The organism is Bacillus sp. jun7, from assembly GCF_051034795.1.
GTDB lineage: Bacteria > Bacillota > Bacilli > Bacillales > Bacillaceae > Bacillus > Bacillus velezensis.
The window spans coordinates 2,375,001-2,605,686 of record NZ_CP093219.1 but is presented as its reverse complement, the minus strand read 5'-3'; the positions used below and the strand labels follow the sequence as shown (position 1 = coordinate 2,605,686).

Annotated in this window: 212 protein-coding genes, 4 tRNA genes, 9 pseudogenes and 4 riboswitches (2 of these 229 only partly in view); of the genes and pseudogenes, 63 read left to right on the top strand and 162 right to left on the bottom strand. The window is 45.7% G+C overall.

Annotated features, from left to right (window positions below):
- The 3 genes from manA to katX all read left to right on the top strand — a co-directional run.
- Positions 1 to 414: the end of a mannose-6-phosphate isomerase, class I gene (gene manA / locus MJQ52_RS12640; RefSeq protein WP_017418618.1), read on the top strand. Its footprint begins 531 nt before the window's first position; the window shows 414 of its 945 coding nt (coding positions 532-945); its start codon lies beyond the left edge, outside the window; it ends in the stop codon at positions 412 to 414.
- A gap of 19 nt (positions 415 to 433) precedes the next feature.
- A complete protein-coding gene (locus MJQ52_RS12635) occupies positions 434 to 1,516 on the top strand; it encodes a glycoside hydrolase family 26 protein (RefSeq protein WP_260654530.1) in 1,083 nt (360 codons plus the stop codon).
- A 77-nt stretch (positions 1,517 to 1,593) separates the two neighbouring features.
- A complete protein-coding gene (gene katX / locus MJQ52_RS12630; RefSeq protein WP_434181823.1) occupies positions 1,594 to 3,207 on the top strand; it encodes a catalase KatX in 1,614 nt (537 codons plus the stop codon).
- 39 nt (positions 3,208 to 3,246) lie between these two features.
- On the opposite strand, the gene MJQ52_RS12625 is transcribed toward katX, so the two are convergent.
- Positions 3,247 to 4,233, bottom strand: a complete 987-nt coding sequence (locus MJQ52_RS12625) for a choloylglycine hydrolase family protein (protein ID WP_025853653.1) — start codon at positions 4,231 to 4,233, stop codon at positions 3,247 to 3,249.
- Positions 4,234 to 4,548: 315 nt separating this feature from the next.
- On the opposite strand from MJQ52_RS12625, the gene MJQ52_RS12620 reads away from it, so the two are divergent.
- The gene (locus tag MJQ52_RS12620; RefSeq protein WP_014306090.1) at positions 4,549 to 5,907 is read left to right on the top strand and encodes a purine-cytosine permease family protein; all 1,359 of its coding nucleotides are present in this window, start codon (positions 4,549 to 4,551) and stop codon (positions 5,905 to 5,907) included.
- Between the two features lie 13 nt (positions 5,908 to 5,920).
- Here MJQ52_RS12620 and MJQ52_RS12615 read toward each other — a convergent pair whose 3' ends face one another.
- The 5 genes from MJQ52_RS12615 to MJQ52_RS12595 form a co-directional block, all read right to left on the bottom strand.
- Positions 5,921 to 6,751: an NAD(P)H-hydrate dehydratase gene (locus MJQ52_RS12615; RefSeq protein ID WP_003150837.1), complete on the bottom strand. Its 831-nt coding sequence runs from the start codon at positions 6,749 to 6,751 to the stop codon at positions 5,921 to 5,923.
- A gap of 90 nt (positions 6,752 to 6,841) precedes the next feature.
- The gene (cydC, locus tag MJQ52_RS12610; protein WP_077723035.1) at positions 6,842 to 8,572 is read right to left on the bottom strand and encodes a thiol reductant ABC exporter subunit CydC; all 1,731 of its coding nucleotides are present in this window, start codon (positions 8,570 to 8,572) and stop codon (positions 6,842 to 6,844) included.
- Positions 8,569 to 10,272: a thiol reductant ABC exporter subunit CydD gene (cydD, locus tag MJQ52_RS12605; RefSeq protein ID WP_070082577.1), complete on the bottom strand. Its 1,704-nt coding sequence runs from the start codon at positions 10,270 to 10,272 to the stop codon at positions 8,569 to 8,571. The genes cydC and cydD overlap by 4 nt, the downstream gene beginning before the upstream one ends.
- Entirely contained in the window at positions 10,272 to 11,288 is a 1,017-nt protein-coding gene (gene cydB / locus MJQ52_RS12600) for a cytochrome d ubiquinol oxidase subunit II (protein ID WP_003150830.1), read from the bottom strand. Before cydB ends, cydD begins: the two co-directional genes overlap by 1 nt.
- Complete coding sequence (locus tag MJQ52_RS12595; protein ID WP_003150828.1) at positions 11,272 to 12,678, bottom strand: cytochrome ubiquinol oxidase subunit I; 1,407 nt, start codon at positions 12,676 to 12,678, stop codon at positions 11,272 to 11,274. The genes cydB and MJQ52_RS12595 overlap by 17 nt, the downstream gene beginning before the upstream one ends.
- A gap of 502 nt (positions 12,679 to 13,180) precedes the next feature.
- Between MJQ52_RS12595 and MJQ52_RS12590 the strand changes: the two genes are divergently transcribed.
- Positions 13,181 to 14,524: a 2-hydroxycarboxylate transporter family protein gene (locus MJQ52_RS12590; RefSeq protein ID WP_014306094.1), complete on the top strand. Its 1,344-nt coding sequence runs from the start codon at positions 13,181 to 13,183 to the stop codon at positions 14,522 to 14,524.
- Between the two features lie 34 nt (positions 14,525 to 14,558).
- On the opposite strand, the gene MJQ52_RS12585 is transcribed toward MJQ52_RS12590, so the two are convergent.
- From MJQ52_RS12585 to MJQ52_RS12570, 4 genes are all read right to left on the bottom strand, one after another.
- Positions 14,559 to 15,401 (bottom strand): polysaccharide deacetylase family protein, encoded by an 843-nt coding sequence (locus MJQ52_RS12585; protein WP_094247381.1) that lies wholly within the window; start codon positions 15,399 to 15,401, stop codon positions 14,559 to 14,561.
- 99 nt (positions 15,402 to 15,500) lie between these two features.
- Entirely contained in the window at positions 15,501 to 16,601 is a 1,101-nt protein-coding gene (locus tag MJQ52_RS12580) for an ABC transporter ATP-binding protein (RefSeq protein ID WP_014306096.1), read from the bottom strand.
- 117 nt (positions 16,602 to 16,718) lie between these two features.
- Positions 16,719 to 17,612 carry a PucR family transcriptional regulator gene (locus MJQ52_RS12575; RefSeq protein WP_265210200.1) on the bottom strand — a complete coding sequence of 298 codons (894 nt, stop codon included), beginning with the start codon at positions 17,610 to 17,612 and terminating at the stop codon, positions 16,719 to 16,721.
- 165 nt (positions 17,613 to 17,777) lie between these two features.
- Positions 17,778 to 18,614, bottom strand: a complete 837-nt coding sequence (locus MJQ52_RS12570) for a YitT family protein (protein ID WP_101562553.1) — start codon at positions 18,612 to 18,614, stop codon at positions 17,778 to 17,780.
- Between the two features lie 66 nt (positions 18,615 to 18,680).
- A riboswitch (guanidine-I (ykkC/yxkD leader) is annotated at positions 18,681 to 18,781 on the bottom strand.
- A 346-nt stretch (positions 18,782 to 19,127) separates the two neighbouring features.
- On the opposite strand from MJQ52_RS12570, the gene MJQ52_RS12565 reads away from it, so the two are divergent.
- Positions 19,128 to 19,667, top strand: coding sequence for a DUF4352 domain-containing protein (locus MJQ52_RS12565; protein ID WP_123282873.1), 540 nt, complete (start codon positions 19,128 to 19,130; stop codon positions 19,665 to 19,667).
- 46 nt (positions 19,668 to 19,713) lie between these two features.
- On the opposite strand, the gene galE is transcribed toward MJQ52_RS12565, so the two are convergent.
- Positions 19,714 to 20,730: a UDP-glucose 4-epimerase GalE gene (galE, locus tag MJQ52_RS12560; protein WP_032857205.1), complete on the bottom strand. Its 1,017-nt coding sequence runs from the start codon at positions 20,728 to 20,730 to the stop codon at positions 19,714 to 19,716.
- A gap of 210 nt (positions 20,731 to 20,940) precedes the next feature.
- Here galE and pepT point away from each other — a divergent pair, with 210 nt between their 5' ends.
- The 4 genes from pepT to MJQ52_RS12540 all read left to right on the top strand — a co-directional run bounded on the left by pepT (position 20,941) and on the right by MJQ52_RS12540 (position 24,881).
- A complete protein-coding gene (gene pepT / locus MJQ52_RS12555; RefSeq protein WP_094247379.1) occupies positions 20,941 to 22,173 on the top strand; it encodes a peptidase T in 1,233 nt (410 codons plus the stop codon).
- A 576-nt stretch (positions 22,174 to 22,749) separates the two neighbouring features.
- The gene (locus MJQ52_RS12550) at positions 22,750 to 22,917 is read left to right on the top strand and encodes a hypothetical protein (RefSeq protein WP_003150808.1); all 168 of its coding nucleotides are present in this window, start codon (positions 22,750 to 22,752) and stop codon (positions 22,915 to 22,917) included.
- Positions 22,918 to 23,019: 102 nt separating this feature from the next.
- A complete protein-coding gene (locus MJQ52_RS12545) occupies positions 23,020 to 23,496 on the top strand; it encodes an LURP-one-related/scramblase family protein (protein ID WP_044052789.1) in 477 nt (158 codons plus the stop codon).
- 84 nt (positions 23,497 to 23,580) lie between these two features.
- Positions 23,581 to 23,667: riboswitch (SAM riboswitch) on the top strand.
- 77 nt (positions 23,668 to 23,744) lie between these two features.
- Entirely contained in the window at positions 23,745 to 24,881 is a 1,137-nt protein-coding gene (locus MJQ52_RS12540) for a 5-methyltetrahydropteroyltriglutamate--homocysteine S-methyltransferase (RefSeq protein WP_265210199.1), read from the top strand.
- A gap of 33 nt (positions 24,882 to 24,914) precedes the next feature.
- On the opposite strand, the gene MJQ52_RS12535 is transcribed toward MJQ52_RS12540, so the two are convergent.
- Positions 24,915 to 25,796 (bottom strand): methyltransferase domain-containing protein, encoded by an 882-nt coding sequence (locus MJQ52_RS12535; protein WP_265210198.1) that lies wholly within the window; start codon positions 25,794 to 25,796, stop codon positions 24,915 to 24,917.
- A 363-nt stretch (positions 25,797 to 26,159) separates the two neighbouring features.
- A riboswitch (purine riboswitch) is annotated at positions 26,160 to 26,260 on the top strand.
- A gap of 139 nt (positions 26,261 to 26,399) precedes the next feature.
- Here MJQ52_RS12535 and MJQ52_RS12530 point away from each other — a divergent pair.
- Positions 26,400 to 27,593, top strand: a complete 1,194-nt coding sequence (locus MJQ52_RS12530; protein ID WP_003150774.1) for a NupC/NupG family nucleoside CNT transporter — start codon at positions 26,400 to 26,402, stop codon at positions 27,591 to 27,593.
- Positions 27,594 to 27,640: 47 nt separating this feature from the next.
- On the opposite strand, the gene MJQ52_RS12525 is transcribed toward MJQ52_RS12530, so the two are convergent.
- The 4 genes from MJQ52_RS12525 to MJQ52_RS12510 all read right to left on the bottom strand — a co-directional run bounded on the left by MJQ52_RS12525 (position 27,641) and on the right by MJQ52_RS12510 (position 31,699).
- Positions 27,641 to 28,315: a DUF3298 and DUF4163 domain-containing protein gene (locus tag MJQ52_RS12525; RefSeq protein ID WP_058906441.1), complete on the bottom strand. Its 675-nt coding sequence runs from the start codon at positions 28,313 to 28,315 to the stop codon at positions 27,641 to 27,643.
- A gap of 140 nt (positions 28,316 to 28,455) precedes the next feature.
- On the bottom strand, positions 28,456 to 28,704 hold the full coding sequence (locus MJQ52_RS12520) for a hypothetical protein (RefSeq protein ID WP_046341506.1): 249 nt from the start codon (positions 28,702 to 28,704) through the stop codon (positions 28,456 to 28,458).
- Positions 28,705 to 28,778: 74 nt separating this feature from the next.
- Positions 28,779 to 29,462 carry a hypothetical protein gene (locus MJQ52_RS12515; RefSeq protein ID WP_043867549.1) on the bottom strand — a complete coding sequence of 228 codons (684 nt, stop codon included), beginning with the start codon at positions 29,460 to 29,462 and terminating at the stop codon, positions 28,779 to 28,781.
- Positions 29,463 to 29,647: 185 nt separating this feature from the next.
- Complete coding sequence (locus MJQ52_RS12510) at positions 29,648 to 31,699, bottom strand: catalase (protein ID WP_094247377.1); 2,052 nt, start codon at positions 31,697 to 31,699, stop codon at positions 29,648 to 29,650.
- 200 nt (positions 31,700 to 31,899) lie between these two features.
- On the opposite strand from MJQ52_RS12510, the pseudogene citH reads away from it, so the two are divergent.
- Positions 31,900 to 33,181 (top strand): annotated as a pseudogene (gene citH, locus MJQ52_RS12505) (citrate transporter CitH).
- A 41-nt stretch (positions 33,182 to 33,222) separates the two neighbouring features.
- On the opposite strand, the gene bglS reads toward citH, so the two are convergent.
- Both bglS and licT read right to left on the bottom strand, forming a co-directional pair.
- The gene (gene bglS / locus MJQ52_RS12500; protein ID WP_003150769.1) at positions 33,223 to 33,954 is read right to left on the bottom strand and encodes a beta-glucanase; all 732 of its coding nucleotides are present in this window, start codon (positions 33,952 to 33,954) and stop codon (positions 33,223 to 33,225) included.
- A gap of 245 nt (positions 33,955 to 34,199) precedes the next feature.
- A pseudogene (gene licT / locus MJQ52_RS12495) lies at positions 34,200 to 35,032 on the bottom strand (BglG family transcription antiterminator LicT).
- A gap of 171 nt (positions 35,033 to 35,203) precedes the next feature.
- Here licT and MJQ52_RS12490 point away from each other — a divergent pair.
- On the top strand, positions 35,204 to 36,454 hold the full coding sequence (locus tag MJQ52_RS12490) for an MFS transporter (RefSeq protein ID WP_094247915.1): 1,251 nt from the start codon (positions 35,204 to 35,206) through the stop codon (positions 36,452 to 36,454).
- Positions 36,455 to 36,485: 31 nt separating this feature from the next.
- Here the strand turns inward: MJQ52_RS12490 and MJQ52_RS12485 are convergent, their stop codons facing one another.
- The 16 genes and pseudogenes from MJQ52_RS12485 to MJQ52_RS12410 all read right to left on the bottom strand — a co-directional run bounded on the left by MJQ52_RS12485 (position 36,486) and on the right by MJQ52_RS12410 (position 52,714).
- On the bottom strand, positions 36,486 to 37,925 hold the full coding sequence (locus MJQ52_RS12485; protein WP_007407785.1) for a DEAD/DEAH box helicase: 1,440 nt from the start codon (positions 37,923 to 37,925) through the stop codon (positions 36,486 to 36,488).
- Between the two features lie 54 nt (positions 37,926 to 37,979).
- On the bottom strand, positions 37,980 to 38,342 hold the full coding sequence (locus MJQ52_RS12480; protein ID WP_094247375.1) for a hypothetical protein: 363 nt from the start codon (positions 38,340 to 38,342) through the stop codon (positions 37,980 to 37,982).
- A gap of 57 nt (positions 38,343 to 38,399) precedes the next feature.
- Positions 38,400 to 38,660, bottom strand: coding sequence for a hypothetical protein (locus tag MJQ52_RS12475; protein WP_043867552.1), 261 nt, complete (start codon positions 38,658 to 38,660; stop codon positions 38,400 to 38,402).
- Positions 38,661 to 38,676: 16 nt separating this feature from the next.
- The gene (locus tag MJQ52_RS12470; RefSeq protein ID WP_094247914.1) at positions 38,677 to 39,042 is read right to left on the bottom strand and encodes a YxiJ family protein; all 366 of its coding nucleotides are present in this window, start codon (positions 39,040 to 39,042) and stop codon (positions 38,677 to 38,679) included.
- Position 39,043: 1 nt separating this feature from the next.
- Positions 39,044 to 39,889, bottom strand: a complete 846-nt coding sequence (locus tag MJQ52_RS12465; RefSeq protein WP_094247374.1) for a DNA-binding protein — start codon at positions 39,887 to 39,889, stop codon at positions 39,044 to 39,046.
- An 11-nt stretch (positions 39,890 to 39,900) separates the two neighbouring features.
- A pseudogene (locus MJQ52_RS12460) lies at positions 39,901 to 40,494 on the bottom strand (hypothetical protein).
- Positions 40,476 to 40,607: a hypothetical protein gene (locus tag MJQ52_RS12455; RefSeq protein ID WP_434181929.1), complete on the bottom strand. Its 132-nt coding sequence runs from the start codon at positions 40,605 to 40,607 to the stop codon at positions 40,476 to 40,478. The pseudogene MJQ52_RS12460 and the gene MJQ52_RS12455 overlap by 19 nt, the downstream one beginning before the upstream one ends.
- A gap of 254 nt (positions 40,608 to 40,861) precedes the next feature.
- Positions 40,862 to 41,179 carry a hypothetical protein gene (locus MJQ52_RS12450; protein ID WP_102422084.1) on the bottom strand — a complete coding sequence of 106 codons (318 nt, stop codon included), beginning with the start codon at positions 41,177 to 41,179 and terminating at the stop codon, positions 40,862 to 40,864.
- A 210-nt stretch (positions 41,180 to 41,389) separates the two neighbouring features.
- Complete coding sequence (locus MJQ52_RS12445) at positions 41,390 to 42,148, bottom strand: Imm26 family immunity protein (protein ID WP_094247373.1); 759 nt, start codon at positions 42,146 to 42,148, stop codon at positions 41,390 to 41,392.
- Positions 42,149 to 42,164: 16 nt separating this feature from the next.
- Positions 42,165 to 49,169, bottom strand: coding sequence for a DNRLRE domain-containing protein (locus tag MJQ52_RS12440; RefSeq protein ID WP_094247372.1), 7,005 nt, complete (start codon positions 49,167 to 49,169; stop codon positions 42,165 to 42,167).
- Positions 49,170 to 49,330: 161 nt separating this feature from the next.
- Complete coding sequence (locus tag MJQ52_RS12435; RefSeq protein ID WP_014306116.1) at positions 49,331 to 50,395, bottom strand: polysaccharide lyase family 1 protein; 1,065 nt, start codon at positions 50,393 to 50,395, stop codon at positions 49,331 to 49,333.
- Between the two features lie 141 nt (positions 50,396 to 50,536).
- Positions 50,537 to 51,448, bottom strand: a complete 912-nt coding sequence (locus MJQ52_RS12430; RefSeq protein WP_094247370.1) for a DMT family transporter — start codon at positions 51,446 to 51,448, stop codon at positions 50,537 to 50,539.
- Positions 51,449 to 51,596: 148 nt separating this feature from the next.
- Positions 51,597 to 52,043 carry a universal stress protein gene (locus MJQ52_RS12425; RefSeq protein WP_094247369.1) on the bottom strand — a complete coding sequence of 149 codons (447 nt, stop codon included), beginning with the start codon at positions 52,041 to 52,043 and terminating at the stop codon, positions 51,597 to 51,599.
- A gap of 81 nt (positions 52,044 to 52,124) precedes the next feature.
- Positions 52,125 to 52,253, bottom strand: a pseudogene (locus MJQ52_RS12420) (family 1 glycosylhydrolase); the annotation flags it as partial.
- 93 nt (positions 52,254 to 52,346) lie between these two features.
- On the bottom strand, positions 52,347 to 52,493 hold the full coding sequence (locus MJQ52_RS12415) for a hypothetical protein (RefSeq protein ID WP_024085986.1): 147 nt from the start codon (positions 52,491 to 52,493) through the stop codon (positions 52,347 to 52,349).
- Between the two features lie 41 nt (positions 52,494 to 52,534).
- Positions 52,535 to 52,714 (bottom strand): hypothetical protein, encoded by a 180-nt coding sequence (locus MJQ52_RS12410; RefSeq protein WP_042635622.1) that lies wholly within the window; start codon positions 52,712 to 52,714, stop codon positions 52,535 to 52,537.
- A gap of 293 nt (positions 52,715 to 53,007) precedes the next feature.
- On the opposite strand from MJQ52_RS12410, the gene MJQ52_RS12405 reads away from it, so the two are divergent.
- A complete protein-coding gene (locus MJQ52_RS12405) occupies positions 53,008 to 53,382 on the top strand; it encodes a MerR family transcriptional regulator (protein ID WP_390892594.1) in 375 nt (124 codons plus the stop codon).
- A 281-nt stretch (positions 53,383 to 53,663) separates the two neighbouring features.
- Here the strand turns inward: MJQ52_RS12405 and MJQ52_RS12400 are convergent, their stop codons facing one another.
- Positions 53,664 to 53,840: a hypothetical protein gene (locus tag MJQ52_RS12400; protein WP_154066744.1), complete on the bottom strand. Its 177-nt coding sequence runs from the start codon at positions 53,838 to 53,840 to the stop codon at positions 53,664 to 53,666.
- A 133-nt stretch (positions 53,841 to 53,973) separates the two neighbouring features.
- Here MJQ52_RS12400 and MJQ52_RS12395 point away from each other — a divergent pair, with 133 nt between their 5' ends.
- Positions 53,974 to 54,597 (top strand): hypothetical protein, encoded by a 624-nt coding sequence (locus MJQ52_RS12395; protein WP_032875613.1) that lies wholly within the window; start codon positions 53,974 to 53,976, stop codon positions 54,595 to 54,597.
- Positions 54,598 to 54,641: 44 nt separating this feature from the next.
- Here the strand turns inward: MJQ52_RS12395 and MJQ52_RS12390 are convergent.
- The 3 genes and pseudogenes from MJQ52_RS12390 to MJQ52_RS12380 all read right to left on the bottom strand — a co-directional run.
- Positions 54,642 to 55,459, bottom strand: a pseudogene (locus tag MJQ52_RS12390) (protein rep); the annotation flags it as partial.
- A gap of 55 nt (positions 55,460 to 55,514) precedes the next feature.
- Entirely contained in the window at positions 55,515 to 55,871 is a 357-nt protein-coding gene (locus tag MJQ52_RS12385; protein WP_223883515.1) for a YwqH-like family protein, read from the bottom strand.
- Positions 55,872 to 56,005: 134 nt separating this feature from the next.
- Positions 56,006 to 56,416, bottom strand: a complete 411-nt coding sequence (locus MJQ52_RS12380) for a very short patch repair endonuclease (RefSeq protein ID WP_024085991.1) — start codon at positions 56,414 to 56,416, stop codon at positions 56,006 to 56,008.
- 169 nt (positions 56,417 to 56,585) lie between these two features.
- Here MJQ52_RS12380 and MJQ52_RS12375 point away from each other — a divergent pair, with 169 nt between their 5' ends.
- On the top strand, positions 56,586 to 57,692 hold the full coding sequence (locus MJQ52_RS12375) for a DNA cytosine methyltransferase (RefSeq protein WP_032875608.1): 1,107 nt from the start codon (positions 56,586 to 56,588) through the stop codon (positions 57,690 to 57,692).
- 138 nt (positions 57,693 to 57,830) lie between these two features.
- On the opposite strand, the gene MJQ52_RS12370 is transcribed toward MJQ52_RS12375, so the two are convergent.
- The 3 genes from MJQ52_RS12370 to MJQ52_RS12360 form a co-directional block, all read right to left on the bottom strand.
- The gene (locus MJQ52_RS12370) at positions 57,831 to 59,453 is read right to left on the bottom strand and encodes an AlwI family type II restriction endonuclease (protein WP_434181822.1); all 1,623 of its coding nucleotides are present in this window, start codon (positions 59,451 to 59,453) and stop codon (positions 57,831 to 57,833) included.
- A gap of 20 nt (positions 59,454 to 59,473) precedes the next feature.
- The gene (locus tag MJQ52_RS12365; RefSeq protein WP_049589291.1) at positions 59,474 to 59,917 is read right to left on the bottom strand and encodes a hypothetical protein; all 444 of its coding nucleotides are present in this window, start codon (positions 59,915 to 59,917) and stop codon (positions 59,474 to 59,476) included.
- Between the two features lie 167 nt (positions 59,918 to 60,084).
- Positions 60,085 to 61,491: a glycoside hydrolase family 43 protein gene (locus tag MJQ52_RS12360; protein ID WP_094247367.1), complete on the bottom strand. Its 1,407-nt coding sequence runs from the start codon at positions 61,489 to 61,491 to the stop codon at positions 60,085 to 60,087.
- A 241-nt stretch (positions 61,492 to 61,732) separates the two neighbouring features.
- Between MJQ52_RS12360 and hutP the strand changes: the two genes are divergently transcribed.
- From hutP to MJQ52_RS12330, 6 genes are all read left to right on the top strand, one after another.
- Positions 61,733 to 62,179 carry a hut operon transcriptional regulator HutP gene (gene hutP / locus MJQ52_RS12355; protein WP_004393292.1) on the top strand — a complete coding sequence of 149 codons (447 nt, stop codon included), beginning with the start codon at positions 61,733 to 61,735 and terminating at the stop codon, positions 62,177 to 62,179.
- Positions 62,180 to 62,291: 112 nt separating this feature from the next.
- Positions 62,292 to 63,830 carry a histidine ammonia-lyase gene (gene hutH / locus MJQ52_RS12350; RefSeq protein WP_191073249.1) on the top strand — a complete coding sequence of 513 codons (1,539 nt, stop codon included), beginning with the start codon at positions 62,292 to 62,294 and terminating at the stop codon, positions 63,828 to 63,830.
- The gene (gene hutU, locus MJQ52_RS12345) at positions 63,827 to 65,491 is read left to right on the top strand and encodes a urocanate hydratase (protein ID WP_146275877.1); all 1,665 of its coding nucleotides are present in this window, start codon (positions 63,827 to 63,829) and stop codon (positions 65,489 to 65,491) included. Before hutH ends, hutU begins: the two co-directional genes overlap by 4 nt.
- A 1-nt stretch (position 65,492) precedes the next feature.
- Positions 65,493 to 66,758 (top strand): imidazolonepropionase, encoded by a 1,266-nt coding sequence (gene hutI, locus MJQ52_RS12340; RefSeq protein WP_434181821.1) that lies wholly within the window; start codon positions 65,493 to 65,495, stop codon positions 66,756 to 66,758.
- On the top strand, positions 66,751 to 67,701 hold the full coding sequence (gene hutG / locus MJQ52_RS12335) for a formimidoylglutamase (RefSeq protein ID WP_173612905.1): 951 nt from the start codon (positions 66,751 to 66,753) through the stop codon (positions 67,699 to 67,701). Before hutI ends, hutG begins: the two co-directional genes overlap by 8 nt.
- A 70-nt stretch (positions 67,702 to 67,771) precedes the next feature.
- Positions 67,772 to 69,190, top strand: coding sequence for an amino acid permease (locus tag MJQ52_RS12330; RefSeq protein WP_004393284.1), 1,419 nt, complete (start codon positions 67,772 to 67,774; stop codon positions 69,188 to 69,190).
- Between the two features lie 39 nt (positions 69,191 to 69,229).
- Here MJQ52_RS12330 and MJQ52_RS12325 read toward each other — a convergent pair whose 3' ends face one another.
- From MJQ52_RS12325 to MJQ52_RS12295, 7 genes are all read right to left on the bottom strand, one after another.
- A complete protein-coding gene (locus tag MJQ52_RS12325; protein ID WP_094247365.1) occupies positions 69,230 to 70,531 on the bottom strand; it encodes a pyrimidine-nucleoside phosphorylase in 1,302 nt (433 codons plus the stop codon).
- A 27-nt stretch (positions 70,532 to 70,558) separates the two neighbouring features.
- On the bottom strand, positions 70,559 to 71,740 hold the full coding sequence (locus tag MJQ52_RS12320; protein WP_004393280.1) for a NupC/NupG family nucleoside CNT transporter: 1,182 nt from the start codon (positions 71,738 to 71,740) through the stop codon (positions 70,559 to 70,561).
- Positions 71,741 to 71,832: 92 nt separating this feature from the next.
- Entirely contained in the window at positions 71,833 to 72,501 is a 669-nt protein-coding gene (deoC, locus tag MJQ52_RS12315; protein ID WP_004393277.1) for a deoxyribose-phosphate aldolase, read from the bottom strand.
- Positions 72,502 to 72,591: 90 nt separating this feature from the next.
- On the bottom strand, positions 72,592 to 73,533 hold the full coding sequence (locus MJQ52_RS12310) for a sugar-binding transcriptional regulator (protein ID WP_094247364.1): 942 nt from the start codon (positions 73,531 to 73,533) through the stop codon (positions 72,592 to 72,594).
- Between the two features lie 70 nt (positions 73,534 to 73,603).
- A complete protein-coding gene (gene yidA / locus MJQ52_RS12305; RefSeq protein WP_094247363.1) occupies positions 73,604 to 74,416 on the bottom strand; it encodes a sugar-phosphatase in 813 nt (270 codons plus the stop codon).
- 68 nt (positions 74,417 to 74,484) lie between these two features.
- Positions 74,485 to 75,009, bottom strand: coding sequence for a hypothetical protein (locus MJQ52_RS12300; protein ID WP_094247362.1), 525 nt, complete (start codon positions 75,007 to 75,009; stop codon positions 74,485 to 74,487).
- Entirely contained in the window at positions 74,999 to 75,418 is a 420-nt protein-coding gene (locus MJQ52_RS12295) for a DUF3255 family protein (protein WP_060673806.1), read from the bottom strand. The genes MJQ52_RS12300 and MJQ52_RS12295 overlap by 11 nt, the downstream gene beginning before the upstream one ends.
- Positions 75,419 to 75,529: 111 nt before the next feature.
- On the opposite strand from MJQ52_RS12295, the gene MJQ52_RS12290 reads away from it, so the two are divergent.
- Positions 75,530 to 75,916 carry a hypothetical protein gene (locus MJQ52_RS12290; protein ID WP_434181820.1) on the top strand — a complete coding sequence of 129 codons (387 nt, stop codon included), beginning with the start codon at positions 75,530 to 75,532 and terminating at the stop codon, positions 75,914 to 75,916.
- 160 nt (positions 75,917 to 76,076) lie between these two features.
- On the top strand, positions 76,077 to 76,439 hold the full coding sequence (locus MJQ52_RS12285) for a hypothetical protein (protein ID WP_007407823.1): 363 nt from the start codon (positions 76,077 to 76,079) through the stop codon (positions 76,437 to 76,439).
- A 50-nt stretch (positions 76,440 to 76,489) separates the two neighbouring features.
- On the opposite strand, the gene MJQ52_RS12280 is transcribed toward MJQ52_RS12285, so the two are convergent.
- On the bottom strand, positions 76,490 to 76,882 hold the full coding sequence (locus tag MJQ52_RS12280) for a hypothetical protein (protein WP_007407824.1): 393 nt from the start codon (positions 76,880 to 76,882) through the stop codon (positions 76,490 to 76,492).
- Between the two features lie 129 nt (positions 76,883 to 77,011).
- Between MJQ52_RS12280 and MJQ52_RS12275 the strand changes: the two genes are divergently transcribed.
- Positions 77,012 to 77,974: an iron-hydroxamate ABC transporter substrate-binding protein gene (locus tag MJQ52_RS12275; RefSeq protein ID WP_004393259.1), complete on the top strand. Its 963-nt coding sequence runs from the start codon at positions 77,012 to 77,014 to the stop codon at positions 77,972 to 77,974.
- A gap of 40 nt (positions 77,975 to 78,014) precedes the next feature.
- Here MJQ52_RS12275 and MJQ52_RS12270 read toward each other — a convergent pair whose 3' ends face one another.
- The 15 genes from MJQ52_RS12270 to iolA form a co-directional block, all read right to left on the bottom strand.
- Positions 78,015 to 78,362: a YxeA family protein gene (locus MJQ52_RS12270; protein ID WP_004393256.1), complete on the bottom strand. Its 348-nt coding sequence runs from the start codon at positions 78,360 to 78,362 to the stop codon at positions 78,015 to 78,017.
- Positions 78,363 to 78,375: 13 nt separating this feature from the next.
- Complete coding sequence (gene yxdM, locus MJQ52_RS12265; protein ID WP_434181819.1) at positions 78,376 to 80,244, bottom strand: ABC transporter permease YxdM; 1,869 nt, start codon at positions 80,242 to 80,244, stop codon at positions 78,376 to 78,378.
- On the bottom strand, positions 80,219 to 80,992 hold the full coding sequence (yxdL, locus tag MJQ52_RS12260; RefSeq protein ID WP_094247360.1) for an ABC transporter ATP-binding protein YxdL: 774 nt from the start codon (positions 80,990 to 80,992) through the stop codon (positions 80,219 to 80,221). The genes yxdM and yxdL overlap by 26 nt, the downstream gene beginning before the upstream one ends.
- 144 nt (positions 80,993 to 81,136) lie before the next feature.
- Positions 81,137 to 82,114, bottom strand: a complete 978-nt coding sequence (gene yxdK / locus MJQ52_RS12255; RefSeq protein ID WP_094247359.1) for a two-component system sensor histidine kinase YxdK — start codon at positions 82,112 to 82,114, stop codon at positions 81,137 to 81,139.
- Positions 82,111 to 82,800, bottom strand: coding sequence for a two-component system response regulator YxdJ (gene yxdJ, locus MJQ52_RS12250; protein WP_004393241.1), 690 nt, complete (start codon positions 82,798 to 82,800; stop codon positions 82,111 to 82,113). The genes yxdK and yxdJ overlap by 4 nt, the downstream gene beginning before the upstream one ends.
- Positions 82,801 to 82,907: 107 nt before the next feature.
- Positions 82,908 to 83,780, bottom strand: a complete 873-nt coding sequence (iolJ, locus tag MJQ52_RS12245; protein WP_094247358.1) for a 6-phospho-5-dehydro-2-deoxy-D-gluconate aldolase — start codon at positions 83,778 to 83,780, stop codon at positions 82,908 to 82,910.
- A 2-nt stretch (positions 83,781 to 83,782) separates the two neighbouring features.
- Positions 83,783 to 84,625 (bottom strand): 2-keto-myo-inositol isomerase, encoded by an 843-nt coding sequence (gene iolI, locus MJQ52_RS12240; protein ID WP_007614866.1) that lies wholly within the window; start codon positions 84,623 to 84,625, stop codon positions 83,783 to 83,785.
- A gap of 87 nt (positions 84,626 to 84,712) precedes the next feature.
- The gene (locus MJQ52_RS12235) at positions 84,713 to 85,582 is read right to left on the bottom strand and encodes a sugar phosphate isomerase/epimerase family protein (RefSeq protein ID WP_094247357.1); all 870 of its coding nucleotides are present in this window, start codon (positions 85,580 to 85,582) and stop codon (positions 84,713 to 84,715) included.
- Between the two features lie 19 nt (positions 85,583 to 85,601).
- Positions 85,602 to 86,636: a Gfo/Idh/MocA family protein gene (locus MJQ52_RS12230; RefSeq protein ID WP_094247356.1), complete on the bottom strand. Its 1,035-nt coding sequence runs from the start codon at positions 86,634 to 86,636 to the stop codon at positions 85,602 to 85,604.
- Positions 86,637 to 86,658: 22 nt separating this feature from the next.
- A complete protein-coding gene (locus tag MJQ52_RS12225) occupies positions 86,659 to 87,954 on the bottom strand; it encodes an MFS transporter (RefSeq protein ID WP_094247355.1) in 1,296 nt (431 codons plus the stop codon).
- Between the two features lie 12 nt (positions 87,955 to 87,966).
- On the bottom strand, positions 87,967 to 88,863 hold the full coding sequence (gene iolE / locus MJQ52_RS12220; protein ID WP_094247354.1) for a myo-inosose-2 dehydratase: 897 nt from the start codon (positions 88,861 to 88,863) through the stop codon (positions 87,967 to 87,969).
- Between the two features lie 15 nt (positions 88,864 to 88,878).
- Positions 88,879 to 90,792 carry a 3D-(3,5/4)-trihydroxycyclohexane-1,2-dione acylhydrolase (decyclizing) gene (iolD, locus tag MJQ52_RS12215; RefSeq protein WP_094247353.1) on the bottom strand — a complete coding sequence of 638 codons (1,914 nt, stop codon included), beginning with the start codon at positions 90,790 to 90,792 and terminating at the stop codon, positions 88,879 to 88,881.
- Positions 90,793 to 90,816: 24 nt separating this feature from the next.
- Positions 90,817 to 91,809: a 5-dehydro-2-deoxygluconokinase gene (gene iolC, locus MJQ52_RS12210; RefSeq protein WP_094247352.1), complete on the bottom strand. Its 993-nt coding sequence runs from the start codon at positions 91,807 to 91,809 to the stop codon at positions 90,817 to 90,819.
- 23 nt (positions 91,810 to 91,832) lie between these two features.
- Positions 91,833 to 92,648 (bottom strand): 5-deoxy-glucuronate isomerase, encoded by an 816-nt coding sequence (iolB, locus tag MJQ52_RS12205; RefSeq protein WP_015387476.1) that lies wholly within the window; start codon positions 92,646 to 92,648, stop codon positions 91,833 to 91,835.
- A 73-nt stretch (positions 92,649 to 92,721) separates the two neighbouring features.
- The gene (gene iolA / locus MJQ52_RS12200) at positions 92,722 to 94,185 is read right to left on the bottom strand and encodes a methylmalonate-semialdehyde dehydrogenase (RefSeq protein WP_094247351.1); all 1,464 of its coding nucleotides are present in this window, start codon (positions 94,183 to 94,185) and stop codon (positions 92,722 to 92,724) included.
- A gap of 443 nt (positions 94,186 to 94,628) precedes the next feature.
- Here iolA and MJQ52_RS12195 point away from each other — a divergent pair, with 443 nt between their 5' ends.
- The 3 genes from MJQ52_RS12195 to MJQ52_RS12185 all read left to right on the top strand — a co-directional run bounded on the left by MJQ52_RS12195 (position 94,629) and on the right by MJQ52_RS12185 (position 97,901).
- Positions 94,629 to 95,384 carry a DeoR/GlpR family DNA-binding transcription regulator gene (locus MJQ52_RS12195; protein ID WP_004393223.1) on the top strand — a complete coding sequence of 252 codons (756 nt, stop codon included), beginning with the start codon at positions 94,629 to 94,631 and terminating at the stop codon, positions 95,382 to 95,384.
- A 77-nt stretch (positions 95,385 to 95,461) separates the two neighbouring features.
- The gene (locus tag MJQ52_RS12190; protein ID WP_070082618.1) at positions 95,462 to 96,394 is read left to right on the top strand and encodes an aldo/keto reductase; all 933 of its coding nucleotides are present in this window, start codon (positions 95,462 to 95,464) and stop codon (positions 96,392 to 96,394) included.
- A gap of 118 nt (positions 96,395 to 96,512) precedes the next feature.
- Positions 96,513 to 97,901, top strand: coding sequence for a sugar porter family MFS transporter (locus MJQ52_RS12185; RefSeq protein ID WP_004393218.1), 1,389 nt, complete (start codon positions 96,513 to 96,515; stop codon positions 97,899 to 97,901).
- Between the two features lie 42 nt (positions 97,902 to 97,943).
- Here the strand turns inward: MJQ52_RS12185 and htpG are convergent, their stop codons facing one another.
- Together htpG and MJQ52_RS12175 are read right to left on the bottom strand one after the other, a co-directional pair.
- On the bottom strand, positions 97,944 to 99,824 hold the full coding sequence (gene htpG, locus MJQ52_RS12180) for a molecular chaperone HtpG (protein ID WP_007614881.1): 1,881 nt from the start codon (positions 99,822 to 99,824) through the stop codon (positions 97,944 to 97,946).
- Positions 99,825 to 99,995: 171 nt separating this feature from the next.
- Positions 99,996 to 100,244, bottom strand: coding sequence for a hypothetical protein (locus MJQ52_RS12175; RefSeq protein ID WP_094247350.1), 249 nt, complete (start codon positions 100,242 to 100,244; stop codon positions 99,996 to 99,998).
- A 126-nt stretch (positions 100,245 to 100,370) separates the two neighbouring features.
- On the opposite strand from MJQ52_RS12175, the gene MJQ52_RS12170 reads away from it, so the two are divergent.
- On the top strand, positions 100,371 to 101,192 hold the full coding sequence (locus MJQ52_RS12170; protein WP_094247349.1) for an SDR family oxidoreductase: 822 nt from the start codon (positions 100,371 to 100,373) through the stop codon (positions 101,190 to 101,192).
- 57 nt (positions 101,193 to 101,249) lie between these two features.
- Here the strand turns inward: MJQ52_RS12170 and MJQ52_RS12165 are convergent, their stop codons facing one another.
- The 4 genes from MJQ52_RS12165 to MJQ52_RS12150 form a co-directional block, all read right to left on the bottom strand.
- A complete protein-coding gene (locus tag MJQ52_RS12165; protein ID WP_007407848.1) occupies positions 101,250 to 101,849 on the bottom strand; it encodes a response regulator transcription factor in 600 nt (199 codons plus the stop codon).
- Complete coding sequence (locus tag MJQ52_RS12160) at positions 101,846 to 102,982, bottom strand: sensor histidine kinase (protein WP_004393210.1); 1,137 nt, start codon at positions 102,980 to 102,982, stop codon at positions 101,846 to 101,848. Before MJQ52_RS12160 ends, MJQ52_RS12165 begins: the two co-directional genes overlap by 4 nt.
- A gap of 122 nt (positions 102,983 to 103,104) precedes the next feature.
- On the bottom strand, positions 103,105 to 104,154 hold the full coding sequence (locus MJQ52_RS12155) for a fatty acid desaturase (protein ID WP_094247913.1): 1,050 nt from the start codon (positions 104,152 to 104,154) through the stop codon (positions 103,105 to 103,107).
- A 221-nt stretch (positions 104,155 to 104,375) separates the two neighbouring features.
- Positions 104,376 to 105,533, bottom strand: coding sequence for a TetR/AcrR family transcriptional regulator (locus MJQ52_RS12150; RefSeq protein ID WP_015418578.1), 1,158 nt, complete (start codon positions 105,531 to 105,533; stop codon positions 104,376 to 104,378).
- A 141-nt stretch (positions 105,534 to 105,674) separates the two neighbouring features.
- On the opposite strand from MJQ52_RS12150, the gene MJQ52_RS12145 reads away from it, so the two are divergent.
- Positions 105,675 to 107,012 carry an aldehyde dehydrogenase family protein gene (locus MJQ52_RS12145; RefSeq protein WP_071392496.1) on the top strand — a complete coding sequence of 446 codons (1,338 nt, stop codon included), beginning with the start codon at positions 105,675 to 105,677 and terminating at the stop codon, positions 107,010 to 107,012.
- Positions 107,013 to 107,043: 31 nt separating this feature from the next.
- On the opposite strand, the gene MJQ52_RS12140 is transcribed toward MJQ52_RS12145, so the two are convergent.
- Both MJQ52_RS12140 and MJQ52_RS12135 read right to left on the bottom strand, forming a co-directional pair.
- Entirely contained in the window at positions 107,044 to 108,264 is a 1,221-nt protein-coding gene (locus tag MJQ52_RS12140) for a PQQ-binding-like beta-propeller repeat protein (RefSeq protein WP_094247911.1), read from the bottom strand.
- A gap of 130 nt (positions 108,265 to 108,394) precedes the next feature.
- The gene (locus tag MJQ52_RS12135) at positions 108,395 to 108,814 is read right to left on the bottom strand and encodes a DUF5391 family protein (protein WP_094247348.1); all 420 of its coding nucleotides are present in this window, start codon (positions 108,812 to 108,814) and stop codon (positions 108,395 to 108,397) included.
- Between the two features lie 142 nt (positions 108,815 to 108,956).
- Between MJQ52_RS12135 and MJQ52_RS12130 the strand changes: the two genes are divergently transcribed.
- The 3 genes from MJQ52_RS12130 to MJQ52_RS12120 all read left to right on the top strand — a co-directional run bounded on the left by MJQ52_RS12130 (position 108,957) and on the right by MJQ52_RS12120 (position 111,038).
- A complete protein-coding gene (locus MJQ52_RS12130) occupies positions 108,957 to 109,268 on the top strand; it encodes an ArsR/SmtB family transcription factor (protein WP_007407855.1) in 312 nt (103 codons plus the stop codon).
- Positions 109,269 to 109,346: 78 nt separating this feature from the next.
- Complete coding sequence (locus MJQ52_RS12125) at positions 109,347 to 110,513, top strand: MFS transporter (protein WP_071392497.1); 1,167 nt, start codon at positions 109,347 to 109,349, stop codon at positions 110,511 to 110,513.
- A gap of 69 nt (positions 110,514 to 110,582) precedes the next feature.
- A complete protein-coding gene (locus MJQ52_RS12120; protein ID WP_004393190.1) occupies positions 110,583 to 111,038 on the top strand; it encodes an RDD family protein in 456 nt (151 codons plus the stop codon).
- 36 nt (positions 111,039 to 111,074) lie between these two features.
- On the opposite strand, the gene MJQ52_RS12115 is transcribed toward MJQ52_RS12120, so the two are convergent.
- Positions 111,075 to 111,761 carry a VOC family protein gene (locus tag MJQ52_RS12115; protein ID WP_094247347.1) on the bottom strand — a complete coding sequence of 229 codons (687 nt, stop codon included), beginning with the start codon at positions 111,759 to 111,761 and terminating at the stop codon, positions 111,075 to 111,077.
- A gap of 298 nt (positions 111,762 to 112,059) precedes the next feature.
- Between MJQ52_RS12115 and ahpC the strand changes: the two genes are divergently transcribed.
- Both ahpC and ahpF read left to right on the top strand, forming a co-directional pair.
- Entirely contained in the window at positions 112,060 to 112,623 is a 564-nt protein-coding gene (gene ahpC / locus MJQ52_RS12110) for an alkyl hydroperoxide reductase subunit C (protein ID WP_004393188.1), read from the top strand.
- 13 nt (positions 112,624 to 112,636) lie between these two features.
- Complete coding sequence (gene ahpF / locus MJQ52_RS12105; protein ID WP_007614902.1) at positions 112,637 to 114,166, top strand: alkyl hydroperoxide reductase subunit F; 1,530 nt, start codon at positions 112,637 to 112,639, stop codon at positions 114,164 to 114,166.
- Positions 114,167 to 114,836: 670 nt separating this feature from the next.
- Here ahpF and MJQ52_RS12100 read toward each other — a convergent pair.
- Positions 114,837 to 116,138 carry a hypothetical protein gene (locus MJQ52_RS12100; protein ID WP_096034911.1) on the bottom strand — a complete coding sequence of 434 codons (1,302 nt, stop codon included), beginning with the start codon at positions 116,136 to 116,138 and terminating at the stop codon, positions 114,837 to 114,839.
- Positions 116,139 to 117,137: 999 nt separating this feature from the next.
- The gene (locus MJQ52_RS12095; protein WP_094247345.1) at positions 117,138 to 118,490 is read right to left on the bottom strand and encodes an amino acid permease; all 1,353 of its coding nucleotides are present in this window, start codon (positions 118,488 to 118,490) and stop codon (positions 117,138 to 117,140) included.
- A gap of 145 nt (positions 118,491 to 118,635) precedes the next feature.
- Positions 118,636 to 118,716: riboswitch (glycine riboswitch) on the bottom strand.
- 298 nt (positions 118,717 to 119,014) lie between these two features.
- Here MJQ52_RS12095 and fbp point away from each other — a divergent pair.
- Positions 119,015 to 120,940: a fructose-1,6-bisphosphatase gene (gene fbp / locus MJQ52_RS12090; RefSeq protein WP_094247344.1), complete on the top strand. Its 1,926-nt coding sequence runs from the start codon at positions 119,015 to 119,017 to the stop codon at positions 120,938 to 120,940.
- Positions 120,941 to 120,992: 52 nt separating this feature from the next.
- On the opposite strand, the gene MJQ52_RS12085 is transcribed toward fbp, so the two are convergent.
- The 6 genes from MJQ52_RS12085 to MJQ52_RS12060 form a co-directional block, all read right to left on the bottom strand.
- Positions 120,993 to 121,457, bottom strand: coding sequence for a (2Fe-2S)-binding protein (locus MJQ52_RS12085; RefSeq protein ID WP_044052762.1), 465 nt, complete (start codon positions 121,455 to 121,457; stop codon positions 120,993 to 120,995).
- Positions 121,450 to 122,292: an FAD binding domain-containing protein gene (locus tag MJQ52_RS12080; RefSeq protein ID WP_032858719.1), complete on the bottom strand. Its 843-nt coding sequence runs from the start codon at positions 122,290 to 122,292 to the stop codon at positions 121,450 to 121,452. The genes MJQ52_RS12085 and MJQ52_RS12080 overlap by 8 nt, the downstream gene beginning before the upstream one ends.
- Positions 122,279 to 124,609 carry a xanthine dehydrogenase family protein molybdopterin-binding subunit gene (locus tag MJQ52_RS12075; protein WP_094247343.1) on the bottom strand — a complete coding sequence of 777 codons (2,331 nt, stop codon included), beginning with the start codon at positions 124,607 to 124,609 and terminating at the stop codon, positions 122,279 to 122,281. Before MJQ52_RS12075 ends, MJQ52_RS12080 begins: the two co-directional genes overlap by 14 nt.
- A 5-nt stretch (positions 124,610 to 124,614) precedes the next feature.
- Positions 124,615 to 125,235 (bottom strand): NTP transferase domain-containing protein, encoded by a 621-nt coding sequence (locus tag MJQ52_RS12070; protein ID WP_094247342.1) that lies wholly within the window; start codon positions 125,233 to 125,235, stop codon positions 124,615 to 124,617.
- Complete coding sequence (locus MJQ52_RS12065; protein WP_094247341.1) at positions 125,232 to 126,248, bottom strand: XdhC family protein; 1,017 nt, start codon at positions 126,246 to 126,248, stop codon at positions 125,232 to 125,234. Before MJQ52_RS12065 ends, MJQ52_RS12070 begins: the two co-directional genes overlap by 4 nt.
- Before the next feature lie 69 nt (positions 126,249 to 126,317).
- A complete protein-coding gene (locus MJQ52_RS12060) occupies positions 126,318 to 127,334 on the bottom strand; it encodes an FUSC family protein (RefSeq protein ID WP_094247340.1) in 1,017 nt (338 codons plus the stop codon).
- A gap of 315 nt (positions 127,335 to 127,649) precedes the next feature.
- Here MJQ52_RS12060 and MJQ52_RS12055 point away from each other — a divergent pair, with 315 nt between their 5' ends.
- Positions 127,650 to 128,204 (top strand): Pathogenicity island protein, encoded by a 555-nt coding sequence (locus tag MJQ52_RS12055; RefSeq protein ID WP_094247910.1) that lies wholly within the window; start codon positions 127,650 to 127,652, stop codon positions 128,202 to 128,204.
- 58 nt (positions 128,205 to 128,262) lie between these two features.
- Positions 128,263 to 128,424 carry a hypothetical protein gene (locus MJQ52_RS12050; RefSeq protein ID WP_044052758.1) on the top strand — a complete coding sequence of 54 codons (162 nt, stop codon included), beginning with the start codon at positions 128,263 to 128,265 and terminating at the stop codon, positions 128,422 to 128,424.
- 169 nt (positions 128,425 to 128,593) lie between these two features.
- Here MJQ52_RS12050 and MJQ52_RS12045 read toward each other — a convergent pair whose 3' ends face one another.
- From MJQ52_RS12045 to MJQ52_RS12005, 9 genes are all read right to left on the bottom strand, one after another.
- The gene (locus MJQ52_RS12045; protein WP_061861697.1) at positions 128,594 to 129,460 is read right to left on the bottom strand and encodes an SIR2 family protein; all 867 of its coding nucleotides are present in this window, start codon (positions 129,458 to 129,460) and stop codon (positions 128,594 to 128,596) included.
- Positions 129,457 to 130,449, bottom strand: a complete 993-nt coding sequence (locus MJQ52_RS12040) for a ParA family protein (RefSeq protein WP_434181818.1) — start codon at positions 130,447 to 130,449, stop codon at positions 129,457 to 129,459. Before MJQ52_RS12040 ends, MJQ52_RS12045 begins: the two co-directional genes overlap by 4 nt.
- Before the next feature lie 624 nt (positions 130,450 to 131,073).
- Positions 131,074 to 133,017: a hypothetical protein gene (locus tag MJQ52_RS12035; RefSeq protein WP_088037194.1), complete on the bottom strand. Its 1,944-nt coding sequence runs from the start codon at positions 133,015 to 133,017 to the stop codon at positions 131,074 to 131,076.
- 150 nt (positions 133,018 to 133,167) lie between these two features.
- Positions 133,168 to 133,647, bottom strand: coding sequence for a 23S rRNA (pseudouridine(1915)-N(3))-methyltransferase RlmH (rlmH, locus tag MJQ52_RS12030; RefSeq protein WP_013354196.1), 480 nt, complete (start codon positions 133,645 to 133,647; stop codon positions 133,168 to 133,170).
- 80 nt (positions 133,648 to 133,727) lie between these two features.
- A complete protein-coding gene (locus tag MJQ52_RS12025; RefSeq protein ID WP_004393147.1) occupies positions 133,728 to 133,898 on the bottom strand; it encodes a CxxH/CxxC protein in 171 nt (56 codons plus the stop codon).
- 153 nt (positions 133,899 to 134,051) lie between these two features.
- Entirely contained in the window at positions 134,052 to 134,222 is a 171-nt protein-coding gene (locus MJQ52_RS12020; protein ID WP_166460961.1) for a hypothetical protein, read from the bottom strand.
- 287 nt (positions 134,223 to 134,509) lie between these two features.
- Positions 134,510 to 135,205, bottom strand: a complete 696-nt coding sequence (locus tag MJQ52_RS12015; protein ID WP_094247339.1) for an ABC transporter substrate-binding protein — start codon at positions 135,203 to 135,205, stop codon at positions 134,510 to 134,512.
- 127 nt (positions 135,206 to 135,332) lie between these two features.
- A complete protein-coding gene (locus MJQ52_RS12010; RefSeq protein ID WP_094247338.1) occupies positions 135,333 to 136,493 on the bottom strand; it encodes a hypothetical protein in 1,161 nt (386 codons plus the stop codon).
- A gap of 10 nt (positions 136,494 to 136,503) precedes the next feature.
- Positions 136,504 to 137,253 (bottom strand): YiiX/YebB-like N1pC/P60 family cysteine hydrolase, encoded by a 750-nt coding sequence (locus MJQ52_RS12005; protein ID WP_014306154.1) that lies wholly within the window; start codon positions 137,251 to 137,253, stop codon positions 136,504 to 136,506.
- A gap of 181 nt (positions 137,254 to 137,434) precedes the next feature.
- Here MJQ52_RS12005 and MJQ52_RS12000 point away from each other — a divergent pair, with 181 nt between their 5' ends.
- The gene (locus MJQ52_RS12000; protein WP_077723093.1) at positions 137,435 to 138,415 is read left to right on the top strand and encodes an aldo/keto reductase; all 981 of its coding nucleotides are present in this window, start codon (positions 137,435 to 137,437) and stop codon (positions 138,413 to 138,415) included.
- Between the two features lie 29 nt (positions 138,416 to 138,444).
- Here MJQ52_RS12000 and MJQ52_RS11995 read toward each other — a convergent pair.
- From MJQ52_RS11995 to MJQ52_RS11960, 8 genes and pseudogenes are all read right to left on the bottom strand, one after another.
- A pseudogene (locus MJQ52_RS11995) lies at positions 138,445 to 138,919 on the bottom strand (GNAT family N-acetyltransferase).
- Positions 138,920 to 138,956: 37 nt separating this feature from the next.
- On the bottom strand, positions 138,957 to 139,091 hold the full coding sequence (locus MJQ52_RS11990) for a hypothetical protein (protein ID WP_004393139.1): 135 nt from the start codon (positions 139,089 to 139,091) through the stop codon (positions 138,957 to 138,959).
- The gene (locus MJQ52_RS11985) at positions 139,078 to 140,193 is read right to left on the bottom strand and encodes an aspartate phosphatase (RefSeq protein WP_017418507.1); all 1,116 of its coding nucleotides are present in this window, start codon (positions 140,191 to 140,193) and stop codon (positions 139,078 to 139,080) included. Before MJQ52_RS11985 ends, MJQ52_RS11990 begins: the two co-directional genes overlap by 14 nt.
- A 131-nt stretch (positions 140,194 to 140,324) precedes the next feature.
- On the bottom strand, positions 140,325 to 141,215 hold the full coding sequence (rocF, locus tag MJQ52_RS11980; protein WP_004393135.1) for an arginase: 891 nt from the start codon (positions 141,213 to 141,215) through the stop codon (positions 140,325 to 140,327).
- Positions 141,216 to 141,288: 73 nt separating this feature from the next.
- On the bottom strand, positions 141,289 to 142,689 hold the full coding sequence (locus tag MJQ52_RS11975; RefSeq protein WP_017418506.1) for an amino acid permease: 1,401 nt from the start codon (positions 142,687 to 142,689) through the stop codon (positions 141,289 to 141,291).
- 223 nt (positions 142,690 to 142,912) lie between these two features.
- Positions 142,913 to 144,118 carry an ornithine--oxo-acid transaminase gene (locus MJQ52_RS11970; protein WP_063636594.1) on the bottom strand — a complete coding sequence of 402 codons (1,206 nt, stop codon included), beginning with the start codon at positions 144,116 to 144,118 and terminating at the stop codon, positions 142,913 to 142,915.
- Between the two features lie 229 nt (positions 144,119 to 144,347).
- A complete protein-coding gene (locus MJQ52_RS11965) occupies positions 144,348 to 144,983 on the bottom strand; it encodes an SdpI family protein (RefSeq protein WP_025650082.1) in 636 nt (211 codons plus the stop codon).
- On the bottom strand, positions 144,980 to 145,267 hold the full coding sequence (locus MJQ52_RS11960) for an autorepressor SdpR family transcription factor (RefSeq protein WP_015240946.1): 288 nt from the start codon (positions 145,265 to 145,267) through the stop codon (positions 144,980 to 144,982). The genes MJQ52_RS11965 and MJQ52_RS11960 overlap by 4 nt, the downstream gene beginning before the upstream one ends.
- 174 nt (positions 145,268 to 145,441) lie before the next feature.
- On the opposite strand from MJQ52_RS11960, the gene MJQ52_RS11955 reads away from it, so the two are divergent.
- On the top strand, positions 145,442 to 146,857 hold the full coding sequence (locus MJQ52_RS11955; protein WP_050556574.1) for a sigma-54 interaction domain-containing protein: 1,416 nt from the start codon (positions 145,442 to 145,444) through the stop codon (positions 146,855 to 146,857).
- A gap of 40 nt (positions 146,858 to 146,897) precedes the next feature.
- Here MJQ52_RS11955 and MJQ52_RS11950 read toward each other — a convergent pair whose 3' ends face one another.
- The 20 genes from MJQ52_RS11950 to dnaB all read right to left on the bottom strand — a co-directional run bounded on the left by MJQ52_RS11950 (position 146,898) and on the right by dnaB (position 166,393).
- Positions 146,898 to 147,617: a cupin-like domain-containing protein gene (locus MJQ52_RS11950; RefSeq protein ID WP_017418503.1), complete on the bottom strand. Its 720-nt coding sequence runs from the start codon at positions 147,615 to 147,617 to the stop codon at positions 146,898 to 146,900.
- Positions 147,618 to 147,630: 13 nt separating this feature from the next.
- Positions 147,631 to 149,256: an ABC-F family ATP-binding cassette domain-containing protein gene (locus MJQ52_RS11945; RefSeq protein ID WP_094247335.1), complete on the bottom strand. Its 1,626-nt coding sequence runs from the start codon at positions 149,254 to 149,256 to the stop codon at positions 147,631 to 147,633.
- 27 nt (positions 149,257 to 149,283) lie between these two features.
- Positions 149,284 to 150,474, bottom strand: a complete 1,191-nt coding sequence (locus MJQ52_RS11940) for an MFS transporter (RefSeq protein ID WP_014306161.1) — start codon at positions 150,472 to 150,474, stop codon at positions 149,284 to 149,286.
- A gap of 18 nt (positions 150,475 to 150,492) precedes the next feature.
- A complete protein-coding gene (locus MJQ52_RS11935) occupies positions 150,493 to 151,815 on the bottom strand; it encodes an ABC transporter substrate-binding protein (RefSeq protein ID WP_094247334.1) in 1,323 nt (440 codons plus the stop codon).
- Positions 151,812 to 152,819 carry a ThiF family adenylyltransferase gene (locus MJQ52_RS11930; RefSeq protein WP_094247333.1) on the bottom strand — a complete coding sequence of 336 codons (1,008 nt, stop codon included), beginning with the start codon at positions 152,817 to 152,819 and terminating at the stop codon, positions 151,812 to 151,814. Before MJQ52_RS11930 ends, MJQ52_RS11935 begins: the two co-directional genes overlap by 4 nt.
- A gap of 231 nt (positions 152,820 to 153,050) precedes the next feature.
- Positions 153,051 to 154,469: a sensor histidine kinase gene (locus MJQ52_RS11925; protein ID WP_094247332.1), complete on the bottom strand. Its 1,419-nt coding sequence runs from the start codon at positions 154,467 to 154,469 to the stop codon at positions 153,051 to 153,053.
- Positions 154,466 to 154,678, bottom strand: a complete 213-nt coding sequence (locus tag MJQ52_RS11920) for a winged helix-turn-helix domain-containing protein (protein ID WP_004393115.1) — start codon at positions 154,676 to 154,678, stop codon at positions 154,466 to 154,468. The genes MJQ52_RS11925 and MJQ52_RS11920 overlap by 4 nt, the downstream gene beginning before the upstream one ends.
- Positions 154,679 to 155,186: 508 nt before the next feature.
- Positions 155,187 to 156,383, bottom strand: coding sequence for a S1C family serine protease (locus MJQ52_RS11915; protein ID WP_191073252.1), 1,197 nt, complete (start codon positions 156,381 to 156,383; stop codon positions 155,187 to 155,189).
- An 86-nt stretch (positions 156,384 to 156,469) separates the two neighbouring features.
- Positions 156,470 to 157,264: an MBL fold metallo-hydrolase gene (locus MJQ52_RS11910; protein ID WP_004393110.1), complete on the bottom strand. Its 795-nt coding sequence runs from the start codon at positions 157,262 to 157,264 to the stop codon at positions 156,470 to 156,472.
- Positions 157,265 to 157,278: 14 nt separating this feature from the next.
- Positions 157,279 to 158,118: a two-component system regulatory protein YycI gene (locus MJQ52_RS11905; RefSeq protein ID WP_004393108.1), complete on the bottom strand. Its 840-nt coding sequence runs from the start codon at positions 158,116 to 158,118 to the stop codon at positions 157,279 to 157,281.
- Entirely contained in the window at positions 158,105 to 159,463 is a 1,359-nt protein-coding gene (yycH, locus tag MJQ52_RS11900) for a two-component system activity regulator YycH (protein WP_004393107.1), read from the bottom strand. The genes MJQ52_RS11905 and yycH overlap by 14 nt, the downstream gene beginning before the upstream one ends.
- Positions 159,453 to 161,288, bottom strand: coding sequence for a cell wall metabolism sensor histidine kinase WalK (gene walK / locus MJQ52_RS11895; RefSeq protein WP_004393106.1), 1,836 nt, complete (start codon positions 161,286 to 161,288; stop codon positions 159,453 to 159,455). Before walK ends, yycH begins: the two co-directional genes overlap by 11 nt.
- A 6-nt stretch (positions 161,289 to 161,294) precedes the next feature.
- A complete protein-coding gene (gene walR / locus MJQ52_RS11890; protein WP_004393104.1) occupies positions 161,295 to 162,002 on the bottom strand; it encodes a cell wall metabolism DNA-binding response regulator WalR in 708 nt (235 codons plus the stop codon).
- A gap of 336 nt (positions 162,003 to 162,338) precedes the next feature.
- Positions 162,339 to 162,411: transfer RNA gene (locus MJQ52_RS11885), tRNA-Phe, on the bottom strand.
- Between the two features lie 36 nt (positions 162,412 to 162,447).
- Positions 162,448 to 162,524, bottom strand: a tRNA-Asp gene (locus tag MJQ52_RS11880).
- An 84-nt stretch (positions 162,525 to 162,608) separates the two neighbouring features.
- Positions 162,609 to 162,680: transfer RNA gene (locus MJQ52_RS11875), tRNA-Glu, on the bottom strand.
- Positions 162,681 to 162,688: 8 nt separating this feature from the next.
- Positions 162,689 to 162,764: transfer RNA gene (locus MJQ52_RS11870), tRNA-Lys, on the bottom strand.
- Between the two features lie 202 nt (positions 162,765 to 162,966).
- Positions 162,967 to 164,259, bottom strand: coding sequence for an adenylosuccinate synthase (gene purA / locus MJQ52_RS11865; RefSeq protein WP_004393102.1), 1,293 nt, complete (start codon positions 164,257 to 164,259; stop codon positions 162,967 to 162,969).
- 238 nt (positions 164,260 to 164,497) lie between these two features.
- Complete coding sequence (locus MJQ52_RS11860; protein WP_004393101.1) at positions 164,498 to 164,911, bottom strand: VOC family protein; 414 nt, start codon at positions 164,909 to 164,911, stop codon at positions 164,498 to 164,500.
- 117 nt (positions 164,912 to 165,028) lie between these two features.
- Positions 165,029 to 166,393 carry a replicative DNA helicase gene (gene dnaB, locus MJQ52_RS11855; protein WP_004393100.1) on the bottom strand — a complete coding sequence of 455 codons (1,365 nt, stop codon included), beginning with the start codon at positions 166,391 to 166,393 and terminating at the stop codon, positions 165,029 to 165,031.
- Positions 166,394 to 166,563: 170 nt separating this feature from the next.
- On the opposite strand from dnaB, the gene MJQ52_RS11850 reads away from it, so the two are divergent.
- Positions 166,564 to 166,761: a DUF2188 domain-containing protein gene (locus MJQ52_RS11850; protein ID WP_004393099.1), complete on the top strand. Its 198-nt coding sequence runs from the start codon at positions 166,564 to 166,566 to the stop codon at positions 166,759 to 166,761.
- A 30-nt stretch (positions 166,762 to 166,791) separates the two neighbouring features.
- Here the strand turns inward: MJQ52_RS11850 and MJQ52_RS11845 are convergent, their stop codons facing one another.
- On the bottom strand, positions 166,792 to 167,001 hold the full coding sequence (locus MJQ52_RS11845; protein ID WP_014306171.1) for a hypothetical protein: 210 nt from the start codon (positions 166,999 to 167,001) through the stop codon (positions 166,792 to 166,794).
- A gap of 118 nt (positions 167,002 to 167,119) precedes the next feature.
- Here MJQ52_RS11845 and MJQ52_RS11840 point away from each other — a divergent pair, with 118 nt between their 5' ends.
- Positions 167,120 to 167,263, top strand: a complete 144-nt coding sequence (locus MJQ52_RS11840) for a YycC family protein (RefSeq protein WP_014306172.1) — start codon at positions 167,120 to 167,122, stop codon at positions 167,261 to 167,263.
- A 371-nt stretch (positions 167,264 to 167,634) separates the two neighbouring features.
- On the opposite strand, the gene MJQ52_RS11835 is transcribed toward MJQ52_RS11840, so the two are convergent.
- The 10 genes from MJQ52_RS11835 to MJQ52_RS11790 form a co-directional block, all read right to left on the bottom strand.
- Positions 167,635 to 168,927: a glycosyltransferase family 4 protein gene (locus tag MJQ52_RS11835; protein WP_094247330.1), complete on the bottom strand. Its 1,293-nt coding sequence runs from the start codon at positions 168,925 to 168,927 to the stop codon at positions 167,635 to 167,637.
- A 22-nt stretch (positions 168,928 to 168,949) separates the two neighbouring features.
- Positions 168,950 to 170,005, bottom strand: a complete 1,056-nt coding sequence (locus tag MJQ52_RS11830) for a phosphotransferase (protein WP_094247329.1) — start codon at positions 170,003 to 170,005, stop codon at positions 168,950 to 168,952.
- Positions 169,998 to 171,185, bottom strand: a complete 1,188-nt coding sequence (locus MJQ52_RS11825; RefSeq protein ID WP_191073253.1) for a carbamoyl-phosphate synthase — start codon at positions 171,183 to 171,185, stop codon at positions 169,998 to 170,000. The genes MJQ52_RS11830 and MJQ52_RS11825 overlap by 8 nt, the downstream gene beginning before the upstream one ends.
- Positions 171,175 to 172,509 carry a glycosyltransferase family 4 protein gene (locus MJQ52_RS11820; protein ID WP_094247328.1) on the bottom strand — a complete coding sequence of 445 codons (1,335 nt, stop codon included), beginning with the start codon at positions 172,507 to 172,509 and terminating at the stop codon, positions 171,175 to 171,177. Before MJQ52_RS11820 ends, MJQ52_RS11825 begins: the two co-directional genes overlap by 11 nt.
- Positions 172,506 to 173,162 (bottom strand): PIG-L deacetylase family protein, encoded by a 657-nt coding sequence (locus MJQ52_RS11815; RefSeq protein ID WP_004393067.1) that lies wholly within the window; start codon positions 173,160 to 173,162, stop codon positions 172,506 to 172,508. Before MJQ52_RS11815 ends, MJQ52_RS11820 begins: the two co-directional genes overlap by 4 nt.
- 87 nt (positions 173,163 to 173,249) lie before the next feature.
- Positions 173,250 to 173,948: a kinase gene (locus MJQ52_RS11810; RefSeq protein ID WP_077723107.1), complete on the bottom strand. Its 699-nt coding sequence runs from the start codon at positions 173,946 to 173,948 to the stop codon at positions 173,250 to 173,252.
- A gap of 6 nt (positions 173,949 to 173,954) precedes the next feature.
- On the bottom strand, positions 173,955 to 174,404 hold the full coding sequence (gene rplI, locus MJQ52_RS11805; RefSeq protein WP_004393063.1) for a 50S ribosomal protein L9: 450 nt from the start codon (positions 174,402 to 174,404) through the stop codon (positions 173,955 to 173,957).
- Positions 174,401 to 176,380 (bottom strand): DHH family phosphoesterase, encoded by a 1,980-nt coding sequence (locus tag MJQ52_RS11800; RefSeq protein ID WP_004393062.1) that lies wholly within the window; start codon positions 176,378 to 176,380, stop codon positions 174,401 to 174,403. The genes rplI and MJQ52_RS11800 overlap by 4 nt, the downstream gene beginning before the upstream one ends.
- Positions 176,381 to 176,410: 30 nt before the next feature.
- A complete protein-coding gene (locus MJQ52_RS11795) occupies positions 176,411 to 177,346 on the bottom strand; it encodes a YybS family protein (protein ID WP_096034912.1) in 936 nt (311 codons plus the stop codon).
- A 243-nt stretch (positions 177,347 to 177,589) separates the two neighbouring features.
- Positions 177,590 to 177,742, bottom strand: coding sequence for a hypothetical protein (locus MJQ52_RS11790; RefSeq protein ID WP_004393059.1), 153 nt, complete (start codon positions 177,740 to 177,742; stop codon positions 177,590 to 177,592).
- A 133-nt stretch (positions 177,743 to 177,875) separates the two neighbouring features.
- On the opposite strand from MJQ52_RS11790, the gene MJQ52_RS11785 reads away from it, so the two are divergent.
- Positions 177,876 to 178,361 (top strand): spore coat protein, encoded by a 486-nt coding sequence (locus MJQ52_RS11785; protein ID WP_004393056.1) that lies wholly within the window; start codon positions 177,876 to 177,878, stop codon positions 178,359 to 178,361.
- A gap of 36 nt (positions 178,362 to 178,397) precedes the next feature.
- On the opposite strand, the gene MJQ52_RS11780 is transcribed toward MJQ52_RS11785, so the two are convergent.
- Positions 178,398 to 178,769 carry a winged helix-turn-helix transcriptional regulator gene (locus tag MJQ52_RS11780; protein ID WP_004393054.1) on the bottom strand — a complete coding sequence of 124 codons (372 nt, stop codon included), beginning with the start codon at positions 178,767 to 178,769 and terminating at the stop codon, positions 178,398 to 178,400.
- A 206-nt stretch (positions 178,770 to 178,975) separates the two neighbouring features.
- Here MJQ52_RS11780 and MJQ52_RS11775 point away from each other — a divergent pair, with 206 nt between their 5' ends.
- The 5 genes from MJQ52_RS11775 (at position 178,976) to MJQ52_RS11755 (ending at position 185,135) form a co-directional block, all read left to right on the top strand.
- Positions 178,976 to 179,905, top strand: coding sequence for a manganese-dependent inorganic pyrophosphatase (locus tag MJQ52_RS11775; RefSeq protein WP_004393053.1), 930 nt, complete (start codon positions 178,976 to 178,978; stop codon positions 179,903 to 179,905).
- Positions 179,906 to 180,088: 183 nt separating this feature from the next.
- Entirely contained in the window at positions 180,089 to 181,006 is a 918-nt protein-coding gene (locus MJQ52_RS11770) for an EamA family transporter (RefSeq protein WP_300949224.1), read from the top strand.
- Positions 181,007 to 181,353: 347 nt separating this feature from the next.
- Positions 181,354 to 182,775, top strand: a complete 1,422-nt coding sequence (locus MJQ52_RS11765) for a glycoside hydrolase family 68 protein (protein WP_014306184.1) — start codon at positions 181,354 to 181,356, stop codon at positions 182,773 to 182,775.
- Between the two features lie 61 nt (positions 182,776 to 182,836).
- Positions 182,837 to 184,393: a glycoside hydrolase family 32 protein gene (locus MJQ52_RS11760; protein WP_094247908.1), complete on the top strand. Its 1,557-nt coding sequence runs from the start codon at positions 182,837 to 182,839 to the stop codon at positions 184,391 to 184,393.
- Between the two features lie 79 nt (positions 184,394 to 184,472).
- On the top strand, positions 184,473 to 185,135 hold the full coding sequence (locus tag MJQ52_RS11755; RefSeq protein ID WP_004393043.1) for a GntR family transcriptional regulator: 663 nt from the start codon (positions 184,473 to 184,475) through the stop codon (positions 185,133 to 185,135).
- Positions 185,136 to 185,212: 77 nt separating this feature from the next.
- On the opposite strand, the gene MJQ52_RS11750 is transcribed toward MJQ52_RS11755, so the two are convergent.
- The 7 genes from MJQ52_RS11750 to MJQ52_RS11720 form a co-directional block, all read right to left on the bottom strand.
- Positions 185,213 to 185,722 carry a DinB family protein gene (locus tag MJQ52_RS11750; protein ID WP_070082663.1) on the bottom strand — a complete coding sequence of 170 codons (510 nt, stop codon included), beginning with the start codon at positions 185,720 to 185,722 and terminating at the stop codon, positions 185,213 to 185,215.
- 50 nt (positions 185,723 to 185,772) lie between these two features.
- Positions 185,773 to 186,990, bottom strand: a complete 1,218-nt coding sequence (locus MJQ52_RS11745) for an MFS transporter (RefSeq protein ID WP_094247324.1) — start codon at positions 186,988 to 186,990, stop codon at positions 185,773 to 185,775.
- 352 nt (positions 186,991 to 187,342) lie between these two features.
- Positions 187,343 to 187,711, bottom strand: a complete 369-nt coding sequence (locus MJQ52_RS11740; protein ID WP_004393040.1) for a DUF1304 domain-containing protein — start codon at positions 187,709 to 187,711, stop codon at positions 187,343 to 187,345.
- Positions 187,712 to 187,741: 30 nt separating this feature from the next.
- Positions 187,742 to 188,380 (bottom strand): nitroreductase family protein, encoded by a 639-nt coding sequence (locus tag MJQ52_RS11735; RefSeq protein WP_004393039.1) that lies wholly within the window; start codon positions 188,378 to 188,380, stop codon positions 187,742 to 187,744.
- A 13-nt stretch (positions 188,381 to 188,393) separates the two neighbouring features.
- Complete coding sequence (locus tag MJQ52_RS11730; protein ID WP_032875377.1) at positions 188,394 to 188,828, bottom strand: MarR family winged helix-turn-helix transcriptional regulator; 435 nt, start codon at positions 188,826 to 188,828, stop codon at positions 188,394 to 188,396.
- Positions 188,829 to 188,965: 137 nt separating this feature from the next.
- Positions 188,966 to 189,844, bottom strand: a complete 879-nt coding sequence (locus MJQ52_RS11725; protein WP_014306188.1) for a YitT family protein — start codon at positions 189,842 to 189,844, stop codon at positions 188,966 to 188,968.
- 182 nt (positions 189,845 to 190,026) lie between these two features.
- Positions 190,027 to 190,479, bottom strand: coding sequence for a MarR family winged helix-turn-helix transcriptional regulator (locus tag MJQ52_RS11720; protein ID WP_094247323.1), 453 nt, complete (start codon positions 190,477 to 190,479; stop codon positions 190,027 to 190,029).
- Between the two features lie 120 nt (positions 190,480 to 190,599).
- Between MJQ52_RS11720 and MJQ52_RS11715 the strand changes: the two genes are divergently transcribed.
- Positions 190,600 to 191,034, top strand: a complete 435-nt coding sequence (locus tag MJQ52_RS11715) for a GNAT family N-acetyltransferase (protein ID WP_070082665.1) — start codon at positions 190,600 to 190,602, stop codon at positions 191,032 to 191,034.
- Between the two features lie 199 nt (positions 191,035 to 191,233).
- On the opposite strand, the gene MJQ52_RS11710 is transcribed toward MJQ52_RS11715, so the two are convergent.
- Positions 191,234 to 192,688, bottom strand: coding sequence for a PLP-dependent aminotransferase family protein (locus MJQ52_RS11710; RefSeq protein WP_094247322.1), 1,455 nt, complete (start codon positions 192,686 to 192,688; stop codon positions 191,234 to 191,236).
- Positions 192,689 to 192,816: 128 nt separating this feature from the next.
- On the opposite strand from MJQ52_RS11710, the gene MJQ52_RS11705 reads away from it, so the two are divergent.
- Both MJQ52_RS11705 and MJQ52_RS11700 read left to right on the top strand, forming a co-directional pair.
- Positions 192,817 to 193,728, top strand: a complete 912-nt coding sequence (locus tag MJQ52_RS11705) for a DMT family transporter (RefSeq protein WP_094247321.1) — start codon at positions 192,817 to 192,819, stop codon at positions 193,726 to 193,728.
- Between the two features lie 148 nt (positions 193,729 to 193,876).
- Positions 193,877 to 194,053, top strand: a pseudogene (locus MJQ52_RS11700) (DUF255 domain-containing protein); the annotation flags it as partial.
- Between the two features lie 32 nt (positions 194,054 to 194,085).
- Here MJQ52_RS11700 and MJQ52_RS11695 read toward each other — a convergent pair.
- Positions 194,086 to 194,235, bottom strand: a complete 150-nt coding sequence (locus MJQ52_RS11695; protein WP_258570283.1) for a hypothetical protein — start codon at positions 194,233 to 194,235, stop codon at positions 194,086 to 194,088.
- A gap of 331 nt (positions 194,236 to 194,566) precedes the next feature.
- Here MJQ52_RS11695 and MJQ52_RS11690 point away from each other — a divergent pair, with 331 nt between their 5' ends.
- Positions 194,567 to 195,994, top strand: coding sequence for an SIR2 family protein (locus MJQ52_RS11690; protein WP_094247319.1), 1,428 nt, complete (start codon positions 194,567 to 194,569; stop codon positions 195,992 to 195,994).
- A gap of 391 nt (positions 195,995 to 196,385) precedes the next feature.
- Positions 196,386 to 198,455, top strand: coding sequence for a thioredoxin domain-containing protein (locus tag MJQ52_RS11685; protein ID WP_094247907.1), 2,070 nt, complete (start codon positions 196,386 to 196,388; stop codon positions 198,453 to 198,455).
- Here MJQ52_RS11685 and MJQ52_RS11680 read toward each other — a convergent pair.
- The gene (locus MJQ52_RS11680; protein ID WP_094247318.1) at positions 198,452 to 199,348 is read right to left on the bottom strand and encodes a CPBP family intramembrane glutamic endopeptidase; all 897 of its coding nucleotides are present in this window, start codon (positions 199,346 to 199,348) and stop codon (positions 198,452 to 198,454) included. The genes MJQ52_RS11685 and MJQ52_RS11680 overlap by 4 nt on opposite strands.
- A 214-nt stretch (positions 199,349 to 199,562) precedes the next feature.
- On the opposite strand from MJQ52_RS11680, the gene MJQ52_RS11675 reads away from it, so the two are divergent.
- A complete protein-coding gene (locus MJQ52_RS11675) occupies positions 199,563 to 200,894 on the top strand; it encodes an MFS transporter (protein ID WP_004393001.1) in 1,332 nt (443 codons plus the stop codon).
- A 31-nt stretch (positions 200,895 to 200,925) separates the two neighbouring features.
- On the opposite strand, the gene MJQ52_RS11670 is transcribed toward MJQ52_RS11675, so the two are convergent.
- From MJQ52_RS11670 to MJQ52_RS11615, 12 genes are all read right to left on the bottom strand, one after another.
- Positions 200,926 to 201,306, bottom strand: coding sequence for a VOC family protein (locus tag MJQ52_RS11670; protein ID WP_004392999.1), 381 nt, complete (start codon positions 201,304 to 201,306; stop codon positions 200,926 to 200,928).
- Positions 201,307 to 201,361: 55 nt separating this feature from the next.
- Entirely contained in the window at positions 201,362 to 202,300 is a 939-nt protein-coding gene (locus tag MJQ52_RS11665) for a LacI family DNA-binding transcriptional regulator (RefSeq protein WP_070082670.1), read from the bottom strand.
- 62 nt (positions 202,301 to 202,362) lie between these two features.
- The gene (locus MJQ52_RS11660) at positions 202,363 to 203,121 is read right to left on the bottom strand and encodes an exodeoxyribonuclease III (protein ID WP_094247317.1); all 759 of its coding nucleotides are present in this window, start codon (positions 203,119 to 203,121) and stop codon (positions 202,363 to 202,365) included.
- Positions 203,122 to 203,147: 26 nt separating this feature from the next.
- On the bottom strand, positions 203,148 to 203,675 hold the full coding sequence (locus tag MJQ52_RS11655; RefSeq protein ID WP_048367907.1) for a methylated-DNA--[protein]-cysteine S-methyltransferase: 528 nt from the start codon (positions 203,673 to 203,675) through the stop codon (positions 203,148 to 203,150).
- Complete coding sequence (locus MJQ52_RS11650) at positions 203,672 to 204,253, bottom strand: bifunctional transcriptional activator/DNA repair enzyme AdaA (protein ID WP_434181817.1); 582 nt, start codon at positions 204,251 to 204,253, stop codon at positions 203,672 to 203,674. The genes MJQ52_RS11655 and MJQ52_RS11650 overlap by 4 nt, the downstream gene beginning before the upstream one ends.
- Positions 204,254 to 204,443: 190 nt before the next feature.
- On the bottom strand, positions 204,444 to 204,683 hold the full coding sequence (gene rpsR, locus MJQ52_RS11645) for a 30S ribosomal protein S18 (protein ID WP_004392983.1): 240 nt from the start codon (positions 204,681 to 204,683) through the stop codon (positions 204,444 to 204,446).
- A 43-nt stretch (positions 204,684 to 204,726) separates the two neighbouring features.
- The gene (gene ssbA / locus MJQ52_RS11640; protein ID WP_004392979.1) at positions 204,727 to 205,245 is read right to left on the bottom strand and encodes a single-stranded DNA-binding protein SsbA; all 519 of its coding nucleotides are present in this window, start codon (positions 205,243 to 205,245) and stop codon (positions 204,727 to 204,729) included.
- A 39-nt stretch (positions 205,246 to 205,284) separates the two neighbouring features.
- Positions 205,285 to 205,572, bottom strand: coding sequence for a 30S ribosomal protein S6 (gene rpsF, locus MJQ52_RS11635; protein ID WP_004392977.1), 288 nt, complete (start codon positions 205,570 to 205,572; stop codon positions 205,285 to 205,287).
- Between the two features lie 111 nt (positions 205,573 to 205,683).
- A complete protein-coding gene (gene ychF, locus MJQ52_RS11630; RefSeq protein WP_004392975.1) occupies positions 205,684 to 206,784 on the bottom strand; it encodes a redox-regulated ATPase YchF in 1,101 nt (366 codons plus the stop codon).
- A 126-nt stretch (positions 206,785 to 206,910) separates the two neighbouring features.
- The gene (locus MJQ52_RS11625) at positions 206,911 to 208,914 is read right to left on the bottom strand and encodes a molybdopterin-dependent oxidoreductase (RefSeq protein WP_205161077.1); all 2,004 of its coding nucleotides are present in this window, start codon (positions 208,912 to 208,914) and stop codon (positions 206,911 to 206,913) included.
- Positions 208,915 to 208,960: 46 nt separating this feature from the next.
- On the bottom strand, positions 208,961 to 209,167 hold the full coding sequence (locus MJQ52_RS11620) for a DUF951 domain-containing protein (RefSeq protein WP_004392973.1): 207 nt from the start codon (positions 209,165 to 209,167) through the stop codon (positions 208,961 to 208,963).
- 85 nt (positions 209,168 to 209,252) lie between these two features.
- On the bottom strand, positions 209,253 to 210,278 hold the full coding sequence (locus MJQ52_RS11615) for a YkvI family membrane protein (protein WP_104843023.1): 1,026 nt from the start codon (positions 210,276 to 210,278) through the stop codon (positions 209,253 to 209,255).
- 143 nt (positions 210,279 to 210,421) lie between these two features.
- Between MJQ52_RS11615 and MJQ52_RS11610 the strand changes: the two genes are divergently transcribed.
- Positions 210,422 to 210,751 carry a GNAT family N-acetyltransferase gene (locus MJQ52_RS11610; RefSeq protein ID WP_223257575.1) on the top strand — a complete coding sequence of 110 codons (330 nt, stop codon included), beginning with the start codon at positions 210,422 to 210,424 and terminating at the stop codon, positions 210,749 to 210,751.
- 293 nt (positions 210,752 to 211,044) lie between these two features.
- A complete protein-coding gene (gene yyaC / locus MJQ52_RS11605; protein ID WP_004392969.1) occupies positions 211,045 to 211,659 on the top strand; it encodes a spore protease YyaC in 615 nt (204 codons plus the stop codon).
- 28 nt (positions 211,660 to 211,687) lie between these two features.
- Here the strand turns inward: yyaC and MJQ52_RS11600 are convergent, their stop codons facing one another.
- From MJQ52_RS11600 to rpmH, 10 genes and pseudogenes are all read right to left on the bottom strand, one after another.
- The gene (locus tag MJQ52_RS11600; protein ID WP_004392966.1) at positions 211,688 to 212,539 is read right to left on the bottom strand and encodes a ParB/RepB/Spo0J family partition protein; all 852 of its coding nucleotides are present in this window, start codon (positions 212,537 to 212,539) and stop codon (positions 211,688 to 211,690) included.
- Positions 212,532 to 213,293, bottom strand: a complete 762-nt coding sequence (soj, locus tag MJQ52_RS11595) for a sporulation initiation inhibitor protein Soj (protein ID WP_007409899.1) — start codon at positions 213,291 to 213,293, stop codon at positions 212,532 to 212,534. Before soj ends, MJQ52_RS11600 begins: the two co-directional genes overlap by 8 nt.
- A 298-nt stretch (positions 213,294 to 213,591) precedes the next feature.
- Positions 213,592 to 214,443, bottom strand: coding sequence for a nucleoid occlusion protein (gene noc / locus MJQ52_RS11590; protein ID WP_007615083.1), 852 nt, complete (start codon positions 214,441 to 214,443; stop codon positions 213,592 to 213,594).
- Between the two features lie 121 nt (positions 214,444 to 214,564).
- A complete protein-coding gene (gene rsmG, locus MJQ52_RS11585; RefSeq protein WP_014306213.1) occupies positions 214,565 to 215,284 on the bottom strand; it encodes a 16S rRNA (guanine(527)-N(7))-methyltransferase RsmG in 720 nt (239 codons plus the stop codon).
- Positions 215,285 to 215,297: 13 nt separating this feature from the next.
- A pseudogene (mnmG, locus tag MJQ52_RS11580) lies at positions 215,298 to 217,185 on the bottom strand (tRNA uridine-5-carboxymethylaminomethyl(34) synthesis enzyme MnmG).
- A gap of 16 nt (positions 217,186 to 217,201) precedes the next feature.
- Complete coding sequence (gene mnmE / locus MJQ52_RS11575) at positions 217,202 to 218,581, bottom strand: tRNA uridine-5-carboxymethylaminomethyl(34) synthesis GTPase MnmE (protein ID WP_004392954.1); 1,380 nt, start codon at positions 218,579 to 218,581, stop codon at positions 217,202 to 217,204.
- Between the two features lie 289 nt (positions 218,582 to 218,870).
- On the bottom strand, positions 218,871 to 219,512 hold the full coding sequence (jag, locus tag MJQ52_RS11570; RefSeq protein ID WP_017418434.1) for an RNA-binding cell elongation regulator Jag/EloR: 642 nt from the start codon (positions 219,510 to 219,512) through the stop codon (positions 218,871 to 218,873).
- Positions 219,509 to 220,258: a YidC family membrane integrase SpoIIIJ gene (gene spoIIIJ / locus MJQ52_RS11565; protein ID WP_071182106.1), complete on the bottom strand. Its 750-nt coding sequence runs from the start codon at positions 220,256 to 220,258 to the stop codon at positions 219,509 to 219,511. The genes jag and spoIIIJ overlap by 4 nt, the downstream gene beginning before the upstream one ends.
- A 160-nt stretch (positions 220,259 to 220,418) precedes the next feature.
- Positions 220,419 to 220,769: a ribonuclease P protein component gene (rnpA, locus tag MJQ52_RS11560; protein ID WP_004392944.1), complete on the bottom strand. Its 351-nt coding sequence runs from the start codon at positions 220,767 to 220,769 to the stop codon at positions 220,419 to 220,421.
- Positions 220,770 to 220,923: 154 nt separating this feature from the next.
- Positions 220,924 to 221,058 carry a 50S ribosomal protein L34 gene (gene rpmH / locus MJQ52_RS11555; protein ID WP_003178075.1) on the bottom strand — a complete coding sequence of 45 codons (135 nt, stop codon included), beginning with the start codon at positions 221,056 to 221,058 and terminating at the stop codon, positions 220,924 to 220,926.
- A 621-nt stretch (positions 221,059 to 221,679) separates the two neighbouring features.
- Between rpmH and dnaA the strand changes: the two are divergent.
- The 7 genes and pseudogenes from dnaA to gyrA all read left to right on the top strand — a co-directional run.
- A pseudogene (gene dnaA / locus MJQ52_RS11550) lies at positions 221,680 to 223,021 on the top strand (chromosomal replication initiator protein DnaA).
- Positions 223,022 to 223,205: 184 nt separating this feature from the next.
- Entirely contained in the window at positions 223,206 to 224,342 is a 1,137-nt protein-coding gene (gene dnaN / locus MJQ52_RS11545; protein ID WP_094247315.1) for a DNA polymerase III subunit beta, read from the top strand.
- 134 nt (positions 224,343 to 224,476) lie between these two features.
- Entirely contained in the window at positions 224,477 to 224,692 is a 216-nt protein-coding gene (rlbA, locus tag MJQ52_RS11540; protein ID WP_004392910.1) for a ribosome maturation protein RlbA, read from the top strand.
- Positions 224,693 to 224,707: 15 nt separating this feature from the next.
- Positions 224,708 to 225,820 carry a DNA replication/repair protein RecF gene (gene recF, locus MJQ52_RS11535; RefSeq protein WP_094247314.1) on the top strand — a complete coding sequence of 371 codons (1,113 nt, stop codon included), beginning with the start codon at positions 224,708 to 224,710 and terminating at the stop codon, positions 225,818 to 225,820.
- A gap of 17 nt (positions 225,821 to 225,837) precedes the next feature.
- Positions 225,838 to 226,083 (top strand): extracellular matrix regulator RemB, encoded by a 246-nt coding sequence (gene remB / locus MJQ52_RS11530; RefSeq protein WP_004392908.1) that lies wholly within the window; start codon positions 225,838 to 225,840, stop codon positions 226,081 to 226,083.
- A 59-nt stretch (positions 226,084 to 226,142) separates the two neighbouring features.
- A complete protein-coding gene (gene gyrB, locus MJQ52_RS11525) occupies positions 226,143 to 228,059 on the top strand; it encodes a DNA topoisomerase (ATP-hydrolyzing) subunit B (protein WP_004392900.1) in 1,917 nt (638 codons plus the stop codon).
- A gap of 215 nt (positions 228,060 to 228,274) precedes the next feature.
- Positions 228,275 to 230,686: the 5' portion of a DNA gyrase subunit A gene (gene gyrA / locus MJQ52_RS11520; protein WP_004392898.1), read on the top strand. 48 nt of this gene lie beyond the right edge of the window; 2,412 of the gene's 2,460 nt are visible here — the first part of the coding sequence; the start codon lies at positions 228,275 to 228,277; the stop codon falls past the right edge of the window.

Below are 230,686 nucleotides of genomic sequence, written 5' to 3'. Positions count from 1 at the left end.
ACGCTCGTTCTTGAAATCCAGCAAAGCTCTGATGCCACCTACCGGCTTTACGACTATGACCGGACGGATGGGAACGGGAATAAACGCGAGCTTCATCTTCAGAAAGCAATTGACGTAACAAGTATTCCGCATACCGATGAAAATGTAAAAAGCACAAAGCATCGGATCGGAAATGCTCTTATTACAACACTTGCCGAAACACCTTTCTTTTCAGTTTATCAATGGGATGTGAGCGGGAAAGCATCATTCCCCGCACCCGGCCGGTATTTACTCGCAAGCGTCATTAAAGGACGCGGAGAACTGGATGGATGCCCCATTCACAAAGGCGATCACTTTATCGTGCCGGCGGATTCCGGAAATTTTGTTATAGAAGGAGATTGTGAGGTTATCGTTTCACATCCTTCATCATCCTAAAAATCAGGAGGTCTTTTATATGCTCAAAAAGTTAGCAGTCTGCCTGTCTATCGTTTTATTACTCTTAGGAGCCGCCAGTCCGATATCGGCTCACACCGTTTATCCCGTAAACCCAAATGCCCAGCAGACGACAAAAGATATCATGAACTGGCTGGCGCACCTGCCCAACCGTTCAGAAAACAGGGTCATGTCCGGTACGTTCGGCGGGTACAGCGATGTCACTTTTTCAATGACAGAGGAAAACCGCTTGAAAAACGCGACGGGACAGTCTCCCGCCATCTACGGCTGTGACTATGGGAGAGGATGGCTGGAAACAGCGGATATCACCGATACTATCGATTACAGCTGCAACAGCAGCTTGATCTCATACTGGAAAAGCGGCGGCCTCCCTCAGGTCAGCCTGCATCTCGCAAATCCGGCTTTTCCATCCGGAAACTATAAAACGGCCATCTCAAACAGCCAGTACAAAAACATCCTGGACCCTTCAACTGTTGAAGGAAAACGGCTTGAGGCGCTGCTCAGCAAAATCGCCGACGGCCTTACTCAGCTGAAAAATCAAGGCGTCACCGTTCTGTTCAGGCCGCTTCACGAAATGAACGGCGAGTGGTTCTGGTGGGGGCTGACAGGCTACAACCAAAAAGACACGGAAAGAATCTCGCTGTACAAAGAGCTTTACAAGAAGATATACCGCTATATGACAGAGACAAGAGGATTGGATAACCTTTTGTGGGTGTATTCGCCGGATGCCAACAGAGACTTTAAAACAGACTTCTACCCAGGCTCATCTTATGTGGATATTACCGGTCTGGACGCTTACTTCACTGATCCGTATGCGATATCAGGCTATGATGAAATGCTGTCTCTGAAAAAACCGTTTGCCTTTGCCGAAACCGGTCCGTCCGGCAATATCGGAAGCTTTGATTATGCTGCTTTTATCAATGCGATCAGGCAAAAATACCCCGAGACCATATACTTTTTGACATGGGATGAACAATTAAGTCCGGCGGCCAATCAAGGCGCGCAAAGCCTTTATCAAAACAGCTGGACGCTGAACAAGGGCGAAATATGGAACGACGGGTCCTTGACGCCGATCGCGGAATAACCGCTTCTTTTGAAAATCGGTTTTAAAAAACGGCTCTGCTGGGCATATTGTTACCGTTCAAAAAGGAGGGTTCAACAATGGAAAATAACAAAAACAGCGAAGAAACGCTTTCCAGTAAGACGACCGGTAAAGGCGAGTCAGAAGACACGCTGACAAACCGGCAGGGCCATCCGGTCACTGACAACCAGAATGTCAGGACAGTCGGCAATAGAGGACCGACGACATTGGAGAATTATGATTTTTTGGAGAAAATCAGCCACTTTGACCGCGAACGGATTCCCGAGCGCGTCGTACACGCGCGCGGCGCCGGCGCACACGGATACTTTGAGGCGTACGGAAGTTTTGGAGACGAGGAGATTTCTAAATACACAAGAGCGAAAGTGTTTCAAAAGAAAGGAACGAAAACTCCGGCGTTTGTGCGGTTTTCTACCGTCAACCACGGAAAGCATTCCCCGGAAACATTGCGTGATCCCCGGGGTTTTGCCGTTAAGCTTTATACCGAAGACGGCAACTGGGATCTGGTCGGCAACAACTTGAAAATCTTTTTTATCCGTGATCCGCTGAAGTTCCCGGATCTTGTGCACGCATTTCAGCCTGATCCCGTTACGAACATTCAGGACGGCGAGCGTATTTTCGACTTCATTTCCCAATCACCCGAAGCGACTCATATGATCACTTTCTTGTTTTCGCCGTGGGGCATCCCGGCCAACTACCGGCAGATGCAGGGCTCAGGCGTCCATGCCTACAAATGGGTCAATGAAGAAGGAAAAGCCGTGCTCGTCAAATATCACTTTGAACCGAAACAAGGCATCCGCAACCTGACACAGAAGGAAGCGGAAGAGATTCAGGGGAAAAACTTTAACCATGCGACACAGGATTTGTATGAAGCGATTGAAAAAGGCGATTACCCTGAATGGGAAGTGTATGCGCAAATCATGACTGATGACGAACACCCCGAGCTGGATTTTGATCCGCTTGATCCGACCAAGCTGTGGTATAAAGACGATTTTCCTTGGAAGCCGATCGGTAAATTGGTTCTGAACAAAAACCCGGAAAACTACCATGCCGAGGTGGAACAGGCCTCATTCGGAACGGGCGTGCTTGTGGACGGCCTTGATTTTTCAGATGACAAATTACTTCAGGGGCGGACATTCGCCTATTCAGATACCCAGCGGTACCGGGTCGGCGCAAATTACCTGCAGCTTCCGATCAACTCGCCGAAAAAGCATGTCGCCACCAACCAGGAAGGCGGGCAAATGCAGTATCGGGTCGATCGGGCAGAAGGACAAAACCCGCACGTCAACTATGAGCCATCCATTATGGGCGGGCTGAAGGAAGCGAAGCAGGACGGAAAAGACCATACACCTCATGTCGAAGGCGATGTGAAGCGGGAAGCGATCGACCGGTCGAATAATTTCGGCCAGGCCGGAGAAACATACCGCAGATTTTCGGAATTTGAACGGAACGAATTGATCACAAACCTGGTCAATACGCTTTCTTCCTGCCGGAAAGACATTCAGGATCAAATGATTGAGAATTTCACAAAAGCAGATCCGGACTACGGAAAACGTGTTGCGGAAGGGCTGAAAAAAGCCTCCGAAAGCAGCAGCGGCGGGCCGATCGGCACTACTGATACGGCACAAGCCGCAAAACAGGCTGAACAGGAAAGCCATCCGTCTGATCCGTATTAAATAAAAAAACAGGACAATCGCGTCCTGTTTTTTTTTGAGCTAATTCAGCTCCTGTATATTCTGCTCCGCCGCGGCCGCAAATACTTTCGGCTCCGGACGGTCAAGATCTTCATGGAATAAACTTACTTTGTGAATCTGCCGGTTGTCGTACAGATGAAAGTAGTAGTTTCCGGTGTCACAGCACATGACCGACGTATACTGCGTATAATCAATTTCATTCTCCTCTGTGATCACCGCGCCTTTTGGAATATTCACATTGGACAGCACGTGAAAAGCGGCCGTAACGCCATCCGTTTCATGGGCGGCAGGCTCTAAATGCTCTTTCAGATAAGCGGCTCTGATGAACCGGGATGGCGGCGTGTAATCACCGGGAAGGCCGATCGTTCCAGATCCTTGGCCGAAAGCGGTTAATGTCATTCCGCCCAATGTTTTGCTTTCTGACTGCTGCGGCCTGATTCCGATATAATGGCGCAGATTGGTCACATGCCAAGGAAATTCCGGACTGTTGGTCATCACTCCGGGTTTGTTGTCATATACTTTCATTCCCTCCGGTGTCGGCTCGATGACAATGCAGCTGCCCGTGCGGTCTGATAAAATCCAATGAAGAGGCAGCACCGTATCCAATAACATTAACTTCTTCTCTACAATCGTCAGCATTGAGAGCTTTTCCTTTATGTCTTCAAGAGAGTCACAGTTTGATAAGGCCCAGGTGACAAACTCATGAGGAGCGATGTGACAGGTGCCCTCCCGTTCCGCTTTCTCGTATCCCGCAAAGCCCGGAAAATACAGCGTCGCACACGACAGCCCTTTTTCATTTACACCGTCGGCAAACAGAACATTGCCGAGATTTCTCCCCATGCCGATAAATGCGTATTTCGTCTTATGCATCCTGCCGTCAGCTTCGCTTTTCCAGCTGTACTGACGAGGGTAAAGCACGACGTCCGTACCGAGCTGAAATGCAAAATCCATCGTTCGCGCCAATAGGTGATTACCGTCTGTCGTTTTCAATGTAAGACTTGTACACATATCATCAATCCCCTTTTCATTAATGAAATTTACACAAAGTAAACTATTCTTTCAGCTTAACGAATAATGGTTCCATTCGTCAAAAGATTGACACATTTCTCCTTCATACATATTAGTCAGTAAGCGTATCCATGCCTTTTAAACCCTGGCAAATCGTTTTGGCGGCAGTGTTTGTACCGTTTTTCAAAAAAACTTTGAACGGCTGTCAGCGAGGCTTTACAATGTTTTTCCTGCATGCTGGAATTTGTAAACGGCAGGTCAATCTGTTAAGCTATGTCTTTATGTTAAAGAAGAACATACGGAGGAGATTATCTATTGAAAGTAGAAAGGCGAACGATTGAACATATTCCGCATGACGAAAGACACGGAAAGGCCAAAGATTTATTCCCCGTCTGGTTCGGGGCTAATATGCATATTACGACGTTAGTCACAGGCACACTGCCTGTTACAATGGGACTCGATCTCTTTTGGAGTATCGCCGCCATTATAATCGGAACCTTTATCGGCGCAATCTTTATGGCGTCTCATTCCGCACAAGGACCTCAGCTCGGAATTCCGCAAATGATTCAAAGCCGCGCGCAATTCGGCGTGATCGGAGCGATTCTGCCCCTCTTTTTGGTCATGTTTATCTACCTGGGCTTCTTTGCGAGCAGTACGATTCTCGCAGCCGGTACACTGAGCAGCTTTGTCCCGATTCCGGCTTCATGGTGTATTATCGGCTTAAGCGCCATCTGTTTTTTACTCACGATCTACGGTCATGATCTGATTCACAAAATGCAGAAAATCCTCTCTTGGACCTCCTTTGCCGTTTTTTTTGCTGCAACAATTCTTATTTTTCAACTGCCGATTCCTTCAGGAAGCTGGGTGCCCGGCTCATTAGATCTGCCTGTTTTTCTAGTGGCGGTCAGCGCGGTGGCCACATGGCAGCTGGCATACGCGCCATATGTCGCAGATTATTCCCGTTATCTGCCGGTCAAAACACCGGCATCGCATACTTTTTGGTACAGCTATGCAGGTACGTCAGTCAGTTCCATCTGGATGATGCTTCTCGGCGCCATTTTGACGACGGCGCTCCCGGAATTTACCGCTAATGCGGGAAATGAGATTGTCCGATTGTTCGGTCCGTTTTCCTTTATTATGCTGATCATCGTCCTGTTCGGGCAAATGGCGATCAACGTCTTTAATTTATACGGAGCCTTTATGTCAACCACGACTACCTTGGAGCCGTTTTTAAAACTGAAGGTGACGCCGAAAACGAGAGTGGTAATGATCCTTTGTGTGACGGCAGCGGGTACTGTATTAAGTCTCTTGGGCCAAAGCAATTTCATGGAACTGTTTTTAAATTTCATCTTTTTCATCAGTTATTTCTTAATTCCATGGACGGCGATCAACCTCGTGGATTACTATTTTATCCGCCGCGGAAAATACCACGTCAAATCGATGTTTGACGTCAACGGGCAATACGGCAGGGTCAATTGGATTACAGCGGCCGCCTTCGTTTTGTCGATTATATTAGAAATCCCGTTCATCAATACCTCCTTTTACATCGGGCCGCTCGCTGAAATATTCGGCGGAGGCGACATTGCCTGGGTCATCGGCCTGGCCGTTCCGTCGCTGCTGTATTATGTCCTGATGAAATCAAGGTTAAAACAAAAAGAGGCGCCTTCCCTATGAAGACGCCTTTTCTTTATTCATATTCCTTCCATACACGCGGCAGCAGTTCAGAAAGTTCGTGCGCCAATAAGGTATGGGCGGAGCGCTCTTTCGTCCATAATTCCGCACATTCGCCGTGAAGGCGGACGGCGTTCAATACGGCATGCTTCGGGTCTTGATGACAGCACAGCATGCCGAGAATCATTCCCGTCAGCGTGTCGCCGGTCCCGCCTTTTGCAAGCGCGCCGTTTCCGGTTGTATTCCTGCGGCATTCCCCGTCGGGAAAAGCGATAATGGTTTCGTTTCCTTTCAGGACAATCGTGACATGAAGCCGCTCCGCCCATTCCGCGGCATATTCCGCTCTGTTCTGCTGAATCTCTTGAATCGGAAGGCCTGTCATTCTGGAAAATTCGCCGGGATGAGGCGTCAAGATCACGGGAGCTTTCCTCTTCGGATAGGTTCTTTTCGTAATGGCGCCCGCATCCAGTATGACGGGATAATCGCCAGAAAGCAGCTGATCAGCCGCCTGCTGCACTTCGTCTGTTTGGGGAAGGCCCGGCCCGATGGCAGCGGCCCGGATGGTTTCCCCGGGCTGGCCCGCCGCGGCTTTTTTCCACCCGTCCCGCCAGTACGTGGCTTCCGGCAGCACCGGGACGATAAGCGGAATGACGCCTGCCGATGTACCGATGACGAGCTTGCCGACACCGCTTCTCATCGCACCCAATCCGGCCAGAAGGGCGGCTCCCGGCATGTCATCGCTCCCGGCCAGCAATAGCGCCGTCCCGAACGTTCCTTTATGGCTGTCTGCCTCCCGTTTCGGCAGCGTATCTTTCACATCCTGTTCCGTCCAATCCATTATATTCATCTCTGTACCTCCTCTTCTGTCTCCTATTTATATTCCAAACAAGAAGAGATTTTAAACCGCACAAAAAAACAGCCGCTCGTTTGCGGCTGTTTATGTTCTGATCGGAACATCAAGACGGTAAAGCTTCCGGTACCGTTCGTTTTCTGCAAGCAGCTCTTGATGGGTTCCTTCCATTTCTGCTTTTCCATTTTCTAAAAAGACGATTTTATCAGCTGTTTCCACACCCGCTAAATGGTGTGTAATCCAGAGGATCGTTTTCTCTTTAAAAACATCAAAAATCGTATCAAGCAATTCACGTTCAGTGACCGCATCAAGGCCGACCGTCGGTTCATCAAGGATAATGACCGGCGTATCTTGGAGCAGAATACGGGCAAGCGCGATCCGCTGCCGTTCCCCGCCTGAAAAACGAATCCCCGTCTCCTGCACGGACGTTTCATATCCGTCAGGCAGTGATTCAATATAATCATGCAGCTTCACTTGCCGAGCCGCACGCTTAACATCTTCATCACTCGCCTTGCCGTTTCCGAGCCGGATATTGTTCATAATGCTCGTGTTAAAGAGATGAGGTTTCTGATTCAAAACGGCCACCGCTGAGGAAATCTGCTCCTGCACGGCCGCAGTTTCCAGCCCGTTCAGCATCACCTTGCCCGAATCGGGAACTAAGGCGCCTTCAATTAAAGCGAGAGAGGTCGACTTACCGGAGCCGCTCCTGCCGAGCAGCGCCATTTTTTCCCCCTGGCGGAGAGTGAAGGAAAAACGGTCAAGCACATGACTGTGCTGATCATAAGAAAACGTCACGTTATCAAATGTAAGTGTCACATCGGATACATCCAGTTTCTCATCGGTCTGCTTCACCTCACGACTTCGCAGCTCCGGAGCCGCCTTACTCATTCTTTTGATGGAATCTTGATAAGAAGGCACTTCCGTCAGCGCATCCGAAAGGGGCAGAAACGCCTCCGTCAATGGAAATACGACAAGCACAAAGGCCGCGATCATCGTGTTGGCGATGCTGCCGTCCGCATACTGACCCGCCGTCCAGAACAGCATGATTAATATGAAACCGCCGACGAGGCATTGCGCGGCGAGATCACGCCATCTCGTAAACCGCTGACGTTTGCTTTCAAGGTCAAACCATGCCTTCTCTTTCTCTTCATAAGAGGAAATAAAGGCCGCCTGTCGTCCCGAGAACATCCAGTCGCTCACGCCGAGCACGGCATCTGTCAGCCGGCTGTAGAGCGTATTCCGGCCGCTTTTCAGCCTTATGTTTTTCGCTCTCGTCACAAGAAGCGACACAACCGGAAACAATACAACCAATATAAACAGGTAAATCGCCGCAAAAGCGGCAAACGGCCAGGAAAAAAAGCCGAGTCCGATAACGGATGCCGCATACAGCAGCAAAGCGGAAACCGCCGGGAAAATCGTTTTTAAAAACGCATCCTGCAAATGCTCAATATCCTCAGCCAAAATGCCGAGCATGTCGCCCGTCCGAAAACGGGATGAAAGCATGAGCGAGGCCGGCTCCAGCATATTGTAAAGCCGCACCCTCATGTCGGACACGATTTTCAAAATGATATGGTGTCCCGTCAGACGCTCGGCGTACCGTGAGACTGAACGGGCAATCCCGAACGTCCGCACGGCCACAATCGGAACGTACACCAGCAGGATATTCTCAGGCCTTGTCGCCGACTTAGAGATCAAAAAACCGGAAGTGAACATGAGAAAGGCCGCCGAAAAAATCGTCACCGCGCCTAAAAAAATCACAAGAACAAACAAACGGGCATTTTGCTTTATATACGGCAGAATCCATTCTTCTTTTCTCATGTTCTTTCCCCCAGTTGCGCCTTTACAAGTTTGGCGTATACGCCTTGTTTCGCCATCAATTCGTCGTGGGTGCCGATTTCCGCCACCGCGCCGTCATCAAGCACGATAATTTCGTCCATCTCAAGCATCCAGTGAAGACGGTGAGTGGCCAGAAAGACAAGTTTGTTTTCAAACAGGTCTTTCATCGTTTCTTTTATTTCATATTCTGTTTCAATATCAAGGTGAGCGGTCGGCTCATCCAAAAGGAGAATCGGCCGGTTTCCTAAAAAGGCTCTGGCCAGCGCGACACGCTGAGCCTGCCCTCCGCTGAGCGCCCGTCCGCCCTCGCCGATCCGGCCGTCAAGGCCGCCGGGCAGATCGCGGATCAGTCCGGAAAGACCCGCTGAATCAGCAGCGCGCGCCGTTTCCTCACGGGAAGCATCAGGATGATAAAACCGGATATTATTCATAAGCGTGTCATCAAAAATGTACGGATGCTGCGGAATATAAAGCAGCTGCTTCTGCCAGCCGTCCGACTGAAGATGCGAGCGGGATTCACCGTTTACCTTGATCTCACCGGACGCAGGCTCTAAAAAGCCGCCCAGCACATCAATGAGTGTCGATTTTCCCGCACCGCTTTCCCCGATAATCCCGATTTTCTTCTTCCCTTTAAAGGACAGATGAAATTCAGACATCGATTCTCGGACGGACAAACGCGCAAGCTGTAATTCATCCCCGTCAGTCCACGTATCAAGTTCGAGCGGCTTTTCTTCTTTAAAACCGGGCTGCGCCAAAATCGCTTGAATGGTTTTCCCCGCCTCCTGCCCGTTTAACGTCGCGTGGTAATCATTTCCCACTTCGCGGACCGGGAGAAAATATTCAGGCGCGAGAATCAGCGCTGTCAATGCCGGACCGAGCAGAATTTGTCCGTCTATCAGCCGCAGGCCGAGAAACACCGCCACTGTCGCCACCGACAGCATCGTAAAGAAATCCAGGGCGAATGATGATAAAAACGCGACCCGGAGCGTGCTCATCGTCGCCTTGCGGTATCTCTCACTGACATGAAAGATGTTTTTACTGTGTGATCTGCTTAATCCTAAAAACCGCAATGTCTCCAGTCCGCGGAGCGAATCCACGAAATGATTGGAAAGCGTCTGATAGGACTTCCATTGGCGATCGGCTTTTTTCTGTGCGACAAGTCCGAGCAGAATCATAAATACAATCAAAATCGGAAGCGCAAGAATCAGAATCAAAGCCGATGTTTTATCCTGAAAAAACACGTAAATAACAACGGCCGCCGGCACAATCGCCATGCTGACCATTTTCGGCAGAAACAGCTCTAAATAACGGCGGAACTGGCTGATGCCTTCCATCGCCAGCGTCACCATCCGGCCTGTCCCCTCTTTTTTCGCAAAGCGGGGGCCGAGACGGAACAATTGCTCAAGAAATCTTTTTCTTAAGTCTGCGCCGGTTTGCGCGGCATATTGGTATACGATTTTCTGCCGGACCGCTGTTACCGCATGCCGGACCAAAAACGCAAGCAGGAAAAAGCCGATAACCGGATAAAGAGAAGCAATCCGCTTCCCGTTAAATAATCCGGTTACCGCCTGGCTCAGCCATTCCGCCTGCAAGATGATGGCGGCCGTTTGTATAATCGTTAATCCCGTAATGATCGCAAGAATCCGCTTCATTCCTTTATAAAGAAACAGGTCTTTTCCCATTAATAAGTCATAGGCTCCTTATGGCTGACGCGTTTCCGGAAGACATAATAGCTCCAGATCTGACTGCCGATGACAAACGGCAGCAGAGTCAGTGCGGCAATTGTCATGACTTTAAGTGAATAATCACCGGATGACGCGTTAGCTACTGTTAAGTCATACGCGCTTTTCAGCGAGCTGACCATGACGCGCGGGAACAGAGAGATAAAAATCATCGCAACTGTCAAAGCAAGACCCGCGCCGGTCATACCGAATGCCCAGCCGTCTTTTTTCTTGCTCATGAACACAACAGCAAGAACGTTGCAGATGACAATCAGCACGAATACCGGAATCGTGATGTTTGCCCGGCGTGTAAACATATCCGTATCGTATGCAGACATTGCAAAGAAAGCAAGTACAACAAGAAAGATAACACCGATTACGCGTTTTGCCATTTTTCTCGCACGCTCTTGTAAATCACCGATCGTGCGCAGTGTGACAAACATTAAACCGTGCAGGAATGAAAGAAGGGTGACGGCTGCTCCGCCAAGGACGGAATACACGTTCACAATATCTGAGAAACCCGCATGCATATTCATATGGCCGTCAATCGGCATGCCGCGGAACAAGCTTGTGAAGATAAGGCCGAATACAAACGGCGGGATAAGGCTGCCGAAGAAAATCACCCAGTCCCATGTTTTGACCCATTTTAAATGATTCACTTTTCCGCGGAATTCAAACGCCACCCCGCGGCCCATTAAAGCAAGAAGGATGATGATAAACGGAATATAATATCCGCTCAGCATCGTCGCATACCAGTTCGGGAATGCCGCGAAGATCGCTCCCGTACCTGTCAGCAGCCATACCTCATTCGCATCCCAGAACGGGCCGATGGTGTTAATCAGCACTCTGCGTTCTAATTCATTATGGCCAAGAAATCGGGTCGAAATGCCGACACCGAAATCAAAACCTTCTAAAAAGAAAAATCCGACAAACAAAACTGAAACGAGTACAAACCAAAGATCATGAAGTGACCCCATGGTAGACCTCCTGACTGAACGGATCCGTTGATACAGGAACATCCTTGTGATCATCATGGTCCGCACCTTTTTTAATTTCACGAACGAATAGGAAAACAAGCAGCGCGCCTAAAATCAAGTACATGACGCCGAAACCGATAATTGAAAACAGCAGAGATCCCGTCGTTACGTTAGGCGAAACGGATTGTGCGGTTGTCATTTGCCCCATAACCGTCCACGGCTGGCGGCCGATTTCAGTCATAATCCATCCGGCAGAGTTCGCAATGAACGGGAATGCGATCAGTGCGATCATGCCCCGTAAATACCACTTGCTCGTATGAAGCTTTTTGCGGCGGTTCAGAATAAAGCCTGCAATCGCGGCAAAAATCATAAGCGCGCCCGCTCCCGCCATAATGCGGAAACTCCAGAACGTCGTTTTGACAGGCGGGATATAGTCGCCTTTTCCGTACGTTTTTTCATATTCTTTTTGAAGTGTTTTCATCCCTTTCACACTGCCGCTGAACTTCTGGTAAGCCAAGTAGCTGAGTGCGTAAGGAATTGAAATTTCTGATGTGTTTTTTTCTTTATTCGTATCAATATTCGCAAAAGCCGTCCACGCGGCAGGATCACCGCTGTCATCCCAAAGCGCTTCACTGGCGGCCATTTTCATCGGCTGCGATTCCATTAAATGCTCAGCCTGCATGTGTCCGCTGAACGCAACGCCGATACCGGCGATCAGACCGACAATCATCGAAAGCTTGAAAGATTTATGGAAGAAAGGCACTTCTTTTTTCTTCAATAATTTAAATGCGCTGACACCGGCGATAAAGAAAGCACCCGTCGCAAGCGCTCCGAAAATGACGTGAGGGAATTCAACCCAAAGCTGAGGGTTTGTCAAAAGCGCTCCGAAGTCATTCATTTCCGCGCGGCCGTTTTTAATCGTAAAGCCGACCGGCTCCTGCATGAATGAGTTTGCCGTCAAAATCCAGAAAGATGACATAATCGTTCCGAAGGATACAAGCCAAATGCAAAGCAAATGCACTTTTTTAGATAAACGGTCCCAGCCGAAAATCCATAATCCGATAAAAATAGACTCCATAAAAAACGCCAAAAGCGCTTCAATCGCAAGCGGAGCCCCAAATACGTCCCCGACAAAACGGGAATAATCAGACCAGTTCAATCCGAACTGGAATTCCTGAAGAATCCCTGTGACGACGCCGACAGCAAAGTTAATTAAAAAGAGATGCCCCCAAAATTTAGCCATTTTGAGATAGGCCTCTTGTTTTTTGACAACATAAAGCGTCTCCATCAAAGCAACCATAAACACAAGCCCGATAGACATAGGCACAAACAAGAAGTGAAACAATGTTGTAGATGCAAATTGAATGCGGGCTAATACCAACTCACTCATGATGTTTTTCCTCCAATCTGGTAAATTGCTCAACATTTCACAAACATAGTGAAATCATTGCTCGGTATTTCACAAAAAATGATATATTTGCTCAATGTTTCACAAATTCGTCAAAACTATTGAAATATCAGCCTGTACACCCTGGGGGACAGCGGCTGTCATAGAAATGATTCAATATCATTACTTTACAACGATTCAGCCCAAAAAAAAAGATCAATATACCTAAAATCAGGCTGAAATTGTGACTGATTATTGTCGGATTTGTAGAGATTTTATGTCAGCACCTAGGATATTTGTCCCTTTGATATCGTACCTCTTTTTTATTCGTGTGGCGAACAAAATGCTTTTCTCGGTGAAAAAGCCCGCCAAATCGCCATTTTGAGAAAGAAAATGTGAAGAAAGCATGTCCTCTAGTAAATTCATAATATATGAACAATTTAAATTTTTTAGTATACTTTAAATGGGGATATTTTTTCACTACATAACGACTGGGGGAACAAGCATGGGAGAACTTCAACCAAAATTGCAAACGGATTCAATCCAAAAACAGGAACGGACTGATAACTGGTTTGCCAGAGCAATGAATATAAGAATCGGCATTATTCCTCTTCCTATCTATATCCTGCTTTTCTTGCTTATTACGGTGTTTGTCATGAGCCGTGATGTAAAAAGCGACATTCTGACATCAATTGCCGTCATGAGTTTTTTCGGATTTACCTTCGGCCAGATCGGAAAATCCATTCCGATCGTGCGGTCCATCGGCGGCCCTGCGATTCTCGCAACCTTTATTCCATCCGCTGTCGTCTACTACCACCTGCTTCCGAAAGACATTATTACTTCAACAACAGAATTCACGGAAAGCTCCAACTTTCTCTATCTATTTATTGCCGGTATCGTCGTCGGCAGTATTCTCGGGATGAAAAGAGAGACGCTCGTCAAAGCTTTCGTTAAGATTTTTATTCCGCTGATCGCCGGCTCGATCGCGGCCGCCATCGTCGGCTTATGCGTCGGGACGCTGCTCGGGCTCGGCTTTCAGCACACGCTGCTTTATATCGTCGTTCCGATTATGGCGGGGGGTGTCGGTGAAGGCGCGATTCCTTTATCCATCGGCTACTCCGATATTATGCCGATGTCCCAGGGAGACGCCTTTGCGCTTGTGCTGCCGTCCATCATGCTCGGCAGCCTGTGCGCTATTATGTTATCGGGTTTGCTGAATGTCATCGGGAAACGCAAACCGGAATGGACGGGCAACGGGAAGGTTGATAAGTCTGATCATTCCGCTCCCGCATTGGAACAGCCGGCCGATGATAAAACGTTTGATTTGTCCTTTTTCGCTTCGGGCGGTATTTTAGCGGTTTCCCTCTATTTGGTCGGCATGCTGGCGCATGATTTCTTTCAGCTTCCGGCTCCTGTCGTGATGCTCGTCCTTGCCGTTCTCATTAAGCTGTTCAGGCTGGCGCCGGCTTCGATTGAAAACGGAGCCTTCGGCGTCTCGCGCTTTTTCTCGACAGCCGTGACCTATCCGCTCTTATTTGCGATCGGCGTTTCAATGACACCGTGGGACAAGCTGATTGCGGCGTTTACGATCAGCAACATCATTACCATTTTATCAATCGTCGTCACGATGATGGCCGTCGGTTTTCTGACCGGAAAATGGCTGAATCTGTACCCGATTGAGACGGCGGTTATTAATGCCTGCCATTCCGGCCAGGGCGGCACCGGCGACGTCGCGATCTTGAGCGCCGCTGAACGGCTTGAGCTTATGCCGTTCGCCCAAGTGTCGACCAGAATTGGCGGAGCGATTACCGTGAGCGTCACTCTTCTGCTGCTTCATCAATTCTATTAAACTGAAAAAAGCCTCCGCATATGCGGAGGCTCTGTTATTTCATCACATTTTGAATATAAGAGCCGAATGCCGCGCCGGACATGCCCGGCGACACACGGACGCGGTGAAGCCCGTAAAGCCCCTGATCTCTTGACGCCGCTCCCGGCTCCGTCGTGACCGCCATACGGTAGCCTGACGAGGAGGCGGCTTTTAATGTTTCCTTATTATATCGTCCGACAGGGTAGCTGATCATGGACGTCCGCTGCCCGAACATTTGATCAAATAAACGCTTAGAGTCCTTCATTTCACGTCGCTGCTGCTGCGGTGTGAGCCCGTTCAATTCGAGATGGTTCATCGTATGGCTCTGAATGGAAATGCCGTGGGCGGCCATCTCCTTCATCTGCTTCTCAGTCAGATGATTCTTATGCCCGATAAAGTTTCCGATCATAAAGATTGTCGCTTTCATCTTGTATTTCTTTAAAATGGGATAGGCCGCTTTCACATTGTCGGTATAGCCGTCATCAAATGTGATCAGAACACATTTTTCACGCGGCTCCTTATCCTCCGTCAGCATCAGATAGGCTTCTTCAGGAGTCATCGTATAATAACCGTGATCATGAAGCCAGTTCATATGCTGCCGGAATTCTTCCTTCGGCACACGCAGGCTGTTTCCCTCTGAAATGCTGTGATACATCAGAATCGGCAGTCTTGCCGTTCCTTTCGTTTGAACCCAGGCGGACGTATCCGGCTCTTTTTTGATTTGCCGCTTTACGGACTTTTTTTCGCTGTGCGCTTCTGCCTTCGGAATGCTTTGTTCGGCGCTTGCCTCATGGCCCGAGCAGGCGGCAAGCGTAAACACGGCAGCCAAAAGGCACATGCACATGATCATGCGTTTCATCGTTTTCCTGCTTTCTGTCTTCTATTTACTTTTTATATCGGTTATGCGTCATAAATTGTTACATCAAAAAAGCCGGACATCCAGCTGTCCGGCTTTGCGTTATGAGCGGATTCTGATTTCTGTTTCACTGTCAAAAAAGTGAGCCTTATTCATGTCGAAAGCGACGGTCAATTCCTCACCGGCACGAATGTCATGGCGGGCGTCAATCCGGGCGATAAAATCCTGATCCCCGATCCGGGAATAAACCATAATTTCTGACCCGAGCAATTCCGCGACATTGATTTTAGCTGTGATGGATGAATTCTTATAGGATTCTACTACAATCAGCTCGTCATGTATGTCTTCCGGGCGGATGCCGAAGATGATATCTTTGCCGGCATACCCTTTTTCCCGGAGCATTTTCATTTTCCCTTCCGGCACGCTGAGAGCGGCTGAACCGATCTGAATGGCGCCGTCCGTCAGCTTTCCTTTGAAAAAGTTCATCGCCGGAGAGCCGATAAACCCGCCGACAAATACGTTTTCGGGATGTTCATACACTTCTTTCGGGGTGCCGATCTGCTGAATTTTTCCGTCCTTCATGACTACGATGCGTGTCGCCATCGTCAGTGCTTCTGTTTGGTCGTGCGTCACATAGATTGTGGTTGTTTGCAGCCTTTGATGGAGCTTAATAATTTCAGCCCGCATCTGCACCCGAAGTTTTGCGTCCAGATTTGACAGCGGCTCATCCATTAAGAACACTTTGGCGTCCCTGACAATCGCCCGGCCTAATGCAACCCGCTGCCGCTGCCCGCCGGAGAGCGCCTTCGGTTTGCGGTGCAGATACTCTGTGAGCCCCAGCATTTTCGCCGCTTCTTCGACCCGTTTTTTAATCTCAGGTTTCGGCATCTTCCTCAGCTTCAGACCGAAAGCGATATTATCATAGACCGTCATGTGCGGATATAACGCATAGTTTTGAAACACCATGGCGATATCCCTGTCTTTAGGAGCGATGTCATTCACTCTCGTGTCACCGATATAGAAATCGCCCTTCGTAATGTCTTCCAGCCCGGCTACCATCCGCAAAGTTGTCGACTTGCCGCACCCCGAGGGACCGACAAACACGATAAACTCTTTATCTTTAATATGAAGGTTAAAATCATCGACAGCCGCTTCTTTTTGATCGTAATACTTATAAATATGCTCGAGCCGAAGTTCCGCCATGTATATCCCCCTTTATTTGTAAACGCTTTCTTAAATAGGATTGTAACAGCGTCAGACGGCGGCGGATATAGGCAATGTTCATAAAAAAAGTCCGCTGCCTTCGTGCACATTTCCCATTTAATGTGATTTTTCATATTGCAGACAAATGAAATAAGCCAGCAGGGCGCCCCGATATGTCTTAATATCAATACCTGAGCGTTCCGCAAATTTATCAATCCGATATTGAAGACTGTTGCGGTGCAAATGCAGTTTTTTCGATGTGAGCGACATGTTCGAGTTATGTTCAATAAAAGTCTGAATCGTATGCTTCAGCTCCGGTTCTTTCTGAAACAGCAGCGCCGCTTCTTCGTGAAGCAAGGCTGAGAGCTTTTCTCTGCTTTCCTCCGTGAGCATGGCCGGAAATACCGTTTCCGCGGTCAGCGTGCTCAGCTGCGGGAGATGACGCCGGCCGATCTGACAATATTGCTGTTCTCTCTGATAATGAAGGCGCAGACGTTCCCCCTTGCAGTAATACCTTCCGACGAAAAAACGGACACTGAAATAAAAATCGCCTTCAAGAATCTTCACAAAAGATGCGATGTCATCCGAATCTGGCGCTTCCAGCTTTTCTTCCTCCACAATCACGCCATGATCCCTCCCCGTCCGGACAACTGTATATGAAACCGGCCAGAAATGGCGCAGCGCTTCTGTGAATGCCCCCCAGTCCCGTTCTCCCAATAAGTCATAATGGATAAAACGGACACGCGGCTCCTTGACATCAGGCACCGGACCTTCTTCCAGCAGAAAACGCCGCCACCTCTTTGCTGCCGCCGTCTCCGGAAAAAAAACGCCTTTTTCTTCAGCGGGCGTCAAAAATGATTCCAGAAGCAGTTTCTCCTTCGGGGTGATATCCTCCTTCGGAATGGCGACATAGACCCGCCTTTTCTCATCATAAAAGCAAAAGACATCGTCCGCCATACAGCACGTATCAGACAACACAGCCCTCGGGTAAATTGCCAATAACGGGTTCATATGCGCTCCTTTCTATCGCTCTATCATATTTTCAGTATAAAACGTCCGGCCGATTGTATCCACTTCGTTTTAAGAAACAGCTTTCAGGCTATTTCCCGGGAAACGAATCATAACCGCTTCTGCCGGCATAAGAAAAAACCCTCCGCGCCGGCAGAGGGATCCTTTTTATTTAGAGATATCGACGAAGCCTTCACCAAAGACATCACGCACATCATGAACAATGACAAACGCTTTTGTATCACAGCTTTTAATAATTTTTTTGAGCATGGAAAGCTCTTGTTTCTGGATGACGATATATAAAATTTCCTTCGACTGCCCCGTGTAATTTCCTTTACCCGACAGCAGCGTAACCCCTCTGTCCATCAGCGTGTTGACCTGTTCGGCGATTTCGTGCTTATGCTCAGATATAATCGTCACCGCTTTTTTCGTATTCAGGCCTTCAATGATAAAGTCCATCACCTTCGTTCCGATGTACAGCATAACAATGGTAAACATCATTTTTTCCGCACCGATGATGAAATAAGAACTGAAGACGACAATCAGATCAAAGAACAAAAGCGCATAGCTGATATTCCAATCGAGATATTTGTTCGCAATCCTCGCCAAAATGGCAGAACCCGCAGTCGTGCCACCGACTCGAATAATGATCCCGATTCCGACACCGGCAAACACACCCGCAAAAATAGTATTAATAATGAGTTCATGTGAAGGCGAGTGCCAATCATGCGTCAGATGCAGAAACAGTGAGTTGGCGACAACAGTAATAATCGTATAAAGCGTTGTTTTTCCGTCTAAAAATTTATATCCGATCATCAATAAAATCCCGTTCAAAATGATATTCGTCACCCCGGGCGACCATTCAAACACATAGTACAAGATCAGGGTGATTCCCGTTACCCCGCCCTCTCCAAGATCATTCGGAATGGCGAATAAATTAACGGCCAAAGCAAAGATAAAAGCTCCAATAATCAGCATCAGCACATCCAGCAATCTCTTTTTCATCCCAGACACTCCCTTTTTTATAAAATCAAAAAAGCCCGGGAGAGCACTCTTCATTAAAAGAGCAGAAACTCCCGGGCTTTTATCCCAACGTGTCACAGCAGGAACCTGCTGTGTGTTTTCTCTCGGTCCAGACCAATTCAGATTGCGGAACCCTAGAAAACCACTGTTTTTTATGTTCAGTTTTTATATTATCTTTCAAGATTATACGGGAAATCACGAACATGTTCAACCACTCTTTTTTCAACAAACCTATGAAAAATGCGAACGATCTGCCGATACTAAAAAGGACCTTAAAATACATGACTAAAAAATCATTAAAATACTTTTTTTCTCAAAATATTATTGACTATAGGTTATTTTACAGGCATTATAGTATGTAGTTTTTAAGAAATAGTTTACATAGGAGGAAATATTATGGCAGGCAACCTGGTGTCTTGTAAGGCATGCGGCAAAGAAATCGCTAAAGGCGTTAAAAAATGCCCAAACTGCGGTAAAGATCAGAGAAACTTTTTCATGAGACATAAAATCATCACATTGCTTCTGGCAGTGGTGGTTATTATCATTCTCGTAAACATCGGCGGCGGAGGCGGTTCTTCATCATCTAAAACTGCGTCTTCAAAAGCTTCGGAATCTAAAGAAAAACTGTATAACATCGGTGACACTGTTAAGACTGAGAAAACTGAAGTTACTGTTACCAAAGTGGAAAAAAGAGATTCAGTAGGCTCTCAATTTGTCGAGAAAAAAGCGTCTGACGGCGGCGTTATCGTAGCTGTTCAATACACGGTTAAAAATGTTTCAAACAAGCCGTTAAGCTCTTTCTCCATTCCAAGAGCGAAATTAGTAGATTCTAAAGGAACATCTTATGATTCAGATATTGATGCTTCTTCAAGCTATGCAACAGAAACAAAAGTAGACAACAGTAAAATTTTAAGTGACTTGAACCCGAACATTAAAGTGACTGACGTAAAAGCTTTTGAAGTGGATAAAAACGCATACTCTAAAGGCACTTGGAAATTAAAGTTCAGCAACGATGTTGAAGTGAAAATTAAATAATCATCATAACAAAAGAGACCCTCATCATTTGAAGGTCTCTTTCTTTTTACACCTTTTGGTACCCGTTCACATTGGAGGACTGCCACTTCCAAGAGTCGGCGCACATTTCTTCAAGCCCGCGCTTTGCTTCCCAGCCTAATTCAGCCTTCGCTTTTGCCGGGTCTGCGAAGCATGCGGCGATGTCTCCCGGGCGCCGGTCGGCAAAACGGTACGGCACTTCTTTTCCTGATACTTTTTCAAACGCCTTGACCATCTCCAGAACGCTGTAGCCTCTTCCTGTGCCGAGATTATAGGCGTCGGCGCCCGTTGTGTTCAGCACCTTTTCGAGCGCTTTGACATGGCCCTCGGCAAGGTCAACGACATGGATGTAATCCCGCACGCCGGTGCCGTCCTTTGTCGGATAATCATTGCCGAACACCTGCAATCGCTCAAGCTTGCCGACAGCGACTTGTGCGACGTACGGCATTAAATTATTCGGGATGCCGTTCGGGTCTTCTCCGATCCGGCCGCTCGGGTGCGCGCCGAACGGATTAAAGTAGCGGAGCAGCGCAATGCTCCATTCAGAGTCCGCATTATGCAGATCGCGTAAAATCTGTTCCAGCATCAGCTTTGTCTGCCCGTAAGGATTGGTGGCGCTTAAAGGAAAATCCTCAGTGATCGGCGTTGTTTCCGGAACGCCGTAAACCGTCGCTGAAGAACTGAAGACGATTTTTTTCACACCGTGTGCCTGCATGGCTTCACATAAAATAAACGTTCCCGTCAGATTATTATGATAATAACGGAGCGGAACAGCCACAGACTCACCGACGGCTTTTAATCCCGCAAAATGAATGACGGCTTCAATCTCATTTTCAGCAAACACACGGTGAACGGCGTCACGGTCAAGGAGATCCGCTTCATAAAACACAAGCCCTTTTCCGGTAATGTCTTTCACACGCTCCAATGCTTCCGGTGAACTGTTTGACAGATTATCCAGAACCACGATGTCATAGCCGCCGTTTAACAGCTCGACACATGTGTGGCTGCCGATATAACCCGCTCCGCCTGTCACTAAAATCGCCATGAAGAAAGCCTCCCCTATTGAATGAATTGACCATATTATATCGGTTTTTTCTTCCTCAATCATCCATTTCCAAAAAGTTTAATCGTTTAGTCATCGTTTCTTCATAATTTATTTTCATTCGCGTAAAAAACAGAGCCCTCGATTCAAACGGGTTGTGAAATAGAAATCCCTCCCCCGCGCATGGTAAGATAAGACAAAGGAGATGACGGTATGAAAAATGAAATCATTGAACGCTTTACCTCTTACGTAAAAGTCGATACACAGTCTGACGAAAACAATGAAAACTGCCCTTCAACCCCCGGCCAGCTGACATTGGCCAACATGCTGGCAGATGAATTAAAGTCGATCGGCATGACAGAAATCACAGTCGATGACAACGGGTACGTCATGGCGACTCTGCCGGCGAATACGGATAAAGACGTGCCGACTGTCGGTTTTCTGGCTCACGTGGACACCGCGACCGATTTTACCGGGAAAAATGTGAATCCTCAGATTATTGAAAGCTACGACGGCCATGATATCGTTCTGAATGACAAACTCAATGTCGTCCTGTCGCCTGAGCAATTCCCGGAGCTTTCCCGCTATAAAGGCCAGACGCTGATTACAACAGACGGCACGACACTGCTCGGAGCCGACAACAAAGCGGGCATTGCCGAAATCATGACGGCAATGGCGTACTTGATCAAACATCCGGACATCAAGCACGGAATGATCCGGGTCGCGTTCACGCCTGATGAAGAAATCGGCAGAGGCCCTCACAAATTCGATGTCGGCCGCTTCAACGCCGCGTTCGCCTACACGATAGACGGAGGCCCCCTCGGCGAACTGCAATATGAAAGCTTTAACGCAGCCGCCGCAAAGCTTACTTGTTACGGAAAAAGCGTCCACCCGGGGACGGCGAAAAACAAAATGGTCAACGCTTCAAAAATCGCGATGGAATTTCATCATGCGCTGCCGAAAGAAGAAGCGCCGGAATATACGGAAGGGTATGAAGGCTTCTATCATTTACTTTCCATGGACGGAGACGTTTCTGAAGCCGCCCTGTCGTACATCATCAGAGACTTTGACAGAGACCGCTTTGCAGAACGAAAAGAATATATGCAGAAAACCGCCGATGCGCTAGCGGCCAAATACGGCAAGGAAAGCATCAAGCTTGAACTGCGTGATCAATATTACAACATGAGAGAAAAAATCGAACCGGTCAAAGAGATAGTCGATGTCGCGTATCAAGCCATGAAAAACCTCGACATCGAACCGATTATCGAACCGATCCGGGGCGGAACCGACGGCTCACAGCTCTCTTACATGGGACTGCCGACACCGAACATTTTCACGGGCGGCCAAAACTTCCACGGAAAATATGAATACATTTCCGTCGATCATATGGAAAAGGCGGTAAACGTCATTGTTGAAATCGCCAGGCTCTTTGAAGAGCGCGCTTAAAACCAAAGCCCCCTGCTTTGGTTTTTTTCTTTCACATGAAACCTTTCCTTCTTTCTTTCCGTATATAAGGTATGAAATGGAAAGAAGGAGTGAAGACTATGGCAAGAGGGACTGTAGCGAAAGAATTGAAAAAAACCTTAAAAGACCCGCGTGTTCTGGAGACGAAATCAAATCCTTTTAAAAAACTGCGGAAAATGTTCAAACGATTTTTTTAAGATAACATCTCGTTTTCTTTAAAAAAATAAAGAAAGCGCTGTCAACTCGCAGTCATCTGTTAGAAGCAGTTATTTTGCATATCATAAGGTTTTTTAGGGTACTGAATAACACAAGGCAAACGAAAACACTAAAGTAGTTAATTAGACACTTACAAAAAATAGTGAAAAAGTTATATAAACGATCATCATTCATCATCCGATACAATCTATAGAACCACAACAAGAGCAAAATTTCTTCAACCCATAGTCATTTTTACGGAAAATGACGTTATTTTTTAAAAAAGTGACAATTGTTTGAATACTTTTCGTTTGTTTTTTCGTACAATAATAATACCAAAACTTTTTTTGGGAGGTATGTAAAATGATGCTACTTATTTTCGCTGCTTTGACAGGGTATCTTGTTTTCTCTTTCAGTAAGGACAACCGCCGGAAAACGCCAAAGACAAGCCCGCTGGTGACAGCTGCCGACACGAATAACATCATTGATTTAAATGCGATCCGTCAAAAACGCCGGATGCCGCTATCATAAAAACGACAGCTGCCGCAAAATCGGCAGCCTTTTTTTATGCACCCGGCCGATATGAAACCTTCCGCCTCCTTTTTTCGTACAACATAAAAAAGGAGTTTTTTTATGTACCATTTTTACATCAAAGAGCGAATGTTTACGTTTAAGAATCGTTTTCAAGTGTTTCTTGAAAGCGGAAAAGAAGTCTACAATGTTGAAGGAAAGCTGTTTTCATTCGGTGATGAACTGAAGCTGACTGATTTGGACGGCCGCACGCTCGCCAGCGTCAATCAGAAACTGATGTCGCTCGTTCCCCGTTACGAGATTTCCGTCAGCGGCAAACCCGTCTGCCAAGTCATCAAGAAAGTCACGTTTTTCAAACCGAAATTTGAAATTTCCGGACTCGGCTGGGATCTTACCGGCGATGTGTGGGGCCGGAACTTTCAAGTGACAGACGGAAAATCAAACCGGATGACCGTCACCAAATCATGGATGAGCTGGGGCGATTCCTATCATTTGCAGATTGAAAAGGAAGAGGATATTGCTCTTTGTCTTGCGATCGCCATCGTGATAGATATGATTCTATTTGAGGGTGACAAATAAAAATATTTATCGAAATATATTGACAATATGAGAAAACATACTAAGATTAAGAGTATTACAGTTTATTCTGAAAAATAGCATATTTCCTTATCAAGAGAGGTGGAGGGACTGGCCCTATGATACCCGGCAACCGCTGTTCAGCAGAATGGTGCTAAATCCTGAAGATAAGGTTGAGATTTGCGGACGCAAACTCTTCCCTATCCGAGGGAAGAGTTTTTTATATTTCATCAGGAAAGAAGGAATCGTTCATGTCACAGCAAAACACAGAACAACCATTGCATACTCTTCTAAGAAAAAACCCGCCGTTTCGCGCGGATCAGGTCGGAAGCCTGCTGCGGCCGGCGGCTGTGAAGCAAGCCCGCCTGCAAAGAGCGGCGGGTGAGATTTCGGCAGAACAGCTGCGCGAAATCGAAAACAGAGAAATCATCCGCAGCGTGGAAAAGCAGAAAGAAACCGGCCTCAATGTCGTGACTGACGGCGAATTCCGCCGTGCCTGGTGGCATTTTGATTTTCTCGAAAATTTAGACGGGGTTGAGGCATTTACGCCTGAAAGCGGCATTCAGTTTCACAACGTACAGACGAAAGCGCGCGGCATTAAAGTAACGGGAGATATTGATTTTTCTCAGCATCCGATGCTCGAAGATTATAAATTCCTGCACAGCATTGCCGGCGATGCTGTTCCGAAAATGACCATCCCAAGTCCGAATATGCTGTTTTTCCGCGGAAAATTGGAAAAAGCGGCCTACCAGAATGATTACAAACAATTTCAGCACGATGTGTCAAAAGCGTATAAAAAAGCGATTCAGGCTTTCTATGACGCCGGGTGCCGCTACCTTCAGCTTGATGACACCGCATGGGCCGTTTTCTTATCGGAAGCGGGGCTTCGTCAGATTGAAGATTTCGGCACAACGCCGGATGAGCTGCGCAAGCTGTTTGCCGCTTCCATTAATGACGCGATCAAGGACCGCCCTGACGATCTGAAGGTTACGATGCATATCTGCCGCGGCAACTTCCAATCCACATGGACGGCTGAAGGCGGCTATGATGCAGCGGCTGAAACGATTTTTGACGGGCTTGACCTTGACGGATTGTTCCTGGAATATGATGATTCCCGCTCCGGCGGCTTTGAACCGCTCCGCTATGTCAAACGCTCTGATCTTCAGCTTGTGCTTGGATTGATTACATCAAAACATGGCGAACTTGAAGACAAGGACGCGATTAAACGCCGGATTGAAGAAGCTTCACAATATGTCAGCCTGGATCAGCTTTGCCTCAGCCCGCAATGCGGATTCGCCTCCACTGAGGAAGGAAACCTGATCACAGAAGAACAGCAATGGGCGAAACTTCATCATGTCGTCAGCATTGCCGGTGAAGTCTGGAAATAAAAAAAAGACACGCGATCAGCGTGTCTTTTCTGTTTACAGAGGACCGGTTCCGATTAAAATATCGATATCTATCGTAATATCCGCCGCTTTTCGGCTGATAAACCGCCGGATGCTTTCATCAGTACATTTCCATGTTAAGGGCGTCATTTTCACAAGCCGCTCGAGGTCAGGCTGCAATAAGGTCTTCGTGTAACACAGCCGTTTGCGCTCAAAGGTTTGAAAGCCCGCTTGGAATCGTCCGGCCGCAGAATCGGCGGTGTCATTCCGCCGAGGACTGTCTCCGAAGAAGAATTCCCTTACTTCCTTCAAATAATCACGCCGCGGCACCGCTTTAATGACTGTGCCGCCCTTTCGTAAAAGCCTGCTGCATTCCTTGTAATTCCAAGGTGATAAAACAGACATCACGACATCAAAACAGCTGTCGGCAAACGGCGCATCCGCCACATCAGCGACGGCAAAAACAAAATGATCCCCGAAGGCCTTTGCGGCATGCAGCACACCTTCTTTCGAGAGATCAATGCCGATTCCCGTCACGGAAAAAGCGGGCTGAAGCAATTTGCATACGGCGGCTAAATGAGTGCCTTCTCCGCATCCCGCATCCAATATCGCCGCCGTTGTTTGCGGAGATTGAATGCGGCTGATGATGGCGGCGATCTCCTTTTGAACCGGCCCAAAAAATTCCCGGCTGTCAAAAAGAGCGCGTCTCGCTTCGAACAGCTGCCTGTCATAGCGGGTTTTGACCGATTTATTGAGGAAATTCACATATCCTTGTTTTGATATATCAAATGTATGCCCGTGTCCGCACATCAAGCTTTGGAATTGTGAGACCGCCATGGCCGAACTGCATAGCGGACACCTGAATACGGACTGGCATGATTGCAGTAATTCCGCGCGTTTTCTTTTTATAGACGTCAATAAAAACACCTCATTCATTCGTTATTCCGATGAAATGAAAAAGGCATAGACAAATAAACCTCGCAAAATTGGAAGTTTAACCTATTTATCTATACCTCTCATTATCTGTAACGAATGAACTGAATGATCATGAAAATGACCCCTTTTCTGCCGTCTTTTGAAGGCGGTGCCCTCAGATCCATTTTATCAGCTGCATCCCGTCTTTACAATGAACCGGAACTGTTTTTCGGGGACTTTTTATACCTTTATTATCCAATTAATTGTGAACATCCTTTATTTTCTTTATTTATAATATAAATTTATTATTTTGAAAATATCTAAAAAGGTTGATTTTCAAAAATTGAAACGATAAAATACTGCTATCTCATGTAATATCGTTATTCTTGTATATGATCAGTAATATGGTCTGATTGTTTCTACCTAGTGCCGTAAAAGACTAGACTACAAGAAAGTTTGCATAAATTTGAACGAGTGAAAAGCATATGATGCTCTCAGTCTATTCTTTTCTTTTGGCTCTTATTTATCACACTTTCTGGCTTTCAGGAATTTGTGACGAATAAGAGCTTTTTTTATTTCCATAATACCCTTATAGGAGTTGCTCACATGTACTTTTTATTGAACATTGTCGGTCTCATTGTTGTCATGGCTGTTGTTTTCTTATGCTCTCCCAACAAGAAGAAGATTAAATGGCGTCCGATTGTCATGCTCCTCGTCTTTGAGTTTCTGATTACTTGGTTTATGTTAGGGACAAAAGTCGGCGGCTTTGTCATCGGGAAGATCGGCGCGTTCTTTACATGGCTGATTTCCTGCGCCAGTCAAGGGATTGCCTTCGCCTTTCCGTCTGTCATGGCGAACCCGACGGTTGATTTTTTCTTCAGCGCATTGCTGCCGATTATCTTCGTCGTGACCTTCTTTGATATGCTGTCGTATTTCGGTATTCTGCCGTGGCTCATTGATAAAATCGGCTGGCTGATTTCTAAAATATCCCGTCTGCCGAAGCTGGAGAGCTTTTTCTCCATCCAGATGATGTTTTTAGGAAATACGGAAGCTTTAGCCGTCATCCGCCAGCAGCTTGCCGCCGTCAGCAACAATCGGCTTCTGACATTCGGGCTGATGAGCATGAGCAGCATCAGCGGTTCGATCATCGGATCGTACTTGACGATGGTTCCGTCCACTTATGTGTTTACAGCTATCCCGCTGAATTGCTTAAACGCGCTTTTAATCGCCAATATGCTGAATCCCGTGGACGTTTCTAAAGAGGATGATATTATTTACGTTCCTTCAAAAGCGGAGAAAAAAGACTTCTTCTCCACGATTTCTAACAGTATGCTTGTCGGCATGAACATGGTCATTGTCATTTTAGCGATGGTAATCGGCTATGTGGCGTTAACGGCTGCGTTAAACGGCGTACTCGGACTGTTCATGCACGGTTTGACCATTCAAAAGATTTTCTCATACATCTTCAGTCCGTTTGCCTTCCTTCTCGGATTAGGCGTACATGACGCGATGTATGTCGCACAGCTGATGGGCATCAAGCTCGCGACGAATGAATTTGTGGCAATGGCCGATCTGAAAGGGCAGCTGAAATCACTTCCGCCGCACACGATTGCCGTGGCTACGACATTCCTGACATCATTCGCAAACTTCAGCACCATCGGTATGATCTACGGATCTTATCAATCTCTGCTTGATGGTGAAAAATCAGCCATCATCGGGAAAAACGTCTGGAAGCTGCTTGTCAGCGGAATTGCCGTTTCCTTATTGAGCGCGGCGATTGTCGGATTGTTTGTCTGGTAAAAGAAAAAAAGCGATACCGCTCCGTTTTGGAGTGATATCGCTTTTTTTTATTGATAGACGGATGCAGGCACGAAAACCTCCCGGATTCCTGCCGCGTACGGTCCGAGATCATATTGTCCGAACACAACGGCAATACCGTTTTTCGTAAAGAAGAAAGGTCTTTCGTTATTGAGGATGATCTCTTGTTTTTTGACGTCCTGGTCAAACAGATCGTTATGTTTCTTAATGTAGCCGTAAAGATAGTCTCTCGTTTTGTTGGCTTTCGTTTTTGTATTCAGCACATCATTGAGTGTGACCTGTTTTTTTGCGGCCAGGTCGTAATTAAAGGTCTGAACGGCTGTCAGCCCGTGTGCGCCGCCTGTGTAACTGTAGTTTTCCGTCTGAATGCTGAGCTTGCCGTCTTGATTATACTTCACCTTGAAATCTGACTGGTATTCCGCTTTGTAGCCTTGTTTTTCACCGTCTTTTTTGTTTTTTACATATTCTTTGTACGAGTTTTCAATATAGCGTTTGAAGTCCTGATTGATTTTCTTTTCAAAAGATGCGTTTCCCGTATTTGTGACCTCGGGGTACGTCAGCTGCTTTACATACTTATACGTCTGGCTTTTGACGACGGGCTTTGCGGTTTGCGCGGCCTCGGCTGAAGGCGCGAAACCTCCGAACGGCGCGGCTGTCAGCACGGTTAAGAGCACGGCCGCCATCATTTTGAATGCCTTTTTCATCACAACTCCTCCTTTTCATTACCGTTCCCTTTTTGAAAACGGATTACACTCTATAGACAGCGCAGATCAGCAAATTGTTTCTGGGCCTTCTTTCACATTTTCTCCATGAAAAAAAGAGACATGGATAATCCACGCCTCTTTTACCGTGAAGGTCTTTGCGCAATGGCTTCATAAACGGCTTCCGCCAAATCGGAGTTGCCGAACATCTCCAAAACGCCGATGACGGTTTGATCAGGAATCGGTTCTGATTCCTCCTTCGGCACGACAAGCTCTTCAGCCGTTTTTCGCAGCTCTTCGTTTAAAGGCTGTCCGGGGTAAGCCTTGCTGTAAATGGCCATCGGATCAAGGTCATGATTGACACACCATTGGGCGAACACCAAAATCATCATGTTTTCGTCACGCCGGTAATATTCTTCGAGTTGTTTTTCGGTAAACGGCTTCACTATGTATCCCTCTGCTTTTATTAATCTTCTACTTGAAGTTCCAAAGTTTCAATCTGCTTTCGAATAATTTGAATGTCTCTCTTAATTAATGTCCCCGGTACTATAATTTTTGCAGATTTTCCATTAGTAAGGGAAAAATCGAACCTTTGCATTTCAATAGTTCCTTGTTCTAACGCTTCTCTTGGAGTGCTGTTTTTTTTATCCATTAATGTTTCCTCTCTATTTGATTTTATTATTTTTTTATTTTTATGTATTATATTTGCGAATAAAGCTGACTCAATGAAAATCCTAGAAGCATATTCACTACTGTTATCTGAAATTTCATGGTATACATTTAAAATCTCAGGTAAATTATCTGGAATTGCTCCTTCACTTGAATACTTATTGAAAAGTTCAGCAAATAGTTCTGGTTGAAGAAATGCTGTTCTCAAAGCACTTTGAAAATCCTTCTCACTCATTGAATCAATTATCCTTTTGGAAAGTTGAGTCAGCTTATAATTACCAGAGGATCTTTCTAATAATCCAAAGTGTTTTAAGGATGCTATTTTGTTGCCTACAGCCCCGCTGTATTTTTTATATCCCAGAGCTTTTGTTATTAAGTCCTTTTCAATATCGCTATCTCCTGAATAACTTCTTATTAACTTAGCAAACTTTAAAGTATTTTCTAAATTAAATCGCGGAAATCCACGGCTTCTCTTTTTCATAAAACTCTCCTAACTTGTATCGCGAGATAATTACTAACTTTAAACTTATGTTAACTAAAAGTCAACTTCAGTTCAAGTAATATAGAGATTAAATTTTTTGTTTGTTCTATTATTAACTCAACTCTCGTTATTCTACTCTAATAACTTAAAAAGTGCCTCATTTTCAGAGGCACTCAAATATATTCTTATATGTTTCTATCCCAATGCCGATGCTCAGCCACGGCTTTCAGAAATTGTTCATGGTTTCCGTCCGGAACAAGACCGGGGCCGCTTTCGGTTCCGGCGGCGAGGGCGAGAAGTTCTTTTCCTTCACCGGAGGCGCCGATCGCTTTGTAATGGCTGAAAGCTTCGTTGACGAAGTCTCTGGCCGATTTTTGGGCTTTGAGGCTGTCTGTGCTTTGTTTTCCGCCCGGAATGAAAACAGCGTCGTACAGGACGGAATCCGCTGTCAGGAACGTGGCTGACGCTTCGAGCTCCGTGCCGTTTTCTCCCTTGACGGTTCCCAGCGCGGGGCTGATGATATCGGCTCTGACTCCCGCCTGTTTGCATGCGTCAAGCACTTGTTTGACTTTCTCATCAGAAAACCCGTGGTCGGTTAAAACCGCAACCTGCCTTGTCGCTGCCGTCTTCACCGTGTTTTCCTGGCTTAAGGCCGGGGAAGTGAACGTTTCATCAGATTCACGGTCCTTCGGCGGCGGGTTCACGCCGATTCCTTTCGCAACACGCTCGGCAAGCCCGGCGTCGACGTGACTGAAGACGTCAACCACCTGCTGCTGCACATCCTTGCTGTTCACTTTTCCGACCTCAAAACAGAACGCGGAGATGATATGTTCTTTTTCGGCGGGAGACATGCTGTTCCAGAACATCTTGGCCTGAGAAAAATAGTCATTGAAGCTCTCACTGCGCTGGCGGATTTTTCTGCCTTCTACTTTTTCCTGGTAATGAACGTATCCGCCTTCTTCTTCTGAGGCCGGCGACGGATCATTGTTCTGCAGGGAATTTTTATGATAGGCGACAGGGCCCTTATTAATCGTCATCCGGTGGTAGCCGTCGTATTGGTTGTTATGGAACGGGCAGACCGGCCGGTTGATCGGAATCTCGTGAAAATTCGGCCCGCCAAGACGGATGAGCTGTGTATCTGTATAAGAGAAAAGCCGGCCTTGAAGAAGCGGATCATTGGTGAAATCAATGCCCGGCACGACATTTCCCGGATGGAATGCAACCTGTTCCGTTTCCGCAAAGACATTGTCCTGATTGCGGTCAAGGGTCATTTTTCCGATCAGCTTGACGGGAACCAGTTCCTCCGGCCACAGCTTCGTCGGATCAAGGATATCGAAATCAAATTTAAATTCATCTTCTTCGTCAATCATCTGAACACCGAGCTCATACTCGACTTTGCCGCCGTTTTCAATCGTTTCCCATAGGTCGCGCCGGTTGAAATCGGGATCTTTCCCGGCAATTTTCTGCGCTTCATCCCATACGAGGGAATGAACGCCGAGCACGGGTTTCCAGTGGAATTTGACAAAGCGCGCTTTTCCTTTCGCGTTGACGAAACGGAACGTATGCACGCCGAAGCCCTCCATCATCCGATAGCTTCGCGGGATGCCGCGGTCAGACATCGTCCACATGACCATGTGCGCGGATTCAGGATTGTTTGCGACAAAATCCCAGAACGTATCATGAGCCGTCGCAGCCTGCGGCATTTCATTGTGCGGTTCCGGTTTTATGGCGTGAACGAGATCCGGGAATTTGATCGCGTCCTGAATGAAGAACACCGGAATATTGTTTCCGACGAGGTCATAGTTCCCTTCTTCAGTATAAAACTTCGTCGCAAATCCCCTGGCGTCACGGACGGTGTCAGCTGACCCCTTGGAGCCCGCCACTGTTGAGAAACGGACGAAAACAGGTGTTTTGACAGACGGGTCCTGCAAAAATTTCGCCCGTGTATATTCCGTCATCGGTTCGTACACCTGAAAATGCCCATGAACGCCGTACCCGCGTGCATGAACAACCCGTTCCGGAATCCGCTCGTGGTCAAAGTGCGTCATTTTTTCACGAAAATGAAAATCCTCCATCAGCGTGGGGCCGCGGACGCCCGCTTTTAAGGAATGCTCATCCTCAGACACGCGAAGCCCCTGATTGGTCGTCATTTTTTTGCCGCTGTTATCAGATCGGTACTGCTCAAGCTGTTCGTCCTTTGAGTGTTCATTTACTCGTTTGTTTTGATCATCACTCATGTCAGTTCCCCCTTCTAAAACGAAACATTCTACAGCACATTTACCCGCGGCGTTCTTCAAATAAACTGCTGATCCGCTCATTAGGATTTTAGGTCTGTATTTACATATGCGGTCATACACATTTTGAAATAAGCCCTTTTCACAGAAACAAAATGTGAAAACGCTTACCAAAACAGCTGTTGAACAGGGGAGGTCATATCGTGCTTGCCATACTCGGTTTTGTGATGATGATTGTCTTTATGTATCTTATTATGTCTAACCGGCTTTCCGCTCTTATTGCTTTGATTGTCGTTCCTGTTGTGTTTGCCCTGATCAGCGGATTTGGCAAAGATCTCGGCGGGATGATGATTCAGGGCGTTACAGACCTCGCTCCTACCGGGATCATGCTGTTATTCGCCATCCTTTATTTCGGCATTATGATTGACTCAGGTCTGTTTGATCCCCTCATTGCCAAAATCCTATCGCTTGTCAAAGGGGATCCGTTAAAAATCGCCATCGGCACAGCGGTTCTGACGATGACCATTTCGCTGGACGGAGATGGGACAACAACGTATATGATTACGATTGCGGCAATGCTGCCCCTTTACAAACGGCTCGGCATGAACCGTTTGGTGCTGGCGGGGATTGCGATGCTCGGTTCGGGCGTCATGAATATTATTCCGTGGGGCGGGCCGACGGCGAGGGTTTTGGCTTCCTTGAAATTGGACACGTCAGAAGTTTTTACGCCTCTGATTCCCGCTATGATCGCCGGCGTTCTCTGGGTGATCGCCGTTGCTTATCTCCTCGGAAAAAAAAGAACGGAAGCGGCTCGGCATCATTTCGATTGAACACGCGCCGTCTTCTGATCCGGAGGCGGCGCCGCTGAAGCGTCCCGCTCTCCAGTGGTTTAACCTGCTGCTGACTGTCGCTCTGATGGCCGCGCTGATCACCAGCCTGCTTCCCATCCCTGTTCTTTTTATGATCGCGTTCGCCATCGCCTTGATGGTCAACTATCCAAATGTCAAAGAGCAGCAGAAACGGATTTCGGCGCATGCGGGTAATGCGTTAAACGTTGTCTCAATGGTATTTGCGGCAGGCATATTTACAGGCATTCTCTCAGGCACAAAAATGGTCGATGCGATGGCGCATTCTCTCGTTTCCCTCATCCCTGATGCCATGGGCCCGCATCTGCCGTTGGTCACGGCGATTGCCAGCATGCCTTTCACCTTTTTCATGTCGAATGACGCCTTTTACTTCGGTGTTCTTCCCATCATCGCCGAAGCCGCTTCCGCTTACGGAATAGACGCCGCTGAAATCGGAAGAGCCTCCTTGCTGGGACAGCCGGTGCATCTGCTCAGCCCGCTTGTGCCATCCACCTATCTATTGGTCGGAATGGCAGGCGTCAGCTTTGGCGACCATCAAAAATTCACTATTAAATGGGCCGTGGGAACAACGATTGTGATGACGATTGCGGCGCTTTTGATTGGGATTATTTCGTTTTAATTAAAAAAGGATTTCCGCTGGCGGAAATCCTTTTCTGTACATTATTTTTTTGTATAGCGCACCCAGTCATAATGAGCGTATAGCGGATTTACACCATTGTAGGAACCGAGCCAGTCATCGACACCTATCCCATTCCACAAGTTCATCATGATCTTTCCCGGTGTTGTCGGGATTTGGCTTGTCGCAGTATGTTTTAATTGCCCATCGACATACCATTTAATAGAGTTCGGCTGCCAATCGAACGCATACGTATGATAGGCATTGGCCGCGTCAAATCCGAGATCCGCAACCTTCTCATGGTTTCCCGCGCCATTTGTATAATAATTAAATTGAACCTTTGTCGTATCTTTTCCTAAAAATTCGATATCAATCTCATCCCAAGGGGTACCATCCGTTGGACCTGTATAAGTGAAGAACGATGAAACGATCCCCGTGTTTTTAGCCGGTTTCATTCTGACTTCATAAAGTCCATAGCCATAGGTTTGAGCGGAGCGGTTCTCCCCGCAGTCAAACTTGTTATAAGACGGGCTTGTCAGCGCCAAACGCATTTCACCTGATGACGTCACGGATACATTATTTGCACGCCAAGTGCAGTTGAACATATCTCCATTGGAGTAACCATTTGCTTTTTGCCAGAAACCGGAGTTATAGCTGTTAAAAGGTTCAAAAAACGATCCGCCTGTTTGAGCTGATGCAGCAGAAGTGATCGCACACAAACTCAAAAACAATCCAGTGACAAGAATGAGCAGCACTCGTTTCATACGATAAAACATGTTGGCATTCCCCTTTCTTTAGCGATTTCTTTATCGATCATACATGATTCTGTTAAAAGGGAACATCGGTCAGAATAATGATAATAATGAATCTTAAAAAACCTAAATTACCATCAGCACAGTAAGAGATGATCCGCACTCATTGTAATTTAGGTTTTGCCTGCTTATGAGTAACAATCCTAACAAGATCATATGTGAATGTAAGAAAAAATGAATACAAGAAAACAAAAATGCCAACGCTTTCATTATGCTTGTTTGACTACCCTTTCTATGTGAATCGTTAAATACAGCAGCTCGTCACTGGTGAGCTTGTGCTCATACGCCCTCTCAATGCATGTTTGGATTTTCTTCGTGCATTCATACGCCCGATGATATTTTTCTTTCACTGTCTCCAGCAAAAAGTCGTCCTGGCTTTCCATATGTGTGCCGTTAAAAAGACGCTGCGCGAAAAACTTTATGTGGGTGACAAACCGATAATAGTGAAGCGATTCTTCGTTGAATTCAATCTTAAAATGGTATTTTACGATCCTCAAAATCTCTTGCATGACTTTTGTAATGTTGATGATATTGGGCATCTCTTCATTCAGCTCGGCATTTACAATATGCAGCGCAATAAAGCATGCTTCATCCTCCGGCAGAGACACGCCAGTCTTGTTTTTCACCATGGCCAACGCTTGTTTGCCGATTGCAAATTCGTCTTTGTACAGCCGTTTCGTTTCCCACAGCAAGGCGTTTTTGATATCCAGCCCTTTCTTATTGCGCTGGATCGCAAAGTTAATATGATCGGTCAGCGACACATAGATGCTGTCGTTGAGCTTTTTGCCGAGCTGTAATTTCGCATAGCTGATAATCTCCTCGGATACTTCCATACACTCGATCGGAATATCATACAAAAGGGTTTTGAACTTTTCGGATACATCTTTGTTATCGAGGGTGAATACTTTCTCAATGCGGGCTTCATCTGCCGGATCTCCCGTTTTCTTTGAAAAACAATGCCCCGGCCCATGATGACCAATTCCTGATTGCCTTCTTTGAGCACACTGACGACATTATTATTAATGACTTTCGCAATCTTCAATTCCGTCTCCCTCCCGCCTGACCATTTACCTGCTGCACCTTGATTGTACATCCTTTTTGTACCAGGTCAATTTCTCCAGGTCAATCAGAAAACGCCGTTCAGAAATCATTGTCCAACGATGAGGCAGAGGCGCATATAATGCAGAGAACCGGTTTTTGGGAAGGAGCGTGTGTGATGAAACAGTTTTCGAAAGAAGAAAGCAGCTGGATGCTGTATGATTGGGCCAATTCAGCTTATTCGGTCATTATTATGACGGCGGTGTTCCCCTTGTTTTTTAAAGCGGCGGCGGCGGAAAACGGCGTCAGCGCAGCTGATTCCACCGCTTATTTGGGCTATACGATTGCCGCCGCGACTTTTATTTTGGCGATGCTCAGCCCCGTCTTAGGAACGATTGCCGACTACAAAGGATGCAAGAAACGGTTTTTTGCCTTCTTTTTTCTGATCGGTGTGGCGGGCACCGCCGCGCTGGCTTTGATTCCCGGCGAATCTTGGATGCTGTTATTAATTTGTTATACGATTTCCACGATCGGCTTTGCCGGATCTAATGTGTTTTATGATGCGTTTCTCGTTGATGTGGCCGCAAAGGAGCGGATGAATATGGTGTCCGCCAGGGGGTTTGGACTGGGCTATATCGGCAGTACAATCCCTTTTCTCCTGAGCATTGCCGTGATTCTTTCAGCACAAGCGGAGGTGATTCCGCTGTCCGCCCAGACTGCGGGCCGCATTGCCTTTTTAATTACGGCGGCATGGTGGGGGCTGTTTTCGATTCCGCTCCTTCTCCGCGTCCGCCAGCGCTATTATATCGAGAGGGAGCCGCGGCTTGTGATCAGCAGTTTTATACGGCTGGCCGGCACGCTGAAGCAGATCAGGAAGCACCGGGCGCTGTTTTTGTTTCTGCTCGCCTATTTCTTCTACATCGACGGGGTCGGCACCATCATTACGATGTCCACGTCATACGGGGCTGACCTCGGTATCAGCGCGGCAAATCTGCTGATTGTTTTATTTGTCACTCAGGTCGTCGCCGCCCCTTTTTCAATTTTGTACGGGCGGCTGGCCGAACGGTTTAAGGGAAAAACAATGCTTTATGCCGGCATCGGCGTGTATATGATTGTCTGCACGTATGCTTATTTTATGGATTCCGCTTTTGATTTCTGGGTTTTGGCTATGCTTGTCGCCACTTCCCAAGGCGGTATTCAGGCGCTGAGCCGCTCTTACTTTGCCAAGCTTGTCCCCAAACAGAACGCCAATGAGTTTTTCGGCTTTTATAATATTTTCGGCAAGTTCGCTTCAATTATCGGCCCGCTTTTGATTGCCGTGACCGCCCAGCTGACCGGAAATTCGTCAGCCGCCGTGTTCAGCCTGATTTTGTTATTTGTGATCGGCATTGCCATCCTTGCGTTTGTGCCTGAGGAAACGGCGTAAAAAAAGCCTGCACGCGGCAGGCTTTCTTTTTTTATTTCTTGGCTTTATGGACTTTCAGTTTTTTGCCTTTGACCGTCGTATTTTTCATGATGTCAAGAACGTGCGGGCCTTTGCCGTTCAGAATTTCGACGTACGATGCGTTGTCCAGAATCGTGATAATCCCGATATCATCGGCTGAAACGCCGTCGATTTTCGCGATCGTCCCGACAAAATCGACCGCTCTGAGTTTTTTCTTTTTCCCGCCGTTAAAATACAGTTTCATGATGTCTTTGTTTAACTGTTCGCTTTTGTCTGTTTTGACATCGGGGCGGGCGTTCAATTTTTCCGCAAATGCCGCTTTCCGTTCCGCTGTTTCTTTTTCCGACGGCGCTTCCCGCTTTTGGATGCGGAAACCGATATATGTCTCAATGTCATTCAGAAACCGCGATTCAGACGGCGTCACAAACGTAACGGCCCGTCCGCGGTGTCCGGCGCGGCCCGTTCTGCCTGTGCGGTGCACATAGCTTTCTTTTTCAAGCGGAATATCATAATTGATGACGAGGCTGATGTTTTCGATATCAATTCCTCTGGCGGCAACGTCGGTCGCAATGAGATAGCGGAACTCGCCGCGCTTGAATTCATTCATGACGTCAAAGCGGTCTTCCTGCACCATGCCGCCGTGAATTTTATCGCAAGGGTAGCCCAGCCTGTCCAGCTCATCGGTTAACTGGATGACCCTTTCTTTTGTCCGGCAGAATATGATGCAGCTGTCCGGGTTTTCGGTGATCAGAACATCACGCAGCAAAGATGTTTTGTCTTCTTCTTCTGTTCTGGTGACAAAATGCTCGATGTCTTTTGTCGTCAGGCCTTCCGCTTTTACTTCAATCAATTCAGGGTCTTTCATATATGTGCGGCTCAGCTTCTCGACGTCATCCGGCAGCGTCGCTGAAAACAGCATGGTGACTCTGTTTTTCGGCAGATGCTGAATGATGGCTTCCACCTGTTCAATAAATCCCATATTCAGCATTTCATCCGCTTCGTCAATCACCACATACGCCAGCCGCTCAAGCGGCAGCGTCCCTTTTTCTATGTGATCAAGCACACGTCCCGGTGTTCCGGCAACGACGTGGCTTTTTTGCTTCAGTTCGGTTTTCTGTTTGTCAAAAGAAGCTTTTCCGAAAACCGCCGTGGCTTTTATCCGTTTGAAACGGCCGATATTCGTGATATCTTCTTTAATCTGCGCCGCAAGCTCGCGGGTCGGCGTTAAAATCAGGGCCTGCGGTTTGTTTTCCTCCCACTCCGCAAGCTCGCAGATCGGAATGCCGAAAGCCGCGGTTTTGCCGCTGCCCGTCTGCGATTTGACGACGAGGTCTTTTTTTTGCAGCGCGGCGGGGATGACGCGCCGCTGCACTTCAGTCGGCTCGGTGTATTGCAAGCCATTCAGCGCCCGTCGGATCTCGGGGCTGATCGCATATTCATTAAACTCATTCATGACTAAACTCCTTCTCTGTCCGGCTCCCCTCATTATACGCGAAATACCGCCGCTTTACCCTGACGTTTTGCCGGGCCGTTCGGGGGACTGCTTTTTCTTCATGTCGAGCACGACCCATTTGGCGCAATAAAAGCTCATGCTTCCTTCCCCGCCATCGACATAGTAGCGGATCGATTCCCAGCCGCTGTCGACCGGGCTATATCCAGATGGATGTCCAAGATCATCCAGCCGGGCAGACCTCACATCCTCAAAGCGCAGCACGGCATCATACTGTCCGTCCGTCAGCTTCAGCTCAAACACCGGGATTTTATCATAATACTCGTTATACCCGGTATAGAACGTAAACTCCGTCAATTCAAAACAACCCGGCGAATCCGGCCCCGGCAGAACTGCTTTCTCATGTTTGTGCCATTCCATTTTGCGCCTCCTTTTTTTCACCTGAATTGACATGTCTGACTCAAATGAATTTTTTTCTTACAAACCCCCATGAACTTCTTTATATTCCTGCATCCAATCTCTTAATTCTTCTAACGTATGCAGATACGCATCAGGCGAATCTTTCAGATCAAACCCGCTCAAATATACGAGCATCTCCCAAACGGTTTCGTCCTCAACCGCCGGATCACCTGCACTCACATACTCAGACGCCCAATCCGACACTTCTTCCCTCGCCGCTTGACCGTTCAGGATCAGACCAGCCTTTTTCAGACATTCTGCTATTGTTGGTTCTTTCACGTCAGAAGCCTGCCTTTCATTTCTTGTTTAAAATGCTGACTAACAGCCTCCTGGCCCGTTCATGCCGCCCGATTTCCCGGCTGAGCTCCGGATAATCCATTAAAGCGTTTTTCAGCTGCGCATATTGCGGATACAGCTCAAAAAAGGATTTATATAAGGCTTTACGCTGCCGTGCAGGCATTTGTTTATTCGCCAACACAAAATCTAAGCTGCCGCAGACAAGTGCGAAGTATTCATAAAAATCCCCAGCGCAGGCAGCACCCTCAAAGTCTTCTTCGAATCTCCCTGCATCTGAAGGCAGCGGCCCCTCTAATTCTTTTTTGTATAATTTCAGGTTTCGGATGACGTCATCATTTAAAGAATATCTGTTGGATTTCATCATCTCATTTTGATGCTTTTCCATTACTGATATCCCGCTTATAAATCCCCGAATTCGAGACCGCGTAAATGGCATTGCCAGTCAGCTTCAGCTGATGCCCGGAAAGCTCATCGCCATCCGCATCACAGCACGTTATCTCTTGCATCGGCAGACTGACATCTGCCGGAATGAAAGACAGTGAATGATCATCTTTGCATACCCAAAACCCGTCATCTGAAATCGCTAGCTGGTCGTAAACCCCGGAATATGCTTTATCAGAAACAATCCAAACTCGTTTCACGTCGGTTTCATCAAACGCAGCAATGATTGTATAAGCGTAATACAGCATGTAGATCAGTCCATCTTTTTCTGCAAGCGCATAGCAGTCATCTACAACGGGCGCATATATTTCTGAAAGCTGTTGATCAATGTGGGTTTTCTTTAGCTGCCCGTCTAAAGTGAAGCACAGCACACTGTGCCCTTCAGGATTTTCATCACTATAAATACCTTCATCACTTAAACCGATCCACAGGTTTTGTTTTTCATCCAAAAGACTGCATGAAACCCCTGAAGGGAGAGAAAATGCACTTTGTTCTGTTCCTTCTGCTGAAAACACTTTCACTTTATACTCATGCGATTCAAAGAAAATCAACACATACCAGTCAGCCGAACTCTGTTGGAACAGCATAATATCCTCATACGGGATTTGTTCATCGATATGAATCACTCGCGTATCGCCCGATTTGTCGATGATCGTAAACGAAAGCCCGCCATTCTGATGCCGTCCGAGATACAGACGCCCGCAGTTATCAAAATGGAAGAAACGTCCTTTTATTGATTCTTCGACTATCTTATTCATTTTTATTTTCATGTCATTGCCCCTTATTTATAATGCGCGGTGAGCTTTTTTTGAAATTCATCCGGAACAGTCTGATCCGGGAATACAACTGATATCCAGTCTAAAACATGATCATCTAACGGCCTCCATGATTCTAACGTTTTTCCCGCAATCTCCTGATCAATGCCTAAAATACAAATTTCAAATTCTCTCTCTCCGTAAATCGCCCACTTTAAAGTCGGTGAAGCCCAAACAACACGAGATGCAATTTCCATGATACAGTTGTCTTCACTGTGTTTTGGATAATCCGTTAAAATGGATAGATATTCATCTTTGGTTATATTCAAGGGGATTTTTAACCAGTCAAAATATCCGAATTCCCCGTAAAACCGATTTATATCATCTGGGTGTTCCAGAACAGCCATTAAGATAAAATCATCGTGATGATGATGCGCCAAACTTTTGAGCATCTCCTAGCCTTCTTCAGACAATACCCAGTGGAATTCTTCGAATAGGTGATAATGTTTTCGTTGTTTAAATACTTGTTCGGGCAACGTTTTGTCTTCACGAAATAAGGAATATATTTGGGATTGAAAGACTGCCGATTCCTTTGTGTTTTTTATAAAAAAGGGATGCATCTTGTACCTCTTTTCGGCGGTTTATACACAAGCTCACAGCCGTATTCCGTGTGAAATAAAAAGAGAGCAAATAAGAAGGATGGCTCAACTAAAGTAAAACTGTTAGAAAGCATCCGGCTTTCAAAATCTATAAAATCCATGAGAAAGAATATCTTTACTCACTAGGTCACATGAATATATTGAGTTGTATTTCAGCGGGTTAATCACATCCAGATTCCCTATAGCCCTCAATGATTCTTTTTGTGAATTTATAGGAGTGCTCATATTACCTCCGCAAACGGTTTCCCGCGTAAAAGCGGTTTTGTTTGTAAGAAAAGAGAGGCTGGGAACCTCTCTTCATATTAATAGATTAGGATTCATTTAACATTTAAATCATTTCTGCCGCTTCTAAGTACAATTCATTTATCCTATTTTGAATTTCTTTTGCGATTTCTTCATCACTTTCTAGATCTGATAAATATCCCGCTTTACCTGAAAACAACTTTTTTTCACAAACCCATATATCTAAATGGTCTATACAATAGCCACCTTCATTATCGTGAAAGTCGGTACCATCCAAATAAGCTGCAGAAAAAAATATCAATGAATGATAGGTATTCTCAAAACAATCTGAGGGCTGTACCTCTTTTCCGATCTCCTTTTCGTCTCCGACTCTTCCAAAAGCAGCTTCAATTTCCAATCCCATTTTTCTAAACTTTTCTTGATTGTTTTCTATTGTTTAATGCGATTCGTTCAAATTGTTTTTCTATTTGTAAGATCTCTTTCTGTGTAATAGAATTCAGGTTGATTTTTTTTATGTTATGCCTCGTTCAGCATTCAAAACACTTACTACTGTCAGTTTCTGCACAGTAAGTATCCTATAACATTAATTTCAAGAATGTAAGGAATCAGTCTTTTACAATTCATTCTTTATGATTTCTTCCATTGACATTCCTTCAAAATATTTATAGAGAATAGATTCTACAGCCGAATGTCCAAATATACCTAATGGGTTAGGGATGTCCTTGCCCGTTTTCTCATCTGCCTCTGCTAATTCATCTTCTGATGCAAATGAATCGCCTTCACTTATGAGATATTTACCGTCTTCATATAAAACAAATTTTAATTGAGAATGACTGTTTTTCTCTATGATCTCTTGAGGCATCTTGGATATTACTTTCCAATCTCCTTGCAGAAAACCTGTGTGCCCAGTATTAGCCGCAAATATTTTCTTATTTTCTTCTTTCATTAGACGAATGATTTCTTCTCTGCTAAGTGTATTTTCAGTGAAAATATTATAATACTGAATAAGAATGTCATCGTCTTTATTTTTTGATAGATCACCTTCAATGACCCAAGCATAAGTATACTTCCCGATCTTATCCAAAGGTATTTGAATAACAGCTCCCGGTATTACTTTAGCTATTGGTTTCACTTTCCTGGTCGTTGGCTTTATTTCTACTATTCGCTTATCAACTAACTCTGTGAAAGAAGAATCTCCATTTGTATTCATTACGGTAACTATAGTTGCTAAGAATTCTTCTAATATCGGTTCTCTATCCAGCTCTCTCTTATATAATTCACAAAATTTTTCTACAGCATCAAAACATATATCTAAGCCTTCATCACTAAGTAAAACTTTCTTGTTTTTATATTCTTCTTCCCAATATCCCAATAGAACAGTCTCCTCTCTACTTATAAAATCTTCTTGAAGAACTCATATAATACTTATATTTTTTATTTTTACGACTTATTGGTCTGATTTTATTTCGAAGTTTTTTCTTACCTCCATACTTTAAGTAATACCGATGCTCTAACCCCCTTGCTTGAGCATAAGTTAATCCTCCTCTTTTCTTAACCATTCGCGTATCTGGATGGTTTTTTTTGTGAACAGCGGCTCGTTTTTTTAGATTCTTTGATCTTCCGACATAAACAACTTTCTTTCCTTTTTTTAAAACATAGACAGAATGAACCGCTTTATAAGCCCGACTAGCACCCTTAAATAACTTCCCAGGACCAAAGTTCGAAGCTGCTGCCCAGGCTGCACCTCGCCAGCCCTTACCAGATTTATAAGCCTTATACCCATCATAAGCCGCAAAGCCGGCGTTAATGGCTAGCCATACCCAATGCCCATCCGGATCGACGTTCATGACTGGGTTGTTGTTTCCGTATGCATACCCATTCTGATCCAGTGAATCGCCGTCACTTCCCGGGTCTGGGTCGAGTGATAAGAATACGCCGTTTCTTGGTTCGTAGTAGCGGGCCATGAGATAGTACAAGCCGGTTTCTTCGTCGTATTGGTAGCCTGCGTAGCGGTAGCGGTTGTCTTTTACTTCTTCGCTTGCTTCGGTTTTTGTCGGATTTCCCCACGCATCGTACTGATATTTGGCAACGGCTTTTCCGGTGCTGTCTGAGATCGCGATGACGTCACCGTGTGCGTTGTAGTGATAGAAATATTTCTTGCCGTTCTCTGTATAGGATAACAGCTGGCCGCTGTCACCGTACGTGTATGATTTTGTGACGTTGTTGTCGGCGTCTGTTTCATACAGGACGTTCAAGCTGTCTCCGTCGTAGAAGTAGTTCGTGACGTTTCCGTTGACGGTTTTTTGGATTCTGTTTCCTTTTTCATCGTATTTGTATGTTGCGAACGGCTTGTCTTCGCCTTTTTTCGTGACGGCGGTCAGGTTGTCTTCCGCGTCCCACGTATATGTGTATTTGCCGTCAGATATGCGGTTGCCGTTTTTATCATAAGACATGTCTTCGTCATTCACCTTCGTCAGCTGGTTCATGATGTTGAAGGATGCGTTGACTGATTTGCTTGCGCCGTCCTTTGTGGTGGTAACATTTGTCCGGTTGCCGAAGCCGTCGTACGTATATTGAATGACGGTGCCGTCTTCATGGGTTTCTTTGACGAGCTGGTTGAGCTTGCCGTATTCGTACTGCACCTTTCCGCCCGCTGAGCTGTCGATGACCGTGCGGTTGCCGTTGGCGTCGTATTCATAGCTTTCCCGGAAGATGCTGCCGCCGTTTTTGGCTCCGATATGAAGAGAGCTGACGAGATTCCGCTCATCATATGAAAAACTTGTGCCGACTTCATTGCCGCTGATGAATGTCTGGACATTACCGTTTTCATCATAATCAAATGTATAGGCTGAAGTGCCGTCTTTCATTTCAATCATTTGATCAAGTTTGTTGTACGTAAAGCTGTTTGTTCCTTTTTGGCCGCCGTGGCTCCATGAGAAAGTTTTCAGCTTATCTGAATCAGCCGGATACGTCCAGCTTTGGCTGCCGCCGCGGTCGGTTAATTCGGTCAGGCGGTTTTTGTTGTCAAAGGTGCGTTTTTTCGTTGTATTTTGTTCTTTATTTGTGACCGACGTTTCATTGCCGTTTTTGTCATAGGTAAAGTTGTATTTTTCAGTGCCGTTATACGCTTTTGACTTAACCCGGTCGGTGCCGTCATAGGTCAGCGACACTTCATTGCCGTTGGCGGAAACGGTTTTCGTCAAGTTGCTGTTGGCGTCATATTCACTCTTTAATACATTGCCGAGCGGGTCGGTTGTTTTGACGAGCTTGCCCATGACGTCATATTCATATTGATAGGTCTGGTCTGCGCCGGCCCGAATCGTTTTTGTCAGCTCATTTCCTTCCTTGTCATAGCTGTGAAGGATGGATGTGCCGTTTGACAAGGTCAGCTTTGTCAGCTGGTCGGCCTGATCGTATTCGTAGGCGGTTGTTTCGCCTTTCGCGTCGGTTTCAGACATTTTCTTTCCAGTCTCGTCATATGAAGCAGTGCTTGCATACCCTAGTTCGTCTTCTTCTTTTGTGACGTAGTTTCCTTTTTCGTCATAGGTGTTTTTCGTCAGGATGCTTCCTTCGATTAAACGGATATCATCAAACCACGCCGTTCCTGTGGCGCTTTTTTGGAATAGAATGCTGATTTCGATTTTATTGATCGGCTTTGTTTTCGGAATGACTGCCGCCGCCCGGTTCCATTCCTGTGTCCCCTGCGGGAATTTGGCGGTGTAGACGCCTGTCGTGCCGTCCGCATAAGTGACGCCGGCCTGAAGCGCGTAATCATTGTCGTTCGTTAATTTTACGCCGTCAGCCTTGGACATCCCTGTCAGCGTGATATATACCGGCTTATCGTCCGCGCTTTGGCCTAATGTAATGGTTTGTTTTGCGGCCGCATTGGCTTGTGATGCATTTGTGCGGGACGCTTTTAATGAGCTGTCATCATCGAAGCCTTCATCAAGGTCAGCGGCGGTTCCGCTTGTGCTCCATCCGTCTGTTTTGGCCGTGAAACTGCTGTTTTGAACCGGGTTATAGCTTGAAGAGACTTCGCCTTTTTCCAGCTGAACCTGATCAAACCACGCTTTTCCTTTGCCGTCCTTGTCTTTATGATCCACTTCCATATAGACGATGGCTTTTCCTGCATTGGCCGGTGTTGTAAATGTAATCTGCCGTTTCGTCCAGTCATTCTTTCCGGCTAATGCGCCTGATTCATTGTGAATCCATTGAATGCGTTTTTGGTCTTTGTCACGCAGATCAATGTTGAAATACGCTCTCGCCTTTGTCAGATCCGTTTTGATTTGGCCGCTGAGTGTATACGTCGTATTCGGCTCAAGCTGCACTTCCTGCGTTGCGGACGCATGGCCGTGCTCTGTTCCGGCTGAAGCGGATTGTGAGGTGATCTCCAGTGCTTTTTGTCCGGACAGCGCGCCGCTTCTTGCTTTTACAGACGCGATGCTTCCGCTGTCTCTCGTAGCGGTGAGATTCCAGCCCAGCTTTGTTGCTTCAAAGCTGCCGTCTTTCAGCAGGCTTGCCGAAGCTGCCAGCTCTTTGCTTGATTGAATGAGATTACCGTATTTGTCATACACGGCGGCGGATGAGGATTTTCCGCTTTGATCCGTTTCAGAAACGGCATCCAGTCCGTCGTACGCAATATCAGTGATGTTCCCCTCGGTATCCTTCATTTTCGTTACGTCATTGTTTTTGTTGTACTGATACGTTTCGGTGCCGTAGTTGTCTTTTACGGCTGTGACGTTGCCGTCTTTATCATATTGATAGCTTTCTGTCGCTTTGCCCGCATCCGCGTCGTTCGGATCGGTGTCCTGAATGACGTTGTTGCCTTCGTATACAGTGTTGGTCGTGATTTTCAGCCCTTCGGCATCATCGATCATCTGAATCGGGTTGCCCGCCTCATTATAGCCGTACTGCACTTTGCGGCCGTTCGGCTGCGTCATGAGCAGCGTTTTTTTGTCCGCGTCATAGCTGTAGTCGTACGTTTCTTTTTTCGCATTGACGGCTTTGGTCAGACGGTGGCCGCTGTATTGGTATTCAGTGAACAGCGGTTTGTCATCCGTGCTGTTTGCGGAATACTGCTTGACGAGGCGCCCTTCGGCATCATAGTCGTAGCTTGTGACGCTGCCGTCAGTATCCGTCACCTTTTTGAGAAGGTCTTTGTCATATGAATACGAAATCTTTTTGTTTTTCGGCCCTGTAAGAGATGTGACATGGCCGTTTTCATCATAGGTAAATGTCAGCTTGCGCCCTGATGCGTCTGTTATGGCGGTCAGCTGATTGCTGTCGTTATATTCGTATACGGTTGTGTTGTTGTGTCCGTCAACGACTTTTTGAAGCTTGCCGCCTTTTTTGCTGAAATAAGCGTTCGTCTGATCCTTTGTTTTTAATACAAATTGGTCGCTTGTTTCCCTCAGTTCGAGATAAACACCCGTCGGCGGCTGATACGTGCCGTCAGATTTTTTCGTGAAGACATGTGTTGTCGCGTCCTCATCAATATAAACGGCTCTGCCGTCTTCAGAAAGAATCGACGTTTCCGCATCGGCATACCAGCCTTGGCCGAACATATGGTCAGAGCTGTCAAGGCTGTTGAAGGTCCGGGAGAGTCCGAGCCCCGGTCCGCGTCCGTCGATTGACATATCTTCTTCATTGACGATGACATTTCCCGTCGCGCCGTTCAGCTGTCCGTCCGGAATGTCGATAATAGACCAGAATTCTTCCGTTCCGAGAAATTCCGCACCTTCATGGAAAACAGGGTTAAAAGGTGCCGTCGGTATACTGTCACCATTTGCGTCATAGGCGGTCAGCGTAAAGGAATAGTTCTTCTTCCCTTTGTAATTGCCGTTTGCGTTTTCGTAAACAGGTGAAGGGTCAAGCGCCAGTTCGCCGCCCTTTCCGTCCGTGTGAAGCTGGAATCTTCCCGCTTTCACTTCATCGGCTGACGGCCAGATGTGTTTATTTTGGGTCGTCCAATGATCGGTATCCCCGACATCGAATGATTGATAGTCTTTTCCGTTGTAGATGTTGATTTTGTAGCCTTTCGCGTTTTTGACTTTATCCCATATGAGATTGACATAACCCGTTTGGCTCGATTTCGTGTTCGTATAGACGTAGCCTGTCAGATTTTTCGGCTTTGCGATATCAGGCAGCGCCGGACTTGATTCCGGTGAGGCGATCGCTTCTCCGTCTTTGTTATAGGCAATGACTTTAAATCCGTAGGTTTTCCGATTCGCATCTCCGCCGGCGTTTTTATAAACGGGGCCCGGGTTAATCGGCAATTCCGCGCCTTTTTTGTCTTTCAGGTGAAGCGCATATTTTCCGGCGCTGATTTCCGCCTTTGTCGGCCAGATGTTTTGATTTTTTGTGGACCAGGATGTTTTATTTCCGAGGTCAAGCGTTTCAAAGCTTTTGCCGTTAAAGACTTGCATTTTATACCCTGCTGCGCCTGATACGGCTTTCCAGGAAAGATCAAACCAGCCTGTGGCGTTGTTGTTATTAAAGCCTTTCGTGCTTGGTTTCTGAACTCTGCCAATATTCGGAATGACGGGCTTGGCGGCCGCAGACATGGCGCCTTCTCCCTGGTCAAACACCGCGCTGACCGCGACCCAGTAATTTTTACTTGCCGGATAGCTGCCGCCGGAGTTTTTATAGACCGGCGAAGGATTAAGCGCTAATTCACTTCCGCCTTTTCCGTCTGTATGCAGCTTATATTTGCCGGAGTCGATTTCCGCTTTTGTCGGCCAGATGTTTTTTCCTTTTGTGCTCCAAGAGGTTGTATTGCCGACAGAAATGGCTTGATATTCTTTCCCGTTATAAAGCCACACTTTATAGCTTTTGGCGCCTTCAGCTTTTTTCCAGCTGATATTGAAAAATCCTGTCGAATCTCCGTTATGATACGCTTTGACAGACGGCGTGTCCGCCTTCGGAATCGTGTATGTCACTTCAATGTATGGTTTTTTAGCAGAGTTTGCTGATGACATCAGCTTTTTCCAATATTCTTTTCCGTTTCCGTTTGTGTGAAGCTTAAAGCCGTAATTGGCGCCGCCGCTGTTCCACGACTTGACTGCGGATGTGACATCGAAGCTTGCCCATTGGCCTTTATAGACCTCGGCTTTGCCGATGTTTTTGGAGCCCGGCTTGTTTTTCCACGTGATCTTGGCATTGTCGTAATTGCTGTTTACGGTGTCGAGCCAAAGCCCCGTCGCCTTTGATCCGTAATAGGAGTGGGCTGTGTATGCTTTAAGCGTCGCTTTTGTCACCGTCATGTTTTTGATCGGCTTTAGATTATCAAACTTCATAAATGCGTAGTTCGTTCCGGTTGTGCCGTCATAATAACCTGTTTTCAGCACGTACGCTTTCAATCCGGCGTCCCATTTCTGCGACGCGGCAGAGTAGTTTGTCGTCGGGTACGCACTCATGACAAAGGTATCGGATGACACGGATACTGATGTGGAAGGATCAATAGATACCGGATAAACCCGCTTGGGATCTTTCAGCCATTTTTCATCGGCCGTTACATGCAGCAAGTAGCCTTCGCTGTTTTTTTCAAGCTTGAAGCTGACACCTTCTGACCTGCTGACCTCACCTGACTTCTCGTCGAGATCTGAGTCGGTCATAAAAGGCTTCGGCACGGTGTAGACGACATTGTCTTTGTCATCAGAAAACGCGATCGAGCCGTCTTCCTGTTCTTTAGCCTGAAGGTCGGTTTTGATTTGAAAGGTGAAGGAATTGTAGCCTTCATATTTGTGAAGCACAAGGTCTTCTTTTATGTTTTCGTTAAATGTGTAGGTTTGTAAATCAATAGCAGGAAACACTTGCTGATACGTAAGCTCGTTGCTGTCTTCCTTCACTTTTGCTGAGGCATCTGTCGGAGTGATTGCAGCCTGATCGGGGCCTTTTGCGCCGGTTAATGAGTATGTGAGCTTATGATCACCGTGTTCAAATGTAGCGTATAATCCGTTTTTCATTTGCTTCAGAAAATCGGAGTTCAGCACTGTATTTTCCGTCCCGACATCCTTTGAGCCGGTTTTCAATTCAGGAGAAATGTCTTCCCAGTCCGCATTGGCGGTTTCTTTCGTATGAATGGGGTCTGTGTAGATTTCCTGTTTGTATACACCCTCGCCCTCATAATAAAGTTTTGAATTCTCAGTTCTTTCAGACGTGATCTCACCGTCTTGATTGATATCTTTTTGATCAAACGGCATCTGCTCGGATGCTTTTTCCGCCGGAAGATCTTTTTCCGGGTCTGCTGCCGGAATGGCGGCGGTTTTCGCTTGATCTTGTTCTTCACGCGTTTCTGCCGCAAATACATCGGCAGGCGCAATGGAAATCATAAGCGTTGCCGCAAGAGTGCCGGCCAGCCATTTTTTCCACTTGTTCTTTTTTCCTATTTTCATAGGTTCTCCTCCTTCTTTTGTAATATAGGCTTAACAATAGTAATATTATTGAAATTGTTTATCAATATTTTCCTAGGTATTTAAGGTTATTTTAAGGATTAAAGGAGTTTTGAACCTTTTATTCATATAAAAAAACCGCCGGCAGCCGGCGGTTTTTCGTATTATGGATAGCGGAGATTTGTATTTTGCGCTCCCGCGTAGGATTGGGCGAAGTTTTTGGCGTCCTGGGCTGAAAGCGTACCATAGCTGTAATTTGATCTCGGATTCCAGCCGGTGCGCGGTGATTTCGGGGCTTTGAGCGACGGGAATGAACCGATGTCGGTGAATTGGGCCGTCCCGTAGTCGTCTATCATTCCGCCTTTTTCATTTCCGTTACCGAAATAGTTGGCTTCTGAGAAGACAGTCGCGTTTGTATGAATGGTGAATCCTAAATTGAAATTGGTCACATAGTTGTTTTTTGCGTGAAAATAGCCGTATCTCATCAGGCCCGGTGAACGCACATAGACGTTATTAAAATAGTTGTTGGTGATCGTCATATGCGGATAGCCGATATAATTGCGTCCTTCGTTATCATCATTCGGATAACCGAGAATCAGGCCGTACAGATGGTCTGTGAATTTAGAGTTAGACAGCGTCACAAAATCCGCTTTGGCGCCGACATACAGAAGCTTTCCCAAATCGCTGTGGCTGTTCGGATTGTAGCTGTGTCCTTCAAACCACACGTGGTCAATCCAGTAATTCTGCCCGTTCGCTATGTACATCGGAATGTCGTTGTTGCCTGTAATGGCGGCATTATGGCTGATAATGAGATTTTTGAAAATCACATTGTTTGAGCCGGAGCCGGTGGTCAGATAGATGTTGGTCAGCCTGTGGCTGGTATAAGAGCCGACGATGGTTTTATTGGCGCCGACTGTCACAACGGCTTTACCCGGGGAAGAAATATCACTTGTGATGACGATGGTTTTGCGGTCCGTTCCGCCCGCATTGTTTTTCAGATCATTGAGATTGCTGACGTAGACGACGGGGCCGCCCTGGCCTCCCGATACGGCGGATTTTGCTTTTCCGTTATGATCCTTCGCATTGCCAGCGAATCCGGTAAGTCCCTGCATCACATCCGGATAAGCCGCTGCCGCTTCTGCCTGCTTGGATGCGGAACATACAATGGCCAGACAAAGCGCAAAGCCGAGTGCAGCCAAGAAAGCGAGATGACGCGTCTTCTTTTTCATGCCCTTCACTCCTTTAATCTCTTAAATTGTAAACACATGGAGTATTATACAATTACTATCCTCTTTTTCCATGATCTGTTTGTCTGCTTTTTCGTTATGGCTGAAAAGCCCCAAAATAAAAAAAGCAGCCGGTACGGCCGCCTATATACGGGTGCTGTCTGCCTGAGTTTCCGCCGGCACGGCTTTTTGCTTGCGAATCAGGGACAGCGCCATTCCCGCAAAAATCAACACAATCCCCAAAGATTGATAAAGGTCGGGGCGAAATCCCGTAAATACGGTGTCAAGCACAATCGCCACCGCCGGATCAAGAAATACGATGATTGAAATAAACCGGGTGGATAAAAACCGCAAGCTGTCAAAAAAGAGCAAATACACAATTCCCGTATGAATGATACCGGTTGACACAATCATGATCCAGTTCACATGCGACAAATCAGAAAAAGCGCCGAAACGGACGAACGGGAGAAGAATGATAACGCCCAACCCGGTCTGCAAACAGGTGACCGCATATGGGCTGAGACTGTTGATACCTTTCCCGGCCAGTGTCGTAAAGGCGTAAAAAAGGGCGGCCAGCACGGCCCAAATAATACCCGATCCCATCAGCTGAGAAAAAGATGTACTTCCGTTGATGCCGGAAATCAGGGCGGTGCCCAGAAAACAAATCACGATGGAACTGACGGACACAAGATGCAGTTTTTCCCGGTATATGAGACTCCCGAGGAGAAGAACAAGAACCGGAGCCAGATGATAAACGGAAATCGCTATCGTCACTGATGTCTCCTCAAATGATTTAAATAAAAACACCCAGTTCAGCACGAGAAAAAATCCGCAGGCCAGTGTCTGCAGCACCTCACGCCGGTTCCATTGTTCGGTGCGGTACCGTCCGGAACCAAACCAGCAAACGCCCAGAAACAATGAGGCGCACAGACATCTCACAAAGACCAGTTCAATTGAAGGCACATTCGTATGTTCCGAGAAAAAGCCGATTGATCCGAAAATGACCATGGAAATGACCATTTTGATGACGGCATTTGATGTTTGTTCAGCTTGCATTGATTCGCTTCCCCCATATCATTGACTGTTTATTCAGACAAATACTAACAGCCATTTTACTTGATTCAGAGGAAGATTTCATCCTATTTTTCGAAAGACGGCGGTCTTTTCTCATTAAAAAAAGCCCCGCGTCAGCAGGGCTTTCTGTTTAATGAACGATCAGTACAGGACAAGGAGACAATTGTGAGACCTTATGGCTCACGCTTCCGAGCATCATTTCTTTAAATCCGCTGATTCCGCGGCTTCCAACGACAATCAGATTGAAATGCTGTTCTTTCGCTATGTTTAAAATTTGATGCGCAGGTTCGCCTTGGACGTACAGGCTTTCCGCATTTACCCCGCTTTCAGCCGCTTTCTGCTTGGCCTCTTCCAGAATGGCCGCTCCTTTTTGCTCGACTTCATGTTTGATGTCTTCAATGAAGTTTTCCGGAACATAGACAATCCCTGTTAAGGCTGATGTGGAGACAACGGCTTCACGTCCCGCATAGAGAATGGTGAGTTCAGCCTGATGTTCTTTCGCCAGATGGATCGCTGCGTCCAAAGCTTTGCTGCTCATGTCTGAACCGTCTACTGCTGCAAGAATTTTTTTAAACATATGAATCCCGCCTTTCTGCTTTTATTGTCCTCCTCTCTTTGCTGAATGTCAATTTTGCCGGCTTTCTCCGGAACATTGCGCTTACAGACTTTCTCCGTTTGTGGCGATGACGTCTTTATACCAATAAAAACTTTTCTTTTTCTTTCTTTCAAACGTGCCTTTTCCGTCATTGCCGCGGTCGACATAGATATAGCCGTAGCGTTTTTTCATTCTAAAAGGGTTCGGGTGGCGCTGAGTGAGTCAACTCCTTAATCCTCCCTACGGTCCGGTTACCGTTGACTCACGCCCTATTCGCTTGCTTCCCTAAAATCCTTTAATAACGCAATTCAAAAAAATAATTAACACAACAATCGCAGTAACAACCACTGCTTCTACAGTGTAGGTCACTTTTTTCCTTCGCATTTGCTCTTTATATTTTCTTTGGATTTCCCTCTTCTTATCAACATTCATTTTTTCGGCTCCTTCCCACCCCCTCGAAAACTTCACATCCCTTATTTTGAACTACCGGAATAAGACAGCTCTAGCGCTTTTCGTATGTATTCTTCTTCTGTGATTTCTCCATGAAACCGCCTTTCTAAGAGCTTTTCCTCTTCTTCCGTCAGCACTAAGCCCTCAAAGCCAAGGGTTGCTCTTACATATTTCATCCCTGTTTCAAAATCAATCTCTTGCATTACTACCCCCTCCTCTTTATCAAAAGGCCCTGCGGGTCATTTTCGCCAGTACGCCCCAATTTATTTGGTGCGTATAACTGGGCACTCCGTGACCGCTCCTAAATTCCAAAACAAACTCAAACACAAAAGAACCCAGTCAGTCCCCTGTCATGACTGGATTTTTCCTCTCGTTTAGGTATGCAGCGACTTTTAAAATGCACCCTTTTCAAAACAACTCAAATCATAATAAAGGGTGCAACACTTAAAGGTGTCTGACCTCGCCATAGCGAACCTATTTTACGAGGTGATTCGTGATGGATATGGGAGTCAAATTATCGTCCAAGGACGTCGCAAAACACCTCGGTATAGAGCCGGTGACTGTCCGCAAGTATGCCAGTATGCTTGAAGAACAAGGCTACTCGTTCAATAAAGATTCGAAAGGATGGCGACTCTATACCGAAGATGACGTAAAGACTTTAGAGTATCTATGTACAATGACTAAGATCAATGGACACTCACTCGACGAAACGGTAAAGCATATAGCAAGCCTGTATCGTTCAAAACTGACCATATCGGATACCGCTACATCGCTACAGGACAATCCTTTGGTGGAATTCATGAAGCGACAGGCAAGAATTCAACCAAAGAATGGCGGAACGGATGGAACAATTCGAAAAAAGACAGCATGAAAGACACGAGACACTCACTGCGGCATTACGGAAGTCGCTAGAGACACAAAGAATGATCGCAGCCACTAAACAAAAAAAGTAGTGGCAATTTTGGAAATAGAACACACGGAAAATGGCGCACTTATACACACAACCCTGTGTACATGCTAAATCTCTCGATTTCCGTCAGGCGTGTTACAAAAAAGGAGACTTTCACCGAGTCCACTTTTTTATTTTTTCACTCATGCATAACAATTTTCTCTCTTTTGCACCGCAATAAAAAAACAGGCCTGAAGGCCTGCTTAATCTATTTTAGCTTTTTTCCATGCACTCCTAACAATTCCCATGATCACTATGTATACAATCGCAATACCAACAGTTACACCCTCAATTTTTGTAAAAAAGCTATTCAAAATTATTAATAAAAACGCTAGTACTGACGCAAACCAGTGTATAGATTCATATTTTTTGTCACTCATTGCTGATCCCCTCACTCTTTCTGTTAAACACTTTATATACCTAAATCCATCATGACACAATTTCCGCTATGGAATCAAGCGGTAAAATGGTTTATAATTTACAAGGTATTTTCAAGTAAAAAAGGGGGATAATATGAAATTTGTTCTAAAGTACAGAAGTAAAATTATTTTGGCAGTTGTTTCAGTGTTTTTATTTTCAATCCTTGGAACGACAGCCGCTGAAGCCGCTGAATCACCGAATAATCAATCATTAGTTCGAGACACTAATCTCGAAAAAGAATTTTCAAGTTTGCTTTCTAGTCAAAAAGCATTATACGCAATTGAAAACATACCTGACTCAGTGGTCAACCAAGGTTCTGATGCAATTTTAGATTGGTTCAGAAATAACATCGATGATCAATCGCTAATCAATGATATGAACGCCGCTGCAACTGAGCTTCATCAATCGGACAAACCATTCAAGACTCAAGGTGTCCTAGGTTGTATAAGTGCTGTTGGTACCGCACTTGCCAGCCTAGCTTTCGCTCCTGCAAAATTGTTAAAGATCAAAAAGGCAATAAAAGCCTTGGGTGGAGTAAAGACATTCGTCACTAAAACATATCAGTACTACAATTATTACAAGAAAAAATACCGCAGTAAAAAAACCGCTTGGAACAAAGCAGTCTCCAAAGCAGCTTCAAAAGCCAGCCCTGAAATAAAAGAGGCGATAATGGACTTCTTTGGCATTACGGCCATCGTTTCTGCTTGTATTGAATAACGGTTCCACAAAGTAAGAGAGCAAGCCACATGGCCTGCTCCCTTTCACTTGATTATGTAATTTTTGATGCCGGGATGCCAATAAGCCATGACCTCAAAAGCGCTGTTTGCCACCTCATCGTCTTCCTCATCAATCTTAACCAGATCGCCGTCTTCCGCATCTTCAAGGTTCAGATCTCAGATCTTTATGTATCTCCTATCTCCTTCAAAATGCCGCCGTACCCGATCAGCCTTCGCGCAGAAAGCGCATCATCCAAGTAAAACACAGTATTTAAGTTATCATCCGTCACCTTGCTGCCACGCACCACATCCGTGTCCTTAACAGGATATTTAGAAATTTCGAGAACTGCTTTTTGCTCCATCATGGCTTCCCGCACATCGCTCTCAATTTGCTCAGCATCAATTTCAGCTCTTCCCTTGACTCTTCGAATGTCAACAATCGGCGTATAGTCCAGTTTCATCGCCCTTTTCCAAAGACTTGTCCATTCTGCCTGCTTGATATAATTTTTGCCAAAATAACTTCTCTTCACAGGCAATAACACATGAAAATGCGGATGATATGTATCTTCTTCATGATTTTTAGTAATCTCTAAAGCTCTAAAATAGCCAAGTACCGCTGTATCGACCCTTTTGTATTTCATGAGACGATTAAACCCTTTCATCATGTCAGAAATCTTAGACTTCAGCTCTTCTCCTGCTACATTTCTGACAGTCAGCGTGAGAAAGATCCACCCGCAACCGTACTGCCGGTTAGCTTCTTCTACAATTAATTTATTATGATAAGCAATTTTTAACGACCGGCGCCACGCACACATAGGGCATAACCTCACTTTGCAAAAATGGGCTTGATACAGCTTCAGTTTGTCCCCTGCTTTACCATATGGAAATCCATCTTGATCTCCTGTCCCATATCGCACCTCATCTCTTCTCTTTTTGTTTTCGGATCTCATTCTCAATTGATCGTATTCTGTGCTGAAGTGTATGCACGTCACCCTCTAATATAGAAATCTTTTCATTAATGCGTTCAATTATCCCGTTCACCTGGTCCTTTTTGATATCAGCCCAGGCATGTGCCATATCTTCGCAACACTCTTCAAAGGCCTTTGCATGGCTCCCTTTCCACGTATGCGGGGATAAATGAGGCTGACTGATCAAATGGTTGATATCTGCAAACTCATGTTTTAAATTTGTTATTTCATGTCTGACTTGTTTCAAGGCATGAATGTGCTCTTGTTTTATAGCAAAGTCGGCTCTTGCCGAATGTAATGCGTTCATCTCTGCTAGTATAAGTAAACACCCCGCTTGTAAATTTTGGGCATTATAGACTATTTTCATGTTACACTATGGGTTTATTTGGATGAATAGGAAAAAGGAATTATTTATCACCGGAAAAATTTATAATCAGTTATTTACATATTCGTTTTTATAAAAGTTTCTATCTCATCTATTGTTCTTTCAAAATTCTCTTTAAAAGCATGTTCCCAAACCCTTAATATATGCCAGCCATGTTTTATATAGTAGGAAGTAACCTCTTGATCTCTTTCCTTATTCCGCTTCAGTTTTTTCTCCCAATACGCTTTGTTGCTTTTTGGCTGATTTCCATGAGAGCTGCATCCATGCCAAAAGCAAGAATCAACAAAGATAACAATTTTGTATTTTTTAATAGCTATATCTGGCTTACCAAAAAGAGATGAAACATTTCTTCTGAATCGCAGCCCCCTGTTCCATAAGGCTGCGGATACTTTATCTTCTAATTTTGATTTTGCTTTAATCGCCTGCATATTCTTTCTTCTTTGTTCTTTTGTATGAGTATCAGCCATACGATTCCCCTCCCGATTTGTAAAAGTTTTCCCTCAATGAAAACATTTAAATCTTCTATTAAAACAAAAGTTTTCTCCTTTTAAATTCGCGAAACAAACGTTCCCTTTTTAGCGTTAAGATGTGTTATAGTTTATAATGTGTATGAGATCAACAAATGGAGGTTTTTATATGATCTTCCGAAAAGGAGAATTGTTCAGCGGACCAGGAGGACTGTCTTTAGGAATTACAAGTGCCCGTGTCGTTGACAGTTCCGGTAATGAATACAGCATAAAACATGAGTGGTCTAATGATTATGACGAATCTGCATGTAAAACATACAGAAGAAATATCTGCAAAAATATTGATGACCCGTCAGTAATTGAGGGTCCTGTACAAGAATTGGATATAGAAAGCCTCCCTCCTATAGATGCATTAGCCTTTGGATTCCCTTGCAATGATTACAGTATAGTTGGAGAACATAAAGGAATGAGCGGAGATTACGGCCCTCTTTACTCATATGGTGTAAAGGTGCTCAATTATCATAATCCGAAATTTTTTATTGCTGAAAATGTGGGCGGTCTGCAAAGTGCAAATGAAGGTAAAGCTTTTATTCAGATATTGAGAGAACTGGGAGAAGCGGGGATGGGTTATACAATCACTCCTCACTTATATAAATTTGAGGAATACGGCGTACCGCAAAAAAGACACCGTATTATTATAGTAGGTATCAGAAAAGACCAGAATTTAGAATTCAAAATTCCTGCTCCTACTACTCCTAATCAGTATGTTACTGCATACGACGCACTCAATAATCCGCCTATTCTTGATTTTACTGAAAATCATGAGCCTACGAAACATAATCAAAAAACTATTGAGATGCTGAACTATATTCCTCCCGGAAAGAACGCCTGGTATGAGGGCATCCCGGAAGAATTACGACTTAAAGTGAAAGGTGCCCGAATGAGCCAGATTTATAAACGTCTTCATCCGGATGAACCATCTTATACGGTGACTGGAAGCGGCGGCGGCGGCACTCACGTGTACCATTGGGAAGAGCCCCGCGCCTTAACAAATAGAGAACGGGCACGCCTGCAAACCTTTCCTGATCATTTTGTATTTGAAGGAAAGAAAGAAAAGGTAAGACAGCAAATCGGCATGGCTGTTCCTCCAAAAGCTGCTCAAATTATTGCAGAAGCGATACTAAAAACGTTTGCTGGAATTGAATATGACTCCATTGAGCCAAAATGGACTTTTAAAGAGTTAGTTAAAGAGGAAAAAGTTCCTTATATGATTTAAGAAAAAGGAATCTGCAGTCAGATTCCTTTTTCTAATTCAGGCACTCTATAAATATAAGCACAACTCTGTAAGCACGCTTAAAAACATAGTACTAATAGATAATTTAAAGTTTCTACTCTAAATGCATAATTCAATCTCTTAACTTTTGTTGACTTCTTTTAGTAATTGTTCAAATGATGAAAAGCTCTTATTTTTTACTGCTCCGAGAAAAATACTTACTCTTTGTTCAGGCATTAATTCATTTTCTATACAATAATCCAGTAATCCTAATAAAGTTTTAGAATTCAGCATAATACCATCAACAGAGTATCCCTGAAGATTTCTTTCAGTTAATCTTTTTATTTTTTCTAAATTTTTAACACCTCTAAATTCATTTGATGCTGTTACGTACCCATAAAAAACCATTTCTTTATCCTCGTAACCTTTATAATTTGGTATATATTCCGAAGCCATATGAGAGGCAAAAGAAGCACTTAATGTAAACTTATCCTTGTATCTCTTTGCATCTATTATTCCATACACGTTACCATAACTGATTAAAATATCAATTTCTGTTCTTTCCCCATTTAAAGCTTTAGGATGCATTGTGACCTCAAAACCCAACGCTTTAAAAATGTTTCCCGTACTTTTTTCAAATTGATGATCGCTGTTCTCATTTAAGTAGCTCTCGACAAAGTTAATATTTAAGGCTTTATATTGATTATCAGCCAGGATTTCATCGGCATACTCTTCTGCATCACTCCGAGGAAATTCTTCATTTAGAATTCCAACAAGATCTTCTTTATCAAGCATAGACGGAGTAGGTATATTTTTAAGAATACTTTGAAGCTTCCTTTTTGTTTTTAATGAATTAGTTGCAGGTTTTATGTTATGGAAGGAGCTTGCTTTGTAGCTGTCAACATCTAATCCGTTATTTTCAAACATTCTTTGCAAAGAAATGAGATAGCGTTTATTAAACGGATACTTTGCATCCAATATTTCCATCTCATTTTTTATTTCCTCTTTTTTGGAATTTTCAACTATTAATGCTTTGCCTCTAACATATTTCACCAATCCTGTATACTCGCTTATCAGCATAAAAGTATGCGCAACATCAGAATGAGCAGTATTGAAATCTCGAGCTCCTTTATCTGACCTCTCTCTATGTTCGAACTTTTCAGCTATATTTTGTTTTAATTTATTTTGTTCTCCAACACTAGAATTTCGGAAATTGATAATACTTTCTGTTATTTCTTTTATTTGATTATCTTTTTGGGCCACCATTACAAAATAGGTAATTTCTTCTTTTGTAACATAATAATCTAGCGATTCTTGATTAACTAATTTAATTAAAAATCTTACGGGACGTATTTGAAAGTCCTCATGAAACTTAGGTTTAAATCCTTTTTCTAAGAAGTATGCATTTGGATATTGAAAGGTGAGTATCTGCTTCCGAATATTTTGATATACTTTTTCCTCTTTTAGTATAGACCTTCCGGCTTTAGTCAGTACAACCTTTCCCTCTTCATCTAAATAACAATAAGCAAAAGTCCTTAGTAATGCCATCCATGTTCTCCCGCCCGATCCGCTCTCACTTATATTCTGTCTTTTAATACCTATATCTGCTAACTCTTGTTCATATCTTTTGTGTACTTCTCTATTACCTGACCAAGTCAGTTTTAATTCATCAGTTGCTTTATATAAAGCCTTTATGGCTTCCTTGTGAAACTTTGGATCCCTTTCCGGCCTTGTAATGAACCAAATAAGCCTTTCTGCTGCCATATCTCAGTCTCCATTTCTGTTTATAATTCTTTAATTTTCATATAAAGTTTTTCTTCTTCAATACTCATTATTTTTTTCTTTTTCATAATTTCAAAATAGAACGTTATACCTTTTAAAAAATCCTTATTGTGTTCAATATAACTGTCAAAATCGCCATCTGTAATGTTATTTGTTCTTCTCACTATTTCTAGAATTTCAATATCCAAAAGCTCGTCTATTGTTATTTCATTCATTTTATTTTCTTTCAGCAGCTCATTAGTAGCATCGAGGTATCTCAAAACTGTTGATATTTTAGGAACCTTCATTTCATTCAGCATTTTGTTAAAAGCATTATCACTCTTACCGGCTTTTGTACTTAAATGAGTTTGTTTAATATTACTATTATCCCGGATACTATTTAACTTATCTAAAATCTTTTTCGCTATAACCTTTTCTAAAAAGCTTTGAAGTACAACATTACTCATATTTCTCCTCTTTCAAAAAATGAACTTGTTTTAAAAGAACTTACAACTATAATAAAACAATCTCTATAACAATATTATACTCTATAGAGTATTAATTACTTTTCAAGTGATTTTTTATATTACAAAAAAAAGAACCTTCTTAATTAAAAGAAGATTCTGAGTCCGCCTCACTCCACTCCCCAAACAGCCTCCCCATCACCGCTCAGGACACTAAACGTCACAACTTCCTTCTCCCTCGCTGAGTCCCATTCTTTCAGGAAGACGCCGTCATAATTTGTACCGTTCAGGTTGATTCGGGCTTTGCTGCTGTCGGTTATTGTCCAGGTTCCGGTCATTTCCCCGGAAATGGTGCCGTCGTTGTTAAGCCGGATGGTTTTTGGGGTTTTGATCGTAGCTGTAATGTCTTTTCCGTGCTGGATGAGTTTGTAGGCTCCGGATGCGGCGGCTGCCGATATGTGTGTATCCGGTTCTCCCGCGTAGCGGTACGGCGCTGCAACGGGCCATCCGTCTTTGTTCATGTACAGCCGATGCACTCTGACTTCGTGCTCTTCTCCTCTATTCGGGAAACGGGTGTGGAAAATGAGGTATGATCGTTTCGTTTTCCCGTCGTAAAACACGGAGTTGTGTCCCGGAGAGACGTAGCCCGTGCCTTTTTCAGATTGTGAGGCGAAGCTGTAGCCGCCCATGAGTTTGACCCCGTACGGTTCAATTGCTTTGTCATCGAAGAAACTGCCGTCTTTTCCTTTAGCGTCAAGCATGTTATAGCCTGCGGCGTCATAGTACGGACCGTCCGGATTTTTAGAGCGCGCCACACGCATATTGTAGCCGCCGGCTGTGTCAAGTCCGCCGAATGACAGATACAGATAGTAATATTTCGTTTCCGGATTGTAGCTGATGTACGGGCCTTCGATTCTGCTGTGATTTCCGCCGAGCAGTTTTTTTCCGTAGCCTTGGTTCGGGAGCGGGAAACCGGTTTTCGGATTCATTTCCAGTATAAAAATCCCCCCGGAGTAAGAGCCGTACACCATCCAGAGCTTGCCTTTATGGTCAAAAAACGTTTGCGGATCTACGACGTTCGGGTGAACGTTTGCATGATACGTCGTGCCGTCTTCGCTTTTTCCTTCCATGCCTGATTTCAAAAAGATGCCTTTGTTTTTGTAGGGTCCTTCGATTTTGTCACTCACGGCGACACCGAGAGCGGATCGCGGCGAGTCTCCTTTACAGGCGTTATAGTACATGTAATATTTCCCGTCAGCCAGCTGAGCCACATCCGGCGCCCACAGCGTATCAGACTGGGCCCAGTCGAATGTCTCTTTTAATTCGGAGTAGACGTTCGGGATCAGGGGATTATTGGGATTGACGCTTGAAGACAGTTGCTGCCACTGCATCAGGTTTTTCGACTTGGCGGAAGCCAAATGCGAGCCGAATACATAATATGTATCGCCTGTTTTGATGACGGACGGATCATGCACGCTGACCTCTGAAAAAACGGGATGCCGGGCTTTTGCCTGCGGCAGAGTGAACCCGATAACCGCTGCTGAGACCAGACACACACGAAAGAAACTGGTTTTCATTTTCTGAAATCTCCTCGCTCTCTTCTTTTCTTAAAACGCTTTCAAGACAACGCTCCATTTTATGACGCGGATGGCGGAAATATGTGATCAACAGCGCCGGCTTCCCGATGTACCGCTTTAATACAATAGCAATCTGATTTGTGAAAGACTGGAAAAAAAGTTTTGACTTCTGATTCGCAAACACTTAATATAAAAAACAGTTACTAGTTATCAGAATATTTAAGAATTGAGTGAAGCATATATGACCTTACACAAAGACCGCCGCATCGGGCGATTGTCCGTCCTTCTTCTGCTTCATGAGACTGAAGAAAACCAGCAGATCAGCCGGCTGGAACGGGACGGCTGGAAAGTCTGTCTCGGCAGGGTGGGTTCAATGGATGCGCATAAGGTGGTAGCTGCAATTGAAACCGCTTCCAAAAAGAGCGGTGTCATTCAATCTGAGGGTTATCGCGAATCACATGCGCTGTATCATGCCACAATGGAAGCTTTGCACGGAGTGACGCGGGGCGAAATGCTGCTTGGCTCGCTGCTTCGTACCGTGGGCCTGAAGTTTGCCGTCTTGCGGGGAAATCCATATGAAAGCGAGGCGGAAGGCGATTGGATCGCCGTTTCCCTTTACGGTACGATCGGAGCTCCGATTAAGGGGCTTGAGCACGAAACATTCGGAGTCGGAATTAATCACATATGAATCAGCCCATAGATTTCAGATGATAGGGGGCTATGCGTGAAATATCATTTTCATGGCATAGCTCCTTTTTCTATGGGCGCTTTACCAAAGTAAAGAAAAAGGGGTTGAAATGATGGTAACGTTAGACGGTTCCTCACTGACAACCGCAGATGCCCAGCGTGTGCTGTTTGATTTTGAAGAGGTTCAGGCATCTGCCGAAAGCATGGAACGTGTGAAAAAAAGCAGGGCGGCGGTTGAACGGATCGTTCAAGAAGAGAAGACCATTTACGGGATTACGACGGGATTCGGCAAGTTCAGCGATGTGCTGATTCAAAAAGAAGACGCCGCGGATCTGCAGCTGAATCTGATTCTTTCTCACGCGTGCGGCGTCGGTGATCCGTTTCCGGAATCTGTATCGCGGGCCATGCTGCTTTTGCGCGCCAATGCCCTGCTGAAAGGCTTTTCCGGCGTACGGACTGAGCTGATTGATCAACTGCTCGCGTTTCTCAATCATCGCATTCACCCGGTCATCCCGCAGCAAGGGTCACTGGGGGCGAGCGGAGATTTGGCGCCGCTTTCTCATCTCGCACTGGCGCTTATCGGGCAAGGCGAAGTCTTTTACGAAGGGACCCGGATGCCGGCAGCTCATGCTTTAGAAAAGACAAACCTTCAGCCGGCCGTCCTGACCTCTAAAGAAGGACTCGCGCTGATCAACGGAACGCAGGCCATGACCGCGATGGGACTGATCGCTTACCTCGAGGCCGAAAAGCTGGCCTATCAGTCAGAACGGATTGCGAGCTTAACGATCGAAGGCCTTCAGGGCATTATCGATGCGTTTGACGAGGACATTCATACCGCCCGCGGATATCAGGAACAGATGGATGTCGCAGAGCGAATCCGCTATTACTTGTCAGACAGCAGACTGACGACCGTCCAAGGGGAGCTGCGTGTCCAGGACGCCTATTCGATCCGCTGTATCCCTCAAGTCCACGGCGCATCATGGCAGACATTAGCGTATGTAAAAGAAAAATTAGAAATTGAGATGAATGCCGCGACAGATAACCCGCTCATTTTCGAAGACGGCGCCAAAATCATCTCAGGCGGAAACTTTCACGGACAGCCGATCGCCTTTGCCATGGATTTTCTCAAAGTGGCGGCGGCCGAGCTTGCGAATATTTCTGAACGCCGTATTGAACGGCTTGTGAATCCGCAGCTGAATGACCTGCCGCCCTTTCTGAGCCCTCAGCCCGGCTTACAATCCGGAGCGATGATCATGCAATATGCGGCGGCCTCCCTCGTGTCAGAAAATAAAACCCTGGCCCATCCCGCCAGTGTCGATTCCATTCCTTCATCGGCAAACCAGGAGGATCACGTCAGCATGGGAACCATCGCCTCAAGGCACGCCTACCAGATCATCGCGAATACGAGACGGGTGCTTGCCGTTGAAGCCATTTGCGCGCTGCAGGCTGTGGAATACCGGGGTGCGGAACATTGCGCCTCGTACACAAAACAGCTCTATCTCGAAATGAGAAACATCGTGCCGTCCATACAAGAAGACCGCGTGTTTTCTTATGACATCGAGCATCTGAGTGACTGGCTGAAGAAGGAGTCTTTTCTGCCGAATGAGCATCACCGAAAACTGATGACCAATGAAGGGGGACTTACAAGATGACTGATGTAAAGAAATCAATCCGCGCCGGCCGCGGCACCGAACTTGAATGCTTAGGATGGGAGCAGGAAGCCGTGCTCCGCATGCTCCGAAACAACCTTGACCCGGAGGTTGCCGAAAAGCCGGAGGATCTGATCGTATACGGCGGCATAGGCAAGGCCGCGCGAAACTGGGATGCTTTTCACGCGATTGAGCGCTCCCTCAAAACATTAAAAGATGATGAAACACTGCTGATCCAATCCGGAAAACCGGTCGGACTGTTCCGCACGCACAGCCGCGCGCCCCGCGTCCTGCTGGCTAATTCGGTCCTCGTGCCGAAATGGGCGGATTGGGAGCATTTCCATGACCTTGAGAAAAAAGGACTGATGATGTACGGGCAAATGACCGCCGGCAGCTGGATTTATATCGGTTCACAAGGTATTTTGCAAGGCACCTATGAAACCTTTGCGGAGCTTGCGAGACAGCATTTCGGCGGCAGTCTGAAAGGAACCCTTACGCTGACGGCCGGACTTGGCGGAATGGGAGGCGCCCAGCCGCTGTCCGTCACGATGAATGATGGCGTCGTCATCGCCGTTGAAGCGGATGAAACACGGATTGATAAACGGATAGAAACAAACTATTGCGACCGGAAAACCGCATCAATTGACGAAGCGCTGCGCTGGGCCGAAACAGCCAGACAAGCCGGAGAACCTTTATCGATCGGCCTTCTCGGCAATGCGGCAGAGGTGCATCATGAGCTTTTGAACCGCGGCGTCCATATTGACATCGTGACCGATCAGACTTCCGCTCACGACCCGCTGATCGGCTATATTCCGGCAGGATACTCACTTGAAGAGGCCGACCGCCTGCGCCGGGATCAGCCTGAATTATACGTAAGGCTTTCCAAGCAGAGTATGAAAAAGCATGTGGAAGCCATGCTCGCCTTCAAGAAAAAAGGGGCTATCGTCTTTGATTACGGCAACAACATCCGCCAGGCTGCCAAAGATGAGGGTCTCGCCGATGCTTTTGATTTTCCGGGATTTGTTCCGGCCTACATCCGGCCTTTATTTTGTGAAGGAAAAGGGCCGTTCCGCTGGGCTGCGCTGTCCGGTGACCCTGAAGATATATACCGCACGGACGCTTTATTAAAAGAGCTGTTTCCAGAAAATCAAGCCCTCCACCGCTGGATTGACATGGCGCAGAAAAAAGTCACGTTCCAAGGCCTGCCGTCCCGTATTTGCTGGCTCGGCTACGGTGAACGGGAAAAGATGGGGCTCGCCATCAATGAATTGGTCAGAAACGGCGAGCTGAAAGCCCCGATCGTCATCGGAAGAGACCATTTAGACTGCGGATCTGTCGCCTCTCCGAATCGGGAAACAGAAGCGATGAAAGACGGAAGCGACGCGGTCGGCGATTGGGCGGTGCTGAACGCGCTGATCAACACGGCCTCAGGCGCAAGCTGGGTTTCTTTTCACCACGGCGGGGGCGTCGGCATGGGGTATTCCCTTCACGCGGGAATGGTCGCGGTCGCTGACGGCAGCATCCTTGCGGAACAACGGCTTTCCCGCGTTCTGACAAGCGATCCGGGTATGGGCATCATCCGCCATGCGGACGCAGGTTATGAAAAAGCGGTTCAAGTCGCCGAGGAACAAGACATTATAATACCGATGAAAAAGGAGCGGTAACATGCCGAAACAAATAGATACCATACTCACCAACATCGGCCAGCTGCTGACGATGGAATCCGGCGGCCCCCGATTCGGCGGGAGCATGCAGGATCTTCATGTCTCGGAAAATGCCGTCATCGGCGTTCACGACGGGCGCATTGTTTTTGCCGGACATCAAGGAGCGGAGAAAGGATACGAGGCAAGAGACATTATCGACTGCGGGGGACGGCTCGTCACCCCCGGCCTCGTCGATCCCCATACCCATCTTGTATTCGGAGGGTCCCGCGAAAAAGAACTGAATTTAAAAATTCAGGGTATGTCTTATTTGGATATTCTGGCGCAAGGCGGCGGTATTTTGTCAACGGTCAAAGACACGAAAGCCGCCTCCGAAGAAGAACTGATTGAAAAAGGGCTTTTTCACCTCGGACGCATGCTGTCATACGGCATCACGACCGCTGAAGTAAAAAGCGGGTACGGGCTCGACAAAGACACGGAGCTGAAACAGCTGACCGCGGCGAAAAAACTGGGTGAGCGCCAGCCGGTCGACCTTGTCACGACCTTTATGGGAGCACACGCCATTCCGCCTGAGTACCGGAACAGCCCTGACGAATTTCTGAATCGCATGCTGCAGCTTTTGCCCGACATAAAAGAAAAAGGCCTTGCGCAATTTGCCGATATTTTCACAGAAACAGGCGTCTTTACCGTCAGCCAGTCACGGGACTACCTGAAAAAGGCGGCTGAAGCTGGTTTCGGCCTGAAAATCCATGCTGATGAGATTGACCCGCTCGGCGGCGCGGAATTGGCGGCAGAGCTGCATGCTGTTTCTGCCGATCATTTGGTGGGGGCGTCTGATGCAGGCATCGAAAAGCTAGCGGAGGCCGGAACGATCGCCGTCCTGCTGCCGGGCACGACTTTCTATCTCGGCAAACACACTTATGCGAGAGCCCGGGAGATGATTGATGCGGGCGTACGGGTCAGTTTGGCGACTGACTTCAACCCGGGCAGCTCACCGACGGAAAATCTCCAGCTCATTATGTCGATTGCCGCGCTTCATTTAAAAATGACCGCAGAAGAAATCTGGCACGCTGTCACCGTTAACGCTGCGTATGCGATCGGAAAAGGCGAAGAGGCCGGACAAATCAAATCCGGACGGGCGGCTGACATTGTCATTTGGGAAGCGCCGAATTACATGTATATCCCGTATCATTACGGCGTCAATCATGTCCGCCGTGTTATCAAGAACGGGAAGACGGTCGTTTCAAGGGAGGGAGCCGCTCTTGGATAAGTATCCGTTTCTGCAAAAAGCCGGCTCCCTCTTCAACGACCGCCATGTGACAAGGATCGGCGATGTGACGGAAGCGTGGGCGGGACAAACGATCAAAGGGCCGGCTTTGATCGGCGTTCCGCTTTCTAAGTCGTCAATCAGCCATTCCGGCGCCTGCTTTGCACCCGGTGCGATCCGCCGGGCGCTCGGCGGCATTTCCGCATATTCCGCGGAGCTGCGGGAGCATGTCATTGACCATCTGTACGATATCGGCGATATTCAGATTCACGTCACGGATGTCGTCAAATCTCACGAACACATTTATCGGACCATTTATGATATTCTGACGGACCAGCCTGACTGGGTGCCCGTCATTCTCGGCGGCGACAACTCCATCAGTTATTCCACCATTAAAGCCATTGCGGAAACGAAAGGAACAACGGCCGTCTTTCAATTCGACGCCCACCACGACGTCCGCAACACAGAAGACGGAGGGCCGACAAACGGTACGCCATTCCGCCGTCTGTTAGATGAAAACATCATAAGCGGACAAAACCTGATTCAGCTTGGAATCAGGGAGTTCAGCAACAGCTTGGCATATGAACAATATGTAAAAGAACGTCAGGCAGACGTGCATACAATGGAGATGATCCGGGAGAAAGGGCTTCTCCGAACGATACAAGACACTTTGCCGGCCGTTCAAAAAAGAGCCGACGCCATTTTTATTTCGGTTGATATGGATGTGCTGGATCAAGCTCATGCGCCTGGCTGTCCTGCGATCGGCCCCGGAGGCCTGTATACCGAGGAACTGCTTCAGGCGGTCCGGTATTTAGCCCAGGAGGCTGACATCTCGGGCATTGAGATCGTTGAGGTTGATCCGACACTTGATTTTCGCGATATGACAAGCCGGGCAGCTGCACACGTCATTTTACATGCATTGAAGGGATTTAAATTGTCACGTTAAAGTCAAATCCGGCACGCGTGATCTCGGCTGCCGGAAGATTCTCATGCCACGCAAAAAGGGGGAGATCACGATGGATGTTGATCAAGGCGGCAATCAACTAAAGCGCACGATGAAAAGCAGGCACTTATTTATGATTTCATTGGGAGGGGTCATCGGCACGGGGCTGTTTTTGAGCACAGGGTATACATTGAGCCAGGCCGGGCCGGGCGGGACGATCGCCGCTTACCTGATCGGCGGCTTGATGATGTATCTTGTCATGCAGTGTCTCGGAGAATTGTCAGTAGCCATGCCTGTGACCGGTTCATTTCAAACGTATGCGACAACGTTTATCGGGCCGTCCACGGGTTTTATGGTCGGTATCATGTATTGGGTGAATTGGGTGGTGACGGTAGGATCGGAGTTTACAGCTTCCGGTATCCTCATGCAGCGCTGGTTTCCCCACAGCAGCGTCTGGATGTGGAGCGCGATTTTCGCGGCTCTCCTTTTTGCCGCCAATGCATTCTCCGTTAAATTGTTTGCAGAAACGGAGTTTTGGTTTTCCAGCGTCAAAATCGTCACCATCCTTTTATTTATCATCTTAGGCGGCGCCGCGATGTTCGGTTTGATTTCATTGCACGGTTCGGGTGAAGCTCCGATGCTGTCGAATTTCACCTCACACGGCGGACTGTTTCCGAACGGCTTTCTTGCGGTTTTCATCGCAATGATTTCCGTAAGCTTTGCCTTTTCAGGGACGGAGCTGATCGGAATTACAGCGGGTGAAACCGCCAATCCGGCAAAAGATATTCCGCGTTCGATCCGAAATGTCGCCTGGAGAACGGTCATCTTTTTTATCGGCGCCATTTTTGTGCTGTCCGGACTGATCTCCTGGAAGGAAGCCGGTGTGATTGAAAGTCCGTTTGTCGCGGTCTTTTCCCAAATCGGAATTCCATACGCCGCAGATATCATGAACTTCGTGATTTTAACCGCTTTGCTTTCGGTCGCCAACTCCGGACTGTATGCTTCCACCCGGATGCTGTGGTCTCTTGCGAATGAAAACATGATCAGCGCCCGGTTCAAAAAAGTCACGCCGAAAGGCATTCCGCTGAATGCCCTGCTCGCCAGCATGGCCGTTTCCTGCATATCCTTGATCTCAAGCATCGCCGCCCCGGGCACGGTCTACGTAGTGCTCGTGGCAATAGCCGGATTTGCCGGCGTCGTGGTGTGGATGAGCATCGCCCTGTCTCAGCTGTTATTTCGAAAACATTATGTGAAAAACGGCGGACGCGTCGCGGATCTGACCTTCCGCACACCGTTATACCCTCTCGTTCCGATCGCCGCTGTGATCTTATGTTTCGCTTCATGCGTAGGCCTTGCATTTGATCCCAATCAAAGAATCGCCCTCTTCTGCGGAATTCCTTGTATGATCCTGTGCTATCTCATTCGTTTTTTGAGAAAGAAACAGCCGAAACAATCCGTCCGTGACATTCATTTGGATAAAACCATGCCATAAAAAAAGGCACATACTGATGAGGTATGTGCCTTTTTTGTCTTATTCCGTAATCAGCGTATGAATCAGTTTCGGCGCTTCCGCTTTTTCTGAGATGCGGATGTTGTCATAGACTTTGGCGGTCACGTCGTCAACGTTTTCGCGGTTGGCGTAAAGGGTGACGAACGGCTCGCCTTTTTCGACTTTGTCACCGACTTTTTTGCGGAGCATAATGCCGACGGCTAGGTCGATTTCGTCCTCTTTTGTCGCACGTCCCGCGCCTAACAGCATCGCTGCGACACCGATTTCGTCAGCGACGATTTCTGAAACGACACCCGCTTCTTTTGCCGGAACGTCAATTTTGTACGCCGCCTGCGGAAGTTTGGACGGTTCGTCAACGACGGAAGCGTCTCCTCCCTGATTGCTCAGGAACTCTTTGAACTTTTCAAGCGCTTTGCCGTTTTTCATGACTTCCTGAAGCTTCGTTCTCGCTTCTTCCAATGTCTCAGCTTTTTTCGCCAATACGACCATTTGGCTGCCGAGCGTGAGGACGAGTTCGTTTAAGTCTTCAGGGCCTTCCCCTCTTAATGTATCAATGGCTTCTTGTACTTCCAGGGCATTCCCGATCGCAAAACCGAGCGGCTGCGACATGTCAGAAATCACGGCCATCGTCTGGCGGCCGACGTTGTTTCCGATGCGGACCATTGCTTTGGCGAGGTTCACGGCGTCTTCATCCGTTTTCATAAACGCGCCGGCTCCCGTTTTGACGTCAAGCACGATGGCATCTGCTCCGGCGGCGATTTTTTTACTCATAATTGAGCTTGCGATCAGCGGGATGGAATTCACCGTACCCGTTACATCACGCAACGCATACAGCTTTTTATCAGCAGGCGTCAAGTTCCCGCTTTGTCCGATGACGGCTACCTTGTCGCGGTTCACAAGCTTGATGAATTCATCTTTTGACAATTCCACGTGGAAGCCTTCGATCGCTTCCAACTTATCAATGGTTCCCCCCGTATGGCCAAGGCCCCGGCCGGACATTTTAGCGACGGGAACGCCGAGCGCCGCGACGAGCGGAGCGAGTACGAGAGTTGTCGTGTCGCCGACCCCGCCCGTAGAGTGCTTGTCGACCTTAATGCCTTCAATGGCGGAGAGATCAATCGTTTCCCCTGAATTGACCATCGCCATTGTCAGATCGGCGCGCTCCTGATCCGTCATATCCTGAAAGTAAATCGCCATAGCAAGGGCGCTTGCCTGGTAATCAGGGATGCTTCCGTCCGTATATCCTTTTACGAAAAATTGAATTTCTTCTGTTGTCAGTTCTTTTCCATTTTGTTTTTTCACAATAAGATCTACCATTCTCATGATCTATCACCTGTCCTTCATTTATGTTCAGTGAATCAATCCGACGATCGCCGCTGTCAGGAAGCTGACGAGCGTTGCGCCGTACAGCAGCTTCAGCCCGAACCGCGCGACGACGTTTCCTTGTTTTTCATGCAGCCCTTTCACCGCACCGGTAATGATCCCGATAGAGGAGAAATTCGCGAATGAGACAAGAAATACAGATACCACTGCCTGTGTATGCGCGCTGAAATGGAAATCGCCGGATGAGAGCGTCTGCATCGCCACAAATTCATTCGATACCATTTTCGTCGCCATAATGCTTCCGGCGCTCACCGCTTCATTCCACGGAATACCGGTTAAAAACGCAAACGGCGCGAATACATATCCGAGCAGCGCCTGGAATGTAATGCCGAAGACCGCGTTAAAAACGCCGTTGACCAGGGCAATGAGTGCGACAAATCCGATCAGCATCGCCGCTACGACAACGGCGACTCTGAATCCATCCATTATATACTCACCGAGCACTTCAAAAAAGGATTGCTTTTCTTCTTCAGGAACGACGATCAAATCCTCTTCTTTGCTGACGGTGTACGGGTTGATGATAGAAGCGATGATAAATCCGCCGAATAAGTTCAGCACAAGCGCCGTCACGACGTATTCAGGCTTCAGCATCATCATGTAAGAACCGACGATCGACATTGAGACCGTCGACATTGCGGACGCGCAAAGCGTGTATAAGCGCTGTTCAGTAAGATAACCCAGCTGTTTTTTCAAACTGATAAAGACTTCTGATTGCCCTAAAATCGCGGATGCGACAGCGTTGTAAGATTCGATTTTCCCCATTCCGTTCACCTTGCTTAACGCAAGTCCGATATACTTCGTGATAAAGGGGAGGACCTTCCAATGCTGCAGAATTCCGATTAAAGCGGATATAAAGACGATCGGCAGAAGCACGCTCATGAAGAACGTCGTCTGTTTCGCATTCACAAGCCCGCCGAATACAAAGTTAATCCCTTCTGATGCATATTCCAGCAAGTAGTTAAATCCTTTTGCAAAACCGCCGACAAGAAAATTCCCGATACCGGTGTTGAGGAGAATATAACCGAGAATCAGCTGCAGCACGAGCATGACGGCGATCGGCCGGATTCTGATTCTTTTTTTGCCGTTGCTGGCAAGCCAGGCAAGACCTAAAAACACAATGATTCCGATAATTCCGATGAGATACTTCATATGTGTTCTCCTTTTATTTGTATTCGCTTACAATTTTTTATGCATCAACAAAGAAAGAGGATGGCGGAAGCTTTCGGCTTCCGCACTGCTGATTAATAGTCGCTGCTGCCGCTGTCTCCGCCGCTCACGATAGAGACGCCCGCACTTGCGCCGATCCGGCTCGCGCCCGCAGCGATCATGCTGTCAACATCAGCTTTTGTTCTGATGCCGCCTGATGCTTTGACCCCGATGTCCGGTCCGACTGTTTTTCTCATGAGAGCGATATCTTCAGCCGTTGCCCCGCCTGTAGAAAAACCGGTAGACGTTTTGACGAAATCGGCGCCTGCGGATACCGCCAAGCGGCACGCGCGCTCTTTTTCTTCATCTGTCAAAAGGCATGTTTCGATGATCACTTTGACGAGCGCTTTTTTATCAGCTGCTTCAACTACCGCGCGGATATCAGCTTCAACCGCTTCATCATCGCCGTCTTTTAATGCGCCGATATTGATGACCATGTCCACCTCAGTGGCTCCTTTTGAGATGGCATCCTTCGTTTCAAATGCTTTTGTTTCCGATGTCGTTGCGCCGAGAGGAAATCCGATAACGGTGCAAACGTCAACTCCGGTGCCCTTCAGTTCCTCCGCTGCGAGTTTGACCCAAGTCGGGTTCACACAAACGGAAGCGAATTTATATTCTTTTGCTTCTTTTATCAGTTGTAAAATATCCGCTTTTTGTGTATGCGGTTTCAAAGCAGTATGGTCTATTTGACTTGCAATTGACATTGTATGCACTTCCTTTTTCCTAGGATACGTTTAGAATAACCGAATTTTGAACATATGTAAATTGGTAATTGAAATTATGTTCATGAATTGTCACAATTCTTGAATGAGTTTTTTGGCCGTATGCTGATCGGTAATCAAAACGTTGGCGTACTTTCCTTTCAGGGCACCGTGAATGGCCTTGCATTTTCTGCTGCCGCCCGCCACCAGAATCGAACGCTCTTTCATTTTCAAGTCGCTGAGCTCGACTCCGATCGTCCTGCCGTTAATGCTGCTGCTGCAAATCCTGCCTGCCTCGTCAAAAAAGCGCGAACAAATATCGCCGACTCCGCGTGCTTTCAGCAATTGTTTCTCTTCTTCCCGGAAATAGCCGAGTCTGAAAAGCAGCGCCTCATCCCGGACGGTTCCGACCGTAAACAGGGCGATATTGGCTTGTCTGCCCATTTCAATGATCCGCTTAATATGCCTGTCCCGCTCGACCATCTGCTTCACATCAGCGCTGTCAAATATAACCGGCAGCGGCAAATACCTCGGCATGGTCTGAAATGCTTCGGCGAACAGCTGAATCGTTTCTGACGAATACGTATTGACATTGGAATGACTGATGCCGCCTTTCAGCTGCACGACTTCAACGCTCTTTACCTGCTTCGGCTCCATGCGGCTTGCGATCTGATACATCGTCGTCCCCCAGCTTACGCCGAGTATATCGCCGTCCTTTACGGTTTTATGCATATAGTCTGCGCCATAGCGGCTTAAGTAATGTGTAATGGCCTGGTAATCGTCGCTTGGAGAAAAGACGACGTGCGCCTCAAGCAGCCCGTATTTTTCTTCCAGCTTCGCGCCGAGTTCGTCCAGATCCTCAAACGGGTCCATGACGCGAATTTGAACATACCCTTTTTCCTTTGCGTACTGAAGCAGCCTTGAAACGGTGGGGCGTGACAGATTAAGCCGTTCGGCGATCTGCTGCTGGCTGTAACCTGATTGATAATATAGTTTTGCCGCTTCTATGCTGAGCTGCTGTTTTTCACGATCCATGTCGCGCCTCCCCTCTCCGCTTATCATATCACCAAAACACGCGGTAAAAAAGCACCCTCTGATGGGGTGCCTATTTTTTCAGCACAAGCTCCTGAATCGCATGCGCCACGCCGTGTTCGTTATTTGATTTCGTTTCAAAATCAGCAATCTCCCTTACTTCCGGGATGGCATTGGCCATTGCCACACCGCAGCCGGCCCACTGAATCATGGACATGTCGTTGCCGTTATCGCCGATTGCCATGACGTCTTTCTGTTCAATGCCGAGTTTTTCGGCCAGCAGCTTGACCGCGTTTCCTTTACTGACTTTCGGGTGAAGAATCTCATGGAAGAATGGCGCGCTTTTGACCATTGTGTATGTTTCCCTGAATGATTCCGGAATGGAAGCGATCGCTTTCTCCAGCTTGTCCGGATCGTCAATAAACATGACTTTCGGAATCAGAATATCCTTCGGCACTTCATCGATCGTGCGGAAATGAAGCGGCACTTTCGTAATGTATGATTCGTATACCGTGTATTCACTGATATCCCGGTTCGGCGTGTACAGATTGGCTGTGTCAAAGTAATGCATCGGGGTATCCAGCAGTAAGCTCAGCTCGTAAAGCGACTCCAAATCTTCAAAGCCTAATGACTGCTCGGCCACGACACCGTTTGTATACGTATTTTGGACGAGTGCGCCGTTATAGGCAATCACAAAGTCGCCTTCTTCCTGTAAGTTCAGCTCTTCCAAATACCGACGCACGCCGCCGATCGGCCGGCCCGTGCACAGGACGATATTGACCCCTTCCGCTTTGGCGGCATCAAGCGCCCCGCGGACTTCAGCCGTCACTTCATGATGATCGTTTAATAGTGTTCCGTCCATATCTATTGCGATTAACTTGTACATCCTGCATCTCCTTTGTATCCTTTTCTGCTTATGCTTTCATCATATCGTTTTTTCGTTTCAATGAAAAATCAAACGGACAAGTTTCTCCGCCTTCTCTTCGTATACCGGGCCTGCCTCCGGATGCGGGGCCGTCTTTTCCCCTTGTCAGCTTGTTCGCCGCCGTCATCTGTTTTCTGCTTCAAGAGCATCAGCCCCGCCGCAAAGAAAGGGACGGCCGCTATGTCCAGAAGGGCAAGCTTTATTCCCATCGCTGCGGGAAAGTATGCCCATAATGAACGGCTGTTCCGCCTGATCATGATATAAGAAACGATTTCCAGCAGGATAAACAGAGCGTTCACCCATAAGTAAATGAGCATCGCCGCAAACAGAAACAGCAGGAGCGTATTCCGCAGCGTGCCGGAAAACAGAAGAGCGCGCATCATATCAAAGAATGAAAAAGACTGCATGCTGCCGTTGACGACATTGGGATTATAAATGGTAAAACGCCCGAACTGATCAAAAAGCATAAAAAATAACCATAACAGTGAAAACCATTGAATGATATGTACGATGACACCCGTCAAAACGAGTCTGTCGGCATCCTTATTTCTCATGTGCATCCTCCCCGCCGGTTTTTATTCTTGTCATTGTTTTTGTTTCTCCGTATATCTTCCAAATGAGCGTATCGTTTTTTCCTCTTTTCAACGTGCTTTTGACGGGGTGCGGATGTCCGAGGTATTCAATCTCGATCGTTCCGTCCGTGTTTTGTGAGATCACCTTGTAAACATCTGAGGGCATAGGAACCTCGCCGCGGCCTTTAATGACCTGCTTTGTCAGCACGCTGTCTTTCGTAAACGTGACGGTTTCAGATCTGACCCCGTCCATCGGGCCCGGTTTCAGCCCCGCATCCCATGTCCCGTAATAAAAAGGGGGTTCGTCTGCTTTCTTTTGCGAGCAGCCTGTTATCATGACGCACCCGATAACAAGAACCGTCATGATGAAAATCCGTATGTTCCGCAACATGATCACCTTCTTTTGAAGCTTTTTTTACGCCTGTAAGTTAGGCGGATGCCGTGGCACTGTGCAATTGACTACATAGTGTATAAAGACTTCACTAGATAAGGAGAATGATGAATGAACCCATATCAGTACTACACCCCATCTGCCTATTTCCCTCAGCAGCAGGAATACGAAGTGAGCCCCGTTGAGTATGAGCCGTATCAGCAGCAGGAAAGCTATTATTATGCGCCCCCTCAGTCTGAAGAGCGGCAGCCGACGGCTTTAGAACGGAGAGTCGCCCAGCTTGAAAGACAAAACGCCCAGCAAACGAGAGAGCTCACCCGCCTCTCACAAGAAGACCAGCGCCAAAACCGGGAAATCACGCGTATAAATGAGCAGATCAGACGGCTGAGCCAGTCCATTGAAATCCATACCCGCCGCTTAAACCGTTTGAATCAGCGCCTGCGCGCAGTCGAAAACAGACTCAATATTCCTTTTCACGCTACAGAAGGCGGCTTCTGAGAAAAAGGGCCGGAATACAAAGCTCGACAGGCCATCCCGAGCCTTGTATTCCGCTCTGTACATAACAGGTAAATATTTGAATCCTTTTCTTGCATGAATGCCTCTCCTATTCTTTCACATGATAAATGTGTAAAATCAATCACTCCGGGAGGTCTTCATGATGTATCAAAACCAATACAGCGGAAATCAGCTGCAGCAATGCCGCCAAACAGCACAGCAGCTTATTCAGCAGACACAGCAAAGCAGTCAGCAGTACAAGCAAATGCTCCAGCAGGAACAGCAAAACATTCAAATGCTTCAGCAGATGCTTAACCATGAACAGCATGCCGTTCATACCATTCAGCAAGCGCTGCAGGGGCATGAAGCGGCCATTCAGAAATGCCAGCAAATCGTGAATGTGTGCAATCAGCTTCAGCAGGAAGTAAGCGGACACATGCCTGCACCGATGGCAAACGCTAATGTTTCTTCATTCCCGCAAACACAGCATCACACACCGTTTCAGCAGCATTCATACCAGCAATAGGCCGGTCATGCAAATGACAAAGCGCGAGATACCGGCTTTGTCATTTGTTTTTATCTCTGTTTTGTCAGATCAATGCGATGAGCGGGTTTTCCGCCGAATTTTGCTTCCGCCTCATGCCTTACCGCTTCAAACGCTCTTGCTTCGACGTTTTGTTTAAACACATCAAGCTGTATCAAATAAGCCGCCCGCACTTTCAGCCCGTGGATGATGGAGATGACCCATAAAGGCAGCACGATATACACGCCCGGCGTGCTCGGCAGCACAAAAGCAATTGCTAAAATAATAAAATAGATAAGTCCGTATTTCAGCCATTTTTTGTTCTTGGCCCGGTAGCCGATATAGAAAAAGGCCAAGAAAGCGGTCAGCGCAAACGGCGCGAAAGTCAGCAGCAGCCACCAGCTGTGCAGCACTTCCCACCAAGTCCCTCTTTTCGTAATCAACATTCATTCCTCCTCCTTTACTACTATAACATGGATAATCAAGGAAGGTTTTCTATAAAAAACATAGACGGAATGACGTCTTCCTGCTATATTAATAATGATAATCATTATCACCGAAATAGGGGGATCATTATGAAGAAACAATCATGGCTGATCGGCCTGGCACTTCTGCTTGTTTTCGCATTAAGCGCTTGCAGCGGCGCGAAGGAAAACAACGGATCGGCATCAGGCAAAGGAAAGACAGACATGCGTACATATGAATCAACAAAAGGAAATATTGACATACCCGCACATCCGAAACGGATCGTCACTGACTTTTATGCGGGTGAGCTGCTGTCCGTTGACGCAAATGTCGTCGGGGCGGGCTCATGGGCTTTCAAAAATCCGTTTATCAAAAAACAGCTGAAAAACACCACGGACATCGGCAATCCCGTCAATGTGGAGAAAGTGATGCAGCTGAAGCCTGATTTAATCGTGCTGATGAAGGATGACCAATACGAGAAACTATCGAAAATCGCACCGACGATTGTCATTCCTTTTAACACCGCAAAGAATACGAAAGATACGGTCAGCCTATTCGGTGACATTGCCGGGGCGAAGGATAAAGCCAAAAGCTTTATGGCAGACTTCAACAAAAAGGCAGAAGCCGATCAAAAGCGCCTCAAAAACGTGATCGGCAAAGACGAGACAGTCGGCCTTTATGAAACGACAGATAAAGGCGAAATCTGGATTTTCAATGACAATTCCGGCCGCGGCGGCCAAGCCGTTTATAACGCGCTCGGATTGAAAGCACCGGCCAAAATCGAAAAAGACATCATGAAAACGGGCGCCATGAAACAGGTTTCCCAAGAGGTCATCCCTCAATATGCGGCTGATTATATGTTCATTACCGATTACAATCCGAATGGAGAAAGCAAAACATTTGAGCGTCTGAAAGAGTCATCCGTTTGGAAAAATCTCGATGCCGTAAAGAACAACCGTGTCTTTATCAACGATTTCAACACCTTCTATCCGTATGACCCGATTGCCGTCAGCAAACAGATGGATATCATCACCGACATGCTGATCAAACGGGCTGAAGAAAATAAAAAATAAAAAAAGCGGCACAGTCATGACACTGTGCCGTTTTTCATGTTCACTTTAATTTTGACTGTACGGAGCCCGGCATATCTTCAAATCTGACTTCTTCCCAGGTCTCGACATACTTTCCTTTCGCCTTCACCTTCAAATACGCGTTCTTCCGAAGGTCTTTCCCGGCGAAAAAGGTCACTTCTTCTTTTTTCCCGGATGCGTTATATCCGTCTAATGTATACTCAGTACCGCCCGGGCTAAGATGTTTGCCATCTCGATCAATCTGTACATAAACATCTTGCTGGTGAATAAACGGATTAAATCTGTCTGTAACATCATTATGAAAAAAGAGAAGTCCGTATATGACGGCAGCGGCCGCCAAGACGGCCAGGATTGCCAATGCTTTTTTCATCTGTGCACTCCCCTTACTTGTTCATTTTTTTCAAATAGCTTGTCCGCACCGCGAGGAAGAACAGAAGCTGAAAGATGAAAAACCCTCCGATGGTCAGACTGAGCGGCCCCGCTACATCGGAATAGCCTTCCACCGCCAATGTTCTCAAAGCAAACAGCGTATGGATGACGGCAATGACGAAAGGAAAGAAAAAGAGAATCGCCAATTGTATCGTCACGCTTTGTGCCATTTCACGCTCGCTCAGACCGATTTTGGCCAATGAACGGTAGCGCTCCCGGTCCTCATCTAAATCGGTGAACAGCCTGAAATATAAGAAACTCGCTGCCGCGACAAAGAAAACGATCGCGATAAACAGGCCGATGAATAAACTCAGGCTCGGCAGCTGCACCGTATCATAGTACGTCCCGGCTTTTGCCATAAAATCAGAATGCACGTCGATATAGTTGCCGTAAATCTCATTTTTCAAGGATTGGCTGATCCCAAGACTGTCTTTCCAATGATCATAGCTGTAGCCGTATAATGACGCTTTCTCACCGAGTGATTTCAGCTGATCAAAGGTTTGATCGTTCACCGCGATGATGGCATTCAGTGAAATCAGCGGTTTTTTGACTTCTTTTACCGTCAGTTTTTGGTCAGACGGCTTGCCTTTTTGGTTCAGCAGCTTCAGCTGATCCGGCGCGTCGTTTTTGAAATTGCGGTCATACGTGCCCGGGAAATAGACAGCCTCATTATGTTTCAGCCCGTTCAGCTTGACATGGAAGTATTTTGATACATCCGATTTGCTGATCATGTAAACAGGCGGAACAGTATCTCCTTCCTGATAGCGGACATAGGAAACATTTATTTTGTCTTTCTTATACGTAAAGCCGTGTGTTTTCAGTTCATGGTCAATATCTTTCAAATGAGTCTTTTCTTTTGAATTATTGCTGAAAGATACATACTCCATCTCATAGGGGGACTCTTCCGCCCCGACGGTCGATTTGTACATCGCGAGCACGCCCGTCGCCGTAAAGGCAACCGCGGAAATAATACTGACGATAAAGAACAGGCGGGCATTGTCTTTTAAACGATAGACAAGGTCAGAAACCCAAATAACATTTTTCCCGCGCAGATAAAAGGTTTTCCACTTCTTCAGCGCGCGCAGAATCCAGATGCTGCTTTGGCTGAAAAAGAAATACGTGCCGATGACGGTAAGCAGTAAAATGATGAACGGCTCGGTCCCGTGGACATTGCCTTTCAGAACCATGCCGTACCCGCCGCACAGGCAGGCGATGCCGAATAAGGACAGAAGCACGGACGGCTTCGGCTCCGGCTTGATCTTGTCAGTGCCCTTTATTAATTTGATCACCGTATTTGATCTGACAAAAAGGATCGTGAACTGCGATAAAAGGAAAAATAAGAGCAGAAATCCGCCGGCCGTAATGCCAAGCGCTTTCCAAGGCATGTACAGAGGCAGCGCGTCCATTTCTAAAATATAAGCGCCGACCGTAAAGAACGTTTTCGAAAAAATGAATCCTCCGATAATCCCGGCTGCGATCGACATGACGCCGATGATCATGTTTTCCGCCGTAATGAGCTTTCTCAGCTGCCCCGGCGTAATACCCTGCATCAGCAGGATACCGAATTCTTTATTTCTCGATTTCAAAAATGCGTTAACCGAATACAGAACAAATAAGAAAGAAAAAACAAAGATCATCCATTCCGCGGCGGTTAAGCCTTTTCTGGCGATGTTATTCAGGTAGCCTTCCTTTAGTGCCGGATGAAACAGGAACATCGCAAAGGTAAAGAAAATCAAAACGGAAAAGGCGCTGCTCAAGAAGAATGCAAGATAGGCCCTTTTGTTTCTCGTGACGTTTTTATAAGCGAACTGAAGAAAGGTCATTTGCGTTTCCCCCCAGCATAGACAGCACATCAAGAATCTGCTCATAAAAGACTTGGCGGTTTTCCCCGCGGTAAATCTCATTAAACAGTTCGCCGTCTTTTATAAAGATGACGCGGCGGCAGTAGCTTGCCGCAACCGGATCGTGGGTCACCATCAAAGCCGTGACATGATCATCCTGATTCAGGCTCTGCATCGTTTCCATGACATCTTTTGACGCTTTGGAATCAAGGTTTCCCGTCGGTTCATCAGCCAGAATAAGTGACGGCTTATGAATGACCGCTCTTGCGATGGCGGCCCGCTGGCGCTGTCCGCCGGATACTTCAAACGTCCGTTTATTGAGCAGGTCTTCGATTCCGAGCTTTTTCGCGATGCCGTGCAGTTTTTCTTCCATGACAGACGGCGCTTCTTTTTCAAGCGCTAACGGCAGCATGATATTTTCACCGATTGTCAGCGTGTCCAGAAGGTTGAAATCCTGAAACACAAATCCGAGCTGCTTGCGGCGGAAATGAGCGAGCTTTGTCCGCTTCAGCCGGTGCGGGTTTTCTCCGTGAATCAGGATATCGCCTGAATCCGGCCGGTCGATCGTTGAAATGATATTCAAAAGTGTTGTTTTTCCGGAGCCGGACGGTCCCATCACCGCCGTGAACCCGCCTTCTTCTATTGAAAATGAAATTTGTTTTAAAGCTTGATAGGATACTTGTCCTTTATAGGTTTTATTTATATGTTTGACTTCAAGCATATTCGCCATGAGAATCCTCCTTATGGTTTTATTCTTGTTGATCTGGGCTGCTTTCATGTAGTGCCGGGGCATTCAGCATAAAAAATCCCCTTGACGTAAATCCATGTTATCAAGGGGAAACAGAATGAGCTATGTTGTTTTCTTAACGCAGTCTTACATTTTTGTAAGAAATGAAAATCGGACCGATGTCCCTTCACCGGGGGACGAGCTGATGTCCACCGTATGATTGAGCTTGCCCGTAATTTCTTTGACGAGATGGAGGCCGATTCCCGTAGATTCTTGGAAACGCCGCCCGTTTTCGCCGGTGTAATAAGGGTCAAACACCCGCTTGATATCTTGCGAGGGAATGCCGACACCGTAATCTTTGACTTCAAGCACCGTCCTGTCTTCATCGCGGAAGACATTCAGCTCCAGTCTGTCACTCTTGCCCGCTGAATACTTGACCGCATTTGTGACCACTTGGCCGATCGCAAATTTGAGCCATTTGGCATCGGTGTAAATCTGATGATCATCGCGAATATCCATTTTCGGATAGACGCGGTATTGAATAAAAAATCGTTTATAGCTTTGAATGACCGATTGGAGAAGCTCTGATAAGGAAACCGCTTCGACTTTAAAATCCCGCTCAAACAGGTCGAGCCTTGAAGAATAAAGAAGCGTCTCCAGCCCGAATTCAATCTGCCGGACCTCTTTTTTGATGTGTTCAAAGACGGGCTCATCCTCTTCCTGAATGATTAAATTAATGACCGACAGCGGCGTTTTTACTTGGTGCACCCATTGATTCATATACGTCACCCGCGCGTCGAGTTTGGCTTCTGTCTCGTAGAGCTTCTGGTGCTGCAGCCGGATCAGCTCCATCTGCTTTTCATACAGCTCTGAACAAAACACTGAAGAACCGAGATACGGGATGTCCGTCCCTTCCTGCTCCGCGCTGAGCCAATGATACACACCGCGGTCTTTGTACCAGCGATAGGCGAGATACCCCGCCAAAATAAGAAGCTGCACGCCCAATATGTAAAACAGGTGGGAAAAAGAATGAAGACCCGCAAACCAGTAATAAAAGAAGACAAACAGCCCTTGAAGGAGAAAAAGCAGAATCAGCACGGCATGAGACCGGAAAAACAGCTTCATGACAGCGCTCTCAGCTGGTAGCCTTCGCCCCGCACCGATTCAATGGAAACAGGTGCATTCAGCTCCCGCAGTTTTTTTCTGAGCCGCGTGATATACACGTTAAGCGTATTATCATCGACGAAAATGTCGGTGTCCCACGTTTTTTCCATGAGCCGGTCTCTTCCCGTCACCTTTTCTCCCCGCTCCAGCAGCACTTCCAAAAGCTTGCTTTCTTTTTTAGAAAGCTCGCTTTTTTCGTCCTGAAAGCGCAGTTCAAACCGTTCCACAAAGAGCTGCACACCGGCATATTCAACCACTTTCTCACCCTGCTTGGCGGCATACTCTCCGTATGCCCTGCGGATCTGGCTTTTGATTTTCGCCAGCACAATATCGTAGGAAAACGGTTTTTCGATATAATCATCTCCGCCGTTTTCAATCGCCATCACCTGATCCATTTCCCCGCTTCTGGCTGAGATGAAAATGATCGGGCTTGTAGAATGCTGGCGGATCTGGCGGCACCAATAATAGCCGTCATAAGACGGCAGGTTGATATCAAGCAGCACCACATCAGGCTTTTCCCGCAAAAAGACATCAAGAACAGCCGTGAAATCCGCAGCGGCCACGGTTTGATATCCGTATTTTTCAAGGTAATTCTGCAATAGTCCGCGAATGTCTTCACTATCTTCCACAATCATGATTTTATTCAAACTGAACCACTCCCGTTTCTTACGCTGCTGCCATCATCATAATCGTTTCGGGCGTACGGACGCAACACCGCACAAAAAAACCGCCATCTTGGCGGTTTCCGTTTTCATCAGCCGACCTGCTGTTTTACGGCTTTACCGGCTGATCCGAACTCTCTCATTTTGCTTCGCACCGTCTCTTCCACGGCTTCAATGCCGGGTGTCATGTAGCCGCGCGGTTCGTACAGATCGCCGTTTTCCTGAAACATGCGGCGTGTTTCGTCTGTCCAGGCTACCATACATTCCGTGTTGATATTGATTTTCGCGTGGCCGAGCGTGATGGCTTTTTTGATCTGATCCTGAGGAATCCCGGATGCTCCGTGGAGAACGAGGGGAATATCAGTCATGCGGGAGATAGCCTCCATTTCCTTAAATCCGAGATTCGGCTCGCCCTGATATTTGCCGTGGACGGAGCCGAGGGCGGCGGCCAGCGCATCGATATTGGTTTCTTGCACGATCCGCTCACATTCGGCGATATCGGCATAGCGTACCCCGCCGACCAGCCCGTCTTCCATGCCGCCGACCGTGCCGACTTCGGCTTCTACTGAGACGCCGTGCTTTGCGGCATAATCGGTGACTTCTTTTGTCATCGCGATATTCTCGTCAATCGGCTGATGGGAGCCGTCAATCATCACTGAGCTGAATCCGGCGTCAATGGCCTGTCTGCAGCGTTCCGCACTGCTTCCGTGATCAAGATGGAGCACGACGGGAACGGTAATCGCCATTTCTTCCATTAACGCGCCGACCATGGCGGAAATCGTTTTAAACCCGCCTAAGTAGCCGACCAGACGATCGGAAGCCGCGGCGATGACCGGCGATTGCTCCTTTTGCGCCGCTTGCAGAATCGCCTTCGTCCATTGGAGGCCGTTGATATTAAATTGGCCGACTGCATAATGCTCCCGTTTCGCTTCTGCAAGAAGATGTTTCATGGTGACAAAAGCCATGTTCACGCCTCCTTCATGAAGTATTTTGATACGACGGCTTCCGTTGTTTCCTTTGCCGTTTTGATCGTTTCCTCCGCAGTCAGCTTATAATATTCAGGTCTGAACAGCTCTACGGAGACAACATCATTGAATCCGATTTCTTTTAACGCTGACAGATGGGCGTCTAAGTCAATCGCACCCTGCCCAGGCCAGACGCGGTCTTCATCCGTTAAAAAGCCGATCGGAAAGTCTTCTGTATCGTCGATATGATAGATGAAAATTTTCTTTCCGTCCGCCTGCTTCAAGCTCTCAATATTGGAGCCCATCGCGTGGAAATGGAAGCTGTCAAACACCAGTCCGACATTATCGCGGCCGACAGCGTTCACGATGTCATACGCCTGTTCAAATGTATTGACCGTGCATTGCGGGTGGCCGACAAATTCAAGGGCAATGTTTACGCCGTACGGCTCCGCGATGTCCGAAAGCTCAGTCAGCACCTCTGCGCTGCTCTTTTTGATTTCTTCTTTCAAGATTTTCCGCTCTGTCACAAGCGGCACGGCCACCACATATTTCACGCCGAGCGTCCTGCAGGTTTCCATCATGCTTTTGAATTCCGAAATGATCTCCCTATAGCCCTTCTCATCACGGTTGTTGAAGAAAACCAGTGCGTTCAGGGCAAGCGGTTTAATGTGATGGGTTTGAAAATATTCCGCCAGATCGGCCAGTGAATGGTCTTTTAAGTATTCCGGCAGCTTATCCATTGTGCGGATTTCAATATAATCATAGCCGTGCTTTTCGCACAGTTCTAAATCCTGTTTCAGGTTTGAATTCTCCAGCGTAGTCGCTTCATTAAAGCAAAGTTTCATGTCAGCCTCTCCCATCCGCGTTTTCGATATGAAGGGAGTCCGGCTGAAGGGCTTTTTTGCCCCGTTCCGCCGAACTCCATACTCAGCTTATGCCATACCCAGTTCTTCTTTTAATTTCTTAAGCGTGGTCCGGCTTGATTCATCCGCTCTTTCGCCGACCCAAGCAAACACGGCGTTCGTCGCAATTCCGTCGAATTTCATCTCTCTCATCTTTCTGAAAATCGTCTCAAAATCGACCTCGCCTTGCCCGATGTCCAAATGCTGGTGAACCGTTACTTTTGCATCAGGCGGATTGACGATGTAACGCAGGCCGTGCGCCGCTTTATGATTAAAAGTATCTGCAAATAAAACATGCGTGAGGCGGTCGCCGGCTTCATCAAACATGGTTTCGATATCGCCTTTGCCGTCATCATAGAAGAACGTATGCGCAGTCGAGTAGACAAGATTGATCCAATCCTTATCGAGCGCGCGGATCATATCCATCGCACCTTTGTGCGTTTCGATAAAATCGTATGGATGGGCTTGAAGGTTGAGTTTAACGCCTTCTTTTTCAAAGACGGGCAGCAGCTCATCCATGGATTTGATGAATTTTTCTTCACTTGTCAACGGATCATACTTTGAACCGCTGAATTCACTGTTCATCAAATCCACTTCAAGTTCAACCGCAATTTCGATCGCCCGTTTCCAGTTGCGCACGGCGGCCTGGCGGCGGTCTTCATCAGGACCCGCCCAGTGGTAAAGCGGAAGAAGAGAGGACAGCTTCACACCTGTATCCTTTAAAAGGCGCTTCAATTGTTTGATTTTTGCTGAATCGACTTTCGGATATTTGTAGAAAGGACAAAAATCCTCACACGGGGACAGTTCGATATATTCGTATCCGAGTTCCGCCGTTTTATAGACCATTTCCTCTAACGTTAAATCATCGCGGTACATGGATGGATCTAAGGCCAGTTTCATTGCTTTCACTCCAAATCTATTATTTGTTCACAGTCGTAAATGATTGATAGAATGCCGGTTTCTCTTGCAACACCACTGGCTCTTTCTGTCCGGATTCCTGAGCTTTTACGCACGCGTCTGTTGTCACCGCGGCAATATAACCGTCCCATGCCGTCGGACCGCTGACTTCGCCTTTTTTCCGGATCGAATCAATGAAGTCCTGAATTTCCACATCATACGCAGCCACAAATCGGCGCTGCCAGTCCATCAGGATATCGGTGCTGAATGTCCCTTCTTTTCTCAAGCTGATGCTTGACGGTTCCGGAAGCTTAATGACGCCGTCTTCCCCGACGATTTCACATTGAATGTCGTAGCCGTATTTACAGTTCACGTAGATTTCGGCATTGATGACGATGCCGCCTTTTGTTTCGATGATGACCATCTGCGGATCTTTCAGATGCGGCAGCGCATTTTTTGATTTCTTCGGATAGATGACCTGTACGGATTCATAGTCGTCATTGACGAGCCAGTGGAGGACATCAATTTCATGAACGAGCGTATCGACGACGGCCATGTCCGTTGAATAATTCGATGCGACTGTCGGGTTGCGGTGCGCACAGTGAATCATCAGCGGCTCGCCGACCGCACGGTTGTCGATCGCTTCTTTCAGCTGAACGTAACCGCTGTCATATCTGCGCATGAAACCTACCTGCACCAATCGTTTTCCCGTCTTCATTTCTTCCTCGACAATGCGCATACAGCCTTCTGCCGTTGTCGCAAGCGGCTTTTCACAAAACACGTGCTTGCCGTGCTGAATCGCTTTCAACACGCTGGACTCGTGAGCCGGGCCCCAGCTTGTCACTAAGACAGCATCCACATTTTCAGCAGCGAGGAGGCTGTCGTCATCAGGATAAACGGAGGCGTTCAAATTGAAATGCTGAACGGTCTGCTGCGCGGCCTCCTCATTCACATCTGTGACAGCGGTAATTTCCGCTCCGGACAGCTTATTTGTGATGCGGTTGATGTGCTCTTTTCCGATAGCACCGGTTCCGATAACACCTATACGTAAATTCATTGATCGCCACTCCTTCTGATAATCAAATAATGGTTCTCGTCTTTTTTTTCCCGCTGCCGTCCTGAGGAGCACCGTACAGTTCCTCCTGTATCTGTTCAAGCGACTTGCCGGACGTATTCGGTGCGAAAACAAGCCCGATGATCATACTGGCCGTCACACATATGAGCAGAATACCGGCCATAAAACCGATGCCGAATTGTGACATGATGACCGGCACAAATAAACTCCAAATGCCGATTGAAATACGGACGAGAAAGAACATGAGCCCTTGTGCTGACGCTCTGTGTTCTGTCGGGAACAGCTCGCTTGCCCACAGCTGGTAGTTCGCCTGCTGGCCGGCTCCGTTATTGATGCCGATCGCTAAAACAAACAAAAGCAGCATCGGGAGCCCCTGAAACGGCAGCAAAAACAGCGACCAGCCGACAACAGCCATAAAGGCGCAGATTCCGAACACCGTTTTCCGATATTGATCTGCAAAAGGCATGAAGATACAGGCGACGCCGAGCCCGGTGAAGATAAACAGGGCCATCTGCAGAATGTTGGCCGTATTTGCGGATACGCCGCCGACCTGCTGGTAGATATACGGCATGAAGAATCCCATGACGCCCGCGGCGAGATTCCATACGAGAAACACACCCATTAAAAACAAAATGTTCTTGAAAAATTTCGGCTGAAGCAAGTCAAAATAAGATGTTTTTTTCACGGCGGCAGGCCGCTCTTCACTGTTTTTCCAGGCATCCGACTCAGGTAAACGCTTTCTTATCACATATGTGATCAGGGCGATCACCAATAGATGCGCAAAGACAATTTTATTTCCTAAAAGCCCGAGGTCACCGACCACAACGGATAACAGCAGAACCACAACGGCTCCGGCGGCCCACGCCACCTGCGCCACTCCGCAATGCCTCGCCCGGTTTTTCTCAGGGGCGTTTTCCGCGATAATGGTCCATGAAGCCGTAATATCCGCGCCTACAGAAATCCCGATAATCATGTATCCGCATAACAGCATGGGAAAGTTGAATCCAAACAAAACCAAACAAATTCCTAAAGCGTAGACGAGCATACTGTTTGTATATACAGCTTTTCGGCCGACCTTATCAGCCAAATACCCGCCGAGCAGCGCTCCGACGGCCGCTGATATCGCGTTTGCGCTGAAGGCGCCGAGCAATCCGATCTGACTGTCGGACAGCTTCAAATAGCTGACCCACATAGATAAACCAGCTGATCCTGCCACGATGGAACCTGCATCAATGTAATTTGCTAATGCTGCGGCGATGGTCCTTTTGCTGAAAGCTGATTCCGCCTTGGCACGATTCATATAAGTCCCCCTCTAATTTGCAGGATCAAGCAGTTCACTGTCGATGTATTTTCTCGCAATCAGCGCGTACTCAAGCGGATTGGCGACTGCCGGGTCTTGTTCGGCTTCAATGACGATCCAGCCTGAATAATCATGACGGACGAGCGTTTGGTACACTTCGGTAAAATCGATGCATCCGTCTCCGGGAACCGTAAAAATGCCCTGTAAAAATGACTGCCTGAATGACTTTCCTTCCTGTCTGCACCGCTCCATAATGTCAAACCGCGCGTCCTTGAAATGAACGTGTCTGATCCGATCCATATGCTTGTTGAGAATCGTCATATAGTCTCCGTCCGAGATATAGGCATGGCCGGTATCATAAAGTAAATGGACATACCGCGGGTCCGTTCCATCCATCAGCCGGTCAACTTCTTCCGCCGTCTGGACGCCTGTGCCGAGATGATGATGAAACGTGAGATCCAGCCCGTATTCGTCAGCGATTTTCCCGAGAAGGTTCAAGCCTTGGCACAGTGTATCCCATTCTTCATCTGAGAAGTGCGGTTTTTTCTTAAATACATCAATGTCCAAGCCTTGGACACTGTACGTCTGTTCAGAAACGATGGCGGCATCCGCTCCGACTTTCTGCAAATAATCACAGTGTTCTGTAAATTGTTCAGCCGTTTTTTCAATACCGTCTTGAATGATAAAGCTGCTGAACCATTTCCCCGCAATCCGCAAGTTCCGGAGAGCCAGCTCCTTATTGAGGACGGAGGGTTCAGGGAAAAACCCTCCCACTTCCGTACCTTGAAAACCGGCGACAACAATATCGCTTAACAAATGCTGCAGCGTATTCCCGGCTCCGATCTCCGGCATATCGTCATTGCGCCACCCAATGGGAGCGATGCCCCACAGAATATTTTGTTTGCCCATCGTGATGCCTCCCCTCTAATACTGCTTCGCAGACTTCAGCTTCATCTCTTTCGCTTCGTATGCCCGCTGAACGCTTTCCTGCTCCGACACTTCCGCCACGCCAACATGCCACCAGCTGTCATAGCCGTCCGTCATCGTTTTCGGCAGAACCTTCATTTCAATTAAAGTGGATACCTCTTGCGTTTTCGCATCTTCAAGCGCCGCTTTCAGTTCTTCAACCGTATTGGCTCTGTAAGTTTTAGCGCCGTAGCCCTCTGCCACCTTCGCGTAATCAACGTTTAAAATCTGATTGTCCTCTGTGCGGAACTCGCAGAAATAGCTGCCGCTCCCGTGATCCATCTGCAGGTTGTTGATACAGCCGAATCCGGAGTTGTCAAAGAGCAGGACATTGATTTTTTTGTTATATTGAAGCGCGGTAATCAGCTCTGAGTGCAGCATCAGAAAGCTTCCGTCGCCGACGAGTGAATAGACTTCTTTGTCGGGATGAGCCAGCTTGAGGCCGAGCGTGCCCGATACTTCATATCCCATGCAGGAATAGCCGTACTCCAGATGGTACGTATTCGGGACATTGGAATGCCACAGCCGCTGCAGATCCCCCGGAAGAGATCCCGCCGAACTGATGACGACGCTGTCTTCAGGAATCGTGTCATTGATGGTCAACAGCGCCGTTGTTTGCGGCAGCTCAGTCTCGAGCGCGTCGGCATACTCGTTTAACACGTCCTGTGAGAAATGGTTTTTAATTTCCGGCTTGAACGCGTTACGTGTAAAAGTGATCTTGCCGAGCCGGTCCCGTTCAGCCAGCCATTCATCTTTCCAGTCTTTAATCGCCGTGCCGAATGCACTTTTATATCCGTCTAATAAGCCGTGCAGCCTGCCGAGCGTCACTTTCGCATCGGCTACGACCTGAAACGCGTCAAGCTTGTATGCCTGCATGCGGCTGACGTTGATATTCAAAAATTTTGCTTTGTCAAAATCAAACGCTGTTTTCGAGGATGTCGCAAAGTCCGTGTACCGTGTGCCGACACCGATGATCAGATCAGCCTGGCGGGCGGCTTTGTTTGCGGCGAGTGTGCCCGTGATGCCTATGCCGCCCAGATTGTTGGCGAAATCGGCTTCAACCGTTGACTTGCCGGCCTGCGTTTCGACAAGCGGAATGCCGTATGTTTCAGAAAGCGCGATTAATTCCTCACGCGCGCCGGAGTACTTCGCGCCGCCGCCCACTAAAATGACGGGACGGCTGCTCTCCTTAATTCTCTCCGCGGCGCCTTTCAGCTCACGCTCGCTAGGCTGCATCCGGTCAATGTAATGAACGCGTTTTTCAAAGAAGCTTTCATCAAAATCAAATGCTTCTCCCTCTACATCCTGAGAAATACAGATGGTGGCCGGGCCCGCTTTTGCCGGATCTGTCATCACTTCAAATGCCCGGATTAAGCTGCTCATCAGCTGCTCAGGTCGGGTGATGCGGTCCCAATAGCGGGACACGGGCTTTAACGCATCGTTTGTTGTGACGGCGGCGCTGTATTCCTGCTCCACCTGCTGAAGCACCGGGTCAGGCTGCCTCGTTGCAAAGGTATCGGCCGGAAGCAGCAGCACCGGAATATGATTGGCCAGCGCCGTACCCGCGGCAGCCGTCAAGTTAGCGGCACCCGGACCGACCGATGTCGATACCGCGTAAATTTTTCTTCTCAGCATCTGCTTGCTGTATGCCATCGCGGCATGCGCCATGCCTTGTTCGTTTTTGCCTTGATAGACTTTCAGGTGCCCGGCGTCCTGCTCGAGCGCCTGCCCGATCCCCAACACATTTCCATGGCCGAAAATCGTGAAGATGCCCTCAACGAACGGCTCTTCTTTTCCGTCAACATGAATGTACTGCCGGTTCAAGAATTGAATCAGCGCTTGTGCTGTCGTTAAGCGAATGGTCTTACCCACAAACGATCCCACCTTTTATACGTTCTATTTACCGTTAAGACTGTGCTGCGCTTCAATCAGTTCGATGATTTCACCGGCAGCCGGCATTGCTTCTGAGGAGCTGTGTTTGCTGACGACGATGGAAGCGGAAGCGCTCCCGTATTTTAAAGCCGTTTCAATATCCCGGCCGCTGACCAGTCCGTAGATGAAGGCTGACGCATAGGAATCACCCGCTCCGAAGGTCTTCAGCACCTTTGTTTTATAGGCGTGCGCCCGGAAAACTTCCCCCGATCTGCTGTATGCGTATGATCCGTCAACGCCGTGCTTAATGACGACAAGGTCGGCGGCGTGCGCAAACAAATGGCGGACGGTTTCATCGTTATTTCCGCCGCTGCGGTTTTCCATTACGTCAAATTCGTCACGCGTACCGATGACGATATCGGATTGTTCCGCAACCAGCGTGTAGTACACGGCTGTTTCTTCTGCCGATTGCCATGTATACGGACGGTAGTCGAGCTCAAACACGACTTTTACGTCATGTTTTTTTGCGATTTGCACCGCTTTTAAGACGGCTTCGCGCGACGGGCTTTTCGCAAGCGCCGTACCTGATACGAGCAGCATTTTCGCGTTTGCGATGTAGCCTTCATTGACTTCGGACGGCTCTAGATACAAATCCGCCACGTCATCCCGGTACATCAGAATGCTGCACTCTTCGGGACTGAGAATTTCCGTAAAAGCGAGCCCCGCTTTGCGCCCTTCTCTGTCAACGGTCATTTGTGACGTATCAACGCCCTTTTCCTGCATATAAGAAACGATAAATCTGCCGTGCTGGTCATCCGGGATTTTGCCGATAAAACCGGCTTTTAATCCGAGCTTGGCGCTGCCGATCGCAATATTTGCCGGGGAGCCGCCGACATATTTAGAAAACGTCATCGTTTCTTCCATCGGCCGGTTGTATTCCGCCGCGTTCAAATCAATACACGCGCGTCCGATCGCGACAATATCAAACTCTTTTTCTTCATTAAACGTATATTTCATCGTTATCTGCCACTCCTCACTTGTCAGCGTTCCAGAATCCATTCATGGGCCGGATCATTATGAAACTTCCATTTTCGTGTCGGTCCCGCCATTACATTCAGGTAGTAAGAGGTATACCCGTCCGGAACACCAACCGGGTGATAGCCCGCCGGCACGATGACAACGTTTTCATTTTCTGCGGTCATCGTCTCGTCAATCGAGCGGTCGTCCGTGTACACACGCTGGAAGACAAATCCCTGCGGCGGGTCCGTTTCATGGTAATAGGTTTCTTCTAAAAAGGATTCAGCCGGCAGATTGTCTTGGTCATGTTTATGAGGCGGGTAGCTCGACCAGTTGCCGCTGTCCGTGTAAACTTCAACAACGAGAAGGCTGTTTGCCGATGGATCTGAATCGGGGAGAATGTTATGAACGGTTCGTTTGTTTGCCAGCTTGCCGCGATGTTCCACACCGTTGTCTTCCGCTTTAATCAGCTTTGTCGGAAGCTGGTGTTCGGACGGAGAGTAGCACAGCGCGACCCTCGCCCCGCTGACGGCTGTGATTCCAAAAGAGCGGTCATTGGACACATAAACGCTGTCCGTCGGTTTTCTATCAAATACGCTTTCACGGGTGCCGATGCTTTCAAATGTCTGATCATAATCAGTGACGGTAACTTTTCCCGTTACCGCAACGATGCAGCACTCCGTCTTTTTCAAATCTTCTGTATATGTTGAGCCGGGAGCGAGATCAACGACTTTAAATCCGACATATTTGAGGTCTGAATTGGCTGAAGTGACGTCATGTATGATGGTCACACCTTGAGAAATCTCATCGGCCTGCGGTTTGCGCAGCAAATGACTCATGTTTATTCCTCCTTAATGGATGGTAAAAGAAAACCCGGACGGAATCACAAAGCCGTCCGGGCCGGCTGTCTGATCAATTGAAGTCAGGAGACGGGTATCGTGCCGTCACGACTTTTTTACGTGTATAGAAGTCGACGCTGTCTTTTCCGTTTGCGTGCAATGTGCCGAAGAAAGAAGACTTCCAGCCCGAGAACGGGAAGAATGCCATCGGCGCCGGGACGCCAAGGTTGATGCCGAGCATTCCCGCGTCAATATTCTCACGGAAGTAGCGGATCGCGTTCGCATTTGACGTGAACAGGCAGGCGCCGTTCGCAAATTCAGACTGGTTGGCGATGTCAACCGCTTCTTTTAAGTTTTTCACGCGGATGACCGACAGAACGGGCGCAAAGATCTCATCTTTCCAGATCGTCATATCCGTCGTCACGTTGTCAAAAATCGTCGGTCCGACGAAATAGCCGTCTTCCGTTACATGTTCACGGCCGTCACAAAGCAGTTTCGCTCCTTCCTCGATGCCTTTTTCAATATAGCTGTGCGTGCGGTTTTTGTTGTCCTCGCGGATGACCGGTCCCAAAAATACGCCGTCATCCAGTCCGTTTCCGATCTTGATGTCCGCTGCTTTTTCCTGTAATTTCGCCATAAACTCATCGGCGATTCCCTCTTCAACCGTCACGACCGCGCATGCCATGCAGCGCTCTCCTGCCGAACCGAATGCCGCGCCGATAATGTTTGTGACCGTATCTTCAAGGTGGGCGTCATTTAACACGATCGTATGATTTTTCGCTCCCGTTAACGCCTGCACGCGTTTCAAATGTTCGCTGCCTTTTTTGAAAACATACTCGCCGACAGGTTTTGAACCGACGAATGAGATGGCTTTAATCTCCGGATGCTCAAGAATGCCGTTTACGACGTCATGCGCGCCGTGCACGACATTGAAGACGCCCTTCGGCAGACCGGCCTGTTCAAACAGCTCTGCCAGTTTTTCCGTTAACAGCGGCGTGCGCTCAGAAGGCTTCAGAATGAAAGTGTTTCCTAACGAAATCGCCATCGGAAACATCCAGCACGGGACCATCATCGGGAAGTTGAACGGTGCGATACCGCCGACCACCCCGATCGGATAGCGGTAATTCGCCGCCTCTACATCCGTCGCGATAGAGGCAAGTGAATCGCCCATCATGAGTGACGGCGCTCCCGCTGCGAATTCGACGTTTTCAATTCCGCGTCCCACTTCACCGAGTGCTTCTGTCGTGTTTTTACCGTTTTCCAAAGTGATCAGACGGGCAAGCTCTTCTTTGTTCTGCTGGAGAAGCTGCTGATAGTTAAATAGAATTCTCGCACGGCGCGGCACCGCCGTCTTCGACCATGTTTGAAACGCTTCTGACGCTGAGCGGACGGCGTATTCCACATCCTCCCGTGTAGAAATCGGAACCTGGCACATCACTTCTTTTGTCGCCGGATTGACAACGTCTTCATATTGATCTGTCTTACTTTCAACCCATTCACCATTGATGTAGTTTTTCAGTTTTCTGATCTCTGCCATTCTCATTGCCTCCTTAAATAGTAAACATCCTGTCAGCTGGATAATAACGGATGAATATATTCATCTTTTACATATAAAAGACATGAATTAAACGCTTACAAATGCTAAAATGATGGTGAATCCCAATCTTTCCATGTAAAAGTTGGTCATGTGACGGATAAAGCAAACGATTACATCTTTCAATTTTGATTTTACAGGTTATATTTTGGTCATTTCTTGGTTACATTGTAAGCCCAACACACCTTCAAGTCAATCTAAAAAATCAAAATTTTTTCATTATTTTTATCGTACTTTTTTTGAGCGGGAAAACAGGAACTTGGAGAACCGTGTCGAATCGTACGGTGGGAACCCTCTTTTTTATCATTTGTTAAGTAACTATTGATTAACTCTTGGTGTTTATTATATATTTTAATTACTTTAAGAATTCTAGAAGGAGTTTTTTTATGAAACTGATGCGGATTCAGGAGATGGAAGAATACATTCTCAAACACGGAGCCACTTCGCTGGATGAGCTGTGCGAGGTATTCAACGTCTCTAAAAACACGGTCAGACGCGATATTAATAAGCTTGCGGAAAAAGGGGTGATCAAAAAGGTGTACGGCGGCGTGACGTCAGCAGAAAAATCTGTGCTCGTCCCTTTTGAGAACCGCACCATTCAACATCAGGATGAAAAAATCAAAATCGCCCGCTATGCGTCGCGGTTTATCGAGGATCACGATCTTGTATTTATTGATTCCGGCACGACGACCAAATCGATGCTGGAGACGCTTGATCCGGATAAGAATGTAACGGTGTTGACGAACAGCCTTGATATTATTAACGCCGCTTCATCCATGAAAAATATCGACCTGATCATCATCGGCAATAACTACAAGCGGAAGACAAGGTCGTTTGTCGGCATTGATGATCCGAGCACCCTCAATAAATACAACATTAACAAGGCGTTCATGTCCGCTACCGGGACAACGATCACCCACGGCCTGACGAATTCCGATTTACTGGAATACGAGGTGAAAAAGAAAATTTCCGAAAAGGCGAACGAAGTGTATCTGCTCGCGGATCATTCCAAATTCGGCAAATCCACGCTTTTGACATACGCGCCTTTCGACCGGCTTCACAGCATTGTCACTTCTCAGCAGCTCGATGAGGAATATACGAAGTATTGCCAAGAGCACCAAATCGACATTCACTTGGCATAGCGTTATAGTTAATAGAGAACGCTGCCGTATTTTTCCGGCAGGCGCTATGATATCCAATTTTTTCAGGGGGCGAAAACATGAGCAAAGTAACAATCGGCAAAACTGACCTAAAGGTATTTCCGATCGGTTTGGGAACAAATGCGGTCGGCGGACACAATCTCTATCCGAATCTGAATGAAGAAACGGGAAAAGAATTGGTCCGGGAAGCGATTAAAAGCGGCGTTACCATGTTAGATACTGCCTATATTTACGGTGTGGGCCGTTCTGAAGAATTGATCGGCGAGGTGCTGAAAGAATATAACCGCGAGGATGTCTTCATCGCCACAAAAGCCGCTCACAGAAAAGAAGGCAATGACTTTGTTTTCGACAACTCACCGGCCTTTTTGAAACAATCAGTCGAAGACAGCCTGAAACGCCTGCAGACTGATTACATCGATTTATTCTACATCCATTTCCCGGATGAGCACACGCCGAAGGACGAAGCCGTTCAAGCATTGAATGAGCTGAAAAAAGAAGGAAAAATCCGTTCCATCGGCGTATCCAATTTCTCTTTGGAGCAGCTGAAAGAAGCCAATAAAGACGGCTTAGTCGACGTGGTTCAAGGAGAATACAACCTGCTGAACCGTGAGGCGGAAAAGACTTTCTTCCCTTATACGACAGAACACGGCATCTCATTCATTCCGTACTTCCCGCTCGTATCCGGACTGCTGGCCGGCAAATACGACGAGAACACAACCTTCCCGGAAGGCGACCTGCGCAATGATCAGGCGCATTTCCAAGGGGAGCAGTTTAAAGAAAACATCAAAAAAGTCAACCAGCTCAAACCGATTGCCGAAAAGCACAATGCCGATACGGCGCATATCGTGCTTGCCTGGTACTTGGCGAGACCTGAAATCGATATCCTGATTCCGGGCGCCAAACGCGCGGATCAATTAAAAGACAACGTGAAAGCAGCCTCCATTACGCTATCTGCTGAAGAAATCGCGTTTATTGATAAGCTGTTTTCATAAGAAAAAAACACGCCTTTTTGAAAGGGCGTGTTTTTTATGTTTATATTTTTCTCTTCGGGGAATGAAATAGTTATCTAAATAAACTATTATGCGTTCCAAAAGATGAGGAGGATCATCTGTGAAGAAAAACACCAAAAAATACCTGATTTACTTTTTCGGAGCATTGGGCGGGCTGCTTTACGGCTATGACACCGGTGTGATTTCAGGGGCTTTGTTATTTATTAACAATGATATTCCTTTAAACACGCTGACCGAGGGATTGGTCGTCAGCATGCTGCTGCTCGGTGCGATTTTCGGGTCCGCCTTAAGCGGGACATGCTCTGACCGATGGGGCCGGAGAAAAGTGGTTTTCGTCCTTTCACTCATTTTTATTATCGGCGCGCTTGCCTGTGCGGCTTCGCAAACCGTCACTATGCTGATTATCTCCCGTGTCATTCTCGGGTTAGCCGTCGGAGGCTCAACGGCGCTGGTTCCCGTTTATCTATCTGAGATGGCGCCGACAAAAATACGCGGAACGCTCGGCACATTGAATAACTTAATGATTGTGACCGGAATTTTACTCGCATATATTGTGAATTACATATTCACCCCGTTTGAAGCTTGGCGCTGGATGGTCGGTCTCGCGGCAGTACCGGCGGCGCTTTTATTAATCGGAATCGCGTTTATGCCGGAATCTCCGAGATGGCTCGTCAAACGCGGCCGTGAGCAGGAAGCCAGACAAGTCATGGAAATGACTCACGACAAAGAGGATATCGCCGTTGAATTGGCGGAAATGAAACAAGGAGAAGCCGAGAAAAAAGAATCTACGCTCGGCTTGCTGAAAGCAAAATGGATCCGTCCTATGCTGCTGATCGGGATCGGCCTCGCCATCTTCCAGCAGGCGGTCGGGATCAACACGGTGATTTACTATGCGCCGACCATCTTTACAAAGGCCGGACTCGGCACTTCGGCGTCCGTTCTCGGCACGATGGGCATCGGTGTCTTAAACGTCATCATGTGTATCACCGCCATGATCTTAATTGACCGGATCGGCCGGAAAAAACTGCTGATGTGGGGAAGTGTCGGCATTACCTTGAGCCTGGCGTCACTATCAGCCATTCTCCTTCTGGCCGGCCTGTCAGCTTCAACAGCTTGGCTGACCGTGCTGTTTCTCGGAATCTATATCGTCTTTTATCAGGCGACATGGGGTCCCGTCGTATGGGTCCTGATGCCGGAATTGTTCCCGTCAAACGCACGCGGAGCCGCAACCGGATTTACGACATTGATTCTGTCGGCAACCAACCTGATCGTTTCACTGGTATTCCCGCTTATGCTGAGCGCCATGGGCATCGGCTGGGTATTCGGAATATTCTCAGTCATCTGCCTCACATCCTTCTTCTTCGCCGCTTACATCGTTCCTGAAACGAAGGGCAAAAGTTTAGAAGAAATCGAAACGCACTTGAAAAAACGGTTCTCCTTAAAGAAGCGCAGCAAACAAAATCAAATTCTTAAACAGCGCACACTGTAATCAAAAAAGGAATCGCCCCCGCTGGGCGATTCCTTTTTGGCGTCATACCATAACTTTGCAGATGTCATTCGTAAACTCGACTGGATCATGGATCGGCAGTCCTTCAATCAGAAGCGCCTGATTGTACAGCAGGTTTGTGTATAAAGCAAGCTTTTCCCGATCTTGCCCGTGCGCGTTCTTTAACGTCTCAAACACTTCGTGGTTCGGGTTGATTTCCAGCACTTTTTCCGCTTTGACCTGCTGGCTGTCAGGCATGGCGTTTAATACTTTCTCCATTTCGATCGTCACTTCGCCGTCTGTCGCAAAGCAGACCGGATGGGATTTTAAGCGTTTCGATGCTCTGACGTTCTTGACTTTATCCGCAAGAATCTCTTTCATGCTTTCGAACAGGTCTTTATATTCGTTTTCTTCGGCTTCAGTCTGCTTTTCATCTTCGTCACTGTCGATGCCTAAGTCGGCGCTTGAGACGGATTTGAACTCTTTTTCCTCGTAGCTTGTCAGCATTTTGATCGCGAATTCATCAATATCTTCCGTGAAATATAAAATCTCGTAGCCTTTGTCCGCCACCATTTCAGTTTGCGGCAGCTTTTCAATCCGCTCATATGAATCGCCGGACGCGTAATAGATATATTTTTGATCCTCAGGCATTCTGGACACATATTCGTCCAGAGTGACGAGCTTTTTCTCCTTAGATGAATAGAAGAGAAGCAGATCTTTTAAGACGTCTTTATTCGCGCCGAAATCATTATAGACGCCGAATTTCAGCTGTCTGCCGAAAGATTCATAGAAAGATTCGTATTTTTCCCTTTTGTTCTTCAGCAGGCTCTTCAGCTCGGCTTTGATTTTTTTATTGATGTTTTTCGCAATCAGCTTCAGCTGGCGGTCGTGCTGCAGCATCTCTCTGGAAATGTTCAGCGACAGATCCTCAGAGTCCACCATGCCTTTTACAAAGCTGAAATGATCCGGAAGCAGGTCGGCGCATTTGTTCATGATCAGCACGCCGTTGGAATACAGCTCCAATCCTTTTTCGAATTCCTTCGTATAATAGTCAAACGGCATGTTTTCCGGAATAAACAAAATCGAATTGTAGCGCACCGCTCCATCGACGCTGATGTGCACGTGGGTCAGCGGTTTATCGAAGCCATAATGCTTTTCAGCGTAAAAAGCCTCGTAATCCTCATCCGTCAGCTCGCTTTTGTTTTTTCTCCAGATCGGCACCATGCTGTTGACCGTCTGTTCTTCCTGAACTTCTTCAAATTCGTTCTCGCTGCCCTCTTTCGGCTTGTTGACCGTCTCTTCCATTTTGATCGGGTAGCGGATAAAATCAGAGTACTTTTTCACGATCGCTTTGATGCGGTAGTTTTCTAAAAACTCATCATAGCTTTCATCTTCTGTGTTTTCTTTTATTTTCAGGGTGATTTCCGTACCGACGGTTTCCTTGTCACACGGCGCGATCGTGTAGCCGGCGGCCCCTTCCGACTCCCATACATACGCCTCGTCACTGCCGAGCGCCTTACTTTTCACCGTGACTTTATCAGCCACCATAAACGCCGCATAAAACCCGACGCCGAACTGGCCGATAATGTCATGGCCGTCTTTCGAGTCATTTTCTTGCTTGAAAGCGAGTGAACCGCTTTTCGCAATCGTGCCGAGATGCTGTTCAAGCTCGTCTTTTGTCATCCCGATACCGGTATCTGTGACGGTGAGCGTTCTCGCTTCTTTATCCGCCGTCACTTTTATATAGTAATTGTCTTGATCAAACGTTAATGAATCATCGGTTAACGCCTTGTAATAGATTTTGTCAATCGCATCGCTCGCGTTGGAAATTAACTCGCGGAGAAAAATTTCCTTCTGCGTGTAAATGGAGTTAATCATCATGTCCAGCAATCGCTTGGATTCTGCTTTAAACTTTTTTTTCCGCACTTCAGATCTCTCCTTTAATTATGCTTTGATGTTATGTAAAATCTTTTCAGCATCTATTTATCATATACAGTGACAATTGTCAACTAGGATTAGCAGATGCATATATTGTAAATTTAACATGTTAATGGATTCATTTCACCCATTTTATCAATAAAAAAGAGAGAATGTTGATCATCCTCTCCCCTCTGCTTCTTTCCGGCGGCCGAATTCCTTCTTCATCCATATGTATGACGGGTAGAAAAACAAACTAAATAAGATAAGAGATCCCAAGTTTCGCAAAGACTCATGCAGAACATTTCTTACAGTGAGAGGAAACGTGATGTCCTGAAACAGAATAGAGATAACGGTGTAAATCGCAAATCCCATAGGAACAATGGCATAACAATAAAACGCTATCTCCTTCTTATGCTGTATCTTCAAAATATGTAAACCTCCCAATGATGTATATACATAATATTAACATATTTAATAAGTATTTAGAAATAAACCTCCGTATGTTTATCCCCCTATTCAGCGGGAACAGTTAAAAAAAGGAGGAATCGCATTATGGGAAGATTAACAGACAAAACCGCAATCATCACAGGGGCCGCGACAGGCATCGGACAAGCGACGGCACGGGTTTTCGCCGATGAAGGCGCCCGCGTGATCTGCGGTGACATCAATGAAAGCGAACTGAATGAAACCGTCAGCGCCATCAGAAAAAACGGCGGAGAAGCAGAAGCCTTTCACCTTGATGTATCAGACGAAGAAAACGTAAAGTCTTTTGCGGACGGCATTCAGCAAAAGTACGGAACAATTGATATTCTGTTTAACAATGCCGGTGTTGACCAAGAGGGCGGCAAAGTCCATGAATACCCGGTCGAGCTTTTTGACCGGATCATCGCCGTCGATCTGCGCGGCACATTTTTGTGCAGCAAATACCTGATTCCGCTCATGCTCGAAAAAGGAGGCTCCATCATCAACACCTCCTCCATGTCCGGCCGGGCCGCAGACCTTGACCGCTCCGGCTATAACGCCGCAAAAGGCGGAATCACGAACCTGACGAGAGCGATGGCCATTGATTACGCCAGAAGCGGAATCCGCGTCAATTCCTTATCGCCGGGCACAATTGAAACGCCGCTCATTGATAAATTGGCAGGCACGAAAGAAGACGAAATGGGCGAGGCGTTCCGTGAAGCCAACAAATGGATCACGCCGCTCGGCCGGCTCGGAAAACCGGAAGAAATGGCGGCTGTCGCGCTCTTCCTCGCTTCAGACGACAGCTCTTACGTCACGGGAGAAGACATCACCGCAGACGGCGGCATCATGGCATACACTTGGCCGGGGAAAATGCTGATTGATAAGAAGTGGAAGGAAGAGACGGAGTGACGATAGATAATAAAAAAAGCCAGTGCAAAAACACTGGCTGAACAAGCTGAGGGCGGGTTACTTAAACCAGCCCTTTTCCTTTGATCGGGTAATGGCTTCAATTCGATTTTTCACTTCTAGTTTATCCAGAATCATCGAAACGTAATTGCGGACTGTGCCGCTTTTGATGCTGAGGGCGTTTGCGATTTCTTTCGTGTTTTTTCCGTCTGCGACAAGCTCGAGCACCTCTTTTTCCCGTTCGGTCAGCGGGTTTTCTTCACTATAGATGTCCTCCATTAATTCAGGTGCATAGACGCGTCTTCCTTTCATGACACTGCGGATGGCGCTGACGAGCTCATCGCTCGGGCTGTCCTTGAGCATGTACCCGCTGACGCCTGCTTTTAGCGCCCGCTGAAAATAGCCGGAGCGGGCAAAGGTCGTCAAAATGATGATTTTCACACCGCTGTCCTTGAGTTCTTCTGCCGCTTCAAGACCTGATTTCCCGGGCATTTCGATATCCATCAGACAGATGTCGGGCGCATGTTTTTCCACGAAATCGATGGCATCCTGGCCGCTTGTGCCTTTGCCGACAACCGTCATATCCTCTTCTAAATTCAACAGCGAACCGAGTGCGCCGAGCAGCATTTGCTGATCCTCAGCAATGAAGATGTTGATCATCTGCTACCATCCTTTTCTTTTGATTTTGAATCATTCGGGATTCTCATGGTCAGCTTTGTTCCGGCGGCTGTATCGATGGCTAAACTGCCGTTTGCGAATTCAAGACGTTCCCTCATTCCAAGCAGGCCGTGCCCCTTTGAAAAAAAGCGGTCTTCTCTGCATTGAAAGCTGCCGTCGTCTTCTACCGTAATGACGACCTCTTTCCAAAGCTGCTGAATGGTGATGCGGCATACTTTGGCGCCGCTGTGTTTCACGACATTGGTGACGGCTTCTTTAATGCACATGCTGACGATGTTTTCGTTCAGCAAAGAGATATGTTTGGGCGCTTCTTTTTCTTCATACACAAATTCAATTCCTGCCGCTTCAAGAATTTGCCGAACATTGCCGAGCTCATCCTTCAATCGGATGCCTTTCATCGATGAGACGATTTGTCTGACCTCATTTAAAGAGGTGCGGGCCGTCTGCTGCACGCTTTTCAGCTCAGCGCGGGCCTGTTCAGGGTCCTTATATATCAGCTTTCGGGCGAGGTCGCTTTTCAGTCCGATTAAGGAGAGCTTTTGTCCAAGTGTATCGTGAAGGTCCCGGGCGATACGCTGCCTTTCTTCCAGCTTCACAAGATCGGCAATTCGCTCATTTGCATATTCTAATTTCTCCTCAAGGCGCTCCCGTGCCTTTCTGCTTCGAATGCTGAGCGGAAGCAGGATGGCACTGATCAATGTAATGACGATAAACGGAATTTGTGTCAAAAACCACTCTTTTTTCAGAACAAGGCTGAAGTTGACGGCAACCGCCGCACTGATGATATGAATGTAATATAAGATGTAAAATGGAACTTTGTCTCGGATATGGCCGATGAAGTAGGCGATAAAGAAAGCGAAATAAATATAACTGAACAGCATGGCTGAGCCGGTCGAAATGCCGATCAGAAGAAGCGCCCATAAGTAAAGCGGCCAGCCTTTTGCAACAAATGCAAAGCGGTATGCGCCAAAGAAAACGAGCGTGAAAATGATGCCGGCCACGATGACGAAGGTAGAAGAGCTTTTAAAAATAAAATAAAAAGGCAGGATGAAAAAAATCGTCCATATATAAGGAGAAATCCCGTTCAGTTTTTGAAATTTAAAATACTTCTTCATCTTTGTTCCACCTTCTGCTGCTTGTGTCTACCATCACTTTATCAAAACACCGCCTTCATTGCACCCTCACGCATGAAGAGAAGGCTCTTTCTGATAAGAGAAAGAGCCAGCCGTGCGCCGTATCAGGCATTTTTCTTTAAAGGTTCTTTCGGCACCGGATGGGGCGCCGGTGTTTTCCGCGCCTCCCGAAAGGTGACAAACTGCTTTTCGTCCTCATCCCACAGACGGAATTTCATGGATTCAAGACTTGTTTTAAGCGTAATGGTCGGTACGTTTTTTAAAGGCTCGTGCCCCTCATGAGCCGCTTCCAGCTTGTAGTTCGGCACTTTCGGGCTTAAGTGGTGGACATGATGGTAGCCGATATTGCCCGTCAGCCATTGCAAAAACTTCGGCAGCTTGTAAAAGGAGCTTCCTTCTACCGCGGCCTGCACATAATCCCAATGCTCATCGGCTTCAAAATAAGAATCCTCAAACGTGTGCTGAACATAAAAGAGCCAGACGCCGATTGACCCCGAAATAAGGAAAATCGGACCCTGAACAAGCAAAAAGTTTTCCCAGCCGACAAGCAGGCACGTCGCAGCAGCCAATAAGACAATCGCCGCGTTCGTGAAATAGGTGTTCCAGCGCTCCTTGCGGCGGGCGCCTTTTACATTGAAACGGTTTTTAATCAGAAATACGTAAATCGGACCGAGAATAAACATAATAAACGGATTGCGATAAAGTCTGTAGCGTATTTTTGTCCAGGCTGACGCTTCGTTGTATTCCTTGACGGTCATCATCCAAATATCGCCGGTGCCCCGTTTATCTAAGTTGCTGCTCGTCGCATGATGAATGGAGTGGCTTCGCTGCCATTGAAGGAACGGAAACAGTGTCAGAACACCTGAAATAAACCCGAACAGCCGGTTCAGCTTCTTTTGTTTGAAAAAGGATTGATGGCAGCAGTCGTGGAAAATAATAAAGATTCTTGTCAAAAATCCCGCTGCTATAACAGTACAGGCGAGGGTCAGAAGATAGGAGATATTGAGGCTGAAGTAAGCAAGAAACCAAAGGGCAAAAAACGGCACAAACGTGTTGAAAAGCTGAATGATACTATGCTTTGTATCGGCGCCGGAAAATGCGGCAACCTGCTTTTTTAAAGACGCTTGTTTTTGAGTTGCGGCGTGATTGATCATGAATGTCATGTCCCTTCTTTTTCATTATGATCCCAAGTATAACGGGGCGCCAGACGCTTTTGTAGTAGCAGCCATCATGCCCCGAATATGACATTTGTCATGTTTGGCGGCAGAATGCTGATCAGGCGCCATATGGAAGGTTTCTTTCATATCGGCACTTCTCAAAGAAAACAGCAAAAAAGAACCCGGCCTGTTTTCGGCCGAGTTCTTTTTCATCATCCTCACAGCAAAATCACCCGATACTTCTTTACATCCAAAAACTGCAGAAACTCCCGGGCCAGCATATCCGGCGCGTGGTCTTTTCCTTCATGAAGACGATATTGAATCAGGCCGACGAGCATGGACGCGACATAGTATGCATAGAGCTTTTTGCCCGCCTGAATGTGCAGAGGCTGATGAAGATAAAACGATTGCAGCGCTCTGAACATTTCCGGGATGACGTCAGGCACTTCGGAACCCTCTCTCAGAAAATGAACGAGCGGAAGGCCGTCCGACAGTGCCGAAAAGAGACGGACGAGCGCGGCTTCCGCTTCTTCCACGGAGCAGTCGGCAGGGTCTCCTTTTACCGTCAATAATCCGATCAGATCCCGGCATGATTGATGGATGATCGTTTTCAGCAATGCTTCTTTGTTGGCGTAATGGTCATAAAAAGTGGCACGGCGGAGGTTGCTTTGACGGGCAATATCGGAAATCGTAATCGCCGCGTACTCTTTTTTTTCCGCCATTAAGCCGATCATGGCTTCTTGCAAGGCCTGCCTCGTTCGGGTCACCCGGCGGTCGGCGGGCTTTTTTTCTTCTTGTTCCGGCACCCGGCGGCCAAACAGCCAGTAAAACCGTTTTTGAGAAATCAAATCCCACACCTGTCCGCTGATTTCTTCCGGGGATGCCCCGGGCTCCTCATTCAGCCAGTACAACACAATGGCGTACGTGTATAACGCGCGGTAATGAATGTACATATCCTGTTCAGTCGGTGAGAAATCCGCATTGACCGGTGACAGCAGCACATCATGCCGGAACACATCTTTTAAAAAAGCATGAAAGTGAAAATACGGCATTTTATGACGGTCCATCATCGTTTGAAAAAACACCCGATGCCGGTCAACAAAAGACAGTGTCGGATGCACTTTTTGCCATCCGCCCTGTAAATGAAGCACATCTTTATTCTTCAGCGAATCATACAGCGCTTCGCTCAGCCCGTCTTTCATTTCTTCCTCTATATCCTCTAAAATCGCATATTTATCTTCGTAATAAAGGTACAGTGTCCCCCGGCTCACGTGCGCCCGTCCGGCGATGTCCTTCATGGTCACACGGCGGATATCCCGCTCTCCAAGCATGGCCAAAAGCGCTTGTTTGATGTCATTTGTGACAGAATCCGGCATAAGAGACACTCCTTTCATTAGACAGATCACGGCAATTTGTACGGTAACGTATAGATGCGTTTACGCTGTCTTTGCCGCAAAATCACATCACATTATAATAGGCCCTGAAGAAACAAAAAAGCAACCAGAGGAGGAAGACCGATGGATCAGCATATAAAAGCAGACATCAAACGCGTCTTTGCGCTTCAGAAAAAAAATCAAAAAACGCTGCGTGCTTCAACAGCCGGGCAGCGCAGAGAAAAGCTTCAGCGCTTTTTAGATGCCGTCACCGCACATGAAGAAGAAATCATCGAGGCGATCAGACGGGACGTCCGCAAGCCTTATCATGAGGTGAAAAGAGCGGAAACGCAGGGAACGATCAAGGCGATTAAAGATAATATGAACAATCTCGACACCTGGATGGCGCCGAAACGCGTCGGCTCATCCGTCAGCCCCGGCGCTGACGGCGTATTAATGTACGAGCCAAAAGGCCTTACCTTAATTCTCGGCCCATGGAATTATCCGTTTATGCTGACGATGGCTCCGCTTGCGGCTGCCATTGCGGCGGGAAACAGCGCGATTGTGAAGCTGTCCGATTTTACGATGGAGACGAGCCATATCGCCGCGACAGTTATTCGCGAGGCATTTCACGAAGAAGAAGTCGCCATTTTTGAAGGTGAGGTCGATGTCGCGACAGAACTGCTCGACCAGCCGTTTGACCACATTTTCTTCACCGGAAGCACAAATGTCGGTAAAATCGTCATGACGGCAGCGGCGAAGCATTTGTCGTCCGTCACGCTTGAGCTTGGCGGAAAGAGCCCGACGATCATCGACAGCGGCTATGATTTGATGGACGCGGCGAAAAAAATCGCCGTCGGCAAATTTGTCAATGCGGGGCAAACATGTATCGCTCCTGACTATCTCCTTATGAAGGAAGATGTACAGGACACCTTTACAGATCTTCTCCAGACCATTGTCAATGCAGGTTTTATGGAGGATGATCATACGGTTGACCGCAACAAATTCACGCAGATTGTCAACGACCGCAACTTTAACCGTGTCAAAGCCCTGTATGATGATGCCATTGAAAAAGGGGCGAAAACGGCGTTCGGCGGCGTATTCGATGCGCATGACCGCACGATTTCTCCGACCGTGCTGACAAACGTCACGCCTGATATGAAGATCATGCAGGAAGAAATCTTCGCACCGATTCTGCCGATTATGAATTACGAAGATATCAGTGAAGCCGTTGATTACATCACTGAACGGGACAAGCCGCTTGCCTTGTATGTATTCAGCCATAATCAGGAGCTGATCGATTATGTTCTGCAGCATACGACGTCCGGCAACGCTTCTGTCAATGATGTCGTCGTTCATTTCACTGACGTCAACCTTCCGTTCGGCGGTGTCAATACGAGCGGGATCGGTTCATATCACGGTGTGTACGGCTTTAAAGAATTCTCTCATGAAAAAGGCGTATTTATTCAAGCCTCTAAATAAAAAAGAATCCGCGCACGCGGATTCTTTTTTATTATTTTTTTGCCCCGAATGCGAGCAGTTTCGTATAAGTACCGACATAAAGCGTGCCGTCTTCAGCCAGAACCGGGGAGGAAATGACATTGCTGTCTGTTTGATAGCGCCATTTTTCATTACCGTCAGCGTCAACCGCATAGACATTTTTATCGTCAGAACCGAAGTACACATTGCCGTCCGCATCAATCAGCGGCGCCGTTCTCACAGGCCCGTCCGTATAGAAAGACCAGTTCATATTACCGGTTTTGCTGATGGAAAACAGCTCGCCGCTTCCCGAACCGATATACACATTGCCGTTATGGTCGATCGCTAATGAAGAGCTGGAGAAACCGTTTAACGGGAACGTCCACTTTACAGCACCCGTTGATGTATAGGCGTATAAGTTGCCGTCCTGATTTCCGGCGTAAACGGTGCCGTCTCTATCAATAACCGGATAACCTTTAAACCCGTTGGACGTCGTTTTTGACCATTTCACTTGGCCCATTCCGGAATTGATCGCGTAAAAGATATTATTGTACGTTGCCGTATACAGAGTGCCGTTTGATGCTAACACGGGAGCGGAACCGACCACGCCGTTTGTTTTAAACTTCCACTTCTGCGTCCATGTCGAAGGCGACGTCGGTTTAATCGCATAGATATAGTTATCCAGCGTCGACACATACAGCGTGCCGTCAGAGCCGATAGCCGCATCGGAACTCGGCGCTCCGCTCAGCGGAACCGATGTTAAAATGTTTCCGGTTTCTTTGTCGATGAAATACAGTTTTTTATCGTGAGAAGGAAGATAAATGACACCGTTTGTTCCGAGCACCGGAGTCAGCGTATAGGTCGTCCCGAGGTTTTCCGTCACCCATTTCACAGTACCGTCCGGATGATACGCCGTCAGCTTCCCGTCCTTTGATTGAATAAATACGGTGCCGTCCCCGTCAACCGCGGCTCCCGCACCGTTTTGAGGGGTGGCCGGAACATTCTTTTCCCATTTTAACGCGCCATCGGCAGTGCTTGTAAACCGGCTTTCCCTTGACCAGTTGAACATCGTCGGAGACACCGCCTGCGCGTCATACCGTCCCGCCAAGAAACCGGATGCCGCATGATTTTGTTTAAATACCGTTTCCGCGGCTTGAGCAGCGGCCGGATGCAGCCATTTTGCCCCCGGCAGATCAGAAACCGCCCCCACAGATAAAGCCGCAGCAACCGCAGCGCCGGCCGCCAATGTTTTCATTCGCAATGAAGCTGTCTTTTTTTTCAATGTCAGTTCCTCCCGTTTCTATTAAAAACTGCTATACCGCTTTCATCATACCATAATCATCCTATGAAATATTTGTATTTTCGGTAGATTTATAGAACAAATGTCACATAGCCTGCTGATGCTTCGGGGAGGATCGAAACGCAGCAATATACCACACCACATTGACGATGAAAGCCGCGCCTGACCAAACGAAAAGGCCGTAATAAAGAGACAGCTCCTGCCCTAAGGAAATTGCGGTCAATAACGCCACCAACAAGACAGCCGCGCAAATGATAAGCCCGATTCCGCAAAAAACGGCCATGATGATTTTCATGCCACGAACACCGAGAATATACATAATGAGCGGGACCGCATATATAACAAGGATCTGGCCGACGGCGGCCCACATGCCCGCGGAATTAAAACGATTCGCGTTCGGCCCCGTTTCTGAAAGCGGAGAAAGCGAGACGAGGACCGGCAATAAACAAAACATCAGAGCGGAAAGCAAGGTCACTGCAACCGCACCTTTTTTCTTTTGATTCATGTGAATATCCTCCTGACAATAACCCGGCTTTTTTACCGGTAATCTGATAATATGTTATATTTTAGCACGATATTTAGTTATTTTGAGAATGTTTTGTTAAAAACGAATTTACAAATCCAGAAAAATAGATATAATAAACGTTATGGAACCGATATTGATTCATAAAGCGTTATCTAACAAAACACGAAGTGATATTATGACGTGGCTTAAACACCCGGAAGACCATTTTGATGAAAGACCTTATCTTGATCAGGGACTCAGTTTCCGCACCGGAATTTGCGTCGGTGATATTCAGGCAAAGTCAGGGCTTGCGCAGTCCGTCATCTCCAGCTACCTGCTGACGATGCAAAAAGCCGGCCTGCTGGAATCCGAACGAATCGGAAAGTGGACCTATTACAGAAGAAATGAAAAACAAATTAAAGCCTTTGCTGACTATGTTCAGCACCAGCTATAACCATGAAAGGAGGGCTTTTTTTATTCCAACATATCTATTTTTCTATATATATAGTTATAAAAGGAGGCATACATAACAATGAAAAAAAGCAGTTCCATCTTCATTCTATTTTTGGCATTAGGGGTTTTCGGAATTATTACGACCGAGATGGGCATCATCGGGGTTCTTCCGCAAGTGGCGGACAGATTTCATATTTCTGCTTCAAAAGCGGGATGGCTTGTCAGTATTTTCGCGTTCATCGTCGCTGTGTCGGGACCGTTTTTGACCTTGCTTGCTTCAGGTATAAACCGGAAATACATTCTGCTTTTAGCGGTGCTGATGTTTGCCGTTTCAAATGCGGTCTACGCGTATACGGCGCATTTCAGTGTCATGATGGCGTTTCGGATCATTCCGGCTTTATGCCACCCGGTGTTCTTTTCTGTAGCGCTTGCGGCCGCGGCCCGGCTTGTCCCCGCCGGCCAATCCGGAAAAGCCGTAACGAAAGTCTTTTCAGGCATCACCGCCGGCTTTGCGTTCGGCGTGCCTTTCACGTCTTATCTGGCGGATCGTCTCTCCCTTGAAGCCGCCTTCTTATTCGGCGCTATCATCAGTCTCATCGCGTTCACGGGCATTCTTCTCTTTTTGCCATCCATGCCGGTCACAGAAAAAATGTCTTTCAGTAGCCAGCTCGGCATTCTTCGCAAACCGGCTTTGTGGCTCAATATCGCTGCCGTCACCTGTCTCTTTGCGGCCATGTTTTCCGTCTACAGCTATTTTGCGGAATACCTCGGGCGGGTGTCCCATATGAACGGCACATGGGTCAGCTTCATGCTGATGAGTTTCGGGGTGATTATGATAGCCGGGAATTTCGTCTTCGGTGCTTTGTTATATAAAAATATGAAAAAGACTGTCATCCTGTTTCCGCTTCTTTATACAGCCGCCTACTTGCTCATATACGGGTTTGGGACGTCTTTTGCGCCGATGGCTGTCCTCGTCTTCGTATGGGGCGCCGTTCATTCCGGCGGTCTCATTGTCAGCCAGACATGGCTTACTGCGGAAGCAAAGGAGGCGCCCGAATTCGGCAACAGCCTGTTTGTCTCTTTTTCCAACCTCGGCATCACCATCGGAACGGCGGCGGGCGGCTGGTTTATTTCACATTTGGGAATCCATCAGCTGATGTGGTGCGGCATCATGTTTGCCCTTCTGGCTTTCGGGCTGATCATGGGACGCTTGGCATGGGGAAAGAGGCTGCTCGCAGAAGCCTAAGCTCCGTTGCAAAATCCGGAATGATTACGTATAATATTCCAGATTAAAGCAAGGGAGAGAAAAAGATACATGGAAAGACCGGCAGGATTTTGGATTCGGTTTCTGGCTTACGTCATTGATCAAATCATCATAGGAATTCCGATTTTTATCATTCAATTTATGGTCTCTTTTTTATTTGCGGCAGGCGTTGCGGCGGCTGACCCCTTCATGACCGAAAATCAGTTTAACATCTCTTTTCTGGTGTTCGGCGTCATCCCGATTCTTGTGAGCTCTTTTGTAATCAGCATCTTATATTTCAGCCTGCTCACGGCCTCAAAGATGCAGGGGACCCTGGGAAAAGCATTGCTCGGCCTTAAGGTCGTCAATGAAGATGGCGGACGCATTTCCATCGGCCAGGCCTTCGGACGCGCTTTCGCTTATATCATATCTAAGCTCATTCTTTATATCGGATTCATCATGGGTGCCTTCGGAGAGAAAAAAACGCTGCACGACATCATGTGCAGCACCCGGGTTGTTTATAAATAATGTCCCCAAGTCCGGGCCTTTTGAGCCCGGGCTTTTTTATGACGGCTGTGCCCTCCTGATGTCAATGCCGCCTTCTCCGTCAGCCTCAATGCGGATCGACCCGTTCACAATGACAGACAGCGGATGGAACACCGCATGCTGATCAGAAAAAATCCAGCGGCGGCCGCTCGGCCCTAAAAGCAAAAACGCCCCATCATTGTAATCACCCATAAAATGAAACCCGTTTTCCTTAAGAGGCGCGCCGTCTCTCACCGGTATACCGAAACGCTGCAGCTCCTTCCCCGTCGATACCACCTCGGCAGCCGTCAGATTCACCTCGCCGATATTCAGGACGGACTCAATCGAAAAACGTTCCGCGCTTGCCGGCGATGTGCCTCTCGCGATGAATTCCGCCAGATTGTTGGACGGATCTTTGAAATAAAAGGAACGCGCCTGAATATGAGTGAAATACACTTCATCCTCCCCATCTTCCGTTTGAAAAACGACTTTATCCTTTATCCACGCCTTCGCCTCATCAAAACGATTATTCGGAATGTTAAACGCGAAATGATAATTCGGTTGAGAGTGAGAATCGGCGCGCCTGAATTCCAACTCACTTTCTCCCGCCTTGATGGTAAACGAATCACCGGACTCATCAATTAAAGGAAAACCTAACACCCGTTCATAGAAGTGTTTCGTCTCCTCCAACGCACAACTGTACAAAGTAATGTGATTTATTTGCATTATCATACCCCCTTTGGTTTATACTGCCATATAGAGGGGTGGATTCCTACTGTTTCGATTCACCAATTGAGAATCCCCCTTTCGCCCGGCGCTACACATGACAAACAGCGCCAAACCGCTTATACCAGGCGTTTTTAAATGTCTAAAGCAAAAAAAGCAGAAAATAATACCCCATATAGCTTGACAAAAAATAAATGTTATTTAATAATCTATATATAATTAGAATTATTATTGAAAGATAAAGTGAATGCTTTGTCTTTTTAATATATTTCAAATCACATTTCAGGAGGAAGATATTATGTCTTTAATCGGAAAAGAAGTACTGCCATTCGAAGCAAAAGCTTTCAAAAACGGTGAATTCATCGATGTAACAAACGAAGATTTGAAAGGTCAATGGAGCGTTTTCTGCTTCTACCCAGCAGATTTCTCTTTCGTTTGCCCGACTGAACTTGAAGATCTTCAAGGACAATACGCTGCACTGAAAGAATTAGGTGTTGAAGTATACTCTGTTTCTACAGATACTCACTTCGTACACAAAGGCTGGCATGACAGCTCTGAAAAAATCGGCAAAATCACTTACGCAATGATCGGTGACCCATCTCAAACGATCTCCCGCAACTTCGACGTTCTTGACGAAGAAACTGGTCTTGCTGACCGCGGAACATTCATCATCGATCCTGATGGCGTTATTCAAACAGTTGAAATCAATGCAGGCGGTATCGGCCGTGACGCAAGCAACCTAGTAAACAAAGTAAAAGCAGCTCAATACGTTCGTCAAAACCCAGGTGAAGTCTGCCCGGCTAAATGGGAAGAAGGCGGCGAAACACTTACACCTAGCCTTGATTTGGTAGGTAAAATCTAAGGAGTGCATTCCATTGGTACTTGATGCAAATATCAAAGCACAATTAAATCAATACATGCAGCTAATTGAGAACGACATTGTTCTCAAAGTAAGCGCCGGTGACGATGACACTTCTAAGGACATGCTGGCTCTCGTTGACGAACTGGCTTCCATGTCATCTAAAATTTCAGTTGAAAAAACTGAATTAAACAGAACACCGAGCTTCAGCGTTAATCGTACCGGAGAAGACACAGGCGTTACATTCGCCGGTGTTCCTCTCGGCCACGAATTTACATCATTAGTGCTGGCATTGCTTCAAGTCAGCGGCAGAGCGCCTAAGGCTGATCAAAAGGTCATTGACCAGATTAAGAACATCAGCGGAGAATACCGCTTTGAGTCTTATATCAGCCTGACGTGCCACAATTGCCCTGATGTCGTCCAAGCATTAAACATGATGAGCGTGCTCAACCCGAATATCACACATACAATGATTGACGGCGCGGCATTCAAAGAAGAAGTAGAAAGCAAAAACATCATGGCTGTTCCGACTGTTTTCTTAAACGGTGAATCTTTCGGCAGCGGCCGTATGACCATCGAAGAGATTCTCGCGAAAATGGGCAGCGGCGCAGATGCGTCTGAGTTTGCCGACAAAGAGCCGTTTGACGTTCTTGTTGTCGGCGGCGGACCTGCCGGCGCAAGCGCGGCGATCTACACGGCGCGTAAAGGCATCCGCACCGGTGTCGTCGCTGAACGCTTCGGCGGCCAGGTACTCGACACCATGAGCATCGAAAACTTCATCAGCGTCAAAGCGACTGAAGGACCGAAGCTCGCTGCAAGCCTTGAAGAGCACGTGAAAGATTATGATATTGACGTCATGAACCTTCAGCGCGCGAAACGCCTTGAGAAAAAAGACCTCTTCGAACTTGAACTTGAAAACGGCGCTGTACTGAAAAGTAAAACAGTGATCCTTTCAACAGGTGCCCGCTGGCGCAATGTCAACGTACCTGGTGAGCAAGAGTTCAAAAACAAAGGTGTTGCATACTGCCCGCACTGTGACGGACCATTATTTGAAGGCAAAGACGTAGCCGTTATCGGCGGCGGAAACTCCGGAATCGAAGCGGCGATTGACCTTGCAGGTATCGTCAATCACGTGACTGTGCTGGAGTTCGCGCCTGAACTGAAAGCAGACGAAGTCCTGCAAAAACGTCTTTACAGCCTGCCGAACGTCACTGTGCACAAAAATGCACAAACGAAAGAAATCACAGGCGACCAAAACGTAAACGGCATTACGTTCGTTGACCGTGAAACAGGCGAAGAAAAACACGTTGAACTCCAAGGTGTATTCGTCCAAATCGGTCTCGTGCCTAATACAGAATGGTTAGACGAAACCGTCGAACGCAACCGCATCGGCGAAATCATCGTCGATAAGAGCGGCGCGACAAGCGTTCCCGGCCTATTTGCCGCAGGGGACTGCACAGACGGCCCGTACAACCAAATCATTATCTCCATGGGATCAGGTGCAACTGCCGCTTTAGGCGCATTTGATTATTTGATCCGGAATTAATGTAAAAAGCGCTACCCTGCTTACACGGCAGGATAGCGCTTTTTTATAATAGCTCATATAAATAAAACCTCGCATCATGGACGACAAACATTTGATGAAACTGTCAACAGCCGATTTCTTTCCCTTCCAGATTGGTGTAAAAACATCCCCTTTATTATCAGCATGCATTCCCTCAGTCGCTGCGGTTTGTTTTTCGCAATACAAATATACTGTATGGTCGGTTGAGAGCCAGACGTTTCTTATTCATATGTTAAAAAATGATTCTACCATCAACTAGATGTAAAGATAAAACCGGTGTACTGAATGACAGTACACCGGTTTTTTAATGATTGGACTTTTATGGACTCAATGAGTTTTGAATAATGCTTGCGCATACTCATTTGATTACTATTCGACCATCTTCTCAGTCAGATCGTCAATCGCCTTCTCTGACATGTCGTCTTTTATCGTGTCACGCGAGAACTTCAGTTTGTGATCAAGCATTCCTATTTAATTTAATATGCCCCACCCCTCATGTGCGACTTTGCAGCACTTCCAGCACATATTGAAGCTAGCAGCAAACGGGTTCACAAGTATTATTTTTTGGCGGGCCTTGATACGCGTCTTTAAATGCAAGCTTTTTCGGCAACAGGTCCGCAGTACAAGGAAAGTTTAATTAATCTTCCTATACTCATCTTCTAGCACTTATTAACCATTCAACTAAATAGCTAACTGCATAAAGAATTGATGCTACACCAAATAGTACAGCACTAATATTAGTAAGATGAGAGTTACCACCTAATATATAATGAGTTATAATATATAAAAATGCACTTAGAAACAATAACAATATACTAAAATACTTCAACGCAACAAATTTTTCTTTCGGTTCTCCTCTCAGTTTAAAAATGGTTAAGCATATCATTTTAAAAAGTATATACAAGAAAACTCCTATAATGAGCAATGGGGACAAAAAATTTATTATATATTCCGGGATTTTAAACTCAGATAGAAATATATTAACTTTCTTCAATATAAAGTATGATACTATAAATAAGGCTACTATTGTCGTGGTTTTTAGATAAAACCTTTTGTTTTTATAATTCTTTCTTATAAAAGTAAATAACTTAATTATATTAACTTTCAATAACCCCAACTGTTTTTTAAACTGTTTCCTTCGACTAACATATTTACTCCATGCTGAACTTATATATAAATCAATCGGATTAATCGTTTCTTTATTTTCTGGAGATTCATGCATCTTTTCAAATAACTTTTTTAGATAATTTATTATTTGGTTAATAGCTGTTAACATAAACACTGCTAATATATAAGCTGATATTTCTCTATTTCCCTCAGCAAAGTTTGTTATCATATTTCTCTCACTTACAACATAACTCATACCAATTGATATTATTATAAAAAAAGGAGAAAACAATAGTTCATTAGTATCTCTAACTTGTTTCTTTGTCGGGAATGTATAAAAACCAGATATAGTTATCCCTATAGCTAAAATAATACTTATTATACCTGCAATTTCTTCTTGAACCCCATATCTGTTTAACGCTGAAAAGAGAATATTAAACAATTGCTTTCCTAGCCAGCCCAATATTAGAGTTGTCACTAGAGCTAATCCATAATTTTTTGCAGCAGATTTATATTTTAACTTAATATAAAATGTAATTCGCAAAAGTATCATGGGTATATTTATTTGTTCAGTAAATAGATTTATTGATATCATCAAAATAAAAATCACCATAGAGAGTAGATAATACGTTTTAAATTCTAAAAGAAACTGATGATTAAACATGCTAATTATAAATGAAATTAGTGATGAAGGAAATAAAGATATTAAAGCACTAAATAAAAGATTACAAATGATGACAACTAATCTGGAATAATCCTTTTTTTTCATTAACCGATCAATAAATTTAGACATAGCTGCAGTTGCTAATAACCCTTCAGAAATCAATATAGAGCTGGGGGATTTCAATTTCGTAGCCTCCTTTTTAACCTTATCTAACATAATAGAAATTTGAATAAATTCCTATTTTATTCGCTAATGTCATATCTGCATCATGATAATCCTTGTCCATATGATCTATGTCACTACGATGGCGGACAGACGCACCATATAAATATTCAGCGCTTCATTCATGATTTGTCATGTTCTTCAGAATTCAAAAATCCTTTTTGTTGGTAGGCATGTTGTTGTATCACTTCAATAACAACGGCCGCTGATAATGCTCACCAAACCCAACTATCCGATAATGCATGGATCTGACCCGTTCAACAGATTCATCCACCTTTGTATCAATCTCTTCAATATGCTGTTAAACAATAGACTACCGCATTGTTAGCCATTTACTTAAGTATAGTGCCGTTATTCATTAACAGATCCGATTGGATTAAAATAGACAGTTAAGACACTGAATTTATCGTATGACCATCTCCAGTGTTTCCCTTTCTAGTTATAATAAAAGAAAAAAGCACATTGTGCTATATTTTTCTAGTAAAACCCTTTTCATTATCTTAATCTGACTATATACAATAACCTTAGTGGTTTTTTGATGTAGAAAATTGATCATCAATGAAGGAATGAAGTTATGAGTGATAAAAGACAGAACTATGCCAAAAAATGATGCCGAAAACGGAAAAAGACTTTATAAAGTTGACAACCATTTGATCAAGACTATTATGTTTAAGTTTAATATTAGGTAATAATCAATTGTGGCACAAAATGACGTATTCGGCGGCAAATCCAGAAAACAGATGTAGAGATGGTAATAGTATAGTGTGAGGGAGGATTATATTCTTATAGAATATTCTGTTGTGGAAAGCGTGGGCAATATTTGAGGATATTGGAGAGATATGATCATTTCCACTTTTAAAGGAGCATTCCGATGGTTGATCTTAAAAATGCTCCTTTTAAATGTGACTCTCCGTAACATATGCTTTCACCAATCTCAATAAGTGAACGTTCAGCATAATGTTAGGTCCTTCTTTTCTTTCTCCCTCTCGCCCGATAGATAAGAAACAATCCAATAAACCACAGCGGCGTCAGCAGCAAAGCCGGGCGCGTCGCATCCGCAAACAGCATAATCACCAGAATGAAGGCAAACAGCGCCAGCACGGCGTAATTGATTAACGGCGCAAACGGCGCCTTGAAAGACGAGCTTGCGTGTAAGTCCGGACGGGTTTTCCTGTATCTGATATGACAGACAAGAATCACGCCCCACACCCAAATGAAACAGATCGCGCTGATGGTTGTCACGATGCCAAAGGCCGCTTCCGGTATCAATTTGCTTAAAAGAGCGCCCGCTGACAGCACAATAACCGATATCCATAACGCGCGGCTCGGCACATGATTTTTATTCAGCTTCGCAAAACTTGCCGGCGCCTGTTTTGTTTTGCTTAAGTTATACAGAATCCGGCTTGTTGAAAACATCCCGCTGTTACAAGCAGAAGCGGCAGACGTTAATACGACAAAATTAATGATTCCCGCGGCTAACGGAATGCCGACCAGACTGAAGGTCTTTACAAATGGACTTTCCGTTGCATTCAGCTGCATCCACGGGTTAATACATAAAAGAATGAGCAATGCCCCGACGTAGAAAAATAAAATCCGCAATGGAATTTTATTGATAGCGGACGGAATATTTTTTTTCGGATTTGACGTTTCCGCCGCCGACACACCCACTAATTCCACACCGACATAGGCGAAGATCACCATCTGGAACGAAAGCAAAAAGCCTGAAAATCCGTTCGGGAACAAGCCGCCGTGCTCCCACAGATTCGCCGCTGAAACCGTTCCGGTATGCGTTTTGAACCCAATCACCAGCAGAACCACCCCGATGACAATTAACGCGAGAATCGTGACTACCTTAATTAAGGCGAACCAAAACTCCAATTCTCCAAAAATCTTAACCGTTAACAGATTAAGCCCTAATAAAATGAGCAAACAGATAAGTGCCGGAATCCACTGCGGAATATCAAACCAATATTTCACATACACACCGACCGCGATCACATCCGCCATAGCCGTCATAATCCAGCAAAACCAGTAGGTCCAGCCTGTGACAAACGCTGCACGCGGCCCTAAATACGCCTCGGCTATATCCGTTAATGATTGGTACCCCGCTTTAGATAACAGCAGTTCTCCCAGCGCCCTCATGACGAAAAAAAGCGCAATACCTACAATAAAATACGCAAAGATGATAGAAGGACCCGCCAGCTGAATCGCCTTACCGGACCCTAAAAACAATCCGGTACCGATCGTGCCGCCAATAGCGATCAGCTGCACGTGCCGATTCGATAAGTCCCTCTTTAGCTCTCGCTGCTCCACATCTGACTCCTCCTTACCTCTCTAGTGAACGACGAGCAAAAAAAGCCAATAAAAAAAGAGATTGGATGCCCTCCAATCTCACGGTCATAAGAATATCAAATTATATTTGCGCCGCTGACAATCAACAGCATGACAAATACATATTCGGTACTCTTCTGTCCTTTTGCCTGAGATTGTGAACCCTTCGGCGCCGCGGAAAACCCGCGGTCTCTCCAGAAGCCGCTCCTGCTGTAGTGCGACCCACAGCAATCATAGCCTGCTACGTATTAAGTTTCCGATAGAAATAACTATCAGCTAACTTTTTATTTTAATGGAAGTTGAATTCATTGTCAACAGGGGTATGCGCTCACAGCGTTATCCCGGTCCAATTTTTGATGCCTGAAGCGCCGTATTTTCCGTTTTCATTGTCTCAAAAAGGCGTTATGCGGTACTATCATATAAGGTCTAATCATTTAAACATTATGTCATACTTTAAATTCACTTTATTATACAATTGCTCGTAAATAAAAAGGGGATGGACGAGATTGGAAACCAAATATTTAGATCTGCTCGCACAAAAATACGATTGTGAAGAAAAAGTGGTCACGGAAATCATTAATCTGAAAGCGATACTGAACCTGCCGAAAGGAACCGAGCATTTCGTCAGTGATCTGCACGGGGAGTATCAGGCATTCCAACACGTGCTGCGGAACGGTTCAGGAAGAGTAAAAGAGAAGATCCGCGATATTTTCAGCGGCGTCATTTACGATAGAGAAATTGATGAACTGGCGGCTTTGGTCTATTACCCGGAAGACAAACTGAAGCTGATCAAACATAACTTTGATACGAAAGAGGCATTAAACGAGTGGTATAAAGAAACGATTCATCGGATGATTAAGCTCGTTTCTTATTGTTCTTCCAAGTACACCCGCTCCAAATTGCGCAAAGCACTGCCCGCCCAATTTGCTTATATTTCCGAAGAGCTGCTGTACAAAACAGAACAAGCCGCCAACAAGGAACACTACTACTCCGAAATCATAGAACAGATCATTGCGCTCGGCCAGGCCGATAAGCTGATCACCGGTCTTGCCTACAGCACGCAGCGATTGGTGGTCGACCATCTGCATGTTGTCGGCGATATTTATGACCGCGGACCGCAGCCGGATAAAATCATGGAAGAACTGATCAACTATCATTCAGTGGATATTCAATGGGGGAATCATGATGTTCTCTGGATAGGCGCTTATTCCGGCTCAAAAGTATGCCTGGCAAATATTATCCGCATCTGTGCCCGCTATGACAATCTGGATATTATTGAAGACGTTTACGGCATCAATCTGAGACCGCTATTGAACCTTGCCGAAAAATATTACGATGATAACCCGGCTTTCCGCCCGAAAGCGGACGAAAACAGACCGGAAGATGAGATTAAACAAATCACAAAAATTCATCAGGCGATCGCTATGATCCAATTCAAGCTTGAGAGCCCGATTATTAAGAGACGGCCGAACTTTAATATGGAAGAACGGCTGTTACTGGAAAAGATTGATTATGACCGCAATGAAATCACGTTGAACGGAAAAACGTATCAACTGGAAAACACCTGCTTTGCGACGGTGAATCCCAAACAGCCTGACGAGCTGCTAGAAGAAGAAGCAGAAGTCATGGACAAGCTGCTGTTTTCTGTCCAGCACTCCGAAAAGCTGGGCCGCCATATGAATTTTATGATGAAAAAAGGCAGCCTGTATCTGAAATATAACGGCAACCTGTTGATTCACGGCTGTATTCCCGTCGATGAAAACGGCAGCATGGAAACGATGATGATAGAGGATAAAGCTTATGCGGGCCGTGAGCTGCTCGATGTATTTGAACGGTTCTTACGGGAAGCGTTTGCCCATCCGGAAGAAACCGATGATCTGGCGACAGATATGACGTGGTACTTATGGACAGGCGAATACTCCTCCCTCTTCGGAAAACGGGCCATGACAACCTTTGAGCGGTATTTCATTAAAGAGAAGGAAACGCATAAAGAAAAGAAAAACCCGTATTACTATTTGCGTGAAGACGAGGCAACCTGCCGAAACATCCTGAAGGAATTCGGCCTCAATCCGGATCACGGCCATATCATCAACGGCCATACACCGGTAAAAGAAATCGAAGGCGAAGATCCGATCAAGGCAAACGGAAAAATGATCGTCATCGACGGCGGCTTCTCCAAAGCCTACCAATCCACAACAGGCATCGCCGGCTACACGCTCTTATACAATTCCTACGGCATGCAGCTCGTCGCCCATAAACACTTTAACTCCAAGGCCGAAGTGCTGAGCACCGGAACCGACGTCTTAACGGTGAAACGATTAGTCGACAAAGAGCTTGAGCGGAAGAAAGTGAAAGAAACAAACGTCGGTGAAGAACTGCTGAAAGAAGTGGCGATTTTGGAGAAACTGCGGGAGTATCGTTATATGAAGTGAAGAATATGGAGTTCAGAGATAATTCTCTGAGCTCTTTTTTTACGGTTGCGAACTAAGAAGTCCCTTTCCCTGTATGTAAAACGGATTTAACCGCTTCTTCAATCTCCCTGTAACCCGTACATCTGCAAATATTGGACTCCAGCCAATTTTTTATCGTGTCATCACTTGCATTCGGCTCAGTATTCACTAAAGCATGACAATTCATGAGAAAACCCGGTGTGCAATAACCGCATTGAAACGCGAATTTTTCAATAAAAGCCTTTTGAATCGGCGTATTGATCAGTCCTTCAATTGTCGTAATGTCCTTTCCTTCCCCTTCTGCCGCAAGCATTAAGCAAGATTTCATTGGCACCCCGTCCGTTAATACCGTACAGGCGCCGCAATCCCCATTTAAGCAGCCCGGTTTTGCACCAGTTAATCCGAGACGAAGACGAAGAGCAAATAACAAAGTATCAGCCGGTCTGACCGTCATCTGTCTTTCCTCGCCATTTACTTTCAACGTAATAAGATCAGACATTTGGACCTCCTTCTAATTCCCGTAAGGCATCTAAAATTGTATGTTGCAAGACAAATATTCGGTATTCACTTGAGCCTTCCGCATCATCAAGAACGGGTTTGGGTACATACTGTAAAGACCTGCGCGCTCTATCTTCTAATGAATAGCTTTTATCGTTAAGCACAGCCTCCATTTCAGCAGAACGAAACGGAAATGGACATACGCCGCTGAAAGCCATTCTGATCTCATCATCTTTTTTCAGCGCACAGACTGTCACCAATGGATATCCGACATTCCACTGCTGTCTTCTTTTGATACTGACAAACGGCAGGTCAACATACGCTCGATCGACAACGATATGAAATAGAAAATCTCCTTTTCGCAATTGTATTTCCTTGTTAAATACTTTATTTATAGGATGGTAATGAATCCCCGCTCTCCCTGCAATCCCTAGCAAACTATCAGAAATCAACAACGGCAGCACGGCCTCACGGTAGTAGATGCCCCCGCAAATGTTTCCGCCCAGGCTGACCTTATTTCGAGTCGTCCGATCGGCTATTTCACTTACCGTTTTACTTAATAGCGGAAATGGATTTTCTTCCTCCAGTTTCGTTAATGACACGCCCGCTCCGATCACCAGATAACGTTCATAAAAACGGATGGCGTGAAATTCCGGAAGCGCGTTCATATCTATCACCGCATCCGTATAGACGATATTCAGCCTTCCTAACGTGATAATTTCCGTGCCGCCGGAATAATACATCGGTGTTTTCTTTTCAGCCGCAAGTGAGTGAAATAGATTGATTGTTTCTTGAATGGTCTTCGGTTTAAAATAGTCAAAATCAAACGGTATCATCTTTCCACCCCTCTTGCGTTCTCCATAATTGTTCGGGAATGAGAGGAAGTTGATTCAATTGGACACCTAAAGCGGCGGAAAGGCAATTTCCCAATGCGGCCGGCATCCCCAGCAGTCCGTGTTCCCCGCCGCCGCGCGCTCCATAAGGCGCAATCTCATGCGGGGTTTCAACAAATTCAATGATATATTCAGGCTGCTCTCCATAGTGAAGGGGGCGGTATGTTCTAAGCTGAGGATTTAATACTCTGCCATATGAATCAAAGACAAAGGTTTCTCTTCCTCCGAACGCGATTCCCATACTCATCCCCCCCATCACTTGACCCCTTGCAGCTTTTTCATTCAGTACAGTTCCTATATCCACAACAGAATAGGCTTTTGTAATCCGATACGTATAATCCCGCTTATCCAACTCAACTTCGATTCCCTGAGCACCGACAGCCCATTCGGGTCCCGGCTTTCCTCTTCCCGTTTCCCGGTCTAAATTCGTCATCCGGGTTAATGTGTAATTGCCGCTCGCAATGATTTGGCCGCCAATGGTATTTCCATTCGGAAACGTATATCCGTAAGCAATGTCTTTTATGTCAACATGTACAGAAGGATGATCTATAAAATAAACCTTTCCGTCGGCCACTTCCAATTCCTCGACAGGAACCCGCAACACACATGATGCCGCGTCCTTCAGCTTTCGAATGGCTTCCTCCGCTGCATTCAGTACGGCTTTTCCGGCCATTAACGTCCCTCTGCTCCCGACGGTTTTCCAATGCTCGGGAGTTGTTTGTGTGTCCACAAGCATTTTTACGTGAATTTGACTGATATCCATTTTCATTCGTTCCGCTAAGATTTGGGCTAGCACTGTTTTTGTCCCTGTTCCAATTTCCACGACCCCTGACATCAAATTAATGCTTCCATCAGGATTAAAGGTTAAAAGAACCCCGGATGTTGCATTTGTATCAAATGTTGAGGTTTTCCAAATGCAGCTGATTCCCTTCGCCCGTATCTTCCGGCCGTCGATTTCAATTCGCTGTCCCTCATCCCAATTCATTAATTCCTTCAATCTTTCAATACATTTCGGCACATTTCCGACCGTGCTTGAATTGAGAAGAACTTGAGTCGGTGTGGTGTCACCGGGGCGAATGGCATTTTTATAGCGAAGTTCTAACGGGTCCATGTTCAGCTTTTCCGCCAATACATCCATCGTCCGCTCAAAAGCAAATAACACTTCAGCATGGCTGTAGCCTCTGAATGCACTGGGATATGGATGATTCGTATACATACAATATGAATCACACGATATATGGTCGATAGCGTACGGACCCGTACAATCAACCACCGCAGCCCGGCTGATGTCCACTCCTTTATCAGAGTATGCTCCGCCATCAAATAAAAGCTGAATGTCTGCCGCCTTTAAAATTCCATTCTTTGTGGCCCCTAATTTGACAATGGCATCCAATCCTACATGAACGGGAGATGTGATCATATCCTCTTCTCTCGTATTAAACAATTTGACGGGCCGGCCTCCGACCGCTTTTGATGCCAAATAGGCAATCACCTCTAACTGAACGGCTGCTTTTCCCCCGTACGCCCCGCCTACTAAAGGCGTTTTGACGATAACCTTTCCGGGTTCAATTCCAAAATACCACTGCATTAATTTTTTAATGGCAAAAGGGGCTTGAGAGGATGTGGTAATGATAATCTCCTCATCCGCCCGAATTTCAGCGATTGAGCATCTTGTCTCCATCGCCGCATGATCAGAAGGGTTAAAGGAAATCTGGAATTCTGCTGTCACATCACTTTCCCTAAATCCATCTTCAATATTTCCTTTTCTAACCTTATCCACGTTTGCGATATTTGTCTTCGGAACCGGGAATACACCTTTTGTCTTCTCATAGCGGTCCGCATGTTCATGGACGAGTGGCGCATCCTTTTGAAAGGCCTCACGGGGGGAATTGACGACGGGAAGAGGTTTATAGGATACTTTGATGGCATCCGCGGCCTTTTTAGCTGTAATCGGATTTTCCGCAACAACAACAGCAACCGGCTCACCATGGTATCTGACCCTTTTATAAGCAATCGGCGATCTGTCTTTAATTTCTTCACCTGCAAGCGGAAAAGGTTCATCCCCCAATATCGCTCTCACGCCGGGAATCTTCCAAGCTTCTGAAAAGTCCATCGACACAATATCGGCATGAGCATATGGACTGGTCAGCATTTTTGCGTGCAACGTCCCTGTTTCTTGAAAATCATCCGTATATTTCGCTTTACCCGTCACTTTTTCAAGGGCCTCTTTCCGAATGACACTCTTCCCGATATACTCCAACTCATTCACTCCCCGAATTTATTCAGCAGCAGCCTATAATCTTCAACTGTATCGACGTCATAAAAAAGCAAAGGGTCTTGAAAGCTGATCATTTTTCCCGCCTTGATCATACTTTCACGGATGACATGCCGGGCGCCCTGATCTCCCTTTAATTGATACAAGACCGGAAAACATTGATTGGAGAATAAAATGGGGGGCATAGGAAGATGCTGATTTTCAGCGGCGATAAATGAATAACGGCGCTCTTTTTGATAGGAATCAATTAACGTATTGATGATATCTGCGGTGACAAACGGCTGATCTGCAAGGAGAATGATAACGGCGTCAGCCTCGTACACTGCCGCTTTTTTTACACCGCATTGTATAGAATGGCCTTGGCCCTTACCCGCCTGCTCACATTCTGCTTGGCTCCACTTATTTGACATAGGGGATAAAAAGAAAAATTCCGAAAGCCAATGCAGTGAATCTCCCTTTCCCGTAATAACGAAAATATGATCTAATTCAGATAACAAGGCATGTTTAAGAGCTATACTTCCCAGAGAGACGCCATTGAGAAATAAACTTCGCTTATCCGTTCCCATGCGTCTGCTTGTACCGGCTGCCAGGTAAATGGCTGCTGTTTTCATAAGCGGGACCTTTGTTTTCGCATTTTTTGAATCAGCTCGCCGACAATACTTACAGCAATCTCTTCAGGGCCTTGTGCCCCGATGGGAAGGCCGATAGGGGAATGAATATCTGCCGGAATCTCTGCCCCGCCTAACAGCCGCTCCGTGCGCCTTCTGGGGCCTAAAACGCCTTTATAAAACACATTCTCGTTTTTTATTGTATGTAAAATGATCTGATCTTTTTGAAAGCTGTGCGTCATAATGACAACAAAATCCCTTTTTGTCATGCTCAGTCCTTCCATGACTTCTTCCGGTGCTCCCGTAATCAAACGGCCGGCTTCAGGAAAATGCCCGTGATGACATAAAGCGGGACGCCAGTCAATCACCGTCACATGAAAACCCGTACCAGCTGCCAAAGAAACTAACGGCTTCGCATCTTCCCCTGCTCCGAAGACGTATAAACAAGGTTTTGGCACCATCTGATGGATAAAAAATAAATCAGATGTATGTTCATCCCTTTTGATTCCCTTTTCTATCTGTCTCAGTTTTTGAATACGGCCTTGTTCCATAACATCCCCGGTTCCAAACACGCTGCCGTCTTCAGCGATATACAGATCTTCCTTCGGCTCTAACGTTTCAGTGAATCGTTTCACTCGGGTCACAGACTTTTTTTCATCTAAGCATGTCTTGACTGTCATCAGATTTCGTTCCAATTCCCCTTTTACAGGCTCAAGTAAAACCGTCAAAACACCATTACAGCCAACACCCTGTCCCCAAGATAAATCGTCTTCCGCGCTCATATCAAAGCGGACAATCAACGGCTCTCCTGCAGTCCAGACCTGTTCCGACCGTTCAACGAGATCTTCTTCCAGACAACCGGCGGATAACATTCCGACTCTTGTTTTATCCCCTAAAATCAGCATGGAGGCCCCTTCTTTCTTATAAGCGGACCCCTCTGTTTTAATGATGGTAGCCAGTACCTTAGCTTTCTTAGAATTGGCGATGACATCCAAAATCCGGTGTATATCATCCATCTCATGTCCCCCGCTTTTACCTGATCATATCTGCATCTGTATATCCGTATTCTTTATTTCCAGAAAACATTACAAACGCTTCAGCAATTTCTTCGTTTCTAAAAAAAAAGAGTCTTTATAGACCTTATGACCGGGCGGCGGGTGCGACAGCAAGTCGGAGCGGAGAGATTCCAATAACACGTTCTGTTCCTTCTGTTTCCGATTGTCTGTTTCACCCTGCTGTATGCCTTTAAAACCCGCAAAATATTCACTTAACACTTGTAAATTATTCCCCAGCTCCCTTTTGTCACTTGAAGATAAAGCTCCTTCTTTTTCCCATTCTTTTAACGTTTTCACTATATTTGACAGATACTCAAATCCGGCGTTCAACTTTTGCATCTCTATTTGATAGCTTGAAATGATGTTTTTATGTTTTTTTCTGACGGGGTTGAATTTTAAGCTGTCAGAGGCTGTTTGCAGCATCTCTTTTGTCATATGCAGCTCCTGCAGAAGATGGTTCATTTTATATTCCATAAGGTTCCCTTTTCCTTGCCCCCACTCTGATTGCACCCATTTGGAAAGGTCTGAAAGTGTGCCGGAAAGCTGACGGGCCAATGTTTGAAAAGAGTCCGCTGCCTTTTTTGTGTAATCCGGCGGAAACAGGAACATGTGAACCAGAATCGCGATGATGACGCCGATCACCGTATCGATGATTCGGTCGAATGCATAATCTTTAGAGTTTCGTTCAAACGTAAAGACCAATAAAATGGTGAGCGCTACCTGATGCAGAACCGTTACATCTATTCGCAACCACTTCGCTATGTAAGTCCCGCCTAACAGGAACAGCCCCAGCATCCAGCCATTCATTGGCAAGTGACTGACAAGAAAGGACGTTAGCATGATTCCAATCGCAGTTCCCGCAATACGATGAAAAGAAAAGCGAATTGACTGATCTATCGTTGGCTGCAAACATAAGATAACAGACAGAGGCGCTAAATAGGGGTGATCAGAGCCCGCTAGTTTTGCCGCTTCCCACGAAACAGCAGAGGCAATCGCCATCTTCCAAACCAAAGATGTTTTGTTTTGAATTTTTTCACTTTTCATCATATCCCCCTCCTTTCAGAAACCTTTTCCACTAGGTTTCCGTGACGCAAAGGGATTTATACTGTCGTAGGGAAAATGCGGAAGAAGCTGTTGTTCGCAATAAAGGTGCTTCTCTGAGCTCTTCTTTACGGTTTCTATCCTCCTTGATAACTTCGCATCAGATATGAACCCTGCTCTCCTATGACTTTCGAAGGGAAACATACAAACCTTGTTGGTTAATGTGATGAAATTGGGTGAATTTTTTATCATTTTATATGGTAAGGGTTTAACAAGCAGAATGCCTTTGTTAGTATGGCAACCAAAGGAGGAGGATCAATGATGCAAAGCAGAATGAAGCTAACCGCAGTGAAACTGGCAGCCTTGGTATTCCTAGCAGGTGCCTTTGCCCTCCCGGTTTTACCTCATGCTGCGGCTGCTGCAGAATCCCAAGCTACATACAAAGTTGAAAACCTCAACGACAGTGAGCTGAAGATGACGTTCAATCATGCAGATGTTCATATTGACGCTAAAGGCAATGCAACCCTAAAAGACAACATAACGGGCGAGGAGCAGGCTCTTCCGAAAAGCTCTACTGACAAAAATGGTGACCCCGTTACACTGAAATATGAAAAAGTCAAAAATGGCGTTTTAGTCAAAGTCGTAAACAAAGACGCTGGAAAAACGAGCGGGTCAATCAGCACCCAATCAGTCGGGAAATGTATTTTAGGTACTGGCGGTGGTGCGGTAACTGGAGGCGGCACACTGGGTCTTGCAGGAGCTGCTGTAGGAACAGTCACAATACCCGGTATCGGAACAGTAGGAGCGGGTGCCGTCGGAGCCATTACCGGCGCTGTTGGCGGTGCAATGACAGGAGCTGCCGCATCTTGCTTTTAACCATGAAGAAAAAGGGGCCCGCGCCCCTTTCTTTTACTAACTATGGAAGGTGGTCGACATGTACAAAATCATCATTCCTTCAATACTAGCCATCTTCATTCTCTGGATACTCTTACAGATTTCACTGGAGATAAGCATCGTTAAGAACCCATTGAATTATTTTATTGTAATCATTGTCTTCTTTCTCTTTATTAAGATGGTGAAAGAGAAGCAACAGTAGGTTGCTTTCAATAGCTGTGGGAAACCAGATTTGTAGTGGAATCTGGTTTTTGTTTCACCTCATTGACTGCTAACTAGCAATAGTTTTGCATAAAATTCAATCTATCGAACTATTCCACAAAATGCCAGGTGTAATACTAGAGTTAATTTCTCAATATACAGAATGTTACTCACCAAATTCTTGCACTAGCAACTTTATCTCGCTCCTCTTCAACCAAAACAACTAATGATTCTAATGATCGACAGAGTTCTATATGATTGTTCGTTGAATCATAACTTATAATTTCCAAGTTAGCATTCTCTCTTGTAGACCGAACTAAATCTTCAGTCACATTATCTGAGGCCGTTACCATATAATGTGGGCGGCTATTTGGATATACATGAGCATAATTTTCTAAAATTAATCTAATATCAGGGTCATTTAGACCGCACCCTAAAAATATAAATGTGTGGGTTAAGGCTAAGGCATCTAACAACTTGTAAAAAGTGGAATTATTATACCTAGCTTCTGTATACTGCTTTCTGGTAAAAATCATTTGATTAGGGAAATCTATAGTGCCATGAATTTTTATGATTATCCGATCCTCGGATCTAAGCTTATCTGCTAAATCGTCATCATAATAGTTTTTCACACTAATAGTTCCATTTGATTCTTGGTTGGCAAATGTATCATATATTTTATCAACATTTGGAGTGGCTACTATTCTTGAATCTAATTTAAAAATCGCTTCATGAATTCTATGTTTTTCAAATCCAGGTCTCATGAAAGAATCTTTAGCTATTTCATTAAAACCATGGGAACTTAATTTGTAATAAATTATTTCACAAGCAGTTAAATAATCTTTTTCAGCTATAAAAGTATTAATATGTTCAGTATTTTCAGAGATATTATCTGAAGCTATTCTCAAAAATTCTTCCCAAGTAGGTGGCCTTTTACCTTGTGCATTTATGGAATTTCTAGATATTCCTGAACCTAAAAATAAAACAGACTTTCTTCTCGCTATATCTTTCACGAGAGGAAGTGGCCAGCTAATCATCCAATTACCTCCAAACTCTCAATCAGTTTCCGAGAAATACCTTCCATAATATATTTAAATTCTTTTACTTTAGTAAAATGAGCACCTACTACTCCATCTTTTGCTTCTAATCTGTATACTGGTTTATGGGCAACTTGTGACATTGGTATTACACTATGGAAGTTAGGAATACTTCCCAAATCATAATCATTCTCTCCAACCTCTTTGTTCAAGACTTCAATTAATTCCCTTTTCATCGTAGCTGGAATTGGTTCAAGTATACGTTCAAATGCTTTGACTGGTCTCTTTACTCCATCCTTTGTTTTTGCAGTATATTGTTGAGTAACATACCCAGCAAACTTCAGGTTACTCTCTGTTTTTAATCCATCTAAAGCTTCTGGATCTTCATTGTTTATAACTCCATAATTAAACCTTGTTTTCCAAGCTTCTAAAGTTTGGCCAATGTTCTCAATCGCCAATAAACTAAAGATATCGGAAGACATAGGTGTTATAAAATAATCTGATGCTAATAATATAGATCTATTTAATGAGCCTAAAGATGGCCCCATATCAAAAAAAACATAGTCAAATTCTTTACATCTACTTAACAATTCACTGAAAACAAGCGTTGTCCTCAAACCCCTGGGTAAACCTGCAACAGCATCTCTCCAATCATTGGATAGTAAATCCTCCATCAATGCCAACCGTGGATCGCCAGCTAAGAAACTAATATCAAAATTATTTACTTTTATTAGATTTAACTCTTGTGAATAGCCCTGTCCTCTATGTAAGGGCTTTAACATGTCGTATATTGTGAATCCATCTTTTTTATAATAAACTTCTTCAAATTGCTTATCAGATAGTAAATTCACCGTAGAATTACACTGAGGATCCGCATCTATTAGCAGTACCTTTTTATCATACTCAGCAGCTATAAAACTTGCTAAATTGCATACTAATGTAGTTTTACCTACTCCGCCCTTGTTGTTAAACATTGCAATAGATTTCATAAATACCCTCCTGTGACAAATTTTTCTGAAATGGACCTGGTTATATATTATCATGAGTTTCATGTTTTTTCTGAAAAAATCAGTTTAAGAAAATAAAATACTTATGATAAGGCTCCATTGACTAATCTAAGTATGGTTTTTATTAATTGATTTTTGTTTAAATAGGGTACTCAAGACTTTCGAAACCGTTACGGAACTGCAGTAAATGAACACTGCACGTTCTAAGAAAATTTCGTGGCTACAAGTTGGATTATCATAAAATAATTCCCGATTACTCAAACGAATCATGGCCTTGTTTCTCTGCATGGGTAAATCTTGAAAGCTTTTTCGGATAGGTGGAGTGAACGGTGGACGAACTCACACCACAATGGGGTCAGGAAACTTCATGAAGGTTTGACGATACATGAATCACCACAGCATGGACTGTTAATTCATGAGAATCGTATTCCAAATGCGGTCGAGAAGCCGTATCAATTCATTCATGGTCTCTACTTCTTCTTTTTCTTGTTGAGCCCTGAACATGCCTAGAAAGAATTATCAACTAATTTTGAAAAGAACCTAATTTAACTTGATGCTTACAATTTTTACTCCTGCCACAGGGGCCTGGTTCGTTTCTTCTTAATATTAATCACCCACAACCTTCGCTGTGCAAAGATCATCATTTATCTTTATCATAATCGTTATTAATAATCTGAGAGCATGCAAATAATTTACATAATGCTCATTTTCATTCTCATAGCTAGAAGATGTACCATGTAAATACTTGTTCCTTAAGTCATATCCATTGATAAAATTTTTCTTATTCAAGTAGTAATCTATATAATTGGATTCTTGCCTTGTTAATAATGTATTTTCGGAAACTAAAACTCTTTCATTTAATAACTTATCAACTTCTTGCTTTAGAGCATTAGTTAACTTACTAGTCACAACTACACCGTTTATATGGATATAATAATGTATAAGTGTTCGATTCCTATTGACCAACATTATTTCATTATCGTCGTTTACAGTCACATAATCATGTTCAATAAGCCAATCTAAAGACGATTTTTGATAATCCTCTATGTCATGTAAATACAGCTTATCAGTAGTCAACCTTTCAATAAGCGTATTGTATTGAATATCACCATAATTCGGGAAATAAGTAAGGTTACTTTGGTCAGAGAACATAATATTTCTCAATATTATAGCCTCATCATTATTTGGCGCTATATACACGTATCTGTCTTTTGTCATGCTTGGGCATTCAGAAAATGGCAAAGGCTTGCTTTCCATTTGTACAAGTTCTTCATCAATGTAACCATCCTCTAAATAAAACCTATACTTCTTGATTATGCTTTCAATAGTTGGAAATATAGATTTGCACTTTTCAAAATTCGGATTATCTATAGGTGGTAGCTTAATGGTGAAGTCCTCAATATAGAATTCCTCTTTTAGATAAACATTGAAGAACCATTCAATTATTGCTTCTAAATCTTTGTTTTTACTCTTTAGAAATGAATAATATACATGCATTTGTGCTAAGGATAACGATTCTCTTATTGAGAAAGCTGTACAGGTCTTGTATTCTTTTTCATGAGCAAAACCAAATCTTTCAAAAACACTTGCATATATTTCATTATATGGGAATTTAGAAACCATATCATTATTTACGAACTCGAATATGTATATAAAGTTGTTCAATAATGTAGGATTATCAAGGTTTGATTCTAACCATTCTTTATCAACTTCTGTTCCTACTTTGCTTAAAGTGAAATGTTGCTTTACTGTACCCTCTACATTTTCTTTGAACTCAACTATTATTTCCGTTCCCCGCCCACTACCATCTTTAAAGAGTTCTCTCTCAAGTCTTTCGCTTACTCTTTTTGCTTTCAGTTTAACTCTAGTATCTAAAGCAAACTCTTTTGTATTCTGTACATTACTAAGAAGCCTGGTATAATTTAAATTAGGCTTGTCTAAATCAATATAGGTGCTAATAATCTTTTCTTTATCTTCTGTAGTTAATGATTGTGGCAAATAAGATTCCTCTCGTTCGCTCCTATGCTTTAATAAATATTTATCCAAAAGTAAATTTGTACTTCCTTCTGGATTGATAAGCATGTATTCTCTTAATTCCACGTCATATTTCATCACAAGTTTATATTGCTTAAATATTTGCCATGCAAATACATCAAGTTTATCAAGAAACACCTTAAATCTGCTTTCTGTAATATCACCCAACTTCCTTTTTTCTATTATTTCCCAAAAGCATTCCTTATATTCGAAATCTACTTCTTCATATTCGGCTAATATGTCTGAATGATGATTGATATATTTACCCACTAACGATTTAGCTATACCGTCTTTTTCTTTAAGCCATTCCTCTTTATCTTCACCAAGATATAATAGAAATGTATCGTCCTTCACATACTTGATTATATTATATAATTCTATAGCTTCATTGATATTCTCTATTGTATGACCTATCGTCAACTCCTCATAAACTTCTTTAGCCTTATCTAGCATATATCCTTTTGCCAAATCTGGCCCTTTGTAGTACTCTACACCTCTATATCCTTCCTTTACCACATTCCCCTCTCCTTTCTTTAATATTAATATTCTTTGGCAAACTCCTACGTTGCCTTCTCTTTTGATTTTCAAAGTCGAATTGGAAGGATTCTTTTTACGTCATTACTCTGTTACTATTAGCAAATAAATTCTTTACTCTAAAAACCTCACTCACTTATGATAAGGCTCCCCACGATTAATCCGAAAAGCCCGATAAATTTGTTCCACTAAAATCAGCCGCATGAGCTGATGAGGAAATGTCATCTTCGAGAATGACAGTTTGTCGTCTGCGCGCTTCATGACGGCGTCGCTTAGGCCGAGTGAGCCGCCGATGACGAAGGTGATTTTGCTTTTTCCATATGTCGCCAGCTTATCTATTGTATCGGCCAGTTCTTCGGATGTTTTCATTTTTCCTTCGATGGCGAGGGCGATGACGTGGGTGTCCGGGCTGATTTTGGCCAGGATGCGTTCGCCTTCTTTGTCTTTGACGATTTTCATGTCTTGGTCGCTCAGGTTTTCCGGAGCTTTTTCGTCCGGGAGTTCGATGATGTCGATTTTTGCGTAGGCTGAGAGTCGTTTTTTGTATTCTTCAATGCCTTGCTTAAGGTATTTTTCTTTTAGTTTTCCGATGGTCACAATATTGATATTCACAGGTCATCCCCACTTTAGAAACAAGTTATTCATATATATTGTCCACAATTGTGGATATCTTTTCTGTATTTTGTGTAGGATCATTCGTTCCCTACTAGATATGTTGCAGTGTCCCCACATAATTCACAGGCTGTGGATAAACTGTTAGTATGTTCGATTTTTCTGATTTCGGGCGGAAGCTCATGATCATCTATGTACATGTCCAGCACGGTTTCGATATGTTCTTCACAAGAATAATAAGCGGTTTTCATTGTTACATCCTCCGGTTTTCTTTTGCGCGCGGCAATTGTTCTCTTTTCAATATAACCTATTTATACACATGTTAGTAGTGCTTCGGGCTGAGTTTTATCCACAATTCGGCAAATCACGCGCAAAAAGAGCCGGTGTTTTCAGCATCCGGCTCTTTACGTGTTTTCTCTTTTTTCTAAGCGAAGGACGAACAGAATTCCTAATAGACACGCCAGCAGCGTACAGCATACATTAATCCAGTCCGGCTTTCCGCCGTTTAGAAAAGAGTTGGTTATCACGGAAACCAGGAGAATGGTTACGGTCACCGCGGCAAGCTTTTTCTTCATCGGCTCCCTCCTAAATTCCTCTATCTCTATGTTCGGTCGGCTTTTTTCTTGTTATATAGCCTTATCAAGAGGGTCACAACGATATATACAATCATAATCAATGCCCCGTTGCTCACATCAGGGTATCCAATCAACATATTCATTATGACAAAAACAATGGTTATACAAATGACGGACAACAATAAGAAGATACTGAATGATTTCAAATGAACACCTTCTTTCTTGCAGTAACGTTTCATTATAAAAAGCTTACCAAAAGCGGCAAGCTCTTTTCAAATCTGCATATTTCAACCAAAGAATTGTTCACAAATTTCTTTAGCACCTGCTTCGCCAACTCCATTTTCAATTGCTAAACATAAGGGCGAGCACACTACTGCGCCGACAGCACCTCCGACAGCCATACAAGCACCTGCGCAAGCAATACTGGATCCCAGCCCCAGCATTTTTGTGACTAAATCGTTACAGGACTCCAATTTTGATTTTGCCGGAGATGCTTTTTTGACAGAGTTCAATAAAGCATTATTCCCCTTGCCTTTTAATCCATCTTGATTAAAATCTTCATTAATAATTTCTTTATCTCCAACTCTTAATTTGAAGTTTCCTTCTTTTTTTTCTTTGTCCCATTTTCCTTTACCCTCTACGGATAAAACGATTTGCTCAGTGTTTAAATTAATATACCTCTGCGCAAATGAATGATTTTGCTGATCTTCATAATGAACCAATGCAATCTTATGATCTTTATTATTTAAAACAGTCACAAAGACTTCTGTTTTATCCATATCCAAATCATCTCTGTCTTTGACGATATTCAAAGCTTTTTGTCTGTCTTTTTTACTTCCTTCAGACTTAATCGTTTTATCACAGACAGGGCATGTGATTTCATCTTTTATTGTCTTTGTACTAATAGCTTCTGTCACACCTGAAAAACTGAACATAAAAACAAAAATAACTACTCCCACAAACCATTTGAAACGTTTTTTCACTATATATCCTCCTTTTATTCAGTCTACTACTCTATATCCTCAAACGAGTACAAGTAAACCAATAAAAGGTTTTTTTGTTTATATCATCCAAAGTTTGTGTTTTCATTATGATGACTGCTTTTCCTTCTCAAAACCCCCCCATCACCTGCACATCATACAGCTTGAGATGGCTTTTCGGCGTGACGATGTTTTTTAAGTTTGGGATGGTCAGGTCGTTCAGTTTTTTGCCCGTTTTCAGGTCGAAGGATTCGATTTTGGCGGGCTTTTTGTAGCTGTACGTGAACAGATACAGCTTTCCGTTTTGATGCATAAGTTCTTTAAAGTCGGCCTTCATTCGTGATGCGGGGAGGGTGAAGGCCTTTTTGCTTTTTCCGGTCTCAGGGTTGATACGGTAGACGGTTCCGAAGCCGTCAACGAAATAGAAGCTGCGATGCTCCATGAAAAAGCTTTTTTTGAAGCTGAACGGCATGGAGTCATAGATCGTCTGTTCGTCATTTTTATAAGCGGCGATGTCATACGTTTTGATGGCGCCGCTGTTTTTCATGACTTTCACCATTTGATAGATGTGATCGGCTTTTTCTCCTCTGGTAACAAAGCAGACAGCGCTGTCGTCCGCGGCGAGCTGGGATTCGACAGACGTGCCTTCTTTATACGTCCATGTCGCGATTGATGTTGTATGGAGCTTTTCTTTATCGGCTTGAATGTCTTGGACGTGATAGCCTTTTTCGTCATCTGTCGGCGTGAGTGCGAAAAGATGATCTTTAAAAAAGCCTGAAGCGCGGATATAGTGCGGGATGACGTTTTGCTTCCACCTGCCGTCCATCTGGCGGTACAGCTCTGAGCGATAGCTGCCGCCGCTCTTGTCGTAGCCCGAATTATACAGCGTGTAAAAGCCTTTCATCCGTTCGATATATCCCGCGCTGTCTCCCGTATGCTGGTACGCTCTTTTATACGTGTGAAGGCCGTCCTGAACGGTGTAGATTCCTTTTTTGTCCTCCAGCAGGACGCTTTCGTCATGCACTTTGGCCGATCCGAGCTCAAGCCCCTTCATTTGATAAGAAGAGAGCCGTCCTTTTTCATCGGCGAAGAGGGCATAGCTTTTTCCGCCGCCGAACGTATCTTGGTCAGCGGCAGTGGAGAAATACAGCAGCGCCTCTTTATCTTTCAGAAAATCAGGGTCATTTAATGTGTCTCTCGCAACCTCCGCAGGATCTTCCGTGCGGAAAAAGAAGAAGCTTAAGACCGCGGCGGCGATGATCACTAAGGGTATCCAAATGATTTTTTTCACGTTGTTTTCCTTAGTGAATGGTCAGAATCGTGGTTGTGTAGGACGAGCTTGTGATGTCGCGCGGGTATACGCCTAAGCCGCCGTTAGAATCGATATCAATCCCGGCTTTTAAGAGGAATGCCGACCACAGCAGTTTTGAGCAGTTTTTGGCACCTTCATGGCCCGTATTTCTGTTATTGACGAAGTTGAAGGAGTACTCATCACCCACTCTTGATACGGCCCAGTCAGCGGCGGCTTGTTTTTGAGCATCGGTAACTTTCACGGTCTGGACGATTGAATTGTCTTCGACTTCTCTGCCGTTATACGCAATCTGGCGGACGCCGTCTCCCGGCACGGATTCGACAATTTTATCAGCGGATGAATACATGCCGACATGCCCGTGATTGTAATAAGCCGTGTATGAGTTCGTGTAATAAATATTGCCTTTTGTGCTTTTCGGGAGTTTTTTGGTTCCTGACGATCCGCCCATCGCAGAGAGTCCGTCTTTGGAAGCGATTACATTTCCTTGCACCTTGTCTGCCGTGATTTCTTGATGAAACTGCTTGAGAATTGCTTCTGTTGAAACATGCTTCTGTTTGGCAAGCTCTTTGGCGGATTGGAGAACGTCTTCAGGAGTCGTGCCCTGCTGAAGGTCTGCGATTTCTTTTGCGTAGCGTGGTATTTCTGTTTCTTTCGCTTTTACATTCAAACCGGAGAACGACAGAACCATGGTGAATGACAGGGCAAACGGGAGGACGGCTTTGAACAGCTTTTTACACATTGACTTCGCCTCTTTTCTCAAAGGTTAATTTTTCCACGTTTTCATTATATGACGAAATTGTGATAAAAAAATATACAATTTACAGATTTTTAAAAATTTTATAACAATATGTAAATCATATACATAAATCATTTTCAAATATCAGGAAATCTGGTTATCATACAAGAAAGGGGGAGGACATATGAAGGACAGAACGATCGGTTCGATGCGGGTTTCCGCAATGGGGTTAGGGTGCATGGGCATGTCGGAATACTATGGCAGCCAGCGTGAGGAAGAGTCGATTTCCACACTGCATCATGCCGTTCATCTCGGCGTGAATTTGTTTGATACGGCTGATCAATATGGATTGGGTGCGAATGAAGAACTTGTCGGCAGAGCGCTCGCCCCATTCAGAAAGGAGCTGTGCCTCGCGACGAAATTCGGTTATGTCCGAAGCGAAAAGGGTGAGTTTATCGAAATCAACGGACGGCCCGATTATGTGAAAAAAGCGTGTGATGCCAGTCTGAAACGCCTTGGGACGGATTATATCGACCTTTATTATCTGCACCGGGTTGATCCGCGGGTGCCGATTGAAGAAACTGTCGGCGCCATGAAGGAGCTGATTGACGAAGGAAAGGTGAGGTATATCGGATTGTCAGAGGCTTCCGCAGAAACGATCAGGCGCGCCGTCCGCATTCACCCGATTGCCGCGCTTCAATCGGAATATTCTTTATGGAGCAGGGAAGCGGAGGAGCATGTGCTGCCCGCCTGCCGTGAGCTCGGCATCTCATTTGTGCCTTACAGTCCGCTCGGCAGAGGTTTTCTTTCCGGAAAGATGACGTCGACAGATCAGCTGGATGCCGATGATTACAGAAGAAGAACGCCGAGATTCCAGGGAGACAATTTGGCGGTGAATATAGGGCTCGTCCAAAAACTTACCGCCATTGCCCGGGAAATGAATATCACCGCGCCTCAGCTTGCGCTCGCATGGGTTCTCGCAAACGGCGATGACCTCATTCCGATTCCGGGTACAAAAAAGAAACACTACTTGGAAGAGAACCTCGCCGCTCTCGACATTGTGCTTCCGGAGGATGTGAAGGCGCGGTTGGATGAGATGTTTCCGATCGGCACGGCGGCCGGCGAGCGTTACCCGGAACAAATGATGACATTGTTAGATGAATAACAAAAGAGGCCCATCGTGCGGGCCTCTTTTCATGACAGCTTTTTGCTCATGATGACATTCGTCTCCAGAAATCCCGTCTTCTCATACAGCTTCCGCGCCGTTTCGTTATGAGCGAACACATGGAGAGAAATCTTGCGGACACCCAGGTCTTTGGCTTTGTCCTCCAGCCTTGCGAGCGCCTCTTTTGCATAGCCTTTGCCGCGGAAAGGCGGATGAAGGCCGAAATCATAAATAAATGCGTCCTGGCTGCGGGTTGTCCGGATCGGCGTGCAGCCACAGCCAGCCGGCATTTTCCTTTCCGTCCAATGTCAGCGTCCATAAATAGTGATCGGCCGTCTCCAAGCCGTCAGGAAGCAGGTCTTCAAACGCCAGTTCCGCTAATTCCGGCGCTTCGTCAGGCAGCCACGTTCCCGCTTTTACCTTTTCTTCAGCGTAATGCTTGGTTGAATGAGCGAGATAGGACTGAAATTCTTGTCCTGTCATCGGCTGCAGCGTGATAGCCATTGAATCACTCCTTACACGAAAGCGGTATCATGAAGTATTATCCGAAGGCTCCGTTTTCCGCCGGTTTTATGATTTGGTCGGCTTGTGCCGTTGAACCAGTTTGCGCAAATAATCCAATCGAAATGAGACTTGCCAAGGCTGCTGAGAGTACAATGAATTTACATGTTTTCATTACGAATCCCCTCCGTTAATCTCAAAATTTGGTCATTGGCATCAATTGATTCCTGAAAATACTTCGCCGCCGGTTTGTATTTCTCCTGTTTTTTAAAATGCGCCGCGGCCTGATACGACAAATCGGAAACGTCACTCCACAGCTCTTTCCTTCTTAACTCGGCGAAAGCTGATTCAAGCGCTTCTTCATTGCGGTCAATAAAGACATGCTGTAAAATGCGCAGCTTTTGGGTGTATACAGGCTCGTTTTTTTCTTCAGCAGCATTCAGCGCTTTATGCAGCCAAAACCGGCCCTCATCCGTCTTTTCCTGCTTCAATAACACTCTGGCCAGCATGTACAGACTCCGCACCGAATACGCTGATCGCAAATGCTCCTTTTGATCAAGAGCCGTTTCAAACTCGACCCGCGCCTCTTCCAGTTTTTCCTGTCTTTCATAGCAAATGCCTGCGTTAAAGTGGGCGAGCGCTTCAATATGCGGATCGCCCGCTTTGGCGGCTTGATGAACCGCCGTCTGCAGGAGCTCTTCGGCTTTCTGATAGTGGAACAAGTCCATTCTGTTACAGCCGATCACCATTAAACACTGTGCTTCTCTGACCGCGTACATTTCATTGGCTTTGTAGATCTCCAACGCTTTTTCCGCGTGGTTCATCGCAAAGTAGTTTTGGCGGATTTCATAGTAGGCAATCGCCACTTGATAATTAAACTCGGCTCTTTCAATCTCATTCGGTATGTGCCGGAGCCTGCTTTCAGCAATCCGGTAAAAATTAATGGCGTTCATAAACCGTTTACGGTAAAACTCGTGCATTCCGGAAAAGAAATAATAATAGTATTGAATCATCTGGTCTGTTTTTTCTTTATCGGCGTTCAGCTGGATCGTTTTTAAAATGTCGTCTGTTTTCTCATACTCTTCCATCAAAAGCTTATAGCGGGAATCAATTAAATTAAAATAAAGGAGCACTGTTTGATTTTGTGTCATATTTTGCAGATCCGTAAGCAGTTGTTCTCTTAACGCCTCAGCCGATTCAGTGTTGTGCTTTTTGATTTCCTCATACCAGTCACTGATTTTTTTCGCAACTGTTTCGTGGGCCATCACTTCAGCCATCTGTCAAGACACCTCCCTTTCCCATTTTGTGTAATAAATATATCATATTTACAGGTCCAAAAAGAGGGTGGAAGCCCGCTAGTTTCCTCGTGGCAACAAAAAAAACCTCCGCAGGTGCGGAGGCGCATATTTTATAATAGTTTTTTTCCTAACAAAGATTCTACCAGCTCGACCGCTGTTTTGCCGGTTTTGTTTTTGTGATCGAGGATCGGGTTGACTTCGACAAATTCAGCTGAAGTGATGATGTCGGCATCATACAGCATTTCCATTGCCAAGTGGCTTTCACGGTAGCTGATGCCGCCGACGACAGGCGTGCCTACGCCGGGTGCGTCGCTCGGATCAAGGCCGTCTAGATCAAGGCTGAGGTGAACGCCGTCACAGTCTGACAGGTAGTCAATGGTTTCTTCAATGACCTTTGTCATGCCGAGGCGGTCAATCTCATGCATCGTATAGACTTTCATGCCTGTTTCCTTAATGTATTCACGCTCGCCTTCATCAAGCGATCTCGCGCCGATGATGACGACGTTCTCCGGCTTGATTTTCGGGGCATACCCGCCCAAATTCACCAACGTGTCGTGCCCGACGCCGAGGCTGACGGCCAGCGGCATTCCGTGAATATTGCCTGACGGCGATGTTTCCAGGGTGTTTAAGTCGCCGTGCGCGTCGTACCAGATGACGCCGAGCTGTTTATAGTGCTTTGCCGTTCCTGTCAGCGTTCCGATCGCGATGCTGTGATCGCCGCCCAAGACGAGAGGGAACCGCTCATTCTCAATGACGCTGTCCACCTTTTGGGCGAGCTGCTCGTTCCCCGAGAGCACAGAGTTCAAATTTTTCAGATCTTCATCATTTTTGAGTTTTTCACGATTGACGGGGATGTCGCCTAAGTCTTCCACCGCATACCCCATGTCAGATAACCGTTCAATGAGATGCGCGTAGCGGATGGCGCTCGGGCCCATATCCACTCCGCGTCGTGCTTGTCCTAAATCCATCGGCATTCCAATAACTGAGATATTCTTGTTCATCCGTTTTTCCACCTCAACATGTTGTATGTTGTCCTGTGCGGGTTTCTCAAAGATGACTTGGACACGAAAAGATTTAAAGCTCTATCTGTTTTTCTGACTGCTTATGCTTTTTTACATACAGATGATAGACGATAACGCACACCGCCATGAACGGGATGCCGCAATAAAGGGCGAGCCGCTGTTCTGAATCAAATGCGAGACTGATCAGAACGACCGTATTTAACGTCAGCCCGATAATAGGCAGCACCGGGTACAGCGGTGTTTTAAACTTCAGGTCTTCCACTTTGCCGCCTTCGCGGATGTATTTCCGTCTGAACATCAGCTGTGACAGGGAAATCGTGATCCAGCCGACCTGCGCGCTTAGTCCGGCTAATGATAAGAGAAACATATAAACGGTTTCCGGCGCTGCCACTTTAGACAGCAGGGACAGGCAGGCGACGGCCAGCGTCACGATCAAAGCGTTCATCGGCACGCCGCGTTTAGTTGTTTTGCCGAGCGATTTAAAGGCTTGTCCTTCGTTCGCCATGGCATATAAGATACGCGTCGATGCAAACAGGCCTGAGTTGGCCACTGAGAGCAGCGCAATTAAGATAACAAAGTTCATAATATCGGCCGCATATGGAATACCGATTTGTTCAAACACCACGACAAACGGGCTTTCGACCACTCCCGCCTGCTTCCACGGAATCATGCCGGCAATGACGATGATGGAGAGAACGAAAAAGACAAGCGTTCTCCATACCGTCTGCCGGATAGAGCGCGGAATCGTTTTCTCGGGATTTTCACTTTCTCCCGCGGCAACCCCGATCAGCTCCGTTCCCTGGAACGCGAAGTTTACGGTAATCATCGTAATAAGCATAGCCTTAATGCCGTTCGGAAACAATCCATCCTCATAAAAATGAGAGAAGAAAGGAGCCTGCTCGCCGTGTTTCATGTCGATCAGGCCGAACATGGCCGCGCCGCCCAAAATAATAAACAGCAGAATGACTACAATTTTAATGCCGGAAAACCAAAATTCCGACTCAGCGAACGCTTTTGTGGTAATCGCGTTCAAAAGAAACATCAGTCCGACAAACACGAGGCACCACACCCATACGGGAACATGCGGAAACCAGCGGAGCATCAATTGTCCCGCAGATAAAAACTCAATGGCGCATGTCACCGCCCAGCCGAGCCAGTACAGCCAGCCGAATGCGAAACCGAAAGCGGGGCTGATGAATTTGGTTGCGTACGTCTGAAACGACCCTGATACGGGAAGGGCAACCGCAAGCTCGCCTAAGCAGAGCATTGTCAAAAACATAATAAAACCGCCGACCAGATAAGACAGAACCGCGCCCAGCGGTCCCGCCTGGTTAATTGTAAATCCGGTACTCAGGAAAAACCCGGTGCCGATCACTCCGCCTAATGAAATCATAAACAAATGCCGTGATTTCATTGTGCGCTGAAGCTGATTCTCTTTTTGATTTGTATTCACTATTCTGCACCCCTTCAGCAACTTGTATTGGAACCAAGCCGGTGCTTTGAAACCGATTTGCTGTCCAAAGAGCCTCTATTTGTATATGAATGTTATATGAAATTCATTTCCGTACATAAAGATACATTATACTAAAATACTGTCGCCGCGCAAATAGAGTGTGCTGAATTTTTTATTTGTAAATTCCATACAAGCCGAGGGAAAGCATTGCCGCATCAAGGTTTTACGCGTTTTGAAGCACGTTTGTGATCTTTTGGATCGCCCAGTCCAAGTCTTCCTTGGAAATCATTAACGGCGGTGCAAAACGGATCACGGTATCATGTGTTTCTTTGCATAAAAGCCCTTCGCCTTTCAGCTTTTCACAGTACGGACGGGCCGCTTCTGTCAGTTCAACACCGATAAACAGGCCGCGTCCGCGCACGTCTTTTATGATCGGGTTATCAATTTTCTCTAGCTCTTCTTTAAAATACCGGCCAAGCTGAAGGGAACGCTCTGCCAGCCCTTCTTCCTCAAGGACTTCAAGAGATGCGAGCGATACCGCGCAAGCGAGCGGGTTTCCGCCGAATGTCGAGCCGTGGGAACCCGGGTTAAACACGCCGAGAATGTCACGGTTCGCCGCAATGCACGAAATCGGGAAGACGCCCCCGCCGAGCGCTTTGCCTAAGATGAACATATCCGGTACGATATTTTCCCAGTCAACCGCGAATGTTTTCCCTGTGCGGCCGAGTCCCGTCTGAATTTCATCAGCGATCAGAAGTACATTTTCTTCCTTACAAATGGCTGCCGCTTCTTGTAAAAATCCTTCCGGCGGAATGACGATGCCCGCTTCTCCCTGAATCGGTTCGAATAAGAAAGCGGCTGTGTTCGGCGTGATCGCCCGGCGCAGCGCTTCTGCGTCTCCGTATGGAATTAATTTTATACCCGGAAGCATAGGTCCGAAACCGCGTTTATACTCATCTTCTGAAGAAAGGGATACCGCAAGCATCGTTCTGCCGTGGAAGTTGCCGATACACGCAATGATTTCCGCCTGGTTATCCGCTACTCCTTTGACCCCATATGCCCAGCGTCTCGCCGCTTTGACAGCGGATTCAACGGCTTCTGCCCCCGTATTCATCGGCAGAATCATATCTTTTCCGGTCAGCTTGGCTGTTTTCTCATAAAACGGACCGAGCTGATCATTATGGAACGCGCGTGACGTCAGAGTGATTTTATCCGCCTGATCCTTCAGCGCCTGAATGATCTTCGGATGTCTGTGCCCCTGGTTCACCGCAGAATAAGCACTCAGCATATCCATATATTGATTACCTTCAGGGTCTTTTACCCAAACACCCTGCGCCTCGGAAATAACAATCGGCAGAGGATGATAGTTGTTCGCGCCGTAATGTGAAGTTTGGCTGATAATTTCTTGAGATTTTGTGAAAGCTGACATAATCTGATTCCCCCTTGTTTTGTAATCATTCAACATTAGATCTTGCTTTCCCTTTTTATAAAGCAAGTTCCGTGCCAATCCGAAAAAACGGGATGTTTCGCCAACATTCTTTCTTTTCCCGCAAAATTTTCCGGCAGTTTGCGTGCAAACTTCAGCCAAGCGCAAAATTTTTTTGCGTTTCCCGCTGACAAAATAGGAGCAATCCAATTAGATTGCTCCTACTCAACAGTTATTTATTCAATTGTCTCTGATATACAATGTAAGAATATAGTAAAGATAATATGATACAGCCGATTGCCGCAATGAAAATGACTGACACTCTATACACCGGCGGCAAAAAAGCTGCAAGCATCATGAGTATGCCCGCTGAGACAAAAATTTTCGAACTAACCCTGTGTGTATCCTTCCAAACTCTTTCACTGCTCAGCGTCCAAGGCGTTCTTATCCCTAAAAAGTAATTAGGCTTAACTTTCTGAATAAAGTTTCCAAACACCATGAAAATGACTCCCACTATAAAGTTTCCTAAATAAGATATAGGGAGATCATATCCCAGGCCGGTCAAGATGGTCATCAGATTAATGACAAACAGAACCGCAAACAATGTATTAAATATAGCCATATATGGCCGGATAAATGTTTTGTAGTTATTTTTAGGATCAATCTTAGGGATGATAACCATTAAAATATATACAATAATCATGATGCCAATAAGCATCATCATCGCATCAGCTTTCGTTTGGTAATCATTTGCACTTCCGTTTAATCCCCAGTGTGTCGCCAAATTGTCCGGTAAAGATGAATATGTGAAAGCCCATGTGAAAACAGTTAAAACTATGATTCCTGCTGAAAAGAAATATTTTTTCATGATTCCCCGCCTTTCTTATTATCATGTTCTGAATCAGTCAGAGAAAAGAACCAGCCTATAAGATCCTGTAATACAGTGGTATTTAATGAATACATAATAAATTGGCCTTTCCTCTCATCGTGAACCAAATCAGTATTTTTCAATATGGTAAGGTGATGAGAAATACTGGGTTTTGACATGTCGAAGTGTTCCGCAATTTCACCAGCTGTCATGTCTTGTTTCTTTAATAAGTCCAAAATTCTTCTCCTTGTAGGATCGGCCAGTGCTTTAAAAGCTTTATTCAAAAACTTTCCCCCTCTCATACGTACATGATTTAGATATTTAAGTATATATCTAAATATCAACCATTTTCCTAAAAAAGTCAATGGTTTTATTAACTAAATTTCCATTTATTTTTAAATATCGTTCAAGCGCAAAATTTTTTTGCGTTTCCTGTTCGATTTATTTTAAAATAATGAATGTTAAGACGATTGAGAGGGGGAATTGACCTGCACACAACCAGCGAATTTTACACACTCGTGTTACAAAGCATTCTGGAAGAGATTGATGTCGGGCTGCATGTGGTGGACGAGAAGGGCAGCACCGTCATTTACAATAAGAAAATGATGCAGATTGAAGATATGGATGAACGGGACGTCCTGCATAAAAACCTGACTGATGTATTTATGTTTTCCAATCAGCAGGACAGCACGCTCGTTCAGGCCCTTCAAGAAGGCAAAACGATTAAAAACGTGAAGCAAAGCTATTTTAATAACAAAGGCCAGGAAATCACGACGATCAACCACACCTTCCCGATTGTGCAAAACGGCGAAATCAAGGGCGCCGTAGAAATCGCCAAGGACGTCACCAAGCTCGAACGGCTGATCAGGGAGAACATGCACAGGAAAGAACAGAACAGCTACACGTTTGACAGTATTCTCGGCAACAGCCCGGTTATTCGGGAAGTCATCGAAAACGCGAAACGGGCAACCCGTACGTCATCATCGGTGCTTTTGGCCGGCGAGACGGGAACGGGCAAGGAACTGTTCGCCCAAAGCATTCACAACGGCAGCCAGCGCTCAGGCGCCCCGTTCATCTCACAAAACTGCGCCGCCCTGCCGGACAGTCTGGTCGAAAGTATTTTATTCGGCACGAAAAAAGGCGCCTTTACCGGAGCCATCGACCAGCCCGGCTTATTTGAGCAGGCGCAGGGAGGCACCCTGCTCCTTGATGAGATCAACTCTCTCAATCTCAGCCTGCAGGCAAAACTGCTCCGCGCCCTTCAGGAAAAGAAAATCAGGCGCATCGGATCAGCTCAGGACAAACCGATTGACGTCCGCATCATCGCCACGATGAATGAAGACCCGATCACCGCCATTTCAGAAGAGCGGCTGCGCAAAGATTTATACTACCGCTTAAGCGTTGTCACGCTGATCATTCCCCCGCTCCGGGAGCGCAAGGAGGATATTCTGCCTCTGGCCGAAGTGTTTATCCAGAAAAACAACCACCTGTTCCAAATGCATGTCGATTCGATCAGTGACGATGTGCAGCGATTCTTCCTGGAATATGACTGGCCGGGCAACATTCGCGAGCTTGAACATATGATTGAAGGCGCCATGAACTTTATGACGGATGAAACGACGATTACGGCGGCCCACCTGCCTTACCAATACCGGATGAAAATCAAACCCGCTGACACGGAAACTAAAGCCGCCGCAAGCACCCAGCCCGGCACCGATTTAAAAGACAAAATGGAAAACTTCGAAAAATACATGATCGAAAAAACCCTGAGAAAACACGGCAATAACATATCCAAAACGGCAAACGAGCTCGGAATCAGCAGACAGAGCCTGCAATACCGCCTGAAAAAATTCGGGCTGGACCGGATGAAATGAATCCATACAAAAAAGGCTGAGATGCTCCTCAGCCTTTCGTTTATATCTGATTGGCAAGCCGCTCTCCGGTAAACCAAAAGTTCTCACTCACTGCCAATGTATGTTCCGTATTCTCGACTTGATGCCACCAATGGCGCGGCGCGTAAATGATTTCTCCCGCCTTTTGTCTGAAGCGGATCGGAGACGCCTTTTGAACCAGCGGTTTTTGCTCAATGTCTTTTTCATCAAAGACATTGATATTTCCTTCGTACAAATACGGAGAGTCGTCCGGATGATAGAAGATCCATTCCTTCTCCCCGAAGATGACGCCGTTCCACGCGTGCGTGCTGTTAAAATCCTGATGCAGCGGCGTGCCTGTCTGCTTAGAACCGAGAAAGAACCATTTCCAGTCCCGTCCCGTTTCTTCATCCGCTCTCAATGTGTCTTTTGTAAAATACTCGGGTGCGGAATAGACAAGGTCTAAGTCATTTTGGTTCAGCTGCGTAAAATTCCAGTCACAGTACCATTTGTCATCATTCTGATCAATGTACTCGATATAGTTGGAAAGCTTTACTTGTTTAAACGTTTTGACCCCTTCGATATCTGATTTCCGGATGGTGACCATTCTGTCTCCATAGTGTTCATCAATGTATTCAAGCGTCCACGGCCTGCATTCCCAGTGATCCATTGCCCCCGTCAAAATAAAAGGTTTCTTATCAGCATACTCGCTTACAAAAAGATCGTACGATAACTCATTGATTGTCAGTCTGTCAATGGTCATATCCATTCCCCTTTTATTCGGCAATCTGCCGTTTTTTTTGTTTGGCGTAACTGTATGGACCTGAAAAGATGGTGACGTTTTGATTCTCAAGCCAGAAAATCTTGTTGAACTTCTCCAGCAGGTTTCTGTCGTGAGAAACGCAGATGATGGTGCCTTGAAACTGCATCAGGCTGTTTTCGAGAATTTCCTGAGATTCAATATCCAAGTGGTTGGTCGGCTCATCCAGGATCAGGACATTCAGCTTTTTTTCCATTAAGATGGACAGCTTCAGCCTGATTCTTTCACCGCCCGACAGGACGGAAAGTTTTTTAAAGACCGACGACCCGTAAAATCCGTACTTGGCCAGCATATTCCGGGCCATGCCCTCTTCAGTCAGCAGATTTTCTTTAAAGAATTGCAGAATCGTCTGACTCGAATCTCCGACGTGGCTCTTTTGATCAATGTAGCCTATTTTAAGATTTTCCCCTACTTTAATGGTGCCGTCCGACAGTTCTCTTTCCCCGATGATGCAGCGGATCAGCGTTGTTTTGCCGACGCCGTTTCTGCCGACGATGCCGATTCTGTCTTTATGCTTTATGCGCAGATTCACATTTTGATATAAAAGGGAAGATCCGTTGGCCACCTTTCCGTTTTCAATGAACACAATATCTTTTGAACCGGCGCCCGCTTCCTGAAATGCGTTTTTTAATTTTTGCTCCGTCCGGACCGGCTTATTGATCAGCTCGATCCTTTTCAGCGCCTTTTCCATATTATTCGCGCGTCTGTGCAGGCCGACAGACGGCGGATTCGAGCGGTTGGCCCAATCTCTCAGCTGGGCGATGGATTCCTTCATCTTCTGTATTTTTCTCTGCTGTTCTTCATATTTCTCAAACTGGGCGATGATGAATTCTTCCCGCTTTTTCAGGTATTCGCTGAAACCGTAAGGCCAAATCTTCACCTCAGTATCATCAATCTCGAGCACCTTCATCGCCGTTTGGTCGGCAAACGTTTTATCGTGGGTCGTAAACAGAATGGTTTTGTTCGATTTTTTAATAAACCCTTCAAGCCACTCAATCGCATGAACATCCAAATGGTTGGTCGGCTCGTCCAGCAGTATAACGTCGTCGTTGCGGATTAAAATTTCGGCAAGGCCGGCTTTTGTTTTTTCGCCGCCGCTCAGCTTTGAAAACGGCTGATCCTTTAATTCACTAAGGCTGAGCCCATTGCATACCTCGTCAATCATCGCGTGCATCTGGTAGCCGTTGTTCCGCTCAAATGTTTCCGTGTATTGACTGTACTTTTCCAATAAAGCAGTCAGCTCGTCATCACTCATCGGTTCCGAAAGCTTCAGCTCAATGGCCTTCATTTCCTTCTGGATCGCCGCGAGAGCTTCAAACGATTTTTCCAGATATTGATACAACGTCATATCCTCATGGGGATCAGCGATCTGCTTCAGCAAACCGACCTTCGCCCCTTTGTTGATCGCAATCGTTCCTTCATCCGCCTCAAGCTCTCCTGAAAGCACCCTGAACAGCGTGCTTTTGCCGGACCCGTTCGGCCCGGCCACAAGCACTTTTTCGCCTTCATTGATGAAGAAAGAAACTTGTTTGAAAATGGTATCTCCCGCTAAATTTACCGTAAGATTATGAATATTCAGCAATTCACATCATCCCTTTGTCATTCTGGTTCAAAGCTCGACTTTATTCTGGATGGCGACGCTCGCTTTCAGTTTGTAAAAGCTGAGCATCATAAACAGCGACAATAAGATGGATAATACCCCGATTGCGGTCAGCAGCAAAGCTGAATCAAAATAGTCCGTTAAGAATCCGATAAACGGAAAGGCAATGAACATGAAGAGCGAGGTCATCAAACTGATAATGGACAGCAGCGTGGCTCTCGTTCTGGACGGAATCTCATTATTCACCACCTGACTGGATACGGGTTCTATCACATCATAGAGCGCGTTGATGACGACAAAAGCTGCAATCGTCACGTACAGGCTGCCCGAAGGTATAAACAGATAGGCCGCCCCGATGATGCAGAATGTCAGCAGAAGCACGCGCCTCGGCGTGAATTTTTCCGCCGGCTTTGAAGAAAAGATGGAGCACAGCGCCTGCAAGATGGACAGTCCCGCAAAAATAATGGATATATTGCGCACGGACAGCCCTTCCTGACTTAACAAATCTTGTCCGTACATATAAAAAACCGATGTAATCGCAAAGAAAACAGACAGTGACAGCACCAGATATTTAAAGGCTTTGTTCAGCCTGAAGAAATCTTTGACTTCTTTTAAGATGTCCCCGACCGTCTGCGTTTCGTGTTCACTGTTTTCAAATTTGATTTCCGTCAGCTGTGTAATGACCGCCATTGCAATCAGCTGAGTCACAATCCCGGCGATAAACACATACGACCATGATATTTCCTGCAAGTAGCCGCCGATGCCCATGGCGATCGCAAGACCGAGTATGACAAGTCCGTTATAATTTCCGATGGATTTGCCGTACCACTTTTCTTTCCCTTGTTCTTTCAGTGAATCAAACAAAAAGGCGTGATCCGTTCCTGATATAAACGTCAGCCCGATACCGTATATAATATGAGCGATGAAGAGGGCGATGAAGTTATGGAAGCTCAGGAACATCACCAAATAGACAATGACCATAAAATGGCCGAGCAAGAGCGATTTTTTTCTCCCGATTCTGTCCGAGATGACGCCGCTCGGCACTTCCGCCAGAAACATCGCCAAATTCAGGACCGATTGCAGGATGCCCACAAGAAACAATGAATAATTCATGCTTGTTAAATATAAAATCCAAATTCCCCGTTCGAAAAAGAAGTTTCCGAAAAAACCGGAGAAGTAAAGCAAATTTCGATTCCGCAAATGAATACCCCTTTCCAGCTATCTGCATTTAACATCATGAACAGAAAGGAGCCCGTCAGTCTTTACACTAAAACCCTCTATACATGGATCTTGCAGATACAGACTTTTCCCAAAACAAATTGGGCAATAATGAGTTGTATTCTCGAATAACTCAAAAAGTTCCTTCTTTTTTTCAGATCCTATGGCATCAATGATCGTTTTTTTCTTCCCCGGATCGCTGATGTCGCGGATGAAATATTTGATATAGCTCAGCTCATGCATGTAAGCCGGCAGGAACAAATGGAGCTCAATATCAAACCCGCTTTTATCCATATGGTAATAATCATTGAAATGACTGACGCGGGAGACGGATACGTCCGCTCCGGCCCGCCGAAACAATTCAGCCAGCCTTTCAATGATTTCTCCGTTGGGATAATAATCGGCATAAACGATTCGGATCGGCTCTTCTTTTGTCAAAAGGGTCGGATCTTTCTTCGGTGTCCGCCCGCTTTCCCAGATACCGATCAGTGAATCAGTCGGTGTGATAATATGCCCCAAATCCCCGGCCAGCTTTTGTTTATCAAAATAATGCTGAATGAAAGTTCTCAGCATGCCGTCCTTTACCTTGAAGGTAAATAACATCGGCAAATGATTTTCTTTAAAATCAGCATACTGCCGATACCTCATGTTGGAATGATGAAACTGGGTGTGGCAGGTCACATCGGTCTGATTCGCTTCGTACAGACCGATGCTTTTTTCCAGATCATCATTCAAAATAAATTGGATGGTCTGAACCGTGCGGTGATCCGCGGGCGTCATTTTATATTGCGGATTCCGCTCAAATTCCAGCCCTTTCTCAAACGTACGCTTGAATCGGTACGGGCCGTTTTCCGGCACATCGCCCCCGGCGGTTCCCGGAATCAGAAAGCTGCTCTGCAAAACGGCTTCTATTTCATCAGACGGCTCGTCCAAGGTGACTTCAAAGCATTTTTCGCCCGTTACGTTCACCCCGAGCTGATCGGAAGAGACGAAGCCTTTTACATACGGAACGGCCTGTTTTATGTTCAGGAAACTGCCGAGATGGGGACTTTGGTTTTCTTTTGTCAGATGATAGATGATCGTTTGAACCACACCCTCGGCGTCACCTAAATAGTCCGGGTGAATGTCCACCTGACAGGTGCGGGGATCTTTGCGGATGATTCGGCAGTTATAGCCGTCCTGCAGGCTTTCATACATAATGCTGCAAATCATCTTGCTTGTGTAATCCTGCGTATCTAATGGGTTCAAGCGTATCGGGCTTGTGTCGATTTCTATTTTCAGAGGGTCGCCCGGTTTTCTCGCCGTACGATGCATCGTCTTCATAAAGCGCTTTCCTTTTGAGATAGCTTCGTTTCTGTAATATGAAGGCCGTCAAAGTCCAAGCCGATGCGGGTATTCAGGGATTTCGGGCTTCCGCCTGCAAGGTATGTGATAATGTCATGAGACATAAACGAGGATATAATACCGTTTGTCGCTCCTAAAGAACCTTTGATCGGTTCATCGGGGTAACAGTTCAGAAGTCCGGCCGGCATGCTTTTTTCATAGGTGACGCCGGATTGATAGGATTCAGGCGTGAGCAGAGGCCCCCATTGGCCGCTGAAGCTGCCGACACCCCCGGTCATAAACGCGATATTCCGCTGCTTACAATACTGATAAACCCATTCAGAAATGTTATGGGGTTTGTCAGCGGCATTTATGACGATATCAATTTCGTACGGATCTAACACACGCAGGTCCTGCGGCTGTGTCATTTCCTGATGGTAAAGTGCTGCGTCCGCATGGGGATTGATACCCGCAATATAATCTCTGCATTCTGAGATCTTTAATTTGCCTACAGAAGATTTATTATAGACGAATTGTCTGTTCAGGTTATGTACTGATACGGCATCGAAATCAATGAGAATAAAATGCTGGATGCCCGCCGCCAAAAGGTTTTGAAGAATGATCGTTCCGACGCCCCCCAGACCCACGATCGCTGCCCTGCTGCAGTCTAACCTGTTTTGGATCAGATTGGGGTTTTGGTTGTATTTCTCAAAATGGTACAGCTGCTTTTCAGTGATGCAGCCTTCACGGCCGTTTTGCCATGGCTCTATTAAAGCATCCAATTTCATTAACGCATCGAAAAACCGGTTTCCCGCTTCCTCTCCCAGAAGATCAGAAAGCTCTTGTTTTTCACAGCCGGTGATCAGCCGTTCAACCGCCTCTTTGATCTCACTCGTATGCGCAAGCTTAATCGCCTTTCGATATTGAATGATAATATGCCCCGTGTAGGTCAGCACCTGCACGCTGTCTTTAAACTTCCAGCTCTTACAGTCCGTTGACATCATGACATACCCCCTGAAAGATAATAACTCCCCAATGAGGGGAGTCACGGCTTTACTAGCAACGCTGCACCAAGCTTGCTGTTTCTGTATCAAGATCAAGTTCTTCAATCTTCATCAGTACACACCCCCTTTACCAATAACTAGATATTATCATCAATATTGGAAAAGGACAAGTTATTTTTTGAAAATTTAGAATTTATATATAAATTGTGATATTTCTTCCGGCATCCCGGTTTATCCCGGCAGCCGGATGATGAACACGGAGCCTTTTCCCTGCTCACTTTTCACTTCAATTGTTCCGTTATGGCTGTCGATAATGGTTTTTGTAATGGCAAGACCCAGCCCCGTGCCGCCGGATTGACGGGATCGGGAGGTTTCCGCCCTGTAAAACCGGTCAAACACATGAGGCACATGCTCCGGAGCGATTCCCGTTCCGTTATCCGCAATCATAAGCATGATTCCTCCGTCTTTCTGCAGGGAGACGGTGATGACACCCGTGTCTTCATCCGTATGCTGCACCGCATTGTAAAAGAGATTGAGAATGGCCTGCTTCATTTTGTCTTTGTCAAAAACAGCGTCTATCTTTTGATCAACAAAGAACTCGAGTTTCCGGTTTCTCGCAAGCAGCTTCAGCTCAGCCTCCATTTCCAAAATGACGTCTCCCAATGCCCCTTTTTTCATTTCAAAGCTCGGCTCCCGGTCAATCTTCGCGAGAAACAAAAGATCCTCTATCAGCTTATTCGCCCTGACGGATTCCGCGTACATGCTTTGAAGCGCTTTTTCTTTCTGTTCCGGCTTTTCCGCCGCTCCGCGCATTAAAATTTCGATAAAGCCGTGAATGGAGGTAAGCGGCGTTCTCAGCTCATGTGATGCGTCTGATACAAACCGCCGGATGCGCTCCTTCGCTTCTTTTTCCGCCTGAAACGCGGTTTCAATCCGTTCCAGCATCTGATTGATGGAGATGCCCAATGACTCAATTTCGGCCTGCTTCCTATCAATCGGCAGCCGTTTATCGAGACTGCCGGCATGAATGTCACCCATCATATGCACAATGCGGGACAGCGGCTTGAGTGTGAGCCGGATCACCGGCAAAAAAACAAACAGTCCGATGACCAAAGCCGCAAAGGAAAGCACCGCGAAAATGCTGATCTGGCGGAAAAGCGAATCATTCAGAGGCTGGGTCAGCGTGCTCATCTGCACAACTCCCGCCTGCCTTCCGTCAACGGAAATCGCCTGAAACACGACGATGATTTCCTCACCCGCCTTATTGTGAGCCACCTGATAGTGAAGCGCCATTGTATCTGTCAGCGCATCCCGATACACGTTTTTCGGGAAAGAAGGAGCGGCCCCCGCGTGCGGGTCTTCTGATAAAACTGACATCTTGTATGATTGATTGATAAAAGCAACCGTCACCCCGGGGTAAATCACCTTCGGATGAGCCGGTGTTTCGGAACGGGCAAGGGTTTTGATTGACTTCCATACGCTTTGATCCATTGAATTGATATCACTCTGAATGCTGATCGCCTGATTTTCATACATCGTCCGTCTCATCAACATGTACTGTGTGCCGCCGATGAAACATAACAGCAAGGTCAACATCGCCAGTGACCTGAACAGGAGCTGGAACCGCAGGGTTCTGTAAAGCCGTTTCATGCCAGATCCACCCTGTACCCGGCGCCCCGAACCGTGCGAATCACCTTGTGCTCTTTGTCCTTCAGCTTTTCGCGCAAAGAACGGATGTATGCCTCGACGATATTGTCTTCCCCGAGGACCGTTCCGTGATGAAGCCCCATCGTTAAAGAATCAATGAGTGCAGACTCGCCGTCTGCACTCAGCAGCTTGATGCCTTTCAACTTATTCATGATGCAGTCTCTCCTTAGATGTATCAGCCTGTGTTTATTTTTTTCGCTTCCCCTTCTATTATTCGCTTTTATCAGAAACAAAACGGAAGCTAAGCTGAATTGGTGAAAGTAAACGCTGAAAACGGAGCCATCTGCAAATCATAATCAATAAGCTGCCGCTTCAATTCAGCACCAGTCTGTTTCAATCACAAAGTTCTAAGGTCATGTCTGCCTTTTTCTAAACATACCCATTTTTAACTGAACGTGTTGAGACCCGCGTTCAGTTCTTTTTTATGGCTTCTGAAAAAAGGCATAAAAAAAGCGCCCCCGAAAAAGGACGTTTGATATGACGTGTTTCATTTTCTTAAATTCTGCATTCTAAAATAATTCTTCTTCACATTCACCCTCGATTTCATTCAATACGATGATCACATCAGCCGTTTTCATGTGTTTCACCTCCCCGCTTCACAATAGTATAATATTAACAAATAAATCAATAAAAAACAGCCCGGATGTCCGGGCTGCTTTTTTATTTCTGTAATCGATCCGCTTCTGTCAGTTTGACTTCCGATGTTTTTTTCTTTCCCGAACGGTAGAACGTGATGTTCACACGGTCGCCGATCTTTTTGCGATACAGGCGCTCGCGGAGATCCACAACGTCATTGACCTTATGTCCGTCGAACCCGGTGATCACGTCGAGCTTTTTCAAACCCGCTTTTCCGGCCGGTGAAAACGCGTCGACACCCATAATGACCGCTCCGGTTTTAACGCCTTTCGGGAGTTTCAGCGTCTGGCTCCAATGGTAGCTCGCAATATCCGTTAAGGATTTCATCTCAATACCGAGGAAAGGCCGTCGGACTTCTCCGTATTTTTCTAAATCCTGAATAACGGGAATGACAAGCTTTGACGGAATGGACAGGCCGATTCCTTCAACGGCGGATTCAGCGATCTTCATTGAGTTGATGCCGACCACCTTGCCCGATATATTCATCAAAGCGCCGCCGCTGTTGCCGGGATTAATCGCGGCGTCGGTCTGCAGCACTTCCGCATTCCAATCCGGATGTCCGTCGCCGTTTGAGTCAACGGGCACCGCTCTTTCCGTGCCTGAAATGATCCCCTGTGTCACTGATCCCGCAAATTCAAGTCCGAGCGGATTTCCGATCGCAATGACCGGTTCTCCGACTTTGACTTGATCAGAATTGCCGAACTGGGCGGCCGATTTGATTTTATCAGACTTCACCTTCAGTACCGCGAGATCCATCAGACGGTCGCTCCCGATCAGCTCAGCAGGCACGCGCGAACCATCCTTCAGGCTGATCTCAATCTCAGTCGCACCTTCAATGACATGGTGATTGGTTACGATATAAGAAGTGTTTCCGTTCTTTTTGTAAATGACGCCCGACCCGCTTCCCGCTTCGCCGCCCTCTCCCCAAATATCAGTCTTTTGGATATTGAGAACGCCGACTACCGAATCCGATACACGGCTGACCATATTCGTGACAGCGTCATTGACATTTACGTTGACTGTTTTCACCTGTTCGCTGCCGAGACGCCGGCTGGTGCTTTTGCTGCTGTCTCCATGGTCTCCGCCTGTCCAGTACGGCATCAGGAAAGCCATGAGCGCGGCCCCGACGATGACGCCGATCAGACTTGATAGAAAGTATCCTCTCTTGCTGCGGCGGGGCTGTTCGGAGGCGTACTGTTCATCATCGCGATTATAATCCACCCTATCTCAAATCCTTTCAAGAGTACTCGATTTGCTTATAGTGTGGGTCAGATCGCGGATTAATAATCATGATTCATTTGGAAAAATTACACGGCGCACAGCGGCGTCGGAATTTTCGGATCGGTATCAAATAACTGAAACGTTTCCCCGGCGACAAATCCTTTCGCAGCCAATGTCTGCTGCACGGACATTCTCGCCAGTTCCTTCATATTGTTGTCTTGGCTCAGATGCGCCAAATAGATGCGCGATGTGCCGTCGCCGATGACATCAGTCATGGCGAGCGCCGCATCTTCATTCGAGACGTGGCCGACATCGCTTAAAATCCGCCGCTTAATGCTCCAAGGGTATCTGCCCATTTGCAGCATGCCGACGTCATGGTTGCTTTCAAACACAAACACATTGGCCGAACGGATGATGCCTTTCATTCTGTCGCTCACATATCCGGTGTCCGTCATCAGCGCGAGCTTTCTGCCTTGGTAGTGGAAAACATAAAACATCGGCTCGGCCGCGTCATGAGAGACGCCGAATGACTCAACATCAAGCCCGCCGAAAGATTTTACGCTTTCCATCGGGAACAAAAACTTTTGTCCGGTATCCAGCTTGCCGATCTGATTCTCCATCGCTTTCCACGTCTTTTCATTGGCGTAGACGGGTAGACCGTACTTTCTCGCAATGACGCCGAGCCCTTTAATATGGTCGCTGTGCTCGTGAGTGACAAAGATGCCGTCGACGTCGTCTATCTTGCGGCCGATTCTCTCCATCAGCCCGTCCATCGCTTTACCGCTCAGGCCGGCATCCACCAGAAAAGAATGCTCCTCTGTCTCCAGATAAAACGCGTTTCCGGTACTCCCGCTCGCAAGCACGCTAAATTGCAAGCCCATTGTGCCTCACTCCATTATTTATTTTGATTGTTATCAATGACTGTGCTTTCCAATGCATTCACAGTGTACGTTTGCTGTGTCTTTTTCTTCGTCCCTTTTGACTTATCTTCAATTGTAATTCTCCATACCGGCGCCAGCACCTGCGTACTTGTCAGCGGGTATTGGGCAATATAGCCGAACTTGACGCTTTTAACGGCGCAATTCGCTTTTAAGTAATTTTGAGAATACAATAATTCGACCGCATCAAGCTCAGGAATCAGGCTCTCGGTCTGGATTCGCTTGAATGACTCCAGCATGGTCTGCTCGTAGGATACGACCTGGTTTTTATCGTTCAGATGCAGAATCACCTGTCCGATCGCATCCGTGGACGAGTCAAAATCCTGATAAATAAACTGTCCGTCATATGTCTGGTAAAAAATAATCTGTTTTTGATCCTTGTCGACTTTCCACAGTTTATATTTTTCACCGCCGGTTACTTTAGAACTGACGAGCGATTCCGCATCCTCCTGCGGTTTTTGCTTCGATAAACCGACCGGATCGGTAAATTTCATTTTCAGCGTTGTGACCTTATGATCATCCGCCGGCATTTCCATTAACGGCTTTTGATCCTTCAAAGCATCAATATCTTCAGCGGTAAATACCTTTTGGCCCGCCGTCAGCCGGTAGCCCGTCGCGGAATCAGAAGACAGGTTGCCGAATGTGATATGGTCCATCTCCATGTCTTTTTCCACGTTTGAATTTTTAATCACTTCGTATTCACTGCTCGAGCGTTTTTCAAAAAACTGATAGCCGAGAAAAATATCGAGGATGAGGAAGGCAATGATGAAGATCGTTTTTGTCTTATTCCACTCCATTATCGTCCTCCTCCTTCCCCAGCAGATCTTTCGTAATCGGGACGATCTTCCCGTTGATTTTCATACTCCAGACGGGTTCCAGTTCAACGAGATCATTCGTTGAAGAAGAGACCATTTGATAGGACAGGAAGATCTGGTCGATTTTGTTCACGTCGTATTTATCCTGCTGCTCCAGCAGAGACACAACCTCATTGCCGTTCATCATTTTTACGTCTTTTGTTTTAATCGGATTCGGCCCGAGAACATAGTTCGGCCGCTTGTAGCTGAGAACCTCGTCATTGGCCCATTGCAGGGTCAAAACAGGTCCGGATCCGAAAGGCTTAGACGTGCTGTTGATCACAGGCATTTGGTCTTTAAACATGTAGAAACTCAGCTGCTGGTTATCACTCACATTGAAAAATTGATAATGATCCGTCCAGCTTCCCGTATCCTCTAAATATTTATAGCTTTTCTTAATCAGCTCACCCGTTTGGTAAGAAGCGCTTTGTGCCAGGTTCCGATGCTGGAATTGAATCTGCCGCTGTGTCGAATTGATTTCCAGACGGCTGATTCCGTCAGTCAGCACATTCCGATTGTAATTCGGGTCCTCTCTGACCGTGCTCGGATCATTAAAAAGCGTCTGCTTAAACAGGTTCGTCTTAATGGTTTCAGTGATAAATTCTTTTTCCTTCATATTAAACCGCGCATTCGGCATGAGAAATTCTTTGCTTTTTCCGACCGAATAGAGGTGGTATAACGGCATACTCGACTTTTTGCTGTACAGCTCATTCATCAGATTGCGGTAATTCGCCGATTCCACAGTCACTTCCAAAATCAGCTGCTTGCTGTACGAGACCATGTAAATCTTCTTATTCGTCTTATTCTCATTAAACGGAATAACAATATGGTCAAATGAGCTGTATTCCATTGACGGATTTGACCATTTAAACATCGATTGGAAGAAATCAATCGGAATGGTGTCATTGAATTGCAGATCGAGCTTTGCCGAATTGCCGTTTCTGCCGTAAAGCCAATTTTTAAAACCGAGCTTGTCGTATTGATCGGAAATATCCTTCATCCCTTTTACTTCCCATTGCGGCAAATCCGCCCACAGGTCATTAAAGAGCGTCTCATCATCTACTTTATAATGAGAGCCGTTTGTATGAATAAACATATCCCGGGGTTTTACCGTTTGCGACACTTTTTGGCTCGTTTTATCAATTTTATGCTTTTCCCGGACAGTCGATTTGGTTGAGGCCGTGCCTTCTGAAAAATTGGGCTGGAATGTCCAAATTCCCCATGTTAAAACAAGACTAATGACGACCAGCACTGACAGTATGACTGTTTTTATATTTTCACGCCTCATCCCAATCATCCTCTTGCTCTTCTTTATATGGAAGAGTAAATGTAATCTTCGTTCCTTTGCCTTCTACACTGTCGGCCCAAATGTCTCCGCCGTGCGCCTGAACCATCTCTTTTGCAATCGCAAGGCCGAGCCCGGTGCCGCCGAGTTTTCTCGTGCGCGCTTTATCCACTCTGTAGAAACGGTCAAAGACTTTTTCCACATCTTTTTTCGGAATGCCGATACCTTCATCTTTTACGCTGATATAAAGCAGCTCTTCTTTCTCGTTCACATCGACTGAGAAAGTGACATGCCCGCCTTCCGGTGAGTATTTCAGTGCGTTAGAAATGATATTATCGAGAACCTGCGTCACTTTATCCTGATCAATCTCCACGTACAGATTTCTGTCCGGAAGCTCGCGGATAAATTCAACATGCTGTTCTTTCGTCATTTCAAAACGATCGATAATCAGTGACATAAAGCGGATCATATGAATCCACTCCCGATTAAACTGATAATCTTTGCTGTCGAATTTAGAAAGCTGAAGCAGGTCGTTCACCAATCTGATCATGCGCTCAGTCTCATTTTGGGTCACCATTAAGAAACGCGGAGCGATATCTTTGTTTTCCCACGCGCCCTCTGCAAGCGCCTCTAAATAGCTTCGCATGGTCGTCAGCGGTGTCCGCAGCTCATGAGACACGTTGGCAACGAACTCTCTGCGTTCCCGATCGAGTTTTTCCTGTTCGGTGACATCATAAAGAACCGCGATTAAACCGTCGATTTTTCCGTGCTCTCTCTGAATAACGGAAAAATTCACCCGCAGTACAGTCGTTTCATCGTCACGTTCGATCTCCAGCAGCATTGAATCCTGCTGTTCTACTAAATCCTCAAATGTAAAGTTCTCTTTTATGCCCAATAAAGACGTAATCGGCATCTCTAAAGCCGTTTCACGTGAAACATTCAGCAGCTCAAGCGCAGGGCTGTTTAAAAGAATAATAGCCCCGTTGCGATTCGTAGCGATGACACCGTCCGTCATATACGCGATAACGGAAGAAAGCTTTCTTCTCTCCCCTTCCGTCATGGCTTGGGCATCTTCAAGCTCTCTCGTCAGATGGTTGAATGTCGTTGCGAGCTGACCGATTTCATCATGCCCGTATTTCCGCACCTTTCTGGAAAAATTCCCTTTTGCCAGTTCCATCGCCTGCTTACGCATATCCGACAGCGGATGGGTGATGGTGCGGGCGAGAAATATACCGAGAAGAGCCGTCAGAACAAGGGCTAAGCCTGTTCCTGAAGCAAGAATCGAGTTGACGGTTTTCATCTGGTTAAAGGTATCTTCCATACTGGCCACGACATAAATCGCGCCGACAACTTCCTGATTCTCTGTGACGACAGGTTTTGCTGAAATCAGCACTCTGTTTTTGCTTTTAGGATCATAATATTTTTTTGAATAGGCCTGTTTTGTTGAGAAAATCCGTTTGAAAATCGGGTCAGTCGTCTGTTTCCCCGCTATTTCCTCGCCATAAGGCCTCGAAGAACCGACGACCTCATAGCTTTTATCAACAAATGTAATCTCCCGTATTTCATTGTTTTTCGTAAAATCATTCAAAATCCGTTTGACGTCATCTTTAATGACGGTGCTGTCATTATCTCCTTTATATTCCTGCTCAATATAATAGGATAGATTGTCAATCCGCTGATTTAACGATAATTCATAGGACTTGAGAAGAGAATTCTCCACCTGTTTCACAAAGTACACGCCGATAATCTGCATGGCGATGATAATGAGAAGCACATAGATCAGCGTGATCTTAAACTGAATCGACCGAAAAAAACCAACCTTATTCATCGCCGGTTAGTCCTGTTCAGGATTTCTCAAGTAATAACCGACACCCCGTCTTGTGACGATCCAGTTCGGATGGCTCGGATTATCTTCGATTTTCTCACGGAGACGGCGCACTGTTACATCCACCGTTCTCACGTCACCGAAATAGTCATAGCCCCACACAGTCTGCAGCAGATGCTCACGGGTCATGACCTGTCCGATATGTTTGGCTAAGTAATGAAGCAATTCAAACTCACGATGAGTCAGCTCGATCGTTTCTTCTCTTTTTGATACGACATAAGCGTCAGGGAAGATGACGAGAGAACCGATATGAATGTCATTAGAAGCTGATTCTTCCTCAGCCGGCGCAACCGTAAGCTGGCGGCGCAGGTTCGCTTTGACGCGGGCCAGAAGCTCACGCGTGCTGAAAGGCTTCGTGACATAGTCATCCGCTCCGATTTCAAGCCCGATGACCTTGTCAATCTCCGAGTCTTTTGCCGTCAGCATAATAATCGGCATATCATATTTTTTCCGGACTTCCCGGCACACTTCAACTCCGTCTTTATTCGGAAGCATAATATCTAAAAGAATTAAATCAGGCTGAAGCTCCTCCACCATTTCCACGGCTTCGTTTCCATCGTACGCACAATGCACGTCATAGCCTTCTTTTCTTAAATTAAACTCTAATATATCTGCAATCGGTTTTTCATCATCGACTACAAGGATTTTCTTATCCATCATCTTGATTTTCCTCCTGCCAGAATGACTTCATTTCATCTATTGATGTTTCATGATGATCACAATTCGTATCGTGAAAAACGTTCCCCGTCTATTATAACGGTTTCAGGTCAAAAGATAAAAAAATTAAAGAGAACAGCGCAAAAACGTATTGAACTGCCATCCTTTTGTCATGTTTTTTATTTTCTTTTAAAAAATAATATTTTTTTGAAACCTCAAGAAAAAAAACGCCGTCTAGTGTTTGACGTCTTCTTCTGGGCCGGCTGAAAAGCCGGCTCTCCCTTTTTTATAACAAAAGAAAAAACGCACCTACTATTGCAGATGCGTTTGGGTAAGTGGCTCGGGACGGAATCGAACCGCCGACACACGGATTTTCAGTCCGTTGCTCTACCAACTGAGCTACCGAGCCAGATGTTTCTTTTCTATACTATAAAGTAAAGTAAAATGGCGGTCCGGACGGGACTCGAACCCGCGACCTCCTGCGTGACAGGCAGGCATTCTAACCAACTGAACTACCGGACCTTACAGTAATTTGTCCGGAGAACCGTATCGTGGCGGCCCTCCGAGGACAAATAAGGAGTTAGCAATAACGCTAAAGTAAATCAATGACCCGTACGGGATTCGAACCCGTGTTACCGCCGTGAAAGGGCGGTGTCTTAACCGCTTGACCAACGGGCCATAAAAAGTGGTGAGCCATGAAGGACTCGAACCTTCGACCCTCTGATTAAAAGTCAGATGCTCTACCAACTGAGCTAATGGCTCTTGATGTGTCGGATTATGTATCATAGAGCATTGAGACAAAAGCTTTCTTGCAGTACTCTATTGAAGCTGTTCCGTAACAACGAGATTTATAATATCATAGAACATTCGAAAGTGGCAACTACTTTTTTGAAAAAAATCTATTATTTTTTTCCTACATAAAAAAACAAGCCTCCGTGACCGGAGGCTTGTTTGCTGCAAATTCTTAGTTAGCGCGGTATACACTGCGGATGACGTTCGTTTGTGAACGGTCAGGACCGACAGAGAAAATAGAAAGCGGAATACCTGTCAGCTGAGATACGCGTTCCAGATAATGGCGCGCATTTTCAGGAAGATCGCTTAATGTTTTTGCGCCTGTGATATCTTCCGTCCAGCCAGGCATTTCTTCATATACCGGTTCACACTCTGCGAGAGCTTTCAGACTTGCCGGGAATTCTTCAATCACTTCACCTTTGTAGCGGTAAGCGACACAGATTTTCAATGTTTCAATGCCAGTCAGCACATCGATTGAGTTCAGAGAAAGATCTGTGATTCCGCTGACACGGCGGGCATGGCGGACAACAACGCTGTCAAACCAGCCGACACGGCGCGGACGGCCTGTTGTTGTGCCGTATTCGCGTCCGACTTCACGGATTTGATCTCCGATTTCATCTTTCAGCTCAGTCGGGAAAGGACCGTCACCGACACGGGTTGTGTACGCTTTAGATACACCGACGACGTGCTGGATTTTTGTCGGACCTACGCCTGAACCGATCGTCACCCCTCCGGCGACCGGGTTGGATGAAGTGACAAACGGGTATGTCCCTTGGTCGATATCAAGCATAACCCCTTGAGCGCCTTCAAATAAAACGCGGCGGCCTTCATCCAGCGCGTCATTCAGAACGACGGATGTATCGCATACATACTTTTTAATCTGCTGGCCGTATTCATAATACTCATCCAGAATATCTTCAATTTTGAAGCCTTCCGTTTCATACATTTTTTCCAGCAGACGGTTTTTCTCTTCAAGGTTCCGTTCAAGCTTTTCTGCAAACACGTCACGATCTAGCAGGTCTGCGATCCGGATGCCGATCCGCGCCGCTTTGTCCATATAAGCAGGTCCGATGCCTTTTTTCGTTGTGCCGATCTTGTTGGCCCCTTTGCGTTCTTCCTCTACTTCATCCAGTTTCAGATGGTATGGAAGAATCACGTGGGCTCTGTTGCTGATTCTCAAGTTATCCGTGCTCACATTGCGTTCATGAAGATACGCAAGCTCCGTTACGAGCGCTTTCGGATCAACAACCATTCCGTTCCCGATGACACACGCTTTTTCTTTATAAAAAATTCCTGATGGGATTAAATGAAGCTTGTACGTGACGCCATCAAACTTGATGGTATGTCCTGCATTGTTTCCGCCTTGATAACGTGCGATCACTTCTGCATTTTCTGATAGGAAATCTGTAATTTTACCTTTTCCTTCATCGCCCCACTGCGTACCTACTACGACTACTGAAGACATATATCCGTGCACCTCCGTTAACCTTTCAAAACGATATCTCATTCAAACAAATTAAGTGTATCAGTGCCGAAACAGAAAGTCAATCGTAAATCCGAACATTAAAATCTTATTATTCTATATTTGTTCGCCTTAAACCTGATTAAAAGCGTTTTCTCTTTCATTTGCTATCTATTACTCCCGAAACTTTCATACTTTAACATGAAAAAGAACCCATATCCCGGGTTCTTCAGACAGTCATTTATATTCCGCTTGTATTCATCAGGACGATCCGCCAGCCGTCAGGATCTTCGATGGTCACGCCTTTTTCTTCCCAGTACGGGTTTTCGGGTTCTTTCTCCTCATATCCCATCTGCTTTAATTTCGTGCTGATGCGAATGACCTCCTGCTGATCAGGGATGTAAAAGACAAGCAGGCTGTCGCCGTGCGGAACGGGCGCCGGCTGAGACGAGCCGGTTTCTTCGGTGAATTCTAAGTGATATTGCGTATGCGGCAGGCCGAACATGACGCCGCTGTAGCCCTCATGTCCGGAAAAACTGCCGACCCTCTTCAATCCGAGGCCTTCTTCATAAAACCTGATGATTTCCTTAAGCTGTCCGGTCGGCCGGGCAATCCGGATTTGCGCCGCTTGAAATTGCGGAAATTCAATTGTCATCATCATCCCTCCCTTAATGCCATTATATAAAAGCGCTTTCTTTTTATCGACTGCCGAACAGACGGCATTCTCTCATTCTTTCGGATGAAAAAAAGCCTCAAGACATTGCTTGAGGCTTTACGCACCTGCCGGAACACCGCCGTCATCAAAGCGCCTTTCCAGATTTACGAACTTATTGTATTCTTTCACAAAAGCCAGTGAGACGGTGCCCACCGGGCCGTTACGCTGTTTGGCGATAATGATTTCGATGATGTTTTTGTTTTCGGATTCTTTATCATAGTAATCATCACGATACAGGAAGGCGACGATGTCGGCATCCTGCTCAATACTTCCCGACTCACGGATATCTGACATCATCGGACGTTTATCCTGCCGCTGCTCAACACCCCGGGAGAGCTGAGACAGGGCGATGACCGGGACTTCGAGCTCCCGCGCCAGCGCTTTTAGCGCCCGTGAAATTTCCGATACCTCTTGCTGACGGTTGTCGCTCGAACGGCCGCTTCCCTGAATGAGCTGCAGGTAGTCAATTAAAATCATGCCCAATCCGTTCTCCTGCTTCAGCCGGCGGCATTTTGAACGGATTTCGCTGACGCGGATGCCGGGGGTGTCATCTATAAAGATACCGCTGTTTGACAGGCTTCCCATCGCCATCGTCAGCTTGCCCCAATCTTCTTCCGTCAGATTACCCGTTCTGAGATTTTGGGCGTTAATATTCCCTTCGGCGCAGAGCATACGCATGACAAGCTGCTCGGCACCCATCTCAAGACTGAATATCGCCACGCTCTCATCCGTTTTGGTAGCCACGTTTTGCGCAATATTTAAGGCAAACGCCGTTTTCCCCACAGACGGACGGGCTGCGACAATGATCAAATCATTCCGCTGAAAACCCGCCGTCATCCGGTCAAGCTCGATAAAGCCGGTCGGAATCCCGGTAATATCGCCTTTCCGGTTGTGAAGCTGCTCAATGTTGTCATATGTTTGAACAAGCACGTCTTTAATATTTTGGAAGGCGCCCGAATTTTTTCGCTGCGCGACCTCCATAATCGTTTTTTCCGCATCGCTTAATAAATCTTCAACTTCATCCTCGCGCGTATACCCGTCTTGAGCGATCGAGGTCGCCGTTCTGATTAAACGGCGGAGAATGGATTTTTCCTCAACGATTTTCGCGTAATATTCTATATTAGCCGCTGTCGGAACGGAATTCGCGATGTCCGTCAGGTAAGAGACGCCTCCCACCTCTTCTAACAAATCGGTATTCGCAAGCTCTGACGTTACCGTGACCAAATCAACCGGTTCACCGCGGTCTCCGAGCACGAGCATGGCATTGTAAATTTTTTGATGTGACATTCTGTAGAAATCATCCGGAATCAACACTTCAGAAGCCAGTGTCAACGCAGACGGCTGTAAAAAAACAGCACCTAACACGGCCTGCTCAGCTTCTATGTTTTGCGGCGGCAGCCGATCATTCAGAAGGTCTGTCATGCTAAGCACCGTCCTTTCCTTAAAAAATATCCAAATTTCATTTTACCATTTCTCATGAAAAAGAATAGAAAAATATCACTTTCCCTGTATTTGTCAGGAGAGGGTTATGTGTTTTACCGTTCCGAATGCCGGGAAACAAATAAATAAATCGAAACCGGGAGGTAAGAAGGATGAAAACATATGCAGTAACACCCAGTGTTGATGCGGACGGATGGTTTGTGAAGGTGGAAAATGTGGCGCCGACGGCTCTTTGTACATCAAAGGACGCGGCGATTGAAAAAGCGGAGCAGATGGCGAAAGAGAACAGCCCGGCTAAGCTTGTCATTTATGATCAGCATAAAAACATTGAAGAGGAACGTTCCTTTTAAGAAAAGCCTTCGCCCGTGCGAGGGCTTTTCTTATTCGATGAAACGGATGTGCAGCACCGTCTGCGCCATGAGATCGGCCGTTTTTTGATACAGCTCCCATTCTTCAAAGGCGGCGAATACTTTCATCATGTCCTGCAATGTCTGTTTCAGTATGATAAATTCGTCAATTGTCCGCAGTTCTGCGGCTTTTTTCTGATAATCAGCCAGCTTCAGCTGTAATAACATCAATGGCGATTGCATAAAAAACCTCCCCCATTCTGTTATAAAGCCCCGCTTTTCAAACCTCCATTCCTTTGTCATATCCTCTTACGATAGATTTCTGATTTTAGTACAATAAAGAAACGGAAGGAGTGATCACATGAAACCGCTGCAAATTTCCGCCGAAACGGCGCAAAAGCTCGCAGAGTCACTGAATATGCCGCTTGAGAGAATCATGCACATGCCTCAGCACATTCTGCTTGCCAAATTAGCTGAAATCCAAAAAGAGAACGATCACAAATAAAGGCTGCTCTCTCATATATATGTGCGGGAGGCGGAAGCGATGGCTTTCCGCCTCTTTTTTCCATGAAGGAAATTTCGGTAAAACCGTCTCACAGCTGAAAAAACTTGTTGACGAAGGAAAAGTGAACTATTTCTTATAATCAGGAAACAATTCAGGCAACACAAAGCTTGTCTCATGGATTAAAAAGAACGGCACAAAAATCTCACAGCACCGGAAAAACAGGCTCAGCCCGATGAAGAATGACAGGCGGCCCGGGCGGACAAAGTCAGCAGACTCTGTATGAGATGAAAAAACAGCTCGGAAAGAGGCTGGATAGTTAAACGCCGGCCTCTTTTGCTCTTGAAGCACCTGCTATGCGGCGCCGGTATCATTCAGAAAAATGATTGATAAATCCTTTCTATTTTTGAAACCATCAGTTCCTGACGCAGATGCCGGCCGGCATAGGAGCGCGCTTCTTTTCCAAGCCGTTCCCTGAAAGACTGATCCGTAATCAGCTTTACGAGGGCATCAGCAAGTTCACGGCTGTTGCCGGGCTGACAGATAAGCCCTGTGTCCTCATGCCGGATCATCTCAGGGATTCCTCCGCAGTCAGTTGCGACAATGGCTTGACCTGAGAACATCGCTTCGATGATCGCTATGGGGAAATTATCATTCAATGTCGGCAGGACAAATATAGATGATTCAGCCAAAAGCGCCGGCACATCATGTCGTTTTCCGAGGAAAAACACATTTGTGAGGCCCAGTTTCCGTCTCTTCTCTTCCAGAAACCCTCTCATGTTTCCGTCCCCGATGATCCATATATCCACTCCGGATAAATGGTGCCGGATGCGGGCGAGAGCGTCCAGCATCACATCATGTCCTTTTCGCTCGGTCAAACGGGAAACGCACGCAATCACGACCTTTTCAGCACGTTTTGGCACGGGTGCAACCCGGATGTCAATGCCGGTATGAACAGTCGTCAGCTGAGCCTCCTTCGCTCCGTACTCCAGCAAGGGCTCGTGAAAGGAGTCGCTGATTGTAATGATTTTATCCGAAGCCCGAATACCCTGCCTTTCTATTTCACTGAAATATGCCTCTTCTATTGAACCCTTTTGGATTTTATGAAACTTCATCCGGCTTTTCGTGAAATGTCCGTGCGGCGTGAAAAAAAGCGGACGCCGATACGTTTGATTAAGGTATCCCAGCAAAAATGCCGCAAATAAATCCTGCGCGTGAAACAGGTCATATTGTTCTAAGTCCTTCTCCTTCAAAAATCTTTGAAAGACATGTAAATAGCTGAGATTCTTCACAAACTTTTCGTTTGCGGCCCCGTATCTGCCAACAAGAAACGCTCTGATCTCGTCAGCGGCCCGCGGGATATCTTCCTGAAAAAAAGTTGGCGGCATTTGGAGCGGCGAGATGACATCCGCCTGGTGACCGATGCGCTCAAAACCCGTCTTAATTGACGTGATATAACTCGCCAGTCCTCCGACATTCGGGTAACGGAGAAAGGTTGCGTACAGAATACGCAATGGCTTTTTTCGTTTGGGGGAGCTTTTTTCTTCCGCACAGAACGAATACAGCATCTCCGGCTCACTTTGATGTTCGATCCCGTAAAATTGATCCATGACGCGCAATAAGGCAAGAGGCACCAGACCGTTCGGCTTGCCGATCTCTCCTTTCAAATCCGCTCCCCCTCTCTTAAACTTATAATCCTAATTCCCGTCCCCATTTTGACACTTTGTCAACATGATACGGCAGCAGTTCTCCTCCCCGATTGTCGAAGATTCTCCGCAATTGGGTATGAAGCCCTTTCTCAAGTGTTCTCTGCAAATAAGCCATTTTATAAAGCGTCATAGGAGGGGTCTGAAAATGAATGCCCCGCTTTTTCATTTCTTTCGTATACACTTTTACGCAATACGTCCGAATATCTTCTGCGTGCCGGCTCCAGTCTTTTCTGAAGCCGAGCAGAATTTCGACCAGCACCGTCATATCAAACCAAACCGGCGCGTACTTTGCGGATTCCCAATCGATGAATTGAATATCCCACGGTTCATGTCCGGACGCATCGTGGGTGCAGATATTCTGCATATGAAGATCACCGTGTGTGATGGCTGAGCCGTTTTGGACCAATTCAGGGAAAAAATCCGGCTCCTCCTGCTCCAGCAAGTTTGTGATTTGCCGATAATGAGGCTTCACGATATCCTTTGTGCGCTCATCTTTAAGAGCTCTATCCAATAATTCCGCTGTCTTTTTGATCTGCTTTTTACGCCCTTTTCTCATGGTTTCCGATTCGTATACCGGCAGCCACGACCGCCATTTACCGTCAGAAACAGCCTTGTTTTCAAAGGTGCGGCTGTGCAGTTCTGCGACAGACGGAATAATATACTTGAAATGCTTCGGATGAAATGTAAGCTGTCCTCTGATCTGGCTGACAAACTCCATAAATATCCACGTTTCATGGTCACTTTCCTCTATAAGATAGATGTCCGGCAGCAAATCCCCTAAAACAGAACGGGCTTTACCGTATATATTAATCTCGACCTTGTTTTTTTCACGGGAAGATTTATACACCTTCAATATCAGCGGAACAATTCCGGATTTTTTCTTTACAAACAGTTTATAAATGGCGCTTCTGTCTGTTGATTTCAGGCATGTGATGTCATCCGGATTCACCGCGGCCCTTTCACCGAACGAATACGACAGTTTTTCGTCAATTCTCAGTTTTTGAAATGCGTCATACAAAAGATCCTTTTCATACATGCCGATCTTCCTTCCGCTTCCGTTTCCAGCTGTTTTTGAGATGAGACCAAGTGTTTCTGATAAATGGCATCGGGTCATTCCAAGCAAAAAGAGCGTACTCTTTTTTTCCTTTAAATCCTTTCCAAAAATCCCGGAACGTCATTTCTCCTCTTTTTCGTTTCTTCAAAAACGTTAAGAAGTAACGCACCTCATAAATCCAGTTGATTCCGTCTTTTTGTTCGAGCTGGGGCTTCACATGTTGTCCGGTCAAATACAGATAGTACATGTAAACGAAATGAATGCCTGCCGGTTCTGTCAGACTATGGCTGAGCCAAAAGCGCGGATTAATTTCGATAAACTTATAAACATTGTCCCGGGGGTCCTTTTTAAATTCCGCCATGCCTACTCCCTTCAGCTGAATCGCTTCAAAAAACGGCAGGGTCTTCTCGATTAAATCAGGAAGCCGTTTGCTGACGACGTGGGCCCCCGCGCCAAAGTCAGCAGGGAATTGATGGTTCTTTTGCAGAGAGAATAAGCCCATTAATTTCATTTGGTCATCATAAAAAGTGGCGACTTTATAAAAACACTGGTTGTCTCCGGGGATGATCTCCTGTACGAGCAGTTCTCCATTTTCTCTGTAGGAGCTGAACTCCTTGCGCAATTGTGCGGCATCCTTCATTACAATTGCTTTTTTGTTTACTTTTTTTCTGTATTCATGGCCGGCCACCGGTTTTAAAATACACGGGAAGTCAATATTGGCGATGGCCTCTTCCAGCTCATCCCGGTTGTTCGGAAAAAAGGTTTTCGGGCAGGGGATGTGATGCTTGACCGCTAATTCATATGCTTTGCTTTTATCTAAGACCGTTTCTAACAGAGAGCGGCTCGGGAGCAAAAATAAAAAAAAACCGGCTAATGTCTCGCGGAATTTAGATATAAATCCCGCATAATCATCAGATCCTGCGTACAGAACCGGCTTTGCTTGGAATCGCTTCCCGAAATCAGTCAGGAATGTCAGCAGTTCTTCCTCTTGTGTTAAAGGGCTGGGACATATCCCGCAATCTGCCAACCTTGACTTTCCGATACGATAAGGTCCCTCCGTGTCAAACGCGTAAACATCGATTCCTCTTCGGGCCAGGCTGCGAATGATCCCAATCCCGTTTGCACTGAAATCAAGTACAACGGCTGCATGTTCATGTTTCATGATCTCCCTCCGAGCTGTTGGTATTTTGATAAATCGATTCGATATTTTTTATCATCGTCTCACTGCTTAAATATTTCTCCGCGTAGGCCTTTGCGTTTGAAGCAGCCTTCTCCCGCGCAGATTTGTTAGAGATAAAAAACGCTAAAGCCCGGGCAAGAACCTTTGCATTTCCCGGCTCGACAATAAGTCCCGTTTTGTTATGGCGGATCAGATCCGGAATACCCCCGCAATCGGTCGCGATGATAGCCGAGCCGCTGAACATCGCTTCAATAATCGAGATGGGCAGACTATCATTAATGGTCGGCAGTACAAATATGTCCGTCATATTCAAAATAGCGGGAACATCATCTCTTTTTCCTAAAAAGGAGACCATAGATAGATTCAGTTTTCGAGCCTGTTCCTCTAAGGCGCTCCTCATCTCTCCGTCGCCCGCGATCAGCACTTGAACATGTTCAAGCACATCAGACGGAATTCGTGAAAGTGCGTCAAGCAAATGATTATGTCCTTTTCTCGGGCCTAATCTTGCAATACACGAGATGATGATCTTATTTTTCGGCAGCGGGATTTTTCTTTTCCCGCCTGTTTTTGCATCGTAATCGATTCCTGTGATCACCGTTGTCATGTCTTCCTGTTCGGCTCCGAGCTTCATGAGCGGGCTGCGGAACGTATCGCTGATAATAATCAGGCGATCTGCGTATTCAATGGCTTTCATCTCTAGTTTTTTATAATAAAACTCTTCTACCGATCCTTTTTTAAAGATGTGAAATTTAAGTCTGTTGAAAGTAAACATGCCATGCGGTGTGAAAAATAAAGGTTTCTTATAGATTTGATTGAATCTGCCTAATATATTGGCTGTAAATAAATCTTGAGCATGAAACACATCATATCTTTCCAAATGAATCTTTTGAAGCATTTGCTCGTATATAAACATCAGCCTATTATTTTTCAAAATATGATTGTTATAATCCCCATATCTGTCCTTAAAGAAATCTTTTAACTTCGGAACAACAGCCGCCCGCAGTTCTTTTACCTGTGCGGACGGAAACAGATTAGGGGAGATGACATCGACCTTATGACCTCTCTTTTTCAGGCCTTCACTAAGCGTTTTAATATAGTTTGATAAACCGCCCGTGTGCGGGTAGTCCCAAAACGTGGCAATCAAAATGGATAACTTCTTTTTTTTCCTGTATAACCGCGGAATATGATGTTCATGTTTCAACTGTGTCTTTACTGCCGCCTTTTTTTGAGGGCGCGTTTTGACCCCGTAGTAGCGGTCAAGCGTCTGGACCATATACGGATACGGGACGGAAAATGTCTTGATCATTTCCAGATCCTCCGCACGACTTCAAAAGCTTCAGCGTATTCCACACCCGCCGTCATCCCTCTGACTCTTCCTAAATGTTTAACGCCTTCATATGAACGGGGATGAGGGTAATCCCTCATTTCTACGTCATAGTGGTGAAGCGCCGCGAGTTTGGCATCCATTGTGTCTGTGATGTTAACGAAGTAATTAGGTTTGAAGAGTTTATCAGCCGTATTCCTCTCCCACTCGCTTGAAGATAGCGTTTCGAACGTAAGCAGTTCGATAGGTTTTTGATTCGGAAGCGGTCTGGCGGCTGTTAAAACTGCTTGGAATGTTCTCTGGTGGTCCATATTGATATCGCCGTAATGATGTGTAAAGATTTTATCAGGCTGATAGACGCGAATGAGCTGCTCTAATTCTTTGACAAGCTTATGAAGCGGGATACATTCCAGCTCTAAATTCGTATGCTCCAAAAAGATGACTTTCTCAATTCCAAGCTCTTGATTCGCGCGTTCGCCTAATTGTTTAATATGATGAGCTTCTTCTTTTCTTCCTAATGCCGTAATAATGGAAATCACTTTATATCCTTCATTGATCAGCCGTTTTATGGTGCCCGCTGCTCCCAATAGTTCATCATCGGGATGAGCGCCGATAACCATAATGTATTCTGCCATTTTTTCCACACTCCACCAAACAAATGTTACAAATATCATATGACGACCCTAAAAAAAGGAAACTTACATATGCGGATTTTCAGAAACTTACATGTGCGGCTGCCATTCCAGGTAACGTGACGGATTTAATTTTTTTATAGTGTTCAAAAACTCATCTGCCAAGCCGTATTTGTCCAGTCCTTTTAATAGTTTTACGGGAAACCGGGTAATGGCGGAAAAAGCTCTTTTATGGTCGATGACCTTAAGATTTCCGTGTTCGTTAATCAGAATGTGCCTGATTTCGGCATCCCATCTGGTAAAACCGATTCTTTTTAATTCATCCAGCATATTTAAAATATCAGCAGTCAGTTTGACGGACAGAGATTTTTCTTTTCTGATATGGCGGGCAAGAGAGGTGCCTTGGACATATTCCATCACAATATAACGATCTCCGTATTCATACAGTCTTGGAATCACCGGGGAACCTTGTCCGGTCTTTAAAGCCGCCAATTCCTTCTTGCATGTCCCTTTTTCAAAGAAGTATTTTATGCATTTGTTGTGTGTTAAGCGGTAGACTTCCCCGTCTTTTCCGTCTCCGATCAGCGGATAGTGCTCCAGCGCCTTTTTATTCTCCGGATTATTAAAATATGTTTCAGAAAAAAATCGTTTCATACCGACACATCCTTCGTTATGATGTAATATAATATGCAATCTGGTAGCGATCGGAAATGAAACAATCTCATCATTTTCTTGCGCTGCGCCGTCTGCTGACATAAAAAAAACCCGCCGGATCGGCGGGTTTTTCATTGTGTATTACGCTTCTTCTTTTACGTGAACCTTCAGCACAGCCTGAACTTCAGGGTGCAGCTTTACAGGAACGTTTGTATATCCCAGTGTGCGGATACCGTCTTGGAGCTCCAGTTTCCGTTTATCCACTTTAATCTTATGCGTTTTTTGCAGCGCTTCTGCAATCTGCTTGCTTGTGACAGACCCGAACAGGCGGCCGCCTTCACCGGATTTGGCACTCAGCTCAACAGTCAGCTGTTCAAGCGTTTCTTTCAAATCTTTCGCTCTTTCAAGCTCGGCAATCGCTTCTTTTTTCTCTTTTTCTTTCTGTCCTTTCAATGCGCTGATGTTTGTCGCATTTGCTTCGACAGCGAGGCCTTTTTTAATGAGAAAGTTATGTGCATAACCGTCTGCTACGTTTTTCATTTCGCCTTTTTTTCCTTTACCTTTTACATCTTGTAAGAAAATAACCTTCATCTCTGAACGCCTCCCTCAAAATATTCATCAATGGCTTCCTTCAGCCGGACGAGCGCTTCTGATACAGAAATGCCCGATAACTGGGTTGCCGCATTGGTTAAATGCCCTCCGCCATCCAGCGCCTCCATAATAATCTGCACATTGACCTCGCCCAGCGATCTCGCACTGATGCACACCGTATGCTCATCCCGTCTGGCTACCGCAAATGAAGCTTCCACTTCACTCATCGATAAGAGGGAATCAGCCGCCTGCGCAATCAGCACCTGGTCAAAGTACTCCTCTTCGTTCTCAGGAAGAGAAGCAATCGCGATATGTTCTTTATAAAGAGCTGTATGCTGGATCAGTTTCGCCCGCTTGATATAAGAACCGACGGATTCTTTGAGAACTTTCTGCACCAGAACCGTATCTGCGCCTTTCGCTCTCAAATAAGAAGCGGCGTCGAACGTCCGCGAGCCCGTGCGAAGGGAAAAACTCTTCGTATCCACTATTATACCAGCTAACAGGGCCGTCGCTTCAATCATATTGATTTTGAGCCGCTTCGGCTGGTATTCAAGCAGCTCCGTCACGAGTTCTGCGGTGGATGAAGCGTATGGCTCCATATAAACGAGCAGCGGGTCTTTAATAAATTCCTCGCCTCTGCGGTGGTGGTCAATCACAACGATGTGCTCGATTTTGTTCATGAGACGCTCTTCCATCACAAGGGACGGTTTATGTGTATCAACGACGACAAGCAGCGTGTCGTCATTTGAAATCTCCATCGCCTCTTCCGGTGTGATGAACCGCGACCACAGCTCTTCATATTTTTTAATTTCTTCAATCAGGCGCTGAACGCTTGATCCGATCTGGTTCGGATCAATGACGATGTAGCCTTCTTTGCCGTTGGCCTGCGCCACCTTCAATATTCCGATTGCGGCTCCGACTGCGTCCATATCAGGAAATTTGTGCCCCATGATAATGACATTGCTGCTTTCTGAGACAATCTCCTTGAGCGCGTGAGAAATCACCCGGGCGCGCACCCTTGTGCGTTTCTCCATCGGATTTGTTTTGCCGCCGTAAAATTTCACCTTGCCGTTCGGCATTTTGATGGCCACTTGGTCGCCTCCGCGGCCGAGAGCCAAATCGAGGCTGGACTGCGCCAGATCTCCAAGCTCCTTCAAAGAAGAAACCGATGCGCCGATCCCGATGCTGAGGGTCAAAGATACAGTGTGAACGGATGTTTTTTCACGGATTTCATCCAAAATCGAAAATTTCGCGTTTTCAAGCTCCGTTAAAATGTGTTCATTTAACACCGCGATAAACCGCTCCGAGGACGTCCGTTTCAGGAAAATGCCGTACTCCTGCGCCCACGCATTTAATAATGAGGTGACCTGGCTGTTCATCGTGCTTCTCGTTTGGTCATCCAGCCCCTGTGTGACGTCATCATAGTTATCTAAAAAGATATATGCCAGCACGGTTCTCTCATTTTCGTACTGCTTTTCAATCTGAATCTGTTCTGTCACATCAAAGAAATAGAGCAGGCGCTCATCTCTTTTAATCACTACTTTAAACTTCCGCTCATTCAAGGTGATCGTTTCCGAATCGACCTCCTGCTTGATCAGCGGCACGACGGCCTCGCATGTGTCATACAGCGAGCGCCCGACGAGCGTGCTTTCATTAAAACAGGAAGACAAAAACGGATTCGCCCACTCAATGTAATATTGATCATTAAACAGCATAATCCCGATAGGCATTTCCATTAATGCCTCTTCGCCTACTTTTTTCAATCTATACGATAACGTGGAGATATAATCGTCAATTTCTTTTCTGATCAGAGAATCCGCACGCTTAATGAAAAACAGGATCACGGCGAGCAGCACAACGCTGATGGCTCCTATCAGCCAGTTAAAGTAAATGCTGATGAGGATTATGATGATTGACAATGCAATCAATGCATAGATGGGATACCGAAACAACGGTTTTTCATAAAAACTAGGCATTTCTATCAACTCCCCACCTGTAAGTCACACTCAATTTCGCGTCACCTTATTTCTTATGTTAAAGCCTATGTCAATGATGCCTAAGAGGAGATACACGGACAAGATGAGCGGAAAAAGCACACCCAGCACAATTGCTAAAACAGGAACGGCTTTCGGCATCTCCATTTCGCGGCAATAGAAAAAAATAAACGCTAACCCTTGAATACAAATCAGCAAGCTGAGAATAAATCCCCCATTCAATGAAACCGAATACAGCATATGCCCTTTTTCTAAAGGCAGAAACCCTAATATCGTCACAATAAAATACAGAATGACAACGCTTTGCGGGAGTTTGAGCTCTCTAAAAGGCTTCATCTTCGGAAGATCAGGGGAAAATCGCCGTAAAAGCGGCCTTGCCATAGCATAACTGAGGAAAGAAAAAACGATGCCGGTCAATACGAGCACTGTCGGAAAAAGATATTGAACCGTGTTCAGCTGACTTTCCATCAGCTTGATCTGCTTCCCGAACTGATCTCCGTAACCGAGCTGCTTTGACATGGTTTCTGCTAAAGACATCGACTCCCGAAGCTGGGACATGGTGGTATCGATCACATTCATATTAAGAAGCACGATGCTGACCACAAAAAAAACGACGCCGCACAGCACATACGCCATAGCGCCGGCAGCAACCGCATAGCCGGGCTGTTTCTTTTTAAAATAATATCCCATGGCGATTCCCGTACAGGCCGCCATAAAAGCGCCTGTAAGCCCGGTAAACGAACCTACAATAAAGCTGACAGGAAGGCTGGCAAGCCCCATCCATACCCCGGGCTTCAGACCGTGCCGAATGGTGTAAAGAATGATCGGCAGCGGCAAAGCAAAGAGAAGAATTGCCCCCAGTAAAGGGAGGTACACGACCAAAAGGGAAATGATTGCAAAAATACTGATCAAAATGGCGCCTTCTATTAGAGCCCTTGTATTTTTCACTTACTCACCTCAAACCTTGTATCATTCGAACATACGAATAGAAAAGAGCAGCTTAGACGACTGCTCTTTTGACGCCGCAATGTCTCTTTCAAGACCTGAATTTTCCATAAACTCTCCAAAATACACGTATATATTTTAACATAAGTCGAAATCGCAAGTAAAATGAGCGCGGACAGCCGCAATGTTCCATGTGAAACATGAAAACAGACAAACGGACATCCCCGTGAAAGAATGCCCGTTGTATCAGTGATCCTGATCATCCATGAAACCAGAAGTATCTCTGTTTTTCTTTTTGGTTTTTCGTACATATAACAAGACGATAACGATAAGTAAGAGAGTGGTCGCCTGTAAAACCCCGCTGCTGAAAAGGAAGAAGTTCTTTATCATGTCCCACATATAGTTTCACCTCTATTTCGTATTTCCTTTACATTGAGTTTCCCTTTCTGGAAACTTCAAAACATCAGGAACAACATCGGGACCGGGGCATATGCTGAAAGTGAAAATGAAGGATAAAGGAGATTCTTACACTATGACCGAGCGGAGAACATTAGCATGGCATGAAACGTTAGAACTGCATGAGTTAGTGGCTTTCCAGGCAAACGGACTTGTGAAATTAAAAAGAACAGAGCGGGACGTAAGCGATGCCAGATTAAAACAGCTTTACCGATTTTCCATCCATTCGCTGGAACAAAATCTGCGTGAACTGCTTCCTTTCTTCCCTGAAGCTCCCGCTTTTCGTGAGGATGAAACAGAAGAGCGCGCTGATTCCGCGTTTTACAGCGGCGGCCTGCTGAGCATGGCCAAAACGTCTGTGCGCAATTACGCCGGAGCCATTACAGAGACGGCCACACCCCAATTAAGACACGTTTTCGTCAAGCACTTAAACGCGGCTATCAAGTGGCATCAAATGGTCTTTGAGTATATGGAAGAACGCGGTCAATATCCTGCTTACAACCTGAGCGAATTGCTGAAGAATGATGTGCGCAACGCCAGAAAAGCCATCGCGATGAAATAAAAAAAAGCAGCAAGGAATTTAATCCTTTGCTGCTTCTTATTTTTGAGCGGACTGATCTTGAGGCGACGTTTTTTCCCGGTATGTCTCGAGAAACTCCCGGTTGGCATCTCCCCATTTCTTCATTTGCAAAACGATCGGTTCCAGCGACCTGCCGAATTCGGTAAGAGAATACTCCACCTTTGGAGGCACCTGCTGATATACCTCGCGATGCACGATGCCGTCCGCCTCAAGCTCGCGAAGCTGAAGCGTCAGCATACGCTGCGTAATGCTGGGGCAAATGCGCCGAAACTCATTAAACCGCTTTTTTCCGCCGATCATATGATAAAACAAAATACCCTTCCACTTTCCGCCGATAACGGAAAGCGTCAGTTCAACCGGACAACCTTCTTTATTCGGATATATGTTCATTTTTCATCCTCCATAGTACCTTTTTTGATACTATATGCTGATTAGCATCTGACTTACCCAGTATTTTACTCGCAATCCTCCTCACCGCTCAACAAAAATGCTTCTTTTTCACATCAATTTTTAAGGTTTTGAAGATTACACCCTCCGCAAGACGTGTTAAACTATAAAAAGATTGTTTACACTACAAAAAAGGACAAGGAGTTATTATGGAAAAAATTCTTATTTTCGGACATCAAAACCCAGACACAGATACCATTTGCTCTGCCATTGCCTACGCTGATCTAAAAAATAAACTCGGCTTCAATGCTGAGCCCGTCCGCCTTGGACAAGTCAACGGCGAAACACAATACGCGCTTGATTATTTCAAGCAGGAAAGCCCTCGTTTGGTGGAAACAGCCGCAAACGAAGTAAACGGCGTCATCCTTGTTGACCACAATGAACGCCAGCAAAGCATCAAAGATATCGAAGACGTTCAGGTTCTTGAAGTGATCGACCACCACCGTATCGCCAACTTCGAAACAGCAGAACCTCTTTACTACCGTGCTGAGCCGGTCGGCTGTACGGCTACGATCTTAAACAAAATGTACAAAGAAAATAACGTGAAAATCGAGAAAGAAATTGCGGGCCTCATGCTGTCAGCAATCATTTCCGACTCTCTGTTATTTAAATCTCCGACTTGCACGGAGCAAGATATCGCAGCGGCAAAAGAGCTTGCTGAAATTGCCGGCGTAGATGCGGAAGAGTACGGCTTAAACATGCTGAAAGCGGGCGCCGACTTAAGCAAAAAAACTGTGGAAGAACTGATTTCTCTTGATGCGAAAGAGTTCACGCTCGGCAGCAAAAAAGTCGAAATCGCCCAAGTCAACACAGTTGATATTGAAGATGTCAAAAAGCGGCAGCCGGAATTAGAAGCGGCTCTTTCAAAAGTAATTGCCGAGAAGAACCTTGACCTGTTCCTTCTCGTGATTACGGATATTCTGGAAAACGATTCCCTTGCGCTTGCCATCGGTGATCAAGCGTCAAAAGTGGAAAAAGCATTCAACGTGACGTTAGAAAACAACACGGCTCTTTTAAAAGGCGTCGTATCCAGAAAGAAACAAGTCGTTCCTGTTTTAACAGACGCGATTGCAGAATAACCAAAACACCCCGGCAACCAGCCGGGGTGTTTTTTTTACAGCTCGTTCATCAGACGTCCGTTTTGCAAGCGCTTACTCTAAAATTATTTTGACGCCTATTAATATACAATATATAATATATCACATGTAAGGCGTTCTTTTTTCTAATTATTGTAAGTTGCTGTCGCAACATCAGAATCGGGGGTGTCTATCCTGGAAAAACACGCTGCTCTTTCTTATTCACGAACAACAGGTATTTGGCTTGTGCTTACAGGAGCTATCTTATGGGGGGTCTCGGGAACGGTTGCCCAGTATCTGTTCCAGCACCGCCATTTTAATACAGAATGGCTGACTTCAGTGCGCCTTCTGGTGTCAGGGGCGCTTCTGCTCGGAATCGCGTACCGCAAAGAAAAAGGACGGATATGGGCTGTTTGGAAAGACAGACGGGACAGAATTCCCCTTCTTTTATTCGGGATTTTCGGAATGTTAGGTGTTCAATACACCTACTTCGCGGCAATTGAGCATGGCAACGCGGCAACAGCTACCGTTCTTCAGTATTTAGGACCGGCGATCATTACATGCTTTTTAGCGATTCGCGCAAAGAGAATTCCTTCAGGAAAAGAGCTGTTCGCCGTCTTATTGGCGGTTGCCGGCACATTCATTTTGGTCACGCACGGGAATGTCGGAAGCCTGTCCATATCCGGTCTGGCCGTCTTTTGGGGAATCAGTTCGGCGTTTGCACTGGCGTTTTACACCCTTCAGCCGCATCGTCTGCTGAAAAAATGGGGATCCGCCATTGTTGTAGGATGGGGCATGCTGATCGGCGGAGCCGCCCTCAGCTTGATCCGCCCGCCCTGGACATTTGAAGGCGAGTGGTCCTTTCCTGCATATGCCGCGATTGTGTTTATCATCATTTTCGGAACGCTCATCGCTTTTTATTGCTACTTGGAAAGCCTGAAATATCTGAGTGCCTCTGAAACCAGCCTGCTCGCCTGTGCAGAGCCGCTGTCGGCAGCTTTTTTAGCTGTTATCTGGCTGCATGTTCCCTTCGGAATATCAGAATGGCTGGGTACTTTGCTGATTTTAACCACCATCGCTTTATTATCTATAAAGAAAAAATAACCTCTCTTTTTTAGAGAGGTTTTTTCCTAGGGCCAGAGCACCCCTTAGTCTCAATTACCCATATATTAAAAGGCCTTTTTTCATTTTACTATCATCCAAAAGAGGAAAATAGACCAGTTGTCAATAGAATCAGAGTCTAATAGAATGATGTCGACAAGTAAATCATGCAGGATTGTTACTGATAAAGCAGGCAAGACCTAAAATGTGTTAAGGGCAAAGTGTATTCTTTGGCGTCACCCCATACATATTTTAGGTCTTTTTTTCTGTAACAAACCTGTCATCCATGAATGCAGGAGGATCGAATCGGCAGATCGCAAAAAAAGGTACATACAAAAGGAGACATGAACATGAACATCAAAAAATTTGCAAAACGAGCCACAGTTCTAACTTTTACGACTGCACTTCTGGCAGGGGGAGCGACTCAAGCCTTCGCGAAAGAAAATACCCAAAAACCTTACAAAGAAACGTACGGCGTCTCTCATATCACACGCCATGATATGCTGCAGATCCCTAAACAGCAGCAAAGTGAAAAATACCAAGTGCCTCAATTCGACCCATCAACAATTAAAAATATCGAGTCCGCGAAAGGACTGGATGTGTGGGACAGCTGGCCGCTCCAAAACGCTGACGGAACAGTAGCTGAATACAATGGCTATCACGTCGTGTTTGCTCTTGCCGGAAGCCCGAAAGACGCTGATGACACATCCATCTACATGTTTTACCAAAAAGTCGGCGACAACTCGATCGACAGCTGGAAAAACGCGGGCCGTGTCTTTAAAGACAGCGATAAGTTCGACGCCAACGATGAAATCCTGAAAGAACAGACACAAGAATGGTCCGGTTCTGCAACCTTTACATCTGACGGAAAAATCCGTTTATTCTACACTGACTTTTCCGGTAAACATTACGGCAAACAAAGCCTGACAACGGCGCAGGTAAATGTGTCAAAATCTGATGACACGCTCAAGATCAACGGAGTGGAAGATCATAAAACGATTTTTGACGGCGACGGAAAAACATATCAAAACGTTCAGCAGTTTATCGATGAAGGGAACTATACATCCGGCGACAACCATACGCTGAGAGACCCTCACTACGTTGAAGACAAAGGCCATAAATACCTTGTATTCGAAGCCAACACGGGAACAGAAAACGGATACCAAGGCGAAGAATCTTTATTTAACAAAGCGTACTACGGCGGCAGCACAAACTTCTTCCGTAAAGAAAGTCAGAAGCTTCAGCAAAGCGCTAAAAAACGCGATGCTGAATTAGCGAACGGCGCCCTCGGTATGGTAGAGTTAAACGATGATTACACATTGAAAAAAGTCATGAAGCCGCTGATCACTTCAAACACGGTAACTGATGAAATCGAGCGCGCGAATGTTTTCAAAATGAACGGCAAATGGTACCTGTTCACTGATTCACGCGGTTCAAAAATGACGATCGACGGTATTAACTCAAACGATATTTACATGCTTGGTTATGTATCAAACTCTTTAACAGGTCCTTACAAGCCGCTGAACAAAACTGGTCTTGTCCTGCAAATGGGTCTTGATCCTAACGATGTAACGTTCACTTACTCTCACTTCGCAGTGCCGCAAGCCAAAGGCAACAATGTCGTGATCACAAGCTACATGACAAACAGAGGCTTCTTTGAGGATAAAAAGGCGACATTTGCGCCAAGCTTCTTAATGAACATCAAAGGCAAGAAAACATCCGTTGTTAAAAACAGCATCCTTGAACAAGGACAGCTTACGGTTAACAACTAATAACAACAAAAAGAAAATGCCGATACTTCATTGGCATTTTCTTTTATTTCTCAACAAGATGGTGAACTCAATCATGGCTCGAAAATGGCCCGTTGTAATATTGATCTTTTTGGGTGCGTTCCTGTTTGTCGGCTTACTGCCGAACAAAACCCACAATTCCTCTGACACAAACACGGAGCATAAGAAGGATTACCGGGCGGCGTATCATTTTACGACCCCGGACAAATGGAAAAACGACCCTCAAAAGCCCATTTTTTTCGAGGGGAAATATCATTACTACTATCTTTATAATCGGGATTACCCGAACGGCAACGGCACAGAATGGCGGCACGCCGTATCAGAGGACTTGGTGCACTGGACGGACGAAGGCACGGCTATTCCGAAATACACCAACGAAAACGGCGATATATGGTCCGGTTCTGTCGTCATTGATAAACACAACACGGCGGGCTTCGGCAAAAACGCGCTGGTCGCCGTCACAACGCAGCCGACTGCCAAAACAAAAGCCCAGGAACAATATTTATGGTACAGCACGGATAAGGGAAAAACGTTTACTTCCTATAGTGATCAGCCCGTTATGAAAAACCCGGGAACTAAGGATTTCCGGGACCCGAAAGTGATCTGGGATGAACAGGATGACAAATGGGTGATGGCCATGGCCGAAGGAGAAAAAATCGGTTTTTATGAATCACCCGATTTAAAAAATTGGAAATACACGGGCGGCTTTATCACTCAGCAGATCGGCCTCGTCGAATGCCCCGACCTTTATATGATGCGTGCAGATGACGGAACAGCCAAATGGGTTCTGGGCGCAAGCGCAAACGGCAAACCCGCAGGCAAACCGAATACGTACGCGTATTGGACCGGAAACTTTGACGGGAAGGAATTTACCGCCGATCAAGAAGAACCGCAATGGCTCGATTACGGCTTTGACTGGTACGGCGGCGTCACATTTGAAGACGGTAATAGCGAAGATCCGCTGACAAAACGCTATGCGCTGGCATGGATGAACAATTGGGATTATCCGAATGAAACACCGACACTAAAAAACGGCTTTAACGGCACGGATTCTATCGTCCGTGAAATCCGCCTTCAGCAGCAGGACGGCGGCACATACAGCCTTGTGTCAGAGCCGGTTGAAGCATTGAACCAATTAACCTCTTCAACTGACAGCATAGAACACAAACAAGTGAACGGTTCAGAGACACTGCCGATCAAAGGTGATACATATCAGCTTGATATGGATATCGCTTGGTCAGATATCAAAAATGCAGGCGTCAGACTCAGAGAATCAGCAGACCAAAGCCGGCATATTGATGTCGGTATTTCAGCAGAAGACGGCTGTGCGTATGTGAACAGATCGTTTACAGACCAGCCTGATAAAACCGGCGCATACGTCGAAAGCAAAGCCCCATTTGACGGAAACAAAGGACGCGTCCATCTGAAAATTCTCGTAGATAAAACAAGTATTGAAGTATTTGCAGACGACGGAAAAACCGTTCTGACAAATGAAGTGTTCCCAAAACACGAAGATCAGGGAATCACGCTCTTTTCTGAAGGCGGCTCCGCTGACTTTCAGCATATTGAGATGAAGCATCTCGGTTCGATTCATTCTTAGACGTCCCTCTTCATTTCTAACCGGCGCCCGGACTGTGGTAAAATGCAAATATGTATACTACGATTCATGAGGTGTTCCATTGGATAATCAAAACAAAGAACCTGTGCTGAAAAGAACCATCATGCGGGACGAAGTGTATCGCACACTCAGAAACTGGATCATAACGGGCAAGCTCAAACCGGAAACAAAGTTAAAGGACAAGGATTTGTCGGAAACATTGGGAATCAGCCGCACCCCGATACGGGAAGCCTTATTGCGGCTGGAAGATGACGGCTTGGTGATAACAAAAGCGAACAGATGGACGCTTGTCGCTCCGATTGAGTTAAAAGAAGCGGAAAACTTGTATTCCATCGTCTGGACGCTTGAGAAACTCGCATTGCAGCAAGCCCTCCCGCGTATGGACGATGCCGTGATTCAAGAATTGAAACAGCTGAATGAAAATCTTCTTCAAACGATGAAAGACGGCGATAAAATGGCCGTTCTGGAAGCGGATAATGCATTTCACCATCACATCATTCTGCTTGCGGACAACGCTGAACTTCACAAATTGCTTGTAAGCCTGAAAGTCAAAATTCAGAGACTGGAAATCCGCTATTTCAGTGAAAGCGGCGCTTTAAACAGATCATATAATGAACACTCTGATATCATTCACGCATTAGAACAGCAAGATGCCGCCGCTGCTTTTACAGCGCTTGAAGCGAATTGGAAAAACAGTTTAGAACGGCTGCAAAACATGGCATAGCAAACGAAAAAGCCAAATCACTCATATGATTTGGCTCTTTTACGGATATCACAAGACAGCCGCGTTGGCTGTCTTGTTTACTTTTTGTTTATATATAAATAAATACCGTAATCCGTCGGCACAGAAGCATACCCCATCTGTCTGAGCATGGCTGTTATATTCCCGCGATGATACGTTCCGTGGTTCACAACATGTAGGATCATATCGGCAGCTGCGGTTTTCATGATGTCACCTGACGGATGCTCTATTTCAAGGGGGAGGCTGATATTTTCCTCCTTCTGCAAAAATAGTTGATACCGGTCTGATAATTCCAAAAATAGATCTTCCAGCTCTTCTATCTCTTTAGACAAGATGTCCCCTTTTTGCTGTTCAGCTGATTTCAGCGTATCCTCCAGACGCTCTCCGGAGAACACATCAAACCACCCCTTATCGGACAGATACACATGAGTCAATACACCGGCTATCGACGGAAAGACACTTTGAATCTCCTTACGGTACACATCCTCCGGAAGCTCTTTAAGCCGGGTGAATATTTGCTGATTTGCCCAAAGATGATAATCATACAATTGCAGTGCCAGATGTCCCACATTACCCTCTCCTCTCTCGATATAGAACGTACGTTCCTGATTATACTACACTACATGCCGCTCTGTACCATTTTCTTCATTCTCAGCTGAGAAAATCCGATAAAAGCCGAAATTAATAAGAGAAGGCCTGCGCCGATATAAATAAACCGCACGCCGAATACATCCGAGATAATCCCCGTTCCGATAATGGAAAACATAAAAATGAACTGAACTAAAGCTGATCTCGCCGCTAATATATTGACCCGTGTCTTTTCGGTCGTGATGTTTTGAAGTAATGTTTCCTGCGTGAGATCTCGTAATACACAAGCCGGCCCCATACACAGCACCAGAAAAAGGGCCGTAACGGCGCTTGTGATCAGCCCGTAAATAAACGTGAACATTCCATATGCCAAGGCTCCCGTCAGCATAAGCGGAATGAGATGATGCTGAAACTTACCGGATAACTTATAGATGATCAGTCCTCCGATCATCGTCCCTGCATAATAGGCTCCGTTCACATACCCCCACCAAGCCTCTCCTTTATGAAGGACGTCATGCACATAAGTCAAGGACACAGACCCGATCCATATCATGCCTGCCCACGATTCGATCACATCCATCACAATGAGAACCCTGAGCTGTTTTTGCTGAAATAAATACACCCAGCCGCTTGCCGCATCTGCAAAAAGGGAACGTTTCCTGACTGCTGCCGGCGCACACATGCGTACTTGAAGAAACAGAATAATGCCCAACACCGAAGAAACCAATAACATGACAGTGACGATCATTGTATCGCTCTCTCCCAGGAACGCTATGATGACGCCGCCCAAAGACCACCCCGCAAACTGAACGGTCTGATCCGCCGCAGATAATAAACTGTTCGCTTTCGCCCTTCGATCAGGAGGAATGATTTCCCCAATCAGCGCGCTTTTTATCGGAGCAAACCATCCGTTGCAAAAAGAAATGCCTCCGATCAGACAAAACAGCAGAAAAAAGAATGCGGATGAACCGGTTTGGATGACAAAAAACAAACAGACTAACAGTGTGATCTGTATCAATTGAGAACTGATTAACAAAGAACGAAGCGTGAACCGGCCGGTGACCAGCGGCAAAACGGCGCTGCCCAATACGCGGCATACAATGCTGACGAGCGTCATAAGAGAGGCCATCGCTGTCGAACCGGTTTTTGTAAACAAAAACAAGATAACGGCCATCGTATAAAGTGAAAACCCCAAGTTGATAGCGGTCTGGCTGTATAAAATAGCGTAATACGCTCTCTTCGTATTCATCCTCTGCAACCCCACTCCCTGATTATGTAAATCATACCATATTTGCCGATCAGCTTTTTTTCAAAAAAACAGATTGACATGGAGTCCGCTCCATCTATTTCAGCAAATAACAATTAAGAAGGAATGACAGCTGATTTGACGCTTGGTTCAACTGAAAATTGACATAAGGATATATGTGTTGAAACGAGCTGATCACATCCGGAACCATACTCATTCCAAGCGACTGCAATCCATTGCTTGCCCCCGCTGATTTGACATTCCCCAATCTATAGTGATGTATATAAGAAATGATTTTCAAAACAGAATAAAAAAAGAGGGCTTCCTTTCCGGAAGCCCTCACTCACTCCGTCTGCTACGCCAATAAAAGAAAAATAAGCGCTAAAACAGCCGGAAGTCCTTGTTTTACGATAATTGATTTGTTTGAAGTAAAGCCTCCGAAAATGGCCGCGATGACCACACAAATAACGAAAAACATTTGAATCATATGGCCAATCGGATCAGCTCCGAGGATCAGTCCCCAAATGAGGCCGGCAGCCAGAAATCCATTATACAGACCCTGATTTGCAAACATGACCGCTACATTCCGGTCACCTTCTAAATGCTTTGGCAATTTGAAAGACCGCTTGGCAGCCTTCGAATTGATAAAAAACATTTCAAGTATCATGATAAATATATGTTCTAAAGCTACAATTCCGACGAAAACAGCCGCAATTATGTCCACTGTCCCTCTCCTCTCAGCTTCACTTCAACCTTATTTCCATTGTGCGATTGTTTCGATAGGAAGACGGTAGGAAGCATATCCTTCGTCTGCCGCTTTTCCGATTGATAACAGCATGACCGGTACATAACGCTCTTTATCCATTCCGAAAACCTCGGCAATCTTTTCTTTATCATAGCCGCCGATCGGGTTTGTATCATAGCCGTGCGCACGTGCTGTAAGCATCAGCTGCATGGAAACGAGTCCTCCGTCAATCAGAATCGTTTCACGGTTCACTTGCTCCGGCAGTTTTTCAAAATGCGCCGTCAAAGCAGCGATTTGTCTGTCTTTTACTTCCTGCGGCATGTAGCCCAGTTCGACCGCTTTTGAATAAATTTCTTCTAAATAGTCATCACTGTTCATATCTGCGAAAACCGCGATCACCGCAGATGATGTGCTGACTTGTGTTTGGTTAAAGCTGGCAAGCGGCGCGAGTTTTTCTTTTCCTTCAGGGCTGTCAATGACGAGGAAACGCCATGGCTGCGCGTTGACTGAAGACGGCGCTGTCGTTGCTTCTTCAAGAATTTGAGTCATTTCTTCTTTGCTGATTTTTACAGCCGGATCGTAATTCCGAATGGAACGGCGGCCTTTCATAATGTCCATAAAATCGTTTGTTTTCAGTTCTGTTTTCATGTGTAATACACTCCTATGCTTTCATATTTTCTATATTATTCTGCATCTGCGACAATACGTTTTTTAACATATTGCGTTCTTCCTCGCTGACACCGGCAAGCATTTCCTTTATGAAACGCTCTTTCTCCTTTTTGGAAGCCTCAATTCTCTCCCGCCCCTGATCAGTAAGCCGGACAAGTATAATTCGGTTGTCCTCGGGCTTCCGCCTTCTTGTGACCATTTCTTTGGCTTCAAGCTGTTTCAAGTGTCTTGTCACGGCTGCGCCGTCAATATTCACCTTTTTCTGAAGATCGCTTTGGCTGATCTCATCGACGTAAAAAAGCACGGCGAGAAGCTCAAGGCGGGATTGGCTGATTCCGGTGCACGCTTCAAACTTCGTGCCGATCACTTTGTGCAGTGATTGGAGCTGATACAAAATCTCGCCTTCCTCTGAACAACATGCTGTCAAAACCCATCCCTACTTTCTTTTGCGCAATTAATTGACTAGTCAATGTTTGATATATCAATAATATACATCCGTTATTCTTTTTTTGCAAGTGTTTTCTCCTTTTTTAAAAAAAGCTGCCGGTGAACGGCAGCTCCTTCTTAATGATTATGGATTTTTCTGAAATTACTGCCTTTTACTTCAGCGACATCATATACCGTCACAAAGGCTTGATTATCAATGTCATTAATAATTTCCTTCAGTTTGGTTTCTTCCAAACGGTTGATGACACATGTGATTTCTTTGAATTTTTCATGAGAAAAACCGCCGTATGCTTCTTTATACGTAGCGCTCCGGCCCAATTCTTCACGAATGGTCTCTACCATTAATGCAGGCTCGTTGGTGATAATCTGAAATGTTTTAGAACCGCTTAAGCCTTCCTCAACCACATGGATCACCTTGGATGCGATGTAGTAAGCAATGACGGAAAGCAATGCGCCTTGCAGCCCGAATACAAAAGAAACAAAAATAAACACAAAAATGTTTAAAAATAAAATGAGATCGCTCGTGCCAAACGGCAATTTCCGTGACAGAAGCACAGCCAGCATATCAATTCCGTCTAAGGCGCCGCCGTTGCGCAATGCCAATCCCATTCCCAAGCCGAGAATAATCCCGCCGACAACGGTGATTAACAGGGTATCTCCCTCAATGATAGCCGGCGTGTGATGGAAAAAACTCGTGCCCGCGGCAAGTGAGACAATACCGATAATTGATAGAAACGCAAAACCTTTCCCGATTTGCTTATATCCTAACCAGACAAACGGTATATTGATCACCGCAATCAAGATCCCAAGAGGCAAATGAAAGAGCTGTGAACCGACAATGCTGAGTCCGGTTACACCGCCGTCAGATACACTATTCGGAATCAGTACGGTTTCCAGTCCATACGCGGCAATAATTCCGCCGATGATGACCATGATGGCCCGTACGATTGATTTCGCTCTGAATTTCTTACGTCTTTGTTTTTCGATTGTACTCATATCATTCCCCGCTTCAATTATTTTGTCTTATTTAAATATACCATAATTGATACTTTTCGTTAAAAATAAGCCTATCGGCTAGTTGAAGCAGGAACCGAGGAAGGAGATTTCACAGATAACGTATCCATTTATGACTTTAATCATTCACAACGCAATCATTCAGTAAAAGGGATTATCATCCATTAATAATCTCTTTTGTTTCCCTTCTTCACATATTCCCAATCATGCTCTATATTTTTTCTCACCCGCTGAAGAAGGCTGAAAATGGTTTCTTTTTCCTCAGACGTAAAGCCGGACAGGGCTACTTCCGCAGAGTGCTCTCCTTCTCTTTGCAATAACGGATAAACCTTTCTCCCTTTTTCGGTCGGGAACAGTTTTTTTATTTTTTTATTTTGATCATCAGGACGCTTTTCAACAAATCCTTGTATTTCCAGTTTCTTGATCGCTCTCGCCGCTGTTGTTCGGTCAACTTTAATCATTTCCGCCAGTTTTTCCTGTATCACTCCCGGGTTTTCACATATACGCACAAGATAGAGATACTGCCCCTTTGTTAAGTCTAATTCCTTAAATTCAATATTGCTGATGGAATCCAATGCCCGTGCGATCATGCCGATTTGCCGCAAAATATCAGTCATATCTTTTCAAACCTTTCTTGTTTTTGTTGCATTTGCAATATAATTGTTTTATCGTTACTTCTATAAGACCACAAGCAAGCCGTGCAGTCCAGATTAATATGTGAAAAGGATTGATTGATCATGAGGATAATAAGAATAACAACGGAAATTGATTTGCAAGCAGCGCTTGAGATTAGAAAAGCAGTATTCATTGAGGAACAGCAAGTACCTGAATCCGATGAATTTGATCAGTTCGATACGCTTGAGGAACAGTGCGGGCATGTCTTGGTTTATCATGAAAATCAGCCTGCCGGCACAGGACGGGTCCGCATCGTAAACCATACAGGCAAGCTCGAACGAATCTGCATCCTGAAACCTTACCGTAAATACGGGTTGGGCAAAGTAATCATAAGCGAATTAGAAAACATGGTAAAAGAAAAAGGCATCACCCAATGTAAACTGCATGGACAAACACATGCGGAAGGCTTTTATCACAAACTGGGCTATCAGACAGATTCACCGGAATTTATGGAAGACGGCATCCCGCATGTCTTAATGACAAAAGAGCTGGCTTAACCGAATAACAAACGGCCGGACTTCTTCCTTTTTAATCTTTAGTATATTAAGGATGCAAGATTGACCGAAGTTAAAGGAGGTTAGAATATTCTGATCTCCTTTAACTTTCTCATCTATCTCTGCCTTGCCACTCACTGCATCCCGATTCGCCAAGTTTAAAACGAACCATGCAGTTTGAATTCCGGTATGCCGCTGTCTTTTAAATTTGTCTGCTTGCCAATTCCTTAATCATCAAACCCAATTCATAAATTCCCTTTTGAAGGTCTTCAAGAGATGCATAAGCATATGATAAGCGAATATAATTCCCTTTTTCCTCAGCATAGATACTGCCGAGATTGAGCAGAACCCCTTTTGATAAGGCTTTGGTATAAAGTAATTTCATGGATATGGAAGGCAATATTTTTACCCAGACAAAGAATCCTCCCTTTGGGATATTCCATGTCGCCACATCTTTCAAATGAGTTTCTAAAACACTCAAGGCCAATTCTCTTCTCACCTTTAATTGACTTCTCACCTGTTCTAGATGCTGCTGGTATTCACCGGATATAAACCACTCAGCCGCTACTCTCTGGGATAACGAACTGGAGCCGTAATCTGTTTGCATTTTTATGTCGGATAAACGTTCAATCACTGGTTCCGGCCCGACGATCCATCCAATCCTCAAGCCCGGACTTAATGTTTTCGATAAGCTGCCTATGTAAAGCACATGCCCATTTTTATCAATTGTTTTAATAGGATCTGGAGGAATCTCATCGATCCATAACTCACGATAAATGTCATCTTCAATAATGGGAAGCTGTGCATTCTCACTTGCCGCAAGGATTTCTTCTCGTCTCTTTTTTGACATTAAAATACCTGTCGGGTTATGAAAACAAGGATTTGTATATAAGATAGCTCTCCCCCGTTCCCCCCTTGCCATGCGGATATGTTCCGGCAAAAGTCCATCATTGTCCATAGGAACTCCAGTCAGCTTCATACCGGCTGATTGAAAGACGTGTAATGAATAAAGATAGGAAGGCTGATCAAGATAAACGGTCGATCCTCTTTGTAAAAGCCCCATTGATATAAGCTGTAAGGCTTGCAGCGCTCCAGAAACAATAAGAATGGAAGAAGGAGAAGCTTGAATGCCGATTGTTCTTAAATAGCCGCTTAATGCCTCTCTCAAAGGCAAATATCCTTTTGGTTCCTCATATCCGAATGCCTCTATGTTTTGAGATACCTTTCCCATGATCTCTTTCATAACAGCTAAAGGAAAAATCTCATGTGAAAGTTCTCCTTTACTGAGCTGTATAAGATCAGAATTTGATTCTGATTTATTGATCTCTTGAACAATTTTTTGGCTTGGCTGCTGGATTCCGGAGGTTACATACTGATCCCAATCGGGAGCGGAATTCTTAGCCAAAAGTGTCCATGTATTGTTCGTAACAACTGTCCCTTTGCCCATTCTGCCTTCGATTAATCCATCCGCCGTCAATTCCTCTAAAGCTGTAATGACTGTGCTCCTGTTCACCTCAAAGTGTTTGGCAAGCGTGCGCTGGCTTGGAATCTTACTTCCGATCGGCCATTCTCCATTTCCTATTTTCTCTTTTATAAATTGAATGATTTGTATGTACTTAGGAAGCTTTCTCATCTTTTTTTCTTCTGGAGCGCTCATAAAAAGGATCCCCCTTAAAGTGGTTGGGTCAAAATCTATTTAACTGGTTGAAGTCATCTCCTCAAATCTTTATTAATATAGAAACACATTAAATAACTGGTTGGTTTTTGTAAAGAGGAGTGAGAAAGATGAGAAAGAAAACAGTTCGAATCGGCATATCTTACAGTCTGATGATTGGGTTGTGGGCATCAGCTTTCCCGGGAATTCGCGCGGGTTTGGAGAGTTACACACCGGAACACCTCGCTTTGTTTCGCTTGTTGATTGGGTCAATGGCATTGGTTGTTTTTGCTGTTTTGACTCGTATGCGTTTACCTGACATGAAGGATATCCCTGCTATTTTATCTTTAGGATTTTTAGGTTTTGCACTATATCACATTTTGCTGAATATCGGAGAAAAAACAGTCAGCGCTGGAGTTGCGAGCTTACTCGTGAGCATGACACCTATTTTTTCTGCAATGTTATCTCGTCTGTTTTTTGGTGAACATTTTGGGCTTTATAAATGGATTGGCTCTATCATAAGTTTATTGGGTGTGTCGATCATTTCTTTCGGGGCAGGAAACTATACAAATTCAGTGAACGGCATTTTGTTAATCCTGCTGGCAGCTTTTTCGGAGAGTATTTATTTCGTTTTTCAAGCCCGCTATATAAAAAAATATGGTTTTATTCCATTTGTGACATTCACCATTTGGGGTGCAACATTGCCTATGCTGATGTTTCTTCCGGGATTATGGGGAGAAGTTGTTCACGCTTCAATGAACTCAACATTGTCTATCGTTTACTTAGGCTTATTACCAACAGTTGTGCCTTACTTTGCACTTGCGTATGTCACTTCACTCGTCGGTGCTTCAGAAGCAGCCATTTCACTTTATTTAACACCAGCCGTAGCCTTGGCCATTTCTTGGGTGTGGTTAGGTGAAGTACCTGCGTTTATTTCTCTTCTGGGCGGCGCAGTTACAGTCGCCGGGGTGTGTTTCACCTATCTAACAGTAAATAAAAAGATAAAGATTTTAAATCCTTATTTCTTATCTAAAAAGCAATAAGGTGGATGAAGTTTAACCCTGAAAATAGAATCATAAGCAGTTCTCCTTTTTAATGACTTGGGTTTGGGTCACAAAGTTGAGTGTATGAATTATTTTAGAGGATTGTGGTATGTTAAACATACAAATATGAATAGAAAGAGGTGAGCCCATGCCAAACAATAGTAAACCCAACAGTTTAATCACGGAGAAGTCCCCCTATCTGCTCCAACACGCCCACAACCCCGTAAACTGGCACCCTTGGGGAGAAGAGGCCTTCGAAAAAGCGAAACGCTTAAACAAGCCGGTTCTTGTCAGCATCGGCTATTCGACTTGTCACTGGTGCCATAACATACCTAAATGTTTTTCAAAAGGTTCTAGTTAAGATAATAAAACGCCCCTCCATAATTTTCTTGTTAACATATCGACTTCTTCTAAAAGAGATTCAACTTCTAACTTCTTCTTCTGGGCTTCTTCAATCATATTTTTCTTTATGGATGTATACCATGAATTCAACTTAGATTTTAAAATCTCATATGGACCTTTCTTTCTTATAGACTATGATCGAAGAAAATCTCAACCTGAATATTTTCAAATATTATTAAAATATTTACATTAGTTGTATTATGTCAGATCAAAAAGCCATTTACAATTCTAACTGTGAAATGGTACATTTTAGCTACACCCCGACTATATGATGGCGTTTTGTTTGCGGCGATAGCCATACTTTCGAAACTTGTCAGTTGAATTTAAATCTTCTATCAAAACCCTATAAAATTCAATATTTAACATAATTAAACCGACAAGATAGTCCACTTATAGATAACGAAGATAATATTGAATTAAAAACGGAGTCAGAGCTATGTCAAATTATGATTCCTATTTAAATAGTTCTCTAGATCATTTAAAACAATATATTGCTAAAATGAATAGTAGGCCGATTTTATTTGTTGGCTCAGGCTTCTCTCAAAGATACATAAATTCTCCCACATGGAAAGAATTATTAATAAAGTTGATAGATGATAATCCAGAAATAAAGATGCCTATAGAGTATTTTATTCAAAATTATAATGGCGATTATGCAAAAATTGGATCAGAGTTAGTGAGCTACTATCAGGACTATGCTTGGAAAAATTACGAAGATGAAACAAATTTCCCTTCATTTTTATTCAAATCAACTTCAAAGAGTATTCATTTAAAATATAAAATTGCTCGTATATTAATTGACCACTTAGAACAATTTGATCCAGAGACTCATGAGTTAAAAACAGAAATTAAGTTGATACAAAAACTAAACCCCCATGCTATCGTTACAACCAATTATGATAATTTATTAGAAATGTTATTTCCTAAATTCGAAGCAATAGTTGGCCAACAAGTAATCCACCAAAAAAAGTCAACAAATATTGGTCATATTTTAAAAATTCATGGTTCAGTTGATGATTGCAATAGCATTATTATTGAACAACAAGACTACGACAATTTTCGTAAAAATCATATCTATCTAATTGCAAAGTTATTTACATATTTTATGGAACATCCAATTATTTTCATTGGTTACAGTTTAAGTGATGAAAATATCAAATCAATTTTATACAATGTCAAACGGATTATTGACCCAGATACTGAGCCAATAATTGATAATATCTGGTTCGTAGATTGGAGCAGGGAACCGATTGACCAAAATGAAACACCCTTTACAGAAAAATCAATACCCGTTGGAAACGGCGAGTCAGTTAGATTAAATTATATAAAGTTGCATACTTATGAAAAACTATATAAAGCCTTATATCAAGATTCTGTGGATATCGGGATTTTAAAGCAGATTGAAGAAACAGTGTATAATGTAGTAAAGAGTGATTCTATCACCAACCTCGAAGTGGATATTGTTAGTTTACGATATTTAACAGACAGGGAGCTTTTGTTAAATTCATTTACCTCATCTTCAACGACTGTAGAAAAAGATAACAAAAAATTATTTACTTTTGTTGATATTCAAGACCCAAACCAACTAGCGGCTCAGTTTACTCTTACAGCAACTGAATTGTGTAAACGAGTATATGATGGGGAGCGTTCCCGTTGGCACCACGCCTATGAATTAATAAACATTGTTAGTGAGAACACTGGTGTAAACTTACGCGGCAGTAACAATATGTATCACGTTAATATGAATCAAGTAACCAGGTTCTCAATGAATATGGTTCACTTATTAAAAAAAGTTAAAAGCATGGAGCCATATGAAATTAACATAGACGGGAAAGTAATAGCATTTCCGTCTGCTGTTGAGTAAAGAAAAATATTAAATTCAAACAATATAGTTATAGCTATCATGGAAGAGATAGTAGACGTTCAAAAACTAGCATAGGCTATTTTACAGCTTTTCAGGTGTTTAGAGAATGATGCTGAATGATAAAAATTCTTACGTAAATTGGGGTAAAGTTTCCTTGAGTTTGTAAGAATGGGAAAAATCAGAACTACGGAATCTCACCTATAAAAATTATAAAGATTACAGTTAAAAAGGTTTGTCAAACGTTTAAACTCTAAATTCACCCTACAATACAAAGACATGGTCCGATTAATAAATATTAATGCTTTGGTTATCAATTTTTAAATGAACGTATCTAATTCAATTCTTGTGATACATTAAGAAGGAATATAGCTAGATGAAAGCAGGTGAGCCCATGCCAAACAATAGTAAACCCAACAGTTTAATCACGGAGAAGTCCCCCTATCTGCTCCAACACGCCCACAACCCCGTAAACTGGCACCCTTGGGGAGAAGAGGCCTTCGAAAAAGCGAAACGCTTAAACAAGCCGGTTCTTGTCAGCATCGGCTATTCGACTTGTCATTGGTGTCACGTAATGGCTCACGAGTCCTTTGAGGACGAAGAGATCGCCGGTATGTTAAACGATAAATTCATAGCCATCAAGGTTGATCGTGAGGAGCGCCCTGATGTGGATTCCGTGTATATGAGAATCTGCCAGCTGATGACGGGGCAGGGCGGGTGGCCGCTGAACGTGTTCGTCACACCAGATCAGAAGCCGTTTTATGCGGGGACTTATTTTCCGAAGACGAGCAAATTTAACCGTCCGGGCTTTATCGATGTGCTTGAACATCTGTCCGAAACATTTGCGAATGACCGGCAGCATGTCGAGGATATCGCTGAAAACGCCGCCGCTCATCTTGAAGTCAAGGTTCACCCGGCTGAGGGCATGCTTGGCGAACAGGCGGTTCATGACACGTATCGCCAGCTGGTCGGCGGGTTTGATACGGTGTACGGCGGGTTCGGCCAGGCTCCGAAATTTCCGATGCCGCATATGCTCATGTTTCTGCTTCGCTACTACAGCTATACGGGCAAGGAACAGGCTTTGGCCGGTGTAACCAAGACACTCGACGGCATGGCGAACGGCGGAATTTTTGATCACATCGGGTTCGGATTCGCCCGCTACTCGACTGATAATGAATGGCTCGTGCCGCATTTTGAGAAAATGCTGTATGACAACGCCCTTCTCCTGACCGCATATACGGAAGCCTATCAAGTCACAGGTAATGAGCGCTACAAACAGATTGCGATGCAGATCGTAACGTTTATTCAGCGGGAAATGATGCATGAAGACGGCAGCTTTTTCTCAGCTTTAGACGCTGATACCGAAGGCCGTGAGGGGAAATATTACATATGGTCCAAAAAAGAAATCATGAATCTTCTCGGTGATGAACTCGGCCCGCTTTATTGCAAGGTGTATAACATCACAGATCAAGGCAATTTTGAAGGCGAAAACATCCCGCACCTCATTTTCACGCGGCGTGAGGCTATCCTCGAAGAGACCGGCCTCACCGAACGTGAGCTGGCCGAACGTCTTGAAGAGGCAAGAACAAAATTGCTGGAGGCCCGTGAAAACAGAAGCTATCCGCATACAGATGACAAAGTGCTGACCTCATGGAACGCGCTCATGATTGCCGGGCTGGCAAAAGCCGCAAAGGTATTTCACGAGCCTGACTATCTCAGCATGGCGGAAACAGCCATCCGCTTTCTCGAACGGCACCTCATGCCGGACGGGCGCGTCATGGTCCGCTATCGCGAGGGCGAAGTGAAAAACAAAGGGTTTATCGATGATTACGCTTTTCTCATCTGGGCTTATCTTGAACTGTATGAAGCGGGTTTTCATCCGTCTTATCTGCAGAAAGCGAAAACGTTATGTACAAGCATGCTGGAGCTGTTCTGGGATGAACGGCACGGGGGTTTCTTCTTTACGGGGAATGATGCTGAGACCCTTCTTGTCAGGGAAAAAGAGGTTTATGACGGGGCCGTGCCTTCCGGAAACAGCGCGGCTGCCGTACAGCTGCTTCGTCTCGGCCGCCTGACGGGTGATGTATCACTGATTGAAAAAGCCGAAGCGATGTTTTCCGTGTTCAAACGGGAAATAGAGGCCTATCCGAGCAGCAGCGCTTTCTTCATGCAAAGCGTACTGGCACACACAATGCCCCAAAAAGAAATCGTTGTGTTCGGAAGGAAAGATGACCCGGACAGAAAACGTTTCATTGAGGCGCTTCAGGAGCATTTCACTCCCGCCTATACGATTCTCGCCGCAGAACATCCGGATGAGCTTGCTGGCATTTCTGACTTTGCCGCGGGTTATCAAATGATCGATGGGAAGACAACGGTCTACATTTGTGAGAATTTCGCCTGCCGGAGGCCGACGACGGATATTGATGAAGCGATGAACACCTTACAAATCAGCAGCAGAGCCTAGGCGGCCTGCTGCTTTTCTTTTTTCACAAAACGGAACGCGAGCCATGCGAAGATGATGTTGATCACCAGAGTCGATATGCAATCGTATATTTCATAGCCCCCGGCTGCTGTTGTAAATACCGACGGAATGCCGCCGTACACCGAATGATCCTCTGTGAGAAAGATAAATAAAAACATATTATTGGCAGCGTGACCGCCAAGGGACATCTCCAGACTGCCCGTTTTAACCGTGATAAAGGTCCAGATCATGCCGATGGTGACATATCCGATTCCCGCCCATAGAGCCCCATTATCCATCTCCGGATTTCCGAAATGAAGTGCGCCGAATAATCCGCCGATAATGACCGTCAGAACCACCGCGTTTGCCGTCAATTTTCCGGCGAACTGTAGCAGAAAACCGCGAAAGAGAAATTCCTCCGCAGAGGTTTGAATCGGAACCAACAAGACGGCCGCCGCTAACAGCAGCAGAAAACGTGAAGCATGGAATTCCTGAAGCGTGAAACGATCCGGATGAATTAAAAAATCAATCAGCCCCGCGACAAACATCAGCACAACATATGTGCCGAATCCAAAGAAAATTCTCTTCCAGTTCAGCGACTGATTCGGTGTAATGATGGATAAAAACCGCCGCTTCATAATGAAACGAACCGCTATCCAAATGCCCGGAATCGCTATGAAATAGACGAGGTGCTGTAAATAAATATCCGCCAGCGGGTCACTTAATGCCGCCTCATCCCAATTTATCGTCAGTGAAGGATTGAAAGCGGACGTGAGAAACATATAAAACACAGTCAGCATGCTTCCGAAAAAGAATAAACCCACAATGACCAACAGAGAAAGAAGATATCTCGATACACTATTTCTTCCCTCTGCGGGCCGTACAAATGTATTCATATTTATGCATCAACTTCCTTTCCTTCAACATTTTACAATATAAACAGAAACAGATATAGGAAATGTTATATATTTTAAGAAGAAAGCGCTATGCCGTTTCCTTTGGCTCTGGTTATTTACACTCTGTTTTTGCCAAAAAAAGACCTTTATAATGTATTCGTCAGATAAATTTACAGTATTTTCTGATTACAACTGCTAAGTCAGGGGGTTTTTTATGAAACATCAGACATTCTCAAATGTAGCGAACCGATTAGACCGTCTCCCCATTTCGCGTGTGCACTATCAAGTATTAACCGCTCTCGGAATCATCTATTTTTTCGATCTCGCTGACCTGTTTACGCTCAGCAACGTGGCTCCGGCGCTGATTGAGCATTGGGGCGTGAAGCTGTCCGTCATTGCCGACATCACGGCTGCATCCTTCCTGGGCATGTTTTTAGGCGCCTCCATCGGCGGAAGGCTGTCCGATCGGATCGGCAGGAAAAAAGCGCTGAATTGTTTTGTCCTTGTCTTTTCGATCTCATCTTTTCTGAATGCGCTGGCATGGGACATTCCGTCCTTAATGATTTTTCGCTTCTTGACCGGGCTCGGCGTCGCGGCCGCCATGATTGTGACGAACAGCTATTTGGCGGAATTTTTCCCATCATCCGTACGGGGAAAATATATCTCCTTTTGCGCCATGATCGGACTAATCGGCGTTCCCGTCACAAACGTTGTTTCCGCTTTTGTCATTCCTTTAGGCTCATGGGGGTGGCGGCTCGTATTCGTATGGGGGGCGGCCGGTCTCATTTATTTCTTTTTTATCCGCCGGCTTGAGGAATCGCCGCGCTGGCACGAAAATCGGGGCGCATATGATCAGGCAAACGCCATTATGAACCGTCTTGAAGCACGTATAGAGAAAGAAAAAGGCCCGCTTCCCGCGCCAAAAGAGGCGGCAGAAGTACATACAGTGAAGCACGCAGGCTACTTAGGGCTGTTTCAGGGCAGGAATTTAAAGATCACCATCATCCTGTCAGCGGTATGGATTCTTGAAACCTTTGGCTTTTACGGCTTTGCTTCATGGGTGCCCAGCCTGCTGAAAAGCAACGGCATCACCATGGAAAAAACGCTGTGGTACAATGTGCTTCACTCTGTCGGCGCACCGCTTGGCGCATTGCTCGGTTCCATGATATCCGAGACGTTCCAAAGGAAATGGATTCTGGCCGCAAGCGCTTTTCTGACTGCCATTGCCGGACTGTTATACGGCATGACGTTTATTCCCGTCATGATTATTGTGTTTGGATTTGTCGTCAACGTCACGGAACGGGTTTTCACCTCAAACTTATACGCATATACATCGGAGCCGTACCCTACGGAATATCGCTCGGCCGGGAGCGGGCTGGCGTACGGGCTCGGCCGTTTTTCCAACATCTTCGGTTCCCTGCTCGTCGGATTTATTGCCGTAAAACTCGGATACATCAGTGTCTTTTTGTTCATCGGCGGCTGCTGGCTTCTATGTTCCGTTTTGTTAATTCTCTTCGGTCCGAAAACTAATGCTCAGCAAATTTAATCAATAAAACAGTGCGGGTTCCCCCGCACTGTTACACTGTGATTTCTATCAAATTGCCTTCCCCATCCTCTATCACGCTCTCATAATATCCGTCACCCGTCACGCGCGGGCCGCTTACAACCTGAAATCCGTCATTTTTAAACGTCTCCGTCAATTCATTCACCCGCTCCTTGCTGCCTGTAGAAAATGCGAGATGCGCCCATCCGGTCATATTCTGTGACGGAGCTTCATCAATGCCGCCTTTTTTCATAAGTTCCAGCCTGCATCCGGAGTCAAACGAAAGAAAGTACGATTTGAAATCTTTTTTCTCATTATGATAAAGGTCATTGGCCTTGGCGCCGAAGTATTTCTCATAAAATTCTTTCATCCGTTCTAAATCTTTCACCCATATGGCCGCATGTTCAATTCGCATATGTCCGCCTCCTTTTTTTCTCAATCTAGTTATAAAGCATGAAACCCATTTCAGCTCAAGACTTTTTCCGCTGAAATTGATGCATAATTTGTTTTTTAGCCGTTTCTCCGTGCAAAAACAGCAAAAATGCTTCCCTTCCGACCCGTTCCAAATGAAGTTCCAGAGATGGGATATTCAATGCCCGGCTGACGCTCAGATTTCCCTCGCCGATGATCTCCGCGTCCCATTTCTGTTCTTTCGCAAACTGGTACAAGCCGGCAGCCACGTCATCACTGTGCGCATAGATGGCCGTCGGCGCCTTGTCGAAACCCCAGAAGTGTTCACCTGCCCGCTTTCCGTCGTCCATATCATGGCATCCGACCAGAATGCGGGTTTCATCAAGAGAGCCGAAAACGGCCTTATATGCGGTTACCTTGTCGGCCGTACTCGGGCTTTTTTCCGCTTCCCGCACACATGTAAAAGCAACGTCTTGATGTCCGCGGTTTTTCAAATACAAAAAGCTTTCTCTGTAAGCTGCCTGCCTGTCATTATAAGCGCAGGGAATCTCTTGATGCTGCGTATATTCACAAGCGACAATGGGGCCGTATTCCAGGTAAGGCACGGCGGTTTCCCATTCATTCGCGCGGGACGTGACAATCAGTCCGTCAATCTTTTTCATTTTCAGCAGTTCGAAATAGGTCATCTCTATAGCGGGGTCATAGTTGGTGGGGAGAAGGGTTGTCACGTAATCATGGGCAAACGCTTCCTTCGTGATACCGTTTACAATTTTGTCAAAGCAGGGATGGTCACTGTACGGCAATATCACGCCGATCGTATTGGTCTTTCCGCGAATCAGATCAATGGCAGTTCGATTAGGGGTATAATCCAGCTCCTTCATCACTTGATTCACAAGACGCCTTTTCTCCTCAGATACGTACGGGTGTCGGTTTAATACGCGTGATACGGTGGCCACCGACACATTCGCCAGTTTCGCAATCTCTTTTATATTTGCCATGTGCTCCTCCATTTTCGGTGATAAAAAAGCAGCAAGAGTGGATTTCTCTTACTGCTATCTCATCATAAATCCACTGTCATTTCAACAGGGCAATGGTCAGAACCCATGATATCGGCACAAATGGCCGCTTGGCTGATCCGCGGCTTCAGTCTGTCTGAAACAATGACGTAATCAAGCCGCCAGCCGATGTTTTTCTCACGTACGTTCGTCCTGTAAGACCACCAGGAATAGGCGCCTTCCCGATCAGGATATAAATAGCGGAATGAGTCGGTAAATCCTGTGTTCAGCAGGGCGCTGAACGCTTCCCGCTCTTGATCCGAGAAACCGGCGTTCTTCCGGTTGGCTTTCGGATTTTTTAAATCTATCTCCCTGTGTGCGACATTCAGATCGCCGCATAATATCACGGGCTTCTTCCGGTCAAGCTTCTTCAGATAATCCTTAAAATCGGCTTCCCATTGAAGACGGTAATCAATTCGCTCTAATCCGCGTTTGGCATTCGGCGTATAACAGTTGACGACGAACACGTTCTCAAATTCAAGTGTGATCACCCGTCCTTCTTGATCATGATCGTCAATTCCCAATCCATAAAACACGTGAAGCGGCTTTTCTTTCGAAAAAACAGCCGTGCCTGAGTAGCCTTTTTTCACCGCATAGTTCCAATAGCCATGGTACCCTTCAAGCTGTAATGATACTTGTCCGTCCTGTACTTTCGTTTCTTGCAGACATAAAATATCGGCTTCCGTTTCCTGAACGTAAGTATTGATATCTATCTTTTTCATCACAGCACGTAAGCCGTTTACATTCCAAGAAATCAGTTTCATGTGTTCCCTCCTGTCCGGCTCAGCCGTCATTCCAGTGTTTCAATGTTTCCGCCCTCTAATGCCAGCAGCTGCTTTTTCATTTCTAAACCGCCTCTGAATCCGGTCAGTTTCCCGTTTTTTCCAATGACGCGATGGCACGGAACCGTAATCAATACCGGATTTTTTCCAATCGCGGCGCCCACGGCTCTTACGGCTGACGGTTTCTGAATCATTTTTGCTATATCCGAATAGGAGTATGTCTCGCCGTACGGTATGTCCATAAGCGCTTTCCATACAGCAAGCTGAAATTCTGTCCCGTAAAGATCCACCGGCACTGAAAAAGCTGATCTGCCATTTTCGATGTACTCGGACAGCTCTGCCGTGTAAGACGCCAGCTTCTCATCATCACGTGCCAATTGGTATTGCGGCAGTGATTTTTTTGCCCACTGCTCAAGCTCTTCAAAGCTTCCATGATTTGAACCTATAAAGCATAGCCCCTTAGATGTGGCGGCTGTATACAGGCTCCAATCATTCCGTGTGAAAAGTGTCCAATAGACCATTGTCTCTTTACTCATATTGAGCCTCCCTTTCCCATTCCGGCAGTTTTTCGGTATTCTGTGGGCGAATTTCCGGTTCTCTTTTTAAAAAGAGTGGCGAAATGCGCTGTGTTTGGAATTCCGACAGTCAGAGCGATCTCCATGACTGTCATATCAGTATGCTTTAAAAGGTGTTCCGCCTTCGACAATCTTATTTTCTGTATATACTCAATCGGGGACATTCCCCTGATTTTTTTAAATGTCCGCTGTAAATGATAGGGGCTGCCGTGACACATTTCGGCCAGTACACTCAGAGTCAGGGATTCGTGATAATGGCGTTCAATGTATTCAATGATTTGAGCAATCCATTCTTCATCAGGAAGACGAAGACCGTTCGGCCGGCACCTTTTACAGGGACGAAAATGTCTCTCGAGCGCTGCATCAGCCGTATCAAACACCAGCACGTTTTCTTTATTCGGAACTCTCGATTTACAAGAAGGCCGGCAGAAAATCCCCGTCGTTTTTACTGCATAATAAAATACTCCGTCATAAGAAGCATCATTGCGTATGATTGCGCTCCACTTTTCATCAGTCAGGATATTTCTGTCTGTCTCCATCTCAGCCACCCCCTGTTTTTCAGTATAAACAAATTCATTGCATAAGTACGCGTTTTTGAATAGAGGAGCAAGATAACAAAGATAGGTGTCAGGAGCACTTCCATGTTTCATGTGAAACATTTCGGCAGGATGGAGGGGGACTGATATAAAAAAAGAGCAGGAGCCCGTAGGCTCTTGCTCTTTTTTCGGCTTACTCGCCAGTTACGTATGGAAGTAAAGCCATTTGACGTGCGCGTTTGATCGCGATAGTCAATTTACGTTGGTATTTCGCGTTTGTTCCAGTTACACGGCGAGGTAAGATTTTACCACGCTCAGAAACAAACTTTCTAAGAAGATCTACATCTTTGTAATCGATGTGCGTAATGCCGTTAGAAGTGAAGTAACAAACCTTACGGCGTTTCGCACGACCGCCTCTGCGTCCTCCTGCCATTGTCATTTCCCACCTTTCTCGTTATGAATATAGCGATAATCTATTAGAACGGAAGATCATCATCCGAGATGTCAATCGGCTTGCCGTCGTTGGCAAATGGATCATCATTAAAGCTGTTCCCTTGATTTCGTCTCTGGTTGTTCTGATTTCCGCCGAACGGATTATCATTTTGGCCTCCGCCAAAGTATTGGCCTCCGCCGCTGTTTCCTTCGTTGTATCCGCCTGATCCAGAACCGCCGCTGTTTTTAGGCTCAAGAAATTGAACACTTTCAGCTTGGACTTCTGTCACGAAGACACGCTGTCCCTGCTGGTTTTCATAATTTCTTGTCTGGAGTCGGCCGTCTACGCCGGCAAGGCTTCCTTTTTTAAGAAAGTTTGCAACGTTTTCGGCTTGTCTTCTCCAAGTGACACAATTAATGAAATCGGCTTCACGTTCTCCGGACTGGTTCGTGAATGTACGATTCACAGCAAGAGTAAACGTGGCGACAGCCGCACCGCTTGGCGTATAACGAAGCTCTGGGTCTTTTGTCAGTCTTCCGACTAATACAACTCGGTTAAGCATATGAAAGACCACCTTTTAACATTATATATTTCAAATTGCTTATTCTTCTTCTTTAACAACGATGTGGCGAATGATATCGTCACTGATCTTAGCTAAACGGTCGAATTCAGCAACCGCTGCAGCTTCAGACTGAACGTTTAAGATTTGGTAGAAACCGTCACGGAAATCATTGATTTCGTAAGCAAGACGACGTTTACCCCAATCTTTTGTTCCAGTGATCTCCGCTCCGTTAGAAGTCAATACGTTGTTGAAACGCTCGATAACTGCCTTCTTTGACTCTTCGTCAATGTTCGGACGGATAATGTACATAACTTCGTACTTTTTCATCTGTTTGCACCTCCTTTTGGTCTAAGCGGCCCTATAATGGGCAAGGAGCAATAATTCTATTACTCACAAGTTTATATTATACCAAAGCTCTTGTCCCTTTACAACTGTGTCCTATACATTAAATCGGAAATGAATGACATCTCCGTCTTGGACTACATATTCCTTACCTTCCAGACGCACTTTTCCGGCTTCTTTCGCTCCGGACATTCCGCCGCCTGCCAAAAGGTCTTCATAAGCAACCGTTTCAGCGCGGATAAAGCCGCGTTCAAAGTCAGTGTGGATGATACCCGCACACTCAGGAGCTTTCATGCCTTTTCTGAATGTCCATGCGCGCACTTCCTGTTCGCCCGCCGTAAAGTATGTCGCAAGACCGAGAAGAGAGTATGACGCTTTAATCAGCTGATCAAGACCTGACTCTTCGATGCCGAGCTCCTCAAGGAACATTTGCTTTTCTTCGCCTTCCAATTCAGCAATTTCAGACTCAATTTTCGCGCAGACGACGATAACCTCGGCGTTTTCACCCGCGGCGTACTCCCGGATTTTCGCAACATATTCATTATCTGAAGGATCAGCCACTTCATCCTCGCTTACATTTGCTACATAAAGCACGGGTTTTGACGTAAGCAAATGAAGCTGCTTCACAAGCTTTTGCTGTTCTTCCGTAAATTCAACGGAACGGGCAGGCTTTTCTTGTTCGAAAGCTTCTTTTAATTTAGACAGAATGTCAAATTCAAAAACCGCTTCTTTGTCTTTTTGCTTCGCAAGCTTGCTTACACGCGTGATGCGTTTTTCGACTGTCTCCATGTCGGCAAGAATCAATTCAAGGTTGATCGTTTCAATATCGTCAATCGGATCGACTTTCCCTGACACGTGCGTAATATTGTCATCAGCGAATGCGCGTACAACGTGGCAGATCGCATCTACCTGACGGATATGAGAAAGAAACTTATTTCCGAGTCCTTCACCTTTAGATGCGCCTTTTACGATCCCCGCGATATCAGTGAATTCAAACGCAGTCGGCACCGTTTTTTTCGGGTTCACCAATTCAGTCAGCTTTTGCAGACGTTCATCCGGCACTTCCACGATTCCCACGTTCGGATCAATTGTACAGAACGGGTAGTTGGCTGATTCGGCACCAGCCTGGGTAATTGCATTAAATAACGTCGATTTTCCGACATTCGGCAAACCGACAATTCCAGCAGTTAAAGCCATTCTTTCATCTCCTCTATATCAAACCATCATCGTATAAACGTATTGTAAACCTAGAGCAATTATAAGGAGGTTCATAGGAAAAGACAAGCTGAGAAAAAAGCATTTCCCGCCCTCTCACTCCTTAGATTATCCTTTTTTAACCGCTACCAGACAGTCAAAAAGCGTACTTCCCATTCCATTATCGGAATTTGAATCCTTTGTGAGCATGTTGACGGAGCCTCCGAATGCCGCCCACATGCCTTCATCTATATTCACCGTCTTCGGGTGAGCCTGCTTCATGATTTTCACCCTGCCGCGCAGACGGCCGCGGTCATTGTATACCTCTGCCGTATCTCCGTCTTGAAGTGAAAGCTCCTCGGCGATATCCGGCGACAGATCCACCTGAATCTGCTGGAGCTTTTCAATAAACGGCACGTGCTGTGAATGATTGGAGCGCTGCGGGTGAATGGACAGCAGCGTATACGGGTATTTCCCGGCAAGCCCGGCGTCATGATAAACAGACTCCTCCGGCACCTCCAATTGAGGGAGGCCGCTGTATCCTTTCTCTTCTGCCAGTGACGAGACGAATTCAAATTTTCCGCTCGGGGTTAAAAATTGAAAATCACTCCACGGAACCTGTTTGACCGGAAGCGGCATATGTCCTTTTTCCTTTAATTGCTCAAGGGTGATTCCTTCTTTCTCCAAAGAAGAGAGCCCCATTTTCAAGAAATCTTCCGTACTGTAATCAAACAGCTCCCCGAATCCGAGACGCTTTGCGAGTTCCGTCCAGATCCAACGGTCTGATTTTGCCTCTCCCTGCGGTTCCGCAAGCTTCTTGCCATATTGAACATAGTGATGATACATGCTGGAATAATAAATATCTTCCTCTTCGAAAACAACGGCCGTCGGCAGCACATAGTCACAGAGCTTCGCCGTATCGGTCATGACCGAATCAATGGCCACTGTGACCGGTGTTTTTTCAAACACTTCCTTCACTTTTTTTGTATTCGGCACCTGTGTCAGCGGATTGCCGCACGTCACGATGATCATCTCAATCGGCGGATCGGCTGCATTCAGCGCCTCTTCGGCTTGAGTCATCATCGAAAACGTTCTCGAACTTTTCTTCAGATCAGGACGGGTGAGCTCGGCCTTTGCAAAGCTTTCACCGACTTGCACATTTCCGAAGTTTGCGCCGCCGCCTTTGATACCGACATTTCCGCTCGCCGCAGCTAAAGCGTCAATCCACCGTATCGTCCCGCCCCCGTTTTTATATCTCTGCATCCCAAGACCCATAAAAGTGGAGGCGGGACCGTCAGCATATAAATCAGCAAGATATTCAAGCACTTCTAAAGACGTTTCTGTTTTCTCAATGATCTCCTCAAAAGAAATCGTCTTCAGAAGCTTTTCTATTTCTTCAAAACCGACCGAATGCCTTTGAATGAAATCGGAATCGGTTCTGCCGGTTTGGCATAATATTTTTAAAACACCCGCCGCAAGCCAGCCATCCATGCCGGGTTTGACGGATATATACCGATCGGCAAGCTTTGCAGTCGGGTTAAAAATAGGATCAATGACCGTCAGTGTCGCTCCTTTTTTCTTCACCTGCTGCAGATGATGATAGAGGTGCATATTCGTCCGGGACACGTTTCTGCCCCATACGATCACATGCTTGCTGTGATAAATATCAAGCGGTCCATGCCCGTAAGAACGCCCGAAATCCCAGCGCTGCGCTTCAATGCCGGAACCCCAGCAAATGCTGCCCGCAATCTCCGTTACACCGCCGTATCCATTGAAAAAACGCTGGTCGAGCGCCTTCAAAAGACCGTTATTGGCGTAATCATGACTGTGCAGCACTGCGGCAGTGCCCAACGTCTCCTTAATCACCGCCATTTTTTCAGCAATTTCATCTAACGCCTGCTCCCAGGAAATGCGGACAAATTCGCCGTCTTTCTTTTTTAAAGGAAAACGAAGCCGTTCCGGCGCATTCGTTTTCGTCTCCAGCATTCTGCCCCGGCCGCAAATTTTTCCTTCCGTAATGGGATGATTCGGGTCTCCGTCTACTTTCGTCACCTTTCCATCCTCAACTGTCACCAAAAAGCCGCAGCTGTCCCAGCAATTCAGCGGGCACGCTGACTGATGCACTTTGCTCATCTGGCCTCTTCCTCTCCTCTATATGAAAAAGCATGAGCGCCAGCCCTTATGATGTAGGCTCCTCATGCTTGACGAGTACTTTTTTCAGCTTTCTCTCAAAATCTCTTCTCGGAATCATGACACTGTGGGAACAACCCGTGCATTTGATCCGAATATCCATTCCCATCCGAATGATTTTCCACCTGTTTTCACCGCAAGGATGCGGTTTCTTCATTTCAACAATATCATTCAGGCCAAAGTCTTTATCCGCCAAGACCCTTCACCTCTCTCCATAGACTGCTTTATTTATTGTACAAAAAAAGACAGGATAAGAGCAACGGCCGCACTCAAAATGAGCATTATACTTTTTTCCATCTCCCTAAAATAGGGTAAAGAAGAAGACATACCAGCAAATAAAGACTTAAAAGCCCGTAAATGGGATATAAAATCGCGATCAAATCTGAAAAACCGATTGTCGTAAAAGGCACCATCACAGCTAAAAGAAGAGCTACGAGCGTCCATCTCGGCAATTTCACAAATGCAAGCATGCGGCTGGAAAGCCCGAACAGACCGGTCACGGTTGTCGTATAGATGGCTAAAAAAAGCACGGCGGCCATACAAAGAAATAACGGATAAGGAGCGCCTTCAAGGACGGCGAAAAGAGGCATCTCATATTGTGTAAGACTGCCTGAAAGCTGCACAAGCGTTTCATTGTAAACAAATGAAATCACACCGAAAATCAGCCCGCTTGCAACGCTTGCGATTTTCGCTTCTCCCAGTCCTTTCATATCTTTCCCGATTGAAGAAAGAACAGCGACAACAGAAAGGATGTTTAAGGACGTGAAGGTAATGCTTGCCGGCCAATTATACTGGCGGGTCAAATCTATCGTCCACGTGTAATGATGGGTTGTCTGAAAAAAGACCAATGCATATAACAGCCCCGCTACAAGAATCGGTATCAAAATACTATTCAGAGATAATATTCCTTTTATATCCCAAAAGAATAAACCGACGGTCACAATGCAAAGAAGAAAAATACCGATCCAAAACGGCAGCTTGTAAATTTGCAGCGTCACACCGCCGCCGGCAATCATAACCATCGTCATTGAAAACAAATAAAACATAATAAGCACATCATAGACTTTAGCAAGAGCCGGCCCCATCAGATGCTCAAGCACAGGTAAAAAGTGCGTTGATTGAACCCGATAGCTGATCTTCAACACAATATAAGCCGAAATCGTAAACATGACTGTAAACAATACAATAGCCAGTCCGCTTTCGACACCGAAGAACTGCCATATTTCCTGCCCGCTTGCATACCCAGCCCCAATCTGGCTGCTTAATATGAGCAGCATCCACTTCATCCCGGCTCTCCACACCCTCATCACCTCATAAAATTTCTGATCATCTCCGCATATTGCTACTATATTGAGTGACAGCGGCAATCATTCATACAAATGGGACAAATATGGTATGATAACGACGATTGACTATTCAGAAAATTTTATTTATATAAGGAGCTCAAATCATGTACATCAGGCGTTTAACCGCAAATGATACCAAGCCTTACACCGATATCAGGCTCAAAGCTTCAAAAGATCACCCGGACGCGAGGCTTGAATCCGGTAATGCCATCGTGCTTGGCGCCTTTGAAAAAGACAGACTGATAGGAATCCTCAAGATCTCCAAGCATTCGCTGTTTAAACTAAGACACATTGCGGTTATCGGTTCTATGTATATTTCCCCCAAACATCGAAGGTCAGGCGCAGGAAAAGCGTTACTGACGGAAGCCATCAGCCAGGCAGCAAAAAAGATGAAAGACACAGACAGCTCCATCTCTCTGTTACTCAACAAATGAACCCGCAAAAAAACTCTACGCTCAGTTAGGATTTACCCTCTTTTCTACAGAAAAAAGAGCGCTGAAATTAGATCATCAGCAATATGTAATGTAGATCAAATGGTCTTATTTCTTTCATGAACTTAAAGAATAACTGCTCTGAGTTCTTTTTTCTATCCCGCTCTTTTCAAACAACCGGCATGCTGATCATGACATAAGCATAAAAAAAGGCAGCGCTGGATATACTGTAAACAACCTACATCACCAAAAACAACAATGTAATACTCGTATGACATGACAAGGAAGTGAACCTTATGAATCGAAAAGGCGGGCTTTTTTCTCAAGAACGGGCAAAACAATATGTATCTCATACGGATTCTTCTGCTGCGAATCAAATACAAGCGATCCTTACTTCATCTTTACGTAAAGCAGCCGGCAGACCGTTAGTCACCGTGTGTATCGGTACAGATCGGTCGACCGGAGATTCATTAGGTCCGCTCGTAGGAACAAAGTTAGAAAAAATGAATTTAGGCAGATTGCACGTTTACGGCACGCTGTCAGATCCTGTTCACGCCGTCAATATGAAAGACAAGCTGAAAGATATTCAACATCTACATAAAAATCCGTTTATTATAGCGGTTGATGCTTGTTTAGGCCGCGTCAAAAGCGTAGGCTCATTTCAAATCGGCGATGGGCCGCTGAAGCCCGGAGCAGGTGTTCAAAAAGACCTTCCTGAAATTGGTGACGTCCATATCAATGGAATCGTCAATGTCAGCGGGTTTATGGAGTATTTTGTCCTGCAGAATACGAGGCTTCATCTTGTTATGAGCATGGCAAATGTTTTAGCAGAGGGGTTACAGCTGACAGATAAATCAGAAGGCCGGCAGGAACGGCTCAGTCCGTTTCATAAGCTGACAAGACGTATATAAAAAACCATCTTTTAAAAAAAGATGGTTTTTACGCTTCTCTTTCAGACAATAGTTCTAGGATACGTTCAAGATCTTCATTTGAGAAAAACTCAATCTCAATCTTCCCTTTTTTCTTTTGTCTCTTAATATTTACTGTTGTTCCGAAGTAATTTTGCAAATACGATTCCCGCTCTTTTAACACAACATCTTGAACAGGTTCTTTTTTCTTTGTTTCACGTGGAACATTGTTGTTTAACTGCTGAATCAGCTGCTCAAGCTGACGGACGTTCAGCTGTTCTTCAACCACTTTCTTCACAAGCGGTTCAAGCTTGTTTTTATTTTTCAAACCAAGCAAGGTTCTGCCGTGTCCCATGGATAACGTACCTTCTGCAATGAGGTTCTGGATGCTTTCCGGCAGCGTCAGCAGTCTTAAATGGTTGGCAATATGAGGCCTGCTTTTCCCGAGCCGTTTAGCGAGCTGTTCCTGGGTTAAATCCAAATGCTTCAGCAGTGAGTCATATGCCAGAGCTTCTTCAAGCGGTGATAAGTCTTCACGCTGAAGGTTTTCCAAAAGAGCGATTTCCCGCATCAGCGATTCAGATAAATCCCGCACGATAGCCGGCACTGTCTCTTTACCGGCAAGTTTTGCGGCGCGGTAACGGCGTTCGCCGGCTACAATATCATAGCCCTTCAATGATTTTCTCACGATAATGGGCTGAAGAATGCCATGCTGAATGATGGATTCCTTCAGTTCAGCTAATGACTCATCGTCAAATTGTTTTCTTGGCTGATAAGGATTGGGGCGCAAATCACTGATTTTAATCTCTTCCACTGTCTCTTCAGACAAATCAACCTGATTAAACAACGCGTTAATCCCTTTTCCGAGCCCGCCTTTAGCCATTCGCTGCCACTTCCTTTGCTAAATCTAAATATACTTCCGCACCTCTCGAACGCGGATCGTATAATATGATCGGCTTGCCGTGACTCGGCGCCTCACTTAAACGGACATTGCGAGGGATAATGGTTTGATACACTTTATCTCTAAAGTATTTCTTTACCTCCTCTATCACTTGAATGCCGAGATTCGTTCTGGCATCAAGCATCGTCAGAAGCACTCCTTCTATCATTAAGTCGGTATTTAAATGTTTTTGCACAAGCCGAACTGTATTTAATAATTGACTCAATCCTTCAAGAGCGTAGTATTCGCACTGAACCGGGATAACGACTGAATCTGAAGCAGTAAGCGCATTAATCGTTAATAACCCGAGAGACGGAGGACAATCAATAATCATGTAATCGTAATTTTGTTTCACTGATTCTAATGCTCTTTTCAGCCTGACCTCCCGTGAGATCGTCGGAACCAATTCGATTTCCGCTCCCGCAAGCTGGATCGTGGCCGGAATGACATCTAAGTTCTCTACTGAAGTCGGTTTAATAATATCTGTAACATCTGCATCATCTACTAAAATGTCGTACACACAATGATCCACATCGGCTTTTTCAATCCCTAATCCGCTCGTTGCATTGCCCTGCGGATCAATATCAACAAGAAGAACCCTTTTACCTATGTAAGCCAAGCAAGCCCCCAGATTAACAGAAGTCGTCGTCTTCCCGACTCCGCCTTTTTGGTTCGTAATTGCTATGATTTTTCCCACGATGTCACCTACCTTCACATGAACATGTACTGTCTTGTTTCTATCTTATCAAAAAAAGAGTAAAGCGTTTTATTTTTTTCATAATTTGTTTATCAGCAAGTGAAAAAAATGTAAACGAAAAAGACACTTTCTAATATAAGTTCTCCGATAAAGTGACTTTTTTGACTGTAAAAAGACAATTCACGACACAAAAAGATAAAATTTTACATATATAATGTATAGTGCACAATAAATCTATCATTATCTCAAAATAGTTTTTTGATTAAAATAAAAACTCCCCTGCTGATCAGGAGAGTTTTTATTTAGGTATCCGAATGGTAAGCTGGATGTACTCTTCGAATTCTTCTTCTTCAGTATTCAGTCTGACGCCGCTGTCTTCTACCATGGACAGTGACTGACGAATCGTATTCATCGCAATTCTTGTATCCCTGCTGAACGCTTTGCGTCTCGGCTTTGGTTTCTGCTTATTCTGTTCAAGCATTTTCACCACTCTGTCTTCCGTCTGCTTGACGTTTAAGCTTTTCTCAATGATTTCCGCAAGCAATGTGACCTGAAGCTCCGGCTGTTTGAGCGGAATCAGTGCTCTTGCATGACGTTCCGTAATTTTTTTCTCCATAATCGCATCCTGGACCGGTTCCGGGAGCTTTAACAATCGGAGCTTGTTCGCAATCGTTGACTGGCCTTTTCCTAAGCGCTGCGCCAAGGCTTCCTGTGTTAAATCATGAAGTTCTAACAGCCTTGCGTACGCATGAGCTTCCTCAATGGAGGACAATTCTTCCCTTTGCAGGTTTTCAATCAAAGCGACAGATGCTGTTTCCGTATCAGAAAAATCTTTAATAATTGCGGGAATCTTCTCCCATTCAAGCGTCTGTACCGCTCTCCAGCGCCTTTCACCCGCAATGAGCTCATATTGTCCTTCATCTTCTGTATGTCTGACAACAATCGGCTGAATGATGCCGTGTGTATGGATAGTCATTGCTAACTCTTTGATTTTTTCATCTGAGAAAATGGTGCGTGGCTGAAAACGGTTGGGAACGATAGCATGTACCGGTATTTCGAGTATCTCTTCTTTGTTTGTATCATGCTCAGCTATCTCCGGTTCCTCTTCCTTCTCACCAAACCCGAAGAAACGAGAGAATGAATGCTTCATTTACCTACACCACCTTTAAAAACTGCCATTTTTATAATTCTATTTTCTCATGGTTTTTCCTGCTGTATCTTCATCAATTTTGCAGAAAATATGATGGAATTGTCACATCAGGCTGTCTAAATTACCCTTCAATTGGCGATTTATTTGGAGTACCCGGTTTTCTCGGATATTTTTTCGGAGTGCTTTTCGTCTTGCGAATGATCATAATGTTCCGTTCACTTTCTTCAACGGGAAGTGTAAAGGAATGAACTTGTTCAAGCTCTCCTCCCAATACTTTAATCGCCTTTTGCCCCGCTTTCAGCTCTTCATCAGCGGCTGCAGCTTTTAGTGCCGCAAATATACCGTTTTTCTTGGCCAGCGGCAGACAAAGCTCACTCAGGACCGACAGACGCGCCACCGCACGGGCCGTCACGAGATCGAAGCTTTCCCGGACGTCTTTCCGCTGTCCGAATGTCTCCGCTCTGTCATGGACAAATGTCGTATGCTCTAATTGTAAAGCATCAGAGAGAGTTTCCAAAAACGTAATCCGCTTATTCAGTGAATCGACGATGGTGACATGCAGATGCGGGAAGCAGATTTTGACGGGCAGGCTTGGAAAACCGGCGCCGGCGCCGACATCACAAAGAGTGGTGACCTTTTCAAAATCAATATAAAATGCCGCCGTTATCGAATCATAAAAATGCTTGAGATAAACTTCCTTTTTCTCAGTGATGGATGTCAGATTCATTTTTTCGTTCCATTCCACGAGCATCCGATAATACAACTCGAATTGCTCCAGCTGGCGGTCAGAAAGGGAAATCCCTTTCTCCGCTAAACTGGATGTAAATTCCTCTATATTCATGCCGTCATCCTTTCTATTCAGCTACCTTGGCAATACGGCCCTGCTCCAGGTATACCAGCAGGATTGAAATGTCTGCCGGATTGACGCCGGAAATACGGGACGCTTGAGCAACTGATAAAGGACGCACTTCTTTCAGCTTTTGACGGGCTTCAGTAGCAATTCCTTTAATGGCGTCATAATCAATCCGATCAGGGATTTTTTTGTTTTCCATTTTCTTCAGCTTTTCCACTTGCTGCAAGGATTTTTCGATATATCCTTCATATTTCACTTGGATTTCCACTTGTTCCGCCACATCTTGCGGAACCGGAGAATCTGCAGGCGCAAGTTTTGTCACTGTTTCATAGTTCATTTCCGGACGTTTCATTAAATCTGTGCCGCGCACTCCGTCTTTCAGCTCGCTTCCGCCGAGTGAACGGATATATTCCTGATTCTCAGGAGACGGCTTGATAATAACAGACCAGAGACGTTTTTTCTCTGCCTCGATCGCCGCTTTTTTCTTCTCAAACGCTTCATAGCGTTCATCAGAAATTAAGCCGATCTCGTGGCCGATTTCCGTCAGGCGAAGATCCGCGTTATCGTGACGGAGCAGCAGTCTGTATTCCGCCCGTGAAGTCAGCAGACGATACGGTTCATTGGTTCCTTTCGTTACCAAATCATCAATCAATACACCGATATAAGCATCGGAACGGCTGAGGATCACTTCTTCTTTTCCAAGCGCTTTGCGGCCTGCGTTGATCCCTGCCATAATTCCTTGCCCGGCTGCTTCCTCATAACCTGATGTACCGTTAATTTGACCGGCTGTGTACAGGTTAGGGATTTTTTTTCGTCTCCAGTGTAGGCCAGAGCTGCGTCGGTACAATCGCATCATACTCAATCGCGTATCCGGCTCTCATCATCTGCACCTTTTCCAGTCCCGGAATGGTCGCCAGCATCCGCTGCTGCACGTCCTCAGGAAGACTCGTGGATAGACCTTGAACGTATACTTCCTGCGTATTTCTGCCTTCCGGCTCAAGGAAAATCTGATGACGCGGTTTATCATTAAACCGAACGACTTTATCTTCAATCGAAGGGCAGTATCTCGGTCCCGTTCCTTTAATCATACCGGAATACATCGGCGAACGATGCAGGTTGCTGTCGATGATCTCATGAGTCTCAGGACTCGTGTAAGTCAGCCAGCAAGGCAGCTGATCGGTAATGTATTCAACCGTTTCATATGAGAAAGCGCGCGGAACCGGGTCCCCCGGCTGGATTTCTGTTTTGCTGTAATCAATGGAATCGCTTGAGACACGAGGAGGCGTGCCCGTTTTAAAACGGACGAGATCAAAACCGAGCTCCTCTAAGTGCTCAGAAAGTTTAATAGACGGCTGCTGGTTATTCGGACCGCTTGAGTAAGACAGATCACCGAGAATGATCCGCCCTCTTAAATACGTTCCGGTTGTCAGCACGACCGTTTTTGCCTTGTATTCAGCACCGGTTTGCGTAATGACACCGCGGCACTCTCCGTCTTCAATGATTAAACGCTCGGCAATCCCTTGAAGAAGTGTCAAATTCGGTGTTTTTTCCAGCGTATGCTTCATTTCGTGCTGATATTGGAATTTATCCGCCTGCGCACGCAGCGCCCGTACGGCCGGACCTTTTCCTGTATTCAGCATTCTCATTTGAATATGAGTTTTATCTATATTTCTAGCCATTTCTCCGCCGAGCGCGTCAATTTCGCGGACGACAATCCCTTTCGCGGGGCCGCCGACAGACGGATTACATGGCATAAACGCAACCATATCAAGATTAATCGTCAAAACAAGCGTTTTGGCTCCCTGGCGCGCGGATGCGAGGGCAGCCTCAACACCGGCATGCCCGGCGCCGATGACAATCACGTCGTATTGGCCTGCTTCATACCCCATGGTTTTTTCCTCCCTTTTATTTACCTAAACAAAATTGTGAAAAGAGCTGATCAATTAAGCTTTCGTGGACGGCATCACCGATGATTTCGCCCAGCAGTTCCCAGCACCTTGTCAAATCAATTTGCACCATATCAATCGGAACATCCTGTTCAATTCCGTTCAGCGCATCATCAATCGCTTGCTTGGCCTGATGCAGAATCGAGATATGACGGGTGTTGCTGACATAGGTGAGATCTCCGCTTTCGATCGCTCCTGTATAAAATAGCGACTGAATCGCTTCCTCTAAATCTTGAATGCCTTCTTCTTTCAGCAATGAGGTCGTGACGACAGGCCGGCCTTTCGCCAGTTCCTTGACGCGCTCAGCGTCAATCTTAGCCTCAAGGTCCGTCTTATTCATAATGACAATGACGTCCATTCCCTCAACCGCTTCAAACAATTTCACATCTTCTTCAGAAAGCGCTTCGCTGTGGTTAAGCACAAGCAAAATGAGATCCGCTTCCTTCAGAACCTGCCGTGACCGTTCCACACCGATTCTTTCGACGATGTCTTCTGTCTCACGGATTCCGGCGGTATCGACAAGCCGAAGCGGCACGCCTCGCACATTGACATATTCCTCAATCACATCACGCGTCGTTCCCGGAATATCGGTTACAATCGCCTTCGTTTCATGGACAAGGCTGTTAAGCAGAGAGGATTTCCCGACGTTCGGACGGCCGATGATCACGGTAGACAGTCCCTCTCGCAAAATTTTCCCCTGCTCGGACGTACGGAGCAGCGCCTCGATTTCTTTCTTCACGCCGCTTGCCTTCTCCACTAAAAGCTGATGCGTCATTTCTTCGACGTCATCATATTCCGGATAATCTATATTCACCTCAACATGGGCAAGTGTTTCTAACAACTCATCACGCAGACGGCGGACAAGCGCAGAAAGCCGTCCTTCCATCTGGTTCATGGCGACATTCATGGCACGGTCCGTTTTGGCCCTGATCAGATCCATCACCGCTTCCGCCTGTGAAAGGTCAATCCGTCCGTTTAAAAATGCGCGCTTCGTAAACTCACCGGGTTCTGCCAGTCTCGCACCTTCTCTTAAAGCAAGCTGGAGCACCTGATTAACCGTCACAATACCCCCGTGACAGTTGATTTCAATGACATCTTCCCTTGTGAATGTTCTGGGCGCTCTTAAAACAGACACCATGACTTCCTCAATAATCCGTCCCGTCGTACTGTCCGCGATATGCCCGTAATGAATGGTATGCGATTCTGCCGAACTGAGCGTTTTGCCTTTCGGACCCTTGTACATTTTGTCGGCGATCTTTACGGCTTCCGGGCCGCTCAGCCGAACGATCGCAATCGCGCCTTCACCCATCGGAGTTGAAATCGCTGCAATTGTATCCATGCTGTTCACCTCTCTTTATCTCTGTTTCCATCTATATAAAAAATTTTATTTACGCCAAAATTAAAAGATAACATAGTTTGGTTTGAAGTGGAAGATACGTTATCCACAAAGGCAGAAATTCATCCCTTATTACTTTAACTTATCCACATGTGAATAACAATTAATTTTATTTCCTAAAACCTTTTTTATCAACAGCATAGACCGAAAAAGAAAAAACTTAAACGCAAAAAATGCGATTCTGCTTAGGAATAGAGCCATTTTTACCAATAAAAAAACCGAAGTTCCGATTTTACCCGGACTTCGGTTTTCTGCTATCTTTATGGGAAATAACGAGATGGCGGTACCGGCCTTCACCGGTAGAAAACGTTTTGATATTTGGATGCTTTGACAGCGCGTCATGGATGATTTTTCTTTCACCTGACGGCATCGGTTCTAAATGCACATCTTTTTTCGTTTTCGACACTTGCTTGGCCAGCCTGTTTGCCAGCTGATCCAGAATTTCTCTTCTTTTCCGCCGATAATTCTCAGCGTCGACAACGGCTTGGCGATACTGGCCGGAGCCGCGGTTCAAAACAAGCTGCGTCAATGTTTCCAATGCATTGAGTGTTTGTCCTCTTTTGCCAATAAGCAGCGCCGCTTTTTCACCTTTAATGTGAAAACAGACTGTTTTCTTGTTTTCTTCCGTAACAATCTCAGAAGGCCCGGCAATAGAATGGATGATTTCTTCCAAATACGCTTTCGCTTCCTGAACAGGATTTCTTTTCTCTTCAAGTTCTACGATCGCATTCTTTTTTCCGAAAATACCCAAAAACCCTTTATATTCTTCTTGCACCACTGTTATTTCTACTTGATCTTTCGTCAGTTGAAGTTCCTGAAGGCCTGATTGAACTGCTTCTTCGACATTCCGTCCCGCAGCAGTCACCTTCTTCACTTTTTCTTTCCTCCGGCTTTCTGCGTTTCCGGATCGTGTTTAATGTCAGGTCCTTTAATAAGGAATGTCTGAGCAATCATAAACAGGTTTCCGACTACCCAATACAGAGAAAGCGCGCTCGGGAAGTTGATCGCAAATACGATGATCATGATCGGCATAATCCATACCATCATTGCCATTTGAGGATTCTGAGTCGCATTTCCGGCCATCATCAGCTTCTGTTGGACAAAAGTGGCCACACCGGCAACGATAGGAAGAATATAGTAAGGATCCTTCTCTCCTAAATCAAACCATAAAAAGCTGTGCTGTGAAATGGCTTGCGTACGCATAATGGCGTGGTAGAATCCGATCAAAATCGGCATTTGAATCAGGATCGGGAAACATCCCGCCAGCGGGTTTACCCCGTGCTTTGAAAACAGGGCCATCGTTTCCTGCTGAAGCTTCTGCTGCGTTTTTTGATCTTTAGAGCTGTATTTTTCTCTGAGCTTCTGCATTTCAGGCTGCAGCGCCTGCATCGCTTTTGAGCTTCGAAGCTGCTTGATCATCAGCGGCAGAATCAGCAGACGAATTAAAATCGTAACGATGATGATCGATAAACCATAGTTATCGCCCGTCAGTTTCGCTACGTACGTAATGACTTCTGACAATGGATACACAACATATTTGTCCCAGAAATGCGGACTATTCGCCGTAATCGGCTCTTTCACACTCGAGCACCCGGCCAGCAGCACGAGCATACCGACCATACTCAGTAGTAACCATATTCTCCTTTTCAAGAACGTTTCCTCCTATACCAATCTTTATAAACCTTGTATGTATTTTAGCATCTTTCAGTTTCAAATGGCGTTCATTTTTCGCCAAATAAAAGGAAGCGCTTTTAAAAACGTGAAGAAAACAAAATATGAGCTATTTTGACGAAGATTTCTTATATAATGAGGTTTTTCTGAATAAGTGCTGCAGACTCTTTTTCGTTTCTTCAAAACTGAGGTCGCCGGCGGGTTTTCTTGCGATAATAATAAAATCTTTCGGCTTGAGCAGCTCTTTTTCCTCCTGAACCGCCTGTCTGATTAACCGCTTCACCCGATTGCGCACGACGGCATTGCCGATTTTTTTACTGACAGAAAGCCCTACCCGGAGCTCTTCCTGTTTCGGCTGATCAAGCGTATACAGCACGAACTGGCGGTTTGCCATAGACGTTCCGCGTTTAAACACTTTTTGAAAATCTTCATTTTTCTTTAACCGATTTCGCTTCTTCACTTTAATTCACTCCGATATTCACTCGCAGAAACTTTTATTTCTATCTAAAAAAAACGGGCCGCCGGAATACTGAAGAAATTTCTCCAGTACCGGGCGACGCATGACATCTCTTTTCTCTTAATGTGAAAAAAGACCACTGACATTATTCAGTGGCCTAAGCTGATAATACTTTTCTGCCTTTGCGGCGACGGCGTGCTAATACTAGACGACCGTTTTTTGAACTCATACGGCTTCTGAAGCCATGAACTTTACTGCGTTTACGGTTATTCGGTTGGAATGTTCTTTTCATTTATGACACCTCCCTCGAGGAATAGCTGTTAAAGACAGTCTTACTTATTATATTTGTGCTGCCTATTCATTGTCAACTTCAGCAGTGCTTTTATTTCTTACAACCATAATAGGATAACATACCTTAACCAGATTAGAAACCTTATTTTTCATATTCCTTTTTTTAACGCACAAAAAAAGCCGCGCTCCCCCGAAAAAACGACATGTGGATAATTTTTCGGTCTTTTTTTAATATCCACAATCGTTATCGACAACATTTTCACATTGCTAACCCCTGTGGACAAAGATTTTTCAACAAGTTGTCAGGTTTGTGGATAAGATTACGAGAACCATTGCAAGTCCTCGCTTAATTTGATATTATATTTGTGTTTTAACTCTTAATTACTTATCCAGTCCATTCTCTTTATCCACAAATTGTGGATAAGTTGTGGATTGTTTTCACACAGCTTGTGTAGATTGTTGTCCACAACTTGTGGAATTTGTCGAAAAGCTATTTTTCTACTATACTATATGTTTTCAACATTTCGTGTGTACGAATGGTCAGAGCCATATGCTCTTTTTTTGTGTTCTATAACAGGGGAAGGGCGCTGATTTTTAAAGAAAAGGAGGGCTGTGCCGGATAATGGAGAATATATTGGATCTTTGGAATCAAGCTCTAGCTCAAATTGAGAAAAAGCTAAGCAAACCGAGTTTCGAAACTTGGATGAAGTCGACGAAAGCCCATTCGCTGCAAGGAGATACCTTAACCATCACCGCTCCCAATGAATTTGCCAGAGACTGGCTGGAGTCCAGGTACTTACATCTCATTGCAGATACCATATATGAATTAACCGGGGAAGAATTGAGCGTCAAATTTGTCATTCCTCAAAATCAGGACGAAGAAGACTTTTTGCCGAAACCGCAAGTGAAAAAAGCGGCAAAAGAGGAACCGTCTGATTTTCCCCAAAGCATGCTAAACCCGAAATATACATTCGACACATTCGTCATCGGATCGGGAAACCGATTCGCCCATGCAGCATCACTGGCTGTGGCGGAAGCACCCGCTAAAGCGTACAACCCTTTATTTATATACGGGGGAGTCGGCTTAGGAAAAACCCACTTAATGCACGCGATCGGCCATTATGTCATTGATCATAATCCTTCAGCCAAAGTGGTGTACCTGTCTTCTGAAAAATTCACAAATGAATTCATCAACTCAATCCGCGATAATAAAGCCGTTGATTTCCGCAACCGCTACCGGAACGTTGATGTACTTTTGATAGATGATATTCAATTTTTAGCCGGAAAAGAACAAACACAGGAAGAGTTTTTCCATACATTCAACACGCTTCATGAAGAAAGCAAACAAATCGTGATTTCCAGTGACAGACCGCCGAAAGAGATCCCGACCCTTGAAGACCGCCTGCGTTCGCGGTTCGAATGGGGATTGATTACAGATATCACACCGCCGGATCTGGAAACGCGGATTGCCATTCTGAGAAAGAAAGCGAAGGCGGAGGGCCTTGATATTCCGAACGAGGTCATGCTTTACATCGCGAATCAGATTGACAGCAACATCCGCGAACTGGAAGGGGCATTAATCCGGGTTGTCGCCTATTCATCCTTAATCAATAAAGACATTAACGCAGACCTGGCAGCAGAAGCATTGAAAGATATTATTCCGTCTTCTAAGCCGAAGGTCATTACGATAAAAGAGATTCAGCGGATTGTCGGACAGCAGTTCAACATTAAGCTTGAAGATTTCAAAGCAAAAAAAGCGTACGAAATCCGTGGCTTTCCCAAGACAAATTGCGATGTATCTTTCAAGAGAAATGACGGATTCTTCTTTGCCTAAAATCGGGGAAGAATTTGGCGGGAGAGACCATACAACCGTCATTCACGCCCACGAAAAGATTTCAAAACTGCTGATTGATGACGAGCAGCTTCAGCAGCAGGTGAAAGAAATAAAAGAACTGCTTAAATAATAGTGTCCTCGGATGAATCGGGGAAAGTGTGAATAACTTTTTCATAGCCATACACAGTCTGTCCACATGGGGATAGGCTGTGTTTCCTGTCTTTTTCACAACTTATCCACAAATCCACAGGCCCTACTATTACTACTGCTATTTTTAAAATATATTAATTATATTATCCGTTAGGAGGATAAACATGAAATTTACGATTCAAAAAGATCGGTTAGTCGAAAGTGTACAAGACGTTCTAAAAGCCGTTTCATCCAGAACCACAATTCCCATTCTCACCGGTATTAAGATCGTCGCCTCAGATGAAGGAGTATCTTTCACAGGAAGTGACTCTGATATTTCAATTGAGTCATTCATTCCGAAAGAAGATGATGATAAAGAAATCGTGACGATCGATCAGCCGGGAAGTATCGTGCTTCAAGCGCGTTTCTTCAGTGAAATCGTTAAAAAACTGCCGATGGCGACTGTTGAAATCGAAGTTCAAAATCAATATTTAACGATTATCCGTTCCGGAAAAGCCGAATTTAATTTAAACGGCCTTGATGCAGATGAATATCCGCATCTACCGCAAATCGAAGAGCATCACGCCATTCAGATTCCGACGGATCTTTTGAAAAACCTGATCCGCCAAACCGTGTTCGCTGTGTCCGCCTCAGAAACACGCCCTATCTTGACAGGTGTAAACTGGAAAGTTGAAAACGGTGAGTTATTATGCACTGCCACGGATAGCCACCGACTCGCTTTAAGAAAGGCGAAGCTTGATATTCCGGAAGACAGTACTTATAACGTGGTCATTCCCGGGAAAAGCTTAACCGAGCTGAGCAAAATTCTTGATGACAACCAAGAGCTGGTGGATATCGTCATTACAGAAACCCAAGTTCTGTTCAAAGCGAAAAACGTATTGTTCTTCTCAAGATTGCTTGACGGAAACTATCCGGACACGACCAGCTTAATTCCGCAGGAAAGCAAAACGGAAATCGTCGTGAACACGAAGGAATTTTTACAGGCGATAGACCGTGCTTCTTTATTGGCGAGAGAAGGCCGCAACAACGTTGTAAAGCTTTCTGCCAAACCGGCCGATTCGCTTGAGATTTCATCAAATTCTCCGGAAATCGGGAAAGTGGTCGAAGCTGTGCTGGCTGACCAGATTGACGGCGAGGAATTAAATATTTCATTCAGTCCAAAATATATGATGGACGCACTGAAAGTACTTGAAGGAGCGGACATCCGCATCAGCTTTACGGGAGCGATGAGACCGTTTCTTATCCGTACGCCGAATGATGAGACCATCGTTCAGCTCATCCTTCCGGTCAGAACGTATTAATCAAACAGAATGTGCTGCCGGCTTAGTTCGGCAGCTTTTCTATTCATCAGCCGCTCCCTCAAGTTTTCCCTTTCCTTATTTCAGGATTTTTTAGTACAATTAGATATTAGTGATATTTGAAAGAGGTCGATATTATGGCAAATCCGATTTCGATTGATACAGAAATGATTACGCTTGGCCAGTTTTTAAAATTAGCCGATGTGATTCAGTCCGGCGGCATGGCGAAGTGGTTTCTGAGCGAGCATGAGGTGACTGTCAACAATGAACCTGACAATCGCCGCGGCAGAAAGCTTTACGTTGGAGACGTGGTCGCGATTGAAGGATTTGGTTCATTTCAAGTCGTCAATTAAAGCGGGTGACAGCGGTTGTATATCCAAAATTTAGAATTAACATCCTACCGTAATTATGAGCGCGCTGAGCTTCAATTCGAAAACAAGGTGAATGTGATCATCGGGGAAAATGCCCAGGGCAAAACCAATCTGATGGAAGCCATCTATGTCCTTTCAATGGCAAAATCACACCGCACCTCAAATGACAAAGAACTTATACGGTGGGACGAAGACTATGCTAAAATAGAAGGAAGAGTGATGAAGCGCAACGGGGACATCCCGATGCAGCTTGTCATCTCCAAAAAAGGTAAAAAGGGCAAGGTCAATCATATAGAGCAGCAAAAACTCAGTCAGTATGTCGGAGCGCTGAACACCATTATGTTTGCCCCTGAGGATTTAAATCTCGTCAAAGGAAGCCCTCAGGTGAGGAGAAGATTTCTCGATATGGAGATCGGGCAGGTTTCTGCCGTTTATCTGTATGATTTATCTCTTTATCAAAAAATCCTTTCACAGCGGAATCATTTTCTGAAACAGCTGCAAAGCCGGAAACAGACTGACCGGACCATGCTTGACGTTCTCACTGATCAGCTGATTGAAGCAGCCGCAAAAGTTGTCGCCAAACGTCTGCAGTTTACGGCGCAGCTTGAAAAATGGGCGCAGCCGATCCATTCCGGCATTTCCCGGGGACTTGAAGAACTGACGCTTAAGTATCACACGGCGCTTGATGTATCAGATCCTAAAGATTTGTCGAAAATAGGTAACAGCTACCAGGAGTCTTTTTCGAAATTAAAAGAAAAAGAAATAGAACGAGGCGTCACATTATTCGGACCGCATCGGGATGATGTCCTTTTTTATGTGAACGGACGCGATGTGCAGACTTACGGTTCGCAGGGACAGCAGCGTACGACGGCTTTGTCTCTGAAGCTGGCTGAAATAGATTTGATTCATGAAGAAATCGGAGAATACCCCATTTTACTTTTGGATGATGTACTAAGCGAGCTGGATGATTACCGACAGTCCCATTTGCTTCATACGATCCAAGGCCGTGTGCAGACATTTGTCACCACGACGAGCGTGGATGGCATTGACCACGATACCTTACATCAAGCAGGAATGTTCCGTGTGGAAAACGGTGCGTTAGTGAAGTGAAGAAATGAGGTGAGCGATTGTATATTCATTTAGGTGACGACTTTGTCGTTTCAACCCGCGATATCGTCGGCATTTTTGACTGCAAGGTCAATGTATCGCCGATCGTTGAAGAATTTCTGGACAGACAGAAAGAAAAAGTAGTGCCGTCCGTAAACGGCACGCCAAAGTCTATCGTAGTCACGACTGAGAATATATATTACTCTCCCTTATCTTCCGGCACACTGAAGAAACGTGCGCAATTTATGTTAGAAATAGATTCTTAGCGGATCTTTACAATGAATATATTATCGTTTAAGAAAAGTGTAGGTGAATGTGCATGGCTATGGAACAGCAGCAAAATAGTTATGATGAGAATCAGATACAGGTATTAGAAGGTTTGGAAGCTGTTCGAAAGAGACCGGGGATGTACATCGGATCAACTAACAGCAAAGGCCTTCACCATTTGGTGTGGGAAATCGTCGACAACAGTATTGACGAGGCCCTGGCCGGTTATTGTACAGATATTAACATCGAGATTGAAAAAGATAACAGCATTACCGTTAAGGATAACGGGCGCGGAATTCCGGTCGGTATCCAGGAGAAGATGGGCCGCCCTGCGGTTGAAGTCATCATGACCGTTCTCCACGCCGGCGGTAAATTTGACGGAAGCGGATATAAAGTATCCGGCGGTCTTCACGGTGTAGGGGCGTCCGTCGTAAACGCCTTGTCGACCACTCTTGACGTTACGGTTCATCGTGACGGGAAAATCCACTATCAGGCGTACGAGCGCGGTGTACCTGTGGCTGATCTTGAAGTGATCGGCGAAACTGATAAGACCGGAACGATTACGCACTTCGTTCCGGATCCGGAAATTTTCAAAGAAACAACCGTATATGACTATGATCTGCTTTCAAACCGTGTCCGGGAATTGGCCTTCCTGACAAAAGGCGTAAACATCACGATTGAAGACAAACGTGAAGGACAAGAACGGAAAAACGAGTACCACTACGAAGGCGGAATCAAAAGCTATGTTGAGTACTTAAACCGTTCCAAAGAAGTCGTTCATGAAGAGCCGATTTATATCGAAGGCGAGAAAGACGGCATAACGGTTGAAGTTGCATTGCAATACAACGACAGCTATACAAGCAATATTTATTCTTTCACAAATAATATCAACACATACGAAGGCGGCACGCACGAGGCCGGATTTAAAACCGGTCTGACCCGTGTCATAAACGACTATGCAAGAAGAAAAGGGATTTTCAAAGAAAATGATCCGAATTTAAGCGGGGATGATGTGAGAGAAGGGCTGACTGCCATTATTTCAATTAAGCACCCTGATCCGCAATTCGAAGGGCAGACGAAAACCAAGCTCGGCAACTCCGAAGCGAGAACGATCACTGATACGCTGTTTTCTTCTGCGCTGGAAACATTCCTTCTTGAAAATCCGGACTCAGCCCGCAAAATCGTTGAAAAAGGTTTAATGGCCGCAAGAGCGCGGATGGCGGCGAAAAAAGCCCGGGAATTGACCCGGCGCAAAAGTGCGCTTGAGATTTCCAATCTGCCGGGCAAACTGGCGGACTGTTCTTCTAAAGATCCGAGCATTTCCGAGCTGTATATCGTAGAGGGTGACTCTGCGGGCGGATCAGCGAAACAGGGACGGGACCGTCATTTCCAAGCCATTCTGCCGCTGCGCGGTAAGATTCTGAACGTTGAGAAAGCCAGACTTGATAAGATTCTCTCAAACAATGAGGTCAGATCAATGATCACGGCCCTCGGAACAGGGATCGGAGAAGATTTTAATCTTGAAAAAGCGCGTTATCATAAAGTGGTCATCATGACGGATGCCGATGTTGACGGCGCCCATATCAGAACGCTTTTATTAACGTTCTTCTACAGATACATGCGGGAAATCATCGAAAACGGCTATGTCTACATTGCCCAGCCGCCGCTTTATAAAGTGCAGCAGGGAAAACGGGTGGAATACGCTTATAACGATAAGCAGCTTGATGAGCTGTTAAAAGAGCTTCCGCAATCACCTAAGCCCGGCCTCCAGCGTTATAAAGGTCTTGGAGAAATGAACGCGACTCAGCTTTGGGAAACGACAATGGACCCTGCGACCAGAACGCTTCTGCAAGTCAATCTTGAAGATGCAATGGACGCTGACGAGACTTTTGAAATGCTGATGGGTGACAAAGTAGAACCGCGGAGAAACTTCATAGAAGCAAACGCCAGATACGTGAAAAATCTTGATATTTAACCAAGAAAGCCTTATTTTCGTTAAGAAATAAGGCTTTTTTCTCAAAGCGGCTTCTAAAGCCTCTGAAAACCCGCAAAACCCGTATATTCTACTAAATTAATGTGTATAAACACAAGTTTATTGATATAATGGAGAATAGTGAAATCGTATTGAAGATCATAATGGACAATCTACTCCCACATTATTTCATGTGATACTTCAGGGAGGTTTTTTTAATGAGTGAACAAAACACACCACAAGTACGTGAAGTCAATATCAGTCAGGAAATGCGGACATCCTTCCTGGACTATGCAATGAGCGTTATCGTATCCCGGGCGCTTCCGGATGTGCGTGACGGTCTGAAGCCGGTTCACAGACGGATTTTGTACGCAATGAATGATTTAGGCATGACCAGTGACAAACCATATAAAAAATCTGCCCGTATCGTCGGTGAAGTTATCGGTAAGTACCACCCGCACGGTGACTCAGCGGTTTACGAATCAATGGTCAGAATGGCGCAGGATTTTAACTACCGCTACATGCTTGTTGACGGACACGGCAACTTCGGTTCGGTTGACGGCGACTCAGCGGCCGCGATGCGTTACACAGAAGCGAGAATGTCAAAAATCGCAATGGAAATTCTGCGTGACATTACGAAAGACACGATTGACTATCAAGATAACTATGACGGTTCAGAAAGAGAGCCTGCCGTCATGCCTTCGAGATTTCCGAATCTGCTCGTAAACGGGGCTGCCGGTATTGCGGTCGGAATGGCGACAAACATTCCCCCGCATCAGCTTGGAGAAGTCATTGAAGGCGTGCTTGCCGTAAGTGAGAATCCTGAGATTACAAACCAGGAGCTGATGGAGTACATCCCGGGCCCGGATTTTCCGACTGCAGGTCAGATTTTGGGCCGGAGCGGCATCCGCAAGGCATATGAATCCGGACGGGGATCAATCACAATCCGGGCTAAGGCTGAAATCGAAGAGACTTCATCGGGAAAAGAAAGAATTATTGTCACGGAACTTCCTTATCAGGTGAACAAAGCGAGATTAATTGAAAAAATCGCGGATCTTGTCCGGGACAAAAAAATCGAAGGAATTACCGATCTGCGAGACGAATCCGACCGTAACGGAATGAGAATCGTCATTGAGATCCGCCGTGACGCCAATGCTCACGTCATTTTGAATAACCTGTACAAACAAACGGCCCTGCAGACGTCTTTCGGGATCAACCTGCTGGCGCTCGTTGACGGACAGCCGAAGGTACTAAGCCTGAAACAATGTCTGGAGCATTATCTTGATCACCAAAAGGTTGTGATCCGGCGCAGAACGGCTTACGAACTCCGCAAAGCGGAAGCGAGAGCTCACATTTTGGAAGGTTTAAGAATTGCTCTCGATCATTTAGATGCCGTTATTTCTCTTATCCGCAATTCCCAGACGGCTGAAATTGCGAGAACGGGTTTGATCGAACAATTCTCACTGACTGAAAAACAAGCGCAAGCCATTCTGGATATGCGCCTTCAGCGATTAACCGGTCTGGAGCGCGAAAAGATTGAAGAGGAATATCAATCACTTGTTGCGCTTATCGCTGAGCTGAAAGATATTTTAGCCAATGAAGAAAGAGTTCTTGAGATCATCCGTGAAGAACTTAATGAAATCAAAGAGCGTTTCAATGATGAGAGACGCACTGAAATTGTGACGTCCGGTCTTGAAACAATTGAAGATGAAGATCTTATCGAGAGAGAAAATATCGTCATCACACTGACCCATAACGGCTATGTTAAACGTCTCCCGGCGTCCACATACCGCAGCCAAAAACGGGGCGGAAAAGGCGTACAGGGAATGGGAACGAATGAAGATGACTTTGTGGAACACTTAATTTCCACATCAACGCACGATACGATCCTGTTCTTCTCTAATAAAGGGAAGGTATACCGTTCTAAAGGATATGAAATCCCTGAATACGGCCGAACGGCAAAAGGCATTCCGATTATTAACCTTCTGGAAGTTGAAAAAGGCGAATGGATTAATGCCATTATTCCGGTCAGCACGTTTGATGAGGAGCAATACCTCTTCTTTACGACCAAACAAGGGGTGTCGAAACGTACGGCACTGTCCCAGTTTGCGAATATACGGAATAACGGGCTGATCGCCCTAGGTCTCCGGGAAGACGATGAACTGATGGCCGTCCGCCTGACTGACGGCAAGAAACAAATCATCATCGGAACGAAGAACGGTTTACTGATCCGTTTCCCTGAAGAAGATGTAAGACAAATGGGACGCACAGCTGCGGGTGTTAAAGGCATCACGCTGACAGACGATGATGTCGTTGTAGGCATGGAGATTCTTGAAGAAGACTCTCATGTCCTCATAGTGACAGAAAACGGCTACGGCAAACGCACACCGGCTTCAGAATACAGAGTTCAAAGCCGGGGCGGAAAAGGCCTTAAAACATGTAAAATCACTGACAGCAACGGTCCGTTAGTAACCGTGAAAGCAACAAAAGGCGAAGAGGACTTAATGATTATTACGGCAAGCGGCGTGTTAATCAGAATGGATATTAATGATATCTCCACTACGGGACGCGTAACTCAAGGCGTCCGTCTGATCCGCATGTCTGATCAAGAGCATGTAGCCACTGTGGCG

Bases quoted from the DNA above. Each gene is read 5' to 3' on its own strand.
- MJQ52_RS12430 (WP_094247370.1), bottom strand. From the start codon at position 51,448: ATGCAAGCTGAACAAACATCAAATGCCGTCATCAAAATGGTCATTTCC.
- rpsR (WP_004392983.1), bottom strand. From the start codon at position 204,683: ATGGCAGGAGGACGCAGAGGCGGTCGTGCGAAACGCCGTAAGGTTTGT.
- hutU (WP_146275877.1), top strand. From the start codon at position 63,827: ATGACTGATGTAAAGAAATCAATCCGCGCCGGCCGCGGCACCGAACTT.
- MJQ52_RS12425 (WP_094247369.1), bottom strand. From the start codon at position 52,043: ATGTTTAAAAAAATTCTTGCAGCAGTAGACGGTTCAGACATGAGCAGC.
- MJQ52_RS12465 (WP_094247374.1), bottom strand. From the start codon at position 39,889: ATGAAAATAAAAATGAATAAGATAGTCGAAGAATCAATAAAAGGACGT.
- hutI (WP_434181821.1), top strand. From the start codon at position 65,493: ATGCCGAAACAAATAGATACCATACTCACCAACATCGGCCAGCTGCTG.
- MJQ52_RS12580 (WP_014306096.1), bottom strand. From the start codon at position 16,601: ATGGCGGAACTTCGGCTCGAGCATATTTATAAGTATTACGATCAAAAA.
- MJQ52_RS11990 (WP_004393139.1), bottom strand. From the start codon at position 139,091: ATGAAAACATGTAAATTCATTGTACTCTCAGCAGCCTTGGCAAGTCTC.
- MJQ52_RS12115 (WP_094247347.1), bottom strand. From the start codon at position 111,761: ATGCAAATAAATCACATTACTTTGTACAGTTGTGCGTTGGAGGAGACG.
- MJQ52_RS12040 (WP_434181818.1), bottom strand. From the start codon at position 130,449: ATGAAATCTATTGCAATGTTTAACAACAAGGGCGGAGTAGGTAAAACT.
- MJQ52_RS12595 (WP_003150828.1), bottom strand. From the start codon at position 12,678: ATGAGTGAGTTGGTATTAGCCCGCATTCAATTTGCATCTACAACATTG.
- MJQ52_RS12380 (WP_024085991.1), bottom strand. From the start codon at position 56,416: ATGGCTGATACTCATACAAAAGAACAAAGAAGAAAGAATATGCAGGCG.
- purA (WP_004393102.1), bottom strand. From the start codon at position 164,259: ATGTCTTCAGTAGTCGTAGTAGGTACGCAGTGGGGCGATGAAGGAAAA.
- MJQ52_RS12120 (WP_004393190.1), top strand. From the start codon at position 110,583: ATGGAAAGACCGGCAGGATTTTGGATTCGGTTTCTGGCTTACGTCATT.
- MJQ52_RS11705 (WP_094247321.1), top strand. From the start codon at position 192,817: ATGAGAAAGAAAACAGTTCGAATCGGCATATCTTACAGTCTGATGATT.
- MJQ52_RS12020 (WP_166460961.1), bottom strand. From the start codon at position 134,222: ATGAAGAAAAAGCTTGCCGCGGTGACCGTAACCATTCTCCTGGTTTCC.
- deoC (WP_004393277.1), bottom strand. From the start codon at position 72,501: ATGTCAATTGCAAGTCAAATAGACCATACTGCTTTGAAACCGCATACA.
- walR (WP_004393104.1), bottom strand. From the start codon at position 162,002: ATGGATAAGAAAATCCTTGTAGTCGATGATGAAAAACCGATTGCAGAT.
- dnaB (WP_004393100.1), bottom strand. From the start codon at position 166,393: ATGACAGACCTTCTGAATGATCGGCTGCCGCCGCAAAACATAGAAGCT.
- rsmG (WP_014306213.1), bottom strand. From the start codon at position 215,284: ATGAATATAGAGGAATTTACATCCAGTTTAGCGGAGAAAGGGATTTCC.
- MJQ52_RS12525 (WP_058906441.1), bottom strand. From the start codon at position 28,315: ATGAAAAAGGCATTCAAAATGATGGCGGCCGTGCTCTTAACCGTGCTG.
- MJQ52_RS11685 (WP_094247907.1), top strand. From the start codon at position 196,386: ATGCCAAACAATAGTAAACCCAACAGTTTAATCACGGAGAAGTCCCCC.
- iolB (WP_015387476.1), bottom strand. From the start codon at position 92,648: ATGAGTCATTTGCTGCGCAAACCGCAGGCCGATGAGATTTCTCAAGGT.
- MJQ52_RS12125 (WP_071392497.1), top strand. From the start codon at position 109,347: ATGAAAAAAAGCAGTTCCATCTTCATTCTATTTTTGGCATTAGGGGTT.
- MJQ52_RS12000 (WP_077723093.1), top strand. From the start codon at position 137,435: ATGAAGGACAGAACGATCGGTTCGATGCGGGTTTCCGCAATGGGGTTA.
- MJQ52_RS12325 (WP_094247365.1), bottom strand. From the start codon at position 70,531: ATGAGAATGGTAGATCTTATTGTGAAAAAACAAAATGGAAAAGAACTG.
- MJQ52_RS12225 (WP_094247355.1), bottom strand. From the start codon at position 87,954: ATGAATCGTGCCAAGGCGGAATCAGCTTTCAGCAAAAGGACCATCGCC.
- rpsF (WP_004392977.1), bottom strand. From the start codon at position 205,572: ATGAAAAAGTACGAAGTTATGTACATTATCCGTCCGAACATTGACGAA.
- MJQ52_RS12170 (WP_094247349.1), top strand. From the start codon at position 100,371: ATGGGAAGATTAACAGACAAAACCGCAATCATCACAGGGGCCGCGACA.
- MJQ52_RS11745 (WP_094247324.1), bottom strand. From the start codon at position 186,990: ATGAATACGAAGAGAGCGTATTACGCTATTTTATACAGCCAGACCGCT.
- MJQ52_RS12415 (WP_024085986.1), bottom strand. From the start codon at position 52,493: ATGAATGTTGATAAGAAGAGGGAAATCCAAAGAAAATATAAAGAGCAA.
- MJQ52_RS12435 (WP_014306116.1), bottom strand. From the start codon at position 50,395: ATGAAAAAGAAGACGCGTCATCTCGCTTTCTTGGCTGCACTCGGCTTT.
- bglS (WP_003150769.1), bottom strand. From the start codon at position 33,954: ATGTTTTATCGTATGAAACGAGTGCTGCTCATTCTTGTCACTGGATTG.
- MJQ52_RS12285 (WP_007407823.1), top strand. From the start codon at position 76,077: ATGTATCAAAACCAATACAGCGGAAATCAGCTGCAGCAATGCCGCCAA.
- MJQ52_RS11785 (WP_004393056.1), top strand. From the start codon at position 177,876: ATGACCGAGCGGAGAACATTAGCATGGCATGAAACGTTAGAACTGCAT.
- MJQ52_RS11670 (WP_004392999.1), bottom strand. From the start codon at position 201,306: ATGCGAATTGAACATGCGGCCATATGGGTGAAAGATTTAGAACGGATG.
- MJQ52_RS11800 (WP_004393062.1), bottom strand. From the start codon at position 176,380: ATGCCTAGTTTTTATGAAAAACCGTTGTTTCGGTATCCCATCTATGCA.
- mnmE (WP_004392954.1), bottom strand. From the start codon at position 218,581: ATGGATACAATTGCAGCGATTTCAACTCCGATGGGTGAAGGCGCGATT.
- MJQ52_RS11715 (WP_070082665.1), top strand. From the start codon at position 190,600: ATGAGGATAATAAGAATAACAACGGAAATTGATTTGCAAGCAGCGCTT.
- MJQ52_RS11970 (WP_063636594.1), bottom strand. From the start codon at position 144,118: ATGTCAGCTTTCACAAAATCTCAAGAAATTATCAGCCAAACTTCACAT.
- MJQ52_RS11820 (WP_094247328.1), bottom strand. From the start codon at position 172,509: ATGATCAAGACATTTTCCGTCCCGTATCCGTATATGGTCCAGACGCTT.
- MJQ52_RS12080 (WP_032858719.1), bottom strand. From the start codon at position 122,292: ATGATACCGTTTGATTTTGACTATTTTAAACCGAAGACCATTCAAGAA.
- MJQ52_RS11615 (WP_104843023.1), bottom strand. From the start codon at position 210,278: ATGAGGGTGTGGAGAGCCGGGATGAAGTGGATGCTGCTCATATTAAGC.
- MJQ52_RS12405 (WP_390892594.1), top strand. From the start codon at position 53,008: ATGGATATGGGAGTCAAATTATCGTCCAAGGACGTCGCAAAACACCTC.
- gyrB (WP_004392900.1), top strand. From the start codon at position 226,143: ATGGAACAGCAGCAAAATAGTTATGATGAGAATCAGATACAGGTATTA.
- MJQ52_RS12360 (WP_094247367.1), bottom strand. From the start codon at position 61,491: ATGAAAACCAGTTTCTTTCGTGTGTGTCTGGTCTCAGCAGCGGTTATC.
- dnaN (WP_094247315.1), top strand. From the start codon at position 223,206: ATGAAATTTACGATTCAAAAAGATCGGTTAGTCGAAAGTGTACAAGAC.
- MJQ52_RS12635 (WP_260654530.1), top strand. From the start codon at position 434: ATGCTCAAAAAGTTAGCAGTCTGCCTGTCTATCGTTTTATTACTCTTA.
- MJQ52_RS11955 (WP_050556574.1), top strand. From the start codon at position 145,442: ATGTTAAGACGATTGAGAGGGGGAATTGACCTGCACACAACCAGCGAA.
- MJQ52_RS12570 (WP_101562553.1), bottom strand. From the start codon at position 18,614: ATGAAAAAGAGATTGCTGGATGTGCTGATGCTGATTATTGGAGCTTTT.
- MJQ52_RS12195 (WP_004393223.1), top strand. From the start codon at position 94,629: ATGAAACTGATGCGGATTCAGGAGATGGAAGAATACATTCTCAAACAC.
- MJQ52_RS11985 (WP_017418507.1), bottom strand. From the start codon at position 140,193: ATGGCTGAAGTGATGGCCCACGAAACAGTTGCGAAAAAAATCAGTGAC.
- MJQ52_RS12160 (WP_004393210.1), bottom strand. From the start codon at position 102,982: ATGAAGAAGTATTTTAAATTTCAAAAACTGAACGGGATTTCTCCTTAT.
- MJQ52_RS11950 (WP_017418503.1), bottom strand. From the start codon at position 147,617: ATGACCATTGACAGACTGACAATCAATGAGTTATCGTACGATCTTTTT.
- MJQ52_RS12310 (WP_094247364.1), bottom strand. From the start codon at position 73,533: ATGGATCGTGAAAAACAGCAGCTCAGCATAGAAGCGGCAAAACTATAT.
- MJQ52_RS12130 (WP_007407855.1), top strand. From the start codon at position 108,957: ATGGAACCGATATTGATTCATAAAGCGTTATCTAACAAAACACGAAGT.
- MJQ52_RS12540 (WP_265210199.1), top strand. From the start codon at position 23,745: ATGTCACAGCAAAACACAGAACAACCATTGCATACTCTTCTAAGAAAA.
- rplI (WP_004393063.1), bottom strand. From the start codon at position 174,404: ATGAAGGTTATTTTCTTACAAGATGTAAAAGGTAAAGGAAAAAAAGGC.
- MJQ52_RS12050 (WP_044052758.1), top strand. From the start codon at position 128,263: ATGTACAAAATCATCATTCCTTCAATACTAGCCATCTTCATTCTCTGG.
- MJQ52_RS11780 (WP_004393054.1), bottom strand. From the start codon at position 178,769: ATGAACATATATCCGAATAAAGAAGGTTGTCCGGTTGAACTGACGCTT.
- MJQ52_RS11720 (WP_094247323.1), bottom strand. From the start codon at position 190,479: ATGACTGATATTTTGCGGCAAATCGGCATGATCGCACGGGCATTGGAT.
- hutH (WP_191073249.1), top strand. From the start codon at position 62,292: ATGGTAACGTTAGACGGTTCCTCACTGACAACCGCAGATGCCCAGCGT.
- noc (WP_007615083.1), bottom strand. From the start codon at position 214,443: ATGAAGCATTCATTCTCTCGTTTCTTCGGGTTTGGTGAGAAGGAAGAG.
- ssbA (WP_004392979.1), bottom strand. From the start codon at position 205,245: ATGCTTAACCGAGTTGTATTAGTCGGAAGACTGACAAAAGACCCAGAG.
- MJQ52_RS12615 (WP_003150837.1), bottom strand. From the start codon at position 6,751: ATGAATATAATGGATTGGACGGAACAGGATGTGAAAGATACGCTGCCG.
- MJQ52_RS12395 (WP_032875613.1), top strand. From the start codon at position 53,974: ATGAAATTTGTTCTAAAGTACAGAAGTAAAATTATTTTGGCAGTTGTT.
- cydD (WP_070082577.1), bottom strand. From the start codon at position 10,272: ATGGGAAAAGACCTGTTTCTTTATAAAGGAATGAAGCGGATTCTTGCG.
- MJQ52_RS12545 (WP_044052789.1), top strand. From the start codon at position 23,020: ATGTACCATTTTTACATCAAAGAGCGAATGTTTACGTTTAAGAATCGT.
- MJQ52_RS12625 (WP_025853653.1), bottom strand. From the start codon at position 4,233: ATGTGTACAAGTCTTACATTGAAAACGACAGACGGTAATCACCTATTG.
- MJQ52_RS12300 (WP_094247362.1), bottom strand. From the start codon at position 75,009: ATGAGAAATAAGGATGCCGACAGACTCGTTTTGACGGGTGTCATCGTA.
- MJQ52_RS11710 (WP_094247322.1), bottom strand. From the start codon at position 192,688: ATGAGCGCTCCAGAAGAAAAAAAGATGAGAAAGCTTCCTAAGTACATA.
- yxdL (WP_094247360.1), bottom strand. From the start codon at position 80,992: ATGGCGAATATGCTTGAAGTCAAACATATAAATAAAACCTATAAAGGA.
- MJQ52_RS12155 (WP_094247913.1), bottom strand. From the start codon at position 104,154: ATGATCAATCACGCCGCAACTCAAAAACAAGCGTCTTTAAAAAAGCAG.
- MJQ52_RS11810 (WP_077723107.1), bottom strand. From the start codon at position 173,948: ATGAAAAACCCGCCGATCCGGCGGGTTTTTTTTATGTCAGCAGACGGC.
- iolE (WP_094247354.1), bottom strand. From the start codon at position 88,863: ATGGGCAAACAAAATATTCTGTGGGGCATCGCTCCCATTGGGTGGCGC.
- MJQ52_RS12400 (WP_154066744.1), bottom strand. From the start codon at position 53,840: ATGAGTGACAAAAAATATGAATCTATACACTGGTTTGCGTCAGTACTA.
- MJQ52_RS11860 (WP_004393101.1), bottom strand. From the start codon at position 164,911: ATGACAATTGAATTTCCGCAATTTCAAGCGGCGCAAATCCGGATTGCC.
- MJQ52_RS11905 (WP_004393108.1), bottom strand. From the start codon at position 158,118: ATGGAGTGGAATAAGACAAAAACGATCTTCATCATTGCCTTCCTCATC.
- MJQ52_RS11775 (WP_004393053.1), top strand. From the start codon at position 178,976: ATGGAAAAAATTCTTATTTTCGGACATCAAAACCCAGACACAGATACC.
- MJQ52_RS12230 (WP_094247356.1), bottom strand. From the start codon at position 86,636: ATGAATTTACGTATAGGTGTTATCGGAACCGGTGCTATCGGAAAAGAG.
- MJQ52_RS12470 (WP_094247914.1), bottom strand. From the start codon at position 39,042: ATGATGAAATCCAACAGATATTCTTTAAATGATGACGTCATCCGAAAC.
- MJQ52_RS12280 (WP_007407824.1), bottom strand. From the start codon at position 76,882: ATGTTGATTACGAAAAGAGGGACTTGGTGGGAAGTGCTGCACAGCTGG.
- rocF (WP_004393135.1), bottom strand. From the start codon at position 141,215: ATGAACAAGAATATCTCAGTTATTGGAATGCCGATGGATTTAGGACAA.
- ychF (WP_004392975.1), bottom strand. From the start codon at position 206,784: ATGGCTTTAACTGCTGGAATTGTCGGTTTGCCGAATGTCGGAAAATCG.
- MJQ52_RS12440 (WP_094247372.1), bottom strand. From the start codon at position 49,169: ATGAAAATAGGAAAAAAGAACAAGTGGAAAAAATGGCTGGCCGGCACT.
- ahpC (WP_004393188.1), top strand. From the start codon at position 112,060: ATGTCTTTAATCGGAAAAGAAGTACTGCCATTCGAAGCAAAAGCTTTC.
- MJQ52_RS11790 (WP_004393059.1), bottom strand. From the start codon at position 177,742: ATGTGGGACATGATAAAGAACTTCTTCCTTTTCAGCAGCGGGGTTTTA.
- iolC (WP_094247352.1), bottom strand. From the start codon at position 91,809: ATGAAATATACGTTTAATGAAGAAAAAGAGTTTGATATTGTCGCGATC.
- MJQ52_RS11920 (WP_004393115.1), bottom strand. From the start codon at position 154,678: ATGAATAAGTTGAAAGGCATCAAGCTGCTGAGTGCAGACGGCGAGTCT.
- MJQ52_RS11825 (WP_191073253.1), bottom strand. From the start codon at position 171,185: ATGAAACATGAACATGCAGCCGTTGTACTTGATTTCAGTGCAAACGGG.
- MJQ52_RS11965 (WP_025650082.1), bottom strand. From the start codon at position 144,983: ATGAAAAAATATTTCTTTTCAGCAGGAATCATAGTTTTAACTGTTTTC.
- MJQ52_RS11925 (WP_094247332.1), bottom strand. From the start codon at position 154,469: ATGAAACGGCTTTACAGAACCCTGCGGTTCCAGCTCCTGTTCAGGTCA.
- rpmH (WP_003178075.1), bottom strand. From the start codon at position 221,058: ATGAAAAGAACATTCCAACCGAATAACCGTAAACGCAGTAAAGTTCAT.
- MJQ52_RS11830 (WP_094247329.1), bottom strand. From the start codon at position 170,005: ATGTATGAAAAGGATCTTTTGTATGACGCATTTCAAAAACTGAGAATT.
- MJQ52_RS11660 (WP_094247317.1), bottom strand. From the start codon at position 203,121: ATGAAACTGATTTCTTGGAATGTAAACGGCTTACGTGCTGTGATGAAA.
- MJQ52_RS12005 (WP_014306154.1), bottom strand. From the start codon at position 137,253: ATGTGTAAAAAGCTGTTCAAAGCCGTCCTCCCGTTTGCCCTGTCATTC.
- cydC (WP_077723035.1), bottom strand. From the start codon at position 8,572: ATGAGAAAAGAAGAATGGATTCTGCCGTATATAAAGCAAAATGCCCGT.
- MJQ52_RS12140 (WP_094247911.1), bottom strand. From the start codon at position 108,264: ATGAAAACATTGGCGGCCGGCGCTGCGGTTGCTGCGGCTTTATCTGTG.
- MJQ52_RS12320 (WP_004393280.1), bottom strand. From the start codon at position 71,740: ATGAAGTATCTCATCGGAATTATCGGAATCATTGTGTTTTTAGGTCTT.
- cydB (WP_003150830.1), bottom strand. From the start codon at position 11,288: ATGGGGTCACTTCATGATCTTTGGTTTGTACTCGTTTCAGTTTTGTTT.
- MJQ52_RS11665 (WP_070082670.1), bottom strand. From the start codon at position 202,300: ATGGCAAATATAAAAGAGATTGCGAAACTGGCGAATGTGTCGGTGGCC.
- yyaC (WP_004392969.1), top strand. From the start codon at position 211,045: ATGAATCGAAAAGGCGGGCTTTTTTCTCAAGAACGGGCAAAACAATAT.
- MJQ52_RS12565 (WP_123282873.1), top strand. From the start codon at position 19,128: ATGAGACATAAAATCATCACATTGCTTCTGGCAGTGGTGGTTATTATC.
- MJQ52_RS12085 (WP_044052762.1), bottom strand. From the start codon at position 121,457: ATGTCTGATCTTATTACGTTGAAAGTAAATGGCGAGGAAAGACAGATG.
- yycH (WP_004393107.1), bottom strand. From the start codon at position 159,463: ATGAGGCGTGAAAATATAAAAACAGTCATACTGTCAGTGCTGGTCGTC.
- iolA (WP_094247351.1), bottom strand. From the start codon at position 94,185: ATGGCAGAGATCAGAAAACTGAAAAACTACATCAATGGTGAATGGGTT.
- yxdK (WP_094247359.1), bottom strand. From the start codon at position 82,114: ATGAAGCTGTTTTTCCGGTCTCATGCCGTGCTGATTCTGCTTTTTCTC.
- MJQ52_RS12295 (WP_060673806.1), bottom strand. From the start codon at position 75,418: ATGTTGCGGAACATACGGATTTTCATCATGACGGTTCTTGTTATCGGG.
- MJQ52_RS12135 (WP_094247348.1), bottom strand. From the start codon at position 108,814: ATGAATCAAAAGAAAAAAGGTGCGGTTGCAGTGACCTTGCTTTCCGCT.
- MJQ52_RS11815 (WP_004393067.1), bottom strand. From the start codon at position 173,162: ATGGCAGAATACATTATGGTTATCGGCGCTCATCCCGATGATGAACTA.
- MJQ52_RS12375 (WP_032875608.1), top strand. From the start codon at position 56,586: ATGATCTTCCGAAAAGGAGAATTGTTCAGCGGACCAGGAGGACTGTCT.
- MJQ52_RS11655 (WP_048367907.1), bottom strand. From the start codon at position 203,675: ATGAGTAAAGAGACAATGGTCTATTGGACACTTTTCACACGGAATGAT.
- MJQ52_RS12045 (WP_061861697.1), bottom strand. From the start codon at position 129,460: ATGATTAGCTGGCCACTTCCTCTCGTGAAAGATATAGCGAGAAGAAAG.
- MJQ52_RS12585 (WP_094247381.1), bottom strand. From the start codon at position 15,401: ATGAAACGCATGATCATGTGCATGTGCCTTTTGGCTGCCGTGTTTACG.
- MJQ52_RS11610 (WP_223257575.1), top strand. From the start codon at position 210,422: ATGTACATCAGGCGTTTAACCGCAAATGATACCAAGCCTTACACCGAT.
- MJQ52_RS11675 (WP_004393001.1), top strand. From the start codon at position 199,563: ATGAAACATCAGACATTCTCAAATGTAGCGAACCGATTAGACCGTCTC.
- MJQ52_RS12370 (WP_434181822.1), bottom strand. From the start codon at position 59,453: ATGGCAGCAGAAAGGCTTATTTGGTTCATTACAAGGCCGGAAAGGGAT.
- MJQ52_RS11930 (WP_094247333.1), bottom strand. From the start codon at position 152,819: ATGATGTCAACGGACTGTAAGAGCTGGAAGTTTAAAGACAGCGTGCAG.
- MJQ52_RS11850 (WP_004393099.1), top strand. From the start codon at position 166,564: ATGAAAACATATGCAGTAACACCCAGTGTTGATGCGGACGGATGGTTT.
- MJQ52_RS12410 (WP_042635622.1), bottom strand. From the start codon at position 52,714: ATGCAAGAGATTGATTTTGAAACAGGGATGAAATATGTAAGAGCAACC.
- MJQ52_RS11910 (WP_004393110.1), bottom strand. From the start codon at position 157,264: ATGGGCTTGCAATTTAGCGTGCTTGCGAGCGGGAGTACCGGAAACGCG.
- MJQ52_RS12365 (WP_049589291.1), bottom strand. From the start codon at position 59,917: ATGAGTAATGTTGTACTTCAAAGCTTTTTAGAAAAGGTTATAGCGAAA.
- MJQ52_RS12485 (WP_007407785.1), bottom strand. From the start codon at position 37,925: ATGAATGAGTTTAATGAATATGCGATCAGCCCCGAGATCCGACGGGCG.
- MJQ52_RS12515 (WP_043867549.1), bottom strand. From the start codon at position 29,462: ATGAAAAAGAGAAGCCGTGGATTTCCGCGATTTAATTTAGAAAATACT.
- iolI (WP_007614866.1), bottom strand. From the start codon at position 84,625: ATGAAACTTTGCTTTAATGAAGCGACTACGCTGGAGAATTCAAACCTG.
- MJQ52_RS12575 (WP_265210200.1), bottom strand. From the start codon at position 17,612: ATGAACCCGTTATTGGCAATTTACCCGAGGGCTGTGTTGTCTGATACG.
- MJQ52_RS12190 (WP_070082618.1), top strand. From the start codon at position 95,462: ATGAGCAAAGTAACAATCGGCAAAACTGACCTAAAGGTATTTCCGATC.
- yxdM (WP_434181819.1), bottom strand. From the start codon at position 80,244: ATGACCTTTCTTCAGTTCGCTTATAAAAACGTCACGAGAAACAAAAGG.
- MJQ52_RS11735 (WP_004393039.1), bottom strand. From the start codon at position 188,380: ATGAAAACAGAACTGAAAACAAACGATTTTATGGACATTATGAAAGGC.
- galE (WP_032857205.1), bottom strand. From the start codon at position 20,730: ATGGCGATTTTAGTGACAGGCGGAGCGGGTTATATCGGCAGCCACACA.
- MJQ52_RS12065 (WP_094247341.1), bottom strand. From the start codon at position 126,248: ATGGATGATATACACCGGATTTTGGATGTCATCGCCAATTCTAAGAAA.
- MJQ52_RS11765 (WP_014306184.1), top strand. From the start codon at position 181,354: ATGAACATCAAAAAATTTGCAAAACGAGCCACAGTTCTAACTTTTACG.
- MJQ52_RS12055 (WP_094247910.1), top strand. From the start codon at position 127,650: ATGCAAAGCAGAATGAAGCTAACCGCAGTGAAACTGGCAGCCTTGGTA.
- MJQ52_RS12590 (WP_014306094.1), top strand. From the start codon at position 13,181: ATGGGAGAACTTCAACCAAAATTGCAAACGGATTCAATCCAAAAACAG.
- MJQ52_RS12530 (WP_003150774.1), top strand. From the start codon at position 26,400: ATGTACTTTTTATTGAACATTGTCGGTCTCATTGTTGTCATGGCTGTT.
- MJQ52_RS12455 (WP_434181929.1), bottom strand. From the start codon at position 40,607: ATGCTTTCTAACAGTTTTACTTTAGTTGAGCCATCCTTCTTATTTGCT.
- MJQ52_RS12275 (WP_004393259.1), top strand. From the start codon at position 77,012: ATGAAGAAACAATCATGGCTGATCGGCCTGGCACTTCTGCTTGTTTTC.
- spoIIIJ (WP_071182106.1), bottom strand. From the start codon at position 220,258: ATGGTCGGTATGCTCGTGCTGCTGGCCGGGTGCTCGAGTGTGAAAGAG.
- hutP (WP_004393292.1), top strand. From the start codon at position 61,733: ATGACCTTACACAAAGACCGCCGCATCGGGCGATTGTCCGTCCTTCTT.
- MJQ52_RS12165 (WP_007407848.1), bottom strand. From the start codon at position 101,849: ATGATCAACATCTTCATTGCTGAGGATCAGCAAATGCTGCTCGGCGCA.
- rlbA (WP_004392910.1), top strand. From the start codon at position 224,477: ATGGCAAATCCGATTTCGATTGATACAGAAATGATTACGCTTGGCCAG.
- MJQ52_RS12060 (WP_094247340.1), bottom strand. From the start codon at position 127,334: ATGATGAAAAGTGAAAAAATTCAAAACAAAACATCTTTGGTTTGGAAG.
- MJQ52_RS11690 (WP_094247319.1), top strand. From the start codon at position 194,567: ATGTCAAATTATGATTCCTATTTAAATAGTTCTCTAGATCATTTAAAA.
- MJQ52_RS12480 (WP_094247375.1), bottom strand. From the start codon at position 38,342: ATGGAATGGCACAAACATGAGAAAGCAGTTCTGCCGGGGCCGGATTCG.
- MJQ52_RS12510 (WP_094247377.1), bottom strand. From the start codon at position 31,699: ATGAGTGATGATCAAAACAAACGAGTAAATGAACACTCAAAGGACGAA.
- katX (WP_434181823.1), top strand. From the start codon at position 1,594: ATGGAAAATAACAAAAACAGCGAAGAAACGCTTTCCAGTAAGACGACC.
- MJQ52_RS12270 (WP_004393256.1), bottom strand. From the start codon at position 78,362: ATGAAAAAAGCATTGGCAATCCTGGCCGTCTTGGCGGCCGCTGCCGTC.
- MJQ52_RS12330 (WP_004393284.1), top strand. From the start codon at position 67,772: ATGGATGTTGATCAAGGCGGCAATCAACTAAAGCGCACGATGAAAAGC.
- MJQ52_RS11625 (WP_205161077.1), bottom strand. From the start codon at position 208,914: ATGAGCAAAGTGCATCAGTCAGCGTGCCCGCTGAATTGCTGGGACAGC.
- MJQ52_RS12385 (WP_223883515.1), bottom strand. From the start codon at position 55,871: ATGAACGCATTACATTCGGCAAGAGCCGACTTTGCTATAAAACAAGAG.
- MJQ52_RS12450 (WP_102422084.1), bottom strand. From the start codon at position 41,179: ATGGGATTGGAAATTGAAGCTGCTTTTGGAAGAGTCGGAGACGAAAAG.
- MJQ52_RS11840 (WP_014306172.1), top strand. From the start codon at position 167,120: ATGAAACCGCTGCAAATTTCCGCCGAAACGGCGCAAAAGCTCGCAGAG.
- MJQ52_RS11680 (WP_094247318.1), bottom strand. From the start codon at position 199,348: ATGAATACATTTGTACGGCCCGCAGAGGGAAGAAATAGTGTATCGAGA.
- MJQ52_RS11650 (WP_434181817.1), bottom strand. From the start codon at position 204,253: ATGGAGACAGACAGAAATATCCTGACTGATGAAAAGTGGAGCGCAATC.
- iolJ (WP_094247358.1), bottom strand. From the start codon at position 83,780: ATGGCTTTTGTCACCATGAAACATCTTCTTGCAGAAGCGAAACGGGAG.
- MJQ52_RS12520 (WP_046341506.1), bottom strand. From the start codon at position 28,704: ATGATGATTTTGGTGTTCGCCCAATGGTGTGTCAATCATGACCTTGAT.
- yidA (WP_094247363.1), bottom strand. From the start codon at position 74,416: ATGTACAAGTTAATCGCAATAGATATGGACGGAACACTATTAAACGAT.
- MJQ52_RS12025 (WP_004393147.1), bottom strand. From the start codon at position 133,898: ATGAAAACCGCTTATTATTCTTGTGAAGAACATATCGAAACCGTGCTG.
- MJQ52_RS11845 (WP_014306171.1), bottom strand. From the start codon at position 167,001: ATGCAATCGCCATTGATGTTATTACAGCTGAAGCTGGCTGATTATCAG.
- MJQ52_RS12550 (WP_003150808.1), top strand. From the start codon at position 22,750: ATGATGCTACTTATTTTCGCTGCTTTGACAGGGTATCTTGTTTTCTCT.
- MJQ52_RS11600 (WP_004392966.1), bottom strand. From the start codon at position 212,539: ATGGCTAAAGGCGGGCTCGGAAAAGGGATTAACGCGTTGTTTAATCAG.
- MJQ52_RS11935 (WP_094247334.1), bottom strand. From the start codon at position 151,815: ATGAAGACGATGCATCGTACGGCGAGAAAACCGGGCGACCCTCTGAAA.
- walK (WP_004393106.1), bottom strand. From the start codon at position 161,288: ATGAATAAGGTTGGTTTTTTTCGGTCGATTCAGTTTAAGATCACGCTG.
- pepT (WP_094247379.1), top strand. From the start codon at position 20,941: ATGAAAAATGAAATCATTGAACGCTTTACCTCTTACGTAAAAGTCGAT.
- MJQ52_RS12235 (WP_094247357.1), bottom strand. From the start codon at position 85,582: ATGAAACTGGCCTTAGATCCATCCATGTACCGCGATGATTTAACGTTA.
- MJQ52_RS11725 (WP_014306188.1), bottom strand. From the start codon at position 189,844: ATGAGTACAATCGAAAAACAAAGACGTAAGAAATTCAGAGCGAAATCA.
- MJQ52_RS12290 (WP_434181820.1), top strand. From the start codon at position 75,530: ATGAACCCATATCAGTACTACACCCCATCTGCCTATTTCCCTCAGCAG.
- MJQ52_RS12070 (WP_094247342.1), bottom strand. From the start codon at position 125,235: ATGAAAACAGCAGCCATTTACCTGGCAGCCGGTACAAGCAGACGCATG.
- MJQ52_RS12145 (WP_071392496.1), top strand. From the start codon at position 105,675: ATGGATCAGCATATAAAAGCAGACATCAAACGCGTCTTTGCGCTTCAG.
- MJQ52_RS12150 (WP_015418578.1), bottom strand. From the start codon at position 105,533: ATGCCGGATTCTGTCACAAATGACATCAAACAAGCGCTTTTGGCCATG.